223 protein-coding genes, 3 tRNA genes and 3 pseudogenes (2 of these 229 running past the window's edge) are annotated in these 218,210 nt (G+C 62.0%); 119 read left to right on the top strand and 110 right to left on the bottom strand.

Annotated features, from left to right (window positions below):
• A protein-coding gene (locus tag ACMC5O_RS12095; RefSeq protein WP_187708564.1) for an ammonium transporter crosses the window boundary here: on the bottom strand, positions 1 to 1,153 show its 5' portion. It extends 92 nt beyond the left edge of the window; 1,153 of the gene's 1,245 nt are visible here — the first part of the coding sequence; it begins with the start codon at positions 1,151 to 1,153; its stop codon lies off the left edge, out of view.
• Between the two features lie 75 nt (positions 1,154 to 1,228).
• On the opposite strand from ACMC5O_RS12095, the gene ACMC5O_RS12090 reads away from it, so the two are divergent.
• Both ACMC5O_RS12090 and ACMC5O_RS12085 read left to right on the top strand, forming a co-directional pair.
• Positions 1,229 to 2,251 carry an ATP-dependent DNA ligase gene (locus tag ACMC5O_RS12090; protein ID WP_187708565.1) on the top strand — a complete coding sequence of 341 codons (1,023 nt, stop codon included), beginning with the start codon at positions 1,229 to 1,231 and terminating at the stop codon, positions 2,249 to 2,251.
• Positions 2,251 to 2,838, top strand: a complete 588-nt coding sequence (locus ACMC5O_RS12085; RefSeq protein WP_187708566.1) for an alpha-ketoglutarate-dependent dioxygenase AlkB — start codon at positions 2,251 to 2,253, stop codon at positions 2,836 to 2,838. The genes ACMC5O_RS12090 and ACMC5O_RS12085 overlap by 1 nt, the downstream gene beginning before the upstream one ends.
• Here ACMC5O_RS12085 and ACMC5O_RS12080 read toward each other — a convergent pair.
• Complete coding sequence (locus ACMC5O_RS12080) at positions 2,823 to 3,704, bottom strand: arginase family protein (protein ID WP_187708567.1); 882 nt, start codon at positions 3,702 to 3,704, stop codon at positions 2,823 to 2,825. The two genes, ACMC5O_RS12085 and ACMC5O_RS12080, sit on opposite strands and share 16 nt — an antisense overlap.
• Positions 3,705 to 3,744: 40 nt before the next feature.
• Here ACMC5O_RS12080 and hutI point away from each other — a divergent pair, with 40 nt between their 5' ends.
• The 3 genes from hutI to hutH are packed head-to-tail and all read left to right on the top strand — an operon-like array spanning position 3,745 to position 8,119.
• Positions 3,745 to 4,956 (top strand): imidazolonepropionase, encoded by a 1,212-nt coding sequence (hutI, locus tag ACMC5O_RS12075; RefSeq protein WP_187708568.1) that lies wholly within the window; start codon positions 3,745 to 3,747, stop codon positions 4,954 to 4,956.
• Entirely contained in the window at positions 4,953 to 6,614 is a 1,662-nt protein-coding gene (gene hutU / locus ACMC5O_RS12070; RefSeq protein ID WP_187709997.1) for a urocanate hydratase, read from the top strand. Before hutI ends, hutU begins: the two co-directional genes overlap by 4 nt.
• The gene (gene hutH / locus ACMC5O_RS12065) at positions 6,611 to 8,119 is read left to right on the top strand and encodes a histidine ammonia-lyase (RefSeq protein ID WP_426692932.1); all 1,509 of its coding nucleotides are present in this window, start codon (positions 6,611 to 6,613) and stop codon (positions 8,117 to 8,119) included. The genes hutU and hutH overlap by 4 nt, the downstream gene beginning before the upstream one ends.
• Here the strand turns inward: hutH and ACMC5O_RS12060 are convergent.
• The 7 genes from ACMC5O_RS12060 to serS all read right to left on the bottom strand — a co-directional run bounded on the left by ACMC5O_RS12060 (position 8,112) and on the right by serS (position 16,909).
• The gene (locus ACMC5O_RS12060; protein ID WP_187708569.1) at positions 8,112 to 8,498 is read right to left on the bottom strand and encodes a DUF2147 domain-containing protein; all 387 of its coding nucleotides are present in this window, start codon (positions 8,496 to 8,498) and stop codon (positions 8,112 to 8,114) included. The genes hutH and ACMC5O_RS12060 overlap by 8 nt on opposite strands.
• Before the next feature lie 98 nt (positions 8,499 to 8,596).
• Entirely contained in the window at positions 8,597 to 11,836 is a 3,240-nt protein-coding gene (locus ACMC5O_RS12055; RefSeq protein ID WP_426693530.1) for an error-prone DNA polymerase, read from the bottom strand.
• Positions 11,837 to 11,886: 50 nt separating this feature from the next.
• The gene (locus tag ACMC5O_RS12050) at positions 11,887 to 13,398 is read right to left on the bottom strand and encodes a DUF6504 family protein (RefSeq protein WP_187708571.1); all 1,512 of its coding nucleotides are present in this window, start codon (positions 13,396 to 13,398) and stop codon (positions 11,887 to 11,889) included.
• Entirely contained in the window at positions 13,322 to 14,017 is a 696-nt protein-coding gene (locus ACMC5O_RS12045) for an ImuA family protein (RefSeq protein ID WP_426692931.1), read from the bottom strand. Before ACMC5O_RS12045 ends, ACMC5O_RS12050 begins: the two co-directional genes overlap by 77 nt.
• An 85-nt stretch (positions 14,018 to 14,102) precedes the next feature.
• Positions 14,103 to 14,810 carry an alpha/beta fold hydrolase gene (locus tag ACMC5O_RS12040; RefSeq protein WP_187708574.1) on the bottom strand — a complete coding sequence of 236 codons (708 nt, stop codon included), beginning with the start codon at positions 14,808 to 14,810 and terminating at the stop codon, positions 14,103 to 14,105.
• Between the two features lie 142 nt (positions 14,811 to 14,952).
• Positions 14,953 to 15,648 carry an alpha/beta fold hydrolase gene (locus ACMC5O_RS12035; protein WP_426692930.1) on the bottom strand — a complete coding sequence of 232 codons (696 nt, stop codon included), beginning with the start codon at positions 15,646 to 15,648 and terminating at the stop codon, positions 14,953 to 14,955.
• A gap of 1 nt (position 15,649) precedes the next feature.
• A complete protein-coding gene (gene serS / locus ACMC5O_RS12030) occupies positions 15,650 to 16,909 on the bottom strand; it encodes a serine--tRNA ligase (RefSeq protein WP_426692929.1) in 1,260 nt (419 codons plus the stop codon).
• Between the two features lie 55 nt (positions 16,910 to 16,964).
• Between serS and ACMC5O_RS12025 the strand changes: the two genes are divergently transcribed.
• On the top strand, positions 16,965 to 17,921 hold the full coding sequence (locus ACMC5O_RS12025) for a DUF808 domain-containing protein (RefSeq protein WP_426692928.1): 957 nt from the start codon (positions 16,965 to 16,967) through the stop codon (positions 17,919 to 17,921).
• On the opposite strand, the gene ACMC5O_RS12020 is transcribed toward ACMC5O_RS12025, so the two are convergent.
• Positions 17,918 to 18,433, bottom strand: coding sequence for a flavin reductase family protein (locus tag ACMC5O_RS12020; RefSeq protein WP_187709998.1), 516 nt, complete (start codon positions 18,431 to 18,433; stop codon positions 17,918 to 17,920). The genes ACMC5O_RS12025 and ACMC5O_RS12020 overlap by 4 nt on opposite strands.
• A 154-nt stretch (positions 18,434 to 18,587) precedes the next feature.
• Between ACMC5O_RS12020 and ACMC5O_RS12015 the strand changes: the two genes are divergently transcribed.
• The 3 genes from ACMC5O_RS12015 to ACMC5O_RS12005 all read left to right on the top strand — a co-directional run bounded on the left by ACMC5O_RS12015 (position 18,588) and on the right by ACMC5O_RS12005 (position 20,956).
• Positions 18,588 to 18,755 carry a hypothetical protein gene (locus ACMC5O_RS12015; protein ID WP_426692927.1) on the top strand — a complete coding sequence of 56 codons (168 nt, stop codon included), beginning with the start codon at positions 18,588 to 18,590 and terminating at the stop codon, positions 18,753 to 18,755.
• Between the two features lie 115 nt (positions 18,756 to 18,870).
• Positions 18,871 to 19,551 carry a response regulator transcription factor gene (locus ACMC5O_RS12010; RefSeq protein WP_187708576.1) on the top strand — a complete coding sequence of 227 codons (681 nt, stop codon included), beginning with the start codon at positions 18,871 to 18,873 and terminating at the stop codon, positions 19,549 to 19,551.
• A gap of 13 nt (positions 19,552 to 19,564) precedes the next feature.
• A complete protein-coding gene (locus ACMC5O_RS12005; RefSeq protein ID WP_187708577.1) occupies positions 19,565 to 20,956 on the top strand; it encodes a HAMP domain-containing sensor histidine kinase in 1,392 nt (463 codons plus the stop codon).
• On the opposite strand, the gene ACMC5O_RS12000 is transcribed toward ACMC5O_RS12005, so the two are convergent.
• Positions 20,945 to 21,727, bottom strand: a complete 783-nt coding sequence (locus tag ACMC5O_RS12000) for a phenylalanine 4-monooxygenase (protein WP_187708578.1) — start codon at positions 21,725 to 21,727, stop codon at positions 20,945 to 20,947. The genes ACMC5O_RS12005 and ACMC5O_RS12000 overlap by 12 nt on opposite strands.
• A gap of 319 nt (positions 21,728 to 22,046) precedes the next feature.
• On the opposite strand from ACMC5O_RS12000, the gene ACMC5O_RS11995 reads away from it, so the two are divergent.
• Genes ACMC5O_RS11995 through ACMC5O_RS11985 form a run of 3 tightly spaced genes read left to right on the top strand, consistent with a single transcriptional unit; the run spans position 22,047 to position 27,823 of the window.
• On the top strand, positions 22,047 to 23,237 hold the full coding sequence (locus ACMC5O_RS11995; protein ID WP_426693529.1) for an efflux RND transporter periplasmic adaptor subunit: 1,191 nt from the start codon (positions 22,047 to 22,049) through the stop codon (positions 23,235 to 23,237).
• A gap of 3 nt (positions 23,238 to 23,240) precedes the next feature.
• A complete protein-coding gene (locus ACMC5O_RS11990) occupies positions 23,241 to 26,435 on the top strand; it encodes an efflux RND transporter permease subunit (RefSeq protein WP_426692926.1) in 3,195 nt (1,064 codons plus the stop codon).
• Positions 26,436 to 26,482: 47 nt separating this feature from the next.
• Positions 26,483 to 27,823: an efflux transporter outer membrane subunit gene (locus ACMC5O_RS11985; RefSeq protein ID WP_246444227.1), complete on the top strand. Its 1,341-nt coding sequence runs from the start codon at positions 26,483 to 26,485 to the stop codon at positions 27,821 to 27,823.
• Here ACMC5O_RS11985 and ACMC5O_RS11980 read toward each other — a convergent pair.
• Complete coding sequence (locus ACMC5O_RS11980; RefSeq protein ID WP_426692925.1) at positions 27,813 to 28,292, bottom strand: hypothetical protein; 480 nt, start codon at positions 28,290 to 28,292, stop codon at positions 27,813 to 27,815. The genes ACMC5O_RS11985 and ACMC5O_RS11980 overlap by 11 nt on opposite strands.
• Before the next feature lie 2 nt (positions 28,293 to 28,294).
• Positions 28,295 to 28,558, bottom strand: a complete 264-nt coding sequence (locus ACMC5O_RS11975; RefSeq protein WP_426692924.1) for a 4a-hydroxytetrahydrobiopterin dehydratase — start codon at positions 28,556 to 28,558, stop codon at positions 28,295 to 28,297.
• Positions 28,559 to 28,637: 79 nt separating this feature from the next.
• Between ACMC5O_RS11975 and hppD the strand changes: the two genes are divergently transcribed.
• Genes hppD through paaD form a run of 3 tightly spaced genes read left to right on the top strand, consistent with a single transcriptional unit; the run spans position 28,638 to position 31,403 of the window.
• Positions 28,638 to 29,723: a 4-hydroxyphenylpyruvate dioxygenase gene (gene hppD / locus ACMC5O_RS11970; RefSeq protein ID WP_187708582.1), complete on the top strand. Its 1,086-nt coding sequence runs from the start codon at positions 28,638 to 28,640 to the stop codon at positions 29,721 to 29,723.
• 5 nt (positions 29,724 to 29,728) lie between these two features.
• Complete coding sequence (pcaF, locus tag ACMC5O_RS11965) at positions 29,729 to 30,931, top strand: 3-oxoadipyl-CoA thiolase (protein ID WP_187708583.1); 1,203 nt, start codon at positions 29,729 to 29,731, stop codon at positions 30,929 to 30,931.
• Between the two features lie 10 nt (positions 30,932 to 30,941).
• Positions 30,942 to 31,403, top strand: coding sequence for a 1,2-phenylacetyl-CoA epoxidase subunit PaaD (paaD, locus tag ACMC5O_RS11960; protein WP_426692923.1), 462 nt, complete (start codon positions 30,942 to 30,944; stop codon positions 31,401 to 31,403).
• Here the strand turns inward: paaD and ACMC5O_RS11955 are convergent.
• The 5 genes from ACMC5O_RS11955 to ACMC5O_RS11935 form a co-directional block, all read right to left on the bottom strand.
• Complete coding sequence (locus ACMC5O_RS11955) at positions 31,390 to 32,391, bottom strand: DUF2891 domain-containing protein (protein ID WP_187708584.1); 1,002 nt, start codon at positions 32,389 to 32,391, stop codon at positions 31,390 to 31,392. The genes paaD and ACMC5O_RS11955 overlap by 14 nt on opposite strands.
• Positions 32,388 to 33,341 carry a DUF979 domain-containing protein gene (locus ACMC5O_RS11950; protein WP_187708585.1) on the bottom strand — a complete coding sequence of 318 codons (954 nt, stop codon included), beginning with the start codon at positions 33,339 to 33,341 and terminating at the stop codon, positions 32,388 to 32,390. The genes ACMC5O_RS11955 and ACMC5O_RS11950 overlap by 4 nt, the downstream gene beginning before the upstream one ends.
• On the bottom strand, positions 33,338 to 34,009 hold the full coding sequence (locus ACMC5O_RS11945; protein ID WP_187708586.1) for a DUF969 domain-containing protein: 672 nt from the start codon (positions 34,007 to 34,009) through the stop codon (positions 33,338 to 33,340). The genes ACMC5O_RS11950 and ACMC5O_RS11945 overlap by 4 nt, the downstream gene beginning before the upstream one ends.
• Positions 34,006 to 37,551: a hydantoinase B/oxoprolinase family protein gene (locus ACMC5O_RS11940; RefSeq protein ID WP_426692922.1), complete on the bottom strand. Its 3,546-nt coding sequence runs from the start codon at positions 37,549 to 37,551 to the stop codon at positions 34,006 to 34,008. The genes ACMC5O_RS11945 and ACMC5O_RS11940 overlap by 4 nt, the downstream gene beginning before the upstream one ends.
• 292 nt (positions 37,552 to 37,843) lie before the next feature.
• Positions 37,844 to 38,359 carry a hypothetical protein gene (locus tag ACMC5O_RS11935; RefSeq protein ID WP_187708587.1) on the bottom strand — a complete coding sequence of 172 codons (516 nt, stop codon included), beginning with the start codon at positions 38,357 to 38,359 and terminating at the stop codon, positions 37,844 to 37,846.
• 348 nt (positions 38,360 to 38,707) lie between these two features.
• Here ACMC5O_RS11935 and ACMC5O_RS11930 point away from each other — a divergent pair, with 348 nt between their 5' ends.
• Positions 38,708 to 40,081, top strand: a complete 1,374-nt coding sequence (locus tag ACMC5O_RS11930) for a DNA modification methylase (protein WP_426692921.1) — start codon at positions 38,708 to 38,710, stop codon at positions 40,079 to 40,081.
• Positions 40,074 to 40,469 (top strand): DUF5681 domain-containing protein, encoded by a 396-nt coding sequence (locus ACMC5O_RS11925; protein WP_187708589.1) that lies wholly within the window; start codon positions 40,074 to 40,076, stop codon positions 40,467 to 40,469. The genes ACMC5O_RS11930 and ACMC5O_RS11925 overlap by 8 nt, the downstream gene beginning before the upstream one ends.
• A gap of 217 nt (positions 40,470 to 40,686) precedes the next feature.
• Here ACMC5O_RS11925 and ACMC5O_RS11920 read toward each other — a convergent pair whose 3' ends face one another.
• The 5 genes from ACMC5O_RS11920 to ACMC5O_RS11900 all read right to left on the bottom strand — a co-directional run bounded on the left by ACMC5O_RS11920 (position 40,687) and on the right by ACMC5O_RS11900 (position 46,053).
• Positions 40,687 to 41,901, bottom strand: a complete 1,215-nt coding sequence (locus ACMC5O_RS11920; RefSeq protein ID WP_222949852.1) for a hypothetical protein — start codon at positions 41,899 to 41,901, stop codon at positions 40,687 to 40,689.
• Between the two features lie 318 nt (positions 41,902 to 42,219).
• Complete coding sequence (locus ACMC5O_RS11915; protein ID WP_187708591.1) at positions 42,220 to 42,846, bottom strand: hypothetical protein; 627 nt, start codon at positions 42,844 to 42,846, stop codon at positions 42,220 to 42,222.
• Between the two features lie 272 nt (positions 42,847 to 43,118).
• Positions 43,119 to 43,316 (bottom strand): hypothetical protein, encoded by a 198-nt coding sequence (locus ACMC5O_RS11910; RefSeq protein WP_426692920.1) that lies wholly within the window; start codon positions 43,314 to 43,316, stop codon positions 43,119 to 43,121.
• A gap of 33 nt (positions 43,317 to 43,349) precedes the next feature.
• On the bottom strand, positions 43,350 to 44,762 hold the full coding sequence (locus ACMC5O_RS11905) for a hypothetical protein (protein ID WP_426692919.1): 1,413 nt from the start codon (positions 44,760 to 44,762) through the stop codon (positions 43,350 to 43,352).
• Between the two features lie 25 nt (positions 44,763 to 44,787).
• Entirely contained in the window at positions 44,788 to 46,053 is a 1,266-nt protein-coding gene (locus ACMC5O_RS11900; RefSeq protein ID WP_426692918.1) for an MBL fold metallo-hydrolase, read from the bottom strand.
• 599 nt (positions 46,054 to 46,652) lie between these two features.
• Here ACMC5O_RS11900 and ACMC5O_RS11895 point away from each other — a divergent pair.
• The 6 genes from ACMC5O_RS11895 (at position 46,653) to ACMC5O_RS11870 (ending at position 56,075) form a co-directional block, all read left to right on the top strand.
• Positions 46,653 to 48,485: a di-heme-cytochrome C peroxidase gene (locus ACMC5O_RS11895; RefSeq protein WP_426692917.1), complete on the top strand. Its 1,833-nt coding sequence runs from the start codon at positions 46,653 to 46,655 to the stop codon at positions 48,483 to 48,485.
• Positions 48,452 to 49,363 (top strand): hypothetical protein, encoded by a 912-nt coding sequence (locus tag ACMC5O_RS11890; protein ID WP_187708596.1) that lies wholly within the window; start codon positions 48,452 to 48,454, stop codon positions 49,361 to 49,363. Before ACMC5O_RS11895 ends, ACMC5O_RS11890 begins: the two co-directional genes overlap by 34 nt.
• A 2-nt stretch (positions 49,364 to 49,365) precedes the next feature.
• Complete coding sequence (locus tag ACMC5O_RS11885) at positions 49,366 to 51,450, top strand: S8 family serine peptidase (protein ID WP_426692916.1); 2,085 nt, start codon at positions 49,366 to 49,368, stop codon at positions 51,448 to 51,450.
• On the top strand, positions 51,447 to 52,706 hold the full coding sequence (locus tag ACMC5O_RS11880; RefSeq protein WP_426692915.1) for a trypsin-like serine peptidase: 1,260 nt from the start codon (positions 51,447 to 51,449) through the stop codon (positions 52,704 to 52,706). The genes ACMC5O_RS11885 and ACMC5O_RS11880 overlap by 4 nt, the downstream gene beginning before the upstream one ends.
• A 73-nt stretch (positions 52,707 to 52,779) precedes the next feature.
• Positions 52,780 to 54,390, top strand: coding sequence for a tyrosinase family protein (locus ACMC5O_RS11875; protein ID WP_426692914.1), 1,611 nt, complete (start codon positions 52,780 to 52,782; stop codon positions 54,388 to 54,390).
• A gap of 29 nt (positions 54,391 to 54,419) precedes the next feature.
• Positions 54,420 to 56,075 carry an amidohydrolase family protein gene (locus ACMC5O_RS11870; RefSeq protein ID WP_426692913.1) on the top strand — a complete coding sequence of 552 codons (1,656 nt, stop codon included), beginning with the start codon at positions 54,420 to 54,422 and terminating at the stop codon, positions 56,073 to 56,075.
• Positions 56,076 to 56,196: 121 nt separating this feature from the next.
• On the opposite strand, the gene ACMC5O_RS11865 is transcribed toward ACMC5O_RS11870, so the two are convergent.
• From ACMC5O_RS11865 to ACMC5O_RS11855, 3 genes are all read right to left on the bottom strand, one after another.
• Positions 56,197 to 56,802: a PH domain-containing protein gene (locus tag ACMC5O_RS11865; RefSeq protein WP_187708601.1), complete on the bottom strand. Its 606-nt coding sequence runs from the start codon at positions 56,800 to 56,802 to the stop codon at positions 56,197 to 56,199.
• A 127-nt stretch (positions 56,803 to 56,929) separates the two neighbouring features.
• The gene (locus ACMC5O_RS11860; protein ID WP_187708602.1) at positions 56,930 to 58,804 is read right to left on the bottom strand and encodes an FRG domain-containing protein; all 1,875 of its coding nucleotides are present in this window, start codon (positions 58,802 to 58,804) and stop codon (positions 56,930 to 56,932) included.
• A gap of 609 nt (positions 58,805 to 59,413) precedes the next feature.
• Positions 59,414 to 59,653 carry an HTH-like domain-containing protein gene (locus tag ACMC5O_RS11855; RefSeq protein WP_187708603.1) on the bottom strand — a complete coding sequence of 80 codons (240 nt, stop codon included), beginning with the start codon at positions 59,651 to 59,653 and terminating at the stop codon, positions 59,414 to 59,416.
• Between the two features lie 178 nt (positions 59,654 to 59,831).
• On the opposite strand from ACMC5O_RS11855, the gene ACMC5O_RS11850 reads away from it, so the two are divergent.
• Genes ACMC5O_RS11850 through ACMC5O_RS11840 form a run of 3 tightly spaced genes read left to right on the top strand, consistent with a single transcriptional unit; the run spans position 59,832 to position 61,270 of the window.
• Positions 59,832 to 60,170, top strand: a complete 339-nt coding sequence (locus ACMC5O_RS11850) for a hypothetical protein (protein ID WP_187708604.1) — start codon at positions 59,832 to 59,834, stop codon at positions 60,168 to 60,170.
• 24 nt (positions 60,171 to 60,194) lie between these two features.
• Positions 60,195 to 60,716, top strand: a complete 522-nt coding sequence (locus ACMC5O_RS11845) for a hypothetical protein (RefSeq protein WP_187708605.1) — start codon at positions 60,195 to 60,197, stop codon at positions 60,714 to 60,716.
• Positions 60,713 to 61,270, top strand: a complete 558-nt coding sequence (locus ACMC5O_RS11840) for an HD domain-containing protein (RefSeq protein ID WP_426692912.1) — start codon at positions 60,713 to 60,715, stop codon at positions 61,268 to 61,270. Before ACMC5O_RS11845 ends, ACMC5O_RS11840 begins: the two co-directional genes overlap by 4 nt.
• Before the next feature lie 424 nt (positions 61,271 to 61,694).
• Here the strand turns inward: ACMC5O_RS11840 and ACMC5O_RS11835 are convergent, their stop codons facing one another.
• Complete coding sequence (locus tag ACMC5O_RS11835; RefSeq protein ID WP_426692911.1) at positions 61,695 to 62,864, bottom strand: hypothetical protein; 1,170 nt, start codon at positions 62,862 to 62,864, stop codon at positions 61,695 to 61,697.
• On the opposite strand from ACMC5O_RS11835, the gene ACMC5O_RS11830 reads away from it, so the two are divergent.
• Positions 62,850 to 63,350, top strand: coding sequence for a hypothetical protein (locus ACMC5O_RS11830; RefSeq protein WP_187708606.1), 501 nt, complete (start codon positions 62,850 to 62,852; stop codon positions 63,348 to 63,350). The genes ACMC5O_RS11835 and ACMC5O_RS11830 overlap by 15 nt on opposite strands.
• 19 nt (positions 63,351 to 63,369) lie before the next feature.
• Here the strand turns inward: ACMC5O_RS11830 and ACMC5O_RS11825 are convergent, their stop codons facing one another.
• The 3 genes from ACMC5O_RS11825 to ACMC5O_RS11815 form a co-directional block, all read right to left on the bottom strand.
• Positions 63,370 to 64,137, bottom strand: a complete 768-nt coding sequence (locus tag ACMC5O_RS11825; protein WP_426692910.1) for a hypothetical protein — start codon at positions 64,135 to 64,137, stop codon at positions 63,370 to 63,372.
• Positions 64,134 to 65,483, bottom strand: coding sequence for an MvaI/BcnI family restriction endonuclease (locus ACMC5O_RS11820; RefSeq protein WP_426692909.1), 1,350 nt, complete (start codon positions 65,481 to 65,483; stop codon positions 64,134 to 64,136). The genes ACMC5O_RS11825 and ACMC5O_RS11820 overlap by 4 nt, the downstream gene beginning before the upstream one ends.
• A gap of 88 nt (positions 65,484 to 65,571) precedes the next feature.
• A complete protein-coding gene (locus tag ACMC5O_RS11815) occupies positions 65,572 to 66,939 on the bottom strand; it encodes a DNA cytosine methyltransferase (protein ID WP_426692908.1) in 1,368 nt (455 codons plus the stop codon).
• A gap of 278 nt (positions 66,940 to 67,217) precedes the next feature.
• Here ACMC5O_RS11815 and ACMC5O_RS11810 point away from each other — a divergent pair, with 278 nt between their 5' ends.
• Genes ACMC5O_RS11810 through ACMC5O_RS11780 form a run of 7 tightly spaced genes read left to right on the top strand, consistent with a single transcriptional unit; the run spans position 67,218 to position 77,814 of the window.
• Positions 67,218 to 68,858: an AAA family ATPase gene (locus tag ACMC5O_RS11810; protein WP_426692907.1), complete on the top strand. Its 1,641-nt coding sequence runs from the start codon at positions 67,218 to 67,220 to the stop codon at positions 68,856 to 68,858.
• Positions 68,859 to 72,248 (top strand): hypothetical protein, encoded by a 3,390-nt coding sequence (locus ACMC5O_RS11805; RefSeq protein WP_426692906.1) that lies wholly within the window; start codon positions 68,859 to 68,861, stop codon positions 72,246 to 72,248. It abuts the gene before it with no gap.
• Entirely contained in the window at positions 72,226 to 74,085 is a 1,860-nt protein-coding gene (drmB, locus tag ACMC5O_RS11800; protein ID WP_426692905.1) for a DrmB family protein, read from the top strand. The genes ACMC5O_RS11805 and drmB overlap by 23 nt, the downstream gene beginning before the upstream one ends.
• A 17-nt stretch (positions 74,086 to 74,102) precedes the next feature.
• Positions 74,103 to 75,377 carry an AAA family ATPase gene (locus ACMC5O_RS11795; RefSeq protein ID WP_426692904.1) on the top strand — a complete coding sequence of 425 codons (1,275 nt, stop codon included), beginning with the start codon at positions 74,103 to 74,105 and terminating at the stop codon, positions 75,375 to 75,377.
• Entirely contained in the window at positions 75,374 to 76,999 is a 1,626-nt protein-coding gene (locus ACMC5O_RS11790; protein ID WP_426692903.1) for a hypothetical protein, read from the top strand. Before ACMC5O_RS11795 ends, ACMC5O_RS11790 begins: the two co-directional genes overlap by 4 nt.
• Before the next feature lie 41 nt (positions 77,000 to 77,040).
• Positions 77,041 to 77,367 carry a hypothetical protein gene (locus ACMC5O_RS11785; RefSeq protein ID WP_187708621.1) on the top strand — a complete coding sequence of 109 codons (327 nt, stop codon included), beginning with the start codon at positions 77,041 to 77,043 and terminating at the stop codon, positions 77,365 to 77,367.
• A 33-nt stretch (positions 77,368 to 77,400) separates the two neighbouring features.
• Entirely contained in the window at positions 77,401 to 77,814 is a 414-nt protein-coding gene (locus ACMC5O_RS11780; protein ID WP_187708622.1) for a hypothetical protein, read from the top strand.
• A 56-nt stretch (positions 77,815 to 77,870) separates the two neighbouring features.
• Here ACMC5O_RS11780 and ACMC5O_RS11775 read toward each other — a convergent pair whose 3' ends face one another.
• Entirely contained in the window at positions 77,871 to 78,785 is a 915-nt protein-coding gene (locus ACMC5O_RS11775; protein WP_426692902.1) for a hypothetical protein, read from the bottom strand.
• 266 nt (positions 78,786 to 79,051) lie between these two features.
• Between ACMC5O_RS11775 and ACMC5O_RS11770 the strand changes: the two genes are divergently transcribed.
• Genes ACMC5O_RS11770 through ACMC5O_RS11760 form a run of 3 tightly spaced genes read left to right on the top strand, consistent with a single transcriptional unit; the run spans position 79,052 to position 81,647 of the window.
• Positions 79,052 to 79,588, top strand: a complete 537-nt coding sequence (locus ACMC5O_RS11770; RefSeq protein WP_187708624.1) for a DUF3489 domain-containing protein — start codon at positions 79,052 to 79,054, stop codon at positions 79,586 to 79,588.
• Positions 79,585 to 80,004 carry a DUF2924 domain-containing protein gene (locus ACMC5O_RS11765; RefSeq protein ID WP_187708625.1) on the top strand — a complete coding sequence of 140 codons (420 nt, stop codon included), beginning with the start codon at positions 79,585 to 79,587 and terminating at the stop codon, positions 80,002 to 80,004. The genes ACMC5O_RS11770 and ACMC5O_RS11765 overlap by 4 nt, the downstream gene beginning before the upstream one ends.
• A complete protein-coding gene (locus tag ACMC5O_RS11760; protein WP_187708626.1) occupies positions 80,001 to 81,647 on the top strand; it encodes a recombinase family protein in 1,647 nt (548 codons plus the stop codon). The genes ACMC5O_RS11765 and ACMC5O_RS11760 overlap by 4 nt, the downstream gene beginning before the upstream one ends.
• Positions 81,648 to 81,694: 47 nt before the next feature.
• Here the strand turns inward: ACMC5O_RS11760 and ACMC5O_RS11755 are convergent, their stop codons facing one another.
• From ACMC5O_RS11755 to ACMC5O_RS11740, 4 genes are read right to left on the bottom strand one after another with little or no spacing between them, the layout of a single operon-like run.
• Positions 81,695 to 82,627 (bottom strand): ImmA/IrrE family metallo-endopeptidase, encoded by a 933-nt coding sequence (locus ACMC5O_RS11755; protein ID WP_187708627.1) that lies wholly within the window; start codon positions 82,625 to 82,627, stop codon positions 81,695 to 81,697.
• A gap of 13 nt (positions 82,628 to 82,640) precedes the next feature.
• Positions 82,641 to 83,117, bottom strand: coding sequence for a helix-turn-helix domain-containing protein (locus ACMC5O_RS11750; RefSeq protein ID WP_222949857.1), 477 nt, complete (start codon positions 83,115 to 83,117; stop codon positions 82,641 to 82,643).
• A complete protein-coding gene (locus ACMC5O_RS11745; protein ID WP_187708628.1) occupies positions 83,107 to 83,760 on the bottom strand; it encodes a GNAT family N-acetyltransferase in 654 nt (217 codons plus the stop codon). The genes ACMC5O_RS11750 and ACMC5O_RS11745 overlap by 11 nt, the downstream gene beginning before the upstream one ends.
• On the bottom strand, positions 83,757 to 83,966 hold the full coding sequence (locus tag ACMC5O_RS11740) for a transcriptional regulator (RefSeq protein WP_187708629.1): 210 nt from the start codon (positions 83,964 to 83,966) through the stop codon (positions 83,757 to 83,759). Before ACMC5O_RS11740 ends, ACMC5O_RS11745 begins: the two co-directional genes overlap by 4 nt.
• Positions 83,967 to 84,101: 135 nt before the next feature.
• Between ACMC5O_RS11740 and ACMC5O_RS11735 the strand changes: the two genes are divergently transcribed.
• The 4 genes from ACMC5O_RS11735 (at position 84,102) to ACMC5O_RS11720 (ending at position 89,341) form a co-directional block, all read left to right on the top strand.
• Complete coding sequence (locus ACMC5O_RS11735) at positions 84,102 to 84,389, top strand: multiubiquitin domain-containing protein (protein WP_187708630.1); 288 nt, start codon at positions 84,102 to 84,104, stop codon at positions 84,387 to 84,389.
• Complete coding sequence (locus ACMC5O_RS11730; protein WP_426692901.1) at positions 84,364 to 85,533, top strand: ThiF family adenylyltransferase; 1,170 nt, start codon at positions 84,364 to 84,366, stop codon at positions 85,531 to 85,533. Before ACMC5O_RS11735 ends, ACMC5O_RS11730 begins: the two co-directional genes overlap by 26 nt.
• The gene (locus ACMC5O_RS11725; protein WP_187708631.1) at positions 85,533 to 86,000 is read left to right on the top strand and encodes a DUF6527 family protein; all 468 of its coding nucleotides are present in this window, start codon (positions 85,533 to 85,535) and stop codon (positions 85,998 to 86,000) included. The genes ACMC5O_RS11730 and ACMC5O_RS11725 overlap by 1 nt, the downstream gene beginning before the upstream one ends.
• Positions 86,001 to 86,239: 239 nt before the next feature.
• Entirely contained in the window at positions 86,240 to 89,341 is a 3,102-nt protein-coding gene (locus ACMC5O_RS11720) for a DEAD/DEAH box helicase (protein WP_187708632.1), read from the top strand.
• Between the two features lie 193 nt (positions 89,342 to 89,534).
• Here ACMC5O_RS11720 and ACMC5O_RS11715 read toward each other — a convergent pair.
• Positions 89,535 to 89,625, bottom strand: a tRNA-Ser gene (locus tag ACMC5O_RS11715).
• A gap of 89 nt (positions 89,626 to 89,714) precedes the next feature.
• Here ACMC5O_RS11715 and ACMC5O_RS11710 point away from each other — a divergent pair.
• From ACMC5O_RS11710 to ACMC5O_RS11700, 3 genes are read left to right on the top strand one after another with little or no spacing between them, the layout of a single operon-like run.
• Positions 89,715 to 90,113, top strand: coding sequence for a metallopeptidase family protein (locus ACMC5O_RS11710; protein WP_187708633.1), 399 nt, complete (start codon positions 89,715 to 89,717; stop codon positions 90,111 to 90,113).
• Positions 90,110 to 90,661, top strand: a complete 552-nt coding sequence (ccmA, locus tag ACMC5O_RS11705; protein ID WP_426692900.1) for a heme ABC exporter ATP-binding protein CcmA — start codon at positions 90,110 to 90,112, stop codon at positions 90,659 to 90,661. Before ACMC5O_RS11710 ends, ccmA begins: the two co-directional genes overlap by 4 nt.
• A complete protein-coding gene (locus ACMC5O_RS11700; protein WP_187708634.1) occupies positions 90,658 to 91,296 on the top strand; it encodes a heme exporter protein CcmB in 639 nt (212 codons plus the stop codon). Before ccmA ends, ACMC5O_RS11700 begins: the two co-directional genes overlap by 4 nt.
• On the opposite strand, the gene ACMC5O_RS11695 is transcribed toward ACMC5O_RS11700, so the two are convergent.
• The 8 genes from ACMC5O_RS11695 to ACMC5O_RS11660 are packed head-to-tail and all read right to left on the bottom strand — an operon-like array spanning position 91,293 to position 96,771.
• Positions 91,293 to 92,150: a class I SAM-dependent methyltransferase gene (locus tag ACMC5O_RS11695; RefSeq protein WP_426693528.1), complete on the bottom strand. Its 858-nt coding sequence runs from the start codon at positions 92,148 to 92,150 to the stop codon at positions 91,293 to 91,295. The genes ACMC5O_RS11700 and ACMC5O_RS11695 overlap by 4 nt on opposite strands.
• Positions 92,147 to 93,364 (bottom strand): M16 family metallopeptidase, encoded by a 1,218-nt coding sequence (locus tag ACMC5O_RS11690; protein WP_246444234.1) that lies wholly within the window; start codon positions 93,362 to 93,364, stop codon positions 92,147 to 92,149. The genes ACMC5O_RS11695 and ACMC5O_RS11690 overlap by 4 nt, the downstream gene beginning before the upstream one ends.
• 8 nt (positions 93,365 to 93,372) lie before the next feature.
• Entirely contained in the window at positions 93,373 to 93,969 is a 597-nt protein-coding gene (locus tag ACMC5O_RS11685; protein WP_187708636.1) for an SURF1 family protein, read from the bottom strand.
• A complete protein-coding gene (locus ACMC5O_RS11680) occupies positions 93,966 to 94,322 on the bottom strand; it encodes a DUF983 domain-containing protein (RefSeq protein ID WP_246444235.1) in 357 nt (118 codons plus the stop codon). The genes ACMC5O_RS11685 and ACMC5O_RS11680 overlap by 4 nt, the downstream gene beginning before the upstream one ends.
• Before the next feature lie 7 nt (positions 94,323 to 94,329).
• Positions 94,330 to 95,160 (bottom strand): cytochrome c oxidase subunit 3, encoded by an 831-nt coding sequence (locus ACMC5O_RS11675; protein WP_187708638.1) that lies wholly within the window; start codon positions 95,158 to 95,160, stop codon positions 94,330 to 94,332.
• A 35-nt stretch (positions 95,161 to 95,195) separates the two neighbouring features.
• Entirely contained in the window at positions 95,196 to 95,741 is a 546-nt protein-coding gene (locus tag ACMC5O_RS11670; protein WP_187708639.1) for a cytochrome c oxidase assembly protein, read from the bottom strand.
• Complete coding sequence (locus ACMC5O_RS11665) at positions 95,738 to 95,869, bottom strand: hypothetical protein (RefSeq protein WP_281389390.1); 132 nt, start codon at positions 95,867 to 95,869, stop codon at positions 95,738 to 95,740. Before ACMC5O_RS11665 ends, ACMC5O_RS11670 begins: the two co-directional genes overlap by 4 nt.
• Positions 95,866 to 96,771, bottom strand: coding sequence for a heme o synthase (locus ACMC5O_RS11660; RefSeq protein ID WP_187708640.1), 906 nt, complete (start codon positions 96,769 to 96,771; stop codon positions 95,866 to 95,868). The genes ACMC5O_RS11665 and ACMC5O_RS11660 overlap by 4 nt, the downstream gene beginning before the upstream one ends.
• Positions 96,772 to 96,840: 69 nt before the next feature.
• Here ACMC5O_RS11660 and ACMC5O_RS11655 point away from each other — a divergent pair, with 69 nt between their 5' ends.
• From ACMC5O_RS11655 to ACMC5O_RS11645, 3 genes are read left to right on the top strand one after another with little or no spacing between them, the layout of a single operon-like run.
• Positions 96,841 to 97,428, top strand: coding sequence for a peptidylprolyl isomerase (locus tag ACMC5O_RS11655; RefSeq protein ID WP_187708641.1), 588 nt, complete (start codon positions 96,841 to 96,843; stop codon positions 97,426 to 97,428).
• Positions 97,429 to 97,464: 36 nt separating this feature from the next.
• Positions 97,465 to 98,949 (top strand): hypothetical protein, encoded by a 1,485-nt coding sequence (locus tag ACMC5O_RS11650; RefSeq protein WP_187708642.1) that lies wholly within the window; start codon positions 97,465 to 97,467, stop codon positions 98,947 to 98,949.
• A 5-nt stretch (positions 98,950 to 98,954) separates the two neighbouring features.
• Positions 98,955 to 99,869 carry an aldo/keto reductase gene (locus ACMC5O_RS11645; RefSeq protein WP_426692899.1) on the top strand — a complete coding sequence of 305 codons (915 nt, stop codon included), beginning with the start codon at positions 98,955 to 98,957 and terminating at the stop codon, positions 99,867 to 99,869.
• Here ACMC5O_RS11645 and ACMC5O_RS11640 read toward each other — a convergent pair.
• The gene (locus ACMC5O_RS11640; RefSeq protein WP_426692898.1) at positions 99,866 to 100,816 is read right to left on the bottom strand and encodes a lysylphosphatidylglycerol synthase transmembrane domain-containing protein; all 951 of its coding nucleotides are present in this window, start codon (positions 100,814 to 100,816) and stop codon (positions 99,866 to 99,868) included. The two genes, ACMC5O_RS11645 and ACMC5O_RS11640, sit on opposite strands and share 4 nt — an antisense overlap.
• Positions 100,817 to 100,932: 116 nt before the next feature.
• Between ACMC5O_RS11640 and ACMC5O_RS11635 the strand changes: the two genes are divergently transcribed.
• Positions 100,933 to 102,459 (top strand): alkaline phosphatase family protein, encoded by a 1,527-nt coding sequence (locus ACMC5O_RS11635; RefSeq protein WP_426692897.1) that lies wholly within the window; start codon positions 100,933 to 100,935, stop codon positions 102,457 to 102,459.
• Between the two features lie 75 nt (positions 102,460 to 102,534).
• Here ACMC5O_RS11635 and ctaD read toward each other — a convergent pair whose 3' ends face one another.
• Positions 102,535 to 104,211: a cytochrome c oxidase subunit I gene (gene ctaD / locus ACMC5O_RS11630; RefSeq protein WP_426692896.1), complete on the bottom strand. Its 1,677-nt coding sequence runs from the start codon at positions 104,209 to 104,211 to the stop codon at positions 102,535 to 102,537.
• A gap of 19 nt (positions 104,212 to 104,230) precedes the next feature.
• Complete coding sequence (gene coxB, locus ACMC5O_RS11625) at positions 104,231 to 105,325, bottom strand: cytochrome c oxidase subunit II (RefSeq protein ID WP_187708646.1); 1,095 nt, start codon at positions 105,323 to 105,325, stop codon at positions 104,231 to 104,233.
• A 171-nt stretch (positions 105,326 to 105,496) separates the two neighbouring features.
• Between coxB and pyrE the strand changes: the two genes are divergently transcribed.
• Genes pyrE through ACMC5O_RS11600 form a run of 5 tightly spaced genes read left to right on the top strand, consistent with a single transcriptional unit; the run spans position 105,497 to position 109,196 of the window.
• On the top strand, positions 105,497 to 106,081 hold the full coding sequence (gene pyrE, locus ACMC5O_RS11620) for an orotate phosphoribosyltransferase (protein WP_187708647.1): 585 nt from the start codon (positions 105,497 to 105,499) through the stop codon (positions 106,079 to 106,081).
• A complete protein-coding gene (locus ACMC5O_RS11615; protein WP_187708648.1) occupies positions 106,078 to 106,806 on the top strand; it encodes a pyridoxine 5'-phosphate synthase in 729 nt (242 codons plus the stop codon). Before pyrE ends, ACMC5O_RS11615 begins: the two co-directional genes overlap by 4 nt.
• Positions 106,803 to 107,210, top strand: coding sequence for a holo-ACP synthase (gene acpS / locus ACMC5O_RS11610; RefSeq protein WP_187708649.1), 408 nt, complete (start codon positions 106,803 to 106,805; stop codon positions 107,208 to 107,210). Before ACMC5O_RS11615 ends, acpS begins: the two co-directional genes overlap by 4 nt.
• Positions 107,211 to 108,089, top strand: coding sequence for a signal peptidase I (lepB, locus tag ACMC5O_RS11605; RefSeq protein WP_426692895.1), 879 nt, complete (start codon positions 107,211 to 107,213; stop codon positions 108,087 to 108,089).
• A 3-nt stretch (positions 108,090 to 108,092) separates the two neighbouring features.
• Positions 108,093 to 109,196 carry an AI-2E family transporter gene (locus tag ACMC5O_RS11600; protein WP_187708650.1) on the top strand — a complete coding sequence of 368 codons (1,104 nt, stop codon included), beginning with the start codon at positions 108,093 to 108,095 and terminating at the stop codon, positions 109,194 to 109,196.
• On the opposite strand, the gene ACMC5O_RS11595 is transcribed toward ACMC5O_RS11600, so the two are convergent.
• Both ACMC5O_RS11595 and rpsU read right to left on the bottom strand, forming a co-directional pair.
• Positions 109,193 to 109,738 carry an FKBP-type peptidyl-prolyl cis-trans isomerase gene (locus tag ACMC5O_RS11595; RefSeq protein ID WP_426692894.1) on the bottom strand — a complete coding sequence of 182 codons (546 nt, stop codon included), beginning with the start codon at positions 109,736 to 109,738 and terminating at the stop codon, positions 109,193 to 109,195. The two genes, ACMC5O_RS11600 and ACMC5O_RS11595, sit on opposite strands and share 4 nt — an antisense overlap.
• A 33-nt stretch (positions 109,739 to 109,771) precedes the next feature.
• Complete coding sequence (gene rpsU / locus ACMC5O_RS11590; protein ID WP_187478788.1) at positions 109,772 to 109,978, bottom strand: 30S ribosomal protein S21; 207 nt, start codon at positions 109,976 to 109,978, stop codon at positions 109,772 to 109,774.
• A gap of 250 nt (positions 109,979 to 110,228) precedes the next feature.
• On the opposite strand from rpsU, the gene ACMC5O_RS11585 reads away from it, so the two are divergent.
• Together ACMC5O_RS11585 and ACMC5O_RS11580 are read left to right on the top strand one after the other, a co-directional pair.
• Positions 110,229 to 110,909, top strand: coding sequence for a murein L,D-transpeptidase catalytic domain family protein (locus tag ACMC5O_RS11585; protein WP_246444236.1), 681 nt, complete (start codon positions 110,229 to 110,231; stop codon positions 110,907 to 110,909).
• A gap of 106 nt (positions 110,910 to 111,015) precedes the next feature.
• Positions 111,016 to 111,678, top strand: coding sequence for an alpha/beta hydrolase family protein (locus ACMC5O_RS11580; protein ID WP_187708652.1), 663 nt, complete (start codon positions 111,016 to 111,018; stop codon positions 111,676 to 111,678).
• A gap of 15 nt (positions 111,679 to 111,693) precedes the next feature.
• Here the strand turns inward: ACMC5O_RS11580 and ACMC5O_RS11575 are convergent, their stop codons facing one another.
• Positions 111,694 to 113,073 (bottom strand): L,D-transpeptidase family protein, encoded by a 1,380-nt coding sequence (locus ACMC5O_RS11575; protein ID WP_426692893.1) that lies wholly within the window; start codon positions 113,071 to 113,073, stop codon positions 111,694 to 111,696.
• A 204-nt stretch (positions 113,074 to 113,277) separates the two neighbouring features.
• On the opposite strand from ACMC5O_RS11575, the gene ACMC5O_RS11570 reads away from it, so the two are divergent.
• From ACMC5O_RS11570 to ACMC5O_RS11560, 3 genes are all read left to right on the top strand, one after another.
• Positions 113,278 to 113,568, top strand: a complete 291-nt coding sequence (locus ACMC5O_RS11570) for a PilZ domain-containing protein (protein ID WP_426692892.1) — start codon at positions 113,278 to 113,280, stop codon at positions 113,566 to 113,568.
• 24 nt (positions 113,569 to 113,592) lie between these two features.
• Positions 113,593 to 113,907 (top strand): PilZ domain-containing protein, encoded by a 315-nt coding sequence (locus ACMC5O_RS11565; protein ID WP_187708655.1) that lies wholly within the window; start codon positions 113,593 to 113,595, stop codon positions 113,905 to 113,907.
• A 138-nt stretch (positions 113,908 to 114,045) separates the two neighbouring features.
• Positions 114,046 to 114,291, top strand: a complete 246-nt coding sequence (locus ACMC5O_RS11560) for a hypothetical protein (RefSeq protein ID WP_187708656.1) — start codon at positions 114,046 to 114,048, stop codon at positions 114,289 to 114,291.
• On the opposite strand, the gene ACMC5O_RS11555 is transcribed toward ACMC5O_RS11560, so the two are convergent.
• On the bottom strand, positions 114,292 to 115,176 hold the full coding sequence (locus tag ACMC5O_RS11555; protein WP_187708657.1) for a peptidylprolyl isomerase: 885 nt from the start codon (positions 115,174 to 115,176) through the stop codon (positions 114,292 to 114,294). It abuts the gene before it with no gap.
• 67 nt (positions 115,177 to 115,243) lie between these two features.
• Between ACMC5O_RS11555 and purT the strand changes: the two genes are divergently transcribed.
• Positions 115,244 to 116,416, top strand: a complete 1,173-nt coding sequence (gene purT / locus ACMC5O_RS11550) for a formate-dependent phosphoribosylglycinamide formyltransferase (RefSeq protein ID WP_187708658.1) — start codon at positions 115,244 to 115,246, stop codon at positions 116,414 to 116,416.
• A 52-nt stretch (positions 116,417 to 116,468) separates the two neighbouring features.
• Positions 116,469 to 116,858, top strand: coding sequence for a hypothetical protein (locus ACMC5O_RS11545; RefSeq protein WP_187708659.1), 390 nt, complete (start codon positions 116,469 to 116,471; stop codon positions 116,856 to 116,858).
• On the opposite strand, the gene ACMC5O_RS11540 is transcribed toward ACMC5O_RS11545, so the two are convergent.
• From ACMC5O_RS11540 to galE, 4 genes are all read right to left on the bottom strand, one after another.
• Entirely contained in the window at positions 116,855 to 117,139 is a 285-nt protein-coding gene (locus tag ACMC5O_RS11540) for a hypothetical protein (RefSeq protein WP_187708660.1), read from the bottom strand. The genes ACMC5O_RS11545 and ACMC5O_RS11540 overlap by 4 nt on opposite strands.
• Positions 117,140 to 117,271: 132 nt before the next feature.
• Positions 117,272 to 117,397: a type B 50S ribosomal protein L36 gene (gene ykgO, locus ACMC5O_RS11535; protein ID WP_006833921.1), complete on the bottom strand. Its 126-nt coding sequence runs from the start codon at positions 117,395 to 117,397 to the stop codon at positions 117,272 to 117,274.
• A gap of 106 nt (positions 117,398 to 117,503) precedes the next feature.
• Complete coding sequence (locus tag ACMC5O_RS11530) at positions 117,504 to 119,126, bottom strand: M20/M25/M40 family metallo-hydrolase (RefSeq protein WP_426692891.1); 1,623 nt, start codon at positions 119,124 to 119,126, stop codon at positions 117,504 to 117,506.
• 2 nt (positions 119,127 to 119,128) lie between these two features.
• On the bottom strand, positions 119,129 to 120,130 hold the full coding sequence (gene galE, locus ACMC5O_RS11525) for a UDP-glucose 4-epimerase GalE (protein ID WP_187708661.1): 1,002 nt from the start codon (positions 120,128 to 120,130) through the stop codon (positions 119,129 to 119,131).
• 126 nt (positions 120,131 to 120,256) lie between these two features.
• Here galE and ACMC5O_RS11520 point away from each other — a divergent pair, with 126 nt between their 5' ends.
• From ACMC5O_RS11520 to gpmA, 3 genes are all read left to right on the top strand, one after another.
• Complete coding sequence (locus ACMC5O_RS11520) at positions 120,257 to 121,150, top strand: TSUP family transporter (protein WP_426692890.1); 894 nt, start codon at positions 120,257 to 120,259, stop codon at positions 121,148 to 121,150.
• Positions 121,151 to 121,259: 109 nt separating this feature from the next.
• Complete coding sequence (locus tag ACMC5O_RS11515; protein ID WP_426692889.1) at positions 121,260 to 122,426, top strand: M14 family metallopeptidase; 1,167 nt, start codon at positions 121,260 to 121,262, stop codon at positions 122,424 to 122,426.
• Positions 122,426 to 123,118, top strand: a complete 693-nt coding sequence (gene gpmA / locus ACMC5O_RS11510; protein WP_187708665.1) for a 2,3-diphosphoglycerate-dependent phosphoglycerate mutase — start codon at positions 122,426 to 122,428, stop codon at positions 123,116 to 123,118. The genes ACMC5O_RS11515 and gpmA overlap by 1 nt, the downstream gene beginning before the upstream one ends.
• On the opposite strand, the gene ACMC5O_RS11505 is transcribed toward gpmA, so the two are convergent.
• Positions 123,115 to 123,693, bottom strand: a complete 579-nt coding sequence (locus tag ACMC5O_RS11505) for a GGDEF domain-containing protein (protein WP_187708666.1) — start codon at positions 123,691 to 123,693, stop codon at positions 123,115 to 123,117. The genes gpmA and ACMC5O_RS11505 overlap by 4 nt on opposite strands.
• 142 nt (positions 123,694 to 123,835) lie before the next feature.
• Between ACMC5O_RS11505 and purE the strand changes: the two genes are divergently transcribed.
• Genes purE through ACMC5O_RS11490 form a run of 3 tightly spaced genes read left to right on the top strand, consistent with a single transcriptional unit; the run spans position 123,836 to position 126,110 of the window.
• Positions 123,836 to 124,318 carry a 5-(carboxyamino)imidazole ribonucleotide mutase gene (gene purE, locus ACMC5O_RS11500; RefSeq protein ID WP_187710003.1) on the top strand — a complete coding sequence of 161 codons (483 nt, stop codon included), beginning with the start codon at positions 123,836 to 123,838 and terminating at the stop codon, positions 124,316 to 124,318.
• Positions 124,315 to 125,376 carry a 5-(carboxyamino)imidazole ribonucleotide synthase gene (locus ACMC5O_RS11495; RefSeq protein ID WP_426692888.1) on the top strand — a complete coding sequence of 354 codons (1,062 nt, stop codon included), beginning with the start codon at positions 124,315 to 124,317 and terminating at the stop codon, positions 125,374 to 125,376. The genes purE and ACMC5O_RS11495 overlap by 4 nt, the downstream gene beginning before the upstream one ends.
• The gene (locus ACMC5O_RS11490) at positions 125,373 to 126,110 is read left to right on the top strand and encodes a glutathione S-transferase family protein (RefSeq protein WP_426692887.1); all 738 of its coding nucleotides are present in this window, start codon (positions 125,373 to 125,375) and stop codon (positions 126,108 to 126,110) included. Before ACMC5O_RS11495 ends, ACMC5O_RS11490 begins: the two co-directional genes overlap by 4 nt.
• Here ACMC5O_RS11490 and ACMC5O_RS11485 read toward each other — a convergent pair.
• From ACMC5O_RS11485 to ACMC5O_RS11460, 6 genes and pseudogenes are all read right to left on the bottom strand, one after another.
• Positions 126,107 to 126,511, bottom strand: a complete 405-nt coding sequence (locus ACMC5O_RS11485; protein ID WP_426692886.1) for a hypothetical protein — start codon at positions 126,509 to 126,511, stop codon at positions 126,107 to 126,109. The two genes, ACMC5O_RS11490 and ACMC5O_RS11485, sit on opposite strands and share 4 nt — an antisense overlap.
• Before the next feature lie 424 nt (positions 126,512 to 126,935).
• Positions 126,936 to 127,325 carry a hypothetical protein gene (locus ACMC5O_RS11480; RefSeq protein WP_187708669.1) on the bottom strand — a complete coding sequence of 130 codons (390 nt, stop codon included), beginning with the start codon at positions 127,323 to 127,325 and terminating at the stop codon, positions 126,936 to 126,938.
• A 481-nt stretch (positions 127,326 to 127,806) separates the two neighbouring features.
• Positions 127,807 to 128,070 carry a translation initiation factor IF-1 gene (gene infA, locus ACMC5O_RS11475; protein WP_187708670.1) on the bottom strand — a complete coding sequence of 88 codons (264 nt, stop codon included), beginning with the start codon at positions 128,068 to 128,070 and terminating at the stop codon, positions 127,807 to 127,809.
• Positions 128,071 to 128,073: 3 nt separating this feature from the next.
• Complete coding sequence (locus ACMC5O_RS11470) at positions 128,074 to 128,217, bottom strand: hypothetical protein (RefSeq protein ID WP_187708671.1); 144 nt, start codon at positions 128,215 to 128,217, stop codon at positions 128,074 to 128,076.
• Between the two features lie 47 nt (positions 128,218 to 128,264).
• Positions 128,265 to 128,399, bottom strand: a complete 135-nt coding sequence (locus ACMC5O_RS11465; RefSeq protein ID WP_426692885.1) for a hypothetical protein — start codon at positions 128,397 to 128,399, stop codon at positions 128,265 to 128,267.
• 253 nt (positions 128,400 to 128,652) lie between these two features.
• Positions 128,653 to 128,850: pseudogene (locus tag ACMC5O_RS11460) on the bottom strand (cold-shock protein); the annotation flags it as partial.
• Between the two features lie 283 nt (positions 128,851 to 129,133).
• Between ACMC5O_RS11460 and ACMC5O_RS11455 the strand changes: the two are divergent.
• On the top strand, positions 129,134 to 129,292 hold the full coding sequence (locus tag ACMC5O_RS11455; RefSeq protein ID WP_187708674.1) for a hypothetical protein: 159 nt from the start codon (positions 129,134 to 129,136) through the stop codon (positions 129,290 to 129,292).
• Positions 129,293 to 129,303: 11 nt separating this feature from the next.
• On the opposite strand, the gene ACMC5O_RS11450 is transcribed toward ACMC5O_RS11455, so the two are convergent.
• On the bottom strand, positions 129,304 to 129,669 hold the full coding sequence (locus ACMC5O_RS11450; protein WP_187708675.1) for a hypothetical protein: 366 nt from the start codon (positions 129,667 to 129,669) through the stop codon (positions 129,304 to 129,306).
• Between ACMC5O_RS11450 and ACMC5O_RS11445 the strand changes: the two genes are divergently transcribed.
• From ACMC5O_RS11445 to ACMC5O_RS11435, 3 genes are read left to right on the top strand one after another with little or no spacing between them, the layout of a single operon-like run.
• The gene (locus ACMC5O_RS11445; protein ID WP_187708676.1) at positions 129,668 to 129,841 is read left to right on the top strand and encodes a hypothetical protein; all 174 of its coding nucleotides are present in this window, start codon (positions 129,668 to 129,670) and stop codon (positions 129,839 to 129,841) included. The two genes, ACMC5O_RS11450 and ACMC5O_RS11445, sit on opposite strands and share 2 nt — an antisense overlap.
• Positions 129,838 to 130,071: a hypothetical protein gene (locus ACMC5O_RS11440; protein WP_187708677.1), complete on the top strand. Its 234-nt coding sequence runs from the start codon at positions 129,838 to 129,840 to the stop codon at positions 130,069 to 130,071. Before ACMC5O_RS11445 ends, ACMC5O_RS11440 begins: the two co-directional genes overlap by 4 nt.
• Positions 130,072 to 130,079: 8 nt before the next feature.
• A complete protein-coding gene (locus tag ACMC5O_RS11435) occupies positions 130,080 to 130,307 on the top strand; it encodes a hypothetical protein (protein ID WP_187708678.1) in 228 nt (75 codons plus the stop codon).
• A gap of 151 nt (positions 130,308 to 130,458) precedes the next feature.
• On the opposite strand, the gene ACMC5O_RS11430 is transcribed toward ACMC5O_RS11435, so the two are convergent.
• From ACMC5O_RS11430 to ACMC5O_RS11380, 11 genes and pseudogenes are all read right to left on the bottom strand, one after another.
• Positions 130,459 to 130,707: a hypothetical protein gene (locus ACMC5O_RS11430; RefSeq protein WP_187708679.1), complete on the bottom strand. Its 249-nt coding sequence runs from the start codon at positions 130,705 to 130,707 to the stop codon at positions 130,459 to 130,461.
• Positions 130,708 to 130,721: 14 nt separating this feature from the next.
• Complete coding sequence (locus ACMC5O_RS11425) at positions 130,722 to 130,961, bottom strand: hypothetical protein (RefSeq protein ID WP_187708680.1); 240 nt, start codon at positions 130,959 to 130,961, stop codon at positions 130,722 to 130,724.
• Between the two features lie 250 nt (positions 130,962 to 131,211).
• Positions 131,212 to 131,874 (bottom strand): aquaporin, encoded by a 663-nt coding sequence (locus tag ACMC5O_RS11420; RefSeq protein WP_187708681.1) that lies wholly within the window; start codon positions 131,872 to 131,874, stop codon positions 131,212 to 131,214.
• 64 nt (positions 131,875 to 131,938) lie between these two features.
• Positions 131,939 to 132,052 (bottom strand): annotated as a pseudogene (locus tag ACMC5O_RS11415) (arsenate reductase ArsC); the annotation flags it as partial.
• The gene (locus tag ACMC5O_RS11410; protein WP_187708682.1) at positions 132,049 to 132,489 is read right to left on the bottom strand and encodes an ArsI/CadI family heavy metal resistance metalloenzyme; all 441 of its coding nucleotides are present in this window, start codon (positions 132,487 to 132,489) and stop codon (positions 132,049 to 132,051) included. The gene ACMC5O_RS11410 and the pseudogene ACMC5O_RS11415, both read right to left, overlap by 4 nt.
• Positions 132,486 to 132,866 carry an ArsR/SmtB family transcription factor gene (locus tag ACMC5O_RS11405; RefSeq protein WP_426692884.1) on the bottom strand — a complete coding sequence of 127 codons (381 nt, stop codon included), beginning with the start codon at positions 132,864 to 132,866 and terminating at the stop codon, positions 132,486 to 132,488. Before ACMC5O_RS11405 ends, ACMC5O_RS11410 begins: the two co-directional genes overlap by 4 nt.
• Before the next feature lie 392 nt (positions 132,867 to 133,258).
• Complete coding sequence (locus ACMC5O_RS11400) at positions 133,259 to 133,627, bottom strand: response regulator (protein ID WP_187708683.1); 369 nt, start codon at positions 133,625 to 133,627, stop codon at positions 133,259 to 133,261.
• Positions 133,618 to 135,018, bottom strand: a complete 1,401-nt coding sequence (locus ACMC5O_RS11395) for a sensor histidine kinase (protein WP_426692883.1) — start codon at positions 135,016 to 135,018, stop codon at positions 133,618 to 133,620. The genes ACMC5O_RS11400 and ACMC5O_RS11395 overlap by 10 nt, the downstream gene beginning before the upstream one ends.
• Before the next feature lie 203 nt (positions 135,019 to 135,221).
• Complete coding sequence (locus tag ACMC5O_RS11390; protein WP_426692882.1) at positions 135,222 to 135,755, bottom strand: pyridoxamine 5'-phosphate oxidase family protein; 534 nt, start codon at positions 135,753 to 135,755, stop codon at positions 135,222 to 135,224.
• A gap of 286 nt (positions 135,756 to 136,041) precedes the next feature.
• Entirely contained in the window at positions 136,042 to 138,879 is a 2,838-nt protein-coding gene (locus ACMC5O_RS11385) for a M16 family metallopeptidase (protein WP_426692881.1), read from the bottom strand.
• A gap of 103 nt (positions 138,880 to 138,982) precedes the next feature.
• A complete protein-coding gene (locus tag ACMC5O_RS11380) occupies positions 138,983 to 140,161 on the bottom strand; it encodes a hypothetical protein (protein ID WP_187708685.1) in 1,179 nt (392 codons plus the stop codon).
• A 77-nt stretch (positions 140,162 to 140,238) separates the two neighbouring features.
• On the opposite strand from ACMC5O_RS11380, the gene lepA reads away from it, so the two are divergent.
• From lepA to ACMC5O_RS11365, 3 genes are all read left to right on the top strand, one after another.
• Positions 140,239 to 142,056: a translation elongation factor 4 gene (gene lepA / locus ACMC5O_RS11375; RefSeq protein WP_426692880.1), complete on the top strand. Its 1,818-nt coding sequence runs from the start codon at positions 140,239 to 140,241 to the stop codon at positions 142,054 to 142,056.
• A gap of 125 nt (positions 142,057 to 142,181) precedes the next feature.
• Positions 142,182 to 142,517 carry a hypothetical protein gene (locus tag ACMC5O_RS11370; protein ID WP_187708686.1) on the top strand — a complete coding sequence of 112 codons (336 nt, stop codon included), beginning with the start codon at positions 142,182 to 142,184 and terminating at the stop codon, positions 142,515 to 142,517.
• Positions 142,518 to 142,657: 140 nt separating this feature from the next.
• Positions 142,658 to 142,984: a DUF6481 family protein gene (locus ACMC5O_RS11365; protein ID WP_246444245.1), complete on the top strand. Its 327-nt coding sequence runs from the start codon at positions 142,658 to 142,660 to the stop codon at positions 142,982 to 142,984.
• A gap of 121 nt (positions 142,985 to 143,105) precedes the next feature.
• Here ACMC5O_RS11365 and ACMC5O_RS11360 read toward each other — a convergent pair whose 3' ends face one another.
• The 3 genes from ACMC5O_RS11360 to ACMC5O_RS11350 form a co-directional block, all read right to left on the bottom strand.
• A complete protein-coding gene (locus ACMC5O_RS11360; protein WP_187708687.1) occupies positions 143,106 to 143,561 on the bottom strand; it encodes a hypothetical protein in 456 nt (151 codons plus the stop codon).
• 108 nt (positions 143,562 to 143,669) lie between these two features.
• Entirely contained in the window at positions 143,670 to 143,888 is a 219-nt protein-coding gene (locus ACMC5O_RS11355; RefSeq protein WP_426692879.1) for a hypothetical protein, read from the bottom strand.
• Between the two features lie 39 nt (positions 143,889 to 143,927).
• Positions 143,928 to 144,497, bottom strand: coding sequence for a hypothetical protein (locus tag ACMC5O_RS11350; protein WP_187708689.1), 570 nt, complete (start codon positions 144,495 to 144,497; stop codon positions 143,928 to 143,930).
• Between the two features lie 100 nt (positions 144,498 to 144,597).
• Here ACMC5O_RS11350 and ACMC5O_RS11345 point away from each other — a divergent pair.
• Together ACMC5O_RS11345 and ACMC5O_RS11340 are read left to right on the top strand one after the other, a co-directional pair.
• A tRNA-Arg gene (locus ACMC5O_RS11345) sits at positions 144,598 to 144,674 on the top strand.
• A 67-nt stretch (positions 144,675 to 144,741) separates the two neighbouring features.
• Entirely contained in the window at positions 144,742 to 144,957 is a 216-nt protein-coding gene (locus ACMC5O_RS11340) for a hypothetical protein (RefSeq protein ID WP_187708690.1), read from the top strand.
• Here ACMC5O_RS11340 and purQ read toward each other — a convergent pair.
• From purQ to ACMC5O_RS11320, 4 genes are all read right to left on the bottom strand, one after another.
• On the bottom strand, positions 144,954 to 145,622 hold the full coding sequence (purQ, locus tag ACMC5O_RS11335) for a phosphoribosylformylglycinamidine synthase subunit PurQ (protein WP_187708691.1): 669 nt from the start codon (positions 145,620 to 145,622) through the stop codon (positions 144,954 to 144,956). The genes ACMC5O_RS11340 and purQ overlap by 4 nt on opposite strands.
• Entirely contained in the window at positions 145,619 to 145,861 is a 243-nt protein-coding gene (gene purS, locus ACMC5O_RS11330; RefSeq protein WP_187708692.1) for a phosphoribosylformylglycinamidine synthase subunit PurS, read from the bottom strand. The genes purQ and purS overlap by 4 nt, the downstream gene beginning before the upstream one ends.
• Before the next feature lie 95 nt (positions 145,862 to 145,956).
• Positions 145,957 to 147,318 carry an HlyD family type I secretion periplasmic adaptor subunit gene (locus ACMC5O_RS11325; protein WP_426692878.1) on the bottom strand — a complete coding sequence of 454 codons (1,362 nt, stop codon included), beginning with the start codon at positions 147,316 to 147,318 and terminating at the stop codon, positions 145,957 to 145,959.
• A complete protein-coding gene (locus tag ACMC5O_RS11320) occupies positions 147,315 to 149,018 on the bottom strand; it encodes a type I secretion system permease/ATPase (protein ID WP_187708695.1) in 1,704 nt (567 codons plus the stop codon). Before ACMC5O_RS11320 ends, ACMC5O_RS11325 begins: the two co-directional genes overlap by 4 nt.
• 631 nt (positions 149,019 to 149,649) lie before the next feature.
• Between ACMC5O_RS11320 and ACMC5O_RS11315 the strand changes: the two genes are divergently transcribed.
• From ACMC5O_RS11315 to ACMC5O_RS11270, 10 genes are all read left to right on the top strand, one after another.
• Positions 149,650 to 150,147: a hypothetical protein gene (locus tag ACMC5O_RS11315; protein ID WP_187708696.1), complete on the top strand. Its 498-nt coding sequence runs from the start codon at positions 149,650 to 149,652 to the stop codon at positions 150,145 to 150,147.
• Between the two features lie 17 nt (positions 150,148 to 150,164).
• Positions 150,165 to 150,758, top strand: coding sequence for a GNAT family N-acetyltransferase (locus ACMC5O_RS11310; protein WP_426692877.1), 594 nt, complete (start codon positions 150,165 to 150,167; stop codon positions 150,756 to 150,758).
• 130 nt (positions 150,759 to 150,888) lie between these two features.
• Positions 150,889 to 151,401: a DUF1993 domain-containing protein gene (locus tag ACMC5O_RS11305; protein WP_426692876.1), complete on the top strand. Its 513-nt coding sequence runs from the start codon at positions 150,889 to 150,891 to the stop codon at positions 151,399 to 151,401.
• Positions 151,402 to 151,469: 68 nt separating this feature from the next.
• Entirely contained in the window at positions 151,470 to 151,721 is a 252-nt protein-coding gene (locus ACMC5O_RS11300; protein WP_187708697.1) for a YciI family protein, read from the top strand.
• A 66-nt stretch (positions 151,722 to 151,787) separates the two neighbouring features.
• Positions 151,788 to 151,997: a hypothetical protein gene (locus ACMC5O_RS11295; protein ID WP_187708698.1), complete on the top strand. Its 210-nt coding sequence runs from the start codon at positions 151,788 to 151,790 to the stop codon at positions 151,995 to 151,997.
• A gap of 195 nt (positions 151,998 to 152,192) precedes the next feature.
• A complete protein-coding gene (locus ACMC5O_RS11290; RefSeq protein WP_187708699.1) occupies positions 152,193 to 152,876 on the top strand; it encodes a GGDEF domain-containing protein in 684 nt (227 codons plus the stop codon).
• A gap of 89 nt (positions 152,877 to 152,965) precedes the next feature.
• A complete protein-coding gene (locus tag ACMC5O_RS11285; RefSeq protein ID WP_187708700.1) occupies positions 152,966 to 153,157 on the top strand; it encodes a hypothetical protein in 192 nt (63 codons plus the stop codon).
• 121 nt (positions 153,158 to 153,278) lie between these two features.
• Positions 153,279 to 153,674 (top strand): DUF6632 domain-containing protein, encoded by a 396-nt coding sequence (locus ACMC5O_RS11280; RefSeq protein WP_187708701.1) that lies wholly within the window; start codon positions 153,279 to 153,281, stop codon positions 153,672 to 153,674.
• A 183-nt stretch (positions 153,675 to 153,857) separates the two neighbouring features.
• Positions 153,858 to 154,673: a helix-turn-helix transcriptional regulator gene (locus ACMC5O_RS11275; RefSeq protein WP_187708702.1), complete on the top strand. Its 816-nt coding sequence runs from the start codon at positions 153,858 to 153,860 to the stop codon at positions 154,671 to 154,673.
• A 579-nt stretch (positions 154,674 to 155,252) separates the two neighbouring features.
• Complete coding sequence (locus tag ACMC5O_RS11270) at positions 155,253 to 155,708, top strand: hypothetical protein (RefSeq protein ID WP_246444252.1); 456 nt, start codon at positions 155,253 to 155,255, stop codon at positions 155,706 to 155,708.
• 42 nt (positions 155,709 to 155,750) lie between these two features.
• Here ACMC5O_RS11270 and ACMC5O_RS11265 read toward each other — a convergent pair whose 3' ends face one another.
• From ACMC5O_RS11265 to ACMC5O_RS11250, 4 genes are all read right to left on the bottom strand, one after another.
• The gene (locus tag ACMC5O_RS11265; protein ID WP_426692875.1) at positions 155,751 to 156,230 is read right to left on the bottom strand and encodes an OsmC family protein; all 480 of its coding nucleotides are present in this window, start codon (positions 156,228 to 156,230) and stop codon (positions 155,751 to 155,753) included.
• A gap of 67 nt (positions 156,231 to 156,297) precedes the next feature.
• A complete protein-coding gene (locus tag ACMC5O_RS11260; RefSeq protein WP_426692874.1) occupies positions 156,298 to 157,137 on the bottom strand; it encodes an alpha/beta fold hydrolase in 840 nt (279 codons plus the stop codon).
• A 90-nt stretch (positions 157,138 to 157,227) separates the two neighbouring features.
• On the bottom strand, positions 157,228 to 158,241 hold the full coding sequence (locus ACMC5O_RS11255; protein WP_187708704.1) for an SDR family NAD(P)-dependent oxidoreductase: 1,014 nt from the start codon (positions 158,239 to 158,241) through the stop codon (positions 157,228 to 157,230).
• 107 nt (positions 158,242 to 158,348) lie between these two features.
• Complete coding sequence (locus ACMC5O_RS11250; RefSeq protein WP_426692873.1) at positions 158,349 to 159,353, bottom strand: zinc-dependent alcohol dehydrogenase family protein; 1,005 nt, start codon at positions 159,351 to 159,353, stop codon at positions 158,349 to 158,351.
• A gap of 95 nt (positions 159,354 to 159,448) precedes the next feature.
• Here ACMC5O_RS11250 and ACMC5O_RS11245 point away from each other — a divergent pair, with 95 nt between their 5' ends.
• A complete protein-coding gene (locus ACMC5O_RS11245; RefSeq protein ID WP_426692872.1) occupies positions 159,449 to 160,321 on the top strand; it encodes a LysR family transcriptional regulator in 873 nt (290 codons plus the stop codon).
• A gap of 310 nt (positions 160,322 to 160,631) precedes the next feature.
• Here the strand turns inward: ACMC5O_RS11245 and ACMC5O_RS11240 are convergent, their stop codons facing one another.
• Positions 160,632 to 160,952 (bottom strand): hypothetical protein, encoded by a 321-nt coding sequence (locus ACMC5O_RS11240; RefSeq protein WP_222949863.1) that lies wholly within the window; start codon positions 160,950 to 160,952, stop codon positions 160,632 to 160,634.
• 141 nt (positions 160,953 to 161,093) lie between these two features.
• Here ACMC5O_RS11240 and ACMC5O_RS11235 point away from each other — a divergent pair, with 141 nt between their 5' ends.
• Together ACMC5O_RS11235 and ACMC5O_RS11230 are read left to right on the top strand one after the other, a co-directional pair.
• Positions 161,094 to 162,401, top strand: a complete 1,308-nt coding sequence (locus ACMC5O_RS11235; RefSeq protein ID WP_222949864.1) for an APC family permease — start codon at positions 161,094 to 161,096, stop codon at positions 162,399 to 162,401.
• A 136-nt stretch (positions 162,402 to 162,537) separates the two neighbouring features.
• Positions 162,538 to 163,518: a hypothetical protein gene (locus ACMC5O_RS11230; protein ID WP_426692871.1), complete on the top strand. Its 981-nt coding sequence runs from the start codon at positions 162,538 to 162,540 to the stop codon at positions 163,516 to 163,518.
• 60 nt (positions 163,519 to 163,578) lie between these two features.
• On the opposite strand, the gene ACMC5O_RS11225 is transcribed toward ACMC5O_RS11230, so the two are convergent.
• Positions 163,579 to 164,910, bottom strand: coding sequence for an APC family permease (locus tag ACMC5O_RS11225; protein ID WP_426692870.1), 1,332 nt, complete (start codon positions 164,908 to 164,910; stop codon positions 163,579 to 163,581).
• A 147-nt stretch (positions 164,911 to 165,057) separates the two neighbouring features.
• On the opposite strand from ACMC5O_RS11225, the gene ACMC5O_RS11220 reads away from it, so the two are divergent.
• The 6 genes from ACMC5O_RS11220 (at position 165,058) to ACMC5O_RS11195 (ending at position 171,606) form a co-directional block, all read left to right on the top strand.
• Positions 165,058 to 165,894, top strand: coding sequence for a creatininase family protein (locus tag ACMC5O_RS11220; protein WP_426692869.1), 837 nt, complete (start codon positions 165,058 to 165,060; stop codon positions 165,892 to 165,894).
• A gap of 117 nt (positions 165,895 to 166,011) precedes the next feature.
• A complete protein-coding gene (locus ACMC5O_RS11215; RefSeq protein WP_426692868.1) occupies positions 166,012 to 167,085 on the top strand; it encodes a calcium:proton antiporter in 1,074 nt (357 codons plus the stop codon).
• A 122-nt stretch (positions 167,086 to 167,207) separates the two neighbouring features.
• Complete coding sequence (locus tag ACMC5O_RS11210) at positions 167,208 to 167,426, top strand: hypothetical protein (protein ID WP_187708711.1); 219 nt, start codon at positions 167,208 to 167,210, stop codon at positions 167,424 to 167,426.
• 73 nt (positions 167,427 to 167,499) lie between these two features.
• A complete protein-coding gene (locus ACMC5O_RS11205) occupies positions 167,500 to 167,946 on the top strand; it encodes a hypothetical protein (RefSeq protein WP_222949865.1) in 447 nt (148 codons plus the stop codon).
• A gap of 64 nt (positions 167,947 to 168,010) precedes the next feature.
• The gene (locus ACMC5O_RS11200; RefSeq protein WP_187708712.1) at positions 168,011 to 168,349 is read left to right on the top strand and encodes an immunity protein Imm33 domain-containing protein; all 339 of its coding nucleotides are present in this window, start codon (positions 168,011 to 168,013) and stop codon (positions 168,347 to 168,349) included.
• A 206-nt stretch (positions 168,350 to 168,555) separates the two neighbouring features.
• Positions 168,556 to 171,606, top strand: coding sequence for a TonB-dependent receptor domain-containing protein (locus ACMC5O_RS11195; RefSeq protein WP_426692867.1), 3,051 nt, complete (start codon positions 168,556 to 168,558; stop codon positions 171,604 to 171,606).
• Here the strand turns inward: ACMC5O_RS11195 and ACMC5O_RS11190 are convergent.
• Positions 171,603 to 173,540 carry a winged helix-turn-helix domain-containing protein gene (locus tag ACMC5O_RS11190; protein ID WP_426692866.1) on the bottom strand — a complete coding sequence of 646 codons (1,938 nt, stop codon included), beginning with the start codon at positions 173,538 to 173,540 and terminating at the stop codon, positions 171,603 to 171,605. The genes ACMC5O_RS11195 and ACMC5O_RS11190 overlap by 4 nt on opposite strands.
• Positions 173,541 to 173,707: 167 nt before the next feature.
• On the opposite strand from ACMC5O_RS11190, the gene ACMC5O_RS11185 reads away from it, so the two are divergent.
• The 3 genes from ACMC5O_RS11185 to ACMC5O_RS11175 all read left to right on the top strand — a co-directional run bounded on the left by ACMC5O_RS11185 (position 173,708) and on the right by ACMC5O_RS11175 (position 177,191).
• Entirely contained in the window at positions 173,708 to 174,583 is an 876-nt protein-coding gene (locus ACMC5O_RS11185; protein WP_222949866.1) for a hypothetical protein, read from the top strand.
• A gap of 256 nt (positions 174,584 to 174,839) precedes the next feature.
• On the top strand, positions 174,840 to 175,844 hold the full coding sequence (locus ACMC5O_RS11180) for a transferrin-binding protein-like solute binding protein (protein ID WP_187708717.1): 1,005 nt from the start codon (positions 174,840 to 174,842) through the stop codon (positions 175,842 to 175,844).
• Between the two features lie 12 nt (positions 175,845 to 175,856).
• On the top strand, positions 175,857 to 177,191 hold the full coding sequence (locus ACMC5O_RS11175) for a surface lipoprotein assembly modifier (RefSeq protein WP_426692865.1): 1,335 nt from the start codon (positions 175,857 to 175,859) through the stop codon (positions 177,189 to 177,191).
• Positions 177,192 to 177,260: 69 nt separating this feature from the next.
• On the opposite strand, the gene ACMC5O_RS11170 is transcribed toward ACMC5O_RS11175, so the two are convergent.
• Complete coding sequence (locus ACMC5O_RS11170; RefSeq protein WP_426692864.1) at positions 177,261 to 178,106, bottom strand: MBL fold metallo-hydrolase; 846 nt, start codon at positions 178,104 to 178,106, stop codon at positions 177,261 to 177,263.
• A gap of 277 nt (positions 178,107 to 178,383) precedes the next feature.
• On the opposite strand from ACMC5O_RS11170, the gene ACMC5O_RS11165 reads away from it, so the two are divergent.
• The 4 genes from ACMC5O_RS11165 to ACMC5O_RS11150 all read left to right on the top strand — a co-directional run bounded on the left by ACMC5O_RS11165 (position 178,384) and on the right by ACMC5O_RS11150 (position 181,990).
• Entirely contained in the window at positions 178,384 to 178,845 is a 462-nt protein-coding gene (locus ACMC5O_RS11165; protein WP_187709799.1) for a RidA family protein, read from the top strand.
• A 160-nt stretch (positions 178,846 to 179,005) separates the two neighbouring features.
• The gene (locus ACMC5O_RS11160) at positions 179,006 to 179,755 is read left to right on the top strand and encodes a hypothetical protein (RefSeq protein ID WP_187708721.1); all 750 of its coding nucleotides are present in this window, start codon (positions 179,006 to 179,008) and stop codon (positions 179,753 to 179,755) included.
• A 129-nt stretch (positions 179,756 to 179,884) separates the two neighbouring features.
• The gene (locus ACMC5O_RS11155) at positions 179,885 to 180,589 is read left to right on the top strand and encodes a hypothetical protein (protein ID WP_426692863.1); all 705 of its coding nucleotides are present in this window, start codon (positions 179,885 to 179,887) and stop codon (positions 180,587 to 180,589) included.
• Positions 180,590 to 180,709: 120 nt separating this feature from the next.
• Positions 180,710 to 181,990: an APC family permease gene (locus ACMC5O_RS11150; RefSeq protein ID WP_426692862.1), complete on the top strand. Its 1,281-nt coding sequence runs from the start codon at positions 180,710 to 180,712 to the stop codon at positions 181,988 to 181,990.
• Positions 181,991 to 182,246: 256 nt separating this feature from the next.
• On the opposite strand, the gene ACMC5O_RS11145 is transcribed toward ACMC5O_RS11150, so the two are convergent.
• Positions 182,247 to 182,804, bottom strand: a complete 558-nt coding sequence (locus ACMC5O_RS11145) for an outer membrane protein (RefSeq protein WP_187708724.1) — start codon at positions 182,802 to 182,804, stop codon at positions 182,247 to 182,249.
• Between the two features lie 215 nt (positions 182,805 to 183,019).
• Here ACMC5O_RS11145 and ACMC5O_RS11140 point away from each other — a divergent pair, with 215 nt between their 5' ends.
• Complete coding sequence (locus tag ACMC5O_RS11140) at positions 183,020 to 183,877, top strand: LysR family transcriptional regulator (protein WP_426692861.1); 858 nt, start codon at positions 183,020 to 183,022, stop codon at positions 183,875 to 183,877.
• 50 nt (positions 183,878 to 183,927) lie between these two features.
• Here the strand turns inward: ACMC5O_RS11140 and ACMC5O_RS11135 are convergent, their stop codons facing one another.
• Positions 183,928 to 185,847 carry a M3 family metallopeptidase gene (locus tag ACMC5O_RS11135; protein ID WP_426692860.1) on the bottom strand — a complete coding sequence of 640 codons (1,920 nt, stop codon included), beginning with the start codon at positions 185,845 to 185,847 and terminating at the stop codon, positions 183,928 to 183,930.
• A 333-nt stretch (positions 185,848 to 186,180) separates the two neighbouring features.
• Between ACMC5O_RS11135 and ACMC5O_RS11130 the strand changes: the two genes are divergently transcribed.
• The 6 genes from ACMC5O_RS11130 to ACMC5O_RS11105 all read left to right on the top strand — a co-directional run bounded on the left by ACMC5O_RS11130 (position 186,181) and on the right by ACMC5O_RS11105 (position 190,887).
• Positions 186,181 to 186,852, top strand: a complete 672-nt coding sequence (locus ACMC5O_RS11130; protein WP_426692859.1) for a hypothetical protein — start codon at positions 186,181 to 186,183, stop codon at positions 186,850 to 186,852.
• Between the two features lie 144 nt (positions 186,853 to 186,996).
• A complete protein-coding gene (locus ACMC5O_RS11125; RefSeq protein WP_187708732.1) occupies positions 186,997 to 188,037 on the top strand; it encodes a transporter in 1,041 nt (346 codons plus the stop codon).
• 62 nt (positions 188,038 to 188,099) lie between these two features.
• A complete protein-coding gene (locus tag ACMC5O_RS11120; RefSeq protein WP_246444268.1) occupies positions 188,100 to 188,516 on the top strand; it encodes a GtrA family protein in 417 nt (138 codons plus the stop codon).
• Positions 188,517 to 188,571: 55 nt separating this feature from the next.
• Positions 188,572 to 188,793: a hypothetical protein gene (locus tag ACMC5O_RS11115; RefSeq protein ID WP_187708734.1), complete on the top strand. Its 222-nt coding sequence runs from the start codon at positions 188,572 to 188,574 to the stop codon at positions 188,791 to 188,793.
• A gap of 53 nt (positions 188,794 to 188,846) precedes the next feature.
• The gene (locus tag ACMC5O_RS11110) at positions 188,847 to 189,275 is read left to right on the top strand and encodes a hypothetical protein (protein WP_426692858.1); all 429 of its coding nucleotides are present in this window, start codon (positions 188,847 to 188,849) and stop codon (positions 189,273 to 189,275) included.
• A gap of 193 nt (positions 189,276 to 189,468) precedes the next feature.
• Positions 189,469 to 190,887, top strand: coding sequence for an epoxide hydrolase family protein (locus ACMC5O_RS11105; protein ID WP_426692857.1), 1,419 nt, complete (start codon positions 189,469 to 189,471; stop codon positions 190,885 to 190,887).
• Between the two features lie 529 nt (positions 190,888 to 191,416).
• Here the strand turns inward: ACMC5O_RS11105 and ACMC5O_RS11100 are convergent.
• Together ACMC5O_RS11100 and ACMC5O_RS11095 are read right to left on the bottom strand one after the other, a co-directional pair.
• Positions 191,417 to 191,896 (bottom strand): YybH family protein, encoded by a 480-nt coding sequence (locus tag ACMC5O_RS11100; protein WP_187708736.1) that lies wholly within the window; start codon positions 191,894 to 191,896, stop codon positions 191,417 to 191,419.
• 70 nt (positions 191,897 to 191,966) lie between these two features.
• Entirely contained in the window at positions 191,967 to 192,137 is a 171-nt protein-coding gene (locus tag ACMC5O_RS11095) for a DUF1778 domain-containing protein (protein ID WP_187708737.1), read from the bottom strand.
• Positions 192,138 to 192,197: 60 nt separating this feature from the next.
• On the opposite strand from ACMC5O_RS11095, the gene ACMC5O_RS11090 reads away from it, so the two are divergent.
• A complete protein-coding gene (locus ACMC5O_RS11090) occupies positions 192,198 to 192,458 on the top strand; it encodes a hypothetical protein (protein WP_187708738.1) in 261 nt (86 codons plus the stop codon).
• Between the two features lie 82 nt (positions 192,459 to 192,540).
• Entirely contained in the window at positions 192,541 to 193,152 is a 612-nt protein-coding gene (locus ACMC5O_RS11085; protein ID WP_187708739.1) for a tyrosine-type recombinase/integrase, read from the top strand.
• A gap of 348 nt (positions 193,153 to 193,500) precedes the next feature.
• Here the strand turns inward: ACMC5O_RS11085 and ACMC5O_RS11080 are convergent, their stop codons facing one another.
• The 3 genes from ACMC5O_RS11080 to ACMC5O_RS11070 form a co-directional block, all read right to left on the bottom strand.
• Complete coding sequence (locus ACMC5O_RS11080; RefSeq protein WP_187708740.1) at positions 193,501 to 193,854, bottom strand: hypothetical protein; 354 nt, start codon at positions 193,852 to 193,854, stop codon at positions 193,501 to 193,503.
• Between the two features lie 86 nt (positions 193,855 to 193,940).
• Complete coding sequence (locus ACMC5O_RS11075) at positions 193,941 to 194,900, bottom strand: PLP-dependent cysteine synthase family protein (protein ID WP_187708741.1); 960 nt, start codon at positions 194,898 to 194,900, stop codon at positions 193,941 to 193,943.
• Complete coding sequence (locus ACMC5O_RS11070; protein ID WP_222949869.1) at positions 194,890 to 195,699, bottom strand: MBL fold metallo-hydrolase; 810 nt, start codon at positions 195,697 to 195,699, stop codon at positions 194,890 to 194,892. Before ACMC5O_RS11070 ends, ACMC5O_RS11075 begins: the two co-directional genes overlap by 11 nt.
• Positions 195,700 to 195,774: 75 nt before the next feature.
• Between ACMC5O_RS11070 and ACMC5O_RS11065 the strand changes: the two genes are divergently transcribed.
• Positions 195,775 to 196,686 (top strand): LysR family transcriptional regulator, encoded by a 912-nt coding sequence (locus ACMC5O_RS11065; RefSeq protein ID WP_426692856.1) that lies wholly within the window; start codon positions 195,775 to 195,777, stop codon positions 196,684 to 196,686.
• A gap of 1,009 nt (positions 196,687 to 197,695) precedes the next feature.
• Here the strand turns inward: ACMC5O_RS11065 and ACMC5O_RS11060 are convergent.
• Positions 197,696 to 197,941, bottom strand: a complete 246-nt coding sequence (locus ACMC5O_RS11060; RefSeq protein ID WP_187708743.1) for a PilZ domain-containing protein — start codon at positions 197,939 to 197,941, stop codon at positions 197,696 to 197,698.
• A gap of 1,376 nt (positions 197,942 to 199,317) precedes the next feature.
• Positions 199,318 to 199,488, bottom strand: a pseudogene (locus ACMC5O_RS11055) (hypothetical protein); the annotation flags it as partial.
• Positions 199,489 to 199,544: 56 nt separating this feature from the next.
• Here ACMC5O_RS11055 and ACMC5O_RS11050 point away from each other — a divergent pair.
• Positions 199,545 to 200,267 (top strand): MBL fold metallo-hydrolase, encoded by a 723-nt coding sequence (locus ACMC5O_RS11050; protein WP_187708746.1) that lies wholly within the window; start codon positions 199,545 to 199,547, stop codon positions 200,265 to 200,267.
• A 114-nt stretch (positions 200,268 to 200,381) separates the two neighbouring features.
• Entirely contained in the window at positions 200,382 to 200,798 is a 417-nt protein-coding gene (gene arr / locus ACMC5O_RS11045; RefSeq protein ID WP_187708747.1) for an NAD(+)--rifampin ADP-ribosyltransferase, read from the top strand.
• An 880-nt stretch (positions 200,799 to 201,678) separates the two neighbouring features.
• Here arr and ACMC5O_RS11040 read toward each other — a convergent pair.
• The 3 genes from ACMC5O_RS11040 to ACMC5O_RS11030 all read right to left on the bottom strand — a co-directional run bounded on the left by ACMC5O_RS11040 (position 201,679) and on the right by ACMC5O_RS11030 (position 204,770).
• Complete coding sequence (locus ACMC5O_RS11040; RefSeq protein ID WP_187708748.1) at positions 201,679 to 202,065, bottom strand: PilZ domain-containing protein; 387 nt, start codon at positions 202,063 to 202,065, stop codon at positions 201,679 to 201,681.
• A 105-nt stretch (positions 202,066 to 202,170) separates the two neighbouring features.
• Positions 202,171 to 204,138, bottom strand: a complete 1,968-nt coding sequence (locus tag ACMC5O_RS11035) for a putative bifunctional diguanylate cyclase/phosphodiesterase (RefSeq protein WP_426692855.1) — start codon at positions 204,136 to 204,138, stop codon at positions 202,171 to 202,173.
• A 167-nt stretch (positions 204,139 to 204,305) separates the two neighbouring features.
• Positions 204,306 to 204,770 carry a hypothetical protein gene (locus ACMC5O_RS11030; protein WP_426692854.1) on the bottom strand — a complete coding sequence of 155 codons (465 nt, stop codon included), beginning with the start codon at positions 204,768 to 204,770 and terminating at the stop codon, positions 204,306 to 204,308.
• Between the two features lie 402 nt (positions 204,771 to 205,172).
• Between ACMC5O_RS11030 and ACMC5O_RS11025 the strand changes: the two genes are divergently transcribed.
• Positions 205,173 to 205,691: a MarR family transcriptional regulator gene (locus ACMC5O_RS11025; protein ID WP_426692853.1), complete on the top strand. Its 519-nt coding sequence runs from the start codon at positions 205,173 to 205,175 to the stop codon at positions 205,689 to 205,691.
• Positions 205,692 to 206,347: 656 nt separating this feature from the next.
• Entirely contained in the window at positions 206,348 to 206,602 is a 255-nt protein-coding gene (locus ACMC5O_RS11020) for a hypothetical protein (RefSeq protein ID WP_426692852.1), read from the top strand.
• Positions 206,603 to 206,739: 137 nt separating this feature from the next.
• Here ACMC5O_RS11020 and ACMC5O_RS11015 read toward each other — a convergent pair whose 3' ends face one another.
• The 8 genes from ACMC5O_RS11015 to ACMC5O_RS10980 form a co-directional block, all read right to left on the bottom strand.
• On the bottom strand, positions 206,740 to 207,447 hold the full coding sequence (locus tag ACMC5O_RS11015; protein WP_187708753.1) for a fimbrial biogenesis chaperone: 708 nt from the start codon (positions 207,445 to 207,447) through the stop codon (positions 206,740 to 206,742).
• On the bottom strand, positions 207,438 to 209,801 hold the full coding sequence (locus tag ACMC5O_RS11010) for a TcfC E-set like domain-containing protein (protein ID WP_426692851.1): 2,364 nt from the start codon (positions 209,799 to 209,801) through the stop codon (positions 207,438 to 207,440). Before ACMC5O_RS11010 ends, ACMC5O_RS11015 begins: the two co-directional genes overlap by 10 nt.
• A gap of 121 nt (positions 209,802 to 209,922) precedes the next feature.
• On the bottom strand, positions 209,923 to 210,498 hold the full coding sequence (locus ACMC5O_RS11005) for a hypothetical protein (RefSeq protein WP_187708757.1): 576 nt from the start codon (positions 210,496 to 210,498) through the stop codon (positions 209,923 to 209,925).
• Positions 210,499 to 210,510: 12 nt separating this feature from the next.
• Positions 210,511 to 211,035, bottom strand: coding sequence for a hypothetical protein (locus tag ACMC5O_RS11000; RefSeq protein WP_187708758.1), 525 nt, complete (start codon positions 211,033 to 211,035; stop codon positions 210,511 to 210,513).
• An 820-nt stretch (positions 211,036 to 211,855) separates the two neighbouring features.
• Positions 211,856 to 212,290: a PAS domain-containing protein gene (locus ACMC5O_RS10995; RefSeq protein WP_246444273.1), complete on the bottom strand. Its 435-nt coding sequence runs from the start codon at positions 212,288 to 212,290 to the stop codon at positions 211,856 to 211,858.
• An 87-nt stretch (positions 212,291 to 212,377) separates the two neighbouring features.
• Positions 212,378 to 212,830 (bottom strand): hypothetical protein, encoded by a 453-nt coding sequence (locus ACMC5O_RS10990; RefSeq protein ID WP_187708760.1) that lies wholly within the window; start codon positions 212,828 to 212,830, stop codon positions 212,378 to 212,380.
• 260 nt (positions 212,831 to 213,090) lie between these two features.
• Positions 213,091 to 213,639, bottom strand: a complete 549-nt coding sequence (locus ACMC5O_RS10985; protein ID WP_426692850.1) for a hypothetical protein — start codon at positions 213,637 to 213,639, stop codon at positions 213,091 to 213,093.
• 388 nt (positions 213,640 to 214,027) lie between these two features.
• Positions 214,028 to 214,103: transfer RNA gene (locus tag ACMC5O_RS10980), tRNA-Ala, on the bottom strand.
• Positions 214,104 to 214,280: 177 nt separating this feature from the next.
• On the opposite strand from ACMC5O_RS10980, the gene ACMC5O_RS10975 reads away from it, so the two are divergent.
• Both ACMC5O_RS10975 and ACMC5O_RS10970 read left to right on the top strand, forming a co-directional pair.
• A complete protein-coding gene (locus tag ACMC5O_RS10975) occupies positions 214,281 to 215,093 on the top strand; it encodes a DUF2171 domain-containing protein (protein ID WP_187708761.1) in 813 nt (270 codons plus the stop codon).
• 114 nt (positions 215,094 to 215,207) lie between these two features.
• Complete coding sequence (locus ACMC5O_RS10970) at positions 215,208 to 216,194, top strand: NADP-dependent oxidoreductase (protein WP_187709802.1); 987 nt, start codon at positions 215,208 to 215,210, stop codon at positions 216,192 to 216,194.
• On the opposite strand, the gene ypfJ is transcribed toward ACMC5O_RS10970, so the two are convergent.
• The gene (gene ypfJ / locus ACMC5O_RS10965; RefSeq protein WP_426692849.1) at positions 216,191 to 217,087 is read right to left on the bottom strand and encodes a KPN_02809 family neutral zinc metallopeptidase; all 897 of its coding nucleotides are present in this window, start codon (positions 217,085 to 217,087) and stop codon (positions 216,191 to 216,193) included. The genes ACMC5O_RS10970 and ypfJ overlap by 4 nt on opposite strands.
• A gap of 95 nt (positions 217,088 to 217,182) precedes the next feature.
• Here ypfJ and ACMC5O_RS10960 point away from each other — a divergent pair, with 95 nt between their 5' ends.
• Positions 217,183 to 217,950, top strand: a complete 768-nt coding sequence (locus ACMC5O_RS10960; RefSeq protein ID WP_426692848.1) for a 3-hydroxybutyrate dehydrogenase — start codon at positions 217,183 to 217,185, stop codon at positions 217,948 to 217,950.
• Positions 217,951 to 217,960: 10 nt separating this feature from the next.
• A protein-coding gene (locus tag ACMC5O_RS10955) for a DUF4893 domain-containing protein (protein WP_246444664.1) crosses the window boundary here: on the top strand, positions 217,961 to 218,210 show its start. The gene runs 386 nt beyond the window's last position; 250 of the gene's 636 nt are visible here — the first part of the coding sequence; the start codon lies at positions 217,961 to 217,963; its stop codon lies off the right edge, out of view.

Genomic DNA, 218,210 nt, shown 5'->3' with positions numbered 1-218,210 from the left:
CAACCGCGAAACACAAGGCCGATCCTACGGCAGACCAGACAATTGCGGTTCCGACGGCGGCGACCTGCCGCAGCAGCTGCCAGGCGAGGGAGTATTCCTGCGCACCATGGCCACCCAGGGCAGGAAGCGCCACGAATGCCGTGCCGATCGAGCCGACGATTCCGCCAATGCCGTGGATGCCGAAAACATCCAGGCTATCATCTAACCGAAGCCGGTTCTTGAGTGATCCGACGAAGCCATAACAGGCGACGCTGGTGATCGCGCCAATCAGGATCGCGCCAATCGGCCCACTGATCCCCGCTGCAGGCGTGACCGCGACCAATCCGGCGACAGCGCCGGAAGCCCCGCCGAGCATGCTTGGTTTTCCCGACACGACGCGCTCCGCGCCCATCCATGCCAGCGCTCCCGCGGCCGGGGCCACAAAGGTGTTCACCATTGCGACCGCCGCCAATCCATTCGCCTCAAGTGCCGACCCCGCATTGAATCCGAACCATCCGACCCAGAGCAACCCGACGCCCACCATCGTCAACGCGAGAGAGTGGGGCGGCATTGCCTCTTTCAAATGCCCGATCCGCGATCCTGCAAAGTAGACGCCGACGAGCCCAGCCACCCCCGAGTTCACATGAACGACCGTACCTCCGGCGAAGTCGATCGCCCCGAACGCGAACAGGAATCCATCGGGCGCCCAGATCATATGCGCAAGCGGCGCGTAGACGATCGTGAGCCACAGAAGCGTGAAGAGCATAATCGCCGAGAAGCGCACGCGTTCGGCCAAAGCACCGATGATAAGCGCGGCTGTGATCGCAGCGAAGGTCATCTGGAACGCAACGAACACCAGCTCTGGAATGCCCTTCCCAGCCGTCGGGACCGCCCAGGCGCTCGCGCCGTCAATGCCGGAGAGGCCCGCCTTCGACAGGTCCCCGATCAGTGCGTTTCCTCCGGCGAACGCCAGCGAATAGCCCCACCCGATCCACATGAGGATTGCGACGGCGGCGATGCCGAGCGCCTGGCTCATTACCGACAACAGGTTCTTCGCGCGAACCAGCCCGCCGTAGAAGAGTGCCAGCCCAGGCAGCAGCATCATCATCACCAGCGCGGTCGAGATCAGCATCCACGCCGTATCCCCGCTGTCGATCGTGAGCTCGCCGGCCATGCCACCCCGCGTATTTGCTGCACTGCACAAGCTAACGGCCTTGGAGCGGCGGGCTATGTGAATCGTTCACACGTCATGCTCCGAGATTCCGTGCCAACTCCGATGGAAGCCTTGCTCGCCGCCGAACTGCCGGAAGGAGCTGGCTGGCAATACGAGCCCAAGTGGGACGGTTTCCGCTGCATCGCCCGGCGCGACGGCGACAGGGTCGAAATGATTTCGCGTTCTGGCAAGCCGCTAGGCCGATATTTCCCCGAGGTGATCGAGATCCTCGCGCAGGTGAAGGAAAAGAAATTCGTTCTCGATGGCGAGCTTGTCATCCCGTCAGAGGACCGCCTGGACTTCGAGGTGCTTCAGATGCGCCTGCATCCCGCTGAGAGCCGCGTTCGCAAATTGGCGAAGGAGACGCCGGCGCTCTTCATGCTGTTCGACGTGCTGCAGGTCGGTGTGAAAAGCTTCGATGAGCAGCCGCTTTCCACCCGGCGAGAGGCTCTCGAGAAGTTCTTCAAGCAAAATGCCGTCGATGGCCTTCTGCTCTCACCTGCGACAGCCGATCGCAATGTTGCGCTTGGCTGGCTCAAGCGCAGCGGCGGTGCACTGGATGGCGTGATCGCTAAGCACCTCGACCAGCCGTATCGCTTTGGTGAGCGCGCGATGGTCAAGGTGAAGCAATTGCGAACGGCAGACTGCGTGGTTGGCGGATTCCGTTACGGGGAGAAGAAGCGCGAGGTCGGCTCGCTGCTCCTTGGCCTTTATGATAAGAGAGGCCTGCTTCACCATGTGGGCTTCACCTCCGCCATTGCAGCAAAAGAGCGGGCCGCTCTGACGAAGGAACTCGAAGCTCTAATCGAGCCGCCCGGATTCACAGGCAACGCTCCCGGCGGGCCGAGCCGCTGGAACACCGAGCGCACGGGCCAGTGGAAGCCGCTCAAGCCGAAGCTAGTCGTTGAGGTCCGCTACGACCAGGTCACCGGCCGGCGCTTCCGGCACGGTACCGCGCTGCTTCGCCGGCGTCCGGACAAGGCGCCGAAACAGTGCACATTCGAGCAACTCGCGCCGGAACTGAAGCCATCGGAAATTGCAGAGTTGTTTGGGCTGTGATGCAGACCGATTTGTTTGCAGAACCGCTGATCGCCGGCATGGATTATCGCGAGGAATTCATCAGCCGCGACGAGGAGCGGGAGTTGCTCGTCCAGCTTGAAGCTATGGATCTCGCTCCGTTCCGGTTTCAGGGCTGGACCGGGAACCGCAAGACGCAAAGCTACGGGTGGCGCTACGACTTCGACGACGCAAGCTTCCAGCCCGCGGAACCCATTCCCACCTGGCTAGAGCCGCTCCGCGACAAGGCGGCATTATTGGCGGGAAGTGAGATCGCCCATGCACTTGTCGCGCGATATGACGCAGGTGCCGGCATCGGCTGGCATAAGGATCGAAGCGTGTTCGATCGGGTAGTCGGAATCTCCCTGAACACGCCCGCCGTTCTTCGCTTTCGGCAGCGAGCTGAGACGGGCTTCCGGCGATTTAACCTGCCGGTCGAGCCCCGCTCTGCTTATCTCCTATCCGGCGAGGCTCGTTACGACTGGGAGCATCGGATCGTGCCCGGCGATAGGCTTCGCTTCTCGGTTACCTTCCGGACACTGTCTGACCTCGGCCGCCGGAAAGCGGCGGAGCTTCAGCGCAGCTCGTAGCCCGCGAGGCACTCTGCGACCCAGCGAGCCGCGGTCAGTGCGCTGAGGTCGGTCGCATCGAGCGGCGGATCCCACTCCGTAAGATCGATGACTCGCACGCGCGGCACGGACGCCAAATGGCGAACAGCCTTGAAGAAGTCTGTCGCCGCCATCCCGCCGGGTCGGCCGCCGGGCGCTCCGGGGAATTGCGCGCGCTCGATCACGTCGATGTCGCAGTCAACGACTATCGCCTCGCAATTTTCGACATGGTTCAAGGCCCGTTCAATTGCTCGCTCGATTCCGTTGAGTGCGACCTCGCCCATCGTGATGACGAGATTGCCTGCAGCGACCGCATCGTCGTGCATCTTCTTGCTGTTGGCGAAACTCGCGAGACCGACCTGGGCGATGTTCGCTCCTGGCAGCCCGTCCTCGATCAGCGCGCGAACGGGGTTGCCATTGCTGAGACCCTCGGCAGTTTCGCGCATATCGAAATGCGCATCGAGCGTGATCAGGCCGATCTTTTCCAGCGGAAGTCCAAGCCCCAAAACTCCGGGCCGCGTCACCGCATTGTTGCCTCCTACGAGCAATGTGAGCGCATGCACTGACGCGCTGGAGCCGATTGCATTGCGAATTGGGCCCGTTGCCTGCTCGATCGAGAGTCCCGCAATCTCAGCATTGCCGTAATCGGCAATATGCGTGGCGATCTCGCGCCCGCTCTCAATGTCGTATCGTCCGATGCGCCGAAGCGTTCTTCGGAGAGTTTCAGGCGCAAGGTCGCAGCGCCCGGGTGTTACCGATCCGACGCCCAAGGGCGCCCCGACTAGGCCGACCGGCGCGTGGGCATTGTTCGCGACCAGAAGCTCGGAAAGGTTCGGCCAGCCACTCATTCCTTTGCCGTAGCAAGAGCAGTCGCCTAAGGGCAGCCCCATGTGGGACCGCCTCCTCGTCGACTGCCGTATCGCCACCATGGAGCCCATGCCCGGTAACCCGCTCGGATTGATTGAGAATGCGGCGGTCGCGATCCAGGACGGGCGAATCCTGCGCGTCGGGAAGCGGACCGAGCTCGCCGGCTTTCGCGCGAAAGAGGTCGTCGCGCTCGGAGGCGCATGGGTCACTCCTGGGCTCGTCGATTGTCACACGCATCTGATCTTCGGCGGCACTCGCGCGGACGAGCATGCGATGCGCCGTGCGGGCGCGACCTATGAAGAAATCGCCAAGGCCGGCGGCGGAATTGCCTCGACGGTAAAGGCGACACGCGCCGCTTCCGACGATCAGTTGCTGGCCTCCGCCGCGCTACGTCTCGACGCTTTGTTGAAGGGCGGCGTGACCACCGTCGAGATCAAGTCGGGCTATGCGCTCGACGTCGAAGGTGAGCTTCGGATGCTGCGGTGCGCGGCGGCTCTAGCCGCGAGTGAGGCCGTACGGATCGTCCCGACTTTGCTCGCGCTTCATGCCCTTCCGCCGGAGTACAGTGATCGCCGCGAAGACTATGTGACGATGATTGCCGACGAACTGATTCCGCGCGCGGCCCGCGAGAAGCTGGCGACCAGCGTCGATGCTTTCTGCGAGAAGATCGCCTTCACCACGCAGGAGGTGGAGCGCATTTTCACCGCCGCACAGGCGAATGGCCTCCCGGTCCGGCTTCATGCGGAGCAATTGTCGAACCAGAACGGCGCCGCCTTGGCAGCGAAGCATAAAGCATTGTCTGCCGACCATCTCGAGCATCTCGACGACGCCGGAGCGAAGGCAATGGCGAAAGCGGGCACGGTCGCGGTGCTCCTCCCCGGTGCATTCTATTCGCTCCAGGAAAAGAAGAAGCCGCCGGTGGAGCTTCTGCGCAAGCACAAGGTGCCCGTCGCGATCGCCACCGATTGCAACCCGGGAACGTCCCCGATGCTCTCGCCGACGCTGGCGATGAACATGGCCTGCACTCTCTTCGGCCTGACGCCCGAAGAGGCGCTGGCCGGAATGACGATCAATGCGGCGAGAGCGTTGGGTCTTGCACATGAAGTCGGAAGCATCGCTGCCGGAAAGGCTGCGGACCTTTGCGTTTGGCGGCTCGAAAGCCTCGCCGAGCTGGGCTACTGGGTCGGCCTGCCGGGGCCTGAAAGACGAGTTTACGGGGGAGTCGAGAACTGACCGATCGACGCGACAACAGCCGTCACATCCGCGCGCGCCGCGGAAGCGAGATCGTGGCGAAGAGCTGGACCACCGAAGCCGCCATCCGGATGCTGATGAACAACCTCGACGACGAGGTCGCCGAGGATCCGCAGAGCCTGGTCGTCTACGGCGGGATCGGTCGCGCTGCACGCAACTGGCAATGCTTCGACAAGATCGTCGAGACGCTCGAGCGGCTGGAGGAGAATCAGACCCTGCTCGTGCAGTCGGGCAAGCCGGTCGGCGTCTTCCCGACGCACAAGGATGCGCCGCGCGTCCTCATCGCCAATTCCAACATCGTGCCCAAGTGGGCGACTTGGGAATGCTTCAACGAGCTCGATCGCGCCGGGCTCATGATGTACGGCCAGATGACCGCGGGCTCGTGGATCTACATCGGCACGCAGGGCATCGTCCAAGGTACCTACGAGACCTTCGCGGAAATGGGCCGTCAGCATTACGGCGGCGACCTCAAGGGCAAGTGGATCCTCACCGCCGGCCTTGGTGGAATGGGCGGTGCGCAGCCACTCGCGGCAGTCATGGCGGGCGCGCACTGCATCGCCATCGAATGCCAGGAAAGCCGCATCGAGAAACGGCTTGAGACGCGCTATCTCGACCGTCGCGCAACGACCATCGACGAAGCACTCGACATCATCGCCAAGGCGACCGAGCCAACCAGCGTCGGCTTGCTCGGCAATGCTGCTGAGATTATTCCGGAAATGCTGAAGCGTGATATCCGCCCGGACGCGCTCACTGACCAAACGAGCGCGCATGACCCGGCCAACGGTTACTGCCCAGCGGGCTGGTCGGTCGCCAAGTGGCAGGAAATGCGCGAGCGCGACCCTATCGCGGTCGCCGACGCCGCGCGGGCGTCCATTGCCGTACATGTCGAAGCGATGCTCGCTTACAAGGAAATGGGCGTTCCGACGTTCGATTACGGGAATAACATTCGCCAGGAAGCGAAGAACATGGGCGTCACCCATGCATTCGATTTCCCCGGCTTCGTTCCGGCCTATGTCCGACCGCTCTTTTGCAAGGGCATTGGCCCGTTCCGCTGGGTCGCTTTATCCGGCGATCCGGAGGACATTTACCGCACCGATCAGCGCGTGAAGGAGCTGATCCCGGACGATCCGCACCTCCATCGTTGGCTCGATATGGCGCGCGATCGGATCGCGTTTCAGGGTCTTCCGGCGCGCATCTGCTGGGTCGGCCTCGGCCAGCGCCACAAGCTCGGTCTCGCCTTCAATGAGATGGTCAGGAATGGTGAAGTCAGCGCGCCCATCGTCATCGGCCGCGACCATCTCGACAGCGGCTCGGTCGCCTCGCCCAACCGCGAGACGGAAAGCATGATGGATGGTAGCGACGTCGTCTCAGACTGGCCGCTGCTGAACGCCTTGCTCAACACCGCAGGCGGCGCGACCTGGGTCTCGCTGCATCACGGCGGCGGCGTGGGCATGGGCTATTCGCAGCACAGCGGCATGGTGATCGTCGCCGACGGCACGGACGATGCCGCGCGGCGGCTGGAGCGCGTGCTGTGGAACGATCCGGGTACAGGCGTGATGCGTCATGCCGACGCGGGCTATCGCATCGCGATCGACTGCGCGCATGAGCAGGGCCTCGACCTGCCCATGGTGGGCGCATGAAGCTCGACCCGACGAGGATCGACCTCGCGACGCTCCGTCGCATCTGGGCAGGGGCAAGCGCGCGCCTCGACGACTCATCGATGCAGCGTGTCTCTGAAGCAGCCGCTTCGGTGGATCGCATCGTTGCCGGGGGCGAGACGGTCTACGGCGTCAACACGGGCTTCGGCCTGCTCGCCAGCACGCGCATTCCTGACGATCGGCTTGCGGAGCTCCAGACCAACCTCATCCTGTCGCACAGCGTCGGTCTCGGGGATCCGCTGCCGCGACATGTCACCCGGTTGATGATCGTGTTGAAGTTGCTCGGGCTAGGTCGCGGTCATTCCGGCGTTCGTCCTCTGGTGATCGAGGCGCTCGAGGCGCTTCTCGAGCATGATGCGATGCCGGTCATTCCGTCGCAGGGAAGCGTCGGCGCATCGGGCGATCTTGCGCCGCTCGCACACCTGATCTCCGCGCTGATGGGCAAGGGCAAGATCGATGTCCGCGGAGAAGTCCTTGCGTCGGAAGCGGCGCTCAAGAAGCTCGGCATGCAGCCCCTTCAGCTCGGACCGAAGGAAGGTCTAGCGCTCATCAACGGCACGCAGGCGTCGACGGCGATCGCGCTCGATGCGCTGTTCACAGGCGAGCGCGTGTTCGCCTCGGCAATCGCAGCCGGTGCGCTTTCGGTCGATGCCCTGAAGGGCAGCGTGAAGCCGTTCGATTCGCGCATTTCCGAGTTGCGCGGCCAGCCCGGACAGATTCGGGTCGCCGCCGCCATCCGCGACCTGCTCGACGGTAGCGAGATCGGAGCGAGCCATACGCGCTGCGGCAAGGTGCAGGATCCGTACAGCTTCCGCTGTCAGCCACAGGTGATGGGCGCCGCGCTCGATTTGTTTGAAAATGCCGCGCGGACGCTGACGATCGAAGCCGGCGCGGTAACCGACAATCCGATCCTGTTCCCGGACGAAAACATCGCCATCTCAGGCGGCAATTTCCATGCGCAGCCGGTCGCCTTCGCGGCCGACATCATCTCGCTGGCATTGTGCGAGATTGGCTCGATCTCCGAACGCCGCAGCGCGGTTTTGATCGATCCCAAGATGAGCGGCCTCCCGCCCTTCCTCACCGAGGACAGCGGCGTGAATTCGGGCATGATGATCACGCAGGTGACCGCCGCTGCTCTCGTCAGCGAGAACAAATCGCTGGCTCATCCGGCAAGCATCGACACCATCCCGACTTCGGCTGGCCAGGAAGATCATGTGTCCATGGCTCCGATTGCCGGACGCAAGGCGGCGCAGATCGCGCGCAACGCCGCGGGCGTGATTGCTATCGAACTGATGACATCTGCGCAGGCCGTGGATTTCCATTTGCCGCTCAAGACCAGCCCAAGGCTGCAGAAGATTCACGCGAAGGTGCGTGAAATCACGCCGCGCTTTACGTCAGACCGATATTGGGCCGACGAAATGGCGGAGCTTCAAGTAGCGGTGCTCGGCGGCGGGGTCACCGGCGAGGACGGCCTGTTCCTTAGCTGACGCGTGTCCAGCGCTGCTCGGAGCAGAACAGGCCGATCACCGCGCAGCCCTTCACGACCATCGTGTCGGGCCCGACTTGCCGCACGGTCGCGGAGCCGTGGATGTTGCGCTTCGGCTCGAACGCCTTTCCCTTGTAGATGCCGCCGCCTGTGGGGCGGAGTTCGCTGAGCACGCGCGTGCCAGGTTCGGCGCCCTTCTGGCGATTCTTCGCCGATGCCCAACTAACGGTTCCGCAATAGGCATCGCCGCACCTCGCGACGTGGACGATCACGCTTCGTTTCGCGTTCGCCCATTTCCCTTCGAGGGCCTGCGCGTTCGCGGGACCGGACGCTCCGAGCGTCACGGCAACCGCTGCAATACTGAGCAAGATCCGTTTCATGGCGTCCAATTACGCATTGTTTGCGGCAAGAATGGTGCGCTGGAATTGCTGCCGGATGAACGGCTTAACCCCGTCCGACAGCGAGTTTGAACGCCCCGTCAGTGGAAATCGCGGCTCTTTGGGATGACATCCACATCGCGCGGATGCGCGGCTGCTGGAGGTCTCCAGCTTCCGCCGCCATCACCCTGATTGAGGGTCGAAGGAATCAGCTCGTCGCTCAAATGGCGCAGCATGTGCGTGTGGTCTTCCAGCTTTCGAGCGACCAGATGGATTACCCCGTCGTCGAGATCCTTTTGGATGATGCCGTGAACGCACATCAGCCGCGCGCCCATGACGATCTTGCGCTGCTTGTCGAACACGTCGGGCCAGACGACGAGATTGGCGATGCCCGTCTCGTCTTCCAGCGTGATGAAGCAAACGCCCTTCGCGCTGCCTGGCCGCTGGCGGATCAGCACCAGCCCCGCCACCGACACGTGCTTGCCGTCTCGGACGCCGGGAAGTTTGTCGGCGGTGATGAACTTCTGTGCTGCATAATGTTCGCGAAGGAGGCCCATCGGATGCGCCTTCAGGCTGAGGCGGATGGTCTGATAGTCGTTCACGACATGCTCGCTGAGCGGCATGGTCGGCAGTTTCGCCCGTGTCAGTTCCGCTCCTTCGTCACGCGCTTCCGCCGCGATGAACAAGGGCAGGTCCGGCGCCTGCTTGAGCGCCCGCGCATCCCATAGAGCCGCACGGCGATCGAGGGCGATGGAACGGAATGCATCGGCCGAGGCCAGCCGTTGGATCGCATGGACCGGCATTCTGCCACGGGTCCGCAAGTCCTCGACGCTCTCGTAGGGCCGCTTCCCGCGCGCGCTTTCCAACCGCTCGACCGTGTCGCGGTGCAATCCTTCGACCTGGCGGAAACCCAGCCGCAAGGCGCCATCCTCAAGCGTGCAATCCCAATCGCTGTAGTTCACGTCGACCGCGCGCACCTCGACGCCATGCTCCTTCGCATCCCGTACGATCTGTGCCGGCGCGTAGAAACCCATCGGCTGTGAGTTGAGCAGGCCGCAGGCGAACGCCGCCGGATATTTCCATTTCAGCCAGCTCGACACGTAGACGAGGTGCGCGAAGCTCGCCGCGTGGCTTTCGGGGAAGCCATATTCGCCGAAGCCCTTGATCTGGTCGAAGCAGCGTTGGGCGAAATCGGGGTCGTAGCCACGCTCGACCATCCGCCCGACCATCTTGTCCTGAAGCACTTCGATGTTCCCGCGTGAGCGGAAGGTCGCCATGGCCTTGCGCAGCTGGTTCGCCTCCTCCGAACTGAATTTCGCCGCATCGAGCGCGATCTTCATCGCCTGCTCCTGGAAAATCGGCACGCCGAGCGTCCGCCCTAGGATCTTCTCCAGTTCGTCCGGCTCGCCATGCGTGGGATCGGGGCAGGGGAAAGTCACCGGCTCCTTGCCAGCCCGCCGCTTCAGATACGGGTGGACCATGTCGCCCTGGATCGGTCCCGGCCGGACGATCGCGACCTCGATCACCAGGTCGTAGAATTTCCGCGGCTTGAGGCGCGGCAGCATGTTCATCTGCGCCCGGCTCTCAACCTGGAACACGCCGAGCGAGTCCCCCTTGCACAGCATGTCGTAAACCTCGGGCACCTCCTGCGGGACGGTCGCCAGCTCCCAGCGCTCGCCACCGTGCAGGTCGATCAGGTCGAAGCATTTGCGGATGCAGGTCAGCATGCCCAATGCGAGCACGTCGATCTTGAGGATGCCGAGCTCCTCGATGTCGTCCTTGTCCCATTCGATGAAGGTGCGGTCCTCCATCGCACCATTGCCGATCGGCACCGTCTCGGTCAGCGGCCGCTCGGTCAGGATGAAACCGCCGACATGCTGCGACAGGTGGCGCGGCATGCCGATGAGTTGCTCGGCCAGCTTCATCACGCGCTTGAGATGCGGATCGTTCATGTCGAGTCCGGCGTCCTTCGCGCGTTCCTCGGCGACCTCGGCCTCCATGCTGCCCCAATAGTTGGAGGCGATGGCGGCGCAGACGTCTTCGCTCAGCCCCATCACCTTGCCGACCTCGCGGATCGCCGAGCGAGGGCGGTAATGGATGACGGTCGCGGCGATCCCGGCACGGTCGCGGCCGTACTTTTCGTAGATGTGCTGGATCACTTCCTCGCGCCGCTCATGCTCGAAATCGACGTCGATGTCGGGGGGCTCGCGGCGCTCCTCGGAAATGAAGCGTTCGAACAAGAGGTCGCTGGTCGCCGGGTCGACCGCGGTGATTCCCAGGCAGTAGCAGACAGCGCTGTTCGCGGCCGATCCGCGCCCCTGGCACAGGATCGGGGGATCGAGGTTGCGTGCGAAAGCGACGATGTCGTGGACGGTCAGGAAGTAGCGCGCGAAGTCGAGCTTCTCGATCAGCTTCAGCTCGTAATTGAGCTGGGTCAGCACCTTGTAGGGGACCTTGTCGCCCCAGAACCGGCGCGCGCCTTCCCAGGTCAAATGCTCGAGATGCTGCTGCGGTGTTCGCCCGTCAGGCACCGTCTCGCGCGGATATTCGTAGCGAAGCTCGTTCAGGCTGAAGTGGAGGGCATCCGCGAACTCACGCGTTGCTGAGATCGCGTGCGGCCAACGGGCGAACAGCCGCGCCATTTCCGCCTGGGATTTCAGGTGCCGCTCGGCATTCGGATTGAGCAGGTAACCCGCGGTGGTCAGCGTCACTTTCTCGCGAATGCAGCTCATCACGTCCTGCAGCGGGCGCTTGTCCGGCGCATGATAAAGAACGTCGTTGGTGGCGAGGATGGAACAGCCGTGACGCCGCGCGATGCGGTCGAGCCGCTCGATCCGCGCACTGTCGTCGCCGCGATAGAGCCAGGTCGCCGCAACGTGACGCAGTGACGTCAAAGCTTCACGGAGGCGCGGCAATTCTTGTTCGAAATCAGCGAGATCGTCCTGCGGCCAGGCAATGAAGGCGATGCCCTCAGCATGCTCCGCGACATCGACAAGGCTGATGTCGCATTCACCCTTGTCAGCCCGCATCTTGCCCAGTGAAAGCAAGGACGACAGCCGTCCGTACCCATCGCGGTCGATCGGATAGGCGAGCAGGCTCGGTGCGTCGGACAGGTCGAGCCGGCAGCCGATCAGCGGCGTAAGGCCGACCGCGTCACACGCGCTGTGCATCCGTACGACACCCGCCAGCGTGTTGCGGTCGGCAATGCCGATGGCGTCGAAGCCCAGCGACAAGGCGGCTCCGACCAGCTCGATCGCATCCGATGCGCCGCGCAGGAAGGAGAAAGGGGAGCTAACGCCTAGTTCGACGTAGGCGGACGGCGCGATTGGAGGCGGAGGCATGTCGCCGGTCCGCACCAGCTTCAACCGCGAAAAGCCGGTATACTCGGGCATCAGCCAAACAGTCCGTGCATGTACCACTCGGGCAGACTGCCGCGGCCGTCGCCGATCAGTCCTTCGCGATAAATCCAGTAACGGCGGCCGGCCTGGTCCTCGACGCGGTAGTAATCGCGCAGACGCGCCGTCGACCGTTCTCGCCACCATTCGGGCGCGATCCGCTCCGGCCCTTCGACGCGGGCGATGTCGTGGACCGCGCGGCGCCAGACGAAGCGGCGCGGCACGCCTTCGGGCGTCGCATAGACCACCGCGATCGCTTCCGGCCGGTCGAGCATTCGTTGCGGCCTTGGCGGCGTCGGTGCTGTGCCGACCGGCTCAGTTTTCTCAAGCGCCGGCCGCCATCCGCTTGCGCGTTCGGGCAAATGGCTTTCATGGGGCTGGGGACGCCGAACCTTTTCAGGTCCAAGCTTCACGCTGAGCCGGTCGACAAGCCGTGCCACTTCTCGCGTCCCTGACGGTTCCTCGATCAGGCTATCCTGCGACGATGATAAATTCTCCGCCCAGCTCGTTTCGAGCACGAAGGCGTCAAAGCCGAATCCGGGATCGAGCGCCGCCGCCTTGTCGGCGATCAGTCGCTTCAGATGCGTCGGCTCTCGGTTCGGAATGCTCGTCGCGGCCGAAGCCACTGCAGTGCTGCCGTCGACCCGAAAGCCGATCAGCGCCAGCCGACGCGCGCCGAGATGCCGTCGCTCAAGCTGCTGGACGAGATCGGGGATCAGCCGCTCGAGAGCTTGCATCGGAGCTTCCGGGTGCGTCGCCGGCTCTTCCAGCTTGAGCAAGGCGCGCGGAGGGCGGGCAGTGGGTATGGCGGTCAGCGGCTCCGGCTTGCGGCCAAGCGCGCGGTCGAGCGCGTCGACCGGATTGTCCGCATCGCGGAAACGGCGGGCAAGCGAGCGGCGCTCAATTCCAGCCAACATGCTGACGGTCTTCAGCCCCAGCCGCTCCAGAGTCCGCGTCGCTTCCGGGGGCAATCGCAATGCCGCGACCGGCAGATCGGCGAGCTTCGCGCCCGTGTCCTTCCCGCAGATCACCGCTCCCGCATCGCCGTAATGTGCTAGCGCCCAGGCGGCAGCGGCAGTCGGCGCCATCGCGACGCGGGTCGTAAGCCCGGCTACGGCGAACCGCGTCTGCACTTCCGCCACCAGCTTGCGTTCGCCGCCGAACAGATGGGCGACGCCGGTGACATCCAGCCGCAGCGCGTTCGCGCCATCGACTTCGACCAGAGGCGACCATCGCCCCGCCCAGCGCGCCAGCCGCTCAACCAACGCCTCGTCGCCAGCCGGATCGGCCGGAACCGCGATCAGTGCGGGATCGATCGCCCGTGCATCGGTCAGGCGGGAACCCGCCCGCACACCGCGCTCGGCAGCGGCCTGGGTTACGGCATGAATGATCGGCCCGTGCGTGCCCTCGACCGTCAGCACGACCGGATCGTCAGGCCCGAAGTCGCTCGACCTCGCCCAGCGTTCCACGGCCAGATGCGGCAGCCAGATGGAAAGTACCCGTCTCATGCGCGACGCCCCAGCGGCCGGGCGGATAGCCGCGCGCGCGAAACAACTCCGTCTCCCAGGCGGGCGAACCGGGCGCGCGCGGATCGAAGGAATTGGCGATGCTGGGCATGCTTGCGATCCTCCAACGCATTCGCGCGCCGCTGAGGTTCGCGGTTCCCGCCAGCCGCACCAGCCAGCACGGCACGCGAGAACGTTCCGCCGCCACCGCGAGCCGCCGCGTCGCGGTGAAGTCGAGCGCCGCGGGATCGCCCCACAGCTCGCCGATCACTCCGGACAGGCCGGAGCATCTTAGCCCCTCCTCCATCGCCCAGAGCGCGAGCTTCGCGTCCCGCGCCTCGACGTGGATGAGCTCGACGCTACCCAAACCCGGCGGGTAGATACGGCCGCTTTCGATGATCGCCATGCGGTCCTGCACCCACAGCAGCGGCTTGGCTCGATCGGCCTGCGCCAGCAGGAACCCTGCCCAGCCGGCATCGCGCGGGCTCGCCGCGAACAGCTCCGACAAGGTGGGGCTGAGCGGCGCGGGCACGTGCCAGCGCTCACCCAGCCCGCTGGGGAGCTGGTGAATTTCGGCCGCACGGCTTCCGCCGCCGGCGACCAGGGAAAGGCCTCCAACCACACGACTCGCAACGTTTATGTTCTGCTTTTGTTCTTTTCTCGCGAGTCAGGGTGAGGAGTCAATCCTGCGACTCACGAAGGGACTTTCAGCGCCTGGAGAGCGAGCCAGCAACCATGATCGGCTGGAGGGCAGGCGGACGGCCTTCGGCTTCCGACAGGAAGATGCGGATCTCGTTGACCACCTGACTCAGCACCGGCCGATGGACCGCAAAGCCCGTGTGGTAGGTGTCGATCTCGACTGCCTTGTCGCGTTCGTGATCGCGCCCTCGGGCTGCGCTCGGAGCGACGATTCCGTCCCGCCGCGACCACAGGGCCAATGTCGGCACCGGTGGCTTGTCCATGATGTGCGGGAAGGGTGGTTCATAGACGTCGTGCCCGGCAATCCGTTCATAATATTCGCAGACGTTCGTGTTGGTCTTGAGATCGCCGGAAAAGGGCGAGCCGAGCGTCACCACCGCGCGGACCTTGCCTGGAAAGCGATGGGCCAGCTGGCGGGCGAACATCCCGCCGAGGCTCCAGCCGACCAGCAGAACCCTACGATCGTCCTCCAATTCGGAAAGCCGGTTCCCGAGAAGGTCGAGCGTATCCGCTTTGGCGCCCAGGTTGAGACCGAGCAGCCAAGGGTGCGACCGCCAGCCGACGCGTGCGAGGGCGCGGCGAAGGTCCATCGTCGTCCGGTCAGTGGCTAGGAAGCCGGGGATGACCAAGGCGGGTGGACCGTCTTCGGGGCCACGCGGACCGAGGGGTCCAAGGCCTGCGAGCATGCGCGGAAGATGCCACGCGACTTCGCGCACGCGATGCCATGCAGGGGGGGCCAAATCGTCGGGATGAGTGAGCCCGTTCCCCGTTGAGGGGCCGAGCGGCGCGGGAGTTCGTTCCCACCTCATGACGCCAAGATGGGGTCTTTGCGTTACCGGAACAATAATTCCGTGCGAATTATTCGTGACTTTTCAGAAACCTGTCGATTTCGCGCACCACCTTGTCACCCGCGCGGCGCGACACGGCGAAGGCCATGTGGCTGCAATCCAGCTCCACCGCCTCGTCGCGCTCGCCCTCCAGGCCATAGGCAGAACGGGGTGCAACGATCCCGTCTCTGCGTGACCAGAGCGCGAGGTGGGGGACGGGCGGTTTCGCGGTGTTTCGCGGAATCGGTGAATCCTCCACCTTGTGTCCCGAGACCCACTCGTAGAGCTTCCAGACGTTATTCTGATGAAGGTCGCCCGAGAATGGCGATCCCAAAGTCACCACCGCGCGGACCTTGTGCGGCGCGTGACGGGCGAGCTCTCGCGCGAACAGGCCGCCGAGGCTCCAACCGACGAGAAGGATCGGTTTCTTTCTCCCGATGGAATCGACGCACGCTTCCAGCTTGTGAAGCGTGTCTTCCTTGACTCCGGTGTTTAGCCCGAGCGCCCACGGATGAACGCGCCATCCGGCGCGGGCGAAGGCCTTTCGCAGCGGCAAGGTTGTCCGGTCCGTTGCGAGGAACCCGGGGATTACCAGGACGTGAGGACCTTCGACCGGACCAATCGGGCCGCGCGGGCCGAAGCCCTGCCACAGCTGCGCAACGTTCCATCCCAGCTCGACGAGCCGCTTGGAGCCTCTCGGCGGCCGATCGTCGCCGGTCCATCTCACCTCAGAGGTACTCGCCCCCGATCAGTTCCTGCATGGCCTTCGGGAGCTTAACCCGGCCGTCCGCTGTCTGGTGATTTTCCAGCAGTGGAACGAGGATCCGGGGCGACGCGAGCGCGGTATTGTTCAGCGTGTGCGCGAACCGGACCTTTCCGTCGCTTCCGCGGTAACGGATGTTCGCGCGGCGGGCCTGCCAGTCGTGAAGCGTGGAGCAGCTGTGCGTCTCGCGATACTTGCCGAGACTCGGCACCCAGCTCTCGATGTCGTTCATCCGGAACTTGCCGAGGCCCATGTCGCCGGTCGAGGTTTCGATGACCTGATAGGGAATTTCGAGCGCCTGAAGCATGCCTTCCGCGAGCTCCAGAAGGCGCGCGTGCCAGCCCGCGGAGACGGCGTCGTCGGCATCGCAGACGACATATTGCTCGACCTTCACGAATTGATGGACGCGCAGCAGTCCGCGAACGTCCTTGCCCGCGCTACCCGCTTCGCGGCGGAAGCAGGGCGAATAGCCGGCGTAGAGGATCGGCAGCTTGTCGCCTTCGATGATCTCGCCCGAATGGAGCGACGTCAGAGCCACTTCCGCAGTTCCCGCCAACCACTGCTCATCGGCGGGCATCTCGTAAGTCTCTTCCTTGTGACCCGGGAACTGGCCCTGATTGAGGAAGGCCTGCTCGCGCGCCATCGACGGCACGGTAATCGGCGTGAAGCCTCCTTCCGTGATCCGCTCAAGCGCCCAACCCATGAGCTTGGTTTCGAGCAGAGCCAGCCGGCCTTTGAGGCAATATTGTCGCGATCCCGACACCTGGACGATACGCGACAAATCGGCCCAGTCGTTCTGTTCGATTAGGGCCACGTGATCCAGCGGCTCGAAGTCGAACTTCGGAACTACGCCTTCCTGCCGGACGACAGTGTTGAATGTCTCGTCGGGCCCAATCGGAGCGCCGTCCCACGGGATATTCGGAACGCGCATCAGAAGAGACTTCAGCGCGCCGTCCTTCTCTCCCAACTCGGATTCCAGTTCGCCCGCGCGGGCGCCGGCTTCTTTTGCCTGACGGCCAAGCTCGGCGCGCTCGTCGGGCGCAACGTCTTTGAAGCGGGCGCTGATCGTGTTGCGCTGGGCGCGTAGCGCCTCGATCTCGGTCTTAAGCCGCCGCACCTCGGCGTCGAGCGAAAGGAGTTCGTCAACGTTCAGGTCGACGGCTTTCGCTTCGATTGCCTTCTCGACCGCCGCGCGTTCGGCCCTGATGAAATCCAGTCCCAGCATGGCCGCGGCACTGCGCGAATTGCGCGCCAACCGCAAGTTCGCCTAAGCGCCGGATATGCCATCAGGTCTGATCGCGCTTCTCGACGATGTCGCCACCATCGCCAAACTGGCCGCTTCGTCGCTGGACGATGTCGCCGGCGCGGCCGGCAAGGCCAGCACCAAGGCCGCGGGTGTCGTCATCGACGATACGGCGGTAACGCCGCGCTATGTGGTCGGCCTGTCGCCGGAACGCGAATTGCCGATCATCGGCAAGATCGCCGTCGGGTCCTTGAAGAACAAGCTGTTGATCCTGCTTCCCGCCGCGCTGCTGCTGACCGCCTTCGCGCCCTTCCTGATTGTGCCGCTTCTGATGATCGGCGGCTCCTATCTCGCGTTCGAGGCGACCGAAAAAATCGCGGAGATCCTTCTTCATGACCACCATCATGAGGAACAGCTGGTCGACGCCATGGCCGATCCAGCGGATCTCGAAGCGCTTCAGGTCAAGGGGGCGATCCGCACCGACTTCATCCTTTCGGCGGAAATCATGGCGATCGCGCTGGCCAGCCTCGACCATCTGACGTTAGCAACGACTGCGTTCGCTTTGGTCGCAGTCGCGCTGGCGATCACTGCGGGCGTTTATGGGGTCGTGGCGCTGATCGTGAAGCTCGACGATATCGGCCTTCACTTGGCGGAACGCAGCAGCCCCGTTTCGCGGAAGATCGGCGACGCTCTGGTCCATTTCGTCCCCAAGATGCTCAGCGCTCTATCGGGCATCGGCACCGCGGCGATGCTCTGGGTCGGAGGCGGAATCCTTCTCCACGGCCTGGAGGAGCTCCACATCCTCGATTTCATCCCGCACGCACTCCACGATTGGTCGGCCCATGCCGGGGAAGCCGTCGGATTGATGGGCCCGGTCGTCGAATGGCTGCTCTATGCCCTGGGATCCGCTGTCGCGGGGCTGATTGTCGGCGGGATCATCGTCCTGATCGTCAGGCGGTTCGTGAAGCACCCGGAAGAGCTGATCGTCGACTAGTCGAAGTGCAGCCGCCGGTACTTGCCGCGGAAATAGAGCAGAGGGTCGAGCTCGGGATTGAAGCTCGCCTTCACGACCCGGCCTATCAATATGTGATGGTCGCCGCCCTCATGAACCGCGTTGCGCTCGCATTCGAACACACTGAGCGATTCCTGCAGCACTGGCGCTCCGAACTCACCGCGTGACCAGTCGTTGGCGCCGAATCGGTCCTCCTGCCGCGTCGAAAAGCGGATCGAGGCCGGCTGCTGCCACGTTTGCAGTACGTTCACAGCGAAATGCTCCGACGCAAGAAGCGCCGAGGCGCATGCCGAATGCTTGTGGATGCAGACGAGGAGGAGCGGCGGGTCGAGCGAAACGGATGTGAAGCTGTTCGCCGTAATGCCCATCGGGCTTCCATCGGAATCGAAGCAGGTGACGACCGTCACGCCGGTCGCGAAGCACCCCAGCGCGTCGCGCAAAGTCCGGGAGTCGGACCCGGTGCGATACTCGGGTAGGGTGTCGTCGTCGGCCATGCCTGCGAGGCTATACCAGTCATCCGCGCGCATTCCAGCGCAGCTGCCGCGCCACGGATGAACGAGATTTAATGATCGGGCCACAGCGGCGAAACGCGAGCTCTCTTATCTGCTGGTTCCGCCGGAGCACCGGCCGGCATAGGAGACACGCATTATGACCAAGCATCTCATTGCATCGTTCGTGGCACTCGGCCTTCTCGCGGGGCCGGCTGCCGCCGCAACGACCACTAAAGCTCCGACCGAGAAAGCCAAGGTCCACAAATCCCACGTAAAATCGAAGACGAACGTCAAGGACGATCAGTCCAAGACCAAGGCCAAGTAACCGACACCGCAATTTTCCCGAGCCGCCCGGCGCTTCCCCATGCCCCCTCGCGCCGGGCGGCACCCCGCCTTGCCGGGCCGGTAAGCGGCGTCGTATGCAGCTGGCGGAGTGCCAAATGGGCCGCAAGATCCTCATCATTGAAGACGATGCAGAAACCGCGGGCTATTTGAGCCGCGGCCTCTCGCAGGAAGGCCATTCGGTCGAGCAGGTCACGAACGGCCAGGACGGCCTCTACCGCGCGATCGACGGCAGCTTCGATTTGATCATCCTCGATCGCATGTTGCCCGGAATCGACGGGCTTTCAGTGCTTCGGGCGCTTAGAGCCGCGAAAATCGAGACTCCCGTGCTCATCCTGTCGGCGCTGGCATCGGTCGGAGACCGTATCGAAGGCCTCGAGTGTGGTTCCGACGATTATCTCGTAAAGCCTTTCTCTTTCGCCGAGCTGCTCGCCCGGGCCAATGCGTTGTTGCGCAGGAGCGAGGCGAGGGTCGCGACTGATCCTCGCTTCACCGTCGGCGACCTCGTCATTGACCCCCTCTCTCGCACCGTGAAGCGCGGCGGCAAGAAGCTCGACCTCAAGCCTCGCGAATATCTGCTTCTTGAATATTTCGCCCGGAACGAAGGGCGGGTCGTCACCCGCACGATGCTGCTCGAGCAGGTCTGGGACTATCATTTCGATCCGGCGACCAATGTGATCGACGTTCACGTCAGCAGACTTCGGCGAAAGCTTGAGGAGGGCTTCGATCGGCCGTTGCTGCACACAGTGCGTGGCGCCGGCTACATGCTCGAAGCCTAGGATTCCGGCGGAAATGTCGACGAAGCTCCGAATCGCCCTGCTCGCGGGGTTGCTCGCCTTTGCGTCGAACCTGCTCATCATCGGCTTCATCCACTTCCAGACCCGGGACGAGATCGTGCTGACGCTTCAGCACCAGGTCGCGGAGCAGGCGGCAGCGCTCGGGCAGGTCTATAGGGCGGGCGGAACGGCCGCGCTGAAACGGGAGGTATTGGAAGCGACCGAAGCAGGCGACCCGCAGGTGGCGGTGGCCGTTCTCGATCGGTCGGGAAAGCCGCTCGAAGGCAATGTCGACGCCATCCTGTCGCCGGCCCCGTCCTCCTTCGGGAAGACGCGCTCAGCGGTGCTCCGGATGAAGGGCGAGTCTTCAATGCTGGAGGCATCCGTGAACCTTCGGCCCATCGCCGGCGGCCAATGGCTCCTTACCGGCCGTACGGTCTCCGCGGGAATTAGCCTTCGCGAGACGCTCGAGCGATCGTTGGTGGTCGCTCTCGCGGTCTCGGTCCTGCTTGGCCTGCTCTGCGGCGCGATCCTTGGCCAATATGTTGATCAGCGCGTCCATGACATCGTCCGTGTAGCCGACAGGGTCGGGGGCGGAGACATGTCGGGCAGGGTGCCATTGTCGGGCGGCAACGATTCCTTTGAACGGCTCTCGCGCCAGATCAATCACATGCTCGATCGAATCTCGACGTTGATGAGCGAACTGCGGATGCTCACAGACAGCCTCGCGCATGACCTGAGATCGCCGGTCGGAAGGCTGCGGGCGGCCGCGGATGCGGCTCTCGCTGCCGACACTCCTGAGGAACGCGATCAGATGCTCGGCGCGATCATTCGCCAGTCGGATTCGCTTATGCGGATCCTGACGACCGCACTTGAGATCGCGCGATCCGAGGCATTCACCAGCCAGAACCAGTTCAGCTGGTTCGACCCCGCGCAGCTCGCCGACGAACTGGTCGAAATGTACGAGCCCGTCGCCGAGGAGGCCGGTGCCGCCATGCGGCTCGACCGCAGCTCGGTCGTCGTTCCGGTCTTTGGCCATCGCCAGCTGCTCGCTCAGGCGCTCAGCAACCTCATCGAGAATGCGATCAAATATGCTTCGTCGGGCGGCGAGATCGCGGTTCTCGTCCACGATGAGGATTCGACCCTGAAGCTGGGGGTGACAGATCGCGGCCCGGGAATACCCGTCGAACGCCGGGACGAAGCTCGCCGCCGGTTTGGCCGGCTGGATCCAAGCCGGAGCGAGGAGGGCGCCGGTCTCGGACTGTCGCTGGTGCAGGCAATCGCCCACCTTCACCAGGGAGAGCTGGCATTGTTCGACAATTCACCGGGCCTGGTCGCGTTGCTGCAGATCCCAATCCGGGGCGACGGCAAGCAGGCCAGGCGCGGGCCGCTTGGACTAGCCCTCTAACGGCAGCGACAGAAGGCGCCGCGCATTCAGCGAAAGCACATCGCATATGGTCCGTTCGAGCGAGCCGGACACGAGATAACGCGGCTGGAAGGCATCGTGCTTGTAAGCGGTTCTGACGGCGCGCTCGATTGAGAAGGGGACGCGTTCGACTCCATCGCTTTCCAAGCTGAAATGCGCCTCGCCGAAGCTCGAGGCGAGACCCGCGCCGAGGATCTTCAGCTCTCCATGCTCACGCGCCAATCCGAACTCGACCGTGTGCCAGTAAAGGCGCGCAGCGCGTTTTCCTTCGCCCGCGGCGCAAGCCGCCATCCCGAGCCGGCCGACATGCTCCACCATCTCCGCGAAATCGTGATGCGCGAGCATCGGGATGTGCCCGAACATGTCGTGGAAGCAATCCGGCGCTTCGAGATAGTCCAGCTGCTCGCGCGTTCGAATGAAGTTGCCGACCGGGAATATCCGTTCGGCCAGCATCGCGAAGAAGATATCGTCCGGCACCAGTCCCGGCACTGCCACTACGCGCCAACCGGTGCGCGGCTCGAGAATTGCGTTGAGGCCTTCGACATCTGGGACGCCGGGGTGCGAAAGCCGGAGCAGGTCGATTCCCTCCAGAAACTGCGAGACGACCCGCGATCCGAGCAGATCGACCTGGCGGGCGAACAGCAAGTCCCACACAACGTGATCATCCTGTGTAAACGCTTCCCAGCATTGCGGGACGACATAGTCCTGCCAGTTCCTCGCTGGTCGGTCCTTTCTGATCGTCTCCTGAAGCATTCGGTTTCCTCTCGAAGGGCAATAAAAAACCCGCCGGGCGGATGCCGAGCGGGTCGAGGTTGGTCGTCTGAACTAGGCGCGCGTCAGCCGATCCCAACCTCGTCGGGATAATAATAGGCGACGCTGATCGTGCGGAGGTTCATAGTTTTCACATATCTCAGTTATAGGATGAACGGGCAATTGCTGAGTGCGGTTCCCGCTTCGATCGGCGCCGAAACGACATTCCGCAAAGGCCAGCCTTCCTCCACCAACGACCTTCCCGCTTCGACGAACGCGATTGAGGGCAATAACATACGACCCTAGACGGCTGTGGGTGATTGTGATTCGCAAGAGTGCCCCCCTCCTCGCTCTGGCGGTCGCCCTCTCGGTTCTGTCCGGCTGCAACCAGTCGGATGCGCAGGATCGCCAGGGCCAGCGCGGACCGACGCAGGTAGGTTTCGTCGTGATGCAGCGCACTTCGGTGCCGGTGCAGAGCCTGCTCGGCGGACGGACGGTCGCCTTCGAATCTTCGGAAGTCAGACCGCAGGTTAACGGCGTCATTCGTCGCCGGTACTTCACCGAGGGTTCGTACGTCCGGCAGGGCCAGCCGCTCTACCAGATTGATCCCAGCCTTTACCGTGCCGCGGTCAACCAGGCGCAGGCTAACGTCGCCGCTGCGCGGGCGACGCTCGACGCTGCGCAGGTCAGGGCGAACCGTTACAAGCCGCTTGCCGAGATGGAGGCCATCTCCAAGCAGGATTATACCGACGCCGCCGCTCAGGCCCGGCAGGCCCGCGCGGCTGTCGCGCAGAATAGCGCGCAGCTGGACACGGCGCGGATCAATCTCCGCTACACCAGCATCCCCGCCCCCATCAGCGGCCGGATCGGCCGCTCTCTCTCGACGGTCGGCGCACTCGTGACCGCAAACCAGGCCGAACCGCTGGCCGTCATCCAGAGGCTCGACCCGATCTATGTCGATATCCAACAGTCGAGCGCCGACCTGACAACATTGAGGCGCTCGCTAGCGGCCGGCGGTGTCGCGCCCGGCACCACACAGGTCAGGCTCAAGCTCGAGGACGGCAGCGACTACGGCTACACGGGCACGGCCCAGTTCTCGGAGAATCTTGTCAACGAAAGCACTGGGACGGTGACGCTCCGCGCCCGCTTCCCCAACCCTCAGGGGGTGCTTCTGCCCGGCATGTTCGTGCAGGCGCTCTTCACGCAGGCTGTCGACACGGCGGTGTTCCTTGTCCCGCAGCAGGCACTCCAGCGCGACATCGGCGGCGAAGCTTTCGTCTTCGTCGTCGGTGAAGGGAACAAGGCGGAGAGGCGCAAGGTCCTCGCGGATCGCACGTATGGCGATGCGTGGGTAGTAACCTCCGGCCTGGAGTCCGGTGACAAGGTCATCACGCAGGGAACGAACAACCTTCGATCCGGCGCTCCGATCAAGCCTGTTCCGGCAAGCGCCCCCCAGAAGATTGAACCGAGCAAGCCGGGACAAGGTGGCGGTCAAAGCCGGCGAGGCGGTTAGCCCTTGTCACGAATCTTCATCGATAGGCCGATCTTCGCTTGGGTTCTCGCAATTGTCGTGATGCTCGCCGGGATCGCGGCGATCCGTGGCCTGCCGCTCGAGCAATATCCGGACATCGCCCCGCCGCAGGTCAACATCCGCGCAAGCTATCCGGGTGCGTCTGCGGAAACGATCGAGAATAGCGTCACCCAGATCATCGAGCAGCAGCTAACCGGTATCGACGGGCTGCTCTACTTCACCTCGACGTCCAGCTCCCGCGGACAGGTCAACATTTCGGTCGTGTTCGAGAAGGGCACGGATCCCGACACCGCCCAGGTTCAGACCCAGAACCAGGTGCAGCAGGCGATTTCGCGCTTGCCCGCGCAGGTCCAGCAGCAGGGCGTCCGGGTCACCAAGTCGAACCCAGACTTCCTGCTGATCGTCTCGCTCTATGACGAGACCGACAAGCGCACGAACATGGACGTCTCGGATTACCTCGCGTCCAACGTCCAAGACCCGCTGTCGCGCGTCCCCGGAGTCGGCGACGTGAACGTCTTCGGCGCGCCGCACGCGATGCGCATCTGGCTCAACCCGCAAAGACTCGCGGCATTCTCGCTCATGCCGAGCGATGTCGTCTCCGCCATCCAGGCGCAGAACACGGAAGTCGCGGCGGGCGAGGTCGGCGGCCTTCCCTCGCCGGAGGGTCAGATGCTCAACGCGACTGTCACGGCCCAGTCGAAGCTGCAGACGCCCGAGCAGTTCGAGGAAATCGTCCTCAAGACCGATCCGACCGGGGCGAGCGTCCGGCTCGGTGACGTCGCGCGGGTGGAGCTTGGTGCGGAGAATTATGCGGCGATCGTCCGGGTCAATCGCCACCCCGGCGCGGGCATTGCCATCTCACTGGCGCCCGGTGCCGATGCGCTGAAGACCGCCGAGCTTGTGAAGGCACGCGTCCAGCAGCTCTCATCCAATTTTCCCGAAGGGCTGAAACTCGCCTACGCGAACGACACGACCGACTTCATCAAGCTGTCCGTCAACGAAGTCGTGAAGACTCTGATCGAGGCCATCATCCTCGTTATCCTCGTCATCTTCGTCTTCCTGCAGAACTGGCGCGCGTTGCTGGTCCCCGCGATCGCCATTCCGGTCGTCCTGCTCGGGACGTTCGCCGTATTCTATTTGTTCGGCTTTACCATCAACACTTTGACCCTCTTCGGCCTGACGCTGGCGGTGGGTCTGCTGGTGGACGACGCGATCGTCGTCGTCGAGAACGTCGAGCGCCTTCTCCATGAAAATCCGGAGATGACGCCGCGCGAGGCGACCATCGAATCCATGAGGGAAATCCAGGTCGCGCTAGTGGCGATTGCGATGGTGCTGTCGGCGGTGTTCCTGCCGATGGCCTTCTTCGGCGGCTCGACCGGTGTGATCTACCAGCAATTTTCGGTGACGATCATCTCCGCGATGGTCCTGTCGGTGCTGGTCGCCTTGATCTTCAGCCCGGCACTGACGTCGACCCTGCTTCGTCAGCGCTCGGAGGCCCCGGAGGGCCCAAGCTGGATCGACCGCAAGGCGCCGGCAATTGGCAGCTTCATTCATTTCGCTCGCGGCAAGTTCAACACCGGCTTCGAGCGGCTTGTCGTCCGCTACCGCGAGACGATCGTAAAGGTCATCGACCGCAAGTGGTTGTTCCTCGGCATTTATGCGCTGGTTGTCGCTGCGCTTATCCTCATGTTCTATCGCCTGCCGACGGGCTTCCTACCGACCGAGGACCAGGGCGCGGCGAGCATCCAGGTTCGCCTTCCCCCCGGAGCGACGCAGAGGCGAACGCTCGAGGTCCAGCGACAGATCGAGCAATATTTTTCTGACCATGAAGGAGAGAACGTCCAAACCCTCTTCACGGTGGTGGGCGGCGGCGGAGGCAGCGGTGCCGTTGGCCAGAACACTGGCCAGGGCTTCCTGAACTTCGTTCCATGGGACGACCGGCCCGGCAAGGAGAAAACGGCCGACGCGATAGTCGAGCGTGCATCGAGCGCCTTCCGCAATTTCCGCGACGCACAGGTCTTCGCGCTGGTTCCAGGAGCGATCCGTGGCCTCGGCCAGTCGAGCGGCTTTACGATGGAACTCCAGAACCGCTCGGGCATGACCCGCGAGCAGTTCCTCGCCTCCCGCGACCGGCTGCTCCAGGAAGCCAATGCCAATCCCAAGCTGGCGTCAGTTCGCCTCAGCGATTTGCCGGACGTCGCGACCTACAAGATCGACGTGAATCAGCAGAAGCTGACGGCGCTCGGGTTAAACCAGAACGACATCAACAACACGCTGTCGACCGCCTGGGGCGGGCGCTACGTCAACGACTTCATCGACAAGGGTCGGGTGAAGCGCGTCTACGTCCAGGGCGACGCGCCCTATCGCGCCGACCCGTCCAGCCTGGGCCAATGGTACATCCGCTCGTCTAGTGGAGAGATGGCGCCTTTTTCATCCTTCGCGGACGCGGGCTGGGACACGGCTCCAAGCAGCCTGACGCGCTTCCAGGGCGTCCCGGCCGCCGAGTTCCAGGGCCAGCCGGCTCCCGGAGTCAGTTCCGGCGAGGCAATGGACGAGATGGAGCGGCTCGCGTCCCAGATTCCGGGAACGAGCGTCGCCTGGGCCGGCCAGTCCTACCAGGAGCGTCTGTCGTCCGGACAGGCGCCTCTGCTCTACGCCATCTCGCTGCTGGTCGTGTTCCTCTGCCTCGCCGCACTGTACGAAAGCTGGTCGATCCCGGTCGCCGTCCTGCTCGTCATTCCCTTGGGGCTGGTCGGAGCGATCTTCGCGGTCACGCTGCGCGGGCTGGAGAATGACGTCTATCTCCAGATCGGCCTGCTCACCACGATGGGGCTGGCGGCGAAGAATGCGATCCTGATGATCGAATTTGCCGAGCAGGGTGAGAAGAAGGGCATGCGGGTCATCGACGCCGCGCTCGAAGCCGCCCGCATCCGCCTGCGCCCGATCCTGATGACCAGCTTCTCCTTCATCTTCGGCGTCCTTCCGCTGGCGTTGTCGACCGGCGCCGGAGCCAACAGCCGCATCGCCATCGGCACGTCGGTCATCGGCGGGATGCTGACGGCGACGATCCTCGCCATTTTCTACATTCCTTTATTCTTCGTTCTCGTCCGCCGCGGAGTCCGCGACGGCTTTGCAGCGGCCAGGGAGCGCTTTCGCCGGCGCCGGGCTGCGACCGCTTGAGGAAAAGCGCTGCCTCCATTGTCCTGCTGGCGACCGGCTGCGCGTCGATGCAGCCGGCCTACGTCCGGCCGGACTCGGCCGTCCCTGCAGCCTGGCCGACCGGCGACGCCTATCTGCACCAGTCGGAGGCGACTCTGCCTGCGGTCACGTATCGCGATATCTTCCGCGATCCGCGTCTCCAGGCATTGATCGAGCAGGCGCTCGTGAACAATCGCGATCTCGCGGTTGCCGCCGCGAACATCGCCGCTGCCCGCGAGCAGGTCCGGATCCAACGGGCACAACAGTTTCCGCAGGTCGATGCCGGAATCATTGCGACGGGGGCCGACAGCGGCTCCGATACGTCTGCGCGCTACCAGGCCGGACTCAGCATCCCCAGCTTCGAAGTCGATCTGTTCGGCAGGCTTCGTTCCCTGACCGACGTCCAGCGCAATCGTTATCTCGCAACAGAAGCCGCCGCGCGCGCGACGCGCCTCGCCCTCGTGTCGGACATTGCCGACGCGTGGCTTACCTACGCCGCCGACAGCAGCCTGCTCAGCATTGCCCGGGATACGGTCACCAGCGCAGAAAAAAGCGTCAAGCTGACCAAGGCTCGGCTTGAAGGCGGCATCGCTCCACGGACAGATTTGCGCCAGGCCGAGCAGGTCCTCGAAAACGCAAAGGCGGACGCTGCCGATCAGCGCACGGCGCTCGCGCGGGACGTGAACCTCTTGCGGCTTCTTGTCGGTGCAGAGGTGGATCCGACGCTGCTTCCTGCCTCAATCGACCAGGCTGCGCCGACCGTCGCTGAACTGCCGGCCGGTCTGGACTCGCAAATCCTTCTCCGCCGTCCCGATGTCGTGGAGGCCGAATTCCAGCTGCGCGCCGCCAACGCTCAGATCGGCGCTGCTCGCGCCGCACTATTTCCGCGCATCTCGCTAACCGGTCTGCTTGGCTTCGCGAGCAGCGCGCTGACCGGGCTATTCAGCACCGGCTCTTTTGCATGGAGCGCGGGAGCGGACGCGACCTACACCATCTTCCAGGCCGGAGCCGGACGAGCGAACGTCCGTTTAACTGAGGCGCAGAAGGCTGCCGCCGTCGTAACTTACCAGCGCACGATCCAGCAGGCCTTCCGGGAGGTTGCGGACGCACTGGCGCGCCGGGGCACGATCGGCGAGCAACTCCGCGCTCGCCAGGCTCAGCGCGAGGCTGCGGCCGACACCTACCTCCTGACCGAGGCTCGCTATCGGAATGGCATCGACAGCTTTCTCGGAAGCTTGGACGCCCAGCGATCCTATTATTCCGCCCAGCGGACGCTCGTCCTCAGCCGGCTGGAAGCTGCGACAAACCTCGTCGACCTTTACCGTTCGCTCGGCGGCGATTCCCTGCTGACGACCACGCCTAGCGCTTGATGTAAGCCACTTGCCCGACGTCGGTCCAAGAATCGGCGTTGATCGATTTCTCTTGCCGGATCCCCAGGCCCGTCACTGTCGGCCAGATGTAGCTGCGGGTTTGCACAAGGCCGTCTTTGGTCTGCCTTTGCCCAAGGCAGGTCAGGCCCTTCTGGTCGTTGGCGTAGCACGGCTCGGTGCGGCCGCGGCCGGAATCGTCATATTGCTGGTAGGTGTAGTGGCCTTCTTCCGCCGACCAGCCGAGTATCGCGATGCTGTGATGGTTGCCGCGGCGGTTGTCGCTGGTGTCGCAGACGATGAAGCTGTTCGAATCGAACCAGGTGCAATGGTCGCGGTAGTTCGCTTCCAGTCCCTTGATCGTCCAGTCGCCGAGGATGAAGGATAGCTGCTGCTCCACCTCCGGCGGGTGAACCCCGGCGATCGCAGAGGATGCTGACAGCGCGAACAAGCCAAGCGCCACTGCGCGCATTCTCATTCTCCCCCTCCCAACCTGTTAATTGCCCGTGCCAGCCTGATGTCCCGCTCCGTGACGCCGCCTGCGTCATGGCTGGTCAGGCGCAAGTCGACCCGGTTCCACACGTTGGTGAATTCGGGGTGGTGATTGACCTTCTCGGCATGCATCGCGACCCGGGTCAGGAAGGCGAACGCCTCGCTGAAATCCTTGAACTTCAGGGTCCGGATCAGCGCCTTGCCGCCTTCCTCGATGCTCCAGCCATCCGGCGCTTCGTCGCTCATGGGCCGGAACCTACGCCTCGACGCTCCAACCTTGCAATGGAACGGCTGCGGGAGCAGTTGGGCCGCGAAGGAGATTCCAATGGCAACACAGGTCGCCGAGAAGGGTCCGCTGGGCCTCGAAAACCCGATGGGGACCGACGGCTTCGAGTTCGTCGAATATACCGCGCCAGACATCGAGCTTCTGCGTTCGCTGTTCGCGAAGATGGGCTTTCCTGAGGTCGCTCGTCACAAGACGAAGAACGTGACGCTTCACAAGCAGGGCGACTGCAACTTCGTCATCAACGCCGAGCCCGGCAGCTACGCCGAGGAATATGCAAAGGCCCACGGTCCCAGCGCCTGCGCAATGGCCTTCCGGGTCAAGGACGCCAAGGCCGCGCACGAGCGCGCGCTCAAGCTTGGCGCGACCGACGTCGAGGTGAAGAAGGGCGACGGCGAACTCGACATTCCGGCGATCGAGGGCATCGGCGGCTCGCGCCTGTTCTTCGTCGACCGCTACGGCGGCAGATCGATCTACGAGGTCGACTTCGACTTCCATCCCGACTGGCAGCAGCGGATGGCCGACGCGGACTCCAAGCTGACGTACATCGACCACCTCACGCACAACGTGAACCGCGGCAACATGGCAACCTGGGCCGACTTCTATGAGCGGCTCTTCAACTTCCGCGAGATCCGCTACTTCGACATCGAAGGGAAGGTAACCGGCCTGTTCTCCAAGGCGATGACCAGCCCTTGCGGCAAGATCCGCATTCCACTCAACGAGAGCCAGGACGACAAGAGCCAGATCGAGGAATTCCTCCGGGAGTATAAGGGCGAGGGCATCCAGCACATCGCGCTGGGAACGACCGACATCTACCAGGCGGTCGATATCATCCGCGGCCGCGGTATTCCCTTCCAGGACACGCCCGACACCTATTACGAGATGCTTCCCGAGCGGATCAAAGGCCACAACGAGAGCATTCCGGAGCTCGAGAAGCGCCGAATCCTGATGGACGGTGCGCCAACCGAGGGCCAGGGCCTGCTTCTGCAGATCTTCACCCAGAACGTGATCGGCCCGATCTTCTTCGAGATCATCCAGCGCAAGGGCAACGAGGGCTTCGGCGAGGGCAACTTCAAGGCTCTGTTCGAGAGCATCGAGCTCGACCAGATGCGCCGCGGGGTGATCTGAGCGGGATGATCGACGCTTTCATTTGCGACGCGATCCGCACGCCGATCGGGCGTTATGCGGGTGCGCTCTCGTCGGTTCGAGCTGACGACCTCGCAGCAATCCCGATCAGGGCGCTGATCGAGCGCAACCCCAGGGTCGATTGGGGTGAGCTTGACGATGTGATCTACGGTTGCGCCAACCAGGCGGGCGAAGACAATCGCAACCTCGCGCGCATGGCCGGTCTGCTGGCGGGTCTCCCCGACAGCTCGGGCGGCGTCACGCTCAACCGCTTATGCGGCTCGGGCCTCGACGCGGTCGCCATGGCGGCGCGGGCGATCCGGAGCGGGGAGTCCGACCTGATCATCGCCGGCGGCTCGGAAAGCATGAGCCGGGCGCCTTTCGTGATGGCCAAGGCGACCAGCGCCTTCGACCGCAAAGCCGAAATGTACGACACCACCATCGGCTGGCGCTTCGTCAATCCGAAGATGAAATCGGCCTATGGCGACGACACAATGCCGAGCACCGGCGAGAATGTCGCGCAGGACTTCCAGATCAGCCGCGAGGACCAGGACGCGTTCGCGCTTCGAAGCCAGGAGAAGGCCGCCGCCGCCCAGGCGAACGGCCGCCTCGCTGCCGAAATCGTCGGCGTGCCGATCCCGCAGCGCAAAGGCGACCCGGTAATCGTTGATCGGGACGAGCATCCGCGTGCGACGACCCTCGAAGCTCTCGGCAAGCTGAACCCCATCGTTCGCCCCGGGGGCACGGTGACCGCCGGCAACGCTTCAGGCGTGAACGACGGGGCTGCCGCGCTCATCATCGCCTCCGAAGAAGCGGCGAAACGCAACGGCCTGTCGCCTCGTGCCCGCGTTCTGGGCGCCGCAGTCGCGGGCGTACCGCCGCGGATCATGGGTATCGGCCCTGCACCTGCGAGCGAAAAGCTGACCAAGCGGCTCGGCCTCAAGCTCGCCGATTTCGACGTGATCGAACTCAACGAAGCGTTCGCGGCTCAAGGCCTGGCCGTTCTTCGCAAGCTCGGCATTGCCGATGACGACTCACGCGTAAATCCGAATGGCGGCGCCATCGCCCTCGGCCATCCGCTCGGAATGTCCGGCGCGCGCCTCGCGCTCACCGCGACCGAGGAACTACAAAGGAACGGCGGAAAGCTGGGCCTCGCGACCATGTGCATTGGCGTCGGACAGGGAATCGCTCTCGCACTCGAACGGGTGTAGATTCATCGGCGTGATCGATGTGGCGATGCTGGACGAGGCGGCGGTCATGGCCGTGCTCGATGAGGTGATGGATCCGGAGATCCCGGTCGTCTCGGTCACCGATCTCGGCATCATTCGCGGCCTGGCCGACAATCCTCCCCGAGTCCTGATCACGCCGACCTACACGGGCTGCCCGGCCACGATCGCGATCGAGCGGGCCGTCCGCGAGGCGCTGGATGCGGCCGGCTTCGAACATCTTCACACGGAACGCGTGCTCTTCCCGCCGTGGACGACGGAGTGGATCACCGAGCGAGGCCGCCAGCGGCTGCACGATTATGGGATCGCACCTCCTAGCGAGGCAACGACGGCAGAATGCCCGCAATGCGGATCGAGCGATACGGTCGAGGTCAGCCGCTTCGGATCAACTCCCTGCAAGGCGCAGTGGCGCTGCAACGCCTGTCACGAGCCGTTCGACCGCTTCAAGTGTCATTAGCCAGCAGGGCCAGCAAGGCGAACGATGCCAGCCAATGCTCGCCCATATAATCGCCCGCGACATGCGGCATCGCGGCTTCGAGATGCGCTTCGGCCGTGTCGTAGGCCTGCTGTGAATCTTCCGGCAGAAGCGGAGCCAGGCTCCGCCAGCACCATGCCCGGCTGAGATTCAATCCGTCCAAGTGCGCGATCTTCCCGTCGCTGCGATCGCTGACCACGGCGGGCATGAACAAGGTCGCCGGCTCGCCTGTGTCGAGCTTCGGCAGGAAACCCCCAAACCAGCCATGGAATTCCGGCTCCGTCAGCGCGCGAGCCATGCACAATGCCTCGATCAGCGCCGGCGACAGGAACTCGTCCCCGCCCGGCTCCCAAGCCTGGCAGTCGCAGTCGTTGCCGAACCAATGCTTCGCCCGCTCACGGATTGCCTCCGCCAGCGGCTCGTCGAACCGCTCCGCCCAATCGAGCGAGAGGACCAACGCAAACGCCGTGTTGAAATGTGTGCCGACCCGGATTGGGTAGGTGAGCACGCCCAGATGATCCCGGAGCCTGTCCGCGAACGCGCGAGCTAGCGGTTCCAGCTCGTAAGCCCAGTTTGCATCGCGATGCCGCGACGCCTCAAGGTGAAGCTGCAGAAGCCAGGCCCATCCATAAGGCCGCTCGAACCCGCGGCTGAGCGGCCGGTCGAGATATGCGCGCTCGGTCTCGACCTTTTCCGCAGTGAAGCTCTGGTCGGCGAGCCTCTCGATAGCCCGCGCTTCGTCTGTGTCCGGGAACAGGCGCCGAAGGGTCAGGAGCGTCCACCAGCCGTGGACGCAGCTGTGCCAATCGAAGCTTCCGAAGAAGATCGGATGCAGGACGTGGGGCGGTAGGGCGTCCTCGTCTGCCCCAAGCACATGGTCGAGCTTGTGCGGATATTCCTGCCGCACGTGGCCGAGCGCAATCCTGGCGAAGCGCGCCGCCGTGTCCGCATCGAGGCTGAAACGACTCATCGGAAGGCGGCGAAATACAGGATCAGGATGTTCACTGCGAGCAGCGGCAATGCCGTTGCGATCTGCGCCTTCACGACGCCGTACTGATCCTTCAGTTCAAGAAGCGCCGCAGGGACGAGATTGAAGTTCGCTGCCATCGGGGTCATCAACGTCCCGCAGAAGCCCGCGAGCATTCCCACGGCTCCAACCACCGCGGGATCGCCTCCATACGCCTGAATCAGCAGCGGGACCCCGATCGCTGCGGCCATGACCGGGAAGGCCGCGAAGGCATTGCCCATGACCATCGTGAACAGGACCATCCCGAACGCGAAGACGAGCACCGTGGCGAAGATGTTGCCCTTCGGAATAACCATGCCGGTGATGTCGCCGATGATCGTTCCAACTCCCGCGGCTGCGAAGAGCACGCCGAGCGCCGCAAGCATTTGAGGCAGGACGGCGGCCCAGCCGATCGCATCGATCAGTCGGCGGCCTTCCTGAAGTGGCGCGACCGCCGGTGGACGCAGCCAGAGGTAGATAGTCCCGAGCGCCAGCAGGGCTCCAAGGCAGAGGAAGACGTAGGTCTCGCGTTTGGCCTCGATCCAGCCGAGGCTTCCGACCGGTGTGTAGTTGTAGACCAACGTCCCGATCAGCGCGGCCGCTGGAATGATCAGCGCCGGCAGGAACAGCTTGTTGCCGAGTTGCACCGAAAAGGCGGCGCGTTCTTCATCGCTGGTGGTGGCCGGATGGCTGCGACCGAGGAACCCGAACCCGGCAAGTCCGGCAAGGCCCAACACAAGCAGGCCATTTCCGAAGTCGCCGATGAAGTCGCCAGTGAGCAGGCTCAGCGCCATAAGACCCCAAAAGGCGGCATTGCCCAACCGCTTCGGATTCGAACGGTCGAACACGCTCAGCAGCGCGAAGGCCGCGAACATCGCTCCCGCGAGCGCATATAGCCATTGCAGCGTGATCACTTGCCGCCCAGCTTCAGCTTGCGATCGAGCAGCATGAGACGTGTGCCGTGGATCAGGAAGGCGGCGACGGCGCTGGGGATCGCCCACAGAGCCAGATGTAGGGGCGACAAATTGTAACCATACGTCGCCAGCGTCTGCTGGATCAGGACGATCGAGCCGATGGCGATGAAGATATCCTCGCCGAAGAACAGGCCGACATTGTCCGTCGCGGCGGAATAGGCTTTCACTTTCTCGGCAGTCGGCTCGTCCACTTCGCCGAGCTGTTGTTCGGCCGCGGCCAGCGCCATTGGCGCGACGAGCGGGCGCACCGTTTGAGCTTGCCCGGCAACCGTCGTCAGTCCCATTGCGGCCGTCGCCTGGCGGACGAGCATGTAGAGCAGCAGCAATCTTCCGACCGTCGCCGCCTTTATGCTCCGGATCACCCGCGCCGCCTGCTGCTGCAGTCCATACCGTTCGAGGAGGCCGATCACCGGAAGCACGATCCACACGATCGCGATAATCCGGTTGTCGTTGAACGCCTTCCCGAAAGTCGTGATGACCTTCACAAGGTCCATTCCGCCAAGCAGGCCGGTGATGATCGCCGAGCCGGTCACCACCAGCATTGGGTTCATCCGAAGCGCAAAGCCGAGGACGACCAGCAGGATTCCTAGCAACGGCCAGTAGTTCATTCGCTCGCTCCATAACCGCCGCCGCCCGGTGTCTCGATGACGAAGCGGTCGCCAGCCTGCATCTCGGCTGCATCCGTAGCCGTCAATTCTTCGATGCTTCCGTTCACGCGCTCGACCCAGTTGCGTCCGGCAAGGGCATCGCTCCCGCCCGCAAGTCCCTTCGGTGCGACGCGCCTTCGATTGGCGAGCATGTTCGCGCGCATCGGTTCGAGGAAGCGGACATCGCGGATCACGCCATCGCCGCCGGTGTGCTTGCCTCTTCCACCTGACCCATGTCGGATCGCGAACCGCTCCAGCCGCACCGGAAGGCGGGTCTCGAGCACTTCCGGGTCGGTTAGCCGGCTGTTGGTCATATGGGTCTGAACCGCGCTCGTCCCATCGTGATCCGGGCCGGCGCCCGACCCGCCGGCAATCGTCTCATAATATTGGTGGCGCGCGTTGCCGAAGGTGAAATTGTTCATCGTGCCCTGGCTCGGCGCGAGCTTGCCGGTGGCGGCGAAGAGCGTGTCCGTCACCACCTGGCTGGTCTCGACGTTCCCCGCGACGACCGCGGCCGGGTATCGCGGTGCCAGCATACATCCTTCCGGCACGACGAGCTTGATCGGACGCAGGCAGCCGTCGTTCATTGGGATCGGATCGTCGACAAGGGTACGAACGACGTAGAGCGATGCCGCGCGGACGATCGAATAAGGCGCGTTGAAATTGTCGGGAAGCTGATTGCTCGTGCCGGTGAAATCGAACGTCGCGGAGCGCGTCGGCTTGTCGATGGTGATCTTCACCGCGACGCGGGCGCCATTGTCCATCTCATACTCGAACGCGCCGTTTTCGAGCCGGTCGAGCAGCCGCCGCACCGACTCCTCGGCATTGGCTAGTACGTGCCGCATGTAAGCCGCGATAACTTCCGGACCGTAATCGCGAGCGGTCGCCGCGAGCACTTCCGCGCCGCGAATGCAGGCCGCAAGCTGAGCCTTCAGGTCGGAGATGTTGCGGTCGATGTTGCGGGCTGGCGATTTGCCGGAGCCGAGCAGCGCGCGGATTTCGGTTCCAAGGAAACGCCCCTCGTCGACAAGCAGGACGTTGTCGATCAGCACGCCTTCCTCGTCGATCGTGCGGCTGTCCGGCGGCATCGATCCCGGTGCGATCCCGCCGATGTCGGCATGGTGCCCGCGCGCCGCGACGAAGGCAGAGGGCTCGGCTTCGTCGCCGTGGAAGACTGGCACGATCACAGTGATGTCGGGCAAATGCGTGCCGCCGCGATATGGGTCGTTCAGTACGTAGGCATCGCCCCGCCGGATTCCGCGCCCATCCTTGGCATTGCCGCGCGTCTCGATGATGGTCCGAATGCTCTCGCCCATCGATCCGAGGTGCACCGGAATGTGAGGTGCGTTGGCGATCAGCGCGCCTTCCGCGTCGAACATGGCACAGGAGAAATCGAGCCGCTCCTTGATGTTCACCGACGTCGCCGTGGACTGAAGCGCAACGCCCATTTCCTCGGCGATCGCCATGAATAGGTTGTTGAAGATCTCCAGCATCACCGGGTCGGCGGAGGTGCCGATCGCTTGAGAGCGCCGGACAGGACCCATGCGTGTAAGCACCAGCGTCCCGTCGTTCGAGCGCGTGGCGCTCCAGCCGGGCTCGATGACCGTGACCGACGATCGATCGGTGACGAGGGCAGGGCCTGAGACCTGCTGGTCGCCGGACAGGCTGTTGCGGTCATAGACCTGCCAGTCTCCAACCGTACGCGGCTGAGCGCCTGCTCCCGGTGACTGCGAGAAGATCGCCTCGGTGCCGTTATGAGCAACGGCCTCGACAATCAGCGCATCGAGAATGATTTCTCCCGTTTCGTCGACGTAGCCGAAGCGCCGGCGGTGCAGCTCGGTGAAGTCGGCTTGCATCTCGTCTTTCGGCGCGATCTCGATCTCGAGGGTCGTATCGCTGCCTGCGAGCCGCAACCGCGACCGTCGATGCAATTCGATCCGGCTGCACTGAATTCCTTGGCCGGCAAGAGCCTCAGTCGCTTCTGCTTCCAGCGACCGCAACGCCTCCTCGAAATCCTCAGCCAGAGGTTGGACCATTCCTGCTTCCCGGATCGCCTTCACGTCGGCGAGGCCGATTCCGTAGGCCGAGAGCAGGCTCGCGAGCGGATGCACGAAGATGCGTTCGATCCCGAGCGTATCCGCGACCCGGCACGCATGCTGCCCGCCCGCCCCCCCGAAGCTCACCAGCGTGTAGCGGGTGACGTCATGGCCGCGCGCGATCGAGATTTTCCGGATCGCATTCGCCATGTTGTCGACCGCGATACGGAGGAATCCTTCCGCGATTTCAGACAGGCTCATGGACCGGCCTAGCGCTCTCTCGACGTCGCCGCCGACGTCCCGAAGCCTCGCCTCCGACGCGGTCGGATCAAGCGGCTCATTGCCCGCGGCGCCGAACACCGCGGGGAACTCCTCCGGCACAATGCGGCCAAGGAACAGGTTGCAGTCGGTGACGGTCAGCGGCCCGCCGCCGCGATAACAAGCCGGTCCGGGCTTCGCGCCAGCGGACTCCGGCCCAACACGAAAGCGCATGCCGTCGAACCGGCAAATCGAACCGCCGCCTGCGGCGACAGTGTGGATCTGCATCATCGGCGCGCGGATGCGGACTCCCGCGACCACGCTCTCGTCCGCCAGCTCGTAATGCCCGGCAAAGTGCGAAACGTCGGTCGACGTACCGCCCATATCGAAGCCGATCAGCCGCTGTTCGCCCGACGCCGCGACCATGCCGACCACTCCGCCCGCCGGCCCCGACAGGATCGCGTCCTTGCCGCGGAAGGCGCTTGCATCGGTCAGTCCGCCGTTCGACTGCATGAACTGGAGTTTCGTGTCTGCCGGAAGGCCGCTGGCGACGCGGTCGACGTAACGCCGGAGGATTGGCGAAAGATAGGCATCGACTACGGTCGTGTCCCCGCGTCCGATCAGCTTGATCAGCGGCGCGACTTCATGGCTGACCGAGATTTGAGTGAAGCCGAGCTCCCGCGCGATCTCTGAAACCCGGCCCTCATGCTGCGTGAACTTCCACCCGTGCATCAGCACGATCGCGAGCGCATCGATGCCGCTCTCGCGAACCTGCTTCAGCGCTGCCCAAGCAGCCTCCTCGTCGAGCGGAGTAATGATTTCCCCGTCCGCGCCCACGCGCTCGACGATCTCGACGACCGTTTCGTAGGGCTGCTCCGGCAGCACGATGTGCCGGGCGAAGATCTCTGGCCGAGCCTGGTATCCGATGCGCAATGCATCCCCGAACCCGCGTGTGATCGCCAGCGCGACGCGGTCACCCTTGCGCTCGAGTAGGGCATTGGTGGCCACAGTAGTGCCCATGCGGACTTCGCCGAGCGCGCCATCCTCAGCGGCGAGAATGCGGCGGATGCCCTCGATAGCAGCATCGGCATACTGATCGGGATTCTCGGACAGCAACTTCTCGGTGCGGAATCGTCCGTCGTCGTCCCACGCGATCACATCGGTGAAAGTCCCGCCCCGATCGATCGCGAAATTCCATACGCCGGCCACGCGGCCTTCAAGCAGATGCCGGCCAAAGGTGGAAGTGGCGGAGCGGACAGTCTGCTGCGAACTGGTCTCTACCGGCCATTTCCCTGATTCCTCACAAGTTGCAGGGAAAACGAAGAATCAGCGGCTCGAAATCCCGCCACTCTTGCAGAATTCTCGCGACGTTCTCGCCACTCGCGACGGCAATACCCTGATACGGTAAGCAGGGAAATTTTTCAGGCTCAACAGGGAATGGGCTTGTGTCGAACAGCGAAAGCAGCGCTGTGGGTTACAAGCATGCCGCCCGGCGCCTCGTTCAAAGTACCGGCGCGCTCGATCCAAGCTTCGACCGGACAGACTGAAGCGCGGAAGTCAGTTCTCGGGTCCGTTGTCCGAGGTCTTGGATCAGGGTCTCAGCGTCGCGTTCCTCGATGACCCTAGTCAGTACATCAGCCACACCGCCGCGGAGATCCACGAGCTTCAAGACGGCTATCCAGTGACCGCTGCGATCAATCGCCGTTTTGGCCACGCCGTGACAAAGGAAAGGTCGGAGCTCCTCTAGCTCTCGGAAGCGGGCGAGCGCGTTGGACGCTTTTGCGCCCTTCTTGCCGAGCTTCTCCAACGCCGCAGCCAGATCATCGAACCTCTGTCCGACGAGGCGCCGGAGGCGACCTTCACCCCCTGCGCGAAGCATTTGGAGGGTTTCGCTGACGCTGAGCTCAGCCCTGGCGAACAGCTGGATGGCCTCGCCTCGCCAGGCGTTCACGTCGCGAGCAGTGTCGTGCCAGACGTCTGGCTCGCCGCTGACCACGATTGGAGTGTGAGCAGTCATGCAGTGCCCTCTAGATCAAAGCAGTTACGACAGGGTTTCCGCGAGGGCGCGGTGGAAAAGCGACCCGGATGTGTATCGAGTTACAATCAGCCGCAGGTGGGGGGACTGGACAAAGCGTGTCGCCCGAGTCGACACTGCCACGCGGATCGGTTCTCCACCGGGGACGGGATAGACTGATCTTCACCAGAGCGGCGCCGGGGACGGTGCACAGGACGGAGCTCACCGGAGACGGGAGCGCGGTGAAAGCAGGCGCCAAGGCGCCACCTTTTAAGACTTTGAGATCGCCGTCACGAAGACAGCGCGCAGGAAAGACTGCGCCCGTCACGCCGGGATCACGGGGGAAGATCGATGTCACCTATCAAACAACACGCCGTTGGCGATGGTGCTGGAGCGCGCCAAAATTACCAAGCCCAAGTCGACTGGTGGGCGACAGGAAAACTGTGGCAGTGCAAGCGTGATCCACGGCGCTATTCGGCCCGGGAGGTCACAAAAGCGCAACGGATCATCGAGCGGTTCGGTGTCCGGATCCCGTTACTCATCGCGTCGGACGGTTGCGTCCTTGGGCACTTCGTCGTCGTGATCGCTGCGCGCAAGCTCGGCATCGAGCAGCTGCCAGTCCTCTATGCAGATGACCTGTCCCCTGCCGATCGCCACGCGATGTCACTCGCCCTCAACCGTCTTTATGAACTCGGCGAATTCGACCAGGCGATGCTCGGTGCACTCGTCATGGATCTCGAGGTGGAGCTACCTGGCCTCGAGTTCGACGAGCTCGGTTTCGAGGCGGCCGAGATCGACCGCGCCGTGGCTGCACACACGCGCGGCTCAAGCCGGGACGAACAAACGCTGCCGCCGATCCCAAGCATCGTGTCGAACCGGGGGGACGTCTGGCTGCTCGACGACCACCGCGTCGGCTGCGGAGATGCGGCCGATGCAGAGATCTACGCCCGTCTCCTGGAGGGTCGATCGGCCAACATGGTCTTCACCGATCCTCCCTATGGTTGCCCGGTCCAAGGCTTCGTTACAACGCGGGCGCACAGGGAGTTCGTCCAGGCCTCAGGCGATCTAGATCCCGAGCAACTTGAGCGCTTTTTCCGGACCTGGTGCGAGGTCATGGCAGTAAGCGCCGAACCTGGAGCCGTCATCGAGCTTTGTATCGACTGGAGGTCGGCGAGCCTCCTCATGTCGGTTGCGCAAGATGTATTCGGCCCGATGATCAACATGGCGGTGTGGGTCAAGGACCGCGCCGGCATGGGCAGTTTTCTTAGATCACAGCACGAGCTGGTGTTGATCTTCGCGGCACCGGGTCGGAAGTTCCGTAACAATGTCGAGCTCGGAAAGAACGGTCGTCACCGCAGCAACGTCTGGAGATACCCGAGCGCGCTTACGTTCGCGCGCACGGGTGTCGAAGGCGATCTCCTGGAAGACCATCCAACACCGAAGCCCAAGGAGCTGATCATGGACGCGATTCTCGACTGCACCAGTCGAGGCGACACCGTGCTCGACCCTTTCCTGGGATCTGGCTCGACCCTGGTCGCCGCGGAGATCACGTCACGCAAGTGCGTCGGGATCGACCTCGATCCGGGTTACGTCGACCTCGCCGTGCGCAGGTGGCAATCTTGGACTGGACGCGACGCGGTCCTCGAGAGTTCTGGCCGCACTTTCAACGACATCCTAGCCGACGATCGCTCGGGCGGCGAGCACGGGGGTCGCGATCGTGGCTGACGAGCGCGAGTACAAGGTCGGATACTGCAGGCCTCCACCTGAACACCGCTTCAAGAAGGGCCAGTCCGGCAATCCCAAGGGCCGGAAGAGAAAGCGCCTTTCCGATGCAGAGATTATCGCGAAAATCCGCGATGAGCGGATCCCAATGGTCCTCGACGGCCGGAGAGTCCTGGTTAGCCCTTTGGAGGCCGCTCTCCGCAAGACTCTCCACACGGTTCTTGCCAAGGGCAACGTACGCGACCTGGAGCGACTCCTTTGCATGTTCAACAAGCACGGCGCGCCGTCTCCAGAAGATACCTATGAACAGCACCAAAGAGAGGGTGACGCGGTTGTTCAGAAGTTGTTCGATTACCTCGAGAGAACCGTGCCTGACGATCCCGAACCGTAGCGGCTCCCGGGCGCCGGGGCCCGTATGAGGATCGCGGATGTGCCCGGCTCGCCAACTCAGCGTGAGAACCGGCGTTACGTGAACGCGGTTCGACTCCCTCACCTGGCCTAATCGTCGCGCGAACTGGACGCGGTTGCAAACCTGGAGGACTGGCGCGGGTCCATGTTCAGCAATCGGCGATTAGTTGCTAGCAGCAACGACTTCATATCCCTTGGACTCACTCGGCGACAGGCTTCGACAATTCATACTCGAGCTCGCGGATTTCCTTGCGACGTTTGAGCTCCTCGAGTTGAGCCTGCTGCTCCGCGGCCGAAGCCTTCTCGAGCGAAGCGTAGGTGGTGCGTGCTGTGTCGACTACGCCCGCAATCGCAGCTGCGCCCGGATCGGAGCCGTACTTGAGGCGGGTCGGCGCACCAGAGGCATCAAATTCAGCGGCCACTTCCTCGCTACCGAAGAGGCCGCCCCTGCCTATGGGAATCGTGAAAAGACCCGAGAGTTGCGGAAAGGACGCGCTTCCATTCGCACTCAGTGTTCGCGCAAGCGTACTCGACTCGTCTTTCGCGCAGACGGCGGTGACGCTTGGAGGACCGCTGCAGGGAAAGACTGAAATGGCCGCGGGCACCGCGCGACGATATACGAGACCGGGAACCGCCTTGGTCGGAAATGTCATGGAGGTTTGAAGCGCCGTAGCCATTGGCTTGTCGGCCTGCCAGGAAATGCCGAAACCCTGCTGTCCCACCTGGCGTACACGGTAGCTTTCGAAGGCGGCCTTCGCGGCCGGTGTCGAAAGGTCGAAGAACGACGCGATGTCTGGCCTCGGAATGTGAGCAAATCCGCCAAGCGTGCCCTTTGCTGGATCGATTGGCGGGCCGCTCGAGGTTACCGTAAGCAGGTCCGAAATCCGTTGGAACTCCGCGCGTCGCGCCGCTAGCTCCGTCGAAATGGCCGCGACAGGCGCGTCTGGCGTAGCAATTGCGCTTTCCAGTTCGAGGATATTTTCTCTCAGGCGCTCCTGCTCCTTCAGCGCCTCCTTGGCTTCTTGCGTGCAGTCGAACGGTAAACTGCTCGGGTGGGATTCCATCGCTCCGACAACGCCGCCGCTCGCGAGCGTAGCGCCCGCCTTTACGAGGGCAGAGATGACGACACCTCCCTGGCCCTCGTTCGTCGCGTTGAACGATTCGAGCGTTCCGTCGGCACGAAGTTTCAGCTCGGTGGTTCGCTTCGCAAGCATGCCCTTGCGGGCGTCGACACGGATAAGCGTGGGATCGGCCACGGTCTTGCTTGCTATCACCACCGTGGTCTCGAATTTCGGCTCGCGAGAACTTCCGGGACAGCGCACCAGGCGCTGCGCGACTTTCGCCCCAGCCCTTGTCTTGGGTAGGAAATAACCAAGCTCGTAAGTCTTCGACGCAGCTTCCGCTGGCGCGGCCAACAACCCGGCCAGTCCAAGGAAAAGAAGGCCGCTCCGGCCCGCTCTATAACTTGTCGACACCCGTAGGTGGGATCGGAAAGCAGGAAGATGACGCATTGGCACAAGCTCCCGCTGCACGGGGCGATTCGGCTCGTTTACTTTAAGTTGAACGCGTTCACAAAAACAGGCCTCTCCCGCCAAGGTCGGTTTTCAAAGAGAAGCAAAACGTTCGTCAACAGGCCGCGTTCTTGAAGTGAAGCAAACGGGTGCGCCGAGCCGCACCCGTCCCTGTTCACGGCACGCTGACCCGGTCTGATAAGGAAACGAAGTCCAACCACTTCAAGAGACTTCGCTTTCCTTTCCCCGCGCGAGCGCCCGTCTTGTTCTGAGAAACCGCCAGAGTCTCCTGAGTCCGAGCGCCGTGGCCAGCGTTCCGAGCATGGCGATGAGACCGATGACCAACTGGACCCAGGCCGTCGCCCTTTTCAAGCGATGCTCCGTAGAGTCCATAAAATCGTCAAATCGTTGACCCCACGTGACTCTCACGGCCAAGGGCAATTGCAGGGTTCGGAGCAACATGTCCTTATTCCCGTTCGGTGTCTCGATGATCACGTAGGCGCTCAACATCAGTCGATGACTAGGAGCGTTCAAGGCAGTGACTTGCCACTCCCACCGAGCCGCCGGCCCCACGTACAAGTCACGAGCCACAAGATCCTCGGGTTCGATTTTGAAACCATCACCCGTAAGTCGCGCGGCCATTCTCCGCCCAATCTTAAGCTGCACCTCTTTTTTCGGCTTCGAACCAAGCAGCTCAGAAACAGGCGCAATTTCGGGATCACTCGAAACCACAAAACTGACGGTTGCCGTTTCACCGCGCAGCATGCTTTCGGGATGATCAACGGCGCCGCTACCGCTTTCAAGACTAGCGCTGATTTCGCTCGCGCGGCTGCAGTCGGCCCGCGACACGCGTTCTCCACGGAGCACCTTACAGGAAACCACGTCGTGGGGATCGTTGCCCGTGAACACATTTGGACGAGGAATACTGGAGGAGGCGGGGGTTGACGCCGTAGGTACTGCCTCTTGGACAGACCGAAGAAGGTATAGGGAGCCAAGCAGTACAATTGCGATCGCAAGTGTCGCAATGAGAAGCCCATGCTTAACAAAGCGCCGCATTTCAGTTCCTCCGAAACCCTCGGCTTGGGAGCCGCGACAGCAGTGGGGATCGCGCGCGTCCTTCTTTAGCTTTGCCGACTTTCTAGTTGAAGAAACCACGACCAAATGACGCCCAAGACGGCTGTCACTGCCGCGGCAACGCTGTCGTGCTTCCGGAGACTCTCCGACCACGCGGAGTCCGGCATGATCAACGCCGCTGCGACCGAGACCAGCCAAACGACGAGAACGAAGCCCCAGGCCCAGACGCCGAACTTATAGGACATAACCTTCCCCTTTCGTGGATTCGCAGTGCGGAATCATTGTCGAGGCGGCTCGCTCTCTGCCGACGAGGGAGCGGCGAAAGCGTTGGGGGAGATCGGAGGACAATTGGCGCTAGCAACCCGCTGCCGCAGCCCCGCCACTCGGCAGATTGCAGGCGTTGGACCCGTGAGCCGTCCATCCCGACAGGCCGAGCACATGCGACTAAACGATGCCTCCAGTTGCAGCGAGTAGTCGAACGGTGTCGCTCCACCCCAGTTCGGCCCCGGGGTTGCCTCTTGCGGATTCATTAGCTGCCCGCCGGGGACATCACGCATCCACTTGGTGCGGAGCTCATCTCTGCGTGCCGGATCGGTTAGGCCCGCCATCGTGTACCGGCTCGCCGGGGTCGGAACGATGCTTAGGGTCGGTGACCGAGGCCACTGCGCGAGCGAGTGGCACGAGAGGCAAGACGAGCGCAGGTTGTCGGCGGGGCCGTTAAGCCGGCCCTGGAAACCTGGCCACGGCCTTTCTGGCCAAGGGTCCTCGCCTTTCCACACGATGCCGGCGAGTTCGGAATTCAGGCGAGTTGACGGCAGCTGGGCGAAGTCGCCAAGAGCAGGAGCCGTGGCTTGGGGGTCATTGCCCCACATCAGTCCGACGGGCGTGAGATCGCCATACAGACCACTCTGGTTATTCTGCCACACGAAGGTCCCAAACAGCCAGCCGAACGGCGCGCGTGGGTCACGCACCGCGATGTCCATCTGCAGCAGTTGCAATTGGCGTTTCGTCCGGGTGGAAGGAGGGTGCGAGCTAGATGACGAACCGGCCGCGTCGATATACGCCCGCACCTTCGGGGCACCCGCCAAGTAGGGGACTGCCGCGTCGGTGAAGAGTAGCTTGAATGAGACAGTCTTAGCTGGGAACGTCCAGCCCAGCTGCGGCCGCGATGGGTTGCACGGGTCAGCGAAGATGTCGTGAAGGGCCTTCGCTCCTTCCCTGTTGTAGAACCCAATCGCCCACACCTGCGGCCCCGTCGGGGACTGCGGCGAGAGGTCGCCGGCGTCGGGACCGCGTTCCTTCGTCAGGCCCAGCTGAGCCTCGCGGCCGTTCGGTCCGTAATCCATCCACGGCGCGATCCACCACTCGGCGCCGGGCGCCATGGTAACGGTATTGTCCTGTATCTTGAGGCCGGACGCCTGCACCTCTGACAGTACGGCGGCCATGTAGTTGAGCCAGTCGGTACGAAAATCGACCTGCTCCCAAGGATGCACGGTGGGCACGAGAGCGGTGGGAAGGTCGGTACGCCACTTTAGAGGGGGCACTCCTGCGCGGAAAGCCGAGCTGGCCTGCGCCGGGAAGCGGGCACAGGTGACGGTTTGAAGGGCCTCGGCCGGCTGGCCACTACCGACCGCCGCCAAACCAGCGAGCATTGTCGACGCGGCCAGAAGCATCATTACGCTCTTTGACATTTGTGTCTCCCCGCTCCCGTCTTTGTCAGTCACCCTCCATCGAGTAGCGGGCGGCGAGCAAATTGCCCGGCCCGATGGTGACAACGACGTTGGTGCAGCCGCCCGGCTTGCCGTCCTTGTCCCGCCCGATCTTCGCTGTCGCAGTAAGACATTGAATGTCGTTGACCGTGGTGAGGTATAGGTCGCCTCGACGGTCAAGTTCGTCCCGGATTTCCGGGTCCGGCAGCACGACACCGCCGTACTCGTGCGGCCCGGACGAGATCAGGTAAACGGATGCCCCCACCGTCTCCAGGAAAAGCAGCCTCGACGACGTGAGGCTGCCGTGATGCCCGACAACCAGGACGTCGGCGTGTACTGCCCCGGGGTCGTCCCGCAGCAGGCGACCCTCGATCGAGTTCGCACCCGGAAGCGCCCCCAGAGGCCTTCTTTGACCACCCTCGGCATCGCCCATCAGCAGGACGCGCCGCGAGCCGATGTCGAGCCTAATTACCAAGCTGTTGCCGTTCGGATCCGCATGCGGTGAGGAATCGGCATTGAGTACGACGAACTGGCTATTTGCGCTGAGTGACACGGCCCCGGACGTGATTGCCTGGGTGCGAGCGAGCACGACATCGCCCGTGCACGAGCCCGCCTGGAAACGGACGCGATGCGGCGCGTCGGCGACGGCGCCGTGGTAGATCAGCCCTGGTTCAGCCGATGCCTTCTTGAGGAAGCGGCAATAACCGACCGTCTGCTGCACCCGGCCGCTGTCCCAGACATTTCGAACGTCGAATTGGTCGAAGACATCCGGCAGCAGGACTTCGTGATCCTCGTGCGGATGGCTGAGCACCAGGTGATCGATCGTCCTGAGTTCGGGCCGGACGGCGTGGAGGTAGGCCAGCAGGCGATTATTCGGGCCTTTTGCCGCGTCATCCTGCGAGCCGCCGTCGTAGATCATGGTCCAGCCTGGCCCCTCGACGAAGAGCGCGAGGCCCGTGCCCACGTCGATCATGTGTAATTTCGTCGGGCTCCCGAGCGCGGTGATAGCGGGGCCACCGACCACGATGGTCCAGGCCTTGCTAACGTAACCGGTGCTGCCATCCGACATGCGGACCTGTCGCCACCGCGCGGTTTCGCGAATGACCTTCAGCGATTCCCCGCGCGTCAGTGCTCCGACCGCGGGCGAGGCCCTGCTCGGTGCGGACCGGATGACGACGTTGCGGCTTACGCGGTCGCTCGGGGCAACAAGAGCTTGCGCGGAGACAGTTCCGGTCCAGACCAGGGACAGGAACACGCAGAACGCTGCATGCATAGATACTCGGTGGCACCGTGCGCATGCCCCTCCCGCGATATTGCCGCAGTTAGCTAGATGGCCCTGCACACTCTCCCCCCGGTTGTACGAGCAGCCGGGCGTCAGCAGTTCGGCACGCTGATCAATAACGTATCCGTCAAACGGGCACGCATTTCAATGCCACCAAGTGAAACTGGTCTCGAATGCAGACACGATAGAGTCGCCGCAGGAAGTAATCTTCGCAATCAACTAAACAGTTTCACTGTAAGACTTATATTCAACGGTGCACGAGGAACCGGGTTAGAAAATGGCGAGGGATTGCTAAGTTACCCGAAGAGCGGGATAAATGTTTCCGCCGAATTGCGAGTAACCACGATCACCATGGGGCGGTGATCATCGGGGGTGTTTGGCCATGAGCACGCGATTGCTCAGCACCGGTCGTCGCGCACAAACGCCAATTGCGAGCTTTGGACCGTCGATCCGGAGGTCGCCGTCATGAGCTTCATTGAAGTCTGGCGAGGCGGGCCCGAGCTAATTCTTGCGGCGCGGCGGATACAGGTGGCGCCGTGAGAAGCTCCGTACATCTTCAAGTGTTTTCCCGGATTGCCCTCGTTGCGGCCGTGCTAACGAGCACGGCGTGCGTCTGGTCGCGTGCCTCCGCGGATGAAGACCTCGGACAGGGTTGGTCCCAGGCCGACCGCGACCTCTGGTACGAACAAAGCCAGGGGTCCCGGTTGCTGCCCTACACGTGGGCGAAGGCGCTAGAGACAGCCAACGGAACGGAAAAGTTCTTCGATCCTGCGAATATGGGCCGGTTCGGTTACTTGCCACCGGAGCCAACCTCACTCAGCAGACTGCCCGTCGGGTTTGCGATTGACCGCCAGAAGGGCGATGGCTTTACCTACTCGGACCTCCAGTGGTTCGAGGGCCAGCGGAACGACGAGGCGTGGCTCGGCATGAACTGCTCGGCCTGTCATACGGCCGAGCTTCAATTACCTGAGAAGACACGAGACGGCAGCGCGGCCTGGAAGCGTATCCGGGTTGATGGCGGACCTACTCTCGCTGACTTCCAGTCAATGATCGAAGCGCTCGATGCGGCACTCCACTCGACGAATGATGATGCGGCGAAGTTCGAGCGTTTCGCGGCGAGCGTTCTCCCACGCCGAGATGATCCTGCCCTTGCCCGGGCCGACCGCGACAGCCTGAGGAGGGCCCTCACAAAGCTAATCGCGTGGCAGGATCGCGTGGCTCTCGCGAACCATGGTGGCGCGGCGACGCGCCAAGAGCCCCAATTCGGCAACGGACGGCTCGATGCTTTCGGCCACATCTACAACAAGGTCGCGCTCTTCGTCGGGGCACAGAACCAGATCCTGAACCCGTCAACCGCGCCCACTAGCTACCCCTTCATCTGGAACACGTCGCAGTCCGACCGCGTCCAGTGGAACGGCATTGCCAGCAACCAGAGGCTGGGGCCGGAAGGACACTCGTTCGATTATGGCGCACTCGGCCGCAATTCAGGCGAAGTGACGGGGGTCTTCGGCGATGTCGCGTTGCGTTCGGGAGGCGGTGCTGGCGGCTATCGCTCCAGCGTGCAGGTCCAGCGGCTCAGCGAGCTCGAACGGCTGCTCGGCAGGCTTCGCCCGCCGCCCTGGCCGCTCAAGCCGATCGACACCGGAGCAGGCAGTTTGTGGGCCGCCGGGCAGAAGCTCTTCTCTCAAAGGTGCGCGAGCTGTCACGCGCCGCTAGCCGCTGACGATCTCAAGACACGCTTCGAGGCAAAGATGAGCCTGTTCCGACCGGGCATCGCAGGCAACACACCGCCTGGGACAGATATCTGGATGGCGTGCAACGCTTATACCTACCAGATCCGGACAGGTGTCCTTCAGGGGACCAAGCGCGACGTCATTTCGGGCGCGCCACTGGCTGAGGTCGAGCCCACGTCCCGCGTGCTGGAGACCGTCGTAAAGGGTGAACTTGCCGGACAGAAGCGGGAGCTCGTGGCGGCAGCCGTGAAGGCGATCTTTAACTCGGCTCCTGCCGCCAGACCCGTCCCGCCCACCGGTGCATTCGTGGAGCCCGGAAGGGATCGCGCACGACGGCGCCAGATTTGCATGACCGCGGATAGCCCCATCCTCGGGTACAAGGCACGGCCACTTACGGGGATCTGGGCCACGGCTCCGTACCTACACAACGGCTCAGTGCCGACCTTGTACGACCTGCTTCTGCCGGAGAAGCTACGTCCCAGCGAATTCTACGTGGGATCGCGTCGCTTCGACCCGGAAAAGGTTGGATACGTGACCGCCAAGGCGCCGGACAATCCCTTCAAGTTCGTCACCCATTCCACGCCGGACGAGGCCGTTCCCGGCAACGGCAACGAGGGCCACGATTACGACAACGCATCCCTGAAGGAGCCTGAGAGATGGGCGCTAATCGAGTATCTCAAGTCGCTTTGAAGCACGGATTACCGGCGGCCGTGGTGGGCGCGCTGCTGTTTGCGGCAGCCGGCAACGGTTCCGCGCAGAATCCACCGCAGAAGGCTTCGAAGGCTGATCTCACCGCCGCGGACCAGAACCCGATCGACACAGCGGCGCTAAACAAGATGCTGGCGGGTCTTCCACAAGTGACCTTCGACGACGAAGGGACTGAGCGACGGTACTACGTCTGGGAAGGCGACATGCTGCTGGGGCGTGACGAGGTCCAGGCGATGCTCTTCGCACACCGCTCACTGCAGGCGCCGGCACGGCAGGGTGAGCTACTCCTGCAAGTTCGGCCCGACGGTCGCCCGGGAGTTTGGGCACGGCCCAAGCGAACGCTGACGTACTCGATCGACTGCCGGACATTCGAATCGGCCGACAACTGCCGGATCGCCGAGCAGGCATTCACGAAGGCTGCCCGGGACTGGGAAAACGTCTGTCCAACGTGCGGCGTCCATTTCCGCAAGGCCCCGGCCACTGCCGGTTATCGACCGAAGGACGGCAGCGGACCTACGTTCGTGGTCCGTTACGATCCCGAGGGATACGACTACCTTGCAATTGCATTCTTTGCGAACGATCCCGCCTTCAAGCGCTATCTCGGGGTTGGACCCGACTTCTTTACCACGGACATCAGTCGGGACGGGATCCTGCGCCACGAGCTTGGTCACGTGCTCGGCTACAGGCACGAGCACAACCGTGCACCGGCCGGATGCTACTTCGAAGACAACCAGTGGCGAGCACTTACGCCCTACGATCCCAAGTCCGTCATGCACTACCTGTGCGGCGCAGGCGGGACCATGCAGATGGTGTTCACAGCCAGCGACCGCGCCGGTCACCGCACCGCGTACGGAGCGTGACCATGCGCGCTCGTCCATTCCTCTTCGCGACTGCCGTTTTCCTGTGCAGCCAAGCGATAGATGCTCAGCCGGCTTCGACAGTTCCGCCTTTAGGCCAGGAGCCAACCGAGCGGCCACTCTCGGACAGGAACACACCGGGTAATGTCATCGTCTCGTTCGAGGGCGGTGACGTCGCGACGGACATTGGAAAAGTCGTCCTCGGCCTTGTCGAGGACGCGGGCGTGATCCCCACCACGCGCCATGTCGTCGCCGAGAAGGAAGACCCTTGCCGTATCGTGCTCAAGCTCGGGTACCCGGCGTGCACTAGCGAGCTCATGAAAGCCTTGGACGTCCTCAACCCTAAGCTCCTGCCTTCACGCGGTCACCTCAGCATCGGCGATACGATGGTCGTACCTGACGTGTGGCTGCGGAAGTATAGAACCTTTCAAAAGTTCGCCAGGTCGGTCGCGGCAGAGCAGGCCAGGAGCGCCACGATCAAGAAAGGTTGGACCTCGCTCAAGATCGGATCCGCCGAGGTCGGTCCAAACACAGAACTGGTATCTTACGATGCTTACGAACTCGTCCTGTTCGCCGGGAACCCGGACATTCAGGCAAGGCTCGAGAAACGCCTGTATCCGCTGAAAACGCTCAACGTCCGGGTGAACTCGATCCCCTTCGAAGCATCACCGGCAACTGCCTTTTCCTACAGGGATCCGCTCCAATACCAGACCGAGTGCGGCACGCAGCCGCAGAGGCCTACCGCGGTTAATTATCGCCTAGACTATCTCGACAGCGACGCAGATGCGGCTGCCTTGGTCGCGCAGCGCCCTCCGGGAAGCAAGGCTACTCGCGTTTACGTGATCGATTTCGCGATCGATCCCACGCCCAATCTCGCTGGCGCGGTCGAGGGACAAGCAGTCCCTCTCCCCCCCGGCGGATGGCGCTGCAGATGGGTCAATCCGACCGAGCGCGACCACGCAACCCATCTGGCCAGCATTATCGCCAGCCGTGACAACGGTTACGGCTTCGTAGGCGTGTCCCCAACCTCAACGATCAAGCCGTTCGAGTTCGTCCGGGTCAATTCCAACACCACGACTGGCCTCGGGATCATCCCGGGGAAAGAAGCCGACCTGGCGTACCAAATGGTGGCAGATAACGCGTACTCTACCCCACATGTATACCTCGTGGCGACGCGGTTTTCCGACTTCCCCCCCAGCATGGTGAGTGAAGGACAACTGGATCTCTCGCGTCGGTTCGAACGGGACCTCGAGCACCGTATTTCGCAGGCCCAGCCGATGCTCGTGGTTTCTGCGGGACAATCAGAGGCACCGATCCCCCTGTCGCCCGGTGTTCCGATGTCCCCGCAAAACTTGGGCGACCAGCGCAACGTGCTCGTTGTCACCGCCTGCGAAAAATGCAGCCGGTCGTCGCCGCGCCTGTGGTCAAAGGCGAATTATTCCGCGCCGGACGGGCATTACGTCCACGTCGCGGCTCCCGGGGGCGTCCCGATGCTTGGCTGGGTTAGTGCGCAAGGTGTCGGGGCTTTCAACGGGACATCACAAGCGGCCGCCTTCGCCGCCGGTGTCGTCGCCGAGATGATGGGCCGCTGGCCCGATAGTTACGGCTCGGTGGAATATGCCAAGAAGCGGATCCAGACGACTTCCTGGCCAATTTACCAGGGTAACGGGACGAGCGACTACAAGCGCGTGGCGACCGGCATCATCGATCCAAACTTGGCGTTACTCGATCCGTCGAAGACCTGGATCAAGACCCCGACGGAATGGAAGCCAATCGTGCTACGTGCCTTTTCTAGTGACGTGGTCCGCTTCCGCAGAAGCAGCGGAGCGGCGCTGCCGATTTCTACCGAGAGTGTCGCGCGCATCGTGCGGATAACGGGAGACGGGGTCCCCCCGCAGTTCGTTTTGTACAAAGACATGTACGCCGACGACCACGACCCCGATAGGCTTGGCGAGATCAGTCGGGAGGGTCCGCTCACCCTAGCCCAGCCCATCAGCCTACAGGCCTGCGATGGACAGTCGTTTGTCCTCTCCGATCTCGTCGATGTCATCATCGCTAACCTGCCTGCGGCCGACCCGCCATGCGGATGACGGCACTTAGCCTGGCGCTCGCGGTCCCCGCAGCGCTTTTCGCGGTTCTGCCGGGCGAACACGGCGTCTCGCGCGCTGCTGGCGTCTGCCGTGGTGGTGAGGCTCTCACGACCTCCTTCGGGGAGTGGTTCGATCCCAACGCCCAACTCAGTGGCTCCAGTGAACCAAGTCGCACCGCGAGCAAGATCGTGCCAGACCTGCTTAACCCTGCGATCGCCGTTCGACTCCAGCTGGAGGCGACAAGCCCGGCCGGCCAGCGATGGACGCTGGTGCTCCGCGACCCGCGGCTTCGGGTCCTTTCGATCTTGAGCGAACAGGATTTCCGCCTCGCTAACGGTGGGACAGCAATACAATGGACCGGCCGCCTCGAGGCGTCACAGGTTTCAGCGGAGCTGGTCGGCGGCGGCCCAGGCGTCACCATCCGCTTTGCTGGGGGGATGGCGCTGCCGAAGGACAGCCACGGCACCAACGTCTTCTCGAGCCAAGTCGCAGGCTCACCCAGCTGGACGAACCCGTTCGACAACTCCGCGGCCGTTTATCGTCGTGCCACGGAAGCGGTCGGCATGATGGTGACGGGTCTGAAGTTCCCTAATGCGCAAGGAGTCATTCAAAAGGAGACCTGGTGCTGCTCGGGCGCGATGCTAACGTCCGACATCTTCATCACGAACTGGCACTGCGGCGGCCCGACGACGCTGCCCGAGTCACTCTATTGGAATGACCAAGTCCAGAAAAACAGCATCATCGACCTCGGCTGGCAAGAAGGCTCGGCGCCTCGCAGGCAGTACGCTGTGACCCAGGTTCTCCAGGCGGACCAGCGACTAGATTACGCGCTCCTCCGGGTACGTCCGACGGTTGGGCCAGGCGCTGCAACCGGGCGCGCGATACCCGTTCGAATCAACCGCCAGCTGCCGGCAGACAACCAGGTCTTCGTCGTCCACCACGCGGAATGCCGGGCCAAGCTCCTTAGCTCGAACTGCATGATCGAGTCCCGTTCGTACCGTGCGTGGACCGACCCGCTCACGCGGACGACCGGCCCTGACATCACTCACCGGTGCGATACCGAGCCTGGCGCATCCGGAGCGCCGGTCTTCGACATGCAGGGGAACATGATCGCGCTCCATCACCTCGGCTTCCAAAAGGCCGACGCCGCGAACCAGTGCACGTCCGACAAGCTGAACAAGGCCGTCGGCTTGGATAGCATTCTCGAAGACGTGAAGCAGAAGAAACCAGCTTTGTACGCGGAACTGGCCGGATAGCGTCCGGCCGAAGCGGCCATCCAGGTGCGCACGTGTCGCGGACCGTTGAGCGGCGCGAGAGGGGGAAACGACAGTGGCCCACCAAGGCAATTCATTCTCACGGGGTTCACAGCTATTCGATCGCCGTTCCGCGATTGCAGCAGGATGCTCAGTCCTGGTCGCCGCTTCGTTCGGCGGCAGCGCCAGGGCACAGGCCGCGCCGACCAGGATGAAGCTGGAAAGCTTCTCGCAGGACGCTCGAATGGTCTCGGCCCTGAAGCGCGGTGTCGCCGCGATGAAGGCGAAGCCGCCATCTGATCCCGAAAGCTGGTTCTTCCAGGCAGCCATTCACGCCGTGCGCGAGGACGCCATGGATGCCGCCGAGCAGCGCGATCCGAACGTGGCACAGGCACGCCAGTTCTGGAACAAGTGCCCGCATCACGGGGAGAACTCCGCGAATTTCCTCCTTTGGCACCGCGCGTATCTTTATTATTTCGAGCGCATCCTGCGGAAGGCATCCGGCGAGGCCGATTTCGCCCTGCCTTACTGGAACTACGCGGACGCTTCGCAACGCCGGTTTCCCGCTCTCTTTGGTGATGAGGACGCGGATGCCGATGGGAATCCGCAGAACCCGCTCTACGACCTGCGTCGCGAGATCGCCTTCATGTCCGGCCTCTACGAGCTTGCTCCCGAGGTCGCCGACGGCGCGCGGGCGCTCGCAGAGAAGCGGTTCTTCGGCGCCATTGAACGGGCGGGATTCGCCGGCGGCGTGGCAGACAGCGACCCCCGCACGCGGGGTCTCGCCGAGCAGGCCCCGCACGACTTGATCCACTTCGCTATAGGCGGTGCAATCGGCTTTGGTGATCCAGAAATGGAAGAGGCGCAGGGCAGCACGAGCGGCCTGATGGCGTCCGTTCCAACCGCCGCCTTCGACCCCATCTTCTGGGTGCATCACACGAATATCGATCGCATGTGGACGGCGTGGGAGTGCCTGCCAGACCGTACGTGGGGCACGCTGCCGCCGGCTCCGTGGTTCGAGGAGAAGCCATGGATTTTCTTCGATGCCGACGGATCACAGAAGAAAGAAAAGAGACGCTTCTACCTCGATCGAGCGAACCTCGATCTCCGGTATGATTCGGACGACCCGGCATGCCACCGGCTGAGCTTGCAGGCGATCGGCGCCGGGCTCGCCGCGCCGAGCAGGCAGTTCGAAGTGCAATCCATGGAAGCCGGCACGGGCAGCGTCGGACGGGCGCTTTCAGACACGGTCCCGCTTCACGTCGAGCTGCCGGTCGCCGCGCCTACTGCCAGCCAGTTCTTCTCGACGCGGGCACAGCGCAAGGGGCACCGCGTGATCCTCGAGCTTCGTGGACTGAAGCTCACCGGCGTCACGGCGGTAGGATACGACGTGTATGTCAATCTACCCGCAGGGGCGACGCCGAGCCGCGACCTGCCGAACTATGTCGGGACCATCCCCCTGTTCGGGCTGGCACACGATGCCCCCGCGGGCCACGCGCACGAGCAGGCTGCGGGCGTGTCGCATCGCATCGACATCACCGCGGCCGTCGCGGACGCGAGCCGGGTGGACGTGCGCGTGATCCCGTTCGATCTACTGCGACCGATAGGAAATGTGCCGCGCCTAAAACGGCCGGGCAAGTTGACGATCGGGGAGATCGCCGTGGTCGTCGATCAGCGGAAACGGTGATCAAGGCCCAGTTCGAAGGGGAAGCATTCGTGGGTTCCGTAATTCCTCCGGTCGTCCATGACTACACCGGTCAAACGGGTCGTGCAGGAGATGGGACTGAAGAGGATGCGGCGAGTCCGCGCCGCTGGACTCGTCGGGGCTCAATCGGCGCCCTAGCGGCCCTCGCCGGCGCAATGCTGGCGGCCTGCAAGACCCGGCCCGCCGGCATGGCGTTCGTGGCCCCTCGACGTCGCATGGTCGACGCACATTGCCACGTCTTCAACGTGACCGACCTCCCAGCGGCAACCTTCATCCAGCAGTGCATGCTCGGCGTCGAGCCAGGCTCCTCCTTGCCGAAAAAAATCCTTTTGAAATCGCTCCAGAGGATCGAGGCTCTCGTCTCGCGCGGCGTCATCAGCGCCAAGGGAGAAGCAGAGGGCGCGGGTGCATTCGTCCAGGATTCCCCGTCTCTCGGTCGCCAGAATGAGAGCGAACTGCGCAAGGAGCAACTGCAGGCGGAACAGGCGCTTCGCGAGCTTGGCGCAAGCGGCGCGCTTGCCACGTGCCCGACGGGCCCGGCTCCACAGCCCAGCATCGGCAGCATCGTCGAATGGCTGAGGAGCTTCCGGTCACGCCGCGCTACCTTGGCCCGCACACTCGCGAAGGCGCACGCCGCGGGGGGCTACGACGCGGCGTTGCTGTGCCCGGCGTTGGTCGATTATTCGAACTGGCTCGGACAATCGCTTCGCTCGTCGCTGGTCGACCAGGCGAACGCCATGGGGCAAGTCGCGAGCGACCCGTCGCTACCTCCCGTGCACGGCTACGTCGCCTTCGATCCCCTGCGCCGTGCACTTTACCGGAACCGATTGCCGGTCATTGACGGTTCCTGGGACCCGCTGAACTTAGCCAAAGACGCGCTAACCCGCCAGGGATTTGTTGGAATCAAGCTCTATCCGCCGATGGGCTTCCGGGCTTCCGGGAACGGCACCTCGGGGGAGGACTTCCCGGAACACGTCCGCACCGTGTTCGGCAGCGCGCAAAAAGCGGGGGCCGAGATCGACCGTTCGCTGGACGAATTGTGGTCGCTCTGCCTCGAGCTCGATGCACCCGTCCTAGCGCACGCGGCCGCGTCAAACGGGAGCCGGCGCGGCTACGGCCGGCGCGCCGACCCCGACTACTGGTTCCCAGTGATCCGCAGGCACCCTGCGCTGCGCGTCCTGCTCGGCCATTTCGGCCGCTTCCGCGACCGAAGTAGCGGCGAGGGCCCGGCCGCCTGTCCGAACGACGAGATGCCGTTCGAGAAAACATGGGAAGCGGCATTCGGGCGCTTCGTCCAAGCCAACCCGGATGCCCTGCTGTTCGCCGACCTCAGCTATCTCTCGGACTTGTTCCATGAAGACTATCGGCGGAGAGCCGTCCAGGGACTGAAGAAGTACTTGGCGTATGACCCTGAGGCGCGTCACCTCGTGTTCGGCAGTGACTGGGTCATGCTCGGGATCGAACGCGCGTATCCGGAGCCACCTAGCTACCCTGGGCGTGTCGCGGCGCTCCTAGCGGACGCAGGGCTAACGTCCGGACAAATCGACGGCGTGTTCTACGGCAATGCCGTCCGCTTCCTCGGGATCTCCGATGGAACTGCCACCCGGAAACGGTTGCTGGCGTTCTACGCGATGCGGGGGATGCCTCCGAAAAACATCCCCGCGTGACCCGGCTCCTGCGACCGTACTGTCGATACGCCGTGCTCTTATGACCCTATCTCGGCTCGCGGGAAGGGATGCTAGGCGCATGACAATCGACGTTACGTCAAGCGGGGTTCGAACCCCCTCGTCAGAGCCCGAGTAGCTTGCCTTTAGCGGCGGCGAATTCCCCGTCCGTCAGCGCACCGGATGCGTGGAGTGCTGCCAGCCTCTCGAGTTTCTCGATTGGATCGTCGTCGCTTGGGCCTCCTCCCCGAGTTGGGGCAGGTGACCTGGCGTTCTCACGCTCACGCAGCAGCTTGTTGGCCAAGTCGCCGATGACAGCGACCGTTGCCTTCTGGCAGTTGTCGATGACGGCCATTCGGCTGCCGAGATCGATCATGACCTTGCCGAGCACCCAGCCCTGGGAGCTCGACACCGCCTGGACCCGGTCCAACCGGATGCTTTGCACGTCGACGGATCGCGTCAGCAGCGCACAATCCAAGAACAGGAAACGCTCGTTGGTAAGTGCGATCAGCCACGTGTTGGAACCCCAGTCCGACGAATTGGAAGTCTCGCTGTGCTTCACGATGCCCGAAGTCAGGGCAAAGACAATCTCGCCGGGTTCAAGGTGTTCCCTTAGGACACCGAGCTCCTTCTTCGTGCCGAATGCGTCGAGCGCAACGCCGTTTAACGCGCAAATGCCAGCCCAATCAGCAGCCTCCGTGAGCTGCCTGTACTTCTCTTCGTTGTCCAAAGAACGTGCCCCCTCTACGCAACACCAGGGCCAGTTTCATCTGATAGTGAGGCAATAAATGCAAACCCAAGGGTAGGAGCTATGGCGTGATGTCCCGCGCATGGATCGCTGAATTGCTGCGTATGCGCTAATCAGGATGGAACCGGTTCACGTAGTGACCAACGCCGGCCGAGAAATCTTGCTCTGCAAACCGCAGCATCGCGCGATATCCCGGATCCTCGTCTGGAGACGGAAAGAGGTACCCGAAGTCGCACGTCGTCTCGTAGCTGGCAGGCTTCAAACGAAGCACACAGACCGCCGTTTCAGCGAGGCGGTTTCGATGCTCCGAGTGCCCACCGAGGAAAAAGCGCGCGCTTTGCCGCTCCGGTCGAAGCGCGCGTAGGCCAAACGCCTCGAGTTCCCGGCAGTCCTGAAGAGAGCATTGCAGGGACCACGAGACGTTCTGAAACACAAACACTGTGGGCCACTCACGCCTCCTCTTCGGCCACCCCGATGCTTCCAGTACATTGTACTGCGCGATGCCGCCTGCACTGCTGTACTTCTGAGTCGCGAACCATGTCGCGACGTCCAGACTCGTCGTCACGTCTAGGCCGTGCGATGGCAGACCATAGTGCTGGGCGAATGCCATCATTGCATAATCGATCGCCAGTTCCGGGTCCGTTACGGAGGCGCGCCAGGCATCCTTCCAATCTTCACCATCCATGATTTCCGGAATGACATGGTGCTCAAGAAAGAAACGCAACGAAAAGTGAGCGGGGTCGTACTCGTGCCGATGGCGTGATGCCGACGTTGGCAATGATGGCTCGATCGCACACGAATTGCCGAACAGAAGACGTTTGACCCGGCGGGGCCGGTCCAGAGTGTAAAAGCCGGTTTGGCCACGAAAGAAAATTCCGTTTTCCTCGTCGTGAATTGGGATCTGCGCGACGATTTCTCGAGCTTCTTCAATCGATCCCACTTCGTAGACTGGGACTGAAAACTGACGACAGCGAATTAGGTCGTCGCGCTGGCGCCGGGGGTAAAAACCTTCGAAGTGGTCCCTGAGAACGTTTCGCGCTCCATACAGCGCGTCATCCCCAATCGCCCGGCCGAGAAAAGTGCCTCGATAGTGTCGATCGATGAGGAATCCGGGATGCTTGGGATCGATGCCAGTACGCTTAAGTGCGGCAACGTGCGGCGGATTGGCAGCGCTGAACTCGTTGACCGGAATGCTTCCGAAGACTGTCGGGTCTCCCTGGGTCGAAATCAGCGGCTGAGCTACCGCAATGGGCACGGCCACTAAGCCGCCATTATCTAGGTCTCTCGACTCGGCGCGGGTGTAGCCCATCGCCGCCGCGCAACTTAGCGCATACTCCGGATTGCGCAGCTGCGGCGCGACAGCATAGCTAGCGAAGTACTGGACGTTCATCGCCCCGCCGAGCCAAGCGCCCAACGAAGCGAATGCGTAATGCAAATCGGTAGGTAGAATGCGCGTGGTTTCATCAAACAGGCCGACATTCTCTCTCGCCAAACCCGCCTCTTCATACTGTTTAAGGCGGCGGTTCAGGATCTCCTGAATTCGGACCTGATGTAGGTCGACGAGCGACTTTAACTGGCGCAGCAGCGATGAGTAGGCGATCGGCCAAATCGTCTCCTCAGTCCAAGTTAGCTCATCGTTCGATTCGGAGATCGCAAAGTACGGAACGTCGTTGCAATTGCGAATTACCGGCCGAGATGCTGCAATCTGCGCTCCCATGGTAGGCGTGTCGAGAATCGCTGCAATTACCCATTCCGGCGGATCGATCCGGCGCAACAAGCCTCGCCAGGAGCCAACCAGCCCGTCGCGACGGTCTCCCGATCCAATCAACGGGATCGAACAATGACTTTCCGCCCGAAGCCCGTGATCGCGGATTGCCTCTGCCACGCGATCCACGTCCACCGCCAAGTAGGGCAGATTGACGCTCTCGAAGACCGTCCGGAAAGTCTCCTGAACGTCCGAGTGTTGCGCGACTTGTGCGGGCACGACCAACCTCTCCTCGAAGCGGCCGCAGATCCTCCGATACGCTATCCCGCTACCAATATTCGCGCGATCAGTACCTGACCCACGAGGCGCCACTTTACAGGGCGCCAGCGGCAGTGATCACTTAGCCACATGGCGTACATCATGGGGGAAGTCGACAAGTCATCAGCTGAATTTGGACCTGCGGGACCCAGGCGCGCAGGAGAGCGTCATTTTGGGCTGACTTCTAGGCAACCGTGCGTTTGCTCGCCTCAGCCTGCGCGCGCCTTATCTCTCCGAACGAGCGACTTGGCGAATGCATTCACCGCGTGAGAGAACTCACACTCCAACATGCAATCGATGATTTGCTGGAAGCTCGCGGGATCTATGTTTATCCGCACGTCTGTCGTCCCGCCCCCTTTCGAATCAAGCTTGAAACGCAGCTTGACATCGCCACTCTGAACCGCGGCGTCGACTTTGATGCCAGATTCGTACCAATAGTTCGCAGTCACTCCCCCGCGGTCCGCTGTTATCGGCATGACGTCCCCCGCTTTGCGCTTTCATAGAAAACACCCCGTAGATTCACGGTCAACTTCAGGACCGCCTGAAATGCGCGAGCGCGGATCGCTCGCTTCAAAGGCGGTCAACATCGAGGCCGGCAGCTTTAAGTCGCGGCGCAATTTTCCGCATCTTGGCGAACTCGGTACCGAACGACGGCCCGATGCCGAGCGCCTCGCAGAACTCCCTCCCGGTCACCCCTTCGAGTTCTTCGGCGTACTTGATGGCCTGGACGTGAAGTTCCGCGACGTAACCGTTCCTCGGCGACTTCTCTATCGCGCGCCGAATGCGAGTCAGGATGTCACTAGTCCGCACGCTGAATCTCCCCGCGCGATGTTCGTTGCAATTAGCTTTTAGCTAAAATCTAATTCGCTTGCAACAATCGGCTGCAGGTTGCCAATCGGACCTTGCGTGCAAATGCTGATTGAGCTTCACTTGCCACCCTGACTTTATCGTCAGCGTTCTCCAGCGACGGTGTGAAGGCAAGTAGCGTATGGCCGAACTGGACCAAGCGACGTGGAACATCACGATACAGAAGCGCGACCTGGTGGCCGCGATCGGTACGGCCAGGCGCCGAGCGACGCTGCGGCGCAAGGGCATCCAGTTCGAACGGGAAGTGATCTTCGCGGCCTCGAGCGACGGGCTGTCGGTCAGGTCAAGCGATGCAGCGATGGACATACCCGGGTCAGGGACCTGGACATCCCCGATCGCGGCGAACGGAGCGACACTTAGGAGGCTCGTCGCGGCGCTCGACGGACCAGAAATCCAGCTCAGCTACTGCGACGGGGAGCTGGCGCTGAACACGACGAGGATTAGCGCCCGTGAGGTGTAGCGGACGGCGAGGATCCAAGCGTCAATGACAGCCCAGGTCCGCGATCGGCTGTCCTACGACGGGCGGATTTTCCCGCTCTGCAGTCTCCCGCTCCAGCCCTGGCTCCAGGAGACGGGCAACGCAGGCATCTTCCGGTGGCCGCACACCGCGAACCGGCGGGGGTACGTCGCGAGCTGGGAAATCGCGGATGACCGCCTCTACCTGAAAAAGCTCGAGGCGACCCTGCATGACGGCTCCGCCGCGTCACTGGCGACGCTTTTCCCTGGCACGACCGGCAAGGTTTTCGCCGAGTGGTACTCGGGCACTCTCCGAGTGACTGACGGCGAACTGCTCGAGTACATCCATGTAGGCTTCGGGAGCCGGTACGAACGGGACATTTTCCTCGAGATCCGCGACGGCGTCCTCGTCGGGACATCGGTCCAGGAAAACCAGCTGCCGGGCCCGAGACCAGTTATCGAGGTAGCCAAGACCCGGAACAATCGGCGCGGGCTACTCTCGCGGCTGGTGGGTCGTTTCTGTCGAGCGAGCTTGGTGGGGGATTTGTGACAGCACGAGCGGACTTGGCGCTGGTCCTGGAGGCCGCCCGCTTCGCGGCCGAGAAGCACCGCATGCAGCGCAGGAAGGATGCCGATGCATCCCCCTACATCAACCACCCGCTCGCGCTCGCGAACATCCTCGTCTCCGAGGGAGATGTCGACGATCCCGAGGTGCTCGTTGCCGCGTTGCTCCACGACACCGTGGAGGACACCGACACGACGGTGGAAGAACTCGAGCGCGCGTTCGGCAGCCGGGTCGCCGGGATCGTGGCGGAGGTCACCGACGACAAGTCGCTAGCGAAGGAAGAGCGGAAGCGTCTCCAGGTCGCCAGGGCCGCGCACAAGTCGAACGCGGCGAAGCTGGTGAAGCTGGCGGACAAGATCAGCAATCTGCGCGACATCGCCACCTCGCCTCCCGCCGACTGGCCGCTGCAGCGCAGGGAGGACTATTTCCACTGGGCCAAGCAGGTGGTTGATGCCCTTCGCGGCGCCAATCCACGGCTCGAGGCTGCCTTTGACCGCGCTTACTCGGACGGGCTTGCCTCGATGCGCGGTGCCGCGTGACGACCATGCTGCTACTCTTGCTCGCCGCCGCGGCGCCCCATGCGCAGCAATGGGCCGGGGACAGGCCGCGGTTTTCCTGCCGCGTTGCCAACGTGCATGACGGGGATACCTTTCGCTGCACCGACGGTACGAGGATCCGGCTCGCCGCGATCGATGCGCCCGAGATGCCCGGCGCCTGCCAACCCCGCCGTGCATGCGCGCCCGGTGACCCCTTGCGATCAAAGGCGGCCCTGGAGCGGCTGATCAGTGGACGAACGGTGGAGTGCCAACCGACCGGTACGACCTACAACCGCATCGCGGCCTGGTGTTCGGTCGGTGCAACGGACCTGAGCTGCGCCATGCTTCGAGGCGGACAGGCCATACGCTTGCCCCGGTTCGATCCGAGCGGTCGGCTGGCCCACTGCTGATTGAGTGCAGCCCGACCCTACGTTTCCTCGAGGTGCGTCAGGACCTGGCCCGACAGGACGGGGTCTAGCCTGTCCGCCTCCGCCGACGCCCATTCTTCCCACGCCGCGAGGCTCGCTTGATGGATGCCGACGGAGCCGGCGACTACCGCGTCGCGCACGCGCGCAACTAGCGCGCGCAGTTCCTCGGCTTGGCGGAGGAGCTCGGCGCTCTCTCGCAGTCGCCCTAGCCGCTCGCGATTACGGGCCTCGACCTGCTCCCGCCGGCGCTGCTCCTCCCACTGCCGCGACTGCTCCGCCCACTCCTCGGCCTGCCTCAAGCCGCGTCGGAAGTTAGCCTCGCCGGCAACGACGATGCTCGCCACGATCGGCGCGATCATGGACTCGAGGTCCTTGCCCTTGTTGTCCTCCCACCGAGCGACGGCTTTCCCGTCCAGGTTGGCGTTGATCACGAGTGTGAGCGGCGTGGACGCTGGCAGGTCCGGTGCAGGCCGGTCGCGTCCAAACTCGCGCACTGTCCGATGCTTCACTGCGATACCGATGCTGAGCCCGACACGCGTGTCGCCTATGGTCGCCGACGCATGGATCTCGCCGTCGCGCTCGTGCGCGCCGGCAGCATGTCCCCTCCGCCCGAGCGCCATGAAAATCGCGTTCAGGATCCTCAAGCGCCGCTTGTCGACCGCTGACTCGAACTTCGGCGCATCCCACGACCAGCCGCTCGCAGCGAACTTCTCGCGTCGGCGCTCCTCCTGCTTGAAGAGTTGCGTCAGGCCGTGGTGGACTCGCTCGAGCTTTCTCGGGACAGCCACGCGGCCAATCGCCTCAAGCTCCTGTTCGTACAAGGCGTCGAGGTCTCCCGGTACGGCGGCCGAGGCAAACGGTCCCGAAGACGGGAGCGGCTCGACCGAGTGCACGACCTCCGCAAACCGTGCATCGAGACGTACGCGCCCTGCCTCGCCGGGACGCCGCGACGCCACCTTGGGGCACTTCGGCACAGGCTTTCCGGCGTGGAGCTTGTTCCAGTAGCCCTGCGGCGGGGTGATGATGCCGTGCGACTTCAAGAGCTTCTTCAGGCCCACGTCTGACACGCCGACCTTTGCCGCTAGGTCACGCATCGGCGCCGACCATGCGAAGTCCTGCAAGTCCTGGGGCAAGGCGACTAGGTCCTGGCGGCCGTGGTAGTAACTCATGCTCCTCCTTCCCTCGGTTGCGGCGACGACGGCTACGCGCTTCCGAAACCTCGCTCAGTCGCCCTATACGGCGTCATGGTGAAAGGTGGAGCGGGCATGCCGGCGGGGCACGAGGGACCGGACGTCGTCGAGCTAGATACGCCCGACGCGCTGCTCGTCGTGAGCATCAACCAGAGCTATCCGCGTCTCGGCGCGTACGATGCCGCGCGCTACGCCTGGCGAGTCTCGCCGTCGCGCGCGTCGCAGGTGCAGTACGTGCTCGCGACCAAGGACCGGACCGTGGTCGCTGTCTTCGAGCCGACCGAGTGGCGTCCCGCGACGCGGGCGAACTTCCCCGGGTACGAGCGCGAGTTGCGAGGACGGCTGGGGTTCGTCGGGCACCCGGCGGGCGGAGACGCCGCGGCCCGCTACCTGGGGAAGCAATTACCGCCTGGCTTCCGGTTTTCCGGCAACGGCTACCGGTACGCGGGATCACTCGGCGACTAGCCGCAGGAGTCCTCCTCTCTCACCGTTTCCCAGGCGCTTCCTGCTCGGCCGTGCGGCGGAAGAAGGCGCAGTAGCGGTTCACGGGACACTCCTGGCACAGTGGCCTGCGCGCCTTGCACACGAGCGCCGCGAAATCCAGGACCGCCCAGTTGGTCTCGCTAGGTCGCGGCCCCCTCACGAACCACTTGGCCGCTGCCTGTAGCCAGGGATCGTACCTGATGTCCGCGAGCCGCCGCGGTCGAACGACCCGCTCGAGCACGCGGGCCATGTTAACATCGAGCAGCGGCGCCGCCTTCCCGTGCTGGAACATGAGCACCGCGTTCGAGACGTACTGCCCGACCGCGGGGATCCCCGCGTGCTCGGCCGGGTTCGACGGGAACTTTCCACCCGTGCCCGCGGCGTACCTTGCTATGCCGAGCAGGGAAGCCGCCCGCCTGCGCCACAGCCCGAGTGGCCTTAGGAACTCCTCGAGGTCTTCCGGCGTGGCGTCGGCGAGCTCGTGCCAGCCGGGGAACCGGTGTACGAAAGCCGGGTAAAACCGCGAGACGGCCGCCGCGGTGGTACGCTGCAACAAGACCTCGACGACGATCCTCTCGTAGGTGCCGGCCTCGTCCGCGCGCCACGGGTAGTCTCGGCCGCTCGTCGCCCACCACCGCGCGAGGTCTCCCGCGAGGCGGGTGAGCTTGGCTTTCTCTGATCGCGTCGGCGCGTCCACGTCCCTGGGCGCGCGGCGCTTCTTGCCGGACGTGGCCGCCCCGGGAGACGAAACGCTGTCCGCGAGGCTCACGCGGCGAGTTCGAAGTCCAGCGGCGACTTGAACAAGAGTGGCAGGTCCGATTGCTTGATCTTGAACAGGTAGCCCTGGTCCTTCGCCGCGCCGGTCTTCGTCTCCTTGATCGTGTAGTCCAGGGTGATCACGCCGGCCTCGAGCAGCATCGGCAACCTCGCCTCGCTGACCCCCGACGTGTACCGCGCCGTGACGTAGTGGAACTGCTCGGTCGCACCAGTTCCACGGGTATCCGCCTTCACCCAGAAGGTTTGCCCGTGCTTTTCCGCGAGGCGAGAGAAAAGCTTTTCGAACTTCCAAGTCGCGTCCCGGACGACCTGGGTCCCGTCCGTCCACGACTGGTGCAAGAAGTCGCTGCCTTGCACCTCGAGCACGAGCCCGTAGCTGTTACACGTAGAGGCGCACATCTCGTGGAAGAGCTGGTTGCGTCCCTTCTTCTCGTTAAAGCGGCCTCGCTCCCTCAGGATGGCGGTCGACCCCTTCAGCCGGCTGATGCTCCAGTCCGGGACCTGTGAAAGGATCGTTGTCCGGCCCTTCTCGTGCGATCCCTTGCGACCGGCCTTGATCTCGATGCCCTTGTAATCAGGTGCCTTGCTGCTGTTGCACTTGATGCCGAGCAGGCTCTCAAGCGTGTAGCCAACGCCTGTGTCGCCTGGCCTCATGGTGGGCACGAAACCGCGCGCAGCCACCGACTTGAGCATCGCCAACAACTCCAGTGCCTCTCGCGATAGTGGGCCTGCTGGCGCTGCACCCGCTGCACGGACATTCTTTATTGCCGCAAAGAAAGGCGACGGGGCCGCCCGGTTGGTCGACGAAGTGGAATCAAGAAGGAGCGCGGTTGCCTCGGCCGCGCTCAGCCTGGCCACCGCTTCCGGCGTGGGCCGCTCCGCGCTCCACGCGCGCCAGAACGGCGAGGCGCGGTCATCGAGTAGCAAGGGAAACTCGCTTTGCGACGTGTTGACGACGAGGAGCTTTTTGCCGGCAGCGCAGATGGCCAACAGGTCACCGGGGCCAGCAAACTTCGCCAGCGAAGCGAACCAGACGCGCGGGTCGCCCTGCTTCGTGTTGGGCCGGTACAACGACGTGCTCGTCTCGATCACCTCACCCCGCGAGAACAGGACGGTGCCGACCAGCACCTTCCCGTCCGGCCCCTGTTGCTGCCCCGAGTAGTCGTGGATCCCTTGCTCGCGAAGCCAGGCGCGGACCCCGTCCGTCGCGTCCATGATGGACTTCTCAAGCCCGGTCGCGGTGGGAACGAGGAAGGCGCAGTCGATCCCGTGCCCGGCGAACACGCGCAGGGTCGCGGCGACGTCGCGGTTGGACAGGCTCAGCACGGAACCGTCCACGCAACGGCGGTCTCGGTGAGGGAAGCGGTGCACAACTGGCTCATTCCGCCCTGCTAGCGGGCGGACGAGCGAAGTGTCTACGGTGCCATCACTTGCCGGCCGATGATGCCTCGAGGATGCGCCTGAAGTGTTCCCCGACGCGCTCCGCCAGGCGAACCGGCACCGCGTTCCCGATCTGCGTGTATTTCGGGACCTCCCGGTCGAAGTTCCCTTCGCGGGGATTGCCTGCTCGGCGCAAGCCGCCGGTCGTCCGCTTTCCCTCGAAGCGATACCAGTCCGGGAACGTCTGCAACCGCGCCCACTCGCGCACCGTGAGCGAGCGCGGCTGGGCGTAATGCACGTAGTCGTCGGGAAGCGACGTCGCGGTGATGCTCGGGGCCTTCTTGCCCCACCTCTTGGGCAGCACGCGTTGTGCGAATTTCTTCGTGCGCGCGTGCTCGGGGATCTCGCCCTCGTTGTCGATCATGTGCCGGAATTTCTTGACGATGTTCGGGGCGTGCTTGGAGTACTCGTGGTCGGTGACCTCGCCCGAGCGCCGGTGCTCGTGTTTCGGCGCCGGGACCCTCATGGCCTCTTGCTCCGGCGTAGTTGCAGGACGCGGGTATTCTGTCGTGACCAAGCGTCCCGGCGGGTAGACACCGGTCTCGAAGTACTTGTCCATCTTCGGATCGACCAAATCGTCGAGGAGGTCGATAAGGTCTGGACAGTCGGAGGGCTCCGGCTTTGGCAGAAAGCCGCATTTCACCGCGTCTTCTTTCTTCGGGTCGCCCTTAAGGTCGATCATTGGATTGGCATTTGCGACATCCTTGCGGATGCCGACGATAAGGACCCGTGGCCGGTTTTGTGGCACGCCGTAATCGCCGGCGCGGACTAGCGTCCAGCGGACGTGGTAACCCGGGATGCGCCGGAACTCCGCGAGGACGTCGTCCCAGATCCTGTGCTCGCCGTCCCTAGTCCACTTGGACGTCAATAGGCCCCGGACGTTCTCGAACAGGAAGATCCGTGGCCGCAGGCGCCGGATGATTTTCGCCATGCGCTGGTAGAGCTGGTTGGAAGGAAGGTCCCTCTTGTCGACCGAGTAGGACCTACGGTGACCTATGCCGGAATAGCCCTGGCATGGTGGTCCACCGGCAAGCAGGTCGAGAGTGCTGCCGCCCTTCCCGCTCTTCGCTTCCTTCTCTGCCGGAAATACGAGGCCGAGAGCCTCGAGGTCCGCGACCATCTTCTTCAGCCGCTCGCCCTGCAGATCGTGGGCGTCGTGACAGCGGAGGTGTGCTTGTTCGGCAAAGGGCTTGCCACCGACGATGTGGTGCCTGTTCGCGAGGTACGTCGCCATCGCGTGCTCGTTGAGCTCGTTGACGAACACCGGCGTGAAACCGGCGTTTTCCATCCCCAGCGAGAGCCCGCCGCAGCCGGCGAATAAGTCGACCATCGTCAATCCCGTAGCGTCACTCATGATTGGCACTTGGTTCCTTGAGTCATCCGTTGAATTGACCATGGCCGGTAGTCGTGCCGAAGTCCAGGGGGTTTCCGGCCCATCGCGGATTTGGACGGGTTTGCCCGATCAGGCCACCCAATTGCACCCCGGCCGCGGCGCCGGAACGGACCGCACCGCCTCATCAAGGCAAACGCTGATATAGAAGCGAGCGGACTTGCCGACCTTACGGTCGTTACCTAATGAAATCGGGCCGAGCTCGGGGCGTTTGATTGATATGGCTTGGTGTGTTGGGGGCAATGAGACTTATTCCGTCGCAGGTACTAAGCTGTGACTCCGCGGCGGAGCGGACGATCTTCGGCTACCTCGCTGAAATCGACTTCAGTGCGTACGATATCGGGCTCCATTCACTCAACATTGGCCACCACGAGTACAAGCGCTGGGGCGAGGCTGACTTCTTCCTAATCAGTCGCCGGGGAATACTCCTCCTCGAGGTGAAGGGCGGACGCGTCGCCTGCAAGGACGGGATCTGGGAGTTCACGAACCGCAAGGGCGAAACGAACCGGAAAAAGGAGGGGCCGGCTGAGCAGGCCAAGTCCGCCTATTTTTCTCTCGAGAAGAACTACCTGCACCCGAAATTCTACCGGGAATTAAAGGGCGTGCCTTGCGGATGGGCCGTCGTGTTCACGGACATCCCTAGGTTCGCGAGCGACGGGTCGACGCTTTTGCCAGAGCACCCCGACGAGATCACGGCCTACGAAGACGAGTGCAAGGGACACAACAGCTTCAAGAAGTTCCTTGCCGGGGCCTACGATCACTGGGCTTCGAAGCAACGCAGCCCCGTTGACCTCGCGCCCCAGACGGTAAGGGCAATCGCCGGTTCATTGCGACCGAACTTCGAACAGGTCCCTTCTCTGAACAGTCAACTCCGCGACGTGGAGCAGCGGCTCTACCAGTTCACGGACGAGCAGTACGAGAAACTCGACGCGATCTCCGACAACGACAGGATACTCGTGACGGGCGGGGCTGGCACCGGGAAGACCTTCGTCGCCGCCGCGTGCGCTCGCTACGAGGCAGCAGAAGGCCGCTCAGTGCTCCTCGTCACGAGAAGCCACTACCTTGCTACTTTCCTGGCGAACCAAGGTTTGCCCGAGAATGTCACCGTCGCGGCGATCGAGGAGGTTTCGCAGTTCGTAGACGACGGGAAAAAGTGGGATGTGCTGATCGTCGACGAGGGGCAAGATCTTTGTTCCCTTGAATGTCTCGACTTGGTCGAGAGCGTTCTCGAGGGAGGCTGGGAAAAGGGTCGGTGGCGCTGGTTCGGTGATCCCAATTACCAGGTCTCGCCGAGTTTTCCTGTCGACCAGGATTGCCTTGGGTACTTGAGGATCCACGGGGTCGCTACAAGCCTCAAGAACAACATTCGGAACGCTGGGAAAATCGTCGAGGCTATCAAGCTTCTCGCAGGAGCCGACGTCGGCAAGCGGAGCAGCCGGCCCGACAGTGGCACAGTCGATCTACAATTGGTCGAAAACGAGAGCGAGATCTTGCCACAGGCCGCGTTGGCGGTCCGCAAGTGGCTGAGCAATGACGACCAGCTGCCGCGCAATTCGATCGCGCTCCTGGTCTGCAGTCCGGCGGACGCCGAAAACGCCGTCGAACTTCTGTCTGCGAAAAACGTGCGAGCGGAAGCGCTGAGCAAGAGGGCCCTGGGCGGCAAGCCACGGGATTGCGTCCTCGTCGCGACGATCGAGGACTTCAAGGGGCTCGAGCGACCGCTTGTCTGCGTCGCCGGTCTGGGAGGCCAAGATTTCGCTTCCAGCGCGTACAAGTCCATCTCGCGAGCGAACCACGCCTTGGTGCTCGTGGCCACGCGAAGCTCGGTTACGGAACTCACCGAAAAAGCTGCTTCAGCTGGGTCGAGGCAGGGGGACAAGTGAATGCTGGGTAGGGACAAGATCCTCGAGGAAGTGCGAGCTAGGCTCATCGGCCCAGGCCTCGGAGAACCGGGGCCCAGCGGCACCCACGCAGACGAGATCATCGATGGTCGCATGAGCCTCGCATACATGATGGGCATGCTCTTCCCACGGGCCGAGAAAACCGCGCCTGATCTTGGCGGTGACGAGGCTGAAGATGCATCGGACGAAGACGCGGAAGATCCTCTCAGCATGTCGAATGCCATGCTCCCTTCTGCCATGGGCATGTCACTGTGCGTCGCCCGGGGCAGCAGGATCAGGATCAAGGTCGAAGCCGCGGTTTATTCGCCTTTAGAAGAGGGCGAGGAAGCCAGCAGGGAAAGCCGCGAGAACGTTCCCGTTGTAGAGCCAGGCTCCCGTGAAAATGCGCAGGCAGCCGATGTTGCCGTTGAGACCTTGCCGGAAGAAACTAGCGAGCGTTCCCAGGGCAGGCGTAACCAGCGGTGGCAACGTCGCAAACTGGAGCCTTCGGTCCACGAGGTAGGTGCAGCAGGGCTCGAGCCGGCCGCGATCCTCGAGCAACGAGCTATCCTCGAGGTCCTTTCCAGGACACTGCCGGATGACGACGTTCTACTTACGATAAGCGTCTCTAACTCTGGCGAGGCGAAGCACGCCAGGTCGAGCGAACAGACGCTCTACCAAGTCTCGATCCTGGCAGAGGCCGTCGAGGGCCAGGTCCTCAAGTACCCGGCAGCTAGGTACGTGCCTCCTACCGACGAAGAGCGTGAGCTTCGCGTTATCTATGGTGAGCAAAGACCCTACGCCGTCGGGCACGGCGTTGCGACCGACTGGAAGGTCGATGATGGCCGTTGCCCCTGGGTCAAGACCGAGGCCCTTCCCACCGCACACGTCTGGCGACCGGTATTCGACAACCTGTCGGTGTCCAAGGACGGGGTGCAGCACACTTTCCCGGACGAAGAATTGTTCAGGGTTGCGCCGTTGGCGAGCGGAGAGCTGAGCGGCGACGAGCTGACTACGCGGCTGACCGGGCTCGTCGACTTCTATGACGAGTGGATCGCCAGCCAAGCGGAGATCTCGATCGATGGTGAGCTGGCGAGCGATGCCGAGAGGATGCTGCGGCGATGCCGTCGTAGCGCCGAGCGGATGCGGCAGGGCATCGAGATTCTCCGTGGCGACCAGGATGCCGCTCGCTGCTTCATGCTAGCAAACCGCGCGATGCTCATGGCCATGTCACACTCGGCGCGAGCGTCAGGGCGCGGCAGGAAGGACGGCTTGCAAGGGCCATTCGCCCTGGGAAAGGCGGATACCGACGCGATCGATTATTTTCAAAACACGGCCAAGTGGCGCCCATTCCAGTTGGCCTTTTTTCTACTCGTGCTCCCGTCCCTCGCCGGAGAGGAACTACCCGACAGGGACCTCGTCGATGTCATCTGGTTTGCTACGGGCGGCGGTAAGACCGAGGCGTACCTCTTCGTCTCGGCCTTCGAGCTTTTCCGGCGGCGTATCGTCGAGGGAAAGGCAGGCGGGGGGACCGGCGTAATCAATCGTTACACGTACCGGTTCCTGACCGCGGACCAGTTCCAGCGCACCGCCGGCATGATCTGCGCCATGGAAATGATCAGGCGGGAAGTAGCCACGAATGGTGACAATTCCCTGGGTGACGACGAGTTCTCGATCGGGCTTTTCGTCGGTGGAGAAGTAAGCCCCAACTCCTTCGCGGGCAGCGAGGACGGTGCCCTTGCGCCGACGCAAGAACTGCTCGACGCGGCTCGCCCTCGCGACGTCAATCCCTTTCCAATCGAGAGTTGCCCCTCGTGCGGGACACTGCTCGTGCCCGAGAGTAGGAAGGCGAAGCCGGATGGTAGCGCGGACGAGTCTTACTACGGCTTCCTCGCCACTGCGAATAGCTTCGTGACGCGGTGCCCGGAAGAAGACTGCGCGTTTCACGAGGCCTTGCCCGTCTACTTCATCGACGAGCAGTTGCTCCGCGCGCCACCCTCGTTCCTGCTCGGGACTATCGACAAGTTCGCGATGATTCCTTGGAAGGAAAACGGCGGTGCCTTGCTCGGTGTTGGCACCGACCGTTCTCCGCCGTCGCTCGTGATCCAGGACGAGCTTCACCTGATATCCGGCCCCCTGGGCACCCTCGCCGGGATTTACGAGGCCGCGTTCGAGACGGTGATGGCCACCCATGGGAAGCCGCCGAAAGTCATCGCCTCGACGGCGACGATCAGGAATGCCTCGGTCCAGTGCCGCAGGATCTACGGCCGGCCTTCGGCCGTGTTCCCCTCGCCCGGCTTGCGTGCAGAAGACTCGTTTTTCTCGAAGCTCGACACCGGGAACAAGCAGCGTTCGCGTCTCTACGCCGGAGTCATGGCGCAGGGACTTCGCTCGACGGTCGCTGCCTCGTGGACAATGGCCACGCTGCTGCAGTCCTCCTACGAGCTCGCTGAGAAGGGAGGTCTTTCGATCGACGAGACGGATTCTTACTGGACGCTGGTTGCTTACCACAACAGCAAGCGAGAGCTCGGCCGGATCGTCAATGCGACGCGGGACGAGATCCCGACGAGGATGAAAGTCTATGCCTCGGACGAGCCGCTCGAGCGACCCTCCAACTTCGACATCTTGGAGCTGAAGGCGCACGCGGAGACGCCCGTTCCAAGGGCAAGGCAGCTACTGGCGCGCCGACATAGCCCGGAGCAGCCTGCGATCGATGTCGTGCCTTGTACGAACATCATATCGGTTGGCGTGGATATCGATCGCCTTGGCCTGATGATGGTCAACGGGCAGCCGAAGCTCAGTGCAGAATACATCCAGGCGACGAGCCGCGTCGGACGAGGCGTAGTGCCCGGCCTCGTGGTGGCCTCCTATTCGCCGAGCAAGCCGAGGGATCGCTCGCACTACGAGGCGTTCCGCGATTACCACGAGCGCTTTTACAGCTTCGTGGAACCGACCAGCGTGACGCCCGGGGCGCTGCCGGCAATCGAGCGCGGACTCCATGCCGCGTTGGTGACAGTGGTTCGGCACGGAGCTGGACTAAAACGGAACTCTGCCGCCAACCAATTTGACCCGTCTCGCCCTTCGATAGCGGCTGCGATCAAACGTCTCGAGCAGCGACTCTTGGATGCCTATGACGGCGAGCAAGAAGCCGAAGAAAGGGAGCGCATCTCGAGCAAGTTGGCCGAGAAAGTCGCCGAATGGGCAGGCTGGGCCCGCTCGGTCGAGGGGCTGCAATACTGTTTCGCGAGCCAGCAAAGGCGCCCGCATCTCCTGGTTCGCTATGACAATAAGAAAATAGACGGAGCCGGCTGGTTCACGCTGCAATCGATGAGGCACGTCGACAAGGAAATCATACTGGAGGACGTCGGCATTGCCCAAGCCAAGCATTCGTAGCGCCCAGTTGATCACTCCTTTTGGGGTCGGCTCGCTTTGCGAGATCGACGGCCAGTCGTTCTTCGTCCGCGGGACCGGCAGCTGGCCACGGGGCTACAACCTGGAGAAGATCGAGGTCGGCTCACTCACCGACCGGGTCCGGCCGCGTCAACTGAAGAAGCCGATCGAGTCCGTTGCGATTTTGCGCTTTCCGCATTGGCACTTCTGCCCCGAGTGCCGGAAGATGACGAAGTGGACGCCCGACAAGGACAAGGAGTTGGCCAAGGAAGATGGCACGCTTCCGCGGCCTACCTGCGACGGGGGCAAGTGCAAGAACGCGCGCCTTGTCCCGATGCGCTTCATCGCCGCTTGCGACAACGGGCACATAGACGAGATTGATTGGTACTGGTGGGCGCACCGCGGTCACCAGCCTGCGCAGCAGGGGGCCTGCGCGCGCTCGACCTCGAGGTTGAGGTTCGAAGTTACGGGGAAGAGCGGCGGCGATTTCTCGAGCATGTTCATACGCTGCAGCTGTGGTGCATCTGGCAATCTCGAGGGTATCGCCGATGGAGCGCTTCCGCAGAAATGCCGAGGTTACCAACCCGGAGAGGCGACGTCGTCGTGCATCGACGCTGGTAACAAGAAGAACCCCGTCGCTCCCGCGCCTCTCTACATGGAGCCACGGGGATCGAGTTCTCTTCACTATGCGTCGGTTGTTTCCGCGCTCGATATCGACGGCGACGCGGAAAAGGACTCGTGGGAAAAGCTGCGGTCTGACGAGATCTACCAGAACCTTGTCCAATCGGCATCGAACCTGGTCGAATTCAACAAGGGCGACACGACGCTCGCCATCCAGGCCTTTAGAGATGGTGTTGAAGCTCGTGGTCGCGAGGTCGGAATGCCTAGCGACGATTCGATCGCGTGTTTCACCGCCGACATTTCCGCTGGCGAAAGCGATCCACCCGGAGGCTCGATCGAGGAGCTCAGCCAGCAGGGCATTCTCGACGACGAGTTTCCGGTCTTGGCGAACCCCGGAGGGCAGGACGGTCGGTGGCTAATTGCACGTCCAGCGAAACCAACCTCCCGCTTCAAGCTCGATGGCCTTTTCGAGCGCTTTGTCAGGGTAGAGCGCCTTCGCGAAGTGCGTGCGTTCCGTGGATTTCAGCGTCGAAACGTCTCCGAGAAACACGCGATGGTCTCGCCTTCGCTCGGGCGCCCGCAACCAGACTGGTTGCCCGCCATGATGGTGCTCGGCGAAGGCGTGTTCTTGCAGTTTTCCAACGCGGCAATCGACAAGTGGCGCACGGTGAACAAGGAAGCCATCGAGGAGTTCACTGCATCGCACCTCGTGACCGCCGAGAAGCTCGGGCTCCCGGGAAGGATGGGTTTCAATGCGAACCCCACCTTCGTCATGGTGCACACCTTCGCGCACTTGCTCTTGAACCAGTTGTCTTTCGACTGCGGGTATTCGTCGACTTCGCTCAGAGAGCGCATCTACTGCGGCACCGATTCAGAGCCCTATGCCGGTCTACTGATCTATACGGCGGACTCGGACGCTGAGGGTTCGATGGGAGGCCTAAGCGAGATGGGGGCTCCAGACAGACTGGAAGACGTCATCTACCGGGCAGTATCTCGTAGCCAGTGGTGCTCGGGGGACCCCGTTTGCCGTGAACTCGACGCGCAAGGCGTTGACGGGCTTAACCGCGCGGCTTGCCACGCCTGCTCGTTGGTTGCGGAGACGAGCTGCACCTTCTCGAATGTTCTTCTCGATCGCGTCCTCGTTTCCGGCGATGGCCGGAAAAATGGTCGAGGCGTGAGCGAGCCAGTCGGCTTTTTCAGCCCCGTGCTGGAGGTATAGGAATGCGTTTCCCCTCCTTGAGTGACTTGGACCGCGAGCAGCGACGCATATACGGGGAGGCGCCCGGCGATGGCGCGATACTCGTGGTTGGGCCGCCGGGGACCGGCAAGACCGTTATGGCATTTCACCGTGCCCAGAAGCTCCAGAAGTTGGGGCAGAAACCGCACGTGATCATGTTCAACAAGGTGTTGGCCAAGTACACCTCCACCCGCTCTAATGTCGCGCCAGATGTCGACGTCAGCACGATGCACTCGTGGGCCAATAGCTGGTGGTACGGTGCAACCCGCACCGGGATACCAACCGTCGTAGGAGATAATTGGACCCACGATTGGAACGAGATCTGCGCGAGGGTCCTCAATGCCTGTCAGAACGGCGCGAGCGCCAAGTTCTCCTGGGGCCACCTCGTCGTAGACGAAGGCCAAGACTTTCCACCACAGATGTACATGGCACTCGGAATGATCCTGAAGCAGCTGGAGGCAAGAGGGGTCCCGGCCCAGGTGACGATCTTCGCGGATGACAACCAGCGACTCCAGGCTGACCGGAATAGCCGGATAAAGGACATCCGGAACAATCTCTTCATTTCCGGCGTGGAAGATCGCAACTTCGTCTTGAAGAAGAACTTCCGAAATACTCGGCCAATCGCCGAGTTTGCCAGGCACTTCCAGGTCGGCAACGAGAGCGGGATCTCCGAGCTCCCTGACGCCGATGGAGAACATCCGCAGGTCGTCTTTGCAGCGAACGACCGTGACATTGCTGACTTCATAGTCCGCAAGGCCAAGTTGAACCCGGGCAAGCAAGTAGGAGTCATCGTCTGCGGCGGAAAGCGCGGAGTGCAACGGGCCTACAACCAGGTGAAGTCCCGTCTCTCCGGAGTGGAGAAGCCCCCGCGGCTTCAAATGTACCTAAGCCGCGACAAGGATCACACTGACGACAAGCTCGATTTCGACAGCGGGAACACGATCACCTTCTTACATGCGCAGTCCGCCAAGGGGCTCGAGTTCGACATCGTGTTCTTCTTGGGGATGGAGGGCATGAACCTCGATACGTCAGGGTTCCTCAACGAGAGAATGACCCTGTACGTCATGAGCTCTCGTGCTCGCTCTGAACTCTACCTCGTGTTCAAGGACATCGATCCAGCGGCCGGGTTGCCTGCTTCGGCAAGGCTTCTTCCGCGACCCTCAACGAAGCTGTGTCGATACGTCGGGCTTGGCCCCCTCGACCAGAGCATCGGCAAGTTCCAAACGATGATCGAGGCGAACGACAATTTCGAAGAAGTGGAGGCAGCCGAGTGACGGACGATACGCGCTCCCTCGAGCTAGACCTGGAGCCGCGAGGCGATCGTAGGGATTCCGCTTGGGAGGCTCTCGTGCCGTTACACGCCGATAATTTCGCGCTTGCATTGGCATCCGGTTACGTTGGCGGTTCCCTAAAGGAAGACGCGGCCAAGGACTTCCAGTCCCCGGCCGGTGAGGGCCTTCTTGGGTTCAACGATTCCGTGCCGACATGGGCTCTTTCGGAAGGTGAGCCCGGCGACAGGGTGATCGTGGCGATCCCCCGCGAAGGGCCCCCGCCAGAGCATGGCCAGCCGGCAGTCTTCCCCGGTCCTGTAAGGGTGACCAACATCAAGTGGGTTGGCTTCCGCGATGATGGGTCTCTCGCAAACTTCGTCGCCTCGTACGATGCGTTTCCCGACGTCGCGACAAGCCTCGTCGAGAAGGTCGTGAAATGGCCGGTAACCGACGAGCCTGAAAGGCCGGGCAAGTTCAACATCGAGTCGCCGTTGGCCAATCCGCGGCGAACCGACCTGGATTTCTTCGGCGGATTCGGGGCCGGCGTGGTTTCTCTCCTGGCCGGTAGCCAGTTCGACGATGCGCTTCGTCGGTTCCTGCAGGATCCCGGAAACGGCATAGCGGAAAACGCGCGGAGCTTGCTGCATGCCCTGGAGCCACGCTCGTCGAGTCTAGACTCGAGCATTTGGAGTGCGGCGGTGGAAGCACTGCGCAAGCGCTTCGGGAAAAAGGGCTTCGATCGCCGAGAGTTCCTGGCGGATATCGAGGCTAGCGTGATTAGCCTCGGCGCGGAGGCCGAGTCCTGGGTCCGGGGATGCCAGAAAGTCATAGACGCCGAGATCGACATTCCGAGCCTGGCCGATAACGAGAAGATCGGGCGGCGAGCTGCTCTGGCAATCATCCTCTCGCACGAGCCTTCAGGTCTGGACGATCTTGAAGAGAACCTCGAGGCGGGCTCGATGGTGTGCGCCCTTGTAACCGCGGCGGTGCATGCATTCGCTGGCCTTTCTCGCGCCGACGAGGCTCTAAAGACACCCGCCGCCCGAATGGACGCGGTCCTCGAGATTGGCGAGCGGCTGCTGGCCGGCAAGGCAGTCGAGGTCAAGGTCGAAACGAGCCGGATAGCAGGTGACCTTACCCGGCATCAGCTGGTCACGATCGCCGGGAACAAGGCGCTCGAGAAAGCGGTCGAACCACCTGCTTACATGGTCATGCTCAAGGCGAGGATCCAAGAAGCCGGTTACAAGGTCGAGCTCGACGAGGCCTCCGGCCGCATCGGTATCCGTTCAGGCAAGGCCAAGGGCGAGTTCATAACTGTCGAGGACTGTCCGAGCTCAGCACCTGCAAACCCGGTAGTGAACCTAGTCACCCCGGTCATGGTGCTCGGTGCAAGGCCGAGCGTTGCGGTACTCAAGAAAATGATGTCGGGGGCTTGGGAGCACGCCACTACGGTCGCTCTGCGGGAGGTCGATGGAAAGGAAGAAGTGGTTGCCATGGCAAGCCTGCCTCTTGCAACGCTCGACCGCGATGAACTTAACTTCCACGTCGAACGCTTGCTGCAGGTTTCCGCCGATCTAGGCGGAAAGCCGAAGAAGAGCCGGCGCGTAAAGAAGCTAGGCGCTTAGTGCGGCCCGATCTGCGGAACGCACATCAACGGAGTAATCACTTGAGTATCAATGACAGGGCAGGTGTGCTCATTCCCCTGACGGCCGGCAACATGAGGAACAACCACATCTATGTCAGGGCTGCAAAGCACTTGGTGCCAGCCGGCTCGCTCGGGGGAAGTAACTCGGAGTCAGCCGGAGACAACCTCACCGTGTCGTTTCTACCGGGCGAGACCGTCGACACCGATATCGACGCTACCAAGATGATCTTTCGCAACCGAAGCGCGGTCGCTGATTTCTTCAAGCGTACTGGCGCCAGCGAGGGCGACCACGCGATCATTCATCGTGTCGGTCCTCATTCACTCGAAGTGTCGCTTCTCCGCAAGTGACGCGGTGCCATTGGGCAAGACGGGGAGACGCGAATGAACGGCGCGGTGGAGTCCTTGGCCTCCGACCTGCTTTACGATGCGGAAGACATCGCCGCCGACGCGGCCCAGAAATGGCTTATCGCGTGCCGACGGCGACATGACTGGCAAGACCTGTACCCGTTCGATGGGTCCGAGCTGCAAAAGGCTGCGTATGCCCGCGTCGAAACAGAGATCAGGGAGGAGCTCCTGTCACTCGAAGCAAAGCTCATCGAGTCCTTTTCCCGCCTACACCGCGCTCGCTCTGACATCGCGATCCCTCACTGCCCTGCATGCTGGGTCGAGGACAAAAAGCAGGTGAAAATGCGACACGAGCGTGATCACAGATACGATCGGACGGATAACGACTATTCTTGCCCCGAATGTGGTCATTGTTGGAGCTCGGTTGAAGGCGATCGACACGTCGGGTAGGTGACTGGCGATACCGGATCGACCGCCCGCGGGCACACGAGCTGCCAGTTCCGGATCTAGTACGTGGGAAGCGCGCCCGTCTGCGAGAAAGCCTGCATATCGGTCGCGAACTGCTCGAGCGGTCGATAGAACCGGCTGCCAAAGGCGACTGCTGCGTTCGTCTTCATCGCCAGGGCATTCTGATCGACTTTTTTGAGAGTGCTGTCTGGCATGTAGATTGCCGCAGCTTGGCTCTGTAGCAGCGTTTGTGTTCGGCCCGGCCCAAATTCAGCTGGATCCACGAAGTAGCCAGCGCCGACCTTTTCACCTGTAATGTCGTTAAGCCCGCGAAGGAGGCGCTCTCTCGCGTGGTGACTCTTCACCTCGACGTGCAGGTTCTTCTTCGCTCCAGCCTTCGAGTGAATTACGATATCTCCCTGCAGGTTCGTGCCTGTCTTTGTGAAGTTTGCGCCGTGGCTCAGGCCCTTTTCTTCTAGGCAAGCCACCAGGAGCTTTTCATTCATCCGGCCCGCTGTGGAGACAAGACCATTCCCGGCTCCTCGTGAAAACGAAGCGTAGTCATCGAGGAGAAAAGTAACCAGGTCAGCCATCGGCGAAGCGATTTTACCTCCCGAGACATACCGAGACAGGGACTCTCCAACGAAGGTCGCTACCACGGGCTCTGCCGCCGATCTTACAATGTCCGTGCACTCTTGATTGGCTTGGACAATGTTACTCTCGGCAATCTTGGCCCCGAGCCGCTGTTCGATAGCTTCCAACAAGACGGCGTCAGCCGGTAGCACGCCCTCAACTGTCCCGACGTATTTCGGTTTGTCGCTGATGAAAGCTCTCAGGTGTTTTAGCTTCGTGGCCTTCGTGACCGTACCAAGGTCGGGCGATGCGAAGAGCTTGTCTACAGAGATTGTCTTTTTGCTGGCCAACAGCGGTTTGAGAAGACCCTCGAAGGCCAGGGGATAATTAGTCGCCAACATCTACTCCATGATGGTCGGGCCGCATCGCCGATATCCGTCAACGCATCATAAGGTGGGTACCGCCGTTGAATAGTGGCACGGGACTCTCTCGCCGCCTGCGCATGACTTGCGCCACTCAAGAATATTCCATTCGACTTCAGGTTCGAGCCGAGCATTGCTGTTCGTGTGAATCGCGGCCGCCGAGCGGCTGCATCGCCCTGACCGGCTGACCGGCAGGGCTCTCGGTGGTGGGACCGGCACTGGAGTGGGTCCCAAGGAGACCACCCATGACGAACAACCCAAAGCTCAATGACCTTCAGCTGATCTTGCTCTCGACCGCGACGCAGCGCGATGACGGCGGCCTGTTCCCCGTCGTCGACAGTATCGCCAAAGACGAGGATAGAGTGCGCAAAGCCGTGCAGTTCCTGCTCAAGCGCTCGCTCGTGGAGGAAGGGCCGGCCACCGATCGGCGCTTCGCCTGGCGCGAACAAGACGACCAGCCAATCGCCGTGTTTATTACCGCCGCAGGACGGTGCTTGATGGACCGGACGGCAGATGGCGCGGAGCCTCACGCCGGCGACGGAAGCACACCCAAGAACGAGAAGAACAGTGTCCAAGAGGTTCGCAAGGGCAGCAAGAAGGAGCTAGTTCTCGGGCTGCTACGGCGCCCCGACGGCGCGACCCTCCACGATCTAGTGACCGCCACCGGTTGGTTGCCGCACACGACCCGCGCCGCGCTGACAGGCCTGCGAAAGAAGGGCCACGTCGTCGAGAAGACGAAGCGTGACGATGCGACCTGCTACCGCATCGCCGAGGTCGCATGACGCGGCGGTCTGTGGAAGAAGAAGTGGAAGCGCTGGCGACAATGTCGCCGGCGCAAGTCCGCGCGCGGTGGAAACAGGTGACCGGCGCCGTGGTGCCTAAGGTCAGCCCGAGCTTGCTCCGGCTGGCACTCGCCTACGAGTTGCAAGCAAAGGCTTACGGCGGCCTCTCGAGAAAGACACAGCAACGGCTCGCCCAGCTCGCAGCAGCGAAGACGCAGACCCGTGACATCAAGCCCGGCATGCGGCTCGTGCGCGAGTGGAACGGTGCCGTTCACGTGGTGGACGTGGACGACAGTAGCACAATTCACTGGAATGGCCGCGCTTGGCGATCCCTGAGCGAGGTTGCGCGGGCGATCACCGGCACGCGCTGGTCGGGACCGGCCTTCTTCGGCCTCAAGCAGAAGGTCGCGGCATGAAGAAGACCCGCTGTGCCATCTACACGCGCAAGTCGAGCGAAGACGGTCTCGAGCAGGATTTCAATTCCCTCGATGCCCAGCGGGAAGCCTGCGCCGCCTACGTCCTGAGCCAAGCGAGCGAGGGGTGGTCGCTGCTCCCCGACCGGTACGACGATGGAGGACTCTCCGGCGGATCGCTCGAGCGGCCTGCCCTGCAACGGATTCTCGCCGATGTAGCTGCAAACAAGATCGACATCATCGTCGTCTACAAGGTCGACCGGCTCACTCGCTCGCTTCTCGATTTCGCGAAGCTCGTGGAGGCATTCGACAAGGCAGGCACAAGCTTCGTTTCGGTCACGCAGTCGTTCAACACGACGACGAGCATGGGCCGGCTAACGCTCAACATGCTGCTGTCATTCGCCCAGTTTGAGCGCGAGGTCACCGCCGAGCGTATCCGCGACAAGATCGCCGCATCCAAGGCGAAGGGAATGTGGATGGGGGGCACACCACCGCTCGGCTATCAACCGAACGGGCGTACGCTCGCCATCGTCGATGACCATGCCGCGATCGTTCGCAACATCTACCTGCGTTACGCCGAGCTCGGGAACGTCCGCGTCGTTGCCGAGCAGCTGGTCCGCGATGGCATCAGGTCACCGGATCGAATATCTGGCGCCGGTCGCAGGTTCGGTGGCAGGCAGTTCACCCGCGGGCAGATCTATCACATCCTAAAGAACCCCATTTACGTCGGTGACATCGAGCATCGCGGCGAAACTTACGATGGTCAGCACCCTGCCATCATTGATCGAGCGCTTTGGAACGAGGTCCACAAGCGGCTGAAGTCCAACCTTCGGGGCATGCGATGCGCCCGCGCCGCCAATCCGAGTCCATTGTCCGGCAAACTGTTTGACCACGACGGAGAGCCGTTAATCCCGGTGCACGCCTGCAAGGGCAAGGTGCGCTATAGATACTACGTTAGTCGAAGCCTGCAGCATCACGGCGCCATTGCAGGAACGATCGGCATGCGCGTGCCGGCGCGGGAAATCGAAGCGCAAGTCACGGAGCTCCTTGCGGGCCTGTTCAATGATGCAGCGACGCTCGCGGGAAAACTGCGTGTTAGTGCCGCAGACTATCCCGCACTGGTGGCTCGGTGCGATACCATTGCTCAGGACCTTCGGCAGCAGAAGACAGCGTTGCCTGAGTTTGCCGACCAGGTGCGCCTCCTGCCCGACAGAATCGATGTGGAGATTTCAACGGCTCGTCTTGCAGCGGAGCTGAATATTCGAGGTTCAGAATGCACGCCCACCATCACACTGTCGGCGGATGTGCGGCCCAAGCGGAGTGGCGGCATCGTCAGGTTGGTCCACTCGGACGGCCGATCACCCGAGGCCTCGCGACCCTCCTCGTCCCTCATCAACCTCGTGGCGAAGGCGCATCGCTGGTGGAAGCAGCTCACCCAAGGGGAATGTGACATCACTGAGCTCGCACGAATCGAAGGAGTGACAGCCTCGTACGTCACTCGCGTGGTACGTCTGGCCTTTCTCTCACCGGCTACTGTGGGAGCCATTCTGCAGGGACGCCAGCGCACGGGCGTGACTACCACCGGACTGACGATTGGCCGCGATATTCCGATGCTATGGTCGGCCCAAGCGAACCAGCTCGTCTAATCAACAGCCAGATTGCCTTCCGCCGGTGCCCTCCGCGTGGGCACTCCTCAGGCGACTTGGACAATCGAGCTGGCCGGGCCGGAATAGATCCCGAGAGTCAGAGTTTGATAGTGATAGCAGAAGCTCTCAAACTCGAAGCGATGGTCATTTCCATTGTCATCAGTAAGTAGAATCTCGGCGGCGCCAAGGCTGCCGCCGCGTTGACGGCCGCAATATTCGACGATCCGATCGAACACATCGCTCTCGCTGATTTTTGAAAACATCGCGGCGAAGGGAGGCGACTGAACGAAATGCTTGCATGGCTCGTCCGGGTCGAAGTCGGCCTTTCTCATCGACGGATGGGGATGGCCGGTGATCAGCCCGACCATAGGCACTTCCTCGCCCCAGTATTCGATGCACCGCCAGAAAGTTGAAGTTTTGGTGTTGCCGTAGCGCTCCGCGAGGATCTCCAGATTTTTGAAGCAAGGTTCGAGGGAGCGCGCTTCTAGCCGGAACCGATCGCGGAGGAAAAGCAGCTTTGCCGCGGCAAAGTTAGCTTCCGCCTCGAGCTCCGCATGACAGGCGGGGATGAGACAATGATCGTCGTCACCGAGCATTGCGCCCTGATGCCACGGGAGAAGGCTATGTCCGACCTCGTGGGCCTCGTTCCACCGATGCTTGAGCACCGGCTGGTCCTTGTCGAGCAGGATTCGGCGCTGATCCGGAAGGTAGAGGGCGCGAAGGTCGAGCTTGCGGACCGCCCTCACCAGCAACATGGGATTGAGGAGCACCTGCTTGCCGGCGACACGCAGCTTCGCGACCGTTTCCTGAAGCAAGCCTTCGTCGGTGGCGGAATAGTATCCAAAGTCGAGTTTCAGCGACGAGCGGACAATCTTAAGATTGAGGGGCGGCTCGGGGTTGCCGAGCCGGTCAAGGACTAGGCCGATCCGTTCATCGATGTCGGCAGCGGTTCTCGCCTTGAGAAAGATACCCTTGGCCACCCTGCGACGCCTGTCATTTGCCTTTGCGTTCGCTGAGGACGGCAATCAGCCCGTCAAGAGCCGCTTGCTCTTCCTTTGTGAGGCGCGCGACCGATTCAGAAAGCGCCGCATAGCGGATCGCCTCATCAACATATTTAAGGTCTTTGGGCCTGGTGAGGCCGGAAAGCCCCATCAGCTTGTGCTGCGAAACGCCGAATATCTGGGCGAGCTGGTAAAGGGTGCGGGTGTCTGGCAGATGGTGCGCATCACGCTCGATGCTGAGGAGCTCGCCAACATCGACCTCGGTCAGCTCGGCGAGCGTATCGATCGACATGCCCCGGCCACGCCTGGCGAGGCTCACAAAGCGGCCAAGCGCAAGTCTGGACTCATCCGACCCTTCCGTGTCTTCGTCAGGAACCGGGTCGATGGCGGTGAGGCCGGCACCGACTTCGTGACCGATCTCGAGGTGCGCCATTGCGAGGCACCACTCAGGTGTGATCCTATCGGCCACTTCGCTCGCCCCTCATCAAGAATCTCTCCGCCATGTCGGGAGTCATCTCGAAGTATCTCAGCTTGTTGTAATTAGCATCCGAACCCAAGTCACGCATGCCGCACTGGTTGGCGTAATAGTCGTTCGACTGGGGCAACGAGTGGAGGCCGATCCGGCCCTTGAACCCGAGCTCTAAGCTGCGTTGGATCGCTTTGCCGATCATGAGCGTGCCGATGCCTACGTACCGCGGCGCTCCACCGGTCAGGGTTCTTCGGTTCCAGGGCGCGACCTCGAGGAAGTCAATATAGACCATGTGCTGGCGGGCTTGCTCTTCGATGCGGGCCCTGAAATCGAGATCGACGATCATCATCCCCTGAGTCACGCCGGCGGCCATGACTGCGGCCGATTCATTGCTGAGCGAGGAGCCAAGGGCGTTATGCTTCTTGCGCCAATTCCACTCGCGGCTCTGCGGCCAGAGATGGCGCTCGACGCCCGCGTCGCTCAACAGAACCAACTGCTCCTGGATGGCGGGTCTCCAATGCGCTTCCCAGTCCGCGAGGTTCTTGTCGGTGATTGGCTGCCAAAATTCCGCCGGCACGCCGGCACCGGAGACGGCGTCCATCAACGCAACCTGGGAGATGCTCTTGGGACCCGGGGGCGTCATAGCATCATGATCTCCGCCTTTTGCTTCTTCGCCTCGTCCTCGAAGAACAGGGTTTCGCCACGCTCGAGGCGCTCCTCGACACGTTGATAAAGGCGGAGCGCCTGGCGCAGGAGAAGGGTCTTGCTGAGGTCCTTCTTGAGGCTGAGCGCTTCCAGGACATCCATCTCCTCTGGCGACAAATTGAGGGTCATCGTTCTCTTCGACATCGGTTTTCTCCTTCTGCCGACGTAGTCTGACTGATCATAAAATCAAGGTGAAATAAATTCAATATGGCTCTTGAATAGCTAAAAAATAGCTACTATATAGCTCCAGACGGCAATCGCGCCGAGGAGAAATGCCCGATGTCACCCGCGATCAATCCCGCAGGTCCGCTCGAAGAGCCCGGACGCAAACCGGACGAGACCGAGATCATTGTGAACGGCCGTACGCGCACCGTTCCAGGGGAAGAGGTGACGTTCGAGCAGATCGTCCAAATCGCCTTTCCCAACGATACGACCGCGAACGCCGTCTTCTCGATGACGTTCCGGCACGCCCAGTCGAAGCCTCATTCGGGCGACCTTGCGGCAGGGGGTGTCGTCGAAGTGAAGAAGGGAACCGTGTTCAATGTCACGCGAACTGTTCAGTCGTAACGCCGACCTGAAGAGACTTCGGGATGAAGGCTATTATGTCGAGGTTGTTGGGGGACTGCTGCTCATGCGGCACGTTCCCTATCTCGACGCCAGCGGCACTGTTCGCCGGGGTACGATCATCTCATCATTGACGCTCGCTGGTGACCTTACTCAGCGGCCTGACACGCATGTCGTGCATTTCGCGGGTGCATATCCATGTCAGGCGAACTGCTCGCCTATCGAGCAGATCCGGCACCAGTCCGGATCTTACGATCTTGGATGTGGTGTGGTCGCGCAGCACTCCTTCTCGAGCAAGCCGGTCGAAGGGTATCGCGATTATCATCACAAGATGACGACCTACGCAGCCATCTTGTCGGGGCCCGCCGCCCTCGTTGAGGACGGGGTTTCCGCGCGCGTGTTTCGCGAGCCGGAGGAGGAAGAGGATAGCGTCTTTCACTATACGGAGACAGCATCGAACCGGGTCGGGATCGGCGCCCTTGCCGAAAGGCTATCGGCCGAGCGCGTAGCGATTATCGGGCTCGGCGGAACAGGCTCCTATGTACTCGATCTCGTCGCCAAGACCCCCGTCAGGGAAATCCATCTTTTTGACGGTGACGTACTTCTTCAGCACAACGCTTTCCGAGCGCCCGGTGCGGTGACCTTGGACACTTTGCGTGAGGCGCCGAAAAAGGTCGCATATTTCGCATCAATATATGGCGCCATGCGCAAGGGCATCGTGGCGCACGACCATTTTCTCGATGAAGGTAACGCCGATACCCTCGAGAACATCACGTTTGCGTTCGTCTGCATGGACGCAGGCGCCGCCAAAAGAGCAGTCGTCGAACGGCTTGAGAGTATTGGAGCAAGTTTCCTTGACGTTGGCATGGGCCTGGAGCTCGACGAGGGAACGCTTGGCGGGATTCTCAGAGTTACCGCGAGTACGCCTGAACGGCGGGACCATTTCAGGGCGAACGTCTCACTGGACGAGTCCGATGGCGGAGACGTTTACGCCTCCAATATCCAGGTCGCAGACCTTAATGCCCTGAACGCGGTGCTCGCGGTCGTGAAATGGAAGAAGCTGAGAGGTTTCTACCGAGACCTCGAAGGCGAACACCACATGACCTACACCACTGATGGCAACCTGCTCCTCAGCAGCGCTGCCTGATGGAACGTGTCGAACGTTTGCAGCCCTCCTTTGTGGAGGAGGTTCCGGAGAAGTTACAGCCGGGCGTTCTGTACGTAAGCATTCCGTATGCAACGGCGGTCCATTGTTGCTGTTGCGGCTGCGGGGAAGAAATCGTGACCCCTTTGACGCCGACGGATTGGCGAATGACCTACGACGGTGAAAGCGTATCACTGTCCCCGTCTGTCGGGAGCTGGTCTCTCCCGTGCAAGTCGCATTACGTCATTGACCGTGGCAAGGTGCGCTGGGCGGCCGCGTGGACGAAGGCTCAGATCGAGCGACAGTGGGCCAGGGATCGTGCCGCGAAGGCGGCATATTATGGCCGGCCGCTCGAAGCGGCCGCTGAGATCGTGTCGCCGCCAGTCGGAGAGACTACTCCCCCGCGACCACATCCCAAAAGGTCGCTCTTCAAAGTAGTCGTGAACTGGCTGTTCGGACCACCAGATTGAGATCCAAATTGAAGTGGCTTCAAATGAAGCATGCACTGGACTGATCGGCCTAAGTGCTTGCCGCTGAGAGCTTGGCTTCGGGGTGGCCGTCTCGCCGGCCCTCCGGGGCTTTAACGGCACCTACACAGTCAAGTCATTAACACCGAGCTACTTCTCAGACATACAAGCGATGCTGAACGTGCGCCCCAAGCATCGAGCGGGCATCACGATCTCGCTAGATGGCACTCAAGGGGGATGGGATGGAATTTCCGGAGGCGTTGAATCTATGGGCGCATCAAGCCGCCGCCGTCGGAACGATTGACGCATATCTCAACCGCCGGCGAACCGCCGCTGCCCTTGGACGGGCGGCGCTGATCAATGTTCCTACTGGAGGTGGAAAGACCGCCATTATCGGGGTTTCGGCGCATTGGCATCCCCGCGCAGAGCGGGTTCTGGTTCTAGCGCCGCGGACCGCAATTCGCGATCAGCTTGCGCGAGAATTGGGCGGGCAGCGGGGTTTTTTTCCGCGCCACGGATTCGATGCAGCTGTCCTGCCCAAGGCTGTAAAGTGCGTTTCGACCGCAGCTGATCTGGCAGAACTTCCTGACCGCGGAATCCTGGTTTCGACGATTCAATTGATCGACGATCTGACGCGCTCACAGGAGAAGCGCGTCACCTACGATCGGTTGGCCGACTGGTGCGATGCCATATTCGTCGATGAGGGGCATTACGAGCCGGCACGATCGTGGAGTCAAACCATTCGCGGCCTGAAGACGCAGACAGTGCTGGTGACCGCCACGCCGTATCGCAACGATTTAAAGTTGTTCGAGCTCGATTCCGAGGCGTTGCATGTGACACGCTATGAGGAGTTGGTGGCGGCGAATATTCTGCGTCGCGTCGCTGTAGTCGAGGGAGATCCCGCTGCGCTCGCAACTCAGGAAGGGTTCGTCCAAAGTGTCTACGATATTTTCGTTGAACAATTTGGCGAACCGCCTTCAACGCAGCGGAAACTGATCATTCGTTGTGACGGTGAGGACACCGTTCGCCAGATCGGAAACGTCGTTCGTCATCACGCGCTCGGTGCCGCAGGGATCGTCTGCCTGCACGAGCGCTTCTCCCCGGCATTTAGCGAGCCTTGGGAGGTGCGGCAGCCACCCGATCCAGAGGCAGACAACGCTCCGGCCGTGTGGGTGCATCAGCATAAGTTACTCGAAGGCGTTGACGGCCCGAGTTTTCAAGCAGTGGCCTTTTTCGATGTGCGTGGTTCCGCACGTGCCCTTGTGCAGCAAATTGGGCGCGTAATCCGCAACCCCGCGCGAGTACCTGAAGCGACCGCGCTGCTCATTGATCATAGCAACGATTTCTTGGCGTCAAGTTGGCGGCGATATCTCCGGTACGACTCTACGCTGACCAAAGCAGGCATCTTGCGCGGCCTCGACGAGATCGCCGGGCAACTGGACCGCACACTGCCTGACATCCTCTACGTTGATCGCCAATTTCGTGAACGTTTCGTCCATGGTCCCGGGAGCGAGGCCGAACTACTGGCTTCTCTTCGACTTCCTCAGCGTTGTCAGCTTTGGCGCGCCTCGGCCGGCTTCAGCATGGCTGCGTTGCGGGCCGCCAGCGAAAGGCGCTTTGTTGACGCGAGCTATCCCTACACACTGCTCGAGGAAAGTGAGGACGCTCTCACGATCTTATTCACGAGTGTCGACTCTTCCCCGCTGTTACAGGACCACTATTTCCTTGAGCGAACGCTGCATGTGCTCGTTTGCCAACGAGTGGGCGACACTATCGTCTTTCTCGATACCTCGCGTCCCAATCCGGATCCGGATGCTCGCGCGCACATGCATGGCGCGGTTCCGCGCTCGAGGATGGTCGGCTTGCTCACCCAAGGGGTCGATAGCAACATAATTGAAGTAGGCGCTCGGAATTCGGCACTCGGACCGTCCGCCGTCCGCCGGCGATTAACCACCGCGGCTGCCCTCCAGGCGACTCCACCCCTACTCGACGAATTTCAATACGTGGCATCAACTGTAACGGCGGCACGTGCTTCGGCTGGGCCGCCGGTCGTTGCAGGCGGATTCGTCCGGCGAGCAATTGGATTCAGCCGCGGCGGCGTGGCGGACGCTGGTCCGCGGCTCTCGCTAACTGAATGGTCAGGCTGGACTCGTGCCTTATTGGCCGTAATCGCCGGTCAACAGGCAGGCCCGACCTATCTTGACCGGTTCGCCGCGCCATTGGATGCACCACCGGCGGATCCGCGACCGCGAAGCCTGCTCTTCGATCTGGACGATATCGGAGCGCATTATGAGAGCGCACAAGGGCAGGGAATTCCGCATTCGCAGCCAGTGGAGATCGCCGACCTTTGCCTTGAGTGTCACGCCGACCAAGCTGAGGCTGCAGGAGATCTTGAAGCCAGGCGCCTAGTTCAGATCGACGCAAACAACGTGGCTTGCCCCGGAACAGTCCGCTACGTCGCTTCAAGTGGAACTTACGAGCTCGAATCGCCCAGATTAGCTCAGCTCTACAGACGCACCGATGCAACTCGCAGCGGCAGTATCGTCGACGTTCTTAACGCTCGACAGGCCTTCACGGTAATCACAGAATCGCCGAACACGGTTTATGCTGACAGCAACTTCTATGATCCGCGCCTCCCCTTGGGTCCTGGATTTGATTTCGCCGCAATAGGTCTGGGCAACGTATTCCTTCACGAGCCTGCGCTTCGAGCACGGACCAGCGAGAAAGGCGGACAAAACAGCGCTTTGCCGGCAGGCTGGGCACCGAATTCTGTCTTTGAATGGATCGATACGAACGTAGGAGCAATCGCCGACGCTCCGGAGCTCGTCGTATGTGATGATGGCACGCGGGAGTTTTGCGATTTCATCATCGTGGGCACGCGAAGTGGCCGGCCGCTGGTCCAGATGGTTCATGCGAAGGCTGCCGACGGCGCATGGGTGTCGGCCTCCAAGCTTCACGATGTCTGCGGCCAAGCGTCGAAGCAAGTAGGGATGCTCAGCTTATTCGCGCCAGCGCGGCCGCGGCAGGTAGACCTCTGGTCGGAAGCCTGGGTGGGCCCGGGTGGCGAAGGCACTGTCAACGCACGGACTCGCCACGCGAATGGCGCATGGGCTGGTCTCGCGGGTCCGGAAATCTGGACTCGGCTCGACCGGTTGCTCCGACAGCAGGATACGGAACGGGAAGTTGTTTTAGTGTTGGGCGCATGTCTCAACCGCGATCATCTTCTCAACGGTGCGAGCGCCGTTCCCGCCACGGTCAACGCAACCCACGCACTTCAGCTGTTACGAAGCACGATGGCGGCTGTTGCCGGCGTCGGTGCGCGTCTAAGGGTCATCTGCGGCTGATTACCGCTCGCAGCGAACGCGCAACCTTTCAATTCCGTACTGCCGCTGAAGCCTGCAGAGAAAGCGGATACGAACGTCCGCTGATTCGCGACCCGGTTGAACTCTCTCAGTACCGTAGGGAGGCAGAAAAGGCGCAGTTCGGCGCCATTTTTGAGCAAACCCACTTCCTTGTTCCACGGAGACGTGGACTGGATGGCGGAGCGGGAGGGATTCGAACCCTCGATACGCTTTTGGCGTATACTCACTTTCCAGGCGAGCGCCTTCGACCACTCGGCCACCGCTCCGCAAATCGCTGGAAGGGCGCCCATGTAGGCAAGGAAGCGCTTGTCGGCAACCTTGCGGGGTCAACACTCAAGCCACTATGCGACAAGCGATGCGGCGCTTCGAAATTCCGCCCTCGGCCGACGAGATAGAGGCGATCGCGCGCCGCGCCTTGCGGTCGCTGCCGGAGCCGTTCGCGGGCCATTTGCGCGACGTCGTCCTGTTGATCGAGGAGTTCGCCGACGACGAGACGCTGGACGCGATGGGTATCGAAGACCCGTTCGACCTAACCGGGATCTACGAAGGCATACCGCTGACCGAGCGGAGCGTCGATCTGTCTGGGACATTGCCGGACAAGATACGACTGTTCCGGCGACCGATCCTCGACGAATGGGCAGGCGGCGAAGACACGCTCGAGCATCTCGTCGCGCATGTGCTAGTGCACGAGGTGGGTCATCATTTCGGCCTGTCGGACGCAGACATGCACGCGCTTGAGGAAGCGGTTCGATGAAGCCGCTGCTCGGATTTGACGGTGTGACATGCCGGCGCGGAGGTCGCCTTCTGTTCGAAGACCTGGATCTCAAGATCGGCCCGGGCGAAGCGCTGCACCTGGTCGGACCCAATGGATGCGGAAAGTCGAGCCTGATCCGCCTTGCGGCGGGACTGCTGCGAGCAGAGCAGGGATGGATCGAGCGCAGCGAACTGGCGCTTGCGGACGAGGGGCTCGCGTTGGATCGTGAGCTTCCCCTCAAACGCGCACTCCAATTCTGGGGCGGACGTATCGACGAAGCGATGAATGCGCTGGGCCTGACTCGCCTTGCGCATGTGCCAGTCCGGCTCTTGTCGACGGGACAAGCCAAGCGGGCGACGCTCGCTCGCGTGGTGGCGTCGGGCGCACCGCTGTGGCTGTTGGATGAGCCGCTCAACGGCCTCGACAGCGATGGCGTTGGGCGTCTCGAGAAACTCGTCGCCGCACATCTCGAACGGGGTGGAGCTGTGCTGGCCGCGTCTCACGGGCCGATCGGCGGGACCTGGACTCATCTGGAGTTGGGGGCATGATCGCCTCCCTCATCGCCCGCGATGTTCGGCGCTCGATCGGCGGCGCCGCATGGCTTCCGGTCGGCTTCTTCCTGGTCGTCGCGACGCTTGTTCCATTTGCGGTAGGGCCCGATCCAAGATTGCTTGAGCGCATTGCTTCGGGCGGCCTCTGGATCGCTGCGCTGACCGCAGCCCTTCTCCCGATCGAGCGGCTGGTCGATCCGGATCGCAGCAGCCGGTTCCTCGACCAGCTGACCATCCATGGTGTGTCAGAAGAGGCCGTCGGAGCGTCAAAGGTCACGGCTCACTGGCTAACCTTCGGGCCACTCCTCCTGATCGCCGCGCTGCCGAGTTCGTTCATTCTCGGAATCGCGCCGGCCGCGCTGGGGCGGACAATGATTGCTTTGGCGGTCGGGACACCCGGGCTCGCAGCGCTGGCCGTGATGGTGGCGGCGCTTACGGCGGGCCTTCCGCGCGCCGGTGCGCTGGCCGGCGTGCTGCTGCTCCCGCTGGCCGTTCCGCTGTTGATCTTCGGCGCAGGAGCCACAGGCGATGAGGCATCGGGCGCATTGTTGCTGGAGGCTGCGGTATCGTTGCTGCTGGTTGCCGCGTCGCCGTTCGTAATCGGCGCTGCGATCCGCGCGTCGCGAACCTAGCGCGACCAGCGCGCGAAGATGGCTGTCGGCAAGAGCAAGCCCCGAGCTTCCTCGCGCACCGACATTTCGCCCATCTCCACCGTGCCGCCGAGATCGCCCAGAGTCTGCTTCACAAGCTCGCCGATCGCGAGTGCCGACATGCGCACGGCGTAAACGGTCAGCACCAGGAAGCGGCTGTTCTCATCGAGCAGCTTCCGGCAGTCGGCGAGCAACGGCGCAAGATTCTCCTCGAGCCGCCAGACCTCGCCCGTAGGTCCGCGACCGAACTTGGGCGGATCGAGCAAGATGCCATCATAGCGCCGTTCACGCCGAACCTCGCGGGCGGTAAACTTCCCCGCATCGTCGACCATCCAGCGGATCGGCCGGTTGGCGAGTCCGGACAGGGCGGCATTGGCCTTACCCCCCTCGACCGACTTCTTCGACGCGTCGACATGGACAAGCCTCGCGCCTGCTTCGCTCAGTATCAATGACCCGACGCCCGTGTATCCGAACAGGTTGAGCACATCGGCATCGGCCGAGCGCTCGCGCATCCAGTCCCATTGCGGCGCCATGTCGGGAAAGAAGCCGAGGTGACGGAAGGGCGTCAGCGACGCGTTGAAACGGACGGGCCCACGCGAGAGCTCCCAATCACGGGGAACCGGGCGATGTTGCACCCAGCGCCCGCCGCCCTCCTCATCCGATCCCGGAACGAACGTCGCATCCGGATCCCAGTCGGGCCGCGCGGGTGACCACATTGCCTGCGGCTCGGGGCGCGCAACCTTGACGGACCCGTAGCGCTCGAGCTTCCGGCCGTCGCCGCTATCGATCAGGCCCCAGTCCGGCCAGGGATCCGCAACGAGAGTCTCAAGCATCAGGCGACTGCCGCGAGCCGCGCTCCAACGGATGCGATCGCGGTGCGGCCGTCGAGCAGTGCGGCTCCGGCGGCCTTGGCGCTAGCCGGATCGACGGCCCGAAGATCGCCGAGCATCTCGTCGAGCGACAGGATGCGCCCGAATACCTCGATCGAACGTGCCATCTGGTCAGCGCGGCCCTGCGCGGTTTCGAGCGACATCAGCACACCTGCTTCCATCTGCGCCTTTGCTCGGCGGACCTCGGCGTCGGTCAGGCTCTCGATCGTGTCGGCGAGAACCTCCCGGGCAAGGTTCATCGATTCGACCGCCCTGTTCCGGTCCGCCGCGCAACCGATCGCGACCAATCCCGTGTCGGCGAAGGCCTGGTTCCAGGAGCCGATCGAATAGGCCAGGCCGCGCTCCTCACGCAGCTCTTGGAACAGGCGTGACGAGGTTCCTCCGCCTAGCGCCTGAACGAAAACCGCGAGTGACGGCATGCGCGGGTCGGAAGCAGCCAAGCCGGGCAGTCCCAGGCACCAATGCGCCTGTTCGAACTCGCGCCGGTCGTTGCGCAGGCCGCCGGTGAATTCGGCGCTGCCGATCGGCGTCCCCGGCGCGTCCTCCATGTCTCCGAAAAGCCGCTCTGCAATTTTCAGGACTTCGCCGGGATCGACCTTGCCGCTCGCAGAAAGGATCAGGCGTGACGGCACCAGCTCTCCGTTCATCCAGCCGAGGCAATCCTCGCGGGTAATGTTACGGAGGCTTTCCTCGCGGCCGAGGATGGAGCGGCCGAGCGGCTGGCTCATGAACGCCGCTTCGAACAGGTGGTCGTTGACGAGATCGTCGGGCGAATCGACGGTTTCGCCGATTTCCGAAAGGATCACCGTCTTCTCGCGATCGAGGTGCGCGTCATCCATGTGCGGCGCGCGGACCAGGTCGGCGATCAACTCCGCCAGTAGCGCCGTATCGCGGGCGAGGACGCGGCCATGGAAGGTCGTCTGGTCGCGCGAGGTCCATGCATTCATGTAGCCGCCGACGTCCTCGATCGCTTCGGCAAGCTCGCGGGTTCCGCGCTTTCCGGCGCCCTTGAACACCATATGCTCGACCAGGTGGGCGAGGCCCGAGCAGGACTCAGGCTCCGAGCGCGAGCCGACCATCGCGTAGAGGCCCATCGCGACGCTCTCCGCGCCGGGAAGGGGATCGACGGCAACCGTCAGGTCATTGGCAAGGCGATGCATCGTCGCACTCAAGCCTTCTGTTCCTTCTTCCAGCGCAACCTCAGCGCGAGACCATAAATGAGCGCAGCTATTCCCGCGAACGCGAACCATTGGAAGGCGTAGGAGCGGTGATTGTTCGAGATCGAAGCGAGCGTCGGCGGCGCGACGGTTTCTAGGCCCGGCGGTGCGCTTGCTGCGACGAGGCGGATCCGGGTCTTGTTGTCCGGCGCGATGATCCCGCTGACCGGCCCGCCCGACCAGCTCACTTTCGCATTGGGGTCCTTCGACCAGCCGACTGCGACGCTCATGCCCGGGCCTTCTGCGCCCGTCGAGCAGTCGATGATGTGGACGAAGCCGGGCTCGCCCGACACGCCTTCGCCCGGAACGGTGCGGCGGCCGACAGGCTTCAGGCAGATGCCGGTCGCATGTCGGAACAGCGGGAGCTGAGCGTCTCTCATGGGAAGTGTCGGATAGGCGATAGGGACCAGCTTCTCCGCTGCCGCATATTGCGCGAGGAGGCCTTCCTTCCACTTGGCACGCTGAAGCTGCCAGACGCCGAGGCCGATCATGATCGCGACCGCGCCGGCCACGACGATCGTCGGGATGATAGGAAGCTTGCGGGTCATGGCGCGATCTTGCCTTCACGGGCGCGGTGGACGAACTCCTGCGCGATGAGCCAGGCCTTCGCGGTGCGCAGGCCTCCGACGGTCAAAGCCAATCCGACCGGAATCCAGACGAGATGGACCCACCAGGGCGGTGACCATGTCAGGTCGACGAAGATTGCCATGACGGTCAGGATCGCGCCAACGATCAGGATGAGGAAAGCCGCCGGTCCGTCGCCGACATTGAAGCTGTCAAAATCGAGGCTGCACGCGCGGCACCTGGGCTCAAAGCGCACCCAGCTTTGAAAGAGATGACCCTGCCCGCACCGCGGGCAGGATCCCTTGAGCGCCTTCGCGAGTGGCGAGGTTTCCGCCACTTCGGCCCTAGCCGTGCGTCGGCGCGCCCCAGCCGCCCCAGACATAGATGGACACGAACAGGAACAGCCACACGACGTCGACGAAGTGCCAGTACCAGGCAGCTGCCTCGAAGCCGAAGTGCTGCTTGGGCGTGAAGTCGCCCTTCCATGCGCGGATCAGGCAGACCGTCAGGAAGATGGTTCCGACGATCACGTGGAAGCCGTGAAAGCCGGTCGCCATGAAGAACGTCGAACCGTAGATGTTGCCTCCGCTCGACTGCTTGAACGCGAACGGAGCGTGGATGTACTCATAGGCCTGGATGCTGGTGAACAGCAGACCGAGCAGCACCGTCAGCAGAAGGCCGAGCTTCAGCCCTTCGCGGTCGCCGTGGATGACCGAGTGGTGCGCCCAGGTCACCGTCGTGCCCGAGCACAGCAGGATCAGCGTGTTGAGAAGCGGGAAGCCCCACGGGTTGAGGACCTCGAGGCCCTTCGGAGGCCATTGGCCGCCGACCGCTTCGCCGATCGATGGGAACAGCGAGGCATCGAAATAGGCCCAGAACCAGGCGAGGAAGAACATCACCTCGGAGGCGATGAACAGGATCATGCCGTAGCGAAGGTGAAGCTGCACGACCGGCGTGTGATAGCCCGCATGAGCTTCGCGGATCGTGTTCGCCCACCAATTGGCCATGGTGACGAGCACGGCGATCAGGCCGGCGATGCACACGAACGGTCCGTACGGGTTGTCGTGCATCCACATGACCAGTCCGCCAAACAGGAAGAGCGCGGAGATCGATCCGATCAACGGCCATGGATCGGGGTCGACCAAATGGTAATCGTGGTTCTTCGTAGCGGCCATTCGCGAAGCTTTCCTCGTCTCGTTTGCTTGCGGCTCTAGCGGGCCGCTTCAGGCTTTTCCACCGGGTAAAATGTATAGCTGAGCGTGATCTCGTCGATGTTCCTCGTGTTCTCGTCGTCGCGGATCTTGGGATCGACGAAGAAGACCACCGGCATGTCGACCGACTGCCCGGGCTTGAGCGTCTGCTCGGTGAAGCAGAAGCACTCGATCTTCGAGAAATATGGTCCGGCGATTTCGGGCGATACGTTGAACACCGCCTGGCCGGTCGTCGTGCGTGCCGTCAAGTTTGTCGCGCGATACAGGATCTGCGTTCGCGCGCCCGGTGCGATGCGGACGGTCTCCTGAACCGGCTCGAACTTCCACGGCAAATCGGCATTGATGTTCGCGTCGAAGCGGACGCCGATCTGTCCGGCTATGGCGCCCGGCGCCCTCTCGGCGCGCAGCGGCGTGCCGTCGAAGCCCGTCAGCTGGCAAAACGCGCGGTAAAGCGGGACCGACGCGAAAGCGAGGCCGAGCATAGCTAGCGCGAGAAGCGCCATTAGCCGCCCCGTTTTGGCATTCTTGCGGGCGACTGCGGTCATTTGTTCAGCCCGATTTTCGCGACCGTGATGAGGAAGAGAAGAACCACGAACGCGCCGAGCAGCCAGGCCATCAGGCGCGCGCGTTCGCGCTGGCGGCGGAGCACTTCATCTTCGGGATGCGGGTTCATGCAATCACCCAGTGGTCGATCACTACGGCAGAGAACAAGGCGAAAAGGTAAAGAATGGAAAAGGCGAACAGCCTGCGCTCCGGCTTCATTCCGCTCACCTCTTCGGCGCGGTTCGCGAAGACGGCAACGGCGAGAAACAGGAATATGGCGTTGAGGGCAACGGCCGACACACCGTAGATCAGTCCGGTAAGGCCGAGGGCGTAAGGCGCTATCCCCGCGATCGCGACTGTTATGCTGTAGAGAAGGATCTGCAGCCGGGTGTTCTGGATGCCGGCAACGACGGGCAGCATTGGCACGTTGGCGTTCGCATAATCGGAGCGGACGAACAGCGAGAGCGCCCAGAAGTGCGGCGGGGTCCACAGGAAGATGATCGCGAACAGCAGCGCCGGCATAAGGTCGACCTGCCCGGTTGCGGCGACCCAGCCGATCAGCGGCGGAAAGGCGCCCGCGGCGCCACCGATGACGATGTTCTGGGCGGTGCGGCGCTTCAGCCAGACGGTGTAGATCAGAACATAGAACAGGATCGAGACCGCCAGCAGCAGCGCCGCCAGATGGTTGGTGGCCAAGTCCATCAGAACGACCGAGAAGGCGCCCAGGCCGACGCCGAAATGAAGCGCCGTCTGCCGGTCCATCCGCCGCGCCGGAAGCGGGCGGTTCGCCGTCCGGCGCATCTTCGCGTCGAGGTCGGCCTCGTACCACTGATTGAGCGCACCGGCCGCGCCGGCACCGAGCGCGATGCAGAGGATCGCTGTAAATGCGAGGACGGGCGGAAGCGCGACGGGCGCCGCGAGCAGTCCGCACAAGCCGGTGAAGACCACCAGGCTCATGACGCGGGGCTTGGTCAGCGCGACGAGGTCGCGCCAATCGGCGGGCAGGGCAGGTTGCGCAATCGAGGGAGTCATGACTCGCGGCGGCTATAGAGGGCGAACGCGCGGGCTGGAAGCCTTCGCTGCCCCCGCTACTTTAGGGCCATGCTTATCCGATTCGCCTTTGCGCTCAGCCTCTTGTCCGCGACGCCCGCCCTGACCCAGGCCACGGTCGCTCCCGCCCCTGCAGAAGACGTCGTGAAAGTCGCGCTCGACACCAGCGCCGGGCGCATCGTCCTCGCGCTCGACCGGAGCCACGCGCCTGTTACAACCGCCAATTTCCTCAAGTACGTCGATGCGGGCCGCTTCAACGGCGAAAGTTTCTACCGGGCGATGAGGTTCGGAGAAAATGGCGGGCTGATCCAGGCCGGGATCACCAGCGACGCCCGCAAGCTCTATCCGGCGATCGAGCATGAGCCGGTGAGCAAGACGGGGATCAAGCATGTCGCGGGCACGGTCTCCATGGCTGCCTTCTCGCCGGGTACCGCCAAGGCGGACTTCTTTATCCTGACCAGCGATGCGCCCTCATTCGACGCCAGCTTCGCTGCGTTCGGCCATGTCGTTGAAGGCATGGACGTCGTGAAGGCGATCCAGGCAGCGCCAGCCTCGCCAACCAAGGGAGAGGGCGTGATGAAAGGCCAGATGCTCGACCCGGTCGTGAAGATCACGAAGGCGTCGCGAATTTCCGAGTAGTTGCGGGTCCGATTCTTTCGTGAGACATCCGTCGGGGTGGGGGACGGGACTGCGAACAATCGGAACCATGGCGGCCGCGCCTCGTGGCCAAGCGAGGGCCTGATCTTCGCTGTCACGCTCCTGCTCATGCTTTGGCCGCTCGCCGTCAATCGGGCTCCATTCTATTCCGCCGACAGCGCGAGCTATCTCCGGGGTGGTGAATTCGGTTTCAACACGGGCCTCCTGATCCTCGATCATTGGTGGAATACGCTGTTTGCCACGCCGGCGGGCACGGCCGCTGCTAGCGATCCGAAAGCCATTGTCGCTGGCGCAATCGCCCAATCCGGCGGCGCCCGGTCGCTGCTCTACAGCGTGGCGACCTACATCTTGCGGGGGCCCGGGGTCAGCCTGATCGCGCTTGCCGTCGCTCAGGCCGCATCGGTCGTGCTGGTCGTGACCTTTCTCCGGCGGCTGATGATTCCGAAACTTGCGGTTGGACGGGGTCTGGCTGTCGGCGCCGGGCTCGCACTCCTGACCTCGGCAGGATGGTACGCAGCTTATGCGACGCCGGACGTCCTTGCCGGCGTCACGATCGCCGGCTCTCTGGTCCTGACCGTCTTCTACGATCGCATGACCCTTTCCGCGCGGATCGCTCTCGTCCTGCTTGTGGCAGCCTGTATCACTACTCACGGAAGCAACCTGCCGATCGCCGTCGGGACGCTCGTGACGGGATCGGCTGCGAACTTCTGGCTTCAGCGCGGTTCGCTCGTCGATTGGATTCGAAAGGCTGTTTGGTTCGCGAGCCCGATGGTTCTGGCGGTGGCCGTGCTGCTCGGCGCGTCCTTCGCGGCGTTCGGAGAGGCGAGCCTCGCCCCAAAACGCTATCCGATCCAGCTCGCCCGATCGGTCGCGGATGGCCCAGGCGCCTGGTACCTGCGCGATCATTGCGCCACCGAGCATTACGCGATCTGTGAGGTGTTCGGCCCGAACCCTCCGCGTAAGGTCGGCGAATTTCTGTGGGGGCCCAATGGTGTTCGTTACCGTGCGACGCCCGAGCAGATGGAGCGGATTCGCGCCGAGGAAAGCACGATCGTCCGTCGAGCGTCGATGGAATATCCGCTCGTCCAAATCGGCCAGTCGATCAGGAATACGGCCCGCCAGCTGCTCACATTCAGCCCGGACGATCTAGTCTTCGGCGAGGAAATGGCCGGCGGGAAGGATCCGTCGATCGTGCAAGTGCGGTCGGACAATCCGGCCCTCAAGACCTTTGGGACGGTGGCCGTCTATCTGACCTTCTTTGCAAGCATCGCCTTCCTGATTGTGAATCGCCGGCGTCTTGATCGCATGGAAGTTGCGGCGGTTGGTGTCGCCGTTATCGGCCTCCTCGCCAACGCCGCCGTGTGCGGAATTCTGTCGGGCGTGACCGACCGGTATCAGGGCCGCGTTGCCTGGATCCTTCCGGCGCTGGCGTTCATCATCTTCGCCCGTTTCTGGGACGAGGGCCGGTTGTCTCAGGCTGCCACCGGCGAGCTAGGTCCATAGCTTCGATGGATTATGTCCCACTCGGAAAGTCCGGGCTCACTTCCAGCGTCATCGGACTAGGGGGCGGGAGCAGTGGCCGCTTCGGGCTGACCAAGGGCGGCACGAAATCGGATGCGATCCGCTTGATCCGGCATGCCCTCGATCTCGGCATTACCTTTTTTGACGGAGCCGGCGTCACGGGCGGCGTCGACCAGCTGTTGTCCGAAGGTCTGGGCGACCGAAGGAACGCGATTCTCCTGTCGACGAAGATCCATCTTGGCCCCGATCCGGCTCCATTCTCCGATATGCTGTTGGCCAATAAGGCTTCGTCCTGGGTAGCCCGGCGCTTCGGGCTGGTTTGCAGCGCTGCCACGGTGCGCCGCCGCGTCGAGCAAACGCTCAAGGCGATTCGTACGGATCGCGTCGATCTGCTTCACTTACATGCAGTATCGCCCAGGCAATATCCGAAGGCTGCAGCGACGATCCTGCCCGAACTTCGCCGGATGAAAGACGAGGGCAAGATCCGCGCGATCGGGATAACGGAGGGGTTCCTGACGGATCCCGGTCACGAGACGTTGCGGGCAGCGGTTCGGGACGCGGGCATCGACGCCATCATGGTCGGCTTCAATGTTGAGAATCACAGTGCCGCGGACCTCGTCCTGCCGCGGGCCGAACAGGCGGGAATCGCTGCGATCGGGATGTTCGCACTGCGCGGTCTTCTAAACTCAGGAATTGCCGAGGACCTAAAGCGGATCGCAATGGAGGCGAGGATCAGCAGTCTGTCAGAGCTCGCCTATCGTTTTTCCCGGCACCAGGCCGGCATGGACGTTATCCTGACCGGCACCGGAGATCCCGAGCATCTCGAGAAGAATATCGCGGCCGTTCTGGCTCCGCCGTTGCCGGCCGAAGTGTTGGACCGGCTTCGCGCGCTGACGGCCTAGGCCGAGGGCGCATCCACGTGGAAATGACCGTCGTTTGCCACGACCCAGGCAAGTCCACCGATTACGCCCATGAGGACGCGCAGTAGGCCAAATGCAATCGACAGGGACAAGGCGGCTTCGGCACTGACTCCGGCTGCTCCCAGCAGATAGACGAACGCAATCTCACGAATGCCCCAACCGCCGAAGGAGATCGGTACCATCGCCATCAGCAGCGCCGCGGTGGCGAACGCGAAGAGCGTCGCAAGCGGGATGTCCAGGCCGAGGCCTGTCGCCAGAGCGGCCAGCACGCCGACACGTAGAAGATGCTGCGCCAGGGCTGCAGCCCAAGCCGACGCAATACCGTGGCTTGGAGTGAGCAATAGCCGGAAGTCGCCAGCGACGGTCAGAAGCTTTTGGAAGAAGGCCCATCGTTCGAGCCTGGGAACGCGGAGCCGGATGTGCGCCAGTACGAACAATGCCGCAATGACACCAATGCCGCTCGCTAGCAGAGTAATCATCAGCAGCTCGTCGCGCGGCTCCTTGAGCAGTTCGAGTGCAATCGGGAGGCCTGCGGCGATGACACCCACGAGCGTGATGAAGGAAAGCACGCGGACGGCGAGGATAATCCTGACCGCAGTTCCGACGGGCATCCCGACGCGCGATAGCTGCACCCCCCGAAAGATGTCGCCGCCGACGGTCGACGGCGCGACGTTACTGAAGAACCAGCCTACCACGCTGTAGAGCATCGCCGTGCCGAACGGCATTCTTCGGGAGAAGAGCCGTATCACGCTCGAGAGCAGGGTCGCATCGAACAGGATGATGAGACCCGTCAGCAGCAAGGCGACCAAGGCCCACCACGGGTTCAGGCTCGAAAGGAGCGAGGCGACCGCGGCGATATCGACGGTCCGGAACGCCACCCACAGCAACAGGGCGGTCACTAAACATTTGATTGCGATCTTCAACCGCACACGGACCCCATCCCAATTTCGGACATGCACAACTCGACCGAGAGCGTCTTTGCGCGCCAACCTGTATGGCAGTAGATGAGATTGCTTGCGAGGCGCGGGAGGCAGGGCAAAAGCACATGTCCCAAAACGGACCTTCGGCGCAGACCGGGGCGAGGCTGCTGATGCTCGGCCTGGACGCGGTCAGCCTGCCGTTAATCAAGGAAAACCTGGACCGGCTTCCCGTCATCGCTTCGCTTCTGAAGAGCGGAGTGGTCAGCGAGCTTCAGTCCCCGGCCTCGAACCTCGCGGCCAGCGTTTGGCCCACGTTCCTCACCGGACGACCGCCCGGTGAGCACGGCCAATATTTTCCGTTCCAGTGGAATGCGGAGCATTGTGATTATCGGCGCATTGCCGATCCTCGCTGGTCCGAGGAGTTCGACGTCGAGCCCTTCTGGCATCGCATCGCGAGAGCGGGCGTTCCAACGATTGCGTTCGACGTCGCGCACGGGCTGCATGACGAGCGCGCGCCCTGCCTGCAGATTACGAACTGGTCCTACCAGAGCTCCGGCGACGCGAAATCGTCGCAACCCGAGGTATTGAAAGACATCCAGCGACGTTTTGGCCGAAGGCCGATCGGGCCAGAGGTGCCGGTCGCGAAGACGGCCAGACAATGCTCCGCGATTGTCGAGCATTTGACGACAGCCGTTCGCGCGAAGGCCGATGCCACGCTCCACCTGATGAAGAGGCCTTGGCGGTTGTTCGTGACCGGCTGGTACGAAGCGCATCGCGCCGGGCATAATCTTTGGCCTGTCGAGGGAGATTTTGCGTCGGATGCCGCCCCCGGCGCGCTGCTGGAAATTTACGAGGAAACGGACCGCCAGTTGGGCCGTGTGCTTGAGAAGCTGGATCAGTCCGGCGTTCCTACTTCGGTGGTGCTGTTCACCGTTCATGGCATGGAGCCGAACCGGGCCCAGGATCATTTCCTCACCGAAATCCTGGCCCGCCTGAACCGGCTTTATCTCGGGAAGCCGCCGATCGGGTCGCGCAGCAGGCCGTCTCCGCTCAATGTCATGGCGTTCCTCCGCAATGCGCTACCTCCGACCCTTCAGTATCGGGCGGCGAGCATTCTTGGAGAGCGGGTTCAGGACTGGGTCGTCAATCGCGCGCTTACGGCGGGTCGGGACTGGAGCCAGACCCCGTCTCTTCCGGTCCTGAGCGGCGGCGAGGGCTTGGTCCGGTTCAATATCAAGGGCCGGGAGTCGCCGGGTTTCTTCGAGCCGGGCGGCCCTGAGCTGGCGAGCTATGTCGGCTGGCTGATCAAGCGGCTGTCGGCCATCGAGGTTGCCGGGACAGGCGAGCCTCTAATTCGGAAGATTACTCTCGCCGACGACCTGTTTCCGGGACCCCGACGGCACTTCCTGCCCGACTTGATGATCGAATGGGCGCCGGAAGCACCCGTGCATCGGGTCACATCACCCGACATCGGCGAGATCGAGGTTTCGCTCGCGACAGGCAGGGGCGGGAACCACAATGCATCCGCGTTCATGATAGTGAAGGGCGACGAAGCTCTTCTCGAAGCAGCTGCAGCCGTCGACGATATTTCAGGCCTCGGCTCGATAGCTGAGGCTTATTTGATGGGCACTGCCCGGGCGCGCGCCGCCTAGGCCACGCGAATTCGGCACGAAAGAAAACGCCCCGGCGTGAACCGGGGCGTCTCTGTCTCAACGCTCGAGACCTGCCTAGCTGATCTTCGGCAGGGTCGAGAATTGGTGGAACGGGGGCGGGCTGGACAGCGTCCACTCCAGTGTCGTCGCGCCTTCGCCCCACGGATTATCTGGAGCCTTCTTTCCGGCGAACAGCGACCAGCCAATGTTCACGAAGAAGATGACCATGCCCGCGGCCATGATCATGTAGCCGTAGGTCGAAACTTCGTTCCACTTCTCGAACGCCGGCGTGTAGTCCGGGATACGCCGCGGCATGCCGTCGAGACCGAGGAAGTGCTGCGGGAAGAAGATCAGGTTCACGCCGATGAACATGACGAAGAAGTGCAGCTTGCCGAGAAGCTCGTTGTACATCTTCCCGCTCATCTTGGGGAACCAGTAGTAGAAACCGGCGAAGATCGAGAACACCGCGCCGAGGCTGAGAACGTAGTGGAAGTGCGCCACCACGTAATAGGTGTCGTGCATGTAGTTATCGACGCCGCCGTTCGCGAGGACGACGCCGGTGACGCCGCCAACCGTGAACAGGAAGATGAAACCGACCGCCCACAGCATTGGCGTCTCGAAGGTGATCGAGCCGCCCCACATGGTGGCGATCCAGCTGAAGATCTTCACGCCAGTCGGAACCGCGATGATCATCGTCGCGGCGGTGAAGTACATCTTGGTTTCCATCGTCAGGCCGACGGTGAACATGTGGTGCGCCCACACGACGAAGCCGACGACGCCGATGGCGACCATCGCATAGGCCATGCCGAGGTAGCCGAAGACCGGCTTGCGGCTGAACGTCGCGATGATCTGGCTGATCATGCCGAAGCCGGGCAGGATCATGATGTACACTTCGGGGTGTCCAAAGAACCAGAACAGGTGCTGGTATAGCACCGGATTACCGCCGCCGGCCGGATCGAAGAAGCTGGTGCCGAAATTGCGGTCGGTCAGCAGCATTGTGATCGCGCCTGCAAGGACCGGCAGGGCCAGCAGAAGCAGGAAGACGGTGACAAGGATCGACCAGACGAACAGCGGCATTTTGTGCAGCGTCATGCCCGGTGCGCGCATGTTGAAGATGGTCGTGATGAAGTTGATCGCCCCGAGGATCGAGCTCGCGCCAGCAAGGTGGAGCGAGAAGATCGCCATGTCGACCGCTGGGCCTGCCGATCCGCTGGTCGATAGCGGTGCGTAGACCGTCCAGCCCGTACCCGCACCAAGACCCGTTCCGCCGGACACGAAGGTCGAGCCGAGGAGGAGCAGGAACGCGGGGATCAGCAGCCAGAAGCTGATGTTGTTCATGCGCGGGAACGCCATGTCGGGCGCACCGATCATCAGCGGAACGAACCAGTTGCCGAAGCCGCCGATCATCGCCGGCATGACCATGAAAAAGACCATGATCAAGCCGTGCGCAGTGATCAGCACGTTCCAGTGGTGAAGCTGCTCGTCGAACCCGGCGGCCGTGCCGGCACCGATCGGCCAGGCGTGATTCAGATATTGGATGCCCGGATGCATCAGCTCCATGCGCATGATGCCCGAGATGCTGCCGCCGATGATGCCGGCGACGATCGCGAAGATCAGGTAGAGCGTGCCGATGTCCTTGTGGTTCGTCGACATGAACCAACGGACGAAGAACCCTGGCTTGTGATCGGCATCATGATGCGCGTCGTGCGCCTCGTGAGCCTTGAGCTTCATCGTATCTGCGGTGGTGGCCATGATGCTTTCGTTTCCGCTCTTAATTCTGGGCCGTCGCGGCCTGGTTGGTGGCAGGCTGCGCTTCAGCCGTAGTTGCTGCGGCGGGAGTCGCTGCGGCCGGCTCGGCAGCTGCTGGAGCGGCAGCCGGAGTCGCTGCCGGCCTCGCGCCCTTCGGAGTGCCGCCCTTCGATACGATCCATGCGTCGAACTGCTCCGGCGAGACGACTTCGACCGCGGTCGGCATGTAGCCGTGGCGGGCTCCGCAGAGTTCGGTGCACTGGCCGAAGTAGACGCCCGGACGATCGACCTTGACCCAGATCTGGTTCACCTGGCCCGGATTGGCGTCGATCTTGCTCCAGAAGGCCGGTACCCAGAACGCGTGGATCACGTCGTTCGAGGTAACCAGGAACTTCACGACCTTGCCGGCCGGAATGACCATGCGCTCGTCGACTGCGAGCATCGGCGGTCCGTCCTTGTCGGTCCGGAAGCGCTCGCCCGGCTTCACGTCCCTTTGTTCCTTGAGCTGGTTCGAGACGATCTCGAAGCCGCCGTTGTCGGGATAGGAATAGGTCCAGAACCACTGGTTGCCGGTCACCTTGACGGTCAAGTCAGCCGGCGGCGGCGTGTACTGCGTCTTCAGCAGGCGCATCGATGGGATGGCGATCGCAACGAGGATGAGCACCGGAACCAAGGTCCAGACGACCTCGAGCGCGGTGTTGTGCGACGTCCGCGACGGGGTCGGGTTCGCGCCGCGGCGGAAGCGGAGCATCGTGAAACCGAGCAGGCCAAGCACGAAAAGGCTGATCGCCACGCACAACAGCAAGAGCCAGTTGTTGTGGAAGCCGGCGGCGAAGCGGCCGACGTCCGTCACCTGCTCCTGGAGGCCCGTTCCCGCCTTGACCGGCATTCCGATCTGCGCCTCCGGAAGAGCTTGGCCGACACCCGTCTCCGACGTCGTGACGGCCGGCGGATTGGCCTTGTCTGGGGTGGAGGCAGCAGCCGCCTCGGGCGACTGCGGCTGGGCGGAAGCAGGCGCAGTGACCGCAGGCTGCGGCTGGGCAGCTTGCGGCGTTTGAGCCGCTGCAGGTGACAGGCCGGCGGCGGCCAGGGCAATCGCCCATGCAATCAGTTTCATTCTCACCCCGGTGACTTGGGTTGGGGACAAGAGCACCACGACCGGGCCCCCTTGAATCAGGCGGCCTTATAGGCACGGCTTTTCGCTCTCTCAAGCGCCTCATCCACAGGTGTTGAAGGCGCGTCTCGCGCGGCCTATTCAACCGCTCGTTTCCTTTTGGCCGGAGCGCCGATGACCGAAGACGAAGTCCTCGCCGAATTCAGGGCGGCAGATGCGCTGCTGGAAGGGCATTTCATCTTGTCGTCGGGCTTGCGAAGCCCTCGCTACCTGCAATGCGCCCGGCTTCTGATGGACCCCGCGCGCGCCGAGAGAATCGCGCGCGCTCTTGCCGCACGGCTTCCTGAAGAGACCCGTAATGCCATCGACATCGTCATATCGCCGGCCATGGGCGGCGTGATCATCGGGCATGAGATGGGGCGAGCACTCGGACGACCCGCGGTCTTCGTGGAACGTCCCGAAGGCCAGTTCGAGCTTCGTCGCGGCTTCCGTATCGATCCCGGCGCGAGGGTTTTGATGGTCGAGGACGTCGTCACCACCGGCCTTTCTTCACGTGAGGCGATCAAGGCGATCGAGGAAGCAGGCGGCAAGGTGATCGCGGCCGCGTCGATCGTCGACCGCTCCGGCGGCAGCGCTAACCTCGGCGTGCCCTACACCTCGCTCATCCGCATCGACGTCCCGACCTATGAAGCCGATGCGCTTCCACCCGAGCTCGCCGCGATCCCGGCGATCAAGCCCGGGAGCCGTGCGGCCGCGTGAGCAGCCCGCTCCGTCTCGGCGTCAATATCGACCACGTGGCGACCATCCGGAACGCGCGAGGTGGTGACCATCCCGACCCCGTGCGTGCGGCGAAGCTGGCGGCCGAGGCCGGTGCCGAGGGGATCACGGCGCACCTCCGCGAGGACCGGAGGCACATCACCGACGAGGATATCGACCGGCTGATGGTCGAGATCGATCTCCCGCTGAACCTGGAAATGGCGGCGACCGAGGAGATGCTTGCGATTGCGCTCCGGCATAAGCCGCACGCCGCCTGCATCGTTCCGGAGAAAAGGGAGGAGCGCACGACCGAGGGCGGGCTAGACGCGGCAGGGCAGTTCGAAACACTGCGCCCGTACGTGGACTGGCTCAGCCGGGCGAACGTTCGTGTCAGCCTGTTCATCGAGCCGTCGGAAGCGCAGGTCGAGGCTGCCGTCCGCCTTGGCGCCCCCGTCGTCGAATTCCACACCGGTCGCTACGCCCATGTCGACGGCGAGGAGCGAGCGGTCGAGCTCAAGCGGATTTCCGATTGCGCGGCGCTTGCCGTCAAGAACGGTATAGAGCCTCACGCCGGCCACGGCCTAACGTTCGACAATGTGATGCCGGTGGCAGCCATCCCCCAGATCGCGGAACTGAATATCGGCCATTTCCTGATCGGCGAGGCGATCTTCACCGGCCTCGATGCCAGCGTCCGCCGGATGCGCGAACTGATGGACGCGGCGCGGTGATCGTCGGCATCGGCTCCGACCTCTGCAATATCGAGCGGATCGAGAAATCGCTCGAGCGGTTCGGCGAGCGTTTCCTCGATCGTGTCTTCACCGACGTCGAAAAAGCGAAGGCCGCGTCCCGCCCACACACCACCGCCGGGACGCTCGCCAAGCGCTTCGCCGCCAAGGAGGCCTTCTCCAAGGCGGTCGGCACCGGTTTCAAGCGTGGAGTTTTCATGAAGGACATTGGAGTGGTCAACGCGCCCTCGGGCGCACCCACGCTCCAATTGACCGGCGGCGCGCGGGCGCGGCTTGACGCCCTTGCGCCGGACGGCCACGCCATCGACATACATCTGACGATGACCGACGATTACCCCTGGGCACAGGCTTTCGTGATCCTGCACGCCCGCAAGCTGGAGCCCTGATTGAACGACACCATTCCCGAGGCGAGTGCCGATCCAGCAACGGTTTCGGCTGCCCCCGAAAAGGAATCGAAGGGCTCCGCCATCTGGCGGGAGATCAAGGGCCTGCTCTGGGTCCTGGTCGCAGTGCTGCTGTTCCACACCTTCGTCGCCAAGCCCTTCTACATTCCGTCCGAATCCATGATGCCGACGCTCCTCAAGGGCGACCGGCTGGTGGTCAGCAAATATCCGTACGGCTGGTCGTGGGTCTCGCCGAGCTTCCATGTCTTCCCGCATTGGCAGGGCCGGCTGTTCGGCAAGACGCCCGAGCGCGGTGATATCGTCATCGTTACTCCGCCCGGCCAGAGCGACGACTACATCAAGCGCGTGATCGGGCTTCCCGGCGATACGATCGAAGTGCGTGGCGGCCGCCTGGTCATCAACGGCAAGCCGGTGAAGTCGGAGCGCCGTCCGCCGGTGATGGTGCCGGTTGATATCAACGTTCCCTGCGGGATCGAATTCTCCGGCTTCCAGGTCCGCGCAGCCGACGGCAACGCATATTGCCGCTTGCCGATCGTCCGCGAGACCCTTCCTAACGGAGTTAGCTACGACACGATCGATCTCGGCCAGAGCGCGGGCGACGACTACGGGCCGGTGAAGGTACCGGCAGATCATCTCTTCCTGATGGGTGACAATCGCGACCGCAGCGCCGACAGCCGCTTCGATCTCGGTCCGCCCGAGAACGGCCTCGGCGGTCCGGTCCCCTGGGAGAACATCGGCGGCCGCGCCGAGTTCATCACCTTCTCGCTCGATGGTACTTCCGAGCTCCTGAATCCGTTCAGCTGGTTCGAGGCGTTGCGTTCCGGGCGGGCCGGGACTTCGCTGAGGGCGCACAAGGACTAGGCGATGGGATCAGGGCCGCCGACTATCGAACCGCACGTCGAGCGACCCGGCCCAGCAGAATTCCGCGATCCCATGGTCGTCCGCGAGCTGAAGCGCGCCGCGGTCTGGTTCGGGCTCGCGCTGCTCATCATCGGGGTCATCGTCCTCGCCCAACCGCTGCTGCTGATAGTCGGGGGAATGATTTTCGCCGTCTTCCTCGATGGCGGCGCGCGGCTGATCGGCCGTTTCCTTCCCATCGGGCGCGGCTTCCGCCTGCTTCTGGCCCTGATCATCGGCTTCGGCTTTATCGGCTGGGTCTTCTGGTACGCGGGCACGACCATAGCGGCGCAGTTCGAGGCGCTGCGGATCGTCGTTACCGCTCAATTCGACCGCCTTATGGAATTCGCGGCCTCGCTGGGACTGGTGCCGAAGGGCCCGCCGACGAACCTCGGCTCGCAATTGCTCGGGTCGGTCGGCAGGCTGACCAGCGCCGTCGGAAGCGCTCTCGGCGCGATCACAAGCGTCATCCTGATGATCGTGATCGGGATCTTCCTGGCGATCGAGCCGCGCATCTACGATCGCGGAATCGCCTGGATGCTGCCGATCCGGTACCGCGAGCAATTCTACCGGATCGCGGAGCACGTCGGGTTCACGCTGCGCAGGCTGTTGTTCGGGCGGCTGCTGGGGATGATCTTCGAAGGTTTCTTCACCGGCATATTGCTCTGGCTTGCCGGGGTGCCCATGGCCGCCCTGCTCGGCCTGATCACGGGCCTGCTGGCCTTCATTCCCAATATTGGAGCGATCACTTCAGGCGTGCTGATGGTCGCGGTCGGCTTCAGCGCCGGCCCGCATCAGGGCTTCGCGGCGATCATCATCTATTTCTTCGTACAGAACGTTGATGGCTATCTGGTCATCCCATACATCGCACGCCGCACGGTCGACCTCGCTCCGGCAGTCGTCCTGGCGATGCAGCTGCTGATGGGTGCCTTGTTCGGGATACTCGGGGTCCTGTTCGCGGACCCGATCCTTGCGGCGTTGAAGGTGGCCTTGATGGACATCAGCCGCGATCATGCCGCGGAAGAAGGCGAGGGGCCGAAGGCCGTCGGCGGGAAACCGCCACCCGCTTAGGGAGTAGGGGTCGCCTCGGGCTGCGGGGCCTGTTGCGCCTGACCGGGGATTTCGCCGCCTTGGTTCATCAGCGCGGCATTCGGCACGATCTGGACGATGTGCACGTCGAAATCGAGATCGGCGTTGGGACCGAAGGGGCTGCCCGGGGGCGGTGACTCGCCGTAAGCGAGCTTGCCTGGGATGTGGATCTTGTACTTCCCGCCCTTCTGCATCTTCATCAGGGCTTCCGAGAAACCGGGGATGACCTGTCCGGCGATCATCGGCTGCGCTCCGCCATGTCGAGCGCTGTCGTCGAATACCGTCCCGTCGGTGAGCCTGCCCTCATATTCGACGAGAACTCCGTCCATCGCCTGGACGAAGGGGCCTTCGCCCTTTTCGACGGTGCGGATTCGAAGGCCGCTCTCGGTTGTCTCGCCGCGCAGCGGGCTTGCGCCGAGCCAGGCGAGACCGACGCCGGCGCCGATCAGCAGGAGGAACGCAAGCGACAGTCCAAGGCTGCGCCCGCGGCTTTCGGGGCGCTTGGCAGTTTCGCTGACCGACATTGTATCGCCCCGTATTCTAGGAGGGTTGGAAGCTTAGCGCGAACCTTCGCGCTCGGCGCGCTTGCGCTCGAGCTTGCGGGCGCGGCGGATGGCGGCAGCACGTTCGCGGGCGCGCTTCTCCGACGGCTTCTCGTAGTGACGGCGCAGCTTCATCTCGCGGTAGACGCCTTCGCGCTGCAGCTTCTTCTTGAGCGCGCGGAGCGCTTGGTCGACGTTATTGTCGCGAACGATGATCTGCATAAATGCCTGTCTATACTCCAGAATGTCGCTGTGGCCCGTAGCTGCGCCAATACCATACGCCCGGCCGCAGTATGCTGCGTCGGGGCGCCGCCATTAGCAGTGACTGAAAACGCATGCAAGGCGCTCGAAATTGCCCGTCCTGCGATGAAACGAGTTGTCAGCACGATGGGCTAAGCAACTGGCTAAACGCGGTTATCGGAGATTAACCTTCGGATGTGTACAACCGCTGCTTCATCTGAGTGGGGTGGTAATGGGGTTGAATCGAAGGGAAGTACTGCGTTGGGGCGCGGTTGGCGCGGCTGGAGCCATGCTCTCGTCCGCCGCAAGCTCCGTGGGTCTTCCATCCATCGTTTACGCGCCGCCGCCGGTTCCGCGTGATCCGCTGGCGCCGCTCGCACCGGTGCAGCCTGCGCCAGTCGGCCTGAACCCGGTGCTCTTCCAGAAGGCCAAGGCGGCGCTCGATTCGCACCGTTATCAGGCGCGTGCGCGCGACCTTATGGGCATTGTCGACTTTTCGAAGGCTTCCAGCGAGGCCCGCTTCCATCTGGTCGACTTGATGAACGGCACCGTCGAAAGCCACCTGGTCGCTCACGGCCGCGGGTCCGATCCGGATCATAGCGGCTTCGTGGAGCGCTTCTCGAACGACTTCGGGTCCTACGCCACCTCTAACGGCGCCTACACCACCGGCGACTATTACGAGGGTAAGTACGGCCTTTCGATGAAGGTCCAGGGCCTCGACTGGTCGAACAGCAATGCCGAAGCCCGCGCGATCGTCATCCACAATGCGTGGTACGCGGAGCCGGAAATGATTGCCCAGCACGGCAAGCTCGGCCGCTCCGAAGGGTGCTTCGCCTTCAGCCGCGCCAGCCAGTGGGACGTGATGCGACGCCTCGCCGGCGGCCGCATGATCTACGCCGACAAAATCGCCTGATTTTTCATCAGGACGGGGAGAGTGAGGCCTCGGGACCTGGTCCCGGGGTCTTTTTCGTTGTGGTGAAAGCGGACTTCAGGGCGCCGGTCGGCTAGAAATCGCCGGGATGGAGCCCAAAGCAATCAGCATCCCTGTCGGTGACGAATCGGTTTCGGGCCTATTCCTGCGGCCGCCCGACGCAAAAGCGCTTTACCTATTCGCCCACGGAGCCGGCGCCGGAATGACGCACAAGGCGATGTCCGGGAATGCAGAGGGGCTAGCCAAGCGAGGAATCGCGACGTTGCGCTACAATTTCCCCTATATGGAGAAAGGCTCGAAGCGGCCCGACTCCCCGAAAGTGGCCCATGCGGCAGTGCGAGCGGCGGCATCCAAAGCCGTGGAGCTTGCGCCGGAACTAGCCCTGTTCGCCGGCGGCCGCTCGTTCGGCGGACGGATGACATCGCAGGCACAGGCCGGCGATCCGTTGCCCGGCGTTCGCGGCCTGATCTTCCTCGGCTTTCCGCTGCACCCAGCGGGGAAGCCCGGGATTGAGCGCGCGGACCATCTGGCGAATGTGCGCGTCCCGATGCTGTTCGTTTCCGGCACCCGCGATGCGCTTGCGGAGCTGGACTTGCTGCGGCCGGTAGTCGCCAGTCTCGGCAGCTATGCCAAGATCCACCTCGTCGATCAGGCCGACCATTCCTTCAAGGTTGTTGCCAAAAGCGGCCGCACCAATGCTGATGCCGAGGCCGAGGTTCTGGACGCGGTCGCTCGCTGGATCAGCGGCTAGGCAGCGGCTTCGTCTCTAGCGCGAAGCAACCTTGTCCTCGGGCTTGGCTGACGGCGCCGGCGTGGCGACATTGTTCAGCGCCGCAATGACCTTGCCGTCCTTCTTGTAGATGTCGGCATAGTCCTTGATCGACCCGTCTTGGAGCGCGGCGGACGACATGTAGACGATGTAGACCGGAAGCGGCTTGGGGAAGTTGGCCTGGACCGTCTTCTTGCTGGCGACGGTTTCCTTGACCCGCTCGGGAGTCCACGCGGCCGGCACGGTGCCATCGGCTGCGGGCGGGTAGGTGCCCTCGCCCAACAGCCTTTCAGCCAGGAGCAGGACGTGCTCGGTCCGAATGCAGCCATGGCTGTAGGCCCGCGCCTTGGCATCGAACAACGTCTTGGCGGTCGTGTCGTGCAGGTAGATGTTGTGGGGATTGTACATCACGAACTTGATCTGTCCCAGCGCGTTGCGCGGCCCCGGAGGCTGACGCCAGCGTTGGATCTTCCCGTCGGCGCCCTTGAGCGCGACGTAGCCCGGCTTGCCGGCGACCTCCTTGCTGATGCTCGGCGGCACTTCCCACCAAGGGTTGAGAATAACGCCCGTGGCGATCGCCATCAGCTGCGGCGTCTGAGTCTTGATTGCTCCTGCGACTGCCCGATGCCGAGAAACGGTGACGCCGTCCTCGACCAGCGCAGCCGTGTAGGCCGGCACGTTCACGATGATGTAGCGTTCGCCGAGGTCGCGGGGCAGCCAGCGCCAGCGGTCCATGTTCAACCGGATCCGGTCGACCTTCATCGTTTCCGTCTTCGGAGTGATCTCGAGCGCCTTCTTCAGCGCCGCATATTGCGGGTGCGACGGAAGCAGTCCTGCGAGCGCCTCGCCAACGCGATGTTGCGCAAGTGCTGCACGAAGCAGAGAATCCTGCTTCGCGGCATCCAGATCGGGATCCGGGATGTGCCAGTTCTGCCGGTCGGCGCCACGCACGTGACCGAGAGCCATGTCAGACGAAAGCTTGTTGAACCGTTCCGTCGAAGCGGCCGAGATCAGGTTCAGATCATTACTCCGCATCGCGGAGATGAGACCGGCGGAATCATAGTCCCGGGGGTCGAGGCCTTCCTTCGCAGACGTGAGGATTGACAGCAGGAGCTGATTGGCGTCCGCCATCGTCCAGACCGGCGGAGGCGGCGGTGGCGGCAAAGCGGGCGCCGCTTCCGGGGTCGCCGTCTGCGGGACCGGCTGCGGCATCGCCTGTTGTGACGTGCCCTGCTGCGGCGAGGCGGGTTGAGCGGCAACGGGTTTCGGCTGAGCGGTGGCCGCGGCGGGCTTCACCGCCGGCGCACCGGCCTGGGCTAGCGCCATTCCGGCCGGAGCCGTCAGTGCCGTGAAAATCAGCAAGCCTTTGAACTGCACGCTCATCCCCTGAAAATCCCGTGTTCCGAGGCAGCTAGCCTCGCCATCGACACCCAATGATGTGCAATTGCATCCATACACAGGCTGAACGGCGCTCGCCAGTGACGTGCGCGCCACACTGCCGTTCGAATCATCAATCCGAAACAAACCAATCCTTAAGTCCCGGCACCTTAGCTTGGGTCTCGCCGATGGGTGGGGTTAGGAATGCTTAATGGCTCGATGATACCGCGCAGCGTGCGCCGAATGTTCGACGAGCGCTCGGAACCGCGCGATGAAATGGTCTCGCAGACCGCGGTCCTGGAGCTTCGCGGACGCAAGCACGTAGTGCGCCTACTCAACCTATCTCCTTCAGGTGCTATGGTAATTTTTCGGGCGATGCCGCATATCGGCGAGGAGGTTGCGCTGCACCTTTCCGACCGGGGCCGAGTGTGCGGGCATATTTGCTGGGTGCGCGACAGCCGGGTTGGAGTGACTTTTACGGCGGCTTTGGAGTAGCCGCGCGTGGAGATGAGTTTTTCGATGATCAGGGCGCGCATTGGCGAGACGCCGGACTCGAAGGAGCGGCGGCGCATGTCGCGCTTCCCGGTCGAAATCGATGCGCGCGTGCGTGAGCTAGGCGCCAACGGCATCGAGGCTCGGATCCTCAACATCTCCGAGAGCGGCTTCATGGCCGAATCCCACGCGACTTTCGAGGTCGGGTCGAGGATCTGGCTGATGCTCCCCGGTCGCGACCGTGCCAACGCCGTCGTCAAGTGGGTGGCCGGCGACAAGATTGGCGCCGAATTCGCCACGCCGCAATCGCTCGAAGGTTTGCGGACGGGTCAGGATTTCTAGGCGCGGCCCACCGCTTCCTGCGCACTTTTTGGCGTTAAGCGCTCTCTGGATACCCCTTGGACTGTCTCAAATTGGTTGCCGCCGATGAAACCGGTGCGGCGCTCGCGTCGTTGAGCGCTGTCGAAAGGAAGATCGACGATGCCGACCACCGAAACGGTCAGACAGCTGACAGGCAGAGGCTACCACGCGGTTTATCGCGAGCATGAAGTCAACCATTGCCCAGGCTGTGGCCGCACGCACTGGCTGATCGGCAGGATGTCTGCCGAATGCGCTTTTTGCACGACCGCACTTCCGCTGGCCGAAGCCAGCATGCGCTCGCACACCGGCCCAGCGATCATCCAGCACAAGAACCGCTACAACCACGACGCCGCCTGGGCGGCCTGATCAGGCGGATTTTTTCCGGACCGGCACGGCTGCGTTGCACAGATCGACGCCGCCGGCCGGACGGATGAAGAAGTCGTCCTTCCGGTTCGCGCGCGCCTTCACATAGGCTCCGAAGGTTGCGCTTCCCGTATCCATGAATTGATAAGCCGGGCGCTCGGTGGCCGGAATCTCGCTTGCCAGCCGCACGGCCGAAATTGGCACTTGCATGCTCTCGTCCTTGTAGAAGCCGAGCGCTTCTGTTCCGCGCGGCAGCGAGCTCAGCCGGTCGATTCCCTCAATGACCCGGCCGACGACGGCAATGTTGCGGTCGAGGTGGCGCGGCGCGTGCCCGATCACCGCGTAAAGCTCGCCGCCGGTCCCCGTGTCGGGTGAAAGATCGCGACCTACGCCGACATAACCGTAACAGTGGGTAAGGTTCGCCGTGCCCGTCTTGGGATCGTAGCCGATCGGCCAGCCACCCGCGAAGCCGGCGCTCGGCGCATAATCGTCCGCATAACCAAGCGGCCGGACGGAGAGCCCCTTCAGCGAGCGATGATATTCAGCCGGCGGCTTCGCGATCACGCCTGGGGGCAGCGGCCTGGTGCTTTCGTTATTGCCCCACTGGACGACATAATTGTCCTGCACGCGGTAGATCGCGGCGCCGCTCCACCAGTTGCCTTTCGCGAGGGCACGGATGTTGGCGACATGGACCGGAGCGAACTCCGGCGCGAGCTGGATTACGACCCGAGCGCCATTCCTTAGATCCATCACCACGAGGTTGTCGGGGTTGATGTCGCGCCACGCGCTTGCCGGGGCCTCGGCCACGATTTCGGAGGGTGCCTTGAGTTTCGCCGGGGGTGCAGCCGCAACCAGAAGAGCTGCCGAAACCAGAAGCAGTGAACGCATCCTAACCCCCACCTAAGCGAACCGCCGTGGTCTAGCCGACGAATGCGGGCGCCGCTATCGCCCGCAGATGCACACCGCCACTTTGATGCTTCTGGGATCGGGCGAGCTCGGCCGCGAGTTCGCGATCGCTGCGAAACGGCTCGGCTGCCGGGTCATTGCCTGCGACCGCTACGAGAATGCTCCGGCCATGCAGGTCGCCGACGCGTTCGAGGTTTTCCCGATGCTCGACGGCAAGGCCCTTCGAGCCGCGGTGGAGACCCACAAGCCCGATGTGATTGTCCCGGAGATCGAGGCAATCGACACGGAGACCTTGGCCCAGCTCGAGAGTGAAGGCTGGCGCGTTGCTCCGTCCGCCAAGGCGGTCCAGCTGACGATGAACCGCGACGGTATCCGCGAGTTCGCTGCGCGCGAGCTGGCTCTCATTACCTCACGCTACAAATTCGCCGAATCGCGCGACGAAGCGATCGCCGCGGTCGCGGAAGTCGGTCTGCCCTGCGTGGTGAAGCCGGTGATGTCGAGCTCCGGCAAGGGGCAGACCACCGTAAAGTCGGCGGAAGAGGTCGGCGCCGCCTACGACTATGCGGTCGCCAACATGCGCGGCGATCGTCCACGCGTGATCGTCGAGGAATTCATTGAGTTCGACAGCGAGATCACCTTGCTGACCGTCGCTACCGAGGCCGGCATCCTGTTCTGCTCGCCGATCGGGCATCGCCAGGAGGCCGGCGACTATCGTGAGAGCTGGCAGCCGGCCGGTATTTCGGATGGCGCCTTACTCTCCGCCCGGAGGCAGGCACGGAAGGTCGTCGAGGCGCTCGGCGGCTATGGCATCTTCGGCGTCGAATTCTTCGTCAAAGGCGACCAGGCGATCTTTTCGGAGCTGTCGCCCCGACCGCACGATACGGGCATGGTCACCTTGATCACCCAGTTTCCGAATGAGTTCGAGCTTCACCTGCGAGCGGTGCTCAAGCTCCCGATCCCCGCGATCGAGCTGACGCGCCCTGGCGGATCGGCGGTCATTCTCGCGGATCGCGAGAGTGACGAGTTTGGTTTCGAAGGCATTGCCGAGGCGCTGCAGCGCGGACGTCCCGGCGCTCCGGTCGATCTTCGTATCTTCAGCAAGCCGAGCACATTGAAGAATCGGCGCATGGGTGTCGCGCTGGCCGGCGGAAAGGATGCCGCAGAGGCCATCGAGACCGCCAAGGCGGCGGCAGCTTCGGTAAAGATTCGCTATTCCCGGTAGAACCGAACCGCGGGATCGTAGTTTTCAGTCCGCCAAGCGAAAGGGACAGGCCATGCGCGCACAGCTCCTGACAGTGATGGTTCTCGCAGTGATCGTCGCGGGTTGCGGAAAGCCGCAGCCCGAACAGCCGACGAAGTCGATTTCGGTCCGTAGCGAACAGCAGAATGCCCTGCACAAGCTGAGCGAGCCGACCCTGAAGGTCGCGCTCAGGCGAGCGATCTATGACAGCGGCAAGAAGTGCAACACGATCACCAAGGCCGGCTACGTCCAGGAATATGGGAACCTGTCGATGTGGACAGCAAGCTGCGCCGGCGACCGCAGCTTCGCGATCTTCGTGGGTCCTGACGGATCAGTCCAGGTCAGGGATTGCAAGGAAACGGAGCAGTTGAAGCTTCCGGCCTGCACGATCCGCGAGCCGGAAAAGAAGCCCGCCGCGGGCTAATCGCAGCGGCGGGATTCCTTATATTCGCCGGCGGCGGTCTTTTCCTTGACCGTCACGCACGAGCCCTGACGCGTCTCCTCGCGCCAGCTGCCGTCCGCATTGGTCACGCGGTTGCCGCTCTTCGGGACGCGCTTGCCGTCCTTGATTTCGTAGTTCCAGCCCTTCGGCGTGGCCTGGGAGGCGCCACTTGCGGTCTGCTGCGCCAGGGCTGCCCCGGCGAAGCCAAGGCCCGCCGTAACGGCGACCGCAATCAGCAACGCACCCTTCGAAACCCGTTTCATCACACGACTCCTTGGCCCGCTTTCTATATTCACCCATGTGAACGATGGGTGAAAGATGAGCGCGGGAAATCCGCGCCGAGTTGACGCAGATGGGTACGAAATCCGTGAATTTGAGGGTTTGACCCCCGGGACTTAGCCCTGGCGAGCCTTGAAGCGCCGGTTCGTCTTGTTGATGACGTAGGTGCGCCCGCGACGGCGGATCACGCGGCAATCGCGGTGGCGCGACTTGAGCGACTTCAAGCTGTTGCGAATCTTCATGGCGCGCGCCTGTCTCTTCGTCTCGTTCTGTAAAAATAAGGAAGGCCGCCCGACGGGGCAGCCGCTCGGGGGGCGCTTAGGCGAAAATCCCTTTCCCCGTCAAGGTTCAGCGTACCGGCTTCCTTTGAGCCTTGGGCTGCGAAGGCGCGTAGGTCTCCCCGAAATAGTCGCCCGCATACCAGAGCGGCCGCTGATCGGCGTCCGCCATGTTGCGCGCAATCCGATAGTTGAGCTCCGCGAATTTGGCCCCCGCCTGCCAGCGAATCGGCTGCGCCAGGTCGTCCTTCACCGTGTGATAGGTCTCGGCCAGGAATTTCTGCCACGCTTGCGCGCCGCCGTTCGCCTGCCCGGTCATCAGGAATACCGCCGGCACTCCCGCCTGCACGAACGGATAATGGTCCGAGCGGACGAACAAGGTCTCCTGCGGCATTGGGTCCGGAGAGAGCCCGATGTGCATGCTCGAGCCGGCCGCCGCGACCGCACGGCCGGTCGTCGAATGATCGGCTCCGAACGCCACGACGTCCGTGAAGTCGTAGAGCAGAAGCGGCATATCGAGATCGACCAGCCCGACGATTTGCTGGGCCGGGATGGTCGGATGCGAAGCGAAATATCCGGCGCCGAGCAGGCCGTATTCCTCGCCCGTATTGGCGATGAACAGGACAGAGCGCCGAGGGGGCTTCCCCGAAGCGACGAAATCGCGGGCCGCCTCGATCATCGTCGCGACCCCGGCGGCATTGTCGAGCGCGCCATTGTAGATGGCGTCCTGTCCGGGCTTCGCATCCGGATATAGCCCAAGATGGTCGAGGTGGCCCATCAGCACGACATGTTCTCGCGCCAGCTGTGGGTCTGATCCCGGAAGCACGGCCAGCACTTCCGGACTCGTGAAGTCCTGCCAGTTGCTCGTCGCTGCGATCGACAAAGTCGCGGGCAGCTGGAAGCCGCGCACCTTTTTGCCGGCCGCGACGTCGGCGCGGATCGCCTTCAATTGTCGCGGCGCGCGCTCGAACAGTCGTTCCGTCCATTCCGACGATAGCGCCACGAGCGCCTGCGCCGCCCCGCCGCGACTGGTCCGGCCGCCGGCGTCGATCCAGTCGACCACCGGCCTCGACCCGAAGCGCTGGACCTGGCTGATGGCAGTAACCGCGTCGTTGATCTCGATGAGGCCGATCGCGCCCTGCGCGCCGGCGGTCTCGACCTGCATCGACCGCAGGTGCGCGGAGATTTCAGAGGGAACGCCAGGCACCGAATCCGCCAGCGCAACGACGATCTTCCCCCGCACGTCGAGGCCCGAATAATCGTCGATGCCGAGCCGCGCGTCGCGGACGCCGTGTCCGACGAAAACCAGCGGAACGTTGAGCGCTATCTCGCGACGCGTCACGTTCGGCCGGACCGCCGCATCCTTGCCCACGACCAGCTTCGTCGTGCGCCCGTTGATGGTCATCGATATCGCGGGCGGGTTAGCCAGGGTCGCGCGCCGGAAAGGCACGTCCAGAAAATAGCTTCCGTTGGCGCCGCCGGGTTTGAGGCCAAGCTTGCGGAATTCCGAAGCCACGTAATTGGCGGCGATCAGATGTCCGTGCGAACCCGTATCGCGTCCTTCGAGGATGTCGCTGGCAAGGAATTCGACATGGCCGCGGATGCGGTCCGCGGCGAGAAGATCTTCGGAGGGCCTTGCCGGCGCCGCCCCGATCAGCAGCGCCGCAAGGAACGCGAGCGAAATGCGCTTCAATCTCAAGCCCAGTTCCGCGATTGCAGCTTGCGCTCCCAATCGAGTGCGTGGGTCAGGATCGTCTCGATGTCCGCGTAGCGAGCATTCCAATCGAGCGTTTCCAGCAGCGCCTTGTTCGAGGAGATGAGCAGCGGCGGATCGCCCGCGCGCCGGCCCTTCATTTCGCGGCGAATCGGCTGGCCGAGCACCTTGTCCAACGCGTCCAGCACCTCGAGCACCGACAGACCTCGCCCATAGCCCAGGTTGAGCACGAGGTTCTCTTCCGGCCGCTCGATCAGCCGTTCGAGCGCCTTCAAATGCGCATCCACGAGGTCGGAGACGTGAATGTAGTCGCGCACGCAGCTTCCGTCGGGCGTCTGATAGTCGGTCCCGAACACGTCGACATGGTCGCGCTTCCCGACCGCGGCCTCGACCGCGACCTTGATGAGATGGGTCGAGCCCTTGCCGACCTGGCCGGAACGGCCTGCCGGGTCAGCGCCCGAGACATTGAAATATCGCAGCGCCGCAAAGTTGAGCGGGTAGGCGGCCGCCGAATCCTCGAGCATCCGCTCGGTCATCAGCTTCGACGCGCCGTACGGATTGATCGGCAGTTTCGCGACGGCCTCGTCGACGGGCACGCGCTCCGGCTCGCCGTATACCGCGGCGGTCGACGAGAAGACGACATGGCAGATGCCCGCATCCACCGCTGTCGAGATCAGCGAATGGCTCGCGACCGTATTGTTGCGATAATAGTCGAGCGGTTTCTCCACGCTTTCGGGGACGACGATCGATCCCGCGAAATGCATGATCGCGCCGATGTCTTGCTCGGCGAAGATGCGTTCGACCAGCGCGCGGTCGGCGACATTGCCCTCGTAGAACGGGACGTCGTCCGGGAGCAGATAGCGGCTGCCCGTTGAAAGATCGTCGATGACGGAGACTGGCCAGCCCGCGTCGCGAAGGGCGAGGACTGCGTGGCTGCCGATATAGCCGGCCCCGCCGGTTACGAGCACTGGGATACTGGACATGCGAGTGATGGCTAGCGGAGGCGGCTCTGTCGCGCCAGAGCCGTCTATCGTCTGGTCAAGTACAAGACGGATGCTCTTGTTTCAGTTATGATTTCGGAGTCGATGCCGCCGATTGCAGGGGGCGCTATGTTGATTGCCTTGCTCGTTCCACTGGCTTTGGCGAGCCTCGTCTTCACGATCGTCTTGCTTCGATCGGCGATTACAGACCGAACCGTGCCAAGTCTTGAAGCGACGGCTCTCGGCGCGATCACCAATTTCTTTGACACACTCGGCATTGGCTCATTCGCGCCCACGATGGCCTGGTTCAAATTCCGCAATTTGGTTCCTGACCGGATAATTCCCTCTACGATGCTGGTCGGCCATTCGCTGCCCTCGATCTTGCAGGCCTTTATATTCCTGATCCTTCTTGGCTTGCTCGTCGATCCGGTCCTCATCGTCGGTTGCGGCGTTGCCCTTATGCTGGGCGGCTTGATCGGGGCGCCGTTGGTGGCTCGGGCAAAGGTGTGGCTGATACAAGTGATCGTCGCGGTTGCTTTGGTGATCGCGGCAGCGCTCTATACCATGAGCAACCTTAACCTGATGCCGGCCGGCGGCACGGCAAGCAGTCTCCCAGTCAATCTGACCGTCGTTGCGATCTTTGCGAATTTCGGCCTCGGAATCTTGCTTAACTTCGGGATTGGTCACTACGCCCCCAGCCTGGTCATGCTTAGCCTAATGGGCCTCGATCCAAGGCTCGCTTTCCCGGTTATGGCGACGGGAGGGGCCTTAACGATAGCGGGCGCAGGCACGCGTCACGTGCTGCGTGGCTATGTCGATCTACGGATCGCGCTGGGCATCGTTATTGGAGGCATCCCGGCCGTCTTCATCGCTGCATTCATCGTGAAGAGCATGCCGCTCGAGGTGCTCCGATGGATGGTCATCTTCGTTGTTCTTTATGCCGCGCTGATGATGTTCCGCGCCGCGATGGCCGGTCGCCGCAAGCCGCTGACACTAGAAGCCGATCGAGCTGCGGCGCTTTGAACCTGTCACCGTAGTCTTTCGACAGGGGCGACCAACGCGGACCGTTTGCCTGATCCGCGCCCCCGCACTATCAGCGGCGCAATTCCAGAAAACTGCCAAAGAAGGTCCTATGGCACTGACGATTTCGAGCGCGTTCGACGCAGGCAACATCCGCGTCGTGAAGCAGGACGGTTTTTCCGCCGACCTGGAGATCGTCAAGGACCATCTGTCCGACTTTTACCAGTGGTTCTATTTCCGCGTCGCGGGCGCAGGGGGCCGTGAAGTCACGTTGAACATCGTCAATTGCGCCGGCTCGGCCTATCCCAACGGCTGGCCTGACTACAAAGCCGTGGCGTCGAGCGATCGTGAGGAATGGCTGCGTATCGACGGGACGAGCTACGCCGACGGCGTCCTCACCATCCGTTTCACGCCGGAAACCGACTGTGTCTGGCTCGCTTATTTCGCGCCTTATTCGATGGAGCGTCACCACGACCTCGTCGCGACCTACGCATCGCTTCCGTTCGTGGGATATGAATCGCTCGGCAAGTCGCTCGACGGCCAGGACATCGATTGCCTGACAATCGGCGACGGCGACCTCAACGTCTGGCTCTATGCCCGCCAACATCCGGGCGAGAGCATGGCCGAGTGGTGGATGGAGGGCGCACTCGAAAAGCTGACTGACGGCGATGATCCAGTCGCCCGCGTGCTCCTGCGCGACTGCACTTTCCACATTGTTCCGAACATGAACCCGGACGGATCGCGCCGCGGCCACCTGCGCACCAACGCCGCCGGCATCAACCTTAATCGCGAGTGGCACGCGCCTTCGGCCGAGAAGAGTCCCGAGGTTCTTTATGTCCGTAATGCGATGGACGAGACGGGCGTTGACTTCGCGATGGACGTTCACGGCGATGAGGCGATCCCCGCCAACTTCCTTGCGGGATTCGAGGGCATTCCGTCGATCACCGATCGGCAGACCCGCCTGTTCAAGCTCTTTTCCGAAAATCTCGAGCGCATCTCGCCCGACTTCCAGACTAGCCAGGGCTATGAGCTTGCGGCTCCCGGCCAGGCCAACATGTCCATGTCCACGACCCAGCTCGCCGAGCGCTACGGCTGCGTGTCCATGACCCTGGAAATGCCGTTCAAGGACAATTTTGACCTGCCGGACCCGTTGTACGGCTGGAGCCCCGAGCGATCGAAATTCCTCGCCTTCGCCTGCCTCGACGCTCTGCACGCGATCTTACCGGAACTGACGAAAGCCAAAGCCCAGAATGCGGCTAAGGCCAAGGTCGACGCCTGATGCCGACGCTCGTCCTGCTCCGCCACGGCCAGTCGCAGTGGAACCTGGAGAACCGGTTCACCGGCTGGTGGGACGTCGATTTGAGCGAGCAGGGCGTCGCCGAGGCGCGCGGGGCAGGAGCTTTGCTCCGTGAGCGCGGGTATGCGTTCGACCGCTGCTTCACCAGCGTCCTGACGCGCGCGATCCGCACGCTTCATCTCGTCCTGCACGAGCTCGACAGCCTGTGGCTTCCGGTAGCCAAGGACTGGCACCTCAATGAGCGCCACTATGGCGGGCTTACGGGCCTCAACAAGCAGGAGATGATCGACAAGGTCGGGGCTGAGCAGGTCAAGATCTGGCGCCGATCCTACGACATCCCGCCGCCGCCGCTTCCCGAAGACAGCGAGTACGACGTCAGCCACGACCGGCGCTACGCCGGCATTCCGGTTCCAAATACGGAAAGTCTCAAGGATACGATCGCGCGGGCGCTTCCTTATTACGAGGCGGAGATCGCTCCGGCCCTGAAGCACGGCGAACGAATCCTCGTCGCTGCGCATGGCAACTCGATCCGCGGCATCATCAAGCATTTGTCGAGCATCGGTGATGACGAGATCGTCGGCGTCGAGATCCCGACCGGGCAGCCGCTCGTCTACGAGCTGAACGACGACCTCAGCGTCCGCGACTCATTCTATTTGAGTGAACGCGCGGCTTAGGCCGCGGCCTTGTCCCGATACATCGCCAGATCGGCGCGGGCCATGACGGCGTCCGGCTGGTCGTGCGGCTCGATCACTGAAATGCCGATCGCTACGCTCAGCGGTAGGCAGGTTCCCTGGAAGCAGAACTCGCGGCCGGCGATCATCGACGCGAGCCGGCCGGCCGTATCGATGGCGCTGTGTTCGTCTGCCCGTTCGAGAAGGATCCCGAATTCGTCCCCGCCGAGCCGCGCGACGCAATCGCTCTTGCGAACGCCTTGCGAAAGCATGTCGGCGACCTGGATCAGGGCATGGTCGCCGGCCTGGTGACCGAAGGTATCGTTGATCATCTTCAGCCCGTCGATGTCGACGAACAGCATCGCGGCGCTGTCATCATAGCGGCTGACGCGGTCGATCGCTGCTTCGAGCTGACGCATGAATCCGCGGCGATTCGGAAGGTCGATCAGGACGTCCTGATGGGCGAGGCGGTCGAGCAGTTCCACGCGCTCATGAAGCTGAGAAATCTCAGCCTTGAGGCGCCTGACTTCGGCCAGCAACGTGTCAGGATCGGTCATGTCGATGACCACGTCGTCCATGGCAATCTGAGATTCCCCTTCGCTGACCGATACATAACTTGAATCTGTGACGGGGAAAATACTTAAGCCACGCCAAGACGTTGCGCGTGCCCTGCCTTGTTCCTAAACGGCACAACTCCTTGGGCTGGATTAAATGGGTACGATGGCGCAGCCGCTGGTCGGGATCATCATGGGGAGCAGCTCCGACTGGGAGACGATGCGCCACGCCGCCGAGACGCTCGACAAGCTCGGGGTCGCGCACGAAACCAAGGTCGTCTCCGCCCATCGCACGCCCAAGCGGCTCTACGACTATGCCTCGTCGGCGAAGGAGCGGGGCCTCAAGATCATCATCGCCGGTGCCGGTGGCGCCGCGCATCTTCCGGGTATGGCGGCCTCGATGACCAGCCTCCCGGTCCTCGGTGTGCCGGTCGAAAGCCAGGCGCTGAAGGGCATGGATAGCCTGCTGTCGATCGTCCAGATGCCGGCCGGAGTTCCCGTCGGCACCCTTGCTATAGGCCGGGCAGGCGCGGTCAATGCAGGCCTTCTCGCAGCGTCGATCCTCGCGATCACTGACGACCAGCTCTCTGCTCGCGTCGAGCGCTATCGCGAAGAGCAAACCCAATCGGTGGCTGAAACGCCGGAATGATTCCGCCCGGGTCGACCATCGGTATCGTCGGCGGCGGCCAGCTCGGCCGGATGCTCGCGATGGCCTCGGCCCAGCTAGGCTACAGGTGCCACATCCTCGACCCGCACGACCGGCCGTGCGCTGCGGATGTCGCCGCGGAGTTTACGCGCGCTGCGTACGATGATCGCTCGGCGTTGGAAGCTTTCGGAGCAAGGGTCGACGTCGCGACGTACGAATTCGAAAACCTTCCGGTCGGTCCGCTGGGCGTTCTCGCGGACAAGCTTCATCCCGGCGTAAAGTCGCTCGCGGTCGCTCAGGACCGCGCCGAAGAAAAGTCGTTCATCGAAGGCACCGGAGCCCGCGTCGCCCCGTGGCGCTCCGTTACCAGCCTCGACGACGTGGCGCGCGCAGTTGCGGAGCTGGGCGTCCCCATCGTCCTGAAGACCCGCCGCTACGGCTATGATGGCAAGGGCCAAGCCTGGATTCGCTCTTCGGGCGACGCGGAGGGGGCATGGGAGGCAATCCGCGGGGAGCCCGCGGTCGCCGAGGCCGGTGTCAACTTCGCCGCCGAATTTTCGGTCATCGTCGCGCGATGGGCGGACGGCCGCACAACCTTCTGGGACAGCCCGGACAACGTCCACCGCGAAGGCATCCTCCGCACGTCGACCGTTCCCGCTCCCGCCGTGATCGCGGATCAGGTCGAGGAAGCCCGCGCTGCGGCCGCCGGGATCGCCGAGGCGCTCGACCATGTCGGAGTCCTCACCGTCGAATTCTTTGCCAGCGCCGACGGCCCCGTCGTCAACGAGATCGCGCCGCGCGTTCACAACAGCGGCCACTGGACGATCGAGGGCGCCTTCACTTCGCAGTTCGAGCAGCACATCCGCGCCATCTGCGATCTTCCGCCCGGATCGACCGCGCTCGCGGCCTCGTCGGTGGTCATGGCCAACCTCATTGGCGACGAGATCGACGGCTGGCAGGCTCTTCTGTCCGACCCGCGCGCCCACGTGCACATTTATGGTAAGGGCGCCGCTCGCCCCGGCCGGAAGATGGGCCACGTCACCAGGTTGACGCTGAAATGAAGATCATCGGAAGCTTCGTCAGCCCCTACGTCCGCAAGGTGCTTGCCTGCATGCACCTCAAGGGTCTCGACTATGAGATCGATCCGATCACGCCCTTCTTCGGCAATGACGAGTTCCGCCGCCTGAGCCCGCTGTGTCGCATCCCGGTCCTGATCGACGGCGACTTCAGCGCAAGCGATTCCTCGGTGATCTGCGCCTATCTCGACGAAGCGTGTCCCGGCTATCCACTGCTTCCCGCAGACCCGAAGGACCGCGCCCGCGCGCGCTGGCTTGAGGAATATTCCGACACGCGCCTCGGCGACGTCTTCATCTGGGGCCTGTTCTACCAGAAGATCGTCCACCCGATGGTCTGGAGCGAGCCGGGCGACCAGCAGCGCATCGCCAAGGTGCTGGCCGAGGACGCTCCCGCGACGCTCGACTATCTCGAAGGCGAGCTACCGGAGCGCGGCTGGCTGTTCGGCGACTTCAGTCTGGCGGACATCGCCATCGCCAGCTTCTTCCGCAACGCCGCCTACGCGGACTTCAGGCCGGACGCCGCCCGCTGGCCGCGTGTCGCGAGTTTCGTCGAGCGAGCGCTTGCGCACGATGCCTTCGCCTCCACTCTGCCGTTCGAGGACATCCAGCGCAGAGTCGACATCAGGGGCCGCCGGCAAGCCCTGCTGGATGCCGGAGCGCCGCTGACCGCGGAATCGCTCGGGCTCCCGACCCCGCGGAAAGGCATGATGCGCCTTTAGCGGGCGTCCGCTGGCTTGTTGGCTTTGAGCAGGATCGCAGCGAGTGCGATCGCCGCTGCAACGTCATATCCGCCGCAGAAGCCCGGCCACCACTCCGGCGCTCCTGGTCCCGGAAACCAGTTGTACCGAACGAAGTCGAACACCCCGTGCGCCGCAAGCCCGGCGGCGGCGACCCACAGGCTCGTCCGGAACCCGACCACGGCCAGCCCCGCGAAAATCGCGAAGCCGATCAACTCGGGCACTAGACCCGGCCCGCGACCCGCCATGACCGCGAACAGCACGTAAAAGGCTCCGACGATGATCAGGACTGTCGGGTAGAAAGCTTTGTCGCGGTCGAGTCCAACGGCGTGAGCAAACACCGCGACGACCCCTGCGAGGACAATTCCAATGAACAACGGCACCACGTCAGCTTAGCTTGGGCTGATCTCGACGCAATGTCCGCCTTCTACCCCATTCGGAACTCCGATTGCGCCACATTCTTGTCCCCCCCGATGGCTTGGTTTGGGTCTGGAATAGATTTCCTGGAATCGAATTTTGCGCGGCGGTGATCGACTCATCCGGATCGTCGCAAATGCAGGAGACAGACAGGCAAAATTACTCTCGGCGGGGAAACGAGGAGCGTAAGCGCTCCCAATCGCTGCAACCAGCGACAGCCGCTCGATTCACGGCATGCTTGCCGACCTTTGCCACAACTTGCGCACGCTCGGCCAATGCGAACAATAGGACGGGGATCGATCCGCAGTCCGGCACAGGAGAGCGAGGGATAGTGTTCGCGAGAATGATCGAGGGTGAACTCGTTCCGTCAGGATCGAATCGACCCTCAGTCTAGACCTTCCCTAACATATTCGAGGCTCGCAGCTCCGATCTGGCGACCTCGATCAGCAAGGTCTCGAGGAGAGTCCGTGGATCGACGGGCCGCGTCAGTACACTCGCCCTTTCGCCCAGGTCTCCCAGTGACTGCGGCAGCGCGACGCTCGTTTGAATGACAAGCGGAACGTCGCGCTCGGCGAGGAGCAAGACGACTTCGGACGCGCCTGGAAGCTCGCAATCGACGATTGCGCCGCCAACGTCGACGGAATCCAGGATGGTGAGGGCTTCGGAAAGCGTCGCTACCGGACCCGCCACACGGCCGTCCGACTCTTCGATAGCCTCAGACAGGTCCAGACCTGAATAGCCGCTCCCGTCAAAGATGAGGATCGTCATGGAGTTAAGCATCGCGTCCCCCTTTCGAGCGGGAGCACGCGAGGTCTCTCAGGCGCAGACTGCTCACACAAGAAGCCCGCGATCCGATACTAACGAACTTAAATTACTTAAGTTTCTATGCCTACACTATTTAGGTCTTGCGTCGGCCAGCACCTCACTTTGCGAGAGGATTGCCAGAGCTCCAGCGGGCGGGCGCTCCAGCGGGCCACGAACTTCCCGGCGGCCTCATCGTTCTGCGCGCTGAATTCCTGGATAAGGTTGAAGTTGCCCAGGCCGTCATGAGCAAAGAGACGATAAGGGTGCATGAAGGCTCCTGCGGGTAGTCCCGCCTCAGCCTTCGCTTTGCGGATGGAATTGCCACCGCCTAGCGGGGCCCGGTCGAGGTTATGTCCTGATCAGGTTAACGAAATGGCGCGTCCCGACCGCTATGCTTGCTTCCGACGCAGTGCGGATCGCGAGCCCGACTGCAGCCTTGGTATGCCGAATATTCTATTTATCGGCGGAAGTGGCGGCGGCGGGGGGCGCCGGATTGGCCGGCGATCTTTTCCCGGAAGACGATCCTGCCCTTGGACAAGTCGTAGGGCGTCATTTCGACATGGACGCGGTCGCCGACGATGGACCGGATGCGGTAGCGCCGCATCTTTCCGGCCGTGTAGGCGATGATCCGGACCTCGTTGTCCAGCGTCACTCCGAACCGGCCGTCGGGCAGGACCTCGTCGATGATGCCCTCGATCGTCAGCAGCTCTTCTTTCGCCAAGGCCTAAACTCCGACCGGATGAGGAGTGGGATCGTCATGGCCGGGGCGCCCTTCCCGGCCCTCGAGCGAAGGCCTGCGATCGGCATTGTCGATCACCAGCCGCAGCCGCGGGCGAAGCCGGTGAATGTTGCTGTGAGCGGAAGCCATGACGGAGCTTTCAAATTGAAGGAGGCTTTGTGGAAACAGGCGATCGATCAGGGACCGTGGAGCTCGATGCTTCGCCGGATCATCGCGTCCAGCCTGTCTTCGCCCTCTGCGGCCTTCCGGGCGTCCTGCTTCTCGCGCTCCCGTCGACCCTCGTCCGTCAGCTTTTCCCTCAACTTCCGCACGACTTTGACCTCTTCTTCCAATTTGATCTCTTCTTTCAAAGTAAAAAGCGGCCCGGCAGATTGGCTGCCAGGCCGCTTTCTAGAGGGCTGCGGGATACCGATTTCAGTTTCGGCATCCAGCGCGCCCGATTCAGGCCTTGGACTCTTCGAGGTCCTGCTGGCTTGGATCCTGCTGAGCGGTCTCTGGCTCGGCCTCGCCGGCGTCACCCTGGTCCGCGGCCTGGGCCTGTTCAGGCTTGGCCTCTTCAGGCGACTTCAGATTGATGGCGCTCATCTTGCCGCGGCGATCCTGTTCAAGATCGTAGGAGACGCGCTGGTTTTCGTTGAGGCCGGTCAGGCCCGAACGCTCAACCGCGCTGATGTGAACGAACGCGTCGCTGCCGCCGCCTTCAGGCTGGATGAATCCATAACCCTTGGATGCGTTGAAAAATTTTACGGTGCCAATTGGCATATCGATTTCCTTCCATAGGGCGCCGGACGTCGGCGCCGTCTGCTAAGAGCTGCGAGAGAAGGAAAAAGGAGCCGCAAAGCGCCAAAAACCGTCAGATTGCGACTGGTAGCTAAAAATATGTAGCAGGTCTGGGTTAGAATTGTAAGTCGAGCGGAAAATCATTCTGTCTATTAGGCTTGAGAGCCGAACTATGTTACAAATGCGTATCGCGCCGATTTTTGTACGGTAGGCTTGCGCGACTGAGAGACCGACTGCGCTCCCGCTTACGTTTTGGGAGTGAAAGATGGATCTCAATTATCTCTATACACGACAACAGGTCTCATTATTTCACGCTGACAATGCGGCATGCGACAAGTCGCGCCGCGCGCATCAGTCGATGGCCGATGCCTACACCGCGCTCATCGCCGTCGCGAAGAACAGCGTCCGGGCCCGCGCCTGGTGATCGCGATGCCCTCACCCGACGAGGCAGCGGACCAGTTGCGCGAACAGGCGACGTGCTGCCGCCGGCTCGCGAGGAATTCCCGGACCGAACTCGGCTCGGCTGCGCTTCTGACGGTGGCAAGCCAATTCGAGGTCGATGCCTTTAGGCTGGAGCGGGAAGCTCGAACGGACCCGGATGACGGAGATGATGCGCCGGGACGCCTGCGAGCAGCCCTGGCCCGCCAGGACCAGTTGTGGCCTCGCATGAGGCCACGCGCGGCGCCGGGCATGGGAGCTTTGGATGACTAGAGCTTCGGAACTGTTTCGAATGGAGAAGAGAATGCCTGCGTTTCCCGAACGATCTGCCAGCGAACCCGAGAAGCCAGCCTTCCCGCGCATGGGCAAAGAGCCTCAAGCAGTAGCAGCAAGTCCGGCCAATAAAGTTCAATCCGATCTTCTTGCGCAATATGGCATAACCGCCGTTCCACTCACGTCCTACGAATGGGGCGGATATCGCTACACGAATGCCCATGACGCAATCGCTGCGGCGAAGCGCGGGGCGGCCGAATGAGCCGGGCGATGTACCTCAATGTGAGCGAAGGGTTCGTGGTAGCTCAGTGTCTTGAAGCCAAGGTCGGGATTTCGGCGATCAAGTCGCTTCCCTGCGGGGGAACGAGGCTCGTATGCATGAGCGTCGAGGGGGCCGACACGATGCGGCGAAAGCTGACGAAGAACCTGATGAAGGACAATGCAGCGCGCGAGCGGCATGGTCCCGGTTGGGGCTTCGTCGCAAGGAGTTAGGAGCTAGGATGCAGTTGCACGGTAGCACCGAAGGCAATTTGATTTCGGCCATTCGCAGCGCAAATCGTTTGCGTGATCGTCCGGTGCACACCGATACGGTGAAGTTCTGGTCTGACCTCATTAAGCACGCCCAAAACCAGCTCGCATCCTGTGCCGCCTTGCCCTCTGACGAGCTGAGACGCCTCGTCGTCGATTTGGAGCTCGAGGTCGCCAGGCGGCCGCGCGGGCGTCCGTGATGAGGTCACCAGAAACGGTCTGAAAGCGCACTATCCGCTAGGACCCCGTCACTCTCAAAGTATCCCTGGAAGCCTCTGCATCAAATCAGGCTGCTGCCGATGTGCAAGTCCGCTGTCGCTTATCTGCACTCGCTTCCAAAAAGGGCAGTCGTCAGGCCCTCATCGGTGTCAGAAGATCTGTCATCGCTTCGCGCAGGGCTTCTTGGAAATATCGCTCACGCTCGTCCGGTTCGTCACCATCGAGACCATTCTCAACGCCAGCCAATGCCTCTTCGCGAATTACGCCCAGTGCCTGATCGCCAATTCCATACGTCTGGCGCAGCAGCATTTTCATTGCCGCACGCAACGCGATGATGTCGGCCTGCGCGTCTAGGATAACATGTGCGGTTTCTTCATCCATGGTGGATCCCCACATCACGCACCTTCCTCGCCGTGGTCGTGCAGTGTCGATCTGGAAGCCGGCAGAGGCGTATTGCGCCGGACGAAGGCTTCGGCCTCCTGCATCGTCGGGAAATCACGCTGTCTTGTCTCGCCGCCTGGCAGAGTGAGGACAACCGTATAGGGCATGCGCGCGCCCACATTACGCACAATCCTGCCGCCGGTGCAGCTCATATGGCCGCCTTCGTCGTCCCGGCGTTGCGCTTCCCTTTTCATATCCGATTCCTCAGCGGCCGACCGAAATGGGCTAAAAGGGCGCATCGGCTCTTCGGGGCGGCTCGTCATTTTCTTCTCCTCATTGGGAGGGGAGGCGGCTTTCGCTGCGCAACTCTACAGGTAGTTACTGCAGGGGCAGAATTTTAGACCGCACTGCCACAAACATTACAAAACTGCCGGCGCGGCCGACATTCGCTATCTCGCGAGATGCGCGGGAGAACTGACGTCCGCTTTCCACCTGAAACGGATATCAGGCTTCGGTCGGGAATAGCCATCTGGCTGCAAGTGAAGCGAGTGCTGCGCCCGTCAACTGGGCGACGATGAAGAGCGGAACATCATGCGGAGAAATGCCGGCGAACGTGTCCGACAAGCTTCGCGCAATGGTGATGGCCGGATTGGCGAAGCTGGTGGAAGAAGTGAACCAATAGGCAGCCGTGATGTACAGCGCGACGGAGACGGGCACCCATTCGCGACGGTGTTTCACAGTTCCCAGGATGGTCAGGACCAGTCCGAACGTTGCGATTACTTCGCCGGTCCATTGACCCGGTCCGGTTCGAGCTTTTCCGGAAAGCTGGAGCGCCGGAAGGTCAAACATTAGATGCGCCGCCCAAACGCCGGATATTCCGAACGATAGCTGGGCGGCGATGTAGGCTGCGGCATCCGTCCACGGCAATTCGCGGCGCGAGGCCGCAACGAGACTGACCGCCGGATTCATATGCGCTCCGGAGATTGGCCCAAGCATCGTGATTAGAACAAAGAGGATCGCACCGGTCGCGATGGAGTTGCCAAGTAGAGCAACGGCGTAGTTCCCGCCTGACAGATTCTCAGCCATGATGCCCGAGCCGATCACGCAGGCGAACAGGAAGAACGAGCCGACGCCTTCTGCGCCCAGCCTGCTGCCAAGAGGCGGCATGTCAGCCGGCGTTCTGGTCGGCGCTTCGGCCAATCTCGCGAAGCGGTGTCTGCAGACTTGGCTCGGCCGAGTAGGCTCGGAAACGCCCTGCGCCATCCTTGTTCAAAATCGCTTCGGCAAAAATCGATCGAGCCGAGTTCCCCGCGCAAAGAAACAGGACGTTGTAGGTCCTTGTCATGCCACTCTCGGCGCACAGCATTGGGAGTCGCTGCTGGCCAGCGTATCGAGCGCAGGGCTATCGCCGTAAGACGTAGCTTTGCCGTTCGTGAAGAACGCCTCCCAGATGATTCCGTCCGGGTCGGATATCCAGCTCTTCTCAGACTTTGCGTAGCAGCAAGTCGTCTGACCCTCCTCGAGCACGGGACGATCGGCCTCCTTCAAGCGCCCATAGACCTCCGAAAGTTCGGCAGCATTATCGACCTGGATGCCGAGGTGCTCGATACCCTTGCGAGCATGATTACCTTGCGAGATCGCGAAGTTCACACGCGGATCGTCAAGCATCCACTTTGCATAGTCGGGCTTGGTGACGGTCGGCTCCGCGCCAAAGAGAGTGGAATAGAAGCGGATCGAGTGACTGAGGTCTTCGACACCGACGTGGACGTGCAGACGCTTCATGCGGATTTCCTTTCTTGAGCGGGCGTTTCGCAGGCCGTCTCGGAGCCGCAGTCGATTCCGGTACAGCAATTTTCCATGAGGTAAGCGACGAGCGCATTCATTGCGGGATAGTTGGCACGATAGATGAGAGACCGGTGTTGCCGTTCTTGCAGAATCAGGCCTGCGTTGCGCAGCTGCGCGAGGTGGAAAGACAGCGAACTGTTGGGAACGCCGAGCGCGTCGGCAATCGCGCCAGCCGCGAGGCCCTTGTCTCCTGCTTGAACGAGCAGGCGGAACAACTTGAGCCGATTTTCCTGAGCGAGGGCGGCAAGCGCCCCTACGGCATTGTCGCTCTTCATTAGCGGAAGTTCGACCAGCGGATAGCGGCAGCGCAGCAAGGCGCGGGAGGAGGCTCGGTCAGAACCGCGAGCAATCGAGCAAAGATATCAGCGATCAAGCGCATAGCCTGTCCTTTCGATAAAACTCGAAATGACAGGCGCGGAGCAATTAGTCAACTACAATTCGATAATCATCGAAATGATCGTCTTCGTGCTGCCTGATTGGACAGCAGGCGCACCGCTCCGATCTCACTAAAGGATCACGCCGACGAAGGCGGAGCATCGCCGCCGCTTGGCGAAAGCAACGAACGATCAGCGCAGTTGTGAGATTCTGAGTGACATGGTCGAAGAGAGCCGCTTTTTGACCTATTTAGATATTCGCGGCTTAGGTCCGCTTGCGTTGCCTGGCGCACTTCGTTCTCGACGAGAGCACTTAGGAATCGGTTCCCGGCTCATGCGCGGCCGACCGCGAACAGTCGCCTTAGCATCTCGCCCAGGGCCTCGCCGGTATAGGGCTTAGCAAGCACCGGCACGCTGGCGAATTCCGCCGGTACGCCGGTGCGACCGTAGCCGGTCGCGAAGCCAAACGGGATCGCCCGCTCGTGCAATGCGGTGGCGATCGCAAAGCTCGAGCTTTCGCCCATGTTGATGTCGAGCACCGCGGCATCGAGCGCCTGCGTCCGCGCCAGCTGCTCGCCGTCAGCCGCCGAAAGAGCCGGGCCGACGACAACGCAGCCAAGCTCGTGGATCATGTCCTCGACGGACATCGCAAGGATCGCCTCGTCCTCTACGACCAGCACGCGCTTGCCGATCAAATCCATGCCGTCGCTTGTTTCTCGCCCAAATCGAAATCACCGGATTGGAGCGGGAACGACAGGCGCCATTGGAGGCCGTCTGCGGCCCAGTCGGTGTCGAGTTTTCCCTTCAGCTCGGCGGCGGTGACGCGCAGCAGGCGGCTGCCAAACCCCTCGCCGTCCGGCGCCGTGGCCCTGGGGCCGCCGCTCTCGCTCCAGCGTAGCTCGACACCGGTCGGGTACGGTGAGGACGGATCGCGCGCGACGCGCCATTCGACATGGACCTTGCCGCTCGGGACGGACAGCGCGCCGTATTTCAGCGCATTGGTCGAAAGCTCGTGAAGCGCCATGCTGAGCGACAGGCTGACGCGCGGCGGCAGGATGATGTCCGGCCCCTCGCACGAGATTGCCCCGGGCACGTCGTGGGCGGTCAACTCGCCGGCGACGATGTCGGCAAGGTTCGCGCCGCGCCAGTCGTTGCGTGTCAGCCGGTCGTGCGCAGCGCTGAGTGCGAGCAGCCGCGGCTCGAAGCGCTTGCGGAAATCCTCAGGAGAAGTCGCGTTCCGGGCGGTGTGCGCGGCCAGCGCCTGGACGGTCGCGAGCGTATTCTTGACCCGGTGGTTGAGCTCGGCCAGCAAAAGCTTTTTCTGCTCGTCGGCGAGTTTGCGCTCGGTGATGTCCTGGACCATCCGCACGCCGTAGCCGAACGAGCCGTCGTCATTGCCGACGGTTGAGCTGGTCACCTCAACCCAGATGACCCGGCCATCCTGCCGGATGTACCGCTTGGTTGTCGAATAATGGTCGATTTCCCCCGACACCTGGCGCGCGAACTGCGAGCGCTCATCAGCAACGTCGTCGGGATGCGTGATGTCGAACAATGTCTTCGAAAGTAGATTGGCCTTGGGATAGCCGCTGATCGTCTCGAAGGCGTCGTTGACACGCAGGAAGCGACCCTCCGCATCGCATTCGGCGATTCCGGCGAGGACATTGTCGTAGGTCGCCGCCAGCCGCTCCTGCGCTTCGCGAAGCGCCTTCTCGGTCCGGACCTTTTCGGTGACGTCGACCGTGAAGCAGCGAGTGTTCACGAACTCACCGTCGCGGAAGCAAACGCTCGATGAGATCAGGACATGGCGGATCGAACCGTCCTTCGCACGCAGCCGCGCGGGATATTTGTCCAGCTTCTCGCCAGCGGACAAACGAGCTAGGATGTCGCTGATCGTGTCGTCATCGGCATGAAAGCGCATGATCGGCTGGCCAATATATTCCTCGGCGCTGTAGCCGAGCGGCTCGTAATCTGCCTTGTTGGCTTTCAGAATCGTTCCGTCGGGACCGACCAAGTGCAACCCGATCGTGCCGTTCTCGAAGAAATCGCCAAGGTCGAGCCCGGGTTCGGTCGAAACGTCTGGTACGCTGGCCATTGAAACCTCTCGACCCCCCGGCCGCTGAACGCCTTATCGCCACGTGCCTGGTCGGTCTAGTCGGCTAACTCCGACGGCTCGGCCGATCATGCGGCACCTTGCGCGCTGGCGAATGTCGCGCAGATTGCCTAGGTGGCGGAACATCACTCGCTGCTAATGTCCGCTCTCGACCCAAAGCGGACATCCGCCGGATCTGCGTGGCGCTAGCCGCGGCCCTTTTTTCCGCCGAGCAGTCCGGGCTTTACAGCAGTCGCGCCCCATTCTTCAGTTCGAGTCTCGACAGTTTTAGCCGTCTCGTCATTGCCGACCGAAATTTCCACTATGTGCCCAAGCCCCTTCCGATAGTCGACGACCGACATATGCTTGCATTCAGCCTTGATCATGGCGGCCCTGCTCCTGTCCGGCAGATTGAAATCCTCGAGGTTAGGGTGCCGCGAAACTAGCACTTCCCAGCCGTGGGCGCGCTCCTTAGCATCGGTGATTTCCACTGCATGAGCCGCTGCATAGACAGCGGTCGCGTGGCGAAGATCGCTGGCGTCTCCGCCGATCGCAAAGGACACACGCCGGTCGTTGCGAATGTTGGCCAGCTTCTGGCTCGATCGAAAGATTAGAAAATAGAGGGTCAGCCCCTCATTCGCATATCCGACAATCGTAGTCTGAGGCCACCCGTCCTGCCGCAGGGTCGAGACGGCCATAATGCGGTGGGAGTCGAGTATCTCGATTGCATCATTTTCCACGGCTCCTCCTGTTCTTCCTGACAGGGCTGTTAAGTTCAACGGCTCCCCCCGTGCGCGCCCCTTATCGTCCGGGCCAGTAGTCTCATGCGAGCGAGTCATTCTCAAATAGGGGATTTCCCGAACGTCCGCTTTCCGCCGATTCCGGACATCAGCGGCGCAGCCGCCACGGGAGTAAATCCCGTGACGTCAGACCCCTGTCGCTTGGCGCAGACTGGCCGGCCTTCCGCATCTCTCGCGTAAGGAAGCATCGCGATGCGATGGCTCCCTTATGCTCGGTGCTACAGGCTTATCTTGGCTGAACCTCCTCGACCGGCAGACCGAGCTTTGCCAGCTGCGGCTTCACCGTTCCCGCATCACCGACGACCACGAACACGAGCGCATTCGGGTCGAGCATGTTGGCCAGCGCCTGATCCACCGTCGCCGGGGTCAGCGCGCGATACTTGTCGGCCAGCGTCTCGTAATAATTGTCGGGACGGCCGTAGAGCGCGTTCGACGTCATCCCCGCGAGGACGGCATCGCTGGTCTGGAACTGGCCGGGAAGCTCGCCGGTGGCGCTCGCGACCGAGATCGCAAGCTCTTCAGGCCTGACCTTTTTCGGGCCGAGCAGCTCCTGCAGGAGGCCCGTTATCGTCGCGATGGAATCGCCGGTACGATCGGCCTGGACCGATGCCTGGATCAGGTACGGAACCGCGTTCTGGCGCATCACCGGGATGCTGTACGGCGAGTAGGCCCAGCCCTTGGTCTCGCGAAGCTCGTTCCAAATCCGCGAGAAGGTTCCGGAGCCGAAGACATCGCTTCCCGCCAGGCTAGGAGTCAGATCGGAACGCGGATCGAGCGGGGTCATCTCACCACCGAAGATCACCGACTGCGGCGAGCCCGGCCGGTTGACGAAGACGATGCGCGGTGACTTCGCGCGTGCCGGAACAGGGCCGAATGCCTTCACGCCGGCGGCCGTCGCTGGAGCCTTCCAGCTCCCGAACACGTTCTCGAGCGCTGCCTGCACTTCCGCCAGCGGGCGATCGGAAACGACGAAGAACTCCGCCTTGTCGGGTCGAAGCCACTGCTCCTGGAAGGCGAGGAGGTCGTCGCGGCTGAAGACCTTGATGGCTTCTTCGTCGCCGATCGGAGTCGTTCCGTATGGGTGCGACGCGCCGAAAATCTGCCGCATATATTCACGCTGGGCCATGTTGTTCGGGTTCGACTTGGCCTGCCGAACCGCGGTCACAAGCTGGGTTCGGACACGCTCGACCTCGGCCGGATCGAATGCGGGATTGCGCACGATGTCCGACATCAGTGCGAGGCTTGGCGTCAGATTGGCGCTCAACGCTGACAAGGTCACGGTCGTCCGGTCCGCACTCCCGGCGGCGCCGAGGATCGCGCCGAGACGCTCCTTCTCCTCGGCAATCTGCTGGGCCGAGCGCGTCGGTGTGCCCTCGTCGAGCATCTGGACGACCATGTTCTGGAGGCCGCGGCGACCGGGCGCATCGGCCGAGTAGCCGGCGTCGAAGGCCAGTGCGATCTGCGTCAGCGGCGCCGCGGTGCGCTGCGCGTAGGCCAGCTTGATTCCATTCGACAAAGTGACGTGCGTCACGTCCGGGAAGTCGAGCGGCTCCGACGCGCCTTGCGGCGGCATGTCGCGCTTGACCGAAGCGACCTTGATGTCGGCGCCTTTCTTGGGCTTCTTCCCCGTTGCCTCGACATAGGGGGGGCGCTCACCGGGCTCGATGTTGATCTTCAGCACGGGCCGACCGAGCCATTGCTGCATCGCCGCCTTCACTTCTGCGGGCGTGACCGACGCATAGCGCTGGAGGTTGCGCGCGTAGAAGTTGCTGTCGCCGTTGTAGAGAAGACCTTCCGCAAGCGCCTCGTTCTGGGTCGAGACATTCTCGATGCCGCGAATATATGAGCCCACGATCTTCGTCGCGGCGCGGCGAAGCTCGTCCTCGGTCGGGCCATTGGCGAGATAATCCGCGATGATCTCGTCGAGCCTCTTGTCGACTAGCGCCGGGTCGACGCCCGGCTTCACCGTCGCATCGATTTCCATGAGGCCGATGCGATGGAACGGCTGCATGTTCGCCGACACCGAGGTCGCGATCTTCTCTTCACGGACCAGGATCCGGTCGAGCCGCGAGCTGGCGAGCCCGCCGAGAACGGACGCGCCGAGATCAAGCGCTTCGAGCTGCGGAGACTGGAGTCCCGGAACCGCCCAATGGCGCTGCAGCTCTACGGCCGGCACCCGGTCCTTCATCACGATCGTCTTCGGTGCGGCCAGGGTCGGCACGTCGGCCGCCGCCGGATTGTTGACCGGGCCGCGCGGGATGGCGCCGAAATATTTTTGCATCAGCGTCTTGGCCTCGGTGACAGTGATGTCGCCCGACAGCGAGACGATTGCGTTGTTCGGACCGTACTTGTCGATGAACCAGCGCTTCACGTCGGCAAGGCTTGCGCCGTCGAGGTCGGCCATCGAGCCGATGGTGGAGTGATGGTAGGGATGCCCCTCGGGGAACAGGTTCCCGAGTTGCTCATACTCGACCAGGCCCTTCGGTTGGTTGTCGCCTTCGCGCTTCTCATTCTGGACGACGCCGCGCTGCGTATCGAGCCGCTTCTGGTCGATCGCCGCGAGCAGATAGCCCATGCGGTCGGATTCCATGAACAGCGCCCGCTCGAGGTTCGGCTTGGGCACCGTCTCGTAATAGTTCGTGCGGTCGAACCAGGTTGTGCCGTTGGCGTCTGAGGCGCCGATCTTCTGAAGGAACGGCAGGATGCCTTCGCGGACGTTGTCCGATCCGTAGAACATCAAATGCTCGAACAGATGGGCGAAGCCGGTATTGCCCTTCGGCTCGTCCTTCGACCCGACGTTGTACCAGACCCCGAACGCGACGACGGGCGCCTTGTGGTCCTCGTGCACCAGCACCGTCAGGCCGTTGTCGAGCTTGAAGGATTCGTGCGGGAGCTGGACTTCGCTGACCAGGCTCGAAAGAGGAGCGGGCTCCGCGGGAGCGAGCGGTGCAACCGCCTCGGTCGCTGCCGGCGGCAGCATCTCGGCGGTGCGCGGTGCGGTCGCGCAGGCTGCGAGCAACGACACGCCCGCAAGCAGGACGGCGAGACGATTGTTGTTGTTCATGAGACTCTTGGCTCCCCTCGGACTTGGGCCGACAGCTGTACGGGGCCGCCTCGCGAGCGCAAGGCGCTTCGACGGACGGGCGGCCTAGGTCGATGAACGGATATTACTGGCCCGGAATGGCGCCCTTCAGCACGTCGCCGATGCCGAACTTCTTCTTTTTCTTGGGCTGCGGCTGCCCCGACGCCGCGCCGTCTTGGCCGCCCATCTGCGGCATTCCCAGCATGATCGACGAAACCGTCTTGAAGCGGGCCGTGGCCGTCCATTTCGGTGCCTTGGGAGCCTCGGCGAAATAGGCCTGGGGTCCATAGCCGATCATCATGATCATCCCGGCGGGGGACGCCTTGACGACTTCCGACGGAAGCGTGCACTGCGTCGTCTGCGGGCTGAGGACGTGGCCTGTGCCGATCAGGCGCTTCACTTCGGACGGCGAGATATAGTCCAGCATCGTGGCCATCGCCGCGCTCTTCGACGAACTCCACATCAGCACGTCGCCATTCTGGGCCGAGCCGAACATCGCGAGCGCATAGCCGGTCGCGCTCGCGGCCGGAGTCCAGCCGAGCTGGGCCGCGCCCGACGGAAGCGAGCCTAGCTCCCGCAGGTTCAATGCCGGCATGAAGTCCTGACCGAGCGTGAAGGCGATCGGTGGTGAGTAATTGCCCTCCACCTTGTGCGCTCCAACAAGCGAGCCGTTCACCGGCAACGGCCGCCGGTCCTGCTTGTTCGGCCATTCACCATAGCCTGGGGCGCTGTGCGGGATGTTCGCCATGCGCGCATAATTGGCCATGTTCGCCATCCCCGGCGGCATTTGTCCCGCGGCAACCTTGGCGAAGTCGATGACGGTCGGCTGTCCAGCGCCGACATGCTCGCCGCAACCCCAGTAGATGACCATCCGGCCCTTCGGCTGCTGATAGGGATAGGTCTGCGTTGCGGGCTTCGGACTGGCCGGAGCGATCAGCGGAAGGCTCGGCCCCATCTGCAGTCCCGGCGGGATCAAGTGGTTCGCCTCCGGCGCCGCAGGCGCCTTGGTCCGTGACGCAAGTCTCAGTTCGAGCGTGTGCGAATATGCAGGCGCATTGCCCGACATCATGCCCATCATCTGCGCCATGCTCGGCCGGCCCTCGCCGCCCATCATGCCGCCGAAGCCGCCGACGGTGGCCGCATCCATATAATAATTGGCAATCGGCGGAGGCGGGGGCGGGCCCTTCGCGGGCGCCGCGGCATAAACCGCCGCACCGCATGTAGCCGCACACATACCTGCAACCAGGATGCTGAATCGCTTCATCGACAAGCCCCCTTGTGAGCGGCGCTTATCCAACGCTCTCGCGCTCGCTTCAATCCCCTGCTAGCGGCCCCACCCAAATGAAAGACATCACGAAGATCCGGAATTTCTCGATCATTGCGCACATTGATCACGGGAAGAGCACGCTCGCCGATCGGCTGATCCAGCGGACCGGCGGGCTGACCGAGCGCGAGATGACGCACGGCCAGATCCTCGACAACATGGAAATCGAGCAGGAGCGCGGGATCACCATCAAGGCGCAGACCGTGCGTCTCGAATGGAACGGCTACGAGCTCAACCTGATGGACACCCCCGGCCACGTCGACTTCGCATACGAAGTGTCGCGGTCGCTTGCCGCCTGCGAAGGCGCGCTCCTGGTCGTGGACGCCGCCCAGGGCGTCGAGGCCCAGACGTTAGCTAACGTCTACCAAAGCATTGAACACGATCATGAAATAGTTCCCGTCATCAACAAGATCGACCTTCCTGCCGCCGACCCGGAGGGCGTGCGGCAGGAGATTGAGGAGATCATTGGGCTAGATGCCTCCGAGGCCGTCTTGGCGTCGGCGAAGAGCGGCATCGGGATCGACGAGGTGCTGCAGGCGATCATCGACAAGATCCCCCCTCCCAAGGGCGACCGCGACGCGCCGCTGAAGGCGATGCTCGTCGACAGCTGGTACGACCCTTACCTTGGCGTCGTCATTCTCGTCCGCGTGATGGACGGCGTCCTCAAGAAGGGCCAGCAGATCAAGTTCATGGCCGCCGGCACGACTCATTTGGTCGACCGCGTCGGCTGCATGCGCCCGAAGATCGAGCAGCTGCAGGAGCTGGCCGCGGGCGAGATCGGCTTCATCACCGCGCAGATCAAGGAAGTCGCCGAAACCCGCGTCGGCGACACGATCACGGACGCCAAGCGCCCCACCGCGCAGGCGCTGCCGGGATTCAAGGAAGTGCAGCCGGTCGTTTTCTGCGGCCTGTTTCCGGTCGACGCCGCGGACTTCGAAAAGCTCCGCGACAGCCTTTACAAGCTGCGCCTCAACGACGCGTCGTTCAGCTTCGAAACCGAAAGCAGCGCGGCGCTCGGCTTCGGCTTCCGCTGCGGCTTCCTCGGCCTCCTCCACCTCGAAATTATCCAGGAGCGGCTGACCCGCGAATATGACCTGGACCTCATCACCACCGCGCCCAGCGTGGTGTACAAGATGCATCTCACCCATTCGAAGAACGAGGCGGCGCAGACGATCGAACTGCACAACCCGGCCGACATGCCCGACCCCAACCGCATCGAGAGCATCGAGGAGCCCTGGATCGAGGCGACCATCTACACCCCCGACGAATATCTCGGGGCGATCCTCAAATTGTGTCAGGACCGCCGCGGTATCCAGAAGGGGCTGACCTATGTCGGTAGCGGCGCCCACCAGCGTGCCCAGATCAAATACGAGCTTCCGCTGAACGAAGTAGTGTTCGACTTCTACGACCGGTTGAAGTCGATCAGCCGCGGCTACGCCAGTTTCGATTACGAGCAGATCGGCCACCGCGAGGGCGACCTCGTCAAGATGAGCATCCTGGTCAACGAGGAGCCGGTCGACGCGCTGAGCATGATCACCCACCGCGGCACTGCCGAACAGCGTGGCCGCGGCATGTGCGAGCGGTTGAAGGAGCTCATCCCGCGCCATCTGTTCAAGATCCCGATCCAGGCCGCGATCGGCGGCAAGGTCATCGCCCGCGAAACGATCAGCGCCATGCGCAAGGACGTCACCGCAAAATGCTACGGCGGCGACGCGACCCGCAAACGCAAGCTGCTCGAGAAGCAAAAGAAGGGCAAAGCCAAAATGCGGGAATATGGCAATGTCTCGATCCCGCAGGAGGCTTTCATCGCCGCGCTCCGGATGGGGGAAGAGTAACCGCACCCCACCGGTCAACTCACGCCGATTTATAGGACGGCGAGATTAAAATATGTTAAGGTGGCGGCCGCCTGAGCCTTTGCGACCAACTCAGCTGTCGCAGACTCCGCACAAAGGAATTCGTGATGATGAAGAGCGCAGTTCTCGGAGCGATGACGGCTGCCATGCTGGCGGCTACTCCCGCGTACGCCGGCGAGATCACCGGTAGTGGCAAGGACCTGCCGATCAACGGCAATTCGGCATGTGCCTTTTCCGGTCTCAACGACACGCCTGACGGCCTGTGGCTTCCGATCGGGCCTGGCGGATCGCTGGTTCAGGTCGATCCGGGCGGCCACACCCAGTCCTACGGTTCGTTCATGAGCATGGGCTTCCTTCCCAACCCCAGCGATCCCGCAGCCCGCGAGGGCCAGCGGGGCGGTTTCCCGGGGGCGAATTGCAACCCGACGGGCGCCGGCGAATAGACTTCGTACGTTTCGATTGAAGCATGTAAGGGGGGCGCGGGCGACCGCGCCCCGTTTCGTGACGGGCCGGCGGATCGGCCCGACCAGGCCTGTCCGGCGTTGTCGACACTGAACCCCACCGCCCTGCGCGGCGAAAAGGCATGCTGCCCGATCAGGAGACCATTTCAATCATGACCTACAACAGCACATACCAGGACCGCGCCGGCCAGTCCGCGCAGGCGAAGCAGAAGGCGCTGGAGCAATTTCGTTCCAGGCCGCCAGTCGACGAGAAGCTGGCCGCCGAGCGCAAGGCGGCCGGCCAGCGGCGGGAAGAGGCCAAGGCCGAGAAGGCGGCCACGAAGAAGGCCGAAGCAGAAGCGAAAGCGGCGGACGATGCAGCCAAAGCGGCTGCCTCCGCTCCCCCGACCGAGGCCGAGGCGAAGGCCGCACGTGATGCCCGCTATGCGGCGCGGAAGAATCGGAAATGAAGGAGTAGCCGAGCGCAGTTGAGCGAATTCGCAGCATCGGGAAGCAGCGCGTGGCCCGCCGTAGAACGCGAAGGGCGGGGCAGGCGAGCGACCTGCCGGCCGCTCGCTCCCACTCAACGCGTCACTTCTTCATGACGATGTCGGTCCACTGTGCGTTGTCGATGAAGGTGCGGTACTTCTCGTAGCCCGCGATGGCGGCGTCGTTCTGCTCCTTGGTGAAGAGTGCCTCGATCTCCTTGTCGATCGCCTGGTCGCGGGCCTGGTCCGCGTCGAGCACGCCATAGGATTTCGAGTGGGTCATCAGCAGGACGTTCGGCGAGCCCTTCACGTAGCCGCTGCGAACCATGAACTTGTAATCGTCGATCAGGCCGCGCTTCTTCAGCGTCTCGTAGGTCGGGATGAGCGACTTGCTGAGGCCGGTGAGGTAATCGTCGACGTGGTTGGGATCGACCTCGACCGCGTTGACGTCCCAATAGCCCTTCTGCGGAGTGTAATCGACGTACTGCTTCGCGGTCGCCGGTGCGGACGCGAACGCAATCGAAGCCGCGCCGAGCGCGGCCAGAACCATGGTCTTCATGAACTTCCCCCTGATTGACGGACGAGCGACGTCGACACGGGGGAAACACAGAGCGTCGAGTCGCTCCTAACAAAAATTTAACAAAGAGTGCGGGAAGAGCGATCTGCTCTACTCCGTCTTAAGCGGCTCCGACTTTGGCAGTTGCTGCTGCGGTTCCTCCTTCGCCTGCTCGGCCGGCTTCGGCTCGACGCGCTTCTCGCAGACGCGGCGCGGGCGGGAGGTGCCGACCTCGTGGATCCATTCGCACTTGAGGCGGGGCTTCTTTTCCACTGCTTCCGGAGCGGCGGCGGGACTGGCGGCAACAAGCAACGCAATCAACAGGGACATCGGATACTCCTGGGACTAAAGGTTGGAATCGAGCGCCGTCTATTCGTCGGCGCAGAGGACGTCGGCAAGGAACGATCTGCCCTCGATCGTCTGGAGCCGCGCATAGACCGACTGCCGCCAGCCGTGGCTTCGGCAGAAGTCGCGCGCCTTCTGCGACATGGCTTCGGACGTGCCTGGCGTGACTTCGACGCGGGCGCCGCCATTGGTGACGGCGGGGGCGACGAAATATTCGCTTGCAAGACCGTGGAGAGAGGGATTGGGACCGGTGACGACGGTGCCGACCGCTGCGCCGACGGTGGTGATCTTGGCGGCGACCGGGCGGACCGAGCGAACATTCATGATCATCGCCGGGTCGGACGCGGAGAATTCCGTGCAGCCGGTGAAGGTATTGCCGCTGCACAGCTCCCACGCCATGCCTTCCGGGATCTTCACGCTGCGAACGGTGAAGACGCGCATCGATTGTGACGCGCCGGCGATCGAATAACCTGCGCCTTTGTAATGGCCCTTCGGATATAGGACGAGCTCGGTCGACGGCTGCTCCTGCGCCTGTGATGCGGCGGGGAGCAAGGCAGCGAGAACTGCTGCGCCGGCCATCAATTTCTTCGTCATTCGAGCTCCCCCGCTGGTTCGTCGGCAGCTAAGCGCAACGCGACGGTTCGCACTAGTAGTTTTTCAAACGCGGCAATGCAGGTAGGGACTGTCGCATCGCGCGCCCGTAGCTCAGTTGGATAGAGCACGAGCCTTCTAAGCTTGAGGTCGTAGGTTCGAATCCTACCGGGCGCGCCAGTTTTTCGCATTCATTTCGCGTTCAATCGCGGCGGCCAATGCGGAGACGGGGAAAAGGGGGCAAGCAATGCGTGTGGCGTTGGTTTCCGTCGTTGGGGTTTCAGGCGCGCTTCTCGCCGCCCAGCCGGGCCGCGCGGCAACGGTCGTCGTGTTTACCAGTCCCGAAACGCTCGAGCGGCGGATGATCGTGGTCGATCAGGCTGGGCCCGACCGGCTGTTCCTGTGCATGCTTCCGCCTGGCGAGGCGGGCTGCCATCAAATTCCCGTAACACGGCGCAATTAGGCCGCGACCGTCTCCAACAGGCCTTCGAACAGGCGCCTGCCGTCGGTGTTGCCGTGCGCAGGCTCGAGCGCGCGTTCCGGGTGCGGCATCATTCCGAGCACGTTACCGGCATCGTTGAGGATGCCCGCGATGTTCCGCGACGAGCCGTTGACCTGCTCGGTGTAGCGGAAGGCCACGCGGCCCTCGCCCTCGAGCCGATCGAGCGTCGACGCATCGGCCTGGAAGTTGCCGTCGTGGTGGGCGACCGGGATGATGATGTTCTCGCCTGCATCATATTGCGAGGTGAACAGGCTTTGGCTGTTCTCGACCTTTAACCCGACGGGACGGCAGACGAAATTGAGGCCGGCGTTGCGCATCAGCGCGCCGGGCAGGAGTCCGGTTTCCGTCAGGACCTGGAAGCCGTTGCAGATGCCGAGCACCGGAACGCCGCGGCTGGCCGCGTCGGACACCGCCCGCATGATCGGCGAGCGCGCGGCCATCGCGCCTGACCGCAGATAGTCGCCGTAGGAGAAGCCGCCGGGAAGGGCGATGAAGTCGGTACCGTCCGGAAGCTCGCTTTCGCGGTGCCAGACCATCGCGGGAGCGCGGCCCGTCACCTGCTCGATCGCGACGGCGAGGTCGCGGTCGCAATTGGAGCCGGGAAAGACGATGACCGCGCTTCTCAAGCCGCGGTCTCCAAACGCTCGATCCGGAAATTCTCGATGACCGTGTTGGCCAGGAGCTTGCGGCACATATCCTCGATGGCGATATCGGAGGTGCCGTCCGCCAGCTCGAGCTCGATCAGCTTGCCGGCTCGGACGTCCTGCACGCCGGAAAAGCCGAGGCCTTCCAGCGCGTGATGGATAGCCTTGCCCTGCGGGTCGAGAACTCCGGGCTTCAGGGTGACGAAGACGCGCGCTTTCATGACTGCCTGTGCTGTTCGAAGTGGGTGGCGCCCCTTTGCCCCAGAGCGCGATGAGCGTCCAGCCGCGCGTGCAAATCTCACCCGCGAAGCGGCTATTATTGCTCTCGCAGGGAGCCCCACAGGTTCCGGGTAAGCGGTTCGAGGATGTACTGAAGCGCAGTTCGCTTGCGGACGTTAAGCAGCACTTCGACGGGAAGGCCGGGCCGAAGCTGGCCGTGGCCAAGCGTCCCTCCGACCTTTCGCAGCTGCTCGGGCGTCACCTCGATCTCGGCGCGGAAGAAAGAGCGACCACTCTTCTCATCCGTGAAGCTATCGGCGGATATCGTCCGCACCTTCCCGGTCAGCAGCGGAAGGGTCCGGTCGTGCACGCTGACGAAACGAACCTGCGCTTCCTGGCCCTGGTAGACATCATCCGCATCGTTCGGAGCGACCTGCGCCTGAATGACGAGCGTACGACGATCAGGAACGATTTCCATCAGGGTCTGGCCCGGGGCGACCACGCCGCCAATCGTGAACACGGAAAGGCCGACGACCTGCCCCGAGACAGGCGCTCGGACGCGGGCGCGCTGAAGCTGCTCTCGAACTGCGATCAATTTTGGAAAAACGTCGGAAAGCCGCGCCTGCGTGTCGCGAAGCTCGGTCGCAACCTGCTCGAGCGCGTTGGTCTCAATCGACACGGACTGCATTCGCGTTTCGCCTTTGCCTTCGCCAGCGCGCGCGATTTCCGAGCGCATCGCCGCCTCGCGGCCCTTGAGATCGGCAAGCGCACGTTCCAGCGCACGGATGCGGTTGACCGACGCGAATCCCTTCTTCTCAATCTCGCGCATTCCGGCGAGCTCGTCGGCAAGCAGCCGCTGCTGCTCGCGAAGCGAGGCGATCTGCTCCGAATAGCCGCCTTGCTGCTCGCCGAGCTGGAGCGACCGTTGTCCAAGGACGGACTGCTGCGCGGAGATCGACGCGAGCCGCGCGTTTAGCTGGGCACGTTGCAGGGCGAGCGCCTGAGCCGCGAGCACCTGGTCTTCGGGAGACAGGCCGGCGAACTCGACCGGCGGGGCGAAATTTCGCTGCCCCGCACGCTCGGCCATCAGGCGCGCGCGCTGAGCGAGATTGGTCAGATAGTCGCTGGTCAGCGCCCGTTCCTGCGCTTTGAGGTCCGGCGCGGCCATTTCGATGAGGACGTCGCCCGCGTTCACTCGCTGGCCTTCCCGGATGTTGATCGCGGTGACGACGCCGCCCTCGCGGTGCTGGACCGTCTGGCGATTGCCCGAAATGGCGATCACACCCTGTGCGGGAACTGCGGCATCGAGCGGGGCGAAAGCTGCCCAGCCGAGCAGGATGACGAAGAAGAAGATGACGATCGCTGCACCGATCCGGATGTCACGGCGCGGATCGTCGGCCGGAAGGTCGGGCTGGTAGGCCTCCACGATCGGGGCGATGAGCCTTGCCGGCAGGTTCATGACGCGCCGCCTTCACCGACTTGCGACAGGCGCGCGGCGACTTCCTGCGACGGACCGAGAAGCTTGGGCCGCCCGCCTTCGAGGACCAGCAGCCGCTTCGCACCCGCCAGGATCGACCGGCGATGCGCGATCATCACGACCGCCGCACCGCGGTTCAACGCTCCGGCAAGCGATCGCAGAAGCGCGGCCTCGCCGTCGGAATCGAGAAAGGCATTGGGCTCATCGAATATCAGCAGCACCGGATTACCATAGAGCGCCCGCGCCAGCGCCACGCGCTGGGCCTGCCCCGAAGACAGGCCATTGCCGAGTGGGCCGAGCGGCGTGTCATAGCCCTTGGGAAGCTTCAGGATCAGATCGTGGACACCGGCCGATTTTGCAGCCGCGACCGCCAACGTATCGACGTCCTCGCCATCCGAGCCGTCGGCGAAGCGGGAAATGTTCTGCTTGATCGTGCCTTCGAACAGGCTCGGTTCCTGCGGCAGATATCCGATATGCCGGGCAAGGGCGTCCGGCTCCCAATCGGCATATTGGGCACCGTCGAGACGCACGGTTCCAGCTTCGGCGGGAATCGCCCCCGCGAGTATCTTCGCAAGCGTCGTCTTTCCGGCGCCGCTCGGTCCGATGATTCCAAGCATCTCGCCGGGCGAAACATCGAACGAGACTCCGAAAAGGATCGGCCGACCGTCCGGGCCACGCAGTCCGACCTGGTCGATCTCCACCCGTCCGGCGGGTTCCGGAAGCCGCGTGTAGATTCGCTCCGCGGGCACACCCGCCATCACATCCGCAAGCCGCCTCAGGGCCGCGTGCGCGCTGGTCAATGTCGGCCATCCGCTGATCACCGCCTCGACCGGCTGGAGGGCGCGGCTCAGCAGGATCGACGCAGCGACGATCGCGCCCGAAGAAATATAGCCGGCGATCGCGAGCAGTGCGCCAAGGCCAAGCGCCGCCGACTGAACGAACAGCCGAAGGAAACGGCTCGTCGCCGAATAGCGGCCGCCGGTGAACTGGGCGTCGGCAAGTCGCGTAAGCCCGAAGGCCCGCTGTTCTAGCTGCCGATGGACCATCGATCCGACCATTCCGAGCGCCCGGACCGTGTCGTTGTTGAGAGCGACGGTCTGCGCGGCGGCCTGGGACGAGGCCATGGCCTGCGTCGCAACCTGCATCGTCTCGGCGGTGGCCCGCTGGTTGCGCCAGGCGACGAAGAACAGCACGATCGACGCAATCGTCGCGAGCACGCCGATCCAGAAATGCAGCAGGAAGGCGACCAGCAGGAAGAGCGGGAACCACGGCACGTCAAACAGTGCGCCCGCGACCGGGCTTCCGATCGCCTGGCGGATCGTGTCGAAATCCCGCATCGCCTGAACGGCCGCGCTGGAATTGCGCGCCATCATTCGCTTCAGGATCTTCGGCGCGAGCAAGGTGTCGAGGCGCATGCTTGCCCGGACCAGCAGCCGATTCCGGATCGCGTCGAGCGCGGCGAGTGCCATGAGCCCGATCGCGAGCGCAATGGTGATGAAGAGCAAGGTCATCTTGCCGCCGGTCGCGACGACCCGGTCATAGACCTGCAGCATGTAGATGGCGGGCGCGAGGAACAGTAGGTTGATGAACAGGCTGAAAATTGCGCCTGCGACGAAATGAGGGCGGCAGGCCTCCGCGGCCTCCGCCATGTCTTTCGGCAACTCGATACCCGCGATCTTCATCAGGCCGCTGAAACCCTTCCCCTCGGAATGCCAGCATAGCTTCCTTTGCACGATGGGCGAAGCATGCGCTGCCAGGCAGTCCCGGACCGGCACATGTAACGCGGTCCGTGGCTGGCGCCATCAGAAAGTTTAAGAGAATCCAGATGCTTAGGCTGGCGGAGCTGAGGGGAATCGAACCCCTGACCTCTGCAGTGCGATTGCGTGGCTCCCGTGAGAGAATGGCGCAAAACTGTGGTTTTCTGAAGCTGGAAATTGCCCAAATTGGGCCGAATATGGCGGTTTGCGATACCAGTGCGATACCAACTTCGAGCGCGCGCTCACCATCGCTGGCAGGGTGCCGCCAACGTTTGGTCGTTGAAGGCAGAAGCGCGTCCCCGTCCGGCAATCACGACTATTAGCCGCCTCGTTCATTCGCGGTTATTGGGGCCTCCGGAGACTGTTGTAATGCCGACCCGGAGCGCTTTCATTCTTGCCGCAGTTGTCGCCGGATGCGCCTCCCAGCCTTCGCAGCAAGCGCTCTTTCAGGTTTGCGGACAAATCGGTCGACCAACTTGGCCAATGCGAGGAACCCGCGCGTAACCGAGTGCGGGCAGACGGTTGCTACTGGGATACCTCGATCAATCTGGGGCCCATGCCAAGTCAGGTTTATTGGCACATCGACCGCTTCTCTGATGTTGAAGGCGCCGAGGCCGCAAGAACGCTGCAAGGTAGCGTCACGGTCACCATTGGTAATCTAGTCTTGCTCCAGACGATCAACGACAACCCGAGCTGGAGGCCCACCACGGGCGAACATCTCGGCACCGTCGGACCTCTAACTGTATCCGGCGGGCCGGATCTGACCGCCCGGCTGATGGAAGCAACTACTTCGACTCCCGCCATGATCTCCCCTCATGCGCCTTCCGGTCCAAAGGCAATCTTCCAACTGGTGGGCTCGGCTTGCGTTGAAACGCCGCAAGGGGCGCGTAGAATGGTCGGTGATGAATGGCTCGTGATTCCACAAGACACGCCAATGCAGCTCCAAAGTAGCGGGCAGGCAGTGAGTCGCTCGCTGATCTTGGTGATCCACCCAACGGATCAGCCATGGACAGACGGGATGTCCGCATGGGTTCCCAAGCTGCTCTGTAAGTAGAATGGAGTTCTCGTCTGATGCGGAAGTTCGGCTTTCTGTTTTCGAACGATCGAAGACACCGGCCCGCCCGCGCCCAGACGGGGACAGAGAACGAAGGGCTGTCAGTGAACCCGCCGTTTCGGATTAGTCCAGCGCGAACAAGGGAAGAGATTGAAGCAGCAACCGAGCTCTTTGCAGGCTATGCGGCAGCCTTGCCGACTGATCTTCATTATCAGGACTTCAGCAGCGAGCTGGCGAACCTGCCAGGAAAATATGTGCCACCCGAGGGGGAGTTGCTGGTCGCTTGGGACGATCGTGATCGCCCCGTGGGATGCATTGGAATGCGGCCGCTGGATTACACCAACCGATGCGAGATGAAGCGGCTTTACGTCGTCCCCGAAGCGCGTTCGTTGGGACTTGGCAAAACGCTTACTGAAGCGATTATCACAGTGGCGCGATCCCGCGGCTATTCAGAGCTGGTTCTGGACACGCTGCCAACGATGGAAACAGCAGCAAATCTGTACCGTCGCTTAGGGTTCCGACGAGTTAATGCCTATTACAGACCTACACCGGCAGGCACGTTATTCATGGCGTTAGACCTGACGCTGCCTGCTCGCATCGAGCAGGGCTAAAGGTACCGTTCGACTCTTGGAAGCGTGCTCATTTCCGCATCTTAAGCATCGAAGGTCTGCTTTCCACCCAATCCGGACGTCAGCTGCCGTAAGTTTTGCCCGAGCTGAAACTCCCTGCCAAAGGTCTGCGATGTCTTACGCCCATTCAGCTCGGATAGTCTTCGCCAACATGCTCGGCACTCTGGATCACCTAGTCGGCAAGGCCGAAGAAGCGGGGATGGCGCATGATGTGCTCGCGCAGAAACTTACCGAGGACATGTTTCCCCTGGAGTTGCAGTTTCGCGTCGCACTCAATCAGGTGCTGTTGGCACTTAATCAAGTCGCTGGAAAAACAGTTCCGCTCGAAGAGGTCCCATACCAGTCGCTCGGGGAGGTTCGCGAACGGATTGCCGCGGTTCGCTCGAAGGTCGATCAGGTCGACCCCACGGAATGGGCGGAACCAGATGCTGTCGTCGATCTGACATTGCCGAACGGCGTCCGCTTTTTGATGTCGTCGGAAGATGACATCCAAGACTGGATCATGCCGAACTTCTATTTCCACGTGACAATGGCATACGCGCTGCTGCGCAATGCGGGGTTGGGCGTGGGCAAGATGGATTTCTTACCGCATATGGCTCGGCATAAGGTACCGAACGCCGAGTAAACGCCGGCCGCCTTCTCAAGTCCGTTTTCCACCATTGCAGACATGAGGCGCACTGCTACCAGCATGCGATGAAATACCTAGTACTGACGATGCGATTGCCTGAGTTCGATCCGCAGATCATTCCCGCGCATTACCGGTTCTTGGACGATCTGCGCGATCGGTCTCTTCTGGAGCAAGCCGGGCCGTTCACTGACAGAAGCGGAGGGGCGTACGTCCTCCACGCTGGTAGTCTCGAGGAAGCGCAAAGCTTAGCAAAACAAGATCCGCTGGCGCTACGAAACTGCTCGAAGGTTGCGGTTCATGAATGGGATGCGAGTTAACAAGCGTCCGCTTTCCACCCATTGCCAACTTTGGACGTGACAGGCACACTCTCATGAGGGGCTGCGATGTTCGAACCTGGCATGAAAATGCACCGAGTGCGGCTGACTCGCGACGGCGAGGACGCTGGCACGTTTATCATGCCCGCCTTTGACGTGGATGATGCTGTTGCACGGGCCAAGGCAACAGCCGCGGAGACTAAGGACCAAGACCCGACTTACGACAATCCGTTCGAAAATCTGGAGGGACTAGAGGCTTGGGTCGGCACGATCAGCTAATGGCAGTTTTCCACCCAAACCGGTCAGTTTCTCGGTTCAGCATTTCGGGGGGTTTCCTCCGATTTGGAGTCTAGGTTCACCGGTCCCCAACTCCTCGCGTCTATCGCCCTCGGGCTCACCTCACAGGACCCTTTCATGTTCAATACTATTGCCGGCGTTCGCGGGCTCATTCTCGCCGTCGTCTTCCTTGGATTCTTGAGTTCGCTGGTGATCGGCGCGGAGTTCGACCTGGTCGCCGCATCTGGCCCCAGCGACAACCGGACCCAGAGACTCGAGCTCGAAGAGCTTTTGACACTGAGCGGGATCTTCTCACTATTGCTCGCGGCGCTTGCATGTTTCGGCGGTCGCTTCGCGCTGAGCGAGCGCCGCACAAGATCGACAGTGGAGCGTGTGGCGTATCTCGACCCTCTGACCAGTCTTCCAAATCGCCGATTGTTCGATGAGAGACTGTCGGAAGCCCTAGCGGACCGTCGCGCAGGGATAGCTTGCGCTGTCTTGCTGATCGATCTCGATCACTTCAAAAAGGTCAACGATACGCTCGGGCACGCAGCTGGCGATGCGCTTCTGGGCGAAGTTGGCCGCCGGATCAGATCGGTGGCCCCTGCCATTAATGATTGTGCACGACTGGGTGGTGACGAGTTCGCTCTGATCCTCAGGGGCAACGACGCGCACGAATTCACGGCCAGAGGTATTGCATTGCAACTTTGGGAGCAGATCGGCCGCGTCGTCGAATTTAGGGGCGAGGTGTTGAAACCCTCGGCCAGTATTGGCATCGCCTTTGCAACCGACGGCTCCACCCGCTCAAGCGAACTGCTCGAGGCGGCTGACCAGGACATGTATCGAAATAAGCGATCAGCCCGAAGCCGGATCGCGGCTTAACGCCGGCTTTCCTGCCGTTCCGGGGCACGAGCCGAGGGTCCGCTTTCGACCCATTGCGGACGCTCATCGGATTGCTGAATAAGATGTCAATGAAAGCCGTCCTCCTCGTCCTCGGAATTTTCGCAGTGCTCATGGGATTGCTCTGGATCGGGCAAGGCACTGGGCTAGTGAACTGGCCCGCCTCCAGCTTCATGATCGATCAGCGCCCCTGGGTTACACGCGGCGCTGTCCTCTCGCTGGTTGGCATTGTCCTGATCGCGGTCTTACGCCGACGCAGATAAATTGTCTGCGAGGCAGCAGCGTCCGCTTTCGACCCAAAGCAGACATTCGCCGTTTTGCGCCAAGTAGTGCTAGCGTCGTTGCGCGAGCGTTTCAAAGTTCGCATCGAGGGGGAAATCTGCAATGGCCAATCAACGACTCTTGTCTTGGGCTTTGATCGCATTCGGGGCGATCTTTTGCCTCGTCTATCCATTGGCGATGGTTTGGCCCAGTGGGTGGGCGTGGCACGAAGGCAGCCCCGCTACGAACGACTATTTCCTGATGATTGTGGGAATATACGCGACGCTTGGCGTGTTCCTCATGCGAGCGGCGAGAGATCCGGCCGCGAATGCGTCGCTTATCTGGTTCACGGTGTGGTCAAGCGTCGTCCACGCAGGCGTGATGGCGTACGAGGCGATGCGCACGCCGATGCAGGGTGGGCACCTTTTTGGCGATGTTCCAGCGCTTCTTCTAGTCGCGCTTGTCCTGGGCCTACTAATGTCGAGAACTGATCAGGCAGGCAGCCGGACCACAGCTTGAATTCGACATCAATAATGAGCGGGCGTGCAAGGGAACTTGCGCGCCCCTCGACCCGCGATTCTGCTTTCGACCCAAAGCTGCCACTAGCCACTAGCCGCTAGATCGTCTGGGGAGTTGGGGCGCCGCGGCGCAAGCCAAGAAATTTGGGTAGACGCCGGATCGTGCGTGTGGTGATCCCGAACCATGCCCGCTTCGCATGTGCCACCCAGCGCAATCGCCTCCCTTTCCGACAAAGAATTGGAAGTCCTGCACTTGCTGGCGATGGGCCATACAGGGAAGTCGATTGCCGCTCGCTTGGGTCAATCAGAAGCTTCGATAAACGAGCGTCTGCGCGACGCTCGGCGGAAAACGGGAGTCGGTAGCAGCCGTGAACTCGCCCGCATCGTGGATGACCAGAAAATCTGGGACAAAAATACTGATCTATCCCGCTCACGTACGTCGACCGACGATCCGGCGCAGCCCGACGACCGCAGTCGGACAACGTCGAAAGGATTGATCATGATCGTAGTACCAATAGCCATCGCCGCAATCGCGATGGCCGTCGCCAATTCTCCGCAAAATGAGCAACGCTCGGAGATCGCCCAGGCAAACGCGCCGGACCAGCTGCCGCTGGTCGGGAAGTGGTCGTTGGATGTCTCGCGTATACCCGCCGACGAGCGGCCACGCAGCGTTACGCTCGATTTTCGTCTCTCAGCGGATCAATGGACAGGTCAGAGCGAAATTGTAGCCGCTGACGGCTCCCGCCAGCACGCCGAAGCAACCGGGCCGGCAGATGGCACCCCCGTGCCGGTCACCGGCAACATGACCTTCGCCGACAAAGTTTCGATGCGCCAGCCGGCGCCGAACACTCTGGTGCTGACGTTCACCAAAAACGGCGATCCTGTTTCGACCCGAGTCTACACGATCGAAGAGAATCGGAAATCGATGAAGGAAACCATCATTTGGGCAGGCAATGTCACGCCGCGGATGGTGACCACCTATTTCAAACGCATCGGATGATACGACCAATGATTTAAGGGGCGGTGGCTCACGGCTCGGCCCCTTACTTTCGTCAACGAAAGTCATCATTCCTGCCCCTGAGGTAGCGGCGGCTTTCGACCCATTGCGGACATTAGTCCGCAGTGTAGGATCATCGTCCTAGGTAGCGTTCAGGGGGGTGTATTGCGTATTAAATGGTTGGGTGTCGCCGCGGGTCTGCTCACCTGGAGTGGATCGGCACAAGCTGCTGGTTTGGTCGGGTATTGTCACGCGGCCGTCGGGTCAGCTTATTACTTCACTGAAGTCATAGAATTGCCGGAGAACACCGAATACGTCTCCGTTCACCTTCGTTATGAAAGATTTGTCGAAGACCGCGTAGGTAAGACCCCTTGGGATTCACGGTGCGACGGATTTGAGACGAGGGAAGAGGCTGAGCGAATGCGCTCGGAATATCTTGGCAACCTAGCGCAAAGCGGGAAGTCAGTAACGTTCCTCACGAATTTCCCGCCGGATCCGGGTCAGGCAAGTTCAAGTGCCACCTCTCGGAGCCGAGGGTCGGCGCTCAAGACGACGAACAGCGCCTCAGTTCCGCATGGCCAGTTGGCCAAGCCGAAGAAGACTAATGCTCAGGCAGATTCTGAATTTGCGATTGCGCAAGCCGAATACGAGAAGCAGTTGGTCGCACAAGAGAAGCAGGTCGAGGAATACAAGCGGGCGCAAGAGGAAGTTGCACGCAAGAAGCAGGAGCAGAAGGCGGCGGCAGAGCAAGCGGCGGCGGATTATCAGCGTCAGTTGGAGGCGCATGCCCGGACGGTCCGTAACCAGCAACTCGAATACCAGAAGCAAGTGGCCAAACCTGTGGGCGTGCCGAACGCAGTGTACCGCGGCTTCTGGGCGCCTGATTGTGACGCCGCTCGCAAGAGCGCGACACTAGGCGCCGGAACCTCCACAACCACCCGCTTCAAGGAAGTGACCAGCGAAGCTGGCAGCAACGGCTGCATCGTCCAGGGCTGGTGGTGGAACGTAGCCGGGGGAGGCACCGCGACGCGGCAGTAAGTCGGCTGGGATGTCTGCTTCGACCAAGAGCAGCATGATGAGTTAAGGGGCTTCCCTACAAAGCTGATCGACAACCTGCGGGTGCAGACCCTCCGTGCGCCCGTCGGGAAGGCTCGAGACTGCAAGCGACGTCACTACGTCAGATCCGCGCTCGAGCAGGAGATGCACAGGACATTTGTTGGCTATTGCCAGCAGCCGCTCAGCTTGCTCCGGCGTCACCGACCCGAGCTGAAGCACGCGCTCGAAGCGATCGCGTGCTTCGGCAGACCCCTTGCGGTGACTGATGCGAACACTGAACGGTCCGAGGCACCAGCCCTTTTTTTCGGCATAGAAGCGCATGGTGATCAATGTGCACGAGCCAAGCGCCGCGCAGAGAAGGTCGAAGGGGTTCGGGCCAGAGCCCAGGCCACCGAATTGCAAAGGCTCGTCGATTATCATCTGATGATCGCCCGAACTGGCGCGAACCTGAAATCGGCCGGCGCCGGTTTCCTCGACCAAGACAGCGTCTTCAGCTGTGATCACGTAAGTCTCCTGTGTCGTAAGGGAGTTTTTAGATTACCTGGCTGGCTGGCCTCGCAACGAGCCTGTTCTAGGCGGAATCGCCTTCGATGAAGGCGAGAATATCCGCGTTGATGATGTCGGGATGGCTCGTCGGCATCCCATGCGGCAGGCCATTGTAGGTCTTGAGTGTGCTATCCTTCAGGAGCTTGACCGCAAGAGGGGCCGAAGCGGTGTAGGGGACGACCTGATCGTCCTCGCTATGCATGACCAGAACAGGAACGTCGATTGCCCTCAGGTCCTCCGTAAGGTCCGTTTCGGAGAAGACCCGAATGCAATCGTGATGTGCTTTGATCCCTCCCATCATGCCCTGTCGCCACCAGTTGCGAATGGCGCCCTCGCTCGGCTTCGCGTCGGGGCGGTTGAAGCCGTAGAATGGCCCGGATGCGATCTCGAGATACGTCTGTGCGCGATTGGCCGACACGGCTTTGCGGTATCCGTCGAACACTTCGATCGGCAGGCCGCCCGGATTGCTGTCCTTGCGGATCATGACGGGGGTGATGGCGTTGATCAGCACGGCCATCGCAACGCGGCCCGGTTCTGCCCGTGCCACGTAGCGCGCCACTTCGCCGCCGCCCGTCGAATGGCCGATATGGATCGCGCGCTTGAGATCAAGCGCACGCGCGAGCTCGATCACATCAGCCGCGTAGGTGTCCATGTCGTTGCCCGTATCGGTCTGGGTGGAGCGACCGTGTCCGCGCCGGTCGTGGGCAATCACCCGGAAACCCCGTCCCAGGAAAAACATCATCTGGTTGTCCCACTCGTCGGCGCTGAGCGGCCAGCCGTGATGGAAGACGATGACCGGGGCATCCTTGGACCCCCAGTCCTTGTAGAAGAGCTCGGTGCCGTCCCGCATGGTGATCGTGGTCATGGAAGGTCTCCGTCTGGCGCCGGATAAGGAGCTGCCCCGGCTGCGGCGCGCGTCAGCGGGTGCTGAAGGTGCGAATTCCGCGGCGATCTCTCACGCCGTTGCGAGGGGCTCGATCCCGTTGGTCGGGCGGGCGGTCCTGAGGTCGAAGACCTCGCCGACCATCTCCTCGCTCTTGGCCCAGAGGGCCCGCGCGAGGTCCGGATCAAGCGCGTAAGGCCGGACGCCCGGGCTTCCGAAACCAATGATCTCGTCGGTGATTACCGGGGAGACCTGGCAGTCCTCGCAATATCGTCCGCCAACTTGATCGGCCTCGGCGACAAGTCCGGCCCAAAGCGTCGTGGCAGCGCCCTCCCGGGGCGTTTTCCACTCGTACGCAGGCTTTCCCTCCCGGGCGAGATCGGCATTGATGCCGTCCATGAGCTGCTGAAGGCGGTCACTGCCCATGTGGCGCGAAAGCTCGGTCCGGATTCCGCCTGGGTGAACCGCTGTCGCGCGCAGGCCGAGCGAGCGGTACCGGCGATCGAACTCGACCGCGAAGAGAATGTTGGCGGTCTTCGAGCGGCCGTAGGCGAGGAACGGCTCATAGGCGCTGCGTTCGAAGTTCGGATCGTCGAGGCTGACGGTGGAAAAGCGATGGCCTGAGGACGCGAGCACCACTAGGCGCGAACCGCGACGCATGAGAGGTGCGATGCCGTTCACGAAGGCGAAGTGACCGAGGTGGTTGGTCCCGAACTGGGTCTCGAAGCCGTCGGCCGTGAGACCGAAGGGCGTCGCCATGACCCCAGCGTTGGCAATGACCAGGTCGAGCGGCTTGCCATCGCTGCGCAGTGCCTCCGCGGCCCGCCGCACATCCGCCAAGTCGGCAAGATCGAGCTCGACAAGCTCGAGGGCGGAGTCGCTCATGCCGATCCGGGTGAGAGCGTTGCGCGCCTTGGTCATGTCTCGCGCTGTGCCGACGACTTCGGCTCCATGGGCGACGAGGGCGCGGGCGGTCTCGAGGCCGAGGCCGGCCGACACGCCCGTCACCAGGACCCGCTTACCGGCAAGGTCCCTGCCCGCGAGGACATCGTCAGTCGTGGAGGTTGCTCCGAACTTCTTGCTCATGATGTTTCTCCTGTGGCCGCCAGACGGGTGCCGGCAAGCGGATGGGAACCCGGCTATTCTCACGCGTCACTCGACGAAGGCCGCGCCTGATCGGCCGGCGTCGACCTTCACCAAATCTTGATGGCAATCTTTCCCCGCTGCCGGGGGGCGCCGTTGGTGCCGAGCACGGCGTCGTAGGCGAGCCCGAGGTCTTCGAGCGCGAAGGCTCGGGGATCGAGGCGAGGCGAAAGCTTGCCCGTCTCAACGAGCTTTCGCGCTTCGTCGAGGATGTCGCCGAAATGTTCCCGGCCCTCGTCCGCGATGAGCGGTTGCAGAGTGAAGACGCCCGAGTAGGTGGCCTGCTTGAACGACAGGGGCGCGAGCTTGTGCGTCCCCCAGCCGAGGCAGCTCACGACATGCCCGAAGCGGCGGACGGCCTCGAACGAGGCATCCAGCACGGGACCGCCGACCGTGTCATAGACGAGGTCGAAGCCCTGCCCGTCGGTGTGCTCTGCGACATAGCTCGCGACGTCCCTCTTCGCGTCGATGGCGACCGCGCCCATTGCGCGGACGTAATCGAGGTCGTCGCCGAAGTCGGTCGCAAAGACCTTCGCTCCGCGAGCGAGGGCGATCTGCACGGCGACCTGCCCGACGCCCCCCGCGCCGCCCTGGATAAGCACGGTCTGCCCCGCCTTCACCTGCGCGCGGTCGACCAAGCCCTCCCACGCAGTGATCACCACCAGCGGAAGCACCGAGGCTGCCTGCATCGACAGCGACGCGGGCTTCCTGGCGAGCAGCCGCGCATCGAAGGCACCATATTGCGCGTGCGATCCCTGCAGCCCGCCGACGCCTCCGGCGAAGCCGTAGACGGTGTCGCCGACCTGGAAGCGGTCGATGCCGGCCCCAAGGGCGACGACGGTTCCGGCCAGGTCCATGCCGAGGGTCGCCGGCAGGGGTTGCCGCGCGTGAGGGGCCTGTCCTGACCTGATCTTCGTGTCCAAGGGGTTCGTCCCGCTCGCCTCGATCCGGACGAGGACCTGACCTGGCGCAGGCTCGGGGCGGGCCCGCTCGCGCAGCATGAAGGGGCCATTCTCCTCCTCGACTACGGCGGCGATCATCGATGTTGTCAGCATGGCTTGAACTCCTGATGGGACAGGAGATGGGCCCATTCTGGTTTGACATGAACTCGCGAAAGTCGCACCGAGTCCATTCACTTTTGAATGGATCGATGGTGTCTGACCCACCGATCGAATGGAGTGATCTGAGGGTCTTTCTCGCGATCGCGCGGGAGGGAACCCTCGGCGGTGCCGGCCGTCGGCTGAAGCAGTCGCAGCCGACGATGGGGCGGCGCTTGCGGGCGCTGGAGGACGCGGTCGGCGCGACGCTGTTCCAGCGCTCCGCGGCAGGACATGTTCTGACCGACGAAGGGGAGATCCTGCTCCGTCATGCCGAGGGCATGGAGGCGGAAGCGCTGGCCTTGGCGCGCGAACTCACGGGCCGGAGCGGAGCGCTCGAAGGTATGCTGCGCCTGACCTGCTCAGACTGGTTCGGACGGATCATGGTGGCGCCGATCCTGGCGGAATTCGCGCATCTTCACCCCGCCGTGATCGTGGAGACGCTCACCGACGCCCGGATCTACAGCCTCGCCCGCCGCGAGGCCGACCTCGTCATCCGCATCGCCGCCTTCGACGAGCCGGAAGTGATCGCGCGAAGGCTGATCACCGTGCCCTATGCTGTCTACGCAAGGCGCGGGCAGTGGGCGCCAGTCCCGGGCGATGGCCAAGGCTGCCCATTGATCGTGATGGACACCGCCTTTGGAGGAATGCCGGACGTCTCCTGGCTGACGCGGATCCTGCCGAACGCGCATGTCGCCATGCGCAGCAATAGTCGCGACATGCAGGCGCAGCTATGTGCGCTTGGCGCGGGGCTCGCTGTCCTCCCCAAAGCGCTTGGCGAAGCGACGGCCGGGATCGAAGTGGTGGATCTCGGCTCGGATCCCCCGAGCCGCGACAACTGGCTTGGCTTCCACAGGGATCTCAAGCGGCTGCCCCGACTCCGAGCCTTGGTGGACCTGTTGGTCGAGCGCCTTCAAGATGATTGATGGCTCCATGCGGCAATCTGGGTAGCCGCCTGACGAGCGATCCGCAGCGTAACAGACAGGCGCGGCAAGCCAGCACCTGCTCCGAAGCCACGAGCGTCGGCTCTCCGGCAGTGCTCACCCAAAAGCAGTCGTTCCGCTTTCCACCAAGTACCGACTTTATCCGATGCTGAACGAAGGTCTGCTTCTGGGTTAAGCCGGTTGCGGGCTGAACGGGTGCAAAGAGGAATTGCGGACGGGTAGGTCACGTGCGGGGGCACGCACTGAACGGTGTCATACGATACCTGTTATCGTGCCAATCTAGAGCGGCAGATCAGGAATTGCTGCGCCCCGGCGGCGGCGCTTGCGCAATGAGCTGTTGAATGGTCCAGCTGCCAGCATCGGGCCGACTTCGGAGGATTGCGATAACCTCAGCAACTTGCTCATCGGTCGGGACCAACTCCGCCGGGCTTTCCCACCACCAGCCCAACAGTATCAATGTGAGCCAGAACGGTTTCTGCGTCGCGACTTCGTGTCTAGTTGGAACGTAGCACCCATCTTGCATCAGACCGGCTCGGGCGTTGCCCTTGATGAGGTCGATGATGAGCTGCTCGGGCACGCCGAAGTGGTCATTGGACTCTACTTTGTCAGACAATTTCATTCTCCTCGGTGACGACACCAGAGGAGTTCCTTCGGTCATTCGACTGGGCTGCGCGCTGATGTCCGCTTTCGACCCATTGCGGACATTCAAAGAAGCTTCTGGTATGCCGCTGATGAGGCTGCTCGGGGGGGGGGCGTGGCATCGCAGGCGCGACGTATCACTGAACATTCCCAGGAATATCGCCGCGACGTTGGAACGGTCGGGGTGGTCTTCCTAGTAGTTAATGGTCTGATCGGATCTGGCATTTTTGCTTTGCCAGAAGTTCTCCACCGGGCAGTCGGGACGTTCGCTCCCTGGCTAATGCTCTTGGGCGCTATGTTGATGGCCAGCGTGTTTTTCTGCTTTGCTAGTCTAGCCAGATTGACCGACCGTTCGGGCGGTCCGCAGCGGTTCGTTACAGATGCCTTCGGTCGTTTCCCTGGGTTTCAAGTCGGCTGGCTCTTCTATTTCGGACGGATGGTCGCGCACGCGGCGAACGTTACAGTCTTGGTTTCCTACGCCGCTGCCTTTTGGCCTGTTCTCGGCGTAGGCTTGGCGCGGTCGTGCGCGATCGTCGTCATCATCGGCGTAGTGACCGTGCTGAATGTGGTTGGAATGAAGCGCGCCGTGTCGGTCTTAGGCGCCCTGACGCTGTTCAAACTTGCACCGCTTGTGTTGCTCGCTGGCCTGGTGCTGGTCGCGAACCCCTCGATGGAGCCGGTCGCCTTGCCTCAATTCACAGCTGTCCAAGGCGTGGCGTTAGCGGCGCTCTATGCTTTCATAGGCTGTGAAAATGCGACCATCGCGGCGGGTGAAACGAAGAATCCGATAAGGTCGGTTCCGCGTGCCCTCCTCATTAGCCTAGCAATCGTCGGCATGGTCTATTTCGGGCTACAATTTGCTTACTCCAATTCACCGGTAGCTGGCACGGGCTCCGAGACTCCACTTGCTGCCCTCGCCGGCCATTATGCGGGAGACGTCGGCGCGCTCCTCATCGGGGCGACCGTCATCGTGTCGGTGCTAGGCAACTCCGTAGCGGGTCACACCGTCGCTAGCCGGATTACGGCTGCCTTGTCCGAAGACCGCCTCATCCCCCAGTGGTTCGGGCACGTTTCACGTTGGCGGACGCCGGCGAACTCGATCGTCTTCTTCGGATTGGGAGCGCTCCTGTTCGCGCTCACCGGCACTTTCGTCGCTTTGGCGATCAGCGCCACGCTCGCCCGGCTTCTCGGGTATATCGCGTCAATCGGCGCCCTCCCCCGCCTGCGCATCCTGGCAGGACTTGAGGCATTTACGCTGCGGCTTGGGGCCGCCGCCGGGGTCGCCCTCTCCCTTTGCATCTGGGCAGCTTTCCAGTCGAGCCGTGAACAGTGGACTCTTATTGCTGCGTTCCTCTCCGCCGGCACCGTCCTGTTCTTTATCGCGCGGTACTCGCCGACCGCCGCGCCGGACGTCGAAACCTGATGTCCGCTTTCCTTCCATTCCCGCCGCTCTGAACTAGCTGCAGTTTCCGACCCATTCCTGCCACTACAGGCATCGGTTGGGCAGGCGTGGCGGCCGTGTTAGTTATGATCTGGTTTCGCGCTTGGGAGACCCTGACATGCTGGTGTCCTTGATCGCTGCGGCGTTTGCGGCGGTATCGCCAACGAACTTCTGCATCCTCTCCGCTGAAGAGCAAGGGACGGGACTGGCCATCGTGAAGCCGGACGGGCAGCTTTTGGCGCGGGTCGAGGTTGGTTCCTGGCCGCACGAAGTAGAGGTGAGCCCGGATGGTCGAACTGCTTACGTTTCGCAGTTTGGGATCACGGACTATGATAGCCGCATCGGAACGCCGGGTGACCATGTCAGCCGGATAGACTTAGCGTCAGCCCGGGAGACGGGACGCTACAGGTTACCCTCAGCCTTGCGGGCGCCACACGGCGTCAAACTGCGCCCTTCCACTGACGAGTTGTTCGTCAACGCAGAAGCCGGTGGCGATACGATGCTCGTTTATGACGCCGGTAGCCGTCGGCTGCTGCGCACTTTCCCGCTGGACAAAGGATCGCACAACTTCGTCTTCTCCCCCAACGGGCGCTTCGTTTATGTCTTCGCGGGGACGGAGGGTGTGGCGAAATACGATGCTCTGACTGGCAGGAGGATCGCCAAGCAGACGTTCGAAACGCCGGTGCGCGGTCTGCGTGTGGCTCCCACCGGAATGATTGCAGCGGCGAACAAAGGCGAGGTCACTCTGCTCGACGCTGACGATCTAAAGGTCCGGCAGCGATTGCCAGCGCCAGTTGCGAGCCAACTGATTTACCTCGAAGCGCTTCCCGGCGGCACAATCGTTGCTCCATCGCTCGTGGATAACGGGGTCATCTGGTTCGAACGAGGTAAACCAGCCCGTTTAGTCCCGACAGGCAAGGGTGCACTCAATGTTCGCTTGGCTCCAGACGGGCGCCTCTATGTCGCTAATGTCGACGACGACCATCTGACCGTATTGAACACGGACGGTTCGATCATCGGACAGGTGGGACACGGCATTGCGGGGCCCAACGGTCTGGCCTTTGGTGTATGCCCGCTGTCGAGCGCCGAACGCGGTTAGGGCCTAGCGTCAGGCTTCGACCCAAAGCAGACATTGGCGAATTGGGCACCGTTCTGCACTTCAATCCGGCAAATCAATGAGGATCGTTCGCTTCGATCGGCGAATTGAGAGCGTCACCCAGCGGTACACGGGCCAACTGAGGCCGATCGCGATGATTGCCCAAATCGCGGGCTCGGGGTCCGTGATCAGGGACGCGATCAGCAGGGCGACGGAGATCGCCACCACGAATCCGGGAGCCCACGGGTACCACCGCGCGACGTAGGGCCTGCGAATCTCCGGCGCTGTCGAGCGCAGCACGAAAAACGCGGCGTAGACCGCGCCATTGATAGCTACCCCCAGAAATGCGGTGACCGTGAAAAGAAAGTCGAACGACTTCAGCATCACGAGAGCCATTGCCGGTAGGGTGAAGGCGAACAGCCCCCAACTTGGCGAACCGTAGCGGTTGATCGTTGCGAAGGCGGCGGGAAGGACTCCATCCCTGCTCATCGCGAACGGAATGCGCGGTGTGTACATCACGCTGACGTTGGCGACGCCGAGCAGTGAGATGACGGCGAAAATAGTCACGATCGTTCCCGCCTCGCTTCCGAATATCCGCTGCGCCGCGTCGGCCGCCGGCAGGTTTGACGACGAAAGCTCAGACATGGACAGAAGGCTCAGGAAGCCTAGATTGACGAGCAGATAAGCGCCCATCATCGCGCCGATGCCCCAGAACAAAGCGCGTGGAACGTTGCGGTCGGAATCCTTGTCCTCCTCGGAGAAATAGACCCCCGAATTCCAACCGGCGTACGTCTCGGTGACAAGCATCAGGGCGGCGATCATTCCGGCCAGGCCGAAACCATGCTCGAAGAGCTGGACGTCGGAAGGCGGCTTGACGCCTCCGAGAGCGAGGCAGGCAAGCGCCAGCAGAACCAAACCGCCGACCTTGAACAGGCTGAGTGCCTGCTGGGTGCGCGCTCCGACCTTCAGGCCGAACCAGTTCACCGCGAAAAGGACTCCCAATTCCGCAATAGCGACGGCTCGGCTATCGAGGACGTCGTTTTCTAAATAAAGGCCGAACGCCGCCGCTTGCGCCGCCGTGGCGATGACGCTGATCGCCGTGTCCGACCACCCGGTCACGAAGCCCGCAAACGGACCGGCGGCCTCCCGCACATAAACGTAGGGCCCGCCGGCCTTGGGGAACGCCGTCCCAAGCTCGGCGTAGATGTTTGCTCCGAGGAAGGTGAACAGGCCTCCCGCGATCCAGGCAGCGATGATCAGGAAGGGGTCGCCGAGCTTGCCGGCGATGATGCCTGGCATGCTGAGAATGCCGAGGCCGATCGACCCACCGACGACGATCGCTGCCCCGAGCGCGGCATCCAGCACGCGTCGGAGTTGAACCGGCTCCTGCCCCATACTCAGCCCCCTGGTACGTCAGCGACACTCGGCACGATGATGTTTGAAAGGCGGAGGCGAGTCCATGAGCGGATGTCCGCTTTCCAACCATTGCGGACATTTCGCTCATCGGTCACACCCTGTTCTGCGCTCCGCAGGAGACCGGCCATGAAGTTGAGTTTAGTCCGCGTCGCTTTTGCTCTGTCATCCCTCACTGCCGCCAGCCCGACGCTCGCCGCGCAAGGTAATTCAGCCACGTTGCCACATACCGTTCCAGTGATGATGGAGCGGCTGACGACAGCGGAAATCCGCGACGCCATCCATACTGGCAAGACGATTGTCCTCATCCCTAGCGCCAGCACGGAAGCAACGGGTCCTGCAATCGCACTGGGAAAGCATCTTGTTCGTGCGCAGTACATTGCTGAGCACATTGCTCAAGAACTCGGCAACGCGCTCGTGGCACCCGTCATGCCCTTTGCACCCACCACGGATGAGAGCCGCTTCCCGGGGACGGTGAACCTGTCCGCGGATGCATTTTCGCGAGTGAACGAAGATGTTGCGGAAAGCATGGTGAGAACCGGGTTTAAATACATCATCTTCATGGGCGATCACGACCAGAACCAGCCCCTGCTTCGTACACTTGCCAGTAGGCTAGACGAGAAACATCGCGCTGACGGTGTGAGGGTGTTTTTCTCGAGCGACTCTTACGCAAAAACGAACAAGGAGATCGACGAATATCTCAGAGCGAACGGCTACCCGCCGAGCCGGCACGGCGGCGTATCCGACACGTCGCTTACTTGGGCCGCGAATCCCGACTACGTTCATCCTGACCGGATCGTCGTAGGCGCTCCGGTTCCGCCAGCCGGCACTCCATTGTCGTTGGGCGCCATTGGCATTGAAGGCGATCCTCGCCGAGCGTCTCCCGAATTGGGCAAGATGTTCCTAGGGTGGAAGATCAAGAACGGTACGGCGGAAATCCGTAACCTGGTCGGCACGAGCAAATAGCTCACTCCTGACCGTGGGGTAATGTCCGCTTTCCACCCATTGCGGACATTAGCGCCTGATTGCCCCTGGGATAGCGATAGCCATTGCGCGGGTGCCTCTGTCGCCTAGATGCGAGGAATGGCAAAGCTTCTGCAGCATTGGACGTGGCTTACTCCCGCAGTTGCTTGGGGGCTCTATTTCGCGAATTCGGCCTTTCCCGTGCACGCTTTCTTCCTCAGCGTCGCACTTGTTGGAACCGTCCTAGCCGCAGTTCATCACGCAGAGCTCGTTGCCCACCGCGTGGGTGAGCCGTTTGGAACTTTCTTGTTGGCCGTGGCGGTGACTGTCATCGAGCTGGGACTAATCATTACATTGATGGCCGCTGGCGGCGAAAACGCGGCCACACTGGCTCGAGACACTGTGTTCGCTGCCGTCATGATCATATTGAACGGACTCGTCGGAGTTTGCATCCTGGTAGGTGCGATCCGCCACAAGGAGCAGATCTTTCAGCAAACGGGCGTGAGCGCCGCGTTAGCGACCATCTGCGCACTCACCGTCCTGACGCTGGTACTGCCCAACTTCACGCTGAGCGAGCCTGGCCCCGTCTATGCTCCCTCCCAGTTGGGTTTCGTGGCTGTGGTGTCCTTCTTGCTGTATGCCACTTTCATCGCTGTCCAGACGGTACGCCACCGAGACTACTTTCTTCCTGACAAACCACTGATTGCAGATCAGAAGGTTCACGCCGTGCCGCCGACGGATCGGGCCACCGGCATATCCTCATTGCTGCTTGTCGCTTGTCTGGGCGCGGTAGTGCTGCTTGCGAAAAGCCTTGCGCCATCAATAGAAAATGCGGTCGCAGCTACAGGCTCTCCTAGAGCTGTCGTAGGCGTCATAATCGCTGCATTGGTCCTGCTGCCCGAAAGCGTTGCAGCACTCAGAGCTGCGATGGCCAACCGCCTGCAGACTAGCCTTAATCTTGGCCTCGGATCGGCACTGGCGACCATCGGTCTCACAATCCCTGCCGTTGCAGCGCTTTCGCTTCTGGCGCAGCTACCGATCGCCTTGGGCCTCGACACCAAGAGTGCGGTCCTGCTCTTCCTGACTCTGATCGTATCTACGCTGTCACTGGGCACTGGACGAACGACGGTACTCCAGGGCGCAGTTCATCTCGTCATCTTTGCCGTGTACCTGTTTACGACAGTGGTGCCCTGATCGTTCCTTTGTAACGGACTGTCGGCAACGATCTGCCAAGACCTGTAACGCGAGCGCAGGCCCGTCGCTAATGTCCGTAGCCGACCCATTGCTGACATCCGGGTAACTGATAGTTTGGCAGGATGAAGTGGGGCGTGATCTTTGTCACAGTCGTCTACTCGGCCATCGTGCTCGTTGTGGCCGGCTTGGCTATGACGCTTCAAGGTGATTGCTGGGCCGGGACAACTCAGATCGAAGCTTCAGAATGCTCCCACAATGCGACCGTCGCCGGACTTGTCGTGATAGGCGCGGGTGTCGCACTCTATTTCGCGGCTAGGCATTTCGTCCGAAGCAGATGGTGAGCTAACGTCCGCCTTCCACCCATTGCGGTCATTAGATCGCGAACTAAGGTTGGCCTTGCTGTCAGGAGGCCATGTGACCCACAGGATCCTAGCCGCCGCGCTCGTGTGCTGCGCTTCGCTTTCGAACGCAGCAAGTGCCGGTATGCCGGGCGGCTCGGCAAACACATGTGCGGCTTGGAACGGTAGATACAGCGGAGAGATACCCGAACAACAAAGCGCATTCGCCCACTCACAACAGGTGACTGTAATTATCGAGGGTCGCACTGCTTATGTCGCTATTGGTGAAACGGCGGGCGACTTCGACGCGTCGGGAGACAATCTTCGTTGCACGAGCAACCGCGTAACTGGCACGCTCGACACCGGTGCCGGTGGAACAGGCAAGGTTTCCGTCTCGCTAAAGCGCAAAGCCGGAGCGGTATATTTGCGGCTATTTGGCTTCAATGACGGGGACGGATTGAAGAACCAAGCGGCATACTTGCCGTCTGAAGAGTTTGAGATCGCTTTAAAGCGGACGCGCTAAACGCATCTAATGGCCGCTTTCCACCCATTGCGGGCATTCGGAAGTTCAGCGTAGCCTTCCCATTATGACTGGTTCTCAAGCCGCCGTTTGTGATCGCTTCGGGGTCGAATGCCGTACGAGCGAGCCCCTTCATAAGGTCGGCCTGGCGTTGAATACCCTAAGCCTTCAGCCGCTCAACGGGCTTCGTCATCCTCCGGCGGCTGACACCACTGGCTGGTACATTTGGGGTGGCCCCGAACTTTCGACCTCCGATGACTTCTTTCAGCCCATTCACGTTGACCATCTAGGCGAAGTTCTACCGGCCGTGGTTCCCTATCTCGGGCTACCGGCTGGCTGGCGGTTTCAGTTGGCAGCGGGTCACGAAGATGTCTGGTTTGATGCCGATCTGCTGGACGTTCGGTAACGTCAGTTTCCACCCATTTCTGCCGTCATGGTAGCAGCAGCTTTCGACCCAAAGCAGACATTACAACGATGATGACTTCGGCCATCAGCTTTGTTGCGGTTTGAAAAAGTAGTGTAGTCTCCGACTCATCTCGGCGAGGTACATCGGGGAGCTCGGCCCGATTGTCGCCTGGGGGACAGCGATTGCGAGCAGCCGTTCTCTGGCACGTGAGTCTGTGCGCCGTCGTGCTGACGAACGGCTCGCGATCCTTTGCGGCCATAGCCGACCAGGCTCAGCACTCAGCAGCGCCAAAAGATGAGCGCGTACCCGCACCCCTCGAAGACACTCCGATCGTGATCACCGGTTCGCGCATACCGCGCACAGACCTGACAGCCGTAAGCCCCGTCACGCTGATCGAGGCCGGCGAGATCAAGCTCCAGGGCGCGACGAACGTGGAGGAGGTCCTCAACCAGCTTCCACAAGTCAATCCGTCGCAGGGTCTGTTATCTCCCCCCGGCACGACGGGCACCGCTACCGTCGATCTTCGAGGCATCGGTTCGGTCAGGACGCTTGTGCTGGTCAACGGGCATCGCCTCATGCCGGGCGATCCGCGGCATCCCGAACCAGACATCAACAGCATCCCGACATCGCTCATCGGACGCGTCGAGGTGCTGACGGGTGGCGCGGCCGCCGTTTACGGGTCGGACGCCGTAGCCGGCGTCGTCAACTTCATCCTCGACACGAAGCTCGAAGGGCTAAAGGTCGACGGCCAGGTCGGTTATTTTCAGCATGACAACCGAGACAAGTTCGCGCGCGAGCTCCTGAATGCCAAAGATATTCCCTACCCGAGAGGCAGCGTCTGGGACGGACGACGCGAGAATGTGTCGGTCGCGTTCGGGCGTAGCTTCTTCGACGATCGTGCGCACGTCACGATTTACGGCGGGTACCGTCATTTCAAAGCGGTCACGCAGGATCAGCGCGACTACGGTTCTTGTCCGATCACAGCCACGATGTTCGATCAGAGACTGACGTCCCTTCTGGAATGCGGCGGCCCCCGGGTGTCCTATCCCGGCAACTATTTCGATAATCTGGGCAATGCTTACCAGGTTACGTCCGACCGGACGTTCGTAACCGGCCTGTCCAGATTCAATTACGCGCCCTGGCATTTCATTCAATGGCCGGACAAAAGATACACAGCCGGCGGCTTCGCGAATTTCGATGTTTCAGAGGCGCTTCGGGCTTACGCCGAAATCATGGCGATGAAGGACCGGGCATCCTGGCAGGTCGGTCCATCCGGAGACTTCTTCAACACCGAGACAATCAATTGCGACAATCCGCTGCTTTCCGAGCAGCAGCGATTGCTCATTTGCCGGACTGGCAATTACGTCGGTCAGATCGCCGTGCTGGATGCCAATGGAAATCTGGTGGAGACCATCGGCCAGCCGACCCCATTCGTGGATCCCGTGACGGGCGCGACATATTCGCGGGCCTGGCTCCTGATCGGCCGGCGCAATATCGAGGGCGGCTCGCTTCAGGACGTTCTTGAACATAAAAGCGTCCGATTGCTCGCAGGTTTCAAGGGCGACCTTGGGCGCGGCATCAGTTACGACGCAAGCTATCTTTACGGGCGCGTCAGTCTCGATCGGCAATATCTGAACAACCTGTCGATCTCGCGCCTCGGCAAAGCGCTTGATGTGATATCCGATCCTTCGACGGAGCAGCCAATCTGCCGCTCGGTTCTGATCGCGCGCGAACTCGGTTCGTCGGCGCCCGACGCGGACGCGGATTGCGTGCCTTGGGATGTTTTCACAACCGGAGGGGTGACCGCTCAGGCCACTGCTTACCTGTCCATTCCACCCTCAATGACCGGGTGGTTCCGGGAGCAGGTTGGAAACGTGAATGCCACCGTTCAACTCGACCGTTGGGGGATTGGCAGTCCATGGTCCGATGAAGGCTCGGCAATCAACGTCGGCGCAGAATTTCGGAAAGATACTGTCGATTTCGATCCCGATGCATTCACTCAGGCCGGCGACGTTGCCGGTCTCGGCGAGCGCTTTTTTCCCATTCACGGTTCAATCGACACAAAAGAGATCTTCGGCGAGGCGCGCATTCCGTTGCTCACCGACAAGGTGGTGCAACGCCTCGCTTTCGAAGGAGGATTTCGCAAATCCTGGTACAGGAACTCTCGAAGCAGTTCCTCCAGCGAAACCTACAAACTGGCACTCGATCTTACAGCCGTCAGAGGGTTGCGGTTTCGCGCGAGCCGGCAGGGAGCGAACCGTGCGCCGAATGCTCAAGAGCTTTTCGCTCCGTCGCAACCCACCTCTTTTCTTCGCGATCCCTGCGCCGGCGCTACTCCCGCGGCGTCGGAAGTGCAGTGCGCCCTGACCGGAGTGACCGCGGCGCAATACGGTCAAATCGCCAATGCAAACGGGCTCTTCGATTACAATGCGATCATTGGCGGCAACGAAGATCTCCAACCCGAAACCGCGACCACCAACACGATCGGCCTCGTCCTGCAGCCCCGAATTCTGCCCGATTTCAACGCAACGATCGATTGGTGGGACATCAAACTGACGAGCGCCATCTCCAATATCGGCGCGCAGTCGATCCTCGACAGCTGCATTGCCAGCGGAAGTCCGATTTTCTGCAGCCGGATCCATCGCGATCCGAATGGCTCGCTCTGGCTGGGTGGCGGTTATGTCGACAATCGCCTTGCAAATCTCGGAAGCCTCAAAGTTCGCGGAATTGATGGAAGCGCGGACTATTTCTTGCCGCTCGGTCGCCTGGGTTCGGCAAACGTCGAATTTCGCGGCGGCTACGTTTTGCGCTGGATCGTGGACAATGGCGGTCTTTCTGAGCCGTACGATTGCGCGGGCTTGTTCGGCGCTCCATGCGTCATGCAGCCGCGCTGGAAGCATACGGCTCGAGCTACCTGGAATGCGCCGTATGGAATAACCGTGTCGCTTAAGTGGCGGCACGTGGGGGGCGTAAAGCTCGCCGCCACCGATCCCAAGTTTGACCTGACGGATGCGGTCAGTCCTGCCTACACGAGGCTTCGGGCGCAAGATTATTTCGACGTCGCAACAGTCTTCAGGCTTCGCAATGAGTTCGAACTGCGGCTGGGCGTCAACAACGTGCTGGACCGCCAACCGCCGTTGGTCGTCGGCAACACGGCGGCTGGTGACGGACCCTACAATGCCAACACCTACCCCACATGGTATGATCCGCTCGGCCGCTACATCTTCGCCAGCGTGGCCGTCACTCTGAAACCTTAGTTGGACTTTATCGCAGCCAACAATTGGGGTGTGCATTCGCTTCGTGTCGGCGGACTGGTGCAGAAGTCGGGTCGTTTGCCGGTCTCGCGCCAATATTCGATCAGGCCCATGCGGGCGGCGAGATCGACGAAACCTGGGTTCTGCCGCAGGTTCCGAGTAACCGGCGCGAATAGGACCCAGGACTCAAATCGTCGTTTATTGAGAGTGGAATTTGCCGCCTCCAGCGCCTGCCTGGTTTCTCCAAGCGCCGCCAACATCAAGATTTCATTCTCGCGAGAGATTTTCTCCTGGTCGGCAGCCTCGCGAATCTGAAGAGTGGTTTCCGCCGTCAATTGCTCGGAATGTGCCGCCTTAGCTTTGACGAAGCTCCGCCAGATCTGATTCTCGTCTTTGCCCGAAGGCGCCTGCGCATCCATTGAATTAAAGGTCGCCAGGGCCTCAGACGGCTGCTCGTAGAAGCCGGCAATGTGCCGCTGATACCGCCGGATGCCCGAATGGTTAGGCCAGAGCTGAACGCCCTTCTGAATCCAGGCTCTGGCTGCGGGCAGGTTCCCTATGTTGGCATATGCGCGAGCAAGCTGAGCCGTTTTTGGGGCGCCCCATTCATCGTTAGCATGAGCGACCAATTGGGAGGAAAGGGCTTCGCGAAGGCGCCCGACATCGCTCAGCAACCAGGACTCGTATGAATATAATGCGCCAACCGGGCCCTTAGGGTGCCTTCCGTATTTCATGCCGCGCAGCAACCAGGCCTCCCGCCCGCGGTAGCTCGGTTCCATCCACGATAGAACTACATACGCACCGGCATCCGCGGGATCGAGTTTGAGGGTCAGCTTTGCCTCGTGGCGGGCCGCCTCCTTCATTGCCTCGGCGCGATCGGGAATATCGATACGTTCGGAAGCGGTGGCGTAGGCTACAGCCAGGACGTCATGACCGAAGGCAAATTCCGGATGACGCGCGACAACGCCTTGCGCGCGCTCGATCATCTGGGCCCAGTCACTTTGTGATTCACGGATCATATCGTTGGTCTGGAGCAGCGCCGATAAGGCGGAATTGTCGGTTAGAGGCGGGTTCGCGTTTCGCGCGAAAATGGCGATGTTGACGACGTCGGCAACGCGGGCCGCAACTTCCATCGGCAGGCCCGATGCTTCGCCCCGGTTTCGTTTGAATTCCAGCGACCATAAAGCGGCATGACTCCTGCCATCCTCGATCCGAACATCGACAATCAGATTGGATGCATCGTCCCTTACAAGTCCCGTCACGACCAAGCCCGGCAATGGGCTCGCGGAGCCGGGAGCCCCATTGCCGGCCAGCACGGTCTCTATTTGGCTATCGCCAAGCTCGTTCACGACCTCGTTAGGAATTCTCCGCGCCAGGGACCGAGCGTCTTCGGAATTGCTCAGAGTATCGAAGAGTTGCACCGCGACGCGATCAGGAAGATGGTCGTCAGAGACACGGCCACGGACGATCCAAAAAGCCCCGGCCAGGATGATCAGGGTTGCAACCACCGTCGCGGCCACCCAGGGCCAAAATGCGAAACGCCGCTGCCGCCGAGTGGGCGCGACCGCAGGGTCATCTTTGCCAAGGCTCGATGAAGTGAGGCGATAGCCTACGCCTGGAATTGCCTCGATCGCGTAGGGAGCTTCCGGATAGCCCGCAGCGAGTTTGCGGAGTTGGCTAATGCAGCGGTAGATCGCGTCGTCGCTGACCGCCAGTCCACGCCAGCAGCGGATCACAAGATCGTTCTGGGAAACAACGGAGCCGCGCGCCTTGGCGAGCACAACGAGAACCTGCATCACTCGCCGCTGGAGCGTTTGAAAGTCGCCGTTCCATTCGACTTCGCAACGGGCGGGCCAAACGCGGAGCGGTCCCAGATCGAAACCCGCCTCCTGTGCCAGGTCGATGCCGTGCACCCAGTCTTCAGTCAACTCGTACATCCGGTCCCCAGCCAGCTTTCCCGAGCGGTCACGTCATAACATGGCGCGCGACAGCGACGAAGTCGGACGAAGATCAGGCGAAATCAGGCAGAGATCGGGCCATGAATTTCAGCGACTTAGGTAAGCTTGCGAATGTCTTTTGCCTTTTCGCTGAAAGGAACGCCGTCATGTCGAGCAGAACAGTTCAACTGATTCAAAAGATCTTGGCGCGCGCTGGTGTGTGCACGGCAGTCGTTACGCTGGCCCTTGCAACTCATGCGGATGCGAAGCCCGGCTTCAATCCCGTAATCATTCGCGGCATTCCGAGCACCGCTCCCGTTTCGAATGAGCTCCAGCTTGCCTATCTAGCAAGCTTCCCGAACGGCTCACTCGAGCCCTCCGTCGACAAGATGAACGTCGGCCCGATGGTGCCGGGCGACCCACTGATCCCGGGCTCGAACCCGACTGTTTCTGCCGCGCCAGGCGAAATTGTGGTCAGCATCCACCGACCGCTCGGTCTATCACCTGACGATATTCCTGCCGAGAGCATCTTTGCGCCGGTCAATTTCGGTCCTGGATCGGTTGTGCGCCTTAGGGCGACGTTCATTGCTCCTGTCGGACCCTATGCCACCACGGGGGGCTTTGCGATCGGTGTGGGAGCCAGGATAGGCGGCAAGGACGACCTTCCTCTCGAACCCAGGGTTTTCGTGACCGTCAATGCACGGCCGAACCAGCTGGTGAGATTCCAGGTTCCATTCGGGTCGGTGGAGCCGACGAACACGGTCCTGCCGCAGGCAGTCAAGGACGCGATCTATTCCACGACGGACCCGCAGCCCTTCACGATCGAGCTAACGATTGACCGGAAGCTGGGCACGGGAACAGCGAAGCTCATGGTCATAGACCAGGTCTTTTCCCTGTCCTTCACCCTTAAGGATTTCCACGCGGATAGCGGGCCAACGATCACGAACGTGGGCCCAGGAATTGCGGTGAACTCGAATGCGCCCGGCCAGACCGCTTCCGTCCGTGTGCGCGAGTTCCGGATCTACACGACCGTCGGCGGTTGACCGCCGTCCTCCGTTCGGCGGGCTCTCCCCCCCGCCGAACGGGCACGGCAGCTTCGAGGCATTACTTTGTGAAAGGAAAACAGCCATGTTTCGCCACACTCGCGGCTTGGATCGGCGAATTTCGTTCGCAAGCACTGTCGTTCTACCACTTTGCGCGGCGCTTTCGGCCTGTGGCGGCGGAGGCGGGTCTCGCATAGCGAGCACGCCGCCCCCGCCAATTCCGACGCCTACACCAACGCCTGCTGGAACGATTGAGGTGCAAACTAGCCTGCTGGACACCGTCGGCACGCGCGAAGGCGACTATGGGGTAATCGGCAGGCTCACGCTCACGCCGGGTGACGGCAGCGCTACCTCATATCGGACCGTTGCGCCCGGCGAATTCACCATCAACGTGAATCGGTATTTCGATGACGATCCATTCAATTACTTGCTCAAAGCGCCCGTTGGGCTTTTGCCCGGAGGACTGACATCGATCGGAGTCTCGGGCGATGTCGATTCCTGGGATTTCAACTATGGCGGACCGAATTATCGGTACGACAACCCTTACGGAGACTACGCGCAATACTTCGGCCAAAACCTCCAGGAATTCGAGGTCGCTCCTGACGGGACCAGGACGCTTCGGGTCAATTACGATTACACGCACGGCGTTTCGACGCGAACGCAGCCGCTGGCCGATGGCAATAGCCTGGCGACCACTCTTCTCTACGACATCGGCCTTTCCTACGTCTCGATGGGCGAATGGTCGTGGCGGGTTGTCGACCTTAACGGCACAGCCGCCGGCGACTTCGGAGACCTGCTGTTCGTCAATGGAGACCGGACGCCAGCCACAGGTATCCCTGTCTCGGGCACGGCAGTCTACGATGCCCGTTCACTGGTTCTTCTTTCGAGCGAGGGAACGGCGGGAATCCCGTTCACGCTGACGGCCGATTTCGGGCAGCGCACGATGTCTGCGCTGATCGAACAGGATTACAGGTACGATCCGACGAGGCCCGTTTCCGCAGATCCAATATTGGGGATCCACGTCAGCGGGGCCGCGGCGTTCTCCAACAACGGACTGTTCGACATCCCGCTGACCGGGTCGGCCAACTATTCGTACAACAATGCGGTGGAGACGCCGGTGAGTGAGCCCGTCACAGGCGCCATGAACGGCGCCTTCTTCGGCCCGCAGGCACAACAGGTCGGAGGCGTGTTCTCCATCGACCGGGCTGGAGGAACCCTGCTGATGCAGGACGCCTTCGTTGGCAGACAACGAGGTCCATGAGCGGGGGCTCTCATGGCACGAGTGACCTACACGGGCCTCCTGTTTGGACTGACGCTCGGGTGCGGCACGCTCCCCACGCCGTCACGAGCCGAGGCTTCGGCGCCGACAATGAGTGCTAACGATCCGTCGGGTCCAGCACTCGCACAGGCAGCCAGGTTGCTCGCCGCCGGCCAGCTCGCCGCCGCCCGAGCGGTGGTCGACGGGCTGGCCGGTGCGGGCCACGGGGGACTGGAGCGGGACTTCCTCGATGGAATGATCAGCTATTCGGGCAAGGACTATCGGCGCGCCGAAGCGATGTTCCGTCGGATCCTCGATCGGGACCCGAAGCTGCTGCGCGTTCGGCTCGAGCTAGCCCGGACCCTCTACATGGAGAAGAAGGACGAGCAGGCGGACTATCAATTCAGCCTTGCTGCTGCCGAGCAGACGTCATCACAAGTTCGGCGCAATATCGCGAACTTCCGCCAGGCGATCCGGGCGCGGCGTTCGTGGCGCTTGAACGTCGATTTCGGGTTCGCCCCTGACAGCAACATCAATTCCGCGACCGAAAAGGAGTCGGTCAATATCTACGGACTGCCGTTTCGGCTCGATCCGGATGCCCGTGCCCGATCGGGCACCGGCCGCTTCGTCGGTGGTGACGCTTCAATCCGGCTGAGCCGCTTTGGCCAAGTTCCAATCTACATAGGCGCCTATGGACGATGGATCCGGTACAAGGATCATCGTTTCGATGACGCTTATGCCGGGCTGGAAGCCGGACCGGAGTTTGCGGTGGCGGGCGGGCGATTGCGCACGACGGCGACGGTTCTGAAGCGTTGGTACGGCGGGCATTCACTGGTCTCGAGCTTGGGGGCGCGCGCCGATTACGAGAAGATCGTTGGAGGCGGCTGGAATATCGGCGGGACGCTGATCGTCCGCCACAATGACTATGCTCAGCGGGGCGACGTCGATGGATGGTCTCTCGAGGCGCGCGCATCGGCTAGTCGGCCGCTTGGTCTCACAACTCTCGGCTTCGCCGACGCTACGATCGAGCGCGGCACTGCAGCGGATCGGGGGCAGGCCTACTGGCGCGGCCGGATCGGATTCGGGGCAATCAAGGAAATCGGCTGGGGCCTGCGCCCGCAAATCCGCATCGATCTGGCCCGCCAGATCAACGACGGTCCGCTGGCGCCGTTCGCCAAGCGGCGGCAGGACTTGCTTCTTGAAGGCTCCCTCAGCATCTACAAGCGCGACTGGAACGTGGAAGGCTTCGCTCCCTCAGTCAGCGTGACCGCTACGCGCAACTCCTCGGCGCTCCCACTGTATGATGAGCGCCGATTAAGGGGGGAGGTGCGCCTGATGAAGGCCTTCTGAAACCAGCCTTGCGAACGTCTGCTTTCGACCCATTCCTGCCATTAGGCGCCCGCCATCAACGATGAGAGGTCAGTAAACGTCCAGGTCGCGGCCCACGACGACCTGCCCGGAATAAGCGGACATCTCCCGGAGCACAGTCGTCGGACTCGACCGTTCCGAATCCACATTCGGACGAAGCGAAATCGAGCCATGGTACAGGATCAACAGGCGCGGCCTTGCCTTGTTCGCCAGGTCGACGAGCTGAGTAGTGGTCGTGTGATGGTCCCCCGCATAGCGGACGAAATCTGGGCGCTTTGCCAACCATTCCCGTGTCAGCACCTCGTGAATGAGGACGTCGCATCCATGGCAAGCATCGATGGTTGCATGCGTCGGCGTTGTATCGCCAGAAATGACAATACTTCGATCAGGCGTATCGAAACGATAGCCGAAGCTAGGCATGCCGTGGTTGGTTCGAAATGCAGTCACTGTGATATTGGCGTCCCGATAAACCACGCCTGCCTTGATCTCGTGCGCGTTCACCTGGTGAGCTTGAGCGACTGTCCGTCCCCCGTAGACCTTTCGATCCTTCGTCCTCACTTCGAAGTCTACCCGATAGGCTTCCATGAGATGACGGGTCATCGCGCTCAGTCCGGTTGGGCCGTAAACCTCTAGGGGGAACCGGCGGCCCAACACCCAGGGTGTCAGCCACAAGTCGGGGAAACCCACGGTGTGGTCGGAATGCAGATGCGTCACAAAGACGACACGAAGCTTGAGGGGATCGAGCCCGACGACGCCTTTTTCGACGACCGCGGATTTCGCGCGTCGGACAACCCCCGCGCCCATATCGATAAGGTAGGGCGTCCCGTTGACGACAATGGCTGTTGCCGGACCCGATCGATCCGGATCGGCTGGGGGATTGCCAGTGCCCAGCAGCACGATTTGTGTGATCGAGCTCGGCGAAATTGGGTTTGTTACAGAGCTTGCGGAAGGCTGCGTGGGCGCAGGTCCGACAAACATCATCATGGCCGCGAACAGGGGCGCTCGAAGTCGCATCACAACCTCCAGCAGGTTGATGCATACCTATCAGAACTGTCTCAGCTGGTCACACGTGCAGGTCGTTTCGTTAGCAACGACGAAGTGTCAGGTTTCGACCCATTGCGGACTCTCATGCCTTGCGGGAAACTTGCTGCACAGCGAGGCAGGAGATTGTCCGATGCAAAGTATAACAGCAGCTGTTCTGATTTTGATGGCGAGTGCGGGGCTGGCGCCGCCCGACAGGGCCGCCGTAGAATATTTTCCTGCACCTGCCGCGGGCGGTCAGCCCGCTCCATATGCGAACGCCGTCAGAGTTGGAGACATGCTCTATCTGTCAGGACAGACGGGGGACGTTGACGGGCAACTGAAGGACGGGTTCGAGGCTCAAGCTCGACAGTCGATGGAAAACGTCGGGGCTGTGCTAAAGGAGCGAGGCCTCGGCTTCGGCGACGTCGTCAAATGCACCGTGATGCTTTCGGACATGAGCAAATGGTCCGCATTCAACGCGATCTACGTTCCCTATTTCCCATCAGGCCAGCTGCCAGCGCGCAGCGCCATCGGCGCGAATGGTTTGGCCGGCGGCGCTTTGATTGAACTCGAATGCTGGGCTTACGCGGGAAAGAGGTCAGACCGGAGCTAACTTCTGCTTTCCATTCATTCCGGACATTGGCGCAATAACAGCCTTCGACCCATGCCTGCTGCTAGCGATGCAGTGGCTGCTTTCGACCCATGGCAGATAATAGGACTTTTCATTCATCGAGGCAGGCAAAGCGGTTAAATTGATTGCGAGGGGACTGCCCATGTTCAGGCTATTGAAGCTCAAGCCGCCGCACGGCTGGAACGCGGTCGGGTGGGAGTTGGGGATCGTCACGCTTGGAGTGGTCATCGCCCTTGCCGCGCAGCAGTGGGCAGAGAACCTGAGCTGGAGCAGCAAGGTCGGCGCAACCAAACGGGCTTTGCGCGCCGAACTGCAGGAGCATTACGGCTACGCGGTCGAATTTCGCGCCGTCTATCCGTGTCTCCAAGCTCAGCTCGACCAATTACGGAACCGCGTGTTGTCCAGCCGTTCCGTGCTGGAACCCGCGCCCGTCTACAGTGAGGAAAGCTTTCACTACGTTTTGCGTTTGCCAAGTAAGGTTTATCCTAACGACGCGTGGGTGGCGGCGGTGGACGACGGTACCGTCCGCAGCCTTGATCAACCGACGCGGCGACTGTTGGCTGGTCACTATGGCCAGCTTCCCGAAATGGCTGAGTTGCTTTCGGCAATGAATACTATCGAGCCTGGCTTGGTCGCCCTGACGCATCCTTTACCGCTCGATCCGACGGTCCGATACTTGATCGTCAAGGACATCGAGCAGCTAAGAGGCCGGTTGGAATATCTCGACCTTATCAATGGTCAGGTGATCGACTACGTCACGCGCGTCGGCATGCTTCCTCCTGCTCAAGACGCGGTGGCCGTGACGCAGCGCTACGGTACATACCAGTTCTGCAAGAAGCATAGGTTGCCCTTGCGCCCCTTCACTCAAGCGATGCGACCCGTACCTAATTAGGGTTCGCAACTGTCAGCTTCCGACCCATTGCGGACATTAGCGCTTCTGTTAGCCTCCCCTGCGAACCGGGGGGCTGTATGCATTTTCATTTCAGCGAGGCTGACAACCAGCGGGATGCTGGCCTAGCGCATGTTTAGAGCCGTCCGTCACTGGTGGCAGGGACGGGAGGGCAGAACCACCGCACGCCTGTTTGCGTTCGAGCTCTTTGTCGTTGTTGCCGGCGTTCTGATCGCCCAGGCGCTGGCGGGTTACGTTCAAACTCGATCCGACCTCGCAAGAATGGAGTCCGAGCGCTCACGCATTCGCTACGAATTGGCGTCTGCGCACTCCGGATTTCGAAGCTGGGCTGCCGCCGTGCCGTGTCTCGACAGTCGAATGTCGGAGGTCATGACGGGAACAGCACTGGGGGCCGGCGCTCTGCGTCGGCCGCGCTTTCCTACCCCGGCCCTCACTGCGCCGACAACGGAGATCCTGGACCTTATTGCCCGACGATATGGTGTGGAAGAAAAGAATCGCCTGAACTGGATTGCTGAAAATACGGCCAACTCATCAAGCGTGATCGCGGCAATCATTTCGAGATGGGGCAGGTTGATGGTGATCGATCCCGAGTATGGAAGCGTGACGGCCAGCGACCGCACCGAGGCGCGCCTGGCGGCAGCGGATATCAAAGCGCAGCTACGGGCTATGGAAGTGGTTTCGAGGGACTCAGACGCCGTCTTGGCGAAGATGAAAATTGTGCCGCTAAATCACAACGAGCCAAGTTATGGCCCGGCAAGAACATGTGCCGCGATCTGGAATAGCGGCAGGCTCGATCCGCCGTTGGCGGCCCATTAATGCGCGGCGATCAACGTCACGTGTGGTTTCTGCCCCATTCCTAGCGTCTGCTTTCCACCCATTGGGAACTGTAGGAAATACCTGCCAGCTGCGATAACGTCTGCGCAGGGGGCCGGTCGCATGGGCAAAGATGCGGGGCAGACCGTTGGGCTGCCAACCATGTTTTCGATTGTCGTCGGATCGATCATCGGCGCAGGCATTTTCGTTCTTCCAGTGTCGTTGGCGCCGCTAGGCTGGAACGCCGCAATTGGATGGATCGTAAGCGGATCGGGTGCTCTTTGCCTGGCATTTGCGTTGGCGAAGCTCGCGCGCGGCGGGCATGGCATTCAGGCACATATCGCCGAGAAGTTTGGCGCGATCCCAGCCTTCATCGCGGCTTGGGGATTTTGGTGTGGTGCGTGGACGTCCGGCCCGCTTCTCGCTCTTGCTGCAAGCGCCGCACTTTCGCGCATAGATCCTCAGATTGACGCCTTCATAACTCCGCTAGCTGTCGCGTTCGTGATCATACTTACCGCTGTCAACGCCCTCGGCATTCGGGCAGCCGGACGGATGCAGGTGCTGACCACCGCGATCAAGATCATTCCGCTGTTTGCCGTCATTCTGATCGTGCTGTTGCATGTGGGACGTGGCGAGCCGCTTCAGCCGATGGCCGCAAGCCCCATCTCGCTCGACAATATCGCGACGGCGGCAGCGCTGACGCTATTCGCTATCACCGGCTTCGAAAACGCGACCGCGCCCGTCGACAAGATCGGGAATGCCAAACGCATTGTTCCGCTCGCGATGCTGCTCGGCACGACCTTTGTTGCTCTTCTCTACTTGTTGTCGAGCACCTCCGTTTCCTTGCTTCTCTCTTCTAGCGCTGTCTCGTCTTCTCCTGCGCCGTTCGCCGACGCGCTCGCCAGCGAGTGGGGCGAGACGGCCGTGCAAGCTGCCGCATTCTGCGTCGCGGTAAGCGCGTTCGGTTGTCTGAACGCCGGCATTCTCGCGTGCGGCGAGCTTACCTATGCCATGGCCTTAAAAGGCGATCTGCCGAAGTTGTTCGCGCATACTCGAAAGGATGGCACGCCGGTCTATGCTCAGTGCCTGTCGGCCGCACTTGGGATTGGATTGATCTTTCTCAACTCCAGTCGGGACACGGCGAACCTGTTCACATTCATCATCCGCCTCGCGCTCGTAGGCAATCTATACCTCTATCTGATCGGCACGGCGGCCGCGCTACGCAGCACGAAGGGCGCGGCTAGCCGCATCCTGGTCGTGGTCGGCGTCGCCTTCGTCCTGTTTGCGTTTTACGGTGCAGGCTTGGAAGCAAATTTGTGGGGGCTGCTACTGATCGCGACAGGGCTAACCGTGAGAACCGCGACGCGCGTCACCCGATCAAGGCGCCTCGCACAAGCATTCTAGAAAGTGCGTAATGTCCGCCTTCGACCCGCTGCGGACTGATGGGTCGATAGGAGTATCCGGAGCCGAAGCTTTGCTTCGAACAGTCCTGCGAGCCCCGGTCGCTTGCGACAACCGAGGCTCGCGTTTTGCTCGTCAGAGTGCGCACAGTGCAAACAGTACCCCGCCGGTAAGGAGCACCACGAGCGCCATCGCAGCCAACAGGCAGGGTTCGACATTGTGTTGCACCAACCGGCAGAATGGCCAATCGCCAGCCATCTCAAAACCGAACGCCGACTCCGGTCACGATCTGATGGCGGCGAACGTCCTTCTCGTAGTCGGAGAACCGGTATTCGGCCTTGGCATACACGCCTTGGCCAATTGACATCTCGACACCTGCGCCGGCTCGGACGCCGCTGAGATCGCGAGTATCCTTCGACGTTGTTGTCCCGGCGGTGCCTGTTACGGTGAGGGTCTGGCGCACCCTCGCGTTAGCATAGCCGACCTTGCCATAGAGCAGCACTCCAGGGGCAACGACTGCGCCGACCCGGGCAGAGACATCGGCATCCCTCTTGAACTCAGTGTTCAGGCGGGTGCCTCCTTCTTCGATGTCAGCCTCAGCACGCGACCGCTCCAGGTTGACCTCCAACCCGGCGTTGACCCCTTTACCCAGCGCAAGATCGTAGCCGAGCCCGAGGCCGAAGAGCAGATCAGCCTTCTTCGTTTTGAAGTCGCGCTCCGGACCCGGAACGCGGACACGTTCCCATCCGACGTGCGCCTCAACCCGCGGACCTGCCAGATCAGCTGCGGCGGCCGGCGTTGATGCAAATGCGCTCATTGCAAGAACGCAAGGTACAAGAACTCTCATTTCATCTCCAAAGTCCAAAGCGCGCTTCCTGTGGGGGCGCCTAGAGCCCAACCGAATGATCGACGCAGAGCCCGATTGCTGGGTTGCGAGCGGCCTGCTAAGCTCGTTACCTCAACGGAACAATTCGGTGATCGCGCAAGGAGAGTTTGCATTCAGTGCAAACGAAGATGACCTATTCGGACCTCGTGCCCGTGCTCGCGATTGGGCGCGCAGGGTCTCTTGCTGGGGCTGCCCGTGACCTTAATGTCGATCACTCGACGATCTTCAGGCGCCTTGCGGCAATTGAACAAAGACTAGGGGTTCGACTCTTCGACCGCAGCCGCACGGGCTACAAACCCACGTCCGCCGGCCAGGCAATGCTGGAGTTAGCGGCGCGCTTCGAGGCAGACATTGTGGAACTCGAACTGGGGCTTGTAGGCCAGGATGCCCGGCCTGCAGGTCCCCTGAGGGTCACGACGACAGATACTCTGATTGATTTGCTCGTTCCGATCTGCGTCACCTTCAGCAAGCGGTTCGGCGACATCGCGATCGAGCTTCTAACCGGTAACGAGTTTCTGGATCTCTCGCGCCGCGATGCCGATGTGGCCGTTCGGCCGACAGCCAAGCCACCGGAGCATCTTCACGGTCGCCGCATGGGCAGGATGACATTTTCGGTTTTCGGAAGTGACCCTGCAATGGAGATACTGGGACTGGCCGACCTCGCTCATCAGCAATGGGTCGGGTTCGACGAGAGCCTCTCACACATTCTCGCGTACAAGTGGATGCAGGCCCATGTTCCGCGCCAAAACATCGCGCTCAAGGCAAGTTCAATGCTCGCCGTCGGGCGAGCCGTGGCTCAAGGGGCTGGGATGGCGGTGCTACCCTGCCACTACGGCGATGAGCATCCCGGCCTGCATCGGATCTTCGGCCCCATACCTGAGGTCGCTACGGATTTTTGGCTGCTGGTGCATGAGGACATTCGGCGAGTAGCCAGGGTCAGGATGTTTACCGACTTCGCGTATGCCGAGTTTCAACGACTGCGGCCTCTGATCGAGCGCCTCTAGCTAGCGGCAGCTTCCGACCCATTGCGGACATTAGCGGCTACCCCTCCCATCTATTGGTCTTTTTCCATCTTCGCGCGATAGGCTTCTATGCTCAATGGTCGGCCCAAGAAGTCTGCAACCAGCTCGGCCGCCGGCTTCGTTCCACCTGGTGCGAGAACAAGTTCGCGATAGCGTTTGGCCGTAGTGCGGTCGCGTAGTCCGTGCTTCTGGAACTCAGTGAACAAATCGTCGGCGATCACTATCGATTGCCGATAGGTGTAAACGGCCGCGCCGTACGCTGCGAGATGGCTGAAGGAATCTTGGAACTGAGAGAAGGGGGCTGGCGGGAGAATGTCGTACTTGGCTTGGTAGGCTCGCGCTGCAGCACCGAGGTCGGCCGGCGCTGGCTGAACATAATATTGCAGTGAAACGTTGGAAAGGCCGAGCTGGCGCATTTCTTCCATGCCGAGGTTGAAGTAGCGGGCCTGGTTCATCTTCTCGACCAGATCCCGCGGAATCGGTTTGCCAGACGCGTCGATCGCGAACTTCCTCAGCGTGTCGTAGTCATAAACCCAGTTCTCGAGCATCTGAGAGGGCGCTTCGACGAAATCCCACTCGATCGCGGGGTAGACTCCGCTCTCGTACGCCCAGCGCTGGTGTTGGCCGCCAAAGATGTTGTGGAGAAGATGTCCATACTCGTGCAGGAAAGTGATGACATCGTTGTGCTCCATCAGGCCATTGCCGCTCGGGAGGTTCATCACCAGCGCGGCAACCGGGAGTGATCCTCGTACTCCCCAGCGCACCGGCACCGCGTTCGCGTGCTCATATTTGCCCGGCCGCGGGTGAGAATCGAAATAGAAGCGGCCGATCAGCTTGCCGTGATCATACATTTCGTAGGCTTCAACCAATTTGTCCCAGGTGGATGTCTTCCACGGCCTGATATCGACGCCGAACATGTCCTCCGTCAGCTCAAGAATCCCGTCGCGCACTTTGTTGTACTGGAAGTAATTGCGTGCTTCCTGGCGATCGTAGCCGTACGACTGCGTTTGGACGAGTTGGCTGAGGTAAGCATTGTCCCATGGTTGAAGGGTATTCGCGCCGGGCTGAAGCTGCTGCAGGACCGCCAGCTTTTTCGCATAGTCGCGCCGCGCGGCCGGTTTCGCAGCTTCCGACATCTGGTCGATCAGTGATTGAACCTTGCCGGCCGAGTTCAGCATGCGGTCTTCGAAGTTGAGCGTGGCGTAATTGGGACGCCCGACCAGCTTGGCGAGCTCGTCGCGCTTATTGATCAAGTTGCGGAGAACCCCCTCGTTCTCGGGATAAGCCCGCTCGTTGAAGGCTCGGTAGAAGCGCTTACGAAGATCGCCGCTCTTGGCGTAGGTCATCACGGGGATGTAGTCGGTATAGTCGGTTCGTAGGGTGATCTTGCCCCCAGGATCCGGCTTGTGGGTCTCTATGAAATCCTGTGGCAATCCGTCTAGCTGGGCGGCAGTTGTGGTGATGGTACGTTGCCCTTTGGGAATGTTCGCCTCGAACTCCGTCGTAAGCTTCGACACTTCGTCATTCAGCGCCTGCGCCTTCGCGCGGCCCGCCGCGTCGAGACCGATACCGGAGCGCTCGAAGGCATCGAGAACATGCTTAACGTACCGCTTAGTCGAAGCGTCGATCGGCGGTGGCATCGATTTGATCCGCTTGTAGATCGGGCGGGACAACTGAAGCTTCGTAAGTTCACTTGCCATACGAACTTCGCATTCCTCGCCCGCGGTCCGCGCCCCGGCCGTTATCCCGACCTCGCGGTACAGGCTGGCTTCTTGGACGCCGTCCAAAAGTACCTCAGTCAGCCGATCGTAGGCGGTCAGAGTCTTCGCGACACTCGCCGCGCCCTTGGACTTTTCTAGTGCGGTGCGCATCGCGTTGCTGCGCGCGACCCACATGTTGCAGCGCTGGTTGATCTGGGTCGCGGTCGGCGCGCCGACCAAGATTGATGGCAAGGATGGCGACGCAGCAAATGAAGGCGCGTTCAGACCGCAGGCCGCCATCAATAGCGGTGAATACAAACGCATGATTGCCCCCCTCGTGCGCTACCCTCAGGTTAGCGCAGGAAGAGACAAGGTCCAATTGCCTCTTACATATCCAATGTCGGGCCAAGCCGCGCGAGTGTGAGCCGCCAATGTCCGATTTCCACCCATTGCGGACATTAGCGGGCCGAGCAAAAAGCTCGCATGCCCATTGTTCGTCGTGACGCCTTGAACGTTCTCCTCGGCCTTGGGGCGGTCCTTGCGTGTGGTCGTTCAGCAGCGGCTGTGGTCGGAGCGACGCCAAGAATGACTAAGCGGATGCCCTCTTTCGAGCTTCAAGGGACCAAGGCCTCGCTAGCGAGCCTAGCCCACATATCGGGCTACAAGGTCGAGAGCGGAGGAGGCCGAACGGTCGCCGTGTGGCTTAAGGCCGACGATGGCCAGGTGCGCTTGCTGACCGTGGACCAACGAGATGCGCTCCCGATGTTTGAGGTCTTCACGCTCGCTGTAGCCACCATGGGCGAGCTAGAGGCCAGATTGAGGGAGTGGAAGGCTCCAAAGACCGTTCCCGAGGGCGTTCCCGAATGGATGCGGACGCTGATGATGACGCGACCAGCTGTGCCGACGCCTCCCACGGACTTCATCGGCTGGCCGTTCGACCATTGGCGGACGCAAGTTCTCCGTCGCGCCGAGTTCGTCGTCGAGGACGCGCCGGTTGGAGAAACGGTCGGCGAAAATCCCAACGTTCAATCGGCGGCGCGGCCCATGACTGTTCCGAAGGAAGCGTCGGCTTCGTGTGAGGTTGCGGCTGGCGTCCTGTTCAGTGGCGCTGGCGGCAAGCGGCTCTTGATGGGCGTGGATTGGATGCCGGAGAGTATGGTCGTCTTGGACGAGCCAGCGAAAATCGACGACTACTTGAAGCCATGCGAGGCGGTTGACCTGTCGACTTATCTAGAGCGCTTTGTCCGCGCCGCCTGAATGTCCGCTTTCCACCCATTGCAGACATTAGTGGACGGGAACCTCGATCTCGGCACGGTCATCAAATCGCGACCCTTGTTCCTCGTTGCGGTCCCCCGTCGACGGCCATAGGGCGCCGTCAACAACTCAAGAGTGACCTCCTGCATGAGAGCCAAGTCGTCCGCCCTTGGAGCCGCCCTGATCGCGATCAGTACGCCCGCCCTTGCCGACCATGTGGGACCCAGCGGATTCGGTTCGGGAGGTGGGATAAGCGTGTTCACGCCGGACACGCTCGACGAGGGACATTGGTCGGCAGGCTTGCGGTTAACCTACAGCCATCCCGAACAGCGCTCAGAGGCGGAACTGGAAGAACTCGCCGCCGAGCACATCCATGCCCACAACACCGACTACAATCTCAACGCCTCGGCAGGGATAGCCTATGGCATCAGCCATCATCTCACCGTGTCCGCCGAGCTGCCTTATGTGCGGCGCGATGACCTTCGCGAAGGGACGCACGAACATATCGGTGGGGTCGCCATTAACGGGGTCGAGGACCTCGGTAGCGTCACTGGATTTGGCGACATGAACTTGCTGGCGAAATACCGAATTAGTGACGGGGGCACGACTGGTTTCGCAGTCATCGGCGGCATCAAGATCCCGACCGGAAACACGCACAACCAAAGCCCTGACGGTGAGCGGCTCGAGACAGAGCACCAGCCAGGAACGGGCAGTTGGGACCCGATCTTCGGTGCATCGGCGTCGACAAAGTCGGGCGCTGTCCAGGTCACAGTGAGCGCGCTCTACCAGTTCTCAACCGAGGGCGCACAGAACACGCGGCTCGGCGACCGTTTCCAAGGTGGCATCGCGCTCTCGCATCGGTTCGGCCCAGCGCCGCACGAGCATGGTGACGCTGACAGCCATCACCATGGCAGCGAGCTGGACGAGCATCATGACGAACATGCCCATTCGACTTGGGATGCGTTCGTCGAGCTCGCTGGAGAATGGGAGGGCCGCCAGAAAGTGGACGGCGGGGTCGAGGAGGCGAGCGGAGGCAAATGGGCGTATGTAGCTCCGGGCCTACGCTTCAATGCAGCGTCCGGCTGGTCCGCCGGGGCAGCGCTGGCGTTGCCGGCGTGGCAGGATATTCGAGCGTCGCACCCGAACAACCGTTACCGCCTCATGCTGTCTGTTGGGCAGGCGTTTTAACGTTTGCTTTCCACGCAATTCAAACAGTAGTCGGTAATAAGTAACTGCGTTACGTACAAAAGATGAGGACCAAACGCCTCGAACATCTTGTTCAATTGCTTCGCTTCGCCCTTGTGAGCGGGACGGGTTTGACGCTCGACTTCATCCTGTTTCTTGGGCTGTGCTCTCTTGGTCTCCGACCGTTTTCCGCCAACGCGATCGCGAGCGCGACCGGAGTAACATTCGTTTACTTCGCGTCGGTCAGACGAGTGTTCCGATACAAGGGCCGGTTCATGACGGTCATGTTCGCAACCTATGCACTTTATCAAGCGCTCGGCACTGTGCTGGTATCTTGGGTGGTCAGCACGCTAATCATGCATGGCCTGCACCCTGTCATGGTGAAGGTCGGGATCCTGCCCGCGACATTCTGCGCCAATTACCTGTTTATGCGGTGGCTAACATCTTGCCCCGAGCGATGGGTTGCCGTCACCCGGCGATAATATCTGCTTTCCACCCATTGTTGACATCCAACTCGACAACCGAAAGGCTAACTGCATGAGTTCCGCACACGCGACTTGGTGGAGCAAGGTCGTCGCCATACTCATCATGGCAATCGTCGCTGCTCTGTGGATCTACAATTCCATTTATGCGCCCCTAGTTGCAGGCAGGTGGCTGTGGGTTGCGACGTTCATCGCAGCAGCTCTTATTTGGGTGGCGCTGCGAAGCGCGGCCGAGCGTAAAGCCGATAACATCGATTATCGACGCAATAGCGGCTAGCTCAGTGAGCCGCTGACAATCTCGCCTCCACCCGCTCCTTCGACGGGTCGCTAATGTCTACTTTCGACCCATTGCGGTCATTAGCTACAGATGCAAACCTCATGGTCATGCGAGCGGTCATCCTTTTGGCATTTGCCTTAGGCGCCTGCGTTAATCCAACTCCGCGCCCCATCGACACCAGCGACACCGCCAAGATCTTTGTCGAGGCTTGCATGGGCGAGTGGGTCCATCTCCCGCCGGCATCCGGCGACGACGCTGGAGCTTTCCGGCTCAACCTTCACCCAGATGGGCGTTTTGAGGCGGAGTTTGGGAAAAAGAAGCTAACGGGCGAATGGCAAGGCTTCGGGACCTTGGATGCGGGAGTTCGCATGACCGACAGCAGAACCGGCGAGGAGCTAGAGATTGTCGAGTGTCCGTTCAACGAGCCAACCGTCATGATTGAAGGGGACACAGAAGAGTATCGCGTTCGCCGTCCTTCCTAATGGCCGCTTTCCACCCATTCCTGCCATAAGGGGTTCGCTGCGCCAGCGGATGCAAAGCTAACCTGGTTTAATTCGTTTGACCGACTCGAAATGGTGGAGGCAAGGCCTCTGGCGGCCCTCCTGTTCGTGGCGCACCAGCATTCTCCGACGGCCGATTACCCGCGTGCCGGCTCCCAACCACAGGAGAATGATCATGACCGCATCGCGCATGCCGATTGCCCGCCGTCACTTCCTCGCCACCGCAGCAATTGGCACGATCGCGGGCCTTCTCCCGATGAGCGGTGTGCACGCGTCAACGACGACCACGCCAGGACCTGGCGCACCGACCGTAAGGCCCGCGCAACCTACGCCGTCGCCGCAGATTGCGGGAGCGGGAAGCGAAGTGCCGATCATCGGCGCAGCGGCAGCAAGCCACGTGGCTGACACCTCGTCGATCCGACCTTTCCACTATCGCGCGACCGACGCGGAAATCGCTGACCTCAAAGCGCGGATCAAAGCGACCCGATGGCCTGAGCGCGAGACCGTCAACGACCACAGTCAGGGCGTCCAGCTCGCGACAATGCAGAAGCTGGCAGATTATTGGGTTAACTATCACGACTGGCGCAGGGCCGAAGCAAACCTCTTCTCCTATCCCAATTTCATCACCAACATTGACGGGCTCGACATTCACTTCATCCACGTGAAGTCGAAGCATCCGAACGCGCTACCCGTCATCATTACCCACGGGTGGCCTGGATCGATCATCGAGCAACTCAAGGTCATTGGGCCGTTGACCGATCCGACCGCGCACGGCGGCACAGCCGCCGACGCCTTCGACGTCGTCATTCCCTCGCTTCCCGGCTACGGCTTCTCGGGGAAGACCACCGAACCGGGCTGGGTTGTGCCCCGCATCGCAAAGGCGTGGGACGCCCTGATGAAGCGGCTGGGCTACACGCGCTACGTCGCCCAGGGCGGCGACTGGGGCAACGCAATTAGCGAGGTGATGGCGCTTCAGCAGCCACAGGGCCTGCTCGCTATCCATACCAACATGTCGGCAACGCTTCCTGAAGCCATCCGGAAGGCTCTTCCCGCTGGCCCCCCTCCGAGCGGATTGTCGCCTGAAGAGCAGCATGCATGGGACCAGCTTACCGACTTCTATGTTCATGGACTTGGCTACGCGATCGAGATGAACCAGCGCCCGCAGACGCTGTATGGAGTTGCCGATTCACCGATCGGTCTCGCCTCCTGGATGCTCGACCATGACATCCAGAGCTATGATTTGATTGCCCGGGTGTTTGATGGTGCGCACGAGGGTCTCACACGCGACGATATCCTGGATAACGTCACTCTCTATTGGCTGACTAACACTGCGGTCTCGTCAGCCCGGCTTTACTGGGAGATGCGCAACAGCAAGGCCGGCTTTTTCGATCCGCGGGGAGTTCCCCTGCCCACCGGCGTCAGCGCATTCCGCTACGAGATTTATCAAGCGCCGGAGACTTGGGCGCGTGCGGCCTATCCCCATCTCGTTTTCTACCGCGCGCATGACAAAGGGACGCATTTCGCCGCTTGGGAGCAGCCTCAGCTTCTGACGGAGGACATGCGAGAAACCTTCCGCGGCGTGCGCAAAGCTTGAACTGAAGAGTTCGGACGCGCGTCTCCGGCTTGGCGACTATTTCCGCTTTCAACCCATTCCTGCCATTAGCGGTGGGTCAGCTTTCGACCCATTGCGGACATTAGCAAATGGGCTAGCTTCCGTTCGCTTCCAAAGGAGAAACGGGGGTGCGGGGACTTATGATCACTTGTCTTCTTTTGGTTGCCGCTTGCGATCAAATTCGCGGTGGTTCTCCGGAAGTTCAGAAGTGCGAGGAGCGAATTTTGGCCAACCTGGGGGACAGAGCTTCGTACGTCCGAGGCCAGAACGACTCCCTTTCCCTTGGGGATCGCTGGCAAGTCGGAATTGAATACAGCTACACCGACAAGACAGGCCGCAGGATTACGAAGGCTTGGCAGACTTGCGACTATCCGATCGTCAATGGCAAGCCAGACACGTCTCGATTTCTAGCGGTTGAAAAGTCGGACGATTAGGCGGCCAACCTCATATTACTAATGTCCGCTTTCGACCCATTGCGGACGTTGGTGAGCGATCAGACTCTGGCCTGGGGTCACTTGCCCAACATGGATTCTGCCGGACGTGGTGTCGTGATGGGATCGGCGTGACGGTGAACCAACTTCCAACTGTCCCCGATCTTTTCAAATACGGTCGTGACACGGGCCGCGAACTTGGAAAAGTCGCCGCTCGTGCCCAGCTTCGCACGAAGATGTTCAACCTCGACGAGGCTGACGAATCTATCATCGCCATAAACCGCGAGCCGATCGACCCCGACGACTGTGCCGTCCTTATATTTGGTGGCGGCGTTGTTGAGCGCCTTCAGCACTTCGGTTCGACCCTTTCCAAATGGACCGAACGGGTTACCCAGAGTGATGTCGTCGCGATCTGCAAATAAGGCTGCGTAGCCCGAAGGATCGCCATTGAGAATCTTGCGAAGCGCCTCGCGGCTTTCGGCGATTGCATCCTCCAAAGCGGGCGGCAACGCTTGTGCCGAGAGTTCGCTGTGCTGCTGCGCGGACGACCGGTTGATCATGCGCCCCCCTTTCGCGCCACTTAGCCGACGAGAGGAATGTCCGTCATCCACCCATAACGGACATAAGGGGTCAGTCCTCCCACGGCGCCTTTCGGGCCATCAGATCCTTCAGCTTCTGGGTTGGGGCCGGCGGATTGGCGAGCAGGTCGGTGAACTCTTCGCCCTGCTGCTCATCAAGGACGAAATTGACCCGATCGAGCGGATCGTTGCCTGGACCCGATTTTGCCTTTTTCTGTTTCACATCGACCTCCAGCTTTTTTCGCTGACGAAGCTACCACAATCACCGCCATTTGTTCTACCAATGTTCTACATGCGATTCGGCATGTCTGAGCTTCGAAGCAAGGCCTTGGCTGCCATCGATGAAGCAGCGAACAAAGCCCTGAATGCGCCAGTCGAGCGGCAAATGGCATTACGCTTCGCGCTCGCCTTCCTAGCTAACTTCGCCGAGGAGCGTTGGCCTTTCGACAACTTCTGGCGAGCGATCGCCACCCAAGACCCAAAGGTCCGGTCCGCGACCGTTACCGCCGCACGAAACGCAATCCACCGCGCCGTGAAGGGTTAGGTTGAGCGTTCGTCCGCCGATCGGAGCGCCAGGCCACCATGATCCAGATGGCTGTAGCGGTCCGCAATCGCCGGAGACTCCCATGTTCTACTCACCCTCGATCCAACCCGCAGCTCGCAAGCCCACGGGCGCCAAGCTGGCGCTGAAGCCATTCCACGTCTGGGGTATCCGCGTGCGGCTGCAGGTAGGCCATTGCACCCGTGACATCGCGCTCTTCGACCTGGCCCTCGACAGCAAGCTGCGTGGTTGCGACCTGATCCGGCTGCGGGTCTCCGACCTATTCTCGTCCAGCGGAGTGAAGCGCCGGGTTGTCATCATGCAGCAGAAGACGGGTCGACCGGTCCAGTTCGAGGTTACCGAGCAAACCCGGCGCTCGATCGCGGCCTGGGTCGAGAGCAAGCATCTGGGCTTGGATGACTGGCTATTCCCCAGTCGCATCAAGTCCGGCTCTCACCTGAGCACGCGGCAATATGCCCGACTGGTCGACAAGTGGGTCGTGCTCGTGGGGCTCGATCCGGCCGCGTACGGCACGCATAGCCTCCGCCGGACCAAGGTCGCACTGCTCTACAAGAAGACCGGCAACCTGCGCGCCTGCCAGCTACTCCTCGGTCACACGAAGCTTGAGAGCACGGTCAGGTATTTAGGCGTCGAAGTCGATGATGCGCTGGAGCTCTCAGAAGCGCTCGAGCTGTGAGTATGGCGCGCGGCGGGGTCCGTGCCGCGGCCGCGAAGCGAGGAGAGACGTCGGCAATGTCCGCAATGGGTGGAAAGCTGACACGAACGATCGGTTTCAGATTCCGCGGGAACATAACGTTGGTCGTCCGGTTGAGCGCCGCATGTCCAACAGTGCTGACCAGCTCCGCGCGAAGGCGCGCCAAACGCGATTCCTTGCGCGTCAGGCGTTCATCCGGTCGCGCTCCGAGGCACTCCATTCACTTGCCACCGTGTATGAAAGCCAAGCGGCAGAACTGGAACGCACGGGTTCTTTAGGCCTCTGAACCAAGAAGCCAGGCGAATGTCCGCAATGGTTGGAAAGCGGAAATTAGACCGAGCGAAATGCGGTCTCAATTGCGCTTGCGGATACGCCTGCCTCTTCTGCCCAGCCGATGAGGTATTCGGCGAGATGACCATCGATCGGTTCGTCAACTCGAAGGAGAGAGACAAGCGTTCTGAAACAGCCCTGCTTCTCAAGTGGCAGGCTTTCTATCTTACCCCACAATCTTTCCAGAAGCGCCTGATTGCCGACGGCGTTCCCAGCCTGGAAAGCAGACACGATCTCGCTGCCAAGCTCGCCAGTGCATGTCTCGTGCTCAGCTAAGCGGAGGGTCACCGCGTGGGTTCGAGGTTTGAGCAACCCCGCGTCGATGTCTTGTAACAGCGCAGAGGCCCAATCCATTTCGTGAAGCTAGCGAGTGTCGCAATGTCCGCAATGGGTCGAGAACAGACATCGCCTTTCTGGCCTCTGCTAATGTCCACAGCTTCTCACAACCACTTCAGCTTGCCAGCGGACTTGATCTGTGTCCCGTACGACTGAAGATAGCGAAGGCCCGTATCGACAAGGAGGGTTGCTACGGTTTTTCCCGGCCCGAGACGCCGTGCAATTTGGATTGCAGCGATGACGTTTGCTCCGGAGGAGGTGCCGGCAAAGAGACCTTCCTCGCGCGCGAGCCGGAGAGCCATCGTGTCCGCGTCCACGGTCGACACGGCGAACACTTCATCAACTGTCGCAAATCTCCAAAGAGGAGGGTGGCGGCCGATGCCGATGCCCTCGATCTTGTGAGCACCTGGCTTTCCGCCGGAAAGGACCGCGGACTCGGCCGGCTCGACCGCTCCCACATTCAACGAAGGGTTATGCTGCCGTAGCACGCTCGTCGTTCCGATAAGCGACGCAGCAGTCCCTACGGACTGAACGAACGCATCGATCTTTCCGCCGCTTTGCTGCCAAATCTCTTCACCGAGCGAGTGATATCCTGAGACGCTATCGGTATTGTTAAGCTGGTCTGTCCAATAGCAGCCTGCCTGCCGGCTCGCTTCCTCGGCTGCAGCGATCATCTGGTTGATCAGACCTTTGGTGGTCAGGCCGTCCCCGCTCGGAATGACGCGAACGTCGGCGCCGAGCGCGGCCATCAAAACGAGCTTCTCCTCGCTGAACGCATCGGACGAGAAAATGCGAAGCTTGTATCCCCGGGCAGCGCATACCAGGGCTAGTGAAGCGCCCGTGCTCCCTCCGGAATATTCGACGATGGTCGAGTCCGGACGGATCCGGCCATCTTCTTCGGCGCGCGCGATCATCGCCTGCGCCATTCGATCCTTCATGCTGCCAGTCGGGTTTGAGCCTTCAACCTTCACGACCACGCGTGCGCAACCTGGCGGAACTACGCTCTTCAGCTCAACCAAAGGCGTGTTGCCGATGGCGTCGAGCACGCTCGCGCTAATTCGCATGGGGATCGCTCGGCGGCGTGCCAGAGTCCACCGAGAGCACCAACTTCCGTCCGGGCACCAACGACTGCACCTGTCCCTGCGGAGCAAATATTTCAGCCGCCGCAGCTACCGAGTCTGGCCCTTCGGTAAAATGCTTCCATCCACGGTTATGAACGGTCATGATTCTGGCCCCCCGAAAGACGCTGGCCAGTTCCAGAAGGTCGTTGTTGCCCATCGTGAGGTTGAATGGCCCGCGCGTGCGAGCTGCGCCGGCGAACGCGATCACCACGTCAGGCTTGTAGCGACGGGCCACCTCGGCCACCCCGTCGTAGAAAACCGTGTCGCCGGTGACGTAGATGAGGTCCTTCTTCGCGGCACTTTGAATCACAAAGCCAGTCACGTCGCCCAGTGTTCGCTCGGCCCCGGGCGGCCCGTGCCGGGCGGGCGTGGCGACGACGGTCAGACCGTTACGGCCACCTAGCCGATATGATCGCCATGGCTTAAGGCCAACACTGTTGCCACCCAGCCTTCGGTTTGCGGCATCGGTCGTCAGGACGACCTTCGCATTTTCCGCGAAGCGACGGCCAGCCTGATCGAAGTTGTCGGCATGCTGATCGTGACTGAGCAGCACTGCGTCGACAGGGCCGACCTCTTCAGTGGACAGAGCCGGACCCTCGGTCTTTTCGAGCTTTACCGCTCCGGACGGATGAGGACCGGGCGGGTCGAAGGTGGGATCGGTCACCAGTCGAATACCGGCTATCTCGATCATCACGGTGGGCCCGCCGATCAGCGTGATCTCGACAGGTGCGGCGTCCATCATCGGAAATCCTTTCGGCACACGATTTAGACACGCCTTCAATGTTCGAGAATTATCTATTAGTGATCACTCGTTGCTTTGTTTACGCACATCAGCGGCAAGGTTGAGAGGAGCGCATCGCTGGCCAATCCACGTGATTATCCCTGTCAGTGGGATGACATCAGGACATTTGTCGCCGTTGCGGAAAGTGGCACCTTGTCGGGGGCCGCCCGAAAATTGGGAGTCACTCATGCGACAATTTCCCGTCGGATAGCCGACCTTGAACGCGGGTTCGGAGGCGCGCCGCTCTTTGAGAAGTCCCGGCTAGGCTACATTCTTACGTCCAGCGGGCGTGCCGCCCTGCTTCACGCGAAGGCGATGTCGGCAGCGGCGGAAGGCTTCGCTCGTGAGGTCACTGACGCCGACGCGATGTCGGGGTCTGTACGCGTAAGTGCGACGGCCGCGCTGATCGAATGGAAGATCGCAGCCGCCGTGTCCAAGTTGATTGACAAGTTCCCGCAGCTCGAAATCGAGGTGGTCGCGGAAAACCGCAACGTTAGCCTCGCGATGCGTGAAGCCGATATCGCGGTCAGGCTTGGACGACCGCGTTCAGGAGATGCCGTCGCTCGAAAGATCGGCACGATCAGCTATCGGCTGTTCGGCACAAGCAAGTACATCCGATCCAAACCGAGGGATTCTTATCGCGTCTTCACGTTCAGCGATCCTGTCAAGCGTGAAACGATCCCGCGGGCACTTGCCGCCCAAGTGCCAGGGCAAGAGGCACGGTTGGCACTGCCGTCTTTCACCGCTCAAGCGGCGGCGGCGCTGAGCGGAACCGGCCTTGCGATGCTTCCCATATTTCTAGGCTCACAGATGTCAGGGCTCGCAGTTGTCGATGAGCCGGAGACCGGCTGGGACCAGGAGGTTTGGCTGCTTACCCACCGAGATGCGCGGCGCTTCCAGCGAGTACGAATTGTGGCCGAGGCAATTGCCGCAACCTTCGAGGACTGACCTCTCTGCGTCCGCAATGGGCCGAAAGCAGACATTAGCCTTGGTCGGTTGATGCCGCTTCGCTCGCCCTTCGCCTGCGCTGCCCTGCGCGCCGCAGGAACTTGGTTTGGCTCCATTTCATAAGCAGCGCGGTCCAAACCAGAAATCCGACGCCAAGTGCCGCGCCGAGCCAGAGAACAGCCTCGCGTCTGCCACCGAGCTGGCCGAGCAGTAGGAGCATTGCAGCGAGAATAACCAGCGCTCCCTTTCCCCACATCGAAAGAAACAGTTTGCGACGAAAGGAGTGGCCAACTCTCTCTGCGAACGATGGCTTACCCTTCATGCGGTCACAATGCAGGTTGATCCTAATGTCCACAATGGGTCGGAAGCTGACATTGGCCGTGGGCAGAATTTGCTCTCAGTTTGCGGGCCAACGCCCCTGAGCGACCTCAAAAATGGATCGCGGTCAGATGAAACTCTGCATGCTATTAGGAATTGGTATGAGACTAGCATTCCTTTTGCCGGCACAAGCGATTTCTGCGTGTACCAAGGTCGTCCAAATCGAGGAGGCCAAGTTCAGTTATGTTAGCGCACGCTGACGATCCGTCTCATCTCAAGCGCCGGTTTTGGTGATGCCTACGGGGCTCTTGGAGATCAATTCCACTGCCGGTCGTTTGTTCATCGCGCTAGGGTTCTTTATCTTCGTCGGCTTCGGTTACGTGGCTTTGATGGTCCTCCATTCTGCGCACGATCAGCACAATCGAGGCTTGAGCAATCTCAATCCGTGCGGGTGCATGGCAGTGGCCTTCATCACGCTGCTGTTGACGGCTTGGGCGCGCGGCTGCGCATTGCGCTAAAGCTCGCAATACCCATCATGACCGCTCCGCGTCGAAGGGTCAGCGGACGTGCGGAACTGTTCGACGCCTTTTCCACTTTTCGATTGCACCTTGCGCTAAGGACGCTCCGGGACCCGCCGTCGCGTTTGGCAATGCCCCCCGGCGTCGGCGAGTCTTATTGTTCGTCCATACATTCAGACGTCCAGCATCCCGCCCGCTCGACCCTTTTTCGCCCAACGGGTCGTGCCCCTTAGTCGCCCAAGCCCGAATATGCGGACCTCGATCCGTTCGCGTTCCACGAAATTGCATTTGGCGCTCACGCAAAAGCCGGAGTTAGAAAGATTCAGGAGTGTGCCCTGGACGATCGCGCCGTCGCCCCGCGCTATCCTGCAAGGCTCATTAGTGGAAACGCGATCCGGACGCTTTGGAAACTCGCTCATTGTCAGATTCCAACCAAGGCCAGCAGGCTCGGGCCACGCTACTTAAGATGACCTTAGGTTTGGACCGATCTGGAGCAATTTAGCCGGGCGGCATCAGTGAGGCCTGCTAGCCGGCGTTGCTCGTCAGCTAACGGGCCTCGGCTCATCCGCCTGTCTGCTAGACGATGAGGCGGTGAGCTTGGAAAACCCTGTGTCTGGCTTCGTAACCGATTCATTTACTCGCCTGATTATCCTGTTTCGAGAGCAGGAGCAGTTCCTCGATCTGGTCTAGCCGCTCACGACACTTCCTCAGAGCCATGCGCAAATTGTAGTTGGCGTTGCCCAGCTTGCGACCTCGATCGTCGCTATTTTCGGAAGTCACGCCCACCTCCAAGCTCGTCTTCAGAATGCTGAAGAGTGAAGAACGAAGTCAGCCTGCAATCCTCCAGCCACTGGTAAATCGCGGCCCTTCCTCGGACGGAAAGCCTCACATCGTCATATCCTGCCCTCCCCGGATCATCGTTGCGCTGGAGCAAGCCATCCCGTTCAAGGACGTCAATCCAACGGATGGCGGTTGGGGTCGGCGTTGCCGTTGCCTTCGCCAATTCCGTTGCGGTGACCATCTGTTCGCGCACGCTCGCGACGAACAAGACGAGCAACATATCCCAAGCGGGGTCCGAAAAGAGGGCAGGTCCGAAATGTTTTGCTCGGTAACTCCGAGCGCAAATGATCTGCGAAACAATCTCTGCGGCTTGGACTTGGCAGTTCGGTCGGTGCTCGGGCATCAACTCCTCTCAAGATAAGGAGAAACAACCCGCCAGCAGCGAAAAAGGAATTGGCAAGTGCCCGAGCTGCACTGGCCTTGACGCGACACACTGACGGACTTTTTGTGGCTCAGCAGCCGATCAATTGCAATCTGCAATCAACATGTGAGGCTCATCACCTAATTTCCGCCATGGGTCAAAAGGGACTTAAGCAGCCAACACTGCGCGAGACATCAAGACGGCGGCGTTCCTGACATCAGCCGATGTACTCAGGACTTTCCAACAACTGAAATTGAGTGCCACGGCAAGCAACGCGTGGGAGCGCTCATCTATGCCTTCGCCGAGGATTTCGGCCGCCCGCTCAAATGTCGGAGCCATTCGCAGATCTACAATTTCACGCGTCAGTTCGTGAACCTCCGCATCGCGAAGCACTGAGGAGGTAAGCTGCTCATTGCGCGCGTACCAACCGTAGATCTCCTGCAAACCGTGACGAATGCGCACGCGACCCGCGGGATGCTTCGCCCAGTTTTCCACATCCGGGAGCGGATCCCGGTCCAGCGCCAAAGACGAGCAAGCGTTCATCAGGCTCCGATCGTCCGGGAAATGCGCATAGAAGGTGTGTCGCTGGACGCCGGCCCGTTCGGCAATTTGGGCGATGGTGGTACGCGCGGGACCGACGCTAGCGTGAAGATCGACAGCCGCTTCGACGATTCGCCGCTTGGTCAGCTCCTGCTTCTCAGCGCGCTTGCCAAGCCTGTATTGGCGCGTTTTCGATACACGCGGCTGTGCATTTGAATTTGACATGGGGAAAGATTAATTGCACTGACATGTGCAGTCAATTCGAATCAGGGAGAACGTCCGTGACTGCCCAAGTTACCGAGCTTGCCGACGGAATCTTTCGGATGTCTGTGCTCGTGCCCGAGATGGGATCGCCGGAGGGTTTCGTTTTCAACAGCTTCCTCATTGTCGACGAGGAGCCATTGCTCTTCCACGCCGGTCAGCGCGGCATGTTCCCGTTGTTCCGCGAAGCCGTTGCCTCAGTGATGCCCGTGGATCGCTTGCGGTGGATCAGTTTCGGGCACGTCGAAGCAGACGAGTGCGGAGCCATGAACCTATGGCTTCAGGCGGCTCCGCAAGCAGAGGTCGCGCATGGCACCACCGCCTGCATGGTTTCGCTTAACGATCTCGCCGATCGTCCTCCCCGCTGCTTATCGGATGGTGAATTGATAACATCCGGCCTCCGTCGCGTCCGTTATATCGACACGCCGCACGTACCGCACGCGTGGGAGTCAGGCGTTGTGTTCGAGGAGACAAGCGGCATTCTTTTCTGCGGGGATTTGTTCACGCAGTTCGGGAGTCAAGCCACGACCTGGGACGATATCGTCCCTGCAGCCATAGCGGCAGAGGAATCATTTCACTCGTCGAGCGTTGGGCCCGCCACCGCGCCCACGCTTCGGCGGCTCGCGGAATTGAAGCCAGCTACGCTGGCCCTCATGCACGGCCCGACTTTTTTCGGAGAAGGCGCAGACGCACTTGATCGACTTGCGGATTATTACGCTGGGCTGCTGAAAGCGGCTGCCTGATCCGCCATTCTCGGACCGTGCCCAAGATCAACGAATGTCGGCAACGGGTGGAAGGCGGTCATCTGATCGTCTAGCCGGGGGCACTCCGGACCTGACGAGGAGCCCGACGAACTTATGTACGCCAAAGACGTTGCTGCCGGCACGATCTTCTACCACGGCACCAAGGCAGATCTGAGCGTCGGCGATCTGCTCGGACCCGGCTACGGAAGCAATTTCGTGGAGCGCGGGCTGAAGCACATTTACTTTACGGCCACGCTCGAAGCGGCGACGTGGGGTGCGGAACTCGCCAAGGGAGAGGGACGCGGAAGGATCTACACTGTCGAGCCGACCGGGCCCTTCGATGACGACCCCAACCTCACGGACAAGAAATTCCCTGGCAATATGACCGCTTCCTATCGCTCACTCGACCCGCTGCGAGTGACTGGGGAAGTCGAGGACTGGGTTGGCCATTCGCACGAACGGCTTGAGGAAATGCGAGAGAATATCGCGCGTCTGCACGAGGCAGGGACCGCCAAGATTATTGAGGACTGAAGATCCAATCCGACATGTCCGCAATGGGTCGAAGGCGGACATTAGCCCTGGCGTTTAGCGATCTCTCCAAGAAACGTCGGCGATAGCACTCCTGAAACCAGCTCAGGTTTCAACGGTTCGTTCCCGCGTGGTGGGTGATGAACAACAGGGATAAGCGAGGATCACTACACGAAATGGGCGCGGCCGCGCGCCGGGTCTCCGAGGAGTACGTTGGCATTGCTTTGAAGCAAGCGTTTCCCCTGCCTAAATCTGGAAAGTTCCGCGATTTGTTAGAAGCGATCAATTCCTCCGAGCCATCAGTAGGGCGGAAGGGCGGGGCCGACCGCGACTAGACGAGCGGACGTCGACGCGAGCTGTGGCGACCTTATTGGTGCTCAATCAGGCGCAAGAGGACGGGCCGGCCGTCTTCGCCAACGCGATGAACTTCCCGGCGCTCATGATTGCCAGTCCGCGACCAAGTCTCCTCAGTCACTGTAGATGCTCTTTCCACCCTTACGGTGACTTTAGCAGACTGCTGTCGGGGCGGGGGGGACTGTTCGACTAGGTCAGCAAGAAGAAGGAGCCAAAGCATAGCATACCGATCGCCGGTGGCTGCTTACGCGAACCCTTCACCTTCCTCCGTTCCGGATCAGTTCTCGGAAATCATTTGTGAAATGCGCCCCGCCGCGGGCCTTCCAAAATAGCGTCAGTCTGGTTCCGATCTTGCGGGAACCCTGCTGGGATCTTTTGGAGCGGGCTTTCGAAAGCAATCGATCTGTGTCTCGGACGATCCGATTGCCGGCAACTGCTGCGCGAGAGTGATCTTGTCAGCGCCCCGAAACTGCCTTTGGGTACCTCCTGGGGTTTCGTCTGATCTGACGATGCGCGCGGGGAACGCTGATCAGTCTGCGGCGAGATTTCCTAATGCAAGAATCTCAGCTTCTGTAACTTGCTCGATGTCGCCAAAGCCCGATCGAGCCCGAGCCCAATCCGAAAGCAGCTTGGAGGGAAGCTTAAGCTCGAAGGAAACACCCGCATTATACGAATCCGTCCAGCGGAGTTGGCATCGAAGCGCAGGGAGATCCGGCAAGCGGAGGATGACATGTCCGACCCTACGGATCGGAGTGAGTGTCCGTAGCTTCGCCCCGCCCTGGGAGATATTGTGGAGGTAGCCGGCATATTGCCTGTTTCCGATGCGAATTCTCGCCCTGCAAAGGATTTGGATCCGCGCGAACTCGCGACGCTGCGGATGCTCAGTCGCCCAGGTCTCAGGGTGCGAATGAAACATTCCGGCGTGCCGTCCTGCGTTGGCGAACAACGGCACTCATACCCGGTCAGCGCGAACGGACCCTTAACAACTCATCCGCATCGGAACGACGAGAACTTCTAATTCTCAAGCAGCCCGTCGACCATGCTGCTTCTCTCCGATGGTCCTGCCGGCCCTTCCAGTTAGCACTTGCCGCACGTCCTCGGCGGTCGTGGGTCGCTGAAGCCAGAAGCCTTGGCCCGCCGTACAGCCAAGTTCGGTTACGAGAGTCAGCAGCGTTTCGCTCTCTACGTGCTCGGCGACACTGGACACGCCGAGCAAGTCGCATAGCCCAATTACTGCTCTCAGCAGGCGCTTTCCATCCGCGCTCTCCTGAGCTGCTGTTACGAGCGCACCGTCGAGCTTTATCTGGTCGAACCGTAGCTCGCGAAGATATCCGATTGAAGCATAGCCCGCGCCGAAGTCGTCCAGAACAATCGTGACTCCAGCCTTCCTCAGACGCCTCAGATTACCGCGCGCACGTTCAAAATCGGCAAGTAGCGCTGTCTCCGTCACTTCGACCTGAAGCCGTGAGGTCTCAAGCCCGGCGACGACGAGCTGGGCCAAAATCAACTCGGCGAATCCCGCAGTGCACAATTCAACGGCACTTAAGTTGAAAGACAGCTTTATCTCGTCCGGCCACTTGCGAGTTTCGTGGAATGCCATGGCCAACAGATGGCTGTTAAGGCGGTCGATCAAGCCCAGCTGCTCGGCGATCGGTACAAATTCCGACGGTGTGACCGACCCGAGATCCTCGTCTTTCCAGCGGGCCAGGGCTTCAAGTGCGATGATCTTGTTTCGCCTCAAGTCGACAATGGGTTGGAACACCAGCGACAGATTGCGCTCGACACCCGTTGTCTGAAGCGCGCGCTCAATCTGCAATCGCCGAAGTCTGGGCGCCTCCATTCGGTGCTCGAATACAATGAGATGGTCCGGCGATCCGTCTTTAGCTTGATAAAGCGCAAGATCGGCGTCGGCCATCACGCGGGATGGCGACCGATCGTCTTCGGGCTTTGATAAGGCCAAGCCGCAGCAGGCGGACACGTCGAACTGCCGTCCGTCGATTACCAATGGACGGCTTACCTCGCGAAGAATTTCGGATCCCATTGCGCGCGCTCGGGCAGCCTGGCTGACACCCGGAAAGAAAATCCCGAATTCGTCCCCGCCAAGGCGCGCGACAAGCCCAGAGGCCCCGGCTGCCCGAACGAGGCGGGCCGCGACTTCCTGGAGCAGACGATCGCCAGCCTCGTGCCCGAACATGTCGTTGACCGCCTTGAACCGGTTGAGATCGAGGAGTGCGAGCGCGAACCAGTCCTTGTGCTTTTTCTTTTCGATCTCCGCTTCGAGCGCCGCGACGAAAGCGCGACGATTGGGAAGGCCGGTCAAAAAATCGGTAGTCGCTGCATGAACTGCTTCCTGATGAGCGTGCTCGGCGAGCACCTGCTGATTCGAAATCAATTCGCGTGAGCGGATCACGTCCTCGAGATGCCGGCTGTGAAGTGTCACCAACTTCATTGTCAGGACGGCGACCACGACCAACCCGAAGGCAGCCCAAGCGAACTGTGAATTTCCCGACAGGATTGAAGCCAACGATAGGGGTACGATGATCAATAAGAGCGGTATGCGCCCGGCCACTGGCAAAGCTGTCAGCCCATATGAGACGCCAATTGCGGTGAGACCGCCAAACAGCATGACCGCCATGTGTGATGCATCGTCGCCGACATGGAGGAGGTAGAGGCAGCGGGCACAGACCGTCAGGCAAACGGCTGCCGCAAACCATACGGTTTGCTGCATGCGCCTGACCATTTGCTCATGGCTCGGCTGGGTGCCCATGCAATACCAATTGAAAAGGCGAACAAACCCGCAGGTGGCGATGATGGTGGGAAGGTTGAGGCCGATTTCGATCCGACCTGCGGTCGACAGCTCCATCCCGGACAGGTTCACGAAGCCCAGCAGGTAAATAATCGGGACCTGTCTTCGCAGGGAAAGGTAGCGCTCTTCGATCAGCGCACGGCCCGACGCCGTTGCGAGATCGACGTCCAGAAATCGTTGCATCACCTTTGCAAACATCTTCGGCCGGTGTGTCCAGTTCGGCCCGACAGAGTGCAAGGCCACAGGCTTGGCGCTTGCCTTACGATCCTGAAATAAATGGTAAAACTTCGTTCAATCCGGACTAATTGTTTCGCGCGCCCATACGGTTCGGCGCGATCAAGGGCAGGCCTTCAGGCGAGAGATGCCTGCTCCAACGAGCGTGCCAGTGCCTCGATCCTGAGCAAGTCCTCCGCCAGTTCGACGGACATGTTTGGGAGCAAAGCGACGCGCTCGCAAATCTGAAGAAGCTCATCGGCAATGCCCTTGACGGAATTCGCTCGATCGAAAGACCGCCCAAGCCAATGCGATTCTGCACCGCTCCGAAGCTGCGCAATCGTAGCATCAATCCTTAACTGCGCTTCGGATCCGGCGCGCTTAACCCACTCCTGAACGAGAATGGTGTGGTCAAACCGGAGACCGCAGAATTTGCCATTCTGCCAGGCAATCTCGCCTTGGACGCAGAGGCTGCCGCGACGAAGCTGCGCTTTGCGCCCCTCCTCGGGGAAGTCATGACCCTCGAGGAGGGCTCCGTTGACCGACAAGTTGCGTATGCGAACGGGGCGCGATGCGCCCTCTCCCGCCAAAGCGGCAGTCAAGAAGACATTCGATCGCGGGCTTGATCGCGACTCATTTCCACGGACGGTCGACTGCACTTTAAGATCTTTCAATGCATCGACAAGAATGCCCCAAACGATTGAGAATATGGTAAATTCTGATCCACTTTGGAGCTAATCTGGGATAATCTGCGGGGTTGAACTCACTCATCATTGCTAGGATTTGAAACCCGCCTTTGGCGTGCTCCCATCAAGGCTTCGATCCATGAGCCTGTTGGGAACAGACCTCCGCAAGATCGCCGGATCAGCAGTCGAGTTTCGTTGCAGGACTTCACCGCCTCCCTCTGATCGCTTGCTATCGAACTTAAGGCTCTTTAGGCCGTTGATGCTCGGTAAGGCTCTAATATTGGCGTCGGTCTTCTCAGATCGCCACAGGAATTGGCATTGTCCGAACCGAAGCCCAAGCTGCCCGCTACCAAGCGCGATCTGGCGAAGAGCGTCACCCTGTCAGGACGTGACCTCGAAGATGCCAGGAGGCTTATTGCGCTGCTCTCCGAGGAGGAGGAAAACCAGGGCACGGCCAGCGAGCTCGCTCGCCTGGCCCTTGCCCGGCGCCCCACGCGGCAGGAGCAGCTCGAGTTAAGAGCCAGAGAAATCCTGGCTCTCCGGCAAAAGCGTGCTGAGTTGCTCGGGCCTTCAATGTTCGGTGAACCAGCATGGGAGATGCTTCTTCAGCTCTACGCAATGGCTGGAGCATCGCGTCAATCAATGAGCCGGCTGGCTCAGTTGTCAGGGACGTCCAAAGCAACTGCTCTCAGGTGGATAGACTATCTGCTCGACCGGGGCCTGATCAGTCGTCAACCACACCCGACCGACCTGCGAACCGCCTTCGTTGAATTGACTGACAAGGGGCGGGAGAAGCTTGAGGCCTACCTCGCGGATACCATTAATTTTACCGAATAGAAGTAACCCCAATTTATGTTAAAAGGGCTTAGGGGGAGCGCATTCGGTTTTGCCGACGGCGCCATTCTGCTCGGGGGCAAAATTGCTAGCGACCTGCGAAGACTCGGACCGCTCGTTCCATGATCACCATCGTGACCGTGCGCTACAGCTATTGACGGCTGCCCTGGAGATCTTGGACGAGCATGCTGACCTCCCAGAGGTAGGCGCTAGGCTCCAAGGGGTTATCGACGCCCTCGCCCCGAGGATTCCGAGAGGTCGCGCCCGGCTGCCCTGAACGCAGGCGTGGAGGGCGACGCAACGAACTTCAGCGAGGTTCTGGTCGCCCGGGGCTTTCCAGATTGCTTCAAATTGAACCGAATATCGGTCCAACCTGAACCAAAGTTTTACAGTCGAATTAGCGATGTTGGTTAATTGTCTCTCCATCGAGAATATGGAGGAGGGTCAATCTCATGCGGTCGGCGTCCCAAGAAGCGTTTGCTGAATTCCGCCCGGTTCATCAGGACCAACAACGCAAACTTCATCATCAGCTGGCGAAGGACACACGGCCTAAGAGGGGCGGAAGTGACGAGGCGCGATGGTTGCGCAATGTCCTGCGGGCGAGGGCTGCGCGGGCTGAGTTCTTCAGCGGGCATCTATTTGCGGATCCGGCCTGGGACATGCTTCTCAGCCTCTATTCCGCGGAGCTCGAGCAGAAGCGCGTATCGGTCAGCAGCCTTTCGCTGGCGTCGGGAGTTCCGGCTACCACGGCGCTCCGGTGGATCAGCGCCCTTCAGAAGAATGGCCTGATCGTGCGCCAACCTGATCAATTCGACGGCCGGCGAATCTTTGTCGCCCTATCTTCTGAAGGATCCCGAGCGGTTCGTGCGTACTTCAACAGCCTGCCGGCTGCGCTATATCCTTTTAGCGCATAACGGGTTGCAATGTTGGATTGCAGCGGCAATCGGAAATCATCAGCTGCCGAATCGACGAGAGCGAGCGTTACTCGGAGCGCTCGCCCTTAGTTATAACGTCGATAAGTATTTGCGCTCTACCACGACACAGCTTTCGATCAGAATTTGCGTCGGGTTGACTGGCCGTCGGATATCACGGAATATTCGACAGGTAAGTTGGACTTCAGCTGTTGTGTCCACTCCGCTCCAGCGTAGAGGCGCTTACTTGGAAGATCGACGCAGTTCTTTCCGCTTGAATCGCATTGCTTGCCATCGGCCAATTCAAGACTTGTATTGCCATCATTTCTCAAGGTCAGGTGATTGTCGGACCGACTGGCGCTGAGGCTCGGATGAGGGGTTGCTGGCTTAACGAGCACCAAGACATCGTAGCCAATGAGCAGCTTCAGGCCGGTCTCTGCAGAAGAGATGCTTCCCACCACCGGCTTCACGGTAATGCGATATACTCTCTCCCGATCCTGGCGAGGACCGATGGCAGCCACTCGGACCAATTTGCGCTGCCCAGGCTCTAGGATCAGACGGGCCGGCGATACCAGAAGTCCCCGTTTTTCCGGGTCTGGTTCTGCGCTACGTGACTCGGCGGCTGTTCCGGGAGCCAAGATCTCGCTCGGCTCGGCAACGACGTAGGCCCGCTCGTCGGAGTTGTTCCAAATCTCGATGTCATCGCGTTCTTTCGATGTGACGCCGAGGTTCACGATCAGCTGACTTAGCACCAGCTCCGCATGAGCCGGGGACGCGGGCAAGGCGATTGAGGCGAGCATCAAGAGCGCCGCACCGACGTGAAACTCGCGCAGGTTCTTTATCGGCACACAACCCTCCCGAGCGACGCATAATCGCTTTGGACTTGCGCTCCCACAAGCGGAACCCCGCAGGTCTCATTCGCGCCGAACTTGAATGTTAGCGGCTCGTTGGCTTCCACGTCGATCTGGAAATAGCCTTCATCGTCGGTCTGGCCAACGCCTCGACGTGTTGAAATGCTGGCGTTCGCGAGCGGTCGGCCATTCGCCAGGAAGGCTTGACCGAACACTGTGCTCACCTGCTCCGCAGTCCAATTCAGGTGCTCTACATTTCCCGGAAAGAGCGTGATCTTCCGGACGGCTGAATCATAGTCGACCGCTGACGAGCCGACTGGCCGAAGCCGCAGATTGTAGGACCGGTAGGCCTCGAGGAAAATCGGCAGGCGCCTCCCTGCTGAGACGCGCCCGCGAGCGATCTCGTCGATGAGGACGTCGAACGCGGCATCCTTGGCAGAGCCAGCCATCGAAGCGATGACTGCGCTTTGATTGAGGTCACGGCCGCCAATTTCAACGGCCTTTGAGCCAAGAGCAATTCCGGTCTGGAGAGTAAGCCCGAATTGCGTGCCGCCGTTCCCTTCCAGACTGTGAAGTACTTCTACGCGGCCGCTGCCCAGCTGATTGGCCACAAATGCATTAGCTCGGGCGGTCGACGTGTCCACGTCGCGCTGCAACGCGCCTTCGAGCGATACCTGGGTGCGCTCATCGTCCTGGTAGAACCACTGACCGCTAAGGCTTCCAACCTGGCGAGACCTCGATCCTCGCGTTCCACCATCTTTCAAGGTGGCATGTCCGATAGTGGACAGGGTTGAGAAGCCGCCGGCGGTGTAAAGCACCCTGAAGCCGGCGAATGCCGACGTCGTTGTGCGGCTCTTTTGGGCATCGGCCTGAACGATGACCTGGAGACCGCCCTGGCGCACAATCGGCCAGGAAAGGCTCGGGCCGATGGTGTAGTCCGACTTGAAACCACGGTCATGCCGATAGGAACCCGTGACGCTCAGGAGGGCGCTCCCAAGCGAGTAGGTGAGGGTTCCGCTCGCCTGGGTGTAGGAACTGGCAGCAACCTGGGCGCCGGTAACGGGTGTCGGGCCAAAGTTGTCGACGTAGGACGGCAGCGGAAGGAGGGGCTCGCCATTGCTGCTCCACACCCGTCGCACGTCGAAGTTGAAATTGAGCGGACCTGTTCCGGCAGATCCCAACTGGAGCAAGGCTCCCTTGCTCCCGTCGCTCGACATCAGGCCCGCGGCCCGAGCGCGTCCGAAGGACGTGATAAGCCATCCGCCAACCTGGAGCATGGCCTTCTTCTCGGTGCCGAGGATCGCAGCGTCGATCGCCGTTGACTCGCTCAAGCGACGCGCCCCACCGACCTGGTAGTAGAGGCTTTTCGACAGGCTGATCGGCTGGTTGTGCTGCGTGTTTGCAAGAAGCCCCGCGTAAGCGAAATAGACCAGCTGTCCCTGCGGGGCGATTTGGGCATTCTTGACGAAAAAGCGCCGCTCCTCGCGAACCGCACCGCTGGCTTCCCGGATCCTGAGGACAAGTGGGTAAGAGCCATCGGGCAGGTTCGACGTGTCGACCGAGTTGTTGCCAGCTTCGTAGCTGCCCGACGTCACGAGCCGGTTATCCACGAGGATCTCCACGCGCGCCGGCTGGCCCAGAAAGATGATGAGGGGCGTAGCCTCGAGGCTATCGGCATCCGCGCGAGTGTCGAACTGCGTTGCAAATCCGAAACCCATTATGCGTCGGCGGCCGGTCAGGTCGGCGCCGGGGGCCCAGAACAGGCCGCCAGAGTAGCGATGGCGCCTCGTATCGACCTCGGCGACGAGATCGTCGAAGACGAGGCCCAGGTCCGAAGCGATCGAACTGTCGCTCCGGATTCTCGCGTTCTGAAAGCCGATGATGGTACGGTTCTGAATATTGAAACTGGTCGACCCCCTGGTTGACCCCGCAATTGCTGCCCCGATCGAACTTGTGAGAGAAAGCGGGGCAGTTGGAGTCGCGAGGTAGATCTCATCGCTTTGAGTGACCTCCAGCGCGCTCGGGTGGACGAAAAGATCGAGCCGGAAACGGTCTTGGTCGAAGATGATGCCTACGAGGTCCGGCTTGAGCTCGCCGCAGTGCCCGGAATTGGTCTGCGAGCAGGCAAGGCCCGCATTGTCCTTGAGCTCTGCCGTCAGGGAGGTGACGAGGGCAGGCGACGACTTGAGATGCGGAACCAGGCCGATGATTTGGTCCGGATTACGAAACCGCACGACTCCAGGCTTGGCGACAATTTGAGCTTCGCCAATCTTCCGACCGCCGAAATAGAGATCGACCACCAAATCGCGGGGCTGCTCCAGTTCGCTGAAGCCGGCGGGTGGCGACGTCATCTCGAAACCGAGGCTAGCGGAGTTGGAGTTCTCCGCATGCGCAACGGCGGGCGCGAGGGTTGCCGCAGAGGCCAGCAGCATCCGGGTCAAAGTGGAAGATTTTCGACCGAGCATGGGAAAGCTATTCCGGCCCGACCAGCAACGTCAGCGTCCCGGAATAAGAACCGGCTCGCGCGCTGGACAATTCCGAGCTGCGAAGGACCAGGATCAAGCTGGCGCTAGTCGCTGGACCGCTGTTGCAGGTTTGCTGGGTCGCCGAGCTTATTAGCCCGGTCAATGTGACGTTGGGGCTAAGCTGGGTCCCTGACGACTGGTTCGGCGCCTGATTCCATTGCACTTCGTAGTTGAGCAGGAAGGAGCCGGACGTGAGGCTGAACGCACCTCCCGGCGCAGAGCCCGACGCAGTGATCCGGTAACCCTGGATGGCGGTGTTGGCATAAACACAAAGGCTTTGGCTGCTGGTCGCATCCGCGCCGACGTTTGCGATCGCGCCAAACGCTACGTCGCTCAGCTTCGTGATTCGGACATTGTTGCTCTGGGCGTGCAGCGGTGACGCAGCGAGCGCGGCCGCCAGCAACGCACCTCGAGCGACTGCACCGAGGCGGCTGTTAAGCCGAACGCGAAGAGAAGAAATGCCGGGGCGCAGCGAGGCGCTTGGCGTCGTGCAAATGACGACGGCAGAGGCCTGCTGCGCCACCGGAAAGCAATGCTATTCGGGGGCAACCAGAAGCGTCAGCGTACCGCTGTAACTCGTCGACGCTTGCATGGTTTGCAGATCGGAGCTGAGGATCTTGACGATCAGGCTCGCGCTCGAGGACGGACCGGACGCGCAGTTCGCGTTGGTCGCCGTCGAGGTCAGTCCGGTGAAGGCGACGCCGTTCGTCAGCGCTGACCCCGTCGACTGTCCAGAGCTCGCGCTCCATTCGACGGCATAGGGGACGCTGAGCGACGCATTGGCCAGCGTGAATGCACCGGCAGTTCCGCTACCCGAGGCCGTTACCCTGTATCCCTTTGTGCTGGTGTTGCTCCAGACGCAGACGTTCTGGGCATTCGAGGCGTCGACGCTTGGATCGGCATTCGTGAATGCCACGTCGCTCAGTCCGCTAATGCGAACCCGGTTTGCAATCGATGCCGAGATAGACACCGAGCCCGTCGAAGTCGCTCCCAGGCTGCCCTGAGTCGCCGCATTCGCAGTTCCCGCCATCGAAACGGCAAGGGCTGCCACCGCGGCCATTTGTCCAACTTTGTGCCACGAAAGCATGGCTAATTCCTCATCCGCTAGTCCCATCCAAAATGGATGTATTGCGGGGCTTACGGGAATCCTCTTAACGAACCGTCAACGAAGGCTGTTTAGCGCGAAGTTTACGCCTTAGGGTTAAAACCCCAGCTTTCCAGGCGCTTGCTTATTCTGGCGCCAAGATCAGCAATGCCGGACCCGTCGAAGGTATCTCACCTCCGGGGACGTCCAACGCCAGATTAACATCGCTCCCTGCCTTGTTGCATTCCAGGATCGAACTCCGCGCGATCGCACTCAGGGGCTTGCCTTCAGCCAACCGCATTGAAGAGGTGTCCGACATTACGGGAGTAGCTATCCTGTTGCCGACCGCACCTCCCGGTTCGAGCCAGCTATGGGCCAGGCTCGACAGTGTGACTGTGTAACGGCGGAGCGTTGAACTGGACCAAATGCAAAATGAGTTCGCGCTACCAGCGCCCCGGCCGGCTCGAAGCGATGCTGGAGCGCGAATTCCCATGCGCGGGGCCACGCTGGCTTCTATGCGGATGCTCGCACTGGACGTCGTGCCGATGCGACCGCCGGGGGATTGAGCCTTGAGCTCGACGGGAAAGAAGGCCGATGCGACGGCCGGGGCACATAGCAGAATCCAACGGTACGCCATTCGAGGACTCTCCTGATCCCGAGAATAGAACTCGAGAACCGATCGTCCTGAAACGTTCGTGCTACCCTAAACTTTCCTCCAATCTGGATGTGTCCCAGTCTGGTTTACGCGCTCGTCAGTCATCGCTCCGCGAATCTGGGCGGCAAGGAACTTGGTACCTCAGATGATCAATTTCAGGCCATGCAGCCGCACGGTCTTTCCGTCCTGGCAGATGGGAGCTCCGATGATCCGAACCCGGCGAGTTCCTCCGACGGCGGGCCTGATCTGGACATCGATGGTGAACCCGCGCCCTTCGCGAATTGCATAGCTGCGCAGTCTCTCCATGGAGGCCCGGGATTCTTCACTGTAGAAAGAGACCGCTTCATCGCGACTGACAGGCGAGCCACGCGGCAATCCAAAGATGTCGTAGATGCCGCCGGACCAGGTCAACGAGTTGTCGGCGAGATTGCATTCCCAGCAGCCGGAATGATGGATGCCGAGTGCGCCAACCTCTGGAGGCCCGATGATATCGGTGACGGCGCTATTCAGGACGAGGCCGAGGTCGAAGTGTCGCGATTGCTCGCTAAGCGGCCAACTCTCGAGCACAGGCGGCATTGAACTCATTTACAAACCCCCGGCGAATTTACCGCAAGTTGCGCCCAACGTCACTGACAACGTGATGGTACGCTGGCCTCTCCCAAGTCAGCCCGCGCGCTGTTGAAGCATCGGATAGAGAACGTTTTGCTCTAGTTCGATCAGGTCGAGCCAATGCGACCGAAGCGCTCGTTGCGCCGAACGATGCCGCGACCAATTGGCCGCAATCACCCATCCGCTCCACGTGCTCAGATGATCGGCTGAAAGACCCATCATTTGCCGCCTTGCATGGAGGGCTCGTGAAAGCTCGACTTCCGCGGCCTGGTCCGCGTGCTCGATGATATGGTCGTGCGCAGCTTGAACGGCCGAACTGCGCGCTCGCGACGCCGACGACAGCTCGCGCCTCAACGCGAGATAAGACTGAAGGTCTGGCGTGGGCCGCGCCAATAACTCGTCGAGCTTCTCCAGGCCGGAGAGAACACGCTGATGGGCATTTTTGAGTTCGATCAGCAGCCAGTCAGCGGAATTTTCAGCGACGGCCTTCCTACTGATGATGTGCAACGGACATTCCAGCGTAAGGTGGGTCGAATGAAGGCCCGCCAGAATTTAATCTGACGGGCCTTCCAGGTTCGGCACGCTCCAAGTGGGTTAATCAGGAACGTGTGAGAGGAATATTGCGGCATCTGATTACTCCGACCTTGCGCTTATCTCCGAAATGGAAGTTTCAGCGCGTAGCTCGAGCAACCGGGATAGCCGCAGCCCTTGCTGTAATCCTCTGCATGCCGACTGGATTTGCAGTCATTCTCATCTGGGCCGGCTGGTCACGCATTCCTGAAGAAGGACGCTACTGAGCTCAGCGGCCGTAGATTTCCGCCAGAAGGTAAGAACGGACGGCGCGCATTCCCTCGAGATCCCTCTCGAGCATCAAATCGAGCGCGCTTCGACCCGTGAAAGGCATGCCGATTGGGCCTCCTGATCCAGCCTGCTGCGACGGAGGGACGAGGAAGAAGCGTTCTGACTGATCGTGCGATATTGGCGAGCATAGATATCCGTTCGATCAAGTCGATGGGCAATTCGTCCAGCGGCAATTGCGCGAGCCGATCCAACTCTTCTCGATCCCTCATTCCCAACAATTTCAGCTGCTCGTATTCTGTGAGCTGCCAAATCCGAGACAAGGCTTCGAAGGCTCGCAACACTTTGCGAGTGCCGTCGATCCTCGTGCCTCGATGGGCTCGGGCCCGTAACCCTTTTAATATGAAAGCAGCGACGAGTTCGCCGTCGCCAGTGTCGATCGCATCGAACAGCGTCGGCTCGCCTTCTTGCGTCTCAAGCCACTGCGCGAGCTTGTAGAGGAGTTCAGCTTCACTCATTGTCGTCCCAAGACCATCGCCCGCAATCCCTCTATTTTCATCTTTGGCCGGCTTCGCCGTTCAATTTCTCTTCTCCGGTCGGTGTTGCGTGGCGCTAGGCGCGCCGCGCCAAGATTCGAGGTTCGCGTAGATCCTCTAGTAAGTCCCCTGGCGAGCCTTCGATGCACGTCGGTGAAGGCATCGACCTCGGCCCAGAAGCACTCGATCGCAGCGACGAATTCCTTGAGATAATCTGGCCGCAAGTGATTGTGGATCTGAACCGGTGGCCTACTGATTAAAGGTCAGCTGGCTCTGACGTCCCCAAAAATTGCGATACCAAAACGGCTGTTCCGCGCCCGTAGAGGCGTCGGGCTGTCACGCAAAGGTGTTGATTTTATTAGCTTGAGGCTGGTGGAGCTGAGGGGAATCGAACCCCTGACCTCTGCAGTGCGATTGCAGCGCTCTCCCATCTGAGCTACAGCCCCGCTCCAAGCAGGCGGACCACATAGCGACGCCTCTTTCCCCATGCAATGACCCGCCGCACGGCGATTTCGACTTGTCGAATGGCAGTTCCGAACCAGGAACGGCTGATGGCCCCAAATCGTTCTTCACGCGATGAGCAGACGGCAGTCCGCCGGCCTGTTCCTAGCTTGGAGGCAGCTATGGCTTACGACCGTTACGAACGCGAACGGCGCTGGCGAGAGGGCCGGCCCGAATTTTCCGATGAGGGCATGAACCGCGAGCGCGACTTCGATCGCGATCGCGACGAACGCGGCTTTTTCGGACGCATGGGCGACGAGTTCCGCTCCTGGTTCGGGGACGAGGATTCGGAGCGTCGCCGGGAATCTTATCGCGACCGCGACGATTATCGGCGCGGCTACGGGTCCGAGCCCGAACGCGGCCGGATGTTCCGCGAAGATCGCGAGTTCGAGGGCGACAGGCACTTCCGTCAGGGGCCATGGGAACGCGGTGAATACCGAGCGACGAGCTTCGCGGGCTCGCGAGATCGTCCTGCCGACGATGATTATCACTATCGGGAAATGCGGCGCCGGCAGGCGGAGGATCTCGATCGCGACTATGACGAATATCGCCGTGAGCGGGCTTCGCAGTTCGAGAATGACTTCGGCAGCTGGCGCGAAAAACGTTTGTCCAAGCGCCAGATGCTGAGCGGCATCCGCGAGCACATGGAAGTCGTCGGGAGTGACGAGAAACATGTCGGTACCGTCGACCGCGTTGCCGGCGACCGGATCATCCTGACCCGCAGCGATCCGGAATCCGGCGGTGTCCATCACTCGCTGAGCTGTTCGGACCTTGACCGCGTCGAAGGAGACCGGATCATCCTCGACTGTAGCGCCGAAAAGGCCAGGGAGCGCTGGCGCGACGAAAGCCGCAGCAGGGCGCTGTTCGAGCGCGAGGATCAGGGCCGCGCGGGGCCGCACGTGCTCGACCGCAGTTTCTCCGGCACATACCGGTAAGCACGCTACAGTCTTTTCGGGGCTGAGGATCGGCCCGGTCGCCTCTCGCGGCCGGGCCTTTCTTGTGCGCCCGAGGGAGCTTATGCGCGGCTCAACTGGAACGGGAGAAACATGATGGCGCGCGCCTGGCACCTGATGAGCCGTCCGCAGGGGCTGCCGACGGACGAAAATTTCGCACTGAAGGAGCTCGACTTGCCGCCGCTCGCCGCAGGGCAGGTCCGCGTCCGCAACCAGTGGTTGTCGGTCGACCCGTATATGCGCGGGCGGATGAACGACGTGAAAAGCTATGTCCCGCCGTTCCAGATCGATCAGCCGATGGAAGGCGGAGCGGTCGGCGAGGTCGTCGAATCCACAGCGGAGGGCTTCTATCCGGGCGATCGCGTGCTTCACATGGGCGGCTGGCGCGACGAGGCAGTGCTGGACGCGCGCACGGTCAACAAGCTTCCCGATCTTGGAGCCGAGCCGCAGGCGTTCCTCGGGAATCTCGGAGTGACGGGCGCGACCGCCTATTTCGGCCTCCTCGAAGTCGCGTCGGCCAAGCCTGGCGACATCGTCTTCGTGTCGGCAGCGGCCGGTGCGGTGGGATCGGCTGTGGTGCAGATCGCAAAGGCGAAGGGCATGACCGTCATCGGTTCGGCGGGCGGCGCGGACAAATGCGATTTCGTCCAGTCGCTCGGTGCCGACCAGGTCGTCGACTACAAGGCCCAGCCGATCCTGAAAGGGCTGGCCGCTGCGGCTCCGGAGGGTATCGACGTCTACTTCGACAATGTGGGCGGTGACCATCTCGATGCGGCTTTCGCGCTCGCAAGGATGCGGGCGCGCTTCGCGATCTGCGGGATGATCGAAGGGTACAACAAGGCCGAGCCGGCTGCCTTCCGCTTCATCATGCGGGTGATTGCCATGCGCATCCGCATGCAGGGCTTCATCGTCTTCGACTTCCAGTCAAGGATGGACGAATTCTACCGCGAGATGGGGCAGCTGATCGCGACGGGCCAGCTCAAGTCGCAGGAAACGGTAGTCGACGGCATCGAGAATATGCCGGACGCCTTCCGTGGCCTGTTCAGCGGCGACAACCTCGGAAAGATGCTGGTCCGGCTCTAGCGGTTGAACTTGCAGGCGGCGGGGTTGCCGGTCTTCAGACCGGTCTGTAGCGCCTGCATCCGCTGCGCCGACGAACCGTGCGTGAAGCTTTCAGGCACGACGACGCCCTGCGTCTGTTTCTGGAGCATGTCGTCGCCGATCGCCTCGGCCGCGCGCATTCCTTCCTCGACATCGCCAGGCTCAAGGATGTTGCCCTGCGCGTCGCGGGCGTTTGCCGCCCACACACCGGCGTAGCAGTCGGCTTGAAGCTCGACGCCGACCTGAATCGCGTTGCCCTCCGTGCGGCCGACGCTTTGCTGTGCACTCTGAGCCCGGTCGAGCGTGCCTTCGAGGCTTTGGACGTGGTGCCCGACCTCGTGCGCGATCACGTAGGTCGCGGCGAAGTCGCCAGGGGCTCCGAACCGTTGCGAAAGCTCGTTGAAGAATTCCGGATCGATGTAGATCGTATTGTCGTTCGGGCAGTAGAACGGGCCCATTGCCGCCTGGCCGGCGCCGCACGCCGTCTGCGTTCCGCCGGTGTAGGCGACCATCCGCGTCGGGACGTACTTCGCACCGTTCTTGGCGAAGATCTCGCCCCAGGTCTCCTCGGTCGAGCCGAGCGTCCGCGTGAGGAAATCGCGCATGTTGGGGTCGAGCGTCGATTTGCCGCCGCTCGGTGCGCTCGTTGTCGGGCTGCTTGGGATCAGCCCTCCGCCGCCGCCGAGCTGAGTCAAGGCGCAATAGCCGACGAGGAGGATGAGGACGCCGACGATCCCGAAGCGGCTCATGACCATTGGGAGCAGGCAGCCGAGCAAATTGCCGCCGCCACCGCCCCCGCCGAGCCCGAAACCTCCGCCCTGTCCGGTGCGGTCTTCGAAGTTGGAACTTGGGTCTTCGCCGCCTAGCCGAACCATGAATGTCTCCCCTGTCGCTCCGGCCAAATGCGCGAAGAGGCGGCCCGGTTGCAAATCGTCGTTACGGGGGCGAGTAGCGCCGCAAAGGAGATGCCATGATTCTCGAAGGCAAAGTCGCGCTCGTCACCGGTTCAACCTCGGGCATCGGGCTGGCGATCGCCCGAACGCTAGCTGCCGAAGGCGCCAGGATCATGCTCAACGGCTTCGGCGATCCCGCCGAGATCGAGAAGATCAGGAGCGAGCTCGGCGCTCTCCATGACGGCGCCGATTTGTCCGATCCGGCTCAGATTGAGAATATGGTGCGGCGATGCACCGACGAGCTCGGTGCGCCGGACATCCTCGTCAACAATGCCGGCATCCAGCACGTCTCGCCGGTCGAGAGCTTTCCTCCCGAGAAATGGAATGCGATCCTGGCGATCAACCTGTCGGCAGTGTTCCACACGACGCGGCTTTCGATCCCTTCGATGAAGGCGAAGCAGTGGGGCCGGATCATCAATACGGCGTCGGCGCACAGCCTCGTCGCCTCGCCCAACAAGTCTGCCTATGTCGCCGCCAAGCATGGCGTCGCGGGCTTCACCAAATCGGTCGCCCTTGAAGCGGCGCGCGACGGCGTCACCGCCAATTGCATCTCGCCGGGCTACGTCTGGACCACGCTGGTCGAGAACCAGATTCCGGACACGATGAAGGCGCGGAACCTGACCCGCGAGCAAGTGATGAATGACGTGCTCCTCGCCGCCCAGCCGACCAAGCGCTTCGTGACGCCCGAGGAGGTCGCAGCGCTTGCTCTGTTCCTTTGCCGCGACGAGGCCAAGTCGATCACCGGCGCGAACCTCAGCATGGACGGGGGCTGGACTGCCGCTTAGGCTGCGGTTGATGCGCTACCTTTTCATCGTTGCGGCCCTGGCTTTGCTCCCCGGCTGTGCGGAGTTCCGGACGACACCCGGAGTGATCGCTCAACCTGCACGCGACTGGCGTTCGGTTGCGACGGAATCGGACCGCGAGAGGCTGCACGAATGGCGGACCGCCTTCGTCGACGCATTGCGGGCCGCCCGGGCGGGCGGGAATGGCGCGGACGTCGAGCGCGAGGGCGTCCTGCTTAATCCGGATGCCGCGCTCGGCGGTG

Source organism: Sphingomonas sediminicola (assembly GCF_049991885.1).
Lineage (GTDB): Bacteria > Pseudomonadota > Alphaproteobacteria > Sphingomonadales > Sphingomonadaceae > Sphingomicrobium > Sphingomicrobium sediminicola.
The sequence above is the reverse complement of the archived record's forward strand: the minus strand, read 5'-3'. Positions and strand labels throughout refer to the sequence as shown.

Excerpts from the sequence above, each read along its gene's own strand:
- ACMC5O_RS12090 (WP_187708565.1), top strand. The coding sequence starts at position 1,229 with ATGCTCCGAGATTCCGTGCCAACTCCGATGGAAGCCTTGCTCGCCGCC.
- ACMC5O_RS12085 (WP_187708566.1), top strand. The coding sequence starts at position 2,251 with ATGCAGACCGATTTGTTTGCAGAACCGCTGATCGCCGGCATGGATTAT.
- ACMC5O_RS12080 (WP_187708567.1), bottom strand. The coding sequence starts at position 3,704 with ATGAGTGGCTGGCCGAACCTTTCCGAGCTTCTGGTCGCGAACAATGCC.
- hutI (WP_187708568.1), top strand. The coding sequence starts at position 3,745 with ATGTGGGACCGCCTCCTCGTCGACTGCCGTATCGCCACCATGGAGCCC.
- hutH (WP_426692932.1), top strand. The coding sequence starts at position 6,611 with ATGAAGCTCGACCCGACGAGGATCGACCTCGCGACGCTCCGTCGCATC.
- ACMC5O_RS12060 (WP_187708569.1), bottom strand. The coding sequence starts at position 8,498 with ATGAAACGGATCTTGCTCAGTATTGCAGCGGTTGCCGTGACGCTCGGA.
- ACMC5O_RS12055 (WP_426693530.1), bottom strand. The coding sequence starts at position 11,836 with ATGCCTCCGCCTCCAATCGCGCCGTCCGCCTACGTCGAACTAGGCGTT.
- ACMC5O_RS12050 (WP_187708571.1), bottom strand. The coding sequence starts at position 13,398 with ATGAGACGGGTACTTTCCATCTGGCTGCCGCATCTGGCCGTGGAACGC.
- serS (WP_426692929.1), bottom strand. The coding sequence starts at position 16,909 with ATGCTGGGACTGGATTTCATCAGGGCCGAACGCGCGGCGGTCGAGAAG.
- ACMC5O_RS12025 (WP_426692928.1), top strand. The coding sequence starts at position 16,965 with ATGCCATCAGGTCTGATCGCGCTTCTCGACGATGTCGCCACCATCGCC.
- ACMC5O_RS12020 (WP_187709998.1), bottom strand. The coding sequence starts at position 18,433 with ATGGCCGACGACGACACCCTACCCGAGTATCGCACCGGGTCCGACTCC.
- ACMC5O_RS12015 (WP_426692927.1), top strand. The coding sequence starts at position 18,588 with ATGACCAAGCATCTCATTGCATCGTTCGTGGCACTCGGCCTTCTCGCG.
- ACMC5O_RS12010 (WP_187708576.1), top strand. The coding sequence starts at position 18,871 with ATGGGCCGCAAGATCCTCATCATTGAAGACGATGCAGAAACCGCGGGC.
- ACMC5O_RS12005 (WP_187708577.1), top strand. The coding sequence starts at position 19,565 with ATGTCGACGAAGCTCCGAATCGCCCTGCTCGCGGGGTTGCTCGCCTTT.
- ACMC5O_RS12000 (WP_187708578.1), bottom strand. The coding sequence starts at position 21,727 with ATGCTTCAGGAGACGATCAGAAAGGACCGACCAGCGAGGAACTGGCAG.
- ACMC5O_RS11985 (WP_246444227.1), top strand. The coding sequence starts at position 26,483 with ATGCAGCCGGCCTACGTCCGGCCGGACTCGGCCGTCCCTGCAGCCTGG.
- ACMC5O_RS11980 (WP_426692925.1), bottom strand. The coding sequence starts at position 28,292 with ATGCGCGCAGTGGCGCTTGGCTTGTTCGCGCTGTCAGCATCCTCTGCG.
- ACMC5O_RS11975 (WP_426692924.1), bottom strand. The coding sequence starts at position 28,558 with ATGAGCGACGAAGCGCCGGATGGCTGGAGCATCGAGGAAGGCGGCAAG.
- hppD (WP_187708582.1), top strand. The coding sequence starts at position 28,638 with ATGGCAACACAGGTCGCCGAGAAGGGTCCGCTGGGCCTCGAAAACCCG.
- pcaF (WP_187708583.1), top strand. The coding sequence starts at position 29,729 with ATGATCGACGCTTTCATTTGCGACGCGATCCGCACGCCGATCGGGCGT.
- ACMC5O_RS11955 (WP_187708584.1), bottom strand. The coding sequence starts at position 32,391 with ATGAGTCGTTTCAGCCTCGATGCGGACACGGCGGCGCGCTTCGCCAGG.
- ACMC5O_RS11945 (WP_187708586.1), bottom strand. The coding sequence starts at position 34,009 with ATGAACTACTGGCCGTTGCTAGGAATCCTGCTGGTCGTCCTCGGCTTT.
- ACMC5O_RS11935 (WP_187708587.1), bottom strand. The coding sequence starts at position 38,359 with ATGACTGCTCACACTCCAATCGTGGTCAGCGGCGAGCCAGACGTCTGG.
- ACMC5O_RS11930 (WP_426692921.1), top strand. The coding sequence starts at position 38,708 with ATGTCACCTATCAAACAACACGCCGTTGGCGATGGTGCTGGAGCGCGC.
- ACMC5O_RS11910 (WP_426692920.1), bottom strand. The coding sequence starts at position 43,316 with ATGTCCTATAAGTTCGGCGTCTGGGCCTGGGGCTTCGTTCTCGTCGTT.
- ACMC5O_RS11905 (WP_426692919.1), bottom strand. The coding sequence starts at position 44,762 with ATGTCAAAGAGCGTAATGATGCTTCTGGCCGCGTCGACAATGCTCGCT.
- ACMC5O_RS11900 (WP_426692918.1), bottom strand. The coding sequence starts at position 46,053 with ATGCATGCAGCGTTCTGCGTGTTCCTGTCCCTGGTCTGGACCGGAACT.
- ACMC5O_RS11890 (WP_187708596.1), top strand. The coding sequence starts at position 48,452 with ATGGGCGCTAATCGAGTATCTCAAGTCGCTTTGAAGCACGGATTACCG.
- ACMC5O_RS11885 (WP_426692916.1), top strand. The coding sequence starts at position 49,366 with ATGCGCGCTCGTCCATTCCTCTTCGCGACTGCCGTTTTCCTGTGCAGC.
- ACMC5O_RS11880 (WP_426692915.1), top strand. The coding sequence starts at position 51,447 with ATGACGGCACTTAGCCTGGCGCTCGCGGTCCCCGCAGCGCTTTTCGCG.
- ACMC5O_RS11850 (WP_187708604.1), top strand. The coding sequence starts at position 59,832 with ATGGCCGAACTGGACCAAGCGACGTGGAACATCACGATACAGAAGCGC.
- ACMC5O_RS11845 (WP_187708605.1), top strand. The coding sequence starts at position 60,195 with ATGACAGCCCAGGTCCGCGATCGGCTGTCCTACGACGGGCGGATTTTC.
- ACMC5O_RS11835 (WP_426692911.1), bottom strand. The coding sequence starts at position 62,864 with ATGAGTTACTACCACGGCCGCCAGGACCTAGTCGCCTTGCCCCAGGAC.
- ACMC5O_RS11815 (WP_426692908.1), bottom strand. The coding sequence starts at position 66,939 with ATGAGTGACGCTACGGGATTGACGATGGTCGACTTATTCGCCGGCTGC.
- ACMC5O_RS11810 (WP_426692907.1), top strand. The coding sequence starts at position 67,218 with ATGAGACTTATTCCGTCGCAGGTACTAAGCTGTGACTCCGCGGCGGAG.
- ACMC5O_RS11805 (WP_426692906.1), top strand. The coding sequence starts at position 68,859 with ATGCTGGGTAGGGACAAGATCCTCGAGGAAGTGCGAGCTAGGCTCATC.
- ACMC5O_RS11780 (WP_187708622.1), top strand. The coding sequence starts at position 77,401 with ATGAACGGCGCGGTGGAGTCCTTGGCCTCCGACCTGCTTTACGATGCG.
- ACMC5O_RS11775 (WP_426692902.1), bottom strand. The coding sequence starts at position 78,785 with ATGTTGGCGACTAATTATCCCCTGGCCTTCGAGGGTCTTCTCAAACCG.
- ACMC5O_RS11770 (WP_187708624.1), top strand. The coding sequence starts at position 79,052 with ATGACGAACAACCCAAAGCTCAATGACCTTCAGCTGATCTTGCTCTCG.
- ACMC5O_RS11765 (WP_187708625.1), top strand. The coding sequence starts at position 79,585 with ATGACGCGGCGGTCTGTGGAAGAAGAAGTGGAAGCGCTGGCGACAATG.
- ACMC5O_RS11760 (WP_187708626.1), top strand. The coding sequence starts at position 80,001 with ATGAAGAAGACCCGCTGTGCCATCTACACGCGCAAGTCGAGCGAAGAC.
- ACMC5O_RS11745 (WP_187708628.1), bottom strand. The coding sequence starts at position 83,760 with ATGACGCCCCCGGGTCCCAAGAGCATCTCCCAGGTTGCGTTGATGGAC.
- ACMC5O_RS11740 (WP_187708629.1), bottom strand. The coding sequence starts at position 83,966 with ATGTCGAAGAGAACGATGACCCTCAATTTGTCGCCAGAGGAGATGGAT.
- ACMC5O_RS11735 (WP_187708630.1), top strand. The coding sequence starts at position 84,102 with ATGTCACCCGCGATCAATCCCGCAGGTCCGCTCGAAGAGCCCGGACGC.
- ACMC5O_RS11730 (WP_426692901.1), top strand. The coding sequence starts at position 84,364 with ATGTCACGCGAACTGTTCAGTCGTAACGCCGACCTGAAGAGACTTCGG.
- ACMC5O_RS11725 (WP_187708631.1), top strand. The coding sequence starts at position 85,533 with ATGGAACGTGTCGAACGTTTGCAGCCCTCCTTTGTGGAGGAGGTTCCG.
- ACMC5O_RS11720 (WP_187708632.1), top strand. The coding sequence starts at position 86,240 with ATGGAATTTCCGGAGGCGTTGAATCTATGGGCGCATCAAGCCGCCGCC.
- ACMC5O_RS11710 (WP_187708633.1), top strand. The coding sequence starts at position 89,715 with ATGCGGCGCTTCGAAATTCCGCCCTCGGCCGACGAGATAGAGGCGATC.
- ccmA (WP_426692900.1), top strand. The coding sequence starts at position 90,110 with ATGAAGCCGCTGCTCGGATTTGACGGTGTGACATGCCGGCGCGGAGGT.
- ACMC5O_RS11700 (WP_187708634.1), top strand. The coding sequence starts at position 90,658 with ATGATCGCCTCCCTCATCGCCCGCGATGTTCGGCGCTCGATCGGCGGC.
- ACMC5O_RS11690 (WP_246444234.1), bottom strand. The coding sequence starts at position 93,364 with ATGCATCGCCTTGCCAATGACCTGACGGTTGCCGTCGATCCCCTTCCC.
- ACMC5O_RS11685 (WP_187708636.1), bottom strand. The coding sequence starts at position 93,969 with ATGACCCGCAAGCTTCCTATCATCCCGACGATCGTCGTGGCCGGCGCG.
- ACMC5O_RS11675 (WP_187708638.1), bottom strand. The coding sequence starts at position 95,160 with ATGGCCGCTACGAAGAACCACGATTACCATTTGGTCGACCCCGATCCA.
- ACMC5O_RS11670 (WP_187708639.1), bottom strand. The coding sequence starts at position 95,741 with ATGACCGCAGTCGCCCGCAAGAATGCCAAAACGGGGCGGCTAATGGCG.
- ACMC5O_RS11665 (WP_281389390.1), bottom strand. The coding sequence starts at position 95,869 with ATGAACCCGCATCCCGAAGATGAAGTGCTCCGCCGCCAGCGCGAACGC.
- ACMC5O_RS11660 (WP_187708640.1), bottom strand. The coding sequence starts at position 96,771 with ATGACTCCCTCGATTGCGCAACCTGCCCTGCCCGCCGATTGGCGCGAC.
- ACMC5O_RS11655 (WP_187708641.1), top strand. The coding sequence starts at position 96,841 with ATGCTTATCCGATTCGCCTTTGCGCTCAGCCTCTTGTCCGCGACGCCC.
- ACMC5O_RS11645 (WP_426692899.1), top strand. The coding sequence starts at position 98,955 with ATGGATTATGTCCCACTCGGAAAGTCCGGGCTCACTTCCAGCGTCATC.
- ACMC5O_RS11635 (WP_426692897.1), top strand. The coding sequence starts at position 100,933 with ATGTCCCAAAACGGACCTTCGGCGCAGACCGGGGCGAGGCTGCTGATG.
- ctaD (WP_426692896.1), bottom strand. The coding sequence starts at position 104,211 with ATGGCCACCACCGCAGATACGATGAAGCTCAAGGCTCACGAGGCGCAC.
- coxB (WP_187708646.1), bottom strand. The coding sequence starts at position 105,325 with ATGAAACTGATTGCATGGGCGATTGCCCTGGCCGCCGCCGGCCTGTCA.
- pyrE (WP_187708647.1), top strand. The coding sequence starts at position 105,497 with ATGACCGAAGACGAAGTCCTCGCCGAATTCAGGGCGGCAGATGCGCTG.
- ACMC5O_RS11600 (WP_187708650.1), top strand. The coding sequence starts at position 108,093 with ATGGGATCAGGGCCGCCGACTATCGAACCGCACGTCGAGCGACCCGGC.
- ACMC5O_RS11595 (WP_426692894.1), bottom strand. The coding sequence starts at position 109,738 with ATGTCGGTCAGCGAAACTGCCAAGCGCCCCGAAAGCCGCGGGCGCAGC.
- rpsU (WP_187478788.1), bottom strand. The coding sequence starts at position 109,978 with ATGCAGATCATCGTTCGCGACAATAACGTCGACCAAGCGCTCCGCGCG.
- ACMC5O_RS11585 (WP_246444236.1), top strand. The coding sequence starts at position 110,229 with ATGGGGTTGAATCGAAGGGAAGTACTGCGTTGGGGCGCGGTTGGCGCG.
- ACMC5O_RS11580 (WP_187708652.1), top strand. The coding sequence starts at position 111,016 with ATGGAGCCCAAAGCAATCAGCATCCCTGTCGGTGACGAATCGGTTTCG.
- ACMC5O_RS11570 (WP_426692892.1), top strand. The coding sequence starts at position 113,278 with ATGCTTAATGGCTCGATGATACCGCGCAGCGTGCGCCGAATGTTCGAC.
- ACMC5O_RS11565 (WP_187708655.1), top strand. The coding sequence starts at position 113,593 with ATGATCAGGGCGCGCATTGGCGAGACGCCGGACTCGAAGGAGCGGCGG.
- ACMC5O_RS11560 (WP_187708656.1), top strand. The coding sequence starts at position 114,046 with ATGCCGACCACCGAAACGGTCAGACAGCTGACAGGCAGAGGCTACCAC.
- ACMC5O_RS11555 (WP_187708657.1), bottom strand. The coding sequence starts at position 115,176 with ATGCGTTCACTGCTTCTGGTTTCGGCAGCTCTTCTGGTTGCGGCTGCA.
- purT (WP_187708658.1), top strand. The coding sequence starts at position 115,244 with ATGCACACCGCCACTTTGATGCTTCTGGGATCGGGCGAGCTCGGCCGC.
- ACMC5O_RS11545 (WP_187708659.1), top strand. The coding sequence starts at position 116,469 with ATGCGCGCACAGCTCCTGACAGTGATGGTTCTCGCAGTGATCGTCGCG.
- ACMC5O_RS11540 (WP_187708660.1), bottom strand. The coding sequence starts at position 117,139 with ATGAAACGGGTTTCGAAGGGTGCGTTGCTGATTGCGGTCGCCGTTACG.
- ykgO (WP_006833921.1), bottom strand. The coding sequence starts at position 117,397 with ATGAAGATTCGCAACAGCTTGAAGTCGCTCAAGTCGCGCCACCGCGAT.
- galE (WP_187708661.1), bottom strand. The coding sequence starts at position 120,130 with ATGTCCAGTATCCCAGTGCTCGTAACCGGCGGGGCCGGCTATATCGGC.
- ACMC5O_RS11520 (WP_426692890.1), top strand. The coding sequence starts at position 120,257 with ATGTTGATTGCCTTGCTCGTTCCACTGGCTTTGGCGAGCCTCGTCTTC.
- ACMC5O_RS11515 (WP_426692889.1), top strand. The coding sequence starts at position 121,260 with ATGGCACTGACGATTTCGAGCGCGTTCGACGCAGGCAACATCCGCGTC.
- gpmA (WP_187708665.1), top strand. The coding sequence starts at position 122,426 with ATGCCGACGCTCGTCCTGCTCCGCCACGGCCAGTCGCAGTGGAACCTG.
- ACMC5O_RS11505 (WP_187708666.1), bottom strand. The coding sequence starts at position 123,693 with ATGGACGACGTGGTCATCGACATGACCGATCCTGACACGTTGCTGGCC.
- purE (WP_187710003.1), top strand. The coding sequence starts at position 123,836 with ATGGCGCAGCCGCTGGTCGGGATCATCATGGGGAGCAGCTCCGACTGG.
- ACMC5O_RS11495 (WP_426692888.1), top strand. The coding sequence starts at position 124,315 with ATGATTCCGCCCGGGTCGACCATCGGTATCGTCGGCGGCGGCCAGCTC.
- ACMC5O_RS11490 (WP_426692887.1), top strand. The coding sequence starts at position 125,373 with ATGAAGATCATCGGAAGCTTCGTCAGCCCCTACGTCCGCAAGGTGCTT.
- ACMC5O_RS11480 (WP_187708669.1), bottom strand. The coding sequence starts at position 127,325 with ATGCTTAACTCCATGACGATCCTCATCTTTGACGGGAGCGGCTATTCA.
- ACMC5O_RS11470 (WP_187708671.1), bottom strand. The coding sequence starts at position 128,217 with ATGGCTTCCGCTCACAGCAACATTCACCGGCTTCGCCCGCGGCTGCGG.
- ACMC5O_RS11455 (WP_187708674.1), top strand. The coding sequence starts at position 129,134 with ATGGATCTCAATTATCTCTATACACGACAACAGGTCTCATTATTTCAC.
- ACMC5O_RS11445 (WP_187708676.1), top strand. The coding sequence starts at position 129,668 with ATGGGCAAAGAGCCTCAAGCAGTAGCAGCAAGTCCGGCCAATAAAGTT.
- ACMC5O_RS11450 (WP_187708675.1), bottom strand. The coding sequence starts at position 129,669 with ATGCGCGGGAAGGCTGGCTTCTCGGGTTCGCTGGCAGATCGTTCGGGA.
- ACMC5O_RS11440 (WP_187708677.1), top strand. The coding sequence starts at position 129,838 with ATGAGCCGGGCGATGTACCTCAATGTGAGCGAAGGGTTCGTGGTAGCT.
- ACMC5O_RS11435 (WP_187708678.1), top strand. The coding sequence starts at position 130,080 with ATGCAGTTGCACGGTAGCACCGAAGGCAATTTGATTTCGGCCATTCGC.
- ACMC5O_RS11430 (WP_187708679.1), bottom strand. The coding sequence starts at position 130,707 with ATGGATGAAGAAACCGCACATGTTATCCTAGACGCGCAGGCCGACATC.
- ACMC5O_RS11425 (WP_187708680.1), bottom strand. The coding sequence starts at position 130,961 with ATGAAAAGGGAAGCGCAACGCCGGGACGACGAAGGCGGCCATATGAGC.
- ACMC5O_RS11420 (WP_187708681.1), bottom strand. The coding sequence starts at position 131,874 with ATGCCGCCTCTTGGCAGCAGGCTGGGCGCAGAAGGCGTCGGCTCGTTC.
- ACMC5O_RS11410 (WP_187708682.1), bottom strand. The coding sequence starts at position 132,489 with ATGAAGCGTCTGCACGTCCACGTCGGTGTCGAAGACCTCAGTCACTCG.
- ACMC5O_RS11400 (WP_187708683.1), bottom strand. The coding sequence starts at position 133,627 with ATGGATTTGATCGGCAAGCGCGTGCTGGTCGTAGAGGACGAGGCGATC.
- ACMC5O_RS11395 (WP_426692883.1), bottom strand. The coding sequence starts at position 135,018 with ATGGCCAGCGTACCAGACGTTTCGACCGAACCCGGGCTCGACCTTGGC.
- ACMC5O_RS11385 (WP_426692881.1), bottom strand. The coding sequence starts at position 138,879 with ATGAACAACAACAATCGTCTCGCCGTCCTGCTTGCGGGCGTGTCGTTG.
- ACMC5O_RS11380 (WP_187708685.1), bottom strand. The coding sequence starts at position 140,161 with ATGAAGCGATTCAGCATCCTGGTTGCAGGTATGTGTGCGGCTACATGC.
- lepA (WP_426692880.1), top strand. The coding sequence starts at position 140,239 with ATGAAAGACATCACGAAGATCCGGAATTTCTCGATCATTGCGCACATT.
- ACMC5O_RS11370 (WP_187708686.1), top strand. The coding sequence starts at position 142,182 with ATGATGAAGAGCGCAGTTCTCGGAGCGATGACGGCTGCCATGCTGGCG.
- ACMC5O_RS11365 (WP_246444245.1), top strand. The coding sequence starts at position 142,658 with ATGCTGCCCGATCAGGAGACCATTTCAATCATGACCTACAACAGCACA.
- ACMC5O_RS11360 (WP_187708687.1), bottom strand. The coding sequence starts at position 143,561 with ATGAAGACCATGGTTCTGGCCGCGCTCGGCGCGGCTTCGATTGCGTTC.
- ACMC5O_RS11355 (WP_426692879.1), bottom strand. The coding sequence starts at position 143,888 with ATGTCCCTGTTGATTGCGTTGCTTGTTGCCGCCAGTCCCGCCGCCGCT.
- ACMC5O_RS11350 (WP_187708689.1), bottom strand. The coding sequence starts at position 144,497 with ATGACGAAGAAATTGATGGCCGGCGCAGCAGTTCTCGCTGCCTTGCTC.
- ACMC5O_RS11340 (WP_187708690.1), top strand. The coding sequence starts at position 144,742 with ATGCGTGTGGCGTTGGTTTCCGTCGTTGGGGTTTCAGGCGCGCTTCTC.
- purS (WP_187708692.1), bottom strand. The coding sequence starts at position 145,861 with ATGAAAGCGCGCGTCTTCGTCACCCTGAAGCCCGGAGTTCTCGACCCG.
- ACMC5O_RS11325 (WP_426692878.1), bottom strand. The coding sequence starts at position 147,318 with ATGAACCTGCCGGCAAGGCTCATCGCCCCGATCGTGGAGGCCTACCAG.
- ACMC5O_RS11320 (WP_187708695.1), bottom strand. The coding sequence starts at position 149,018 with ATGAAGATCGCGGGTATCGAGTTGCCGAAAGACATGGCGGAGGCCGCG.
- ACMC5O_RS11315 (WP_187708696.1), top strand. The coding sequence starts at position 149,650 with ATGCCAAGTCAGGTTTATTGGCACATCGACCGCTTCTCTGATGTTGAA.
- ACMC5O_RS11310 (WP_426692877.1), top strand. The coding sequence starts at position 150,165 with ATGCGGAAGTTCGGCTTTCTGTTTTCGAACGATCGAAGACACCGGCCC.
- ACMC5O_RS11305 (WP_426692876.1), top strand. The coding sequence starts at position 150,889 with ATGTCTTACGCCCATTCAGCTCGGATAGTCTTCGCCAACATGCTCGGC.
- ACMC5O_RS11300 (WP_187708697.1), top strand. The coding sequence starts at position 151,470 with ATGAAATACCTAGTACTGACGATGCGATTGCCTGAGTTCGATCCGCAG.
- ACMC5O_RS11295 (WP_187708698.1), top strand. The coding sequence starts at position 151,788 with ATGTTCGAACCTGGCATGAAAATGCACCGAGTGCGGCTGACTCGCGAC.
- ACMC5O_RS11285 (WP_187708700.1), top strand. The coding sequence starts at position 152,966 with ATGAAAGCCGTCCTCCTCGTCCTCGGAATTTTCGCAGTGCTCATGGGA.
- ACMC5O_RS11280 (WP_187708701.1), top strand. The coding sequence starts at position 153,279 with ATGGCCAATCAACGACTCTTGTCTTGGGCTTTGATCGCATTCGGGGCG.
- ACMC5O_RS11275 (WP_187708702.1), top strand. The coding sequence starts at position 153,858 with ATGCCCGCTTCGCATGTGCCACCCAGCGCAATCGCCTCCCTTTCCGAC.
- ACMC5O_RS11260 (WP_426692874.1), bottom strand. The coding sequence starts at position 157,137 with ATGACCACGATCACCATGCGGGACGGCACCGAGCTCTTCTACAAGGAC.
- ACMC5O_RS11255 (WP_187708704.1), bottom strand. The coding sequence starts at position 158,241 with ATGAGCAAGAAGTTCGGAGCAACCTCCACGACTGACGATGTCCTCGCG.
- ACMC5O_RS11250 (WP_426692873.1), bottom strand. The coding sequence starts at position 159,353 with ATGCTGACAACATCGATGATCGCCGCCGTAGTCGAGGAGGAGAATGGC.
- ACMC5O_RS11245 (WP_426692872.1), top strand. The coding sequence starts at position 159,449 with ATGGTGTCTGACCCACCGATCGAATGGAGTGATCTGAGGGTCTTTCTC.
- ACMC5O_RS11230 (WP_426692871.1), top strand. The coding sequence starts at position 162,538 with ATGCTGGTGTCCTTGATCGCTGCGGCGTTTGCGGCGGTATCGCCAACG.
- ACMC5O_RS11225 (WP_426692870.1), bottom strand. The coding sequence starts at position 164,910 with ATGGGGCAGGAGCCGGTTCAACTCCGACGCGTGCTGGATGCCGCGCTC.
- ACMC5O_RS11220 (WP_426692869.1), top strand. The coding sequence starts at position 165,058 with ATGAAGTTGAGTTTAGTCCGCGTCGCTTTTGCTCTGTCATCCCTCACT.
- ACMC5O_RS11215 (WP_426692868.1), top strand. The coding sequence starts at position 166,012 with ATGGCAAAGCTTCTGCAGCATTGGACGTGGCTTACTCCCGCAGTTGCT.
- ACMC5O_RS11210 (WP_187708711.1), top strand. The coding sequence starts at position 167,208 with ATGAAGTGGGGCGTGATCTTTGTCACAGTCGTCTACTCGGCCATCGTG.
- ACMC5O_RS11200 (WP_187708712.1), top strand. The coding sequence starts at position 168,011 with ATGACTGGTTCTCAAGCCGCCGTTTGTGATCGCTTCGGGGTCGAATGC.
- ACMC5O_RS11190 (WP_426692866.1), bottom strand. The coding sequence starts at position 173,540 with ATGTACGAGTTGACTGAAGACTGGGTGCACGGCATCGACCTGGCACAG.
- ACMC5O_RS11185 (WP_222949866.1), top strand. The coding sequence starts at position 173,708 with ATGTCGAGCAGAACAGTTCAACTGATTCAAAAGATCTTGGCGCGCGCT.
- ACMC5O_RS11175 (WP_426692865.1), top strand. The coding sequence starts at position 175,857 with ATGGCACGAGTGACCTACACGGGCCTCCTGTTTGGACTGACGCTCGGG.
- ACMC5O_RS11165 (WP_187709799.1), top strand. The coding sequence starts at position 178,384 with ATGCAAAGTATAACAGCAGCTGTTCTGATTTTGATGGCGAGTGCGGGG.
- ACMC5O_RS11160 (WP_187708721.1), top strand. The coding sequence starts at position 179,006 with ATGTTCAGGCTATTGAAGCTCAAGCCGCCGCACGGCTGGAACGCGGTC.
- ACMC5O_RS11155 (WP_426692863.1), top strand. The coding sequence starts at position 179,885 with ATGTTTAGAGCCGTCCGTCACTGGTGGCAGGGACGGGAGGGCAGAACC.
- ACMC5O_RS11150 (WP_426692862.1), top strand. The coding sequence starts at position 180,710 with ATGGGCAAAGATGCGGGGCAGACCGTTGGGCTGCCAACCATGTTTTCG.
- ACMC5O_RS11145 (WP_187708724.1), bottom strand. The coding sequence starts at position 182,804 with ATGAGCGCATTTGCATCAACGCCGGCCGCCGCAGCTGATCTGGCAGGT.
- ACMC5O_RS11130 (WP_426692859.1), top strand. The coding sequence starts at position 186,181 with ATGACTAAGCGGATGCCCTCTTTCGAGCTTCAAGGGACCAAGGCCTCG.
- ACMC5O_RS11125 (WP_187708732.1), top strand. The coding sequence starts at position 186,997 with ATGAGAGCCAAGTCGTCCGCCCTTGGAGCCGCCCTGATCGCGATCAGT.
- ACMC5O_RS11120 (WP_246444268.1), top strand. The coding sequence starts at position 188,100 with ATGAGGACCAAACGCCTCGAACATCTTGTTCAATTGCTTCGCTTCGCC.
- ACMC5O_RS11115 (WP_187708734.1), top strand. The coding sequence starts at position 188,572 with ATGAGTTCCGCACACGCGACTTGGTGGAGCAAGGTCGTCGCCATACTC.
- ACMC5O_RS11110 (WP_426692858.1), top strand. The coding sequence starts at position 188,847 with ATGTCTACTTTCGACCCATTGCGGTCATTAGCTACAGATGCAAACCTC.
- ACMC5O_RS11105 (WP_426692857.1), top strand. The coding sequence starts at position 189,469 with ATGACCGCATCGCGCATGCCGATTGCCCGCCGTCACTTCCTCGCCACC.
- ACMC5O_RS11100 (WP_187708736.1), bottom strand. The coding sequence starts at position 191,896 with ATGATCAACCGGTCGTCCGCGCAGCAGCACAGCGAACTCTCGGCACAA.
- ACMC5O_RS11090 (WP_187708738.1), top strand. The coding sequence starts at position 192,198 with ATGTTCTACATGCGATTCGGCATGTCTGAGCTTCGAAGCAAGGCCTTG.
- ACMC5O_RS11085 (WP_187708739.1), top strand. The coding sequence starts at position 192,541 with ATGTTCTACTCACCCTCGATCCAACCCGCAGCTCGCAAGCCCACGGGC.
- ACMC5O_RS11080 (WP_187708740.1), bottom strand. The coding sequence starts at position 193,854 with ATGGATTGGGCCTCTGCGCTGTTACAAGACATCGACGCGGGGTTGCTC.
- ACMC5O_RS11075 (WP_187708741.1), bottom strand. The coding sequence starts at position 194,900 with ATGCGAATTAGCGCGAGCGTGCTCGACGCCATCGGCAACACGCCTTTG.
- ACMC5O_RS11070 (WP_222949869.1), bottom strand. The coding sequence starts at position 195,699 with ATGATGGACGCCGCACCTGTCGAGATCACGCTGATCGGCGGGCCCACC.
- ACMC5O_RS11060 (WP_187708743.1), bottom strand. The coding sequence starts at position 197,941 with ATGAGCGAGTTTCCAAAGCGTCCGGATCGCGTTTCCACTAATGAGCCT.
- arr (WP_187708747.1), top strand. The coding sequence starts at position 200,382 with ATGTACGCCAAAGACGTTGCTGCCGGCACGATCTTCTACCACGGCACC.
- ACMC5O_RS11040 (WP_187708748.1), bottom strand. The coding sequence starts at position 202,065 with ATGTTTCATTCGCACCCTGAGACCTGGGCGACTGAGCATCCGCAGCGT.
- ACMC5O_RS11035 (WP_426692855.1), bottom strand. The coding sequence starts at position 204,138 with ATGCAACGATTTCTGGACGTCGATCTCGCAACGGCGTCGGGCCGTGCG.
- ACMC5O_RS11020 (WP_426692852.1), top strand. The coding sequence starts at position 206,348 with ATGCTTCTCAGCCTCTATTCCGCGGAGCTCGAGCAGAAGCGCGTATCG.
- ACMC5O_RS11010 (WP_426692851.1), bottom strand. The coding sequence starts at position 209,801 with ATGACGTCGCCACCCGCCGGCTTCAGCGAACTGGAGCAGCCCCGCGAT.
- ACMC5O_RS11000 (WP_187708758.1), bottom strand. The coding sequence starts at position 211,035 with ATGGCCGCGGTGGCAGCCCTTGCCGTTTCGATGGCGGGAACTGCGAAT.
- ACMC5O_RS10995 (WP_246444273.1), bottom strand. The coding sequence starts at position 212,290 with ATGCCGCCTGTGCTCGAGAGTTGGCCGCTTAGCGAGCAATCGCGACAC.
- ACMC5O_RS10985 (WP_426692850.1), bottom strand. The coding sequence starts at position 213,639 with ATGAGTGAAGCTGAACTCCTCTACAAGCTCGCGCAGTGGCTTGAGACG.
- ACMC5O_RS10975 (WP_187708761.1), top strand. The coding sequence starts at position 214,281 with ATGGCTTACGACCGTTACGAACGCGAACGGCGCTGGCGAGAGGGCCGG.
- ACMC5O_RS10970 (WP_187709802.1), top strand. The coding sequence starts at position 215,208 with ATGGCGCGCGCCTGGCACCTGATGAGCCGTCCGCAGGGGCTGCCGACG.
- ypfJ (WP_426692849.1), bottom strand. The coding sequence starts at position 217,087 with ATGGTTCGGCTAGGCGGCGAAGACCCAAGTTCCAACTTCGAAGACCGC.
- ACMC5O_RS10960 (WP_426692848.1), top strand. The coding sequence starts at position 217,183 with ATGATTCTCGAAGGCAAAGTCGCGCTCGTCACCGGTTCAACCTCGGGC.